237 protein-coding genes, 6 tRNA genes, 4 rRNA genes, 1 other RNA gene and 2 pseudogenes (2 of these 250 only partly in view) are annotated in these 227492 nt (G+C 53.2%); 102 read left to right on the top strand and 148 right to left on the bottom strand.

Annotated elements, in window-relative coordinates; translation table 11 throughout:
* The 3 genes from rpsU to rpoD all read left to right on the top strand — a co-directional run.
* Nucleotides 1-137: the 3' portion of a 30S ribosomal protein S21 gene (rpsU, locus tag C813_RS26045; RefSeq protein WP_001144069.1), read on the top strand. The gene continues 79 nt to the left of window position 1, outside the view; 137 of the gene's 216 nt are visible here — the last part of the coding sequence; its start codon lies off the left edge, out of view; its stop codon occupies nt 135-137.
* Nucleotides 138-305: 168 nt separating this feature from the next.
* Nucleotides 306-2051 (top strand): DNA primase, encoded by a 1746-nt coding sequence (dnaG, locus tag C813_RS26040; protein ID WP_017457432.1) that lies wholly within the window; start codon nt 306-308, stop codon nt 2049-2051.
* Between the two features lie 156 nt (nt 2052-2207).
* Nucleotides 2208-4049 carry an RNA polymerase sigma factor RpoD gene (gene rpoD, locus C813_RS26035; protein ID WP_017457431.1) on the top strand — a complete coding sequence of 614 codons (1842 nt, stop codon included), beginning with the start codon at nt 2208-2210 and terminating at the stop codon, nt 4047-4049.
* A 58-nt stretch (nt 4050-4107) separates the two neighbouring features.
* On the opposite strand, the gene mug is transcribed toward rpoD, so the two are convergent.
* Nucleotides 4108-4614, bottom strand: a complete 507-nt coding sequence (gene mug, locus C813_RS26030; protein ID WP_017457430.1) for a G/U mismatch-specific DNA glycosylase — start codon at nt 4612-4614, stop codon at nt 4108-4110.
* A gap of 126 nt (nt 4615-4740) precedes the next feature.
* Between mug and C813_RS26025 the strand changes: the two genes are divergently transcribed.
* From C813_RS26025 to C813_RS25995, 7 genes are all read left to right on the top strand, one after another.
* Nucleotides 4741-4816 (top strand) — tRNA-Ile (locus tag C813_RS26025).
* A 305-nt stretch (nt 4817-5121) separates the two neighbouring features.
* Complete coding sequence (locus C813_RS26020; protein ID WP_025263831.1) at nt 5122-5487, top strand: STY0301 family protein; 366 nt, start codon at nt 5122-5124, stop codon at nt 5485-5487.
* A gap of 587 nt (nt 5488-6074) precedes the next feature.
* The gene (locus C813_RS26015; RefSeq protein ID WP_017457428.1) at nt 6075-7187 is read left to right on the top strand and encodes an FIST N-terminal domain-containing protein; all 1113 of its coding nucleotides are present in this window, start codon (nt 6075-6077) and stop codon (nt 7185-7187) included.
* A gap of 5 nt (nt 7188-7192) precedes the next feature.
* Nucleotides 7193-8302 (top strand): sensor histidine kinase, encoded by a 1110-nt coding sequence (locus C813_RS26010; protein ID WP_017457427.1) that lies wholly within the window; start codon nt 7193-7195, stop codon nt 8300-8302.
* Entirely contained in the window at nt 8293-9387 is a 1095-nt protein-coding gene (locus C813_RS26005) for an HDOD domain-containing protein (protein WP_017457426.1), read from the top strand. The genes C813_RS26010 and C813_RS26005 overlap by 10 nt, the downstream gene beginning before the upstream one ends.
* Nucleotides 9380-10522: a response regulator gene (locus tag C813_RS26000; RefSeq protein WP_017457425.1), complete on the top strand. Its 1143-nt coding sequence runs from the start codon at nt 9380-9382 to the stop codon at nt 10520-10522. The genes C813_RS26005 and C813_RS26000 overlap by 8 nt, the downstream gene beginning before the upstream one ends.
* Before the next feature lie 266 nt (nt 10523-10788).
* Nucleotides 10789-11958, top strand: coding sequence for a coiled-coil domain-containing protein (locus tag C813_RS25995; RefSeq protein ID WP_017457424.1), 1170 nt, complete (start codon nt 10789-10791; stop codon nt 11956-11958).
* 36 nt (nt 11959-11994) lie between these two features.
* On the opposite strand, the gene C813_RS25990 is transcribed toward C813_RS25995, so the two are convergent.
* The gene (locus C813_RS25990; protein ID WP_017457423.1) at nt 11995-12765 is read right to left on the bottom strand and encodes a siderophore-interacting protein; all 771 of its coding nucleotides are present in this window, start codon (nt 12763-12765) and stop codon (nt 11995-11997) included.
* A gap of 238 nt (nt 12766-13003) precedes the next feature.
* On the opposite strand from C813_RS25990, the gene C813_RS25985 reads away from it, so the two are divergent.
* Entirely contained in the window at nt 13004-13531 is a 528-nt protein-coding gene (locus tag C813_RS25985) for a PadR family transcriptional regulator (RefSeq protein ID WP_017457422.1), read from the top strand.
* Here the strand turns inward: C813_RS25985 and C813_RS25980 are convergent.
* Nucleotides 13528-15090, bottom strand: a complete 1563-nt coding sequence (locus tag C813_RS25980) for a methyl-accepting chemotaxis protein (protein WP_017457421.1) — start codon at nt 15088-15090, stop codon at nt 13528-13530. The two genes, C813_RS25985 and C813_RS25980, sit on opposite strands and share 4 nt — an antisense overlap.
* Nucleotides 15091-15532: 442 nt before the next feature.
* Nucleotides 15533-17053 carry a methyl-accepting chemotaxis protein gene (locus C813_RS25975; RefSeq protein WP_017457420.1) on the bottom strand — a complete coding sequence of 507 codons (1521 nt, stop codon included), beginning with the start codon at nt 17051-17053 and terminating at the stop codon, nt 15533-15535.
* Nucleotides 17054-17484: 431 nt separating this feature from the next.
* On the opposite strand from C813_RS25975, the gene ygjG reads away from it, so the two are divergent.
* Nucleotides 17485-18864 (top strand): putrescine aminotransferase, encoded by a 1380-nt coding sequence (ygjG, locus tag C813_RS25970; RefSeq protein ID WP_020480186.1) that lies wholly within the window; start codon nt 17485-17487, stop codon nt 18862-18864.
* A gap of 193 nt (nt 18865-19057) precedes the next feature.
* Here the strand turns inward: ygjG and lsrG are convergent, their stop codons facing one another.
* Together lsrG and lsrF are read right to left on the bottom strand one after the other, a co-directional pair.
* Nucleotides 19058-19351 carry a (4S)-4-hydroxy-5-phosphonooxypentane-2,3-dione isomerase gene (lsrG, locus tag C813_RS25965; protein ID WP_017457418.1) on the bottom strand — a complete coding sequence of 98 codons (294 nt, stop codon included), beginning with the start codon at nt 19349-19351 and terminating at the stop codon, nt 19058-19060.
* Nucleotides 19348-20235 (bottom strand): 3-hydroxy-5-phosphonooxypentane-2,4-dione thiolase, encoded by an 888-nt coding sequence (gene lsrF / locus C813_RS25960; protein ID WP_017457417.1) that lies wholly within the window; start codon nt 20233-20235, stop codon nt 19348-19350. Before lsrF ends, lsrG begins: the two co-directional genes overlap by 4 nt.
* A gap of 138 nt (nt 20236-20373) precedes the next feature.
* Here lsrF and lsrK point away from each other — a divergent pair, with 138 nt between their 5' ends.
* The gene (lsrK, locus tag C813_RS25955) at nt 20374-21948 is read left to right on the top strand and encodes an autoinducer-2 kinase (RefSeq protein WP_017457416.1); all 1575 of its coding nucleotides are present in this window, start codon (nt 20374-20376) and stop codon (nt 21946-21948) included.
* A 141-nt stretch (nt 21949-22089) separates the two neighbouring features.
* Nucleotides 22090-24111, top strand: coding sequence for an oxidoreductase (locus tag C813_RS25950; protein ID WP_017457415.1), 2022 nt, complete (start codon nt 22090-22092; stop codon nt 24109-24111).
* A 98-nt stretch (nt 24112-24209) separates the two neighbouring features.
* Here the strand turns inward: C813_RS25950 and rlmG are convergent, their stop codons facing one another.
* Complete coding sequence (gene rlmG, locus C813_RS25945; protein WP_017457414.1) at nt 24210-25340, bottom strand: 23S rRNA (guanine(1835)-N(2))-methyltransferase RlmG; 1131 nt, start codon at nt 25338-25340, stop codon at nt 24210-24212.
* A 70-nt stretch (nt 25341-25410) separates the two neighbouring features.
* Here rlmG and C813_RS25940 point away from each other — a divergent pair, with 70 nt between their 5' ends.
* The 4 genes from C813_RS25940 (at nt 25411) to sstT (ending at nt 29716) form a co-directional block, all read left to right on the top strand.
* Nucleotides 25411-25911, top strand: coding sequence for a M48 metallopeptidase family protein (locus C813_RS25940; protein ID WP_017457413.1), 501 nt, complete (start codon nt 25411-25413; stop codon nt 25909-25911).
* Nucleotides 25912-26017: 106 nt separating this feature from the next.
* Nucleotides 26018-27016 carry a Gfo/Idh/MocA family protein gene (locus C813_RS25935; RefSeq protein ID WP_017457412.1) on the top strand — a complete coding sequence of 333 codons (999 nt, stop codon included), beginning with the start codon at nt 26018-26020 and terminating at the stop codon, nt 27014-27016.
* Nucleotides 27017-27263: 247 nt separating this feature from the next.
* A complete protein-coding gene (locus tag C813_RS25930; RefSeq protein WP_017457411.1) occupies nt 27264-28229 on the top strand; it encodes a TerC family protein in 966 nt (321 codons plus the stop codon).
* A 242-nt stretch (nt 28230-28471) separates the two neighbouring features.
* Nucleotides 28472-29716: a serine/threonine transporter SstT gene (gene sstT, locus C813_RS25925; protein ID WP_017457410.1), complete on the top strand. Its 1245-nt coding sequence runs from the start codon at nt 28472-28474 to the stop codon at nt 29714-29716.
* 15 nt (nt 29717-29731) lie between these two features.
* Here sstT and C813_RS25920 read toward each other — a convergent pair whose 3' ends face one another.
* The 3 genes from C813_RS25920 to uxaC all read right to left on the bottom strand — a co-directional run bounded on the left by C813_RS25920 (nt 29732) and on the right by uxaC (nt 33373).
* The gene (locus tag C813_RS25920; protein ID WP_017457409.1) at nt 29732-30283 is read right to left on the bottom strand and encodes a YgjV family protein; all 552 of its coding nucleotides are present in this window, start codon (nt 30281-30283) and stop codon (nt 29732-29734) included.
* A gap of 172 nt (nt 30284-30455) precedes the next feature.
* Nucleotides 30456-31943, bottom strand: a complete 1488-nt coding sequence (locus C813_RS25915) for a UxaA family hydrolase (protein WP_017457408.1) — start codon at nt 31941-31943, stop codon at nt 30456-30458.
* A 17-nt stretch (nt 31944-31960) separates the two neighbouring features.
* Nucleotides 31961-33373, bottom strand: a complete 1413-nt coding sequence (uxaC, locus tag C813_RS25910; protein WP_017457407.1) for a glucuronate isomerase — start codon at nt 33371-33373, stop codon at nt 31961-31963.
* Nucleotides 33374-33838: 465 nt separating this feature from the next.
* Between uxaC and C813_RS25905 the strand changes: the two genes are divergently transcribed.
* The 11 genes from C813_RS25905 (at nt 33839) to C813_RS25855 (ending at nt 41105) form a co-directional block, all read left to right on the top strand.
* On the top strand, nt 33839-35140 hold the full coding sequence (locus C813_RS25905) for an MFS transporter (protein WP_017457406.1): 1302 nt from the start codon (nt 33839-33841) through the stop codon (nt 35138-35140).
* A 122-nt stretch (nt 35141-35262) separates the two neighbouring features.
* The gene (gene exuR / locus C813_RS25900) at nt 35263-36039 is read left to right on the top strand and encodes a transcriptional regulator ExuR (RefSeq protein WP_017457405.1); all 777 of its coding nucleotides are present in this window, start codon (nt 35263-35265) and stop codon (nt 36037-36039) included.
* Between the two features lie 325 nt (nt 36040-36364).
* Nucleotides 36365-37027: a DedA family general envelope maintenance protein YqjA gene (yqjA, locus tag C813_RS25895; protein WP_017457404.1), complete on the top strand. Its 663-nt coding sequence runs from the start codon at nt 36365-36367 to the stop codon at nt 37025-37027.
* Between the two features lie 4 nt (nt 37028-37031).
* On the top strand, nt 37032-37418 hold the full coding sequence (gene mzrA, locus C813_RS25890; RefSeq protein ID WP_017457403.1) for an EnvZ/OmpR regulon moderator MzrA: 387 nt from the start codon (nt 37032-37034) through the stop codon (nt 37416-37418).
* Nucleotides 37419-37566: 148 nt separating this feature from the next.
* A complete protein-coding gene (locus C813_RS25885) occupies nt 37567-37935 on the top strand; it encodes a DUF1090 domain-containing protein (RefSeq protein ID WP_025263828.1) in 369 nt (122 codons plus the stop codon).
* 38 nt (nt 37936-37973) lie between these two features.
* Nucleotides 37974-38276, top strand: coding sequence for a DUF883 family protein (locus C813_RS25880; RefSeq protein WP_017457401.1), 303 nt, complete (start codon nt 37974-37976; stop codon nt 38274-38276).
* A 1-nt stretch (nt 38277) separates the two neighbouring features.
* Nucleotides 38278-38673 (top strand): phage holin family protein, encoded by a 396-nt coding sequence (locus C813_RS25875; protein ID WP_017457400.1) that lies wholly within the window; start codon nt 38278-38280, stop codon nt 38671-38673.
* Nucleotides 38670-38960: a YqjK-like family protein gene (locus C813_RS25870; protein WP_017457399.1), complete on the top strand. Its 291-nt coding sequence runs from the start codon at nt 38670-38672 to the stop codon at nt 38958-38960. Before C813_RS25875 ends, C813_RS25870 begins: the two co-directional genes overlap by 4 nt.
* Nucleotides 38961-39178: 218 nt before the next feature.
* Complete coding sequence (locus C813_RS25865; RefSeq protein WP_017457398.1) at nt 39179-39571, top strand: DoxX family protein; 393 nt, start codon at nt 39179-39181, stop codon at nt 39569-39571.
* A 75-nt stretch (nt 39572-39646) separates the two neighbouring features.
* On the top strand, nt 39647-40633 hold the full coding sequence (locus C813_RS25860) for a glutathione S-transferase family protein (protein WP_017457397.1): 987 nt from the start codon (nt 39647-39649) through the stop codon (nt 40631-40633).
* A 124-nt stretch (nt 40634-40757) separates the two neighbouring features.
* Entirely contained in the window at nt 40758-41105 is a 348-nt protein-coding gene (locus C813_RS25855; RefSeq protein ID WP_017457396.1) for a DUF805 domain-containing protein, read from the top strand.
* A gap of 32 nt (nt 41106-41137) precedes the next feature.
* Here the strand turns inward: C813_RS25855 and C813_RS25850 are convergent, their stop codons facing one another.
* Nucleotides 41138-42034, bottom strand: coding sequence for a LysR family transcriptional regulator (locus tag C813_RS25850; RefSeq protein WP_017457395.1), 897 nt, complete (start codon nt 42032-42034; stop codon nt 41138-41140).
* Between the two features lie 105 nt (nt 42035-42139).
* Here C813_RS25850 and C813_RS25845 point away from each other — a divergent pair, with 105 nt between their 5' ends.
* Together C813_RS25845 and yhaL are read left to right on the top strand one after the other, a co-directional pair.
* Entirely contained in the window at nt 42140-42841 is a 702-nt protein-coding gene (locus C813_RS25845; RefSeq protein WP_017457394.1) for a pirin family protein, read from the top strand.
* Between the two features lie 92 nt (nt 42842-42933).
* Nucleotides 42934-43023: pseudogene (yhaL, locus tag C813_RS47625) on the top strand (protein YhaL); the annotation flags it as partial.
* Between the two features lie 65 nt (nt 43024-43088).
* Here the strand turns inward: yhaL and C813_RS25840 are convergent.
* Nucleotides 43089-43808: a helix-turn-helix domain-containing protein gene (locus tag C813_RS25840; protein ID WP_017457392.1), complete on the bottom strand. Its 720-nt coding sequence runs from the start codon at nt 43806-43808 to the stop codon at nt 43089-43091.
* 93 nt (nt 43809-43901) lie between these two features.
* On the opposite strand from C813_RS25840, the gene C813_RS25835 reads away from it, so the two are divergent.
* Nucleotides 43902-44291: a nuclear transport factor 2 family protein gene (locus C813_RS25835; protein WP_017457391.1), complete on the top strand. Its 390-nt coding sequence runs from the start codon at nt 43902-43904 to the stop codon at nt 44289-44291.
* Here the strand turns inward: C813_RS25835 and C813_RS25830 are convergent.
* From C813_RS25830 to C813_RS25805, 6 genes are all read right to left on the bottom strand, one after another.
* Nucleotides 44271-45023, bottom strand: a complete 753-nt coding sequence (locus C813_RS25830) for a glutamine amidotransferase (RefSeq protein WP_040016591.1) — start codon at nt 45021-45023, stop codon at nt 44271-44273. The two genes, C813_RS25835 and C813_RS25830, sit on opposite strands and share 21 nt — an antisense overlap.
* 984 nt (nt 45024-46007) lie before the next feature.
* Nucleotides 46008-46386, bottom strand: an RNA gene (rnpB, locus tag C813_RS25825) — RNase P RNA component class A.
* A gap of 32 nt (nt 46387-46418) precedes the next feature.
* Nucleotides 46419-47564, bottom strand: coding sequence for a glycerate 2-kinase (garK, locus tag C813_RS25820; protein WP_017457389.1), 1146 nt, complete (start codon nt 47562-47564; stop codon nt 46419-46421).
* Between the two features lie 103 nt (nt 47565-47667).
* Nucleotides 47668-48558 carry a 2-hydroxy-3-oxopropionate reductase gene (garR, locus tag C813_RS25815; protein ID WP_017457388.1) on the bottom strand — a complete coding sequence of 297 codons (891 nt, stop codon included), beginning with the start codon at nt 48556-48558 and terminating at the stop codon, nt 47668-47670.
* A 31-nt stretch (nt 48559-48589) separates the two neighbouring features.
* The gene (gene garL, locus C813_RS25810) at nt 48590-49360 is read right to left on the bottom strand and encodes a 2-dehydro-3-deoxyglucarate aldolase (protein ID WP_017457387.1); all 771 of its coding nucleotides are present in this window, start codon (nt 49358-49360) and stop codon (nt 48590-48592) included.
* A 25-nt stretch (nt 49361-49385) separates the two neighbouring features.
* Nucleotides 49386-50720: an MFS transporter gene (locus C813_RS25805; protein ID WP_017457386.1), complete on the bottom strand. Its 1335-nt coding sequence runs from the start codon at nt 50718-50720 to the stop codon at nt 49386-49388.
* A gap of 422 nt (nt 50721-51142) precedes the next feature.
* On the opposite strand from C813_RS25805, the gene garD reads away from it, so the two are divergent.
* Complete coding sequence (garD, locus tag C813_RS25800; RefSeq protein WP_017457385.1) at nt 51143-52714, top strand: galactarate dehydratase; 1572 nt, start codon at nt 51143-51145, stop codon at nt 52712-52714.
* 57 nt (nt 52715-52771) lie between these two features.
* Here garD and C813_RS25795 read toward each other — a convergent pair whose 3' ends face one another.
* Nucleotides 52772-53581 (bottom strand): DeoR family transcriptional regulator, encoded by an 810-nt coding sequence (locus tag C813_RS25795; protein ID WP_017457384.1) that lies wholly within the window; start codon nt 53579-53581, stop codon nt 52772-52774.
* A gap of 247 nt (nt 53582-53828) precedes the next feature.
* Between C813_RS25795 and kbaZ the strand changes: the two genes are divergently transcribed.
* From kbaZ to agaD, 8 genes and pseudogenes are all read left to right on the top strand, one after another.
* The gene (kbaZ, locus tag C813_RS25790; RefSeq protein WP_017457383.1) at nt 53829-55124 is read left to right on the top strand and encodes a tagatose-bisphosphate aldolase subunit KbaZ; all 1296 of its coding nucleotides are present in this window, start codon (nt 53829-53831) and stop codon (nt 55122-55124) included.
* Between the two features lie 12 nt (nt 55125-55136).
* Nucleotides 55137-55425 (top strand): annotated as a pseudogene (locus C813_RS46200) (PTS sugar transporter subunit IIB).
* A gap of 89 nt (nt 55426-55514) precedes the next feature.
* Nucleotides 55515-55949: a PTS galactosamine/N-acetylgalactosamine transporter subunit IIA gene (gene agaF, locus C813_RS25785; RefSeq protein WP_017457382.1), complete on the top strand. Its 435-nt coding sequence runs from the start codon at nt 55515-55517 to the stop codon at nt 55947-55949.
* A gap of 314 nt (nt 55950-56263) precedes the next feature.
* Entirely contained in the window at nt 56264-57418 is a 1155-nt protein-coding gene (locus tag C813_RS25780) for an SIS domain-containing protein (protein ID WP_017457381.1), read from the top strand.
* Nucleotides 57418-58278 (top strand): tagatose-bisphosphate aldolase subunit KbaY, encoded by an 861-nt coding sequence (gene kbaY / locus C813_RS25775; protein WP_017457380.1) that lies wholly within the window; start codon nt 57418-57420, stop codon nt 58276-58278. The genes C813_RS25780 and kbaY overlap by 1 nt, the downstream gene beginning before the upstream one ends.
* Nucleotides 58279-58392: 114 nt before the next feature.
* Nucleotides 58393-58869: a PTS galactosamine transporter subunit IIB gene (gene agaB, locus C813_RS25770; RefSeq protein ID WP_017457379.1), complete on the top strand. Its 477-nt coding sequence runs from the start codon at nt 58393-58395 to the stop codon at nt 58867-58869.
* 51 nt (nt 58870-58920) lie between these two features.
* Nucleotides 58921-59724, top strand: coding sequence for a PTS galactosamine transporter subunit IIC (agaC, locus tag C813_RS25765; RefSeq protein ID WP_017457378.1), 804 nt, complete (start codon nt 58921-58923; stop codon nt 59722-59724).
* Nucleotides 59714-60505: a PTS galactosamine transporter subunit IID gene (agaD, locus tag C813_RS25760; RefSeq protein ID WP_017457377.1), complete on the top strand. Its 792-nt coding sequence runs from the start codon at nt 59714-59716 to the stop codon at nt 60503-60505. The genes agaC and agaD overlap by 11 nt, the downstream gene beginning before the upstream one ends.
* A 44-nt stretch (nt 60506-60549) precedes the next feature.
* Here the strand turns inward: agaD and rsmI are convergent, their stop codons facing one another.
* Entirely contained in the window at nt 60550-61410 is an 861-nt protein-coding gene (gene rsmI / locus C813_RS25755; RefSeq protein WP_017457376.1) for a 16S rRNA (cytidine(1402)-2'-O)-methyltransferase, read from the bottom strand.
* A 62-nt stretch (nt 61411-61472) separates the two neighbouring features.
* On the opposite strand from rsmI, the gene C813_RS25750 reads away from it, so the two are divergent.
* From C813_RS25750 to dolP, 4 genes are read left to right on the top strand one after another with little or no spacing between them, the layout of a single operon-like run.
* Entirely contained in the window at nt 61473-63611 is a 2139-nt protein-coding gene (locus C813_RS25750) for a penicillin-binding protein activator (protein WP_017457375.1), read from the top strand.
* Nucleotides 63569-63964 (top strand): YraN family protein, encoded by a 396-nt coding sequence (locus tag C813_RS25745; protein WP_017457374.1) that lies wholly within the window; start codon nt 63569-63571, stop codon nt 63962-63964. The genes C813_RS25750 and C813_RS25745 overlap by 43 nt, the downstream gene beginning before the upstream one ends.
* 22 nt (nt 63965-63986) lie before the next feature.
* Nucleotides 63987-64577 carry a DnaA initiator-associating protein DiaA gene (diaA, locus tag C813_RS25740; RefSeq protein ID WP_040016590.1) on the top strand — a complete coding sequence of 197 codons (591 nt, stop codon included), beginning with the start codon at nt 63987-63989 and terminating at the stop codon, nt 64575-64577.
* A 9-nt stretch (nt 64578-64586) separates the two neighbouring features.
* Entirely contained in the window at nt 64587-65162 is a 576-nt protein-coding gene (dolP, locus tag C813_RS25735; RefSeq protein ID WP_017457372.1) for a division/outer membrane stress-associated lipid-binding lipoprotein, read from the top strand.
* Nucleotides 65163-65220: 58 nt separating this feature from the next.
* Here the strand turns inward: dolP and C813_RS25730 are convergent, their stop codons facing one another.
* Both C813_RS25730 and C813_RS25725 read right to left on the bottom strand, forming a co-directional pair.
* Nucleotides 65221-66258 carry a permease gene (locus C813_RS25730; RefSeq protein WP_017457371.1) on the bottom strand — a complete coding sequence of 346 codons (1038 nt, stop codon included), beginning with the start codon at nt 66256-66258 and terminating at the stop codon, nt 65221-65223.
* Between the two features lie 51 nt (nt 66259-66309).
* Nucleotides 66310-66963, bottom strand: a complete 654-nt coding sequence (locus C813_RS25725; protein ID WP_017457370.1) for an NAD(P)H-binding protein — start codon at nt 66961-66963, stop codon at nt 66310-66312.
* Nucleotides 66964-67083: 120 nt separating this feature from the next.
* Between C813_RS25725 and C813_RS25720 the strand changes: the two genes are divergently transcribed.
* On the top strand, nt 67084-67602 hold the full coding sequence (locus C813_RS25720; RefSeq protein WP_017457369.1) for a type 1 glutamine amidotransferase domain-containing protein: 519 nt from the start codon (nt 67084-67086) through the stop codon (nt 67600-67602).
* On the opposite strand, the gene C813_RS25715 is transcribed toward C813_RS25720, so the two are convergent.
* Nucleotides 67588-68025 (bottom strand): YhbP family protein, encoded by a 438-nt coding sequence (locus C813_RS25715; protein ID WP_017457368.1) that lies wholly within the window; start codon nt 68023-68025, stop codon nt 67588-67590. The genes C813_RS25720 and C813_RS25715 overlap by 15 nt on opposite strands.
* Nucleotides 68026-68039: 14 nt before the next feature.
* Between C813_RS25715 and C813_RS25710 the strand changes: the two genes are divergently transcribed.
* On the top strand, nt 68040-68381 hold the full coding sequence (locus tag C813_RS25710) for a GIY-YIG nuclease family protein (RefSeq protein ID WP_017457367.1): 342 nt from the start codon (nt 68040-68042) through the stop codon (nt 68379-68381).
* Here the strand turns inward: C813_RS25710 and C813_RS25705 are convergent.
* Nucleotides 68368-68871, bottom strand: coding sequence for a GNAT family N-acetyltransferase (locus C813_RS25705; RefSeq protein ID WP_017457366.1), 504 nt, complete (start codon nt 68869-68871; stop codon nt 68368-68370). The genes C813_RS25710 and C813_RS25705 overlap by 14 nt on opposite strands.
* The gene (gene ubiT, locus C813_RS25700) at nt 68865-69389 is read right to left on the bottom strand and encodes a ubiquinone anaerobic biosynthesis accessory factor UbiT (protein WP_017457365.1); all 525 of its coding nucleotides are present in this window, start codon (nt 69387-69389) and stop codon (nt 68865-68867) included. The genes C813_RS25705 and ubiT overlap by 7 nt, the downstream gene beginning before the upstream one ends.
* Before the next feature lie 238 nt (nt 69390-69627).
* Here ubiT and ubiU point away from each other — a divergent pair, with 238 nt between their 5' ends.
* From ubiU to C813_RS25685, 3 genes are all read left to right on the top strand, one after another.
* A complete protein-coding gene (gene ubiU / locus C813_RS25695; protein ID WP_017457364.1) occupies nt 69628-70623 on the top strand; it encodes a ubiquinone anaerobic biosynthesis protein UbiU in 996 nt (331 codons plus the stop codon).
* A 7-nt stretch (nt 70624-70630) separates the two neighbouring features.
* Nucleotides 70631-71509 carry a U32 family peptidase gene (locus tag C813_RS25690; protein WP_017457363.1) on the top strand — a complete coding sequence of 293 codons (879 nt, stop codon included), beginning with the start codon at nt 70631-70633 and terminating at the stop codon, nt 71507-71509.
* 140 nt (nt 71510-71649) lie between these two features.
* Nucleotides 71650-72657, top strand: coding sequence for a luciferase-like monooxygenase (locus C813_RS25685; RefSeq protein ID WP_017457362.1), 1008 nt, complete (start codon nt 71650-71652; stop codon nt 72655-72657).
* Nucleotides 72658-72700: 43 nt separating this feature from the next.
* On the opposite strand, the gene mtr is transcribed toward C813_RS25685, so the two are convergent.
* From mtr to C813_RS25630, 12 genes are all read right to left on the bottom strand, one after another.
* Nucleotides 72701-73945 carry a tryptophan permease gene (gene mtr / locus C813_RS25680; protein ID WP_017457361.1) on the bottom strand — a complete coding sequence of 415 codons (1245 nt, stop codon included), beginning with the start codon at nt 73943-73945 and terminating at the stop codon, nt 72701-72703.
* A gap of 140 nt (nt 73946-74085) precedes the next feature.
* Nucleotides 74086-75990, bottom strand: a complete 1905-nt coding sequence (locus C813_RS25675; protein WP_017457360.1) for a DEAD/DEAH family ATP-dependent RNA helicase — start codon at nt 75988-75990, stop codon at nt 74086-74088.
* A complete protein-coding gene (yrbN, locus tag C813_RS47680; protein ID WP_097400725.1) occupies nt 75983-76063 on the bottom strand; it encodes a protein YrbN in 81 nt (26 codons plus the stop codon). Before yrbN ends, C813_RS25675 begins: the two co-directional genes overlap by 8 nt.
* Before the next feature lie 107 nt (nt 76064-76170).
* Nucleotides 76171-77055, bottom strand: a complete 885-nt coding sequence (gene nlpI / locus C813_RS25670) for a lipoprotein NlpI (protein ID WP_017457359.1) — start codon at nt 77053-77055, stop codon at nt 76171-76173.
* A 107-nt stretch (nt 77056-77162) separates the two neighbouring features.
* Complete coding sequence (gene pnp / locus C813_RS25665) at nt 77163-79298, bottom strand: polyribonucleotide nucleotidyltransferase (RefSeq protein WP_017457358.1); 2136 nt, start codon at nt 79296-79298, stop codon at nt 77163-77165.
* Between the two features lie 244 nt (nt 79299-79542).
* Nucleotides 79543-79812, bottom strand: a complete 270-nt coding sequence (gene rpsO / locus C813_RS25660) for a 30S ribosomal protein S15 (RefSeq protein ID WP_017457357.1) — start codon at nt 79810-79812, stop codon at nt 79543-79545.
* Between the two features lie 146 nt (nt 79813-79958).
* Entirely contained in the window at nt 79959-80906 is a 948-nt protein-coding gene (gene truB, locus C813_RS25655) for a tRNA pseudouridine(55) synthase TruB (protein ID WP_017457356.1), read from the bottom strand.
* On the bottom strand, nt 80906-81307 hold the full coding sequence (gene rbfA / locus C813_RS25650) for a 30S ribosome-binding factor RbfA (protein WP_017457355.1): 402 nt from the start codon (nt 81305-81307) through the stop codon (nt 80906-80908). The genes truB and rbfA overlap by 1 nt, the downstream gene beginning before the upstream one ends.
* 131 nt (nt 81308-81438) lie before the next feature.
* The gene (gene infB, locus C813_RS25645; RefSeq protein WP_017457354.1) at nt 81439-84153 is read right to left on the bottom strand and encodes a translation initiation factor IF-2; all 2715 of its coding nucleotides are present in this window, start codon (nt 84151-84153) and stop codon (nt 81439-81441) included.
* 24 nt (nt 84154-84177) lie between these two features.
* On the bottom strand, nt 84178-85665 hold the full coding sequence (gene nusA / locus C813_RS25640; protein ID WP_017457353.1) for a transcription termination factor NusA: 1488 nt from the start codon (nt 85663-85665) through the stop codon (nt 84178-84180).
* 29 nt (nt 85666-85694) lie between these two features.
* The gene (gene rimP / locus C813_RS25635) at nt 85695-86147 is read right to left on the bottom strand and encodes a ribosome maturation factor RimP (protein ID WP_017457352.1); all 453 of its coding nucleotides are present in this window, start codon (nt 86145-86147) and stop codon (nt 85695-85697) included.
* Nucleotides 86148-86354: 207 nt separating this feature from the next.
* A tRNA-Met gene (locus C813_RS25630) sits at nt 86355-86431 on the bottom strand.
* Between the two features lie 378 nt (nt 86432-86809).
* Between C813_RS25630 and argG the strand changes: the two genes are divergently transcribed.
* Nucleotides 86810-88156 carry an argininosuccinate synthase gene (gene argG / locus C813_RS25625; protein WP_017457351.1) on the top strand — a complete coding sequence of 449 codons (1347 nt, stop codon included), beginning with the start codon at nt 86810-86812 and terminating at the stop codon, nt 88154-88156.
* Nucleotides 88157-88279: 123 nt separating this feature from the next.
* Here argG and C813_RS25620 read toward each other — a convergent pair whose 3' ends face one another.
* The 9 genes from C813_RS25620 to rlmE form a co-directional block, all read right to left on the bottom strand.
* Nucleotides 88280-90619, bottom strand: coding sequence for a TcfC E-set like domain-containing protein (locus tag C813_RS25620; RefSeq protein WP_238593045.1), 2340 nt, complete (start codon nt 90617-90619; stop codon nt 88280-88282).
* Between the two features lie 116 nt (nt 90620-90735).
* Nucleotides 90736-91257 (bottom strand): CS1 type fimbrial major subunit, encoded by a 522-nt coding sequence (locus C813_RS25615; protein WP_017457349.1) that lies wholly within the window; start codon nt 91255-91257, stop codon nt 90736-90738.
* 62 nt (nt 91258-91319) lie between these two features.
* Complete coding sequence (locus tag C813_RS25610; protein WP_017457348.1) at nt 91320-92087, bottom strand: hypothetical protein; 768 nt, start codon at nt 92085-92087, stop codon at nt 91320-91322.
* A 504-nt stretch (nt 92088-92591) separates the two neighbouring features.
* Nucleotides 92592-92678 (bottom strand) — tRNA-Leu (locus tag C813_RS25605).
* Between the two features lie 12 nt (nt 92679-92690).
* Nucleotides 92691-93023, bottom strand: a complete 333-nt coding sequence (gene secG, locus C813_RS25600; RefSeq protein ID WP_017457347.1) for a preprotein translocase subunit SecG — start codon at nt 93021-93023, stop codon at nt 92691-92693.
* A gap of 224 nt (nt 93024-93247) precedes the next feature.
* A complete protein-coding gene (gene glmM, locus C813_RS25595) occupies nt 93248-94588 on the bottom strand; it encodes a phosphoglucosamine mutase (RefSeq protein ID WP_017457346.1) in 1341 nt (446 codons plus the stop codon).
* Nucleotides 94581-95429 carry a dihydropteroate synthase gene (folP, locus tag C813_RS25590; protein ID WP_017457345.1) on the bottom strand — a complete coding sequence of 283 codons (849 nt, stop codon included), beginning with the start codon at nt 95427-95429 and terminating at the stop codon, nt 94581-94583. The genes glmM and folP overlap by 8 nt, the downstream gene beginning before the upstream one ends.
* A 98-nt stretch (nt 95430-95527) precedes the next feature.
* A complete protein-coding gene (gene ftsH / locus C813_RS25585; protein ID WP_017457344.1) occupies nt 95528-97459 on the bottom strand; it encodes an ATP-dependent zinc metalloprotease FtsH in 1932 nt (643 codons plus the stop codon).
* A 102-nt stretch (nt 97460-97561) separates the two neighbouring features.
* Nucleotides 97562-98188: a 23S rRNA (uridine(2552)-2'-O)-methyltransferase RlmE gene (gene rlmE / locus C813_RS25580; protein ID WP_017457343.1), complete on the bottom strand. Its 627-nt coding sequence runs from the start codon at nt 98186-98188 to the stop codon at nt 97562-97564.
* Nucleotides 98189-98306: 118 nt separating this feature from the next.
* Between rlmE and yhbY the strand changes: the two genes are divergently transcribed.
* Nucleotides 98307-98600 carry a ribosome assembly RNA-binding protein YhbY gene (yhbY, locus tag C813_RS25575; RefSeq protein ID WP_007369919.1) on the top strand — a complete coding sequence of 98 codons (294 nt, stop codon included), beginning with the start codon at nt 98307-98309 and terminating at the stop codon, nt 98598-98600.
* A gap of 152 nt (nt 98601-98752) precedes the next feature.
* Here yhbY and greA read toward each other — a convergent pair whose 3' ends face one another.
* Nucleotides 98753-99229 (bottom strand): transcription elongation factor GreA, encoded by a 477-nt coding sequence (greA, locus tag C813_RS25570; protein ID WP_017457342.1) that lies wholly within the window; start codon nt 99227-99229, stop codon nt 98753-98755.
* Nucleotides 99230-99476: 247 nt separating this feature from the next.
* Here greA and dacB point away from each other — a divergent pair, with 247 nt between their 5' ends.
* Nucleotides 99477-100910, top strand: a complete 1434-nt coding sequence (gene dacB, locus C813_RS25560) for a serine-type D-Ala-D-Ala carboxypeptidase (protein ID WP_017457341.1) — start codon at nt 99477-99479, stop codon at nt 100908-100910.
* A gap of 77 nt (nt 100911-100987) precedes the next feature.
* On the opposite strand, the gene cgtA is transcribed toward dacB, so the two are convergent.
* The 4 genes from cgtA to rplU form a co-directional block, all read right to left on the bottom strand.
* The gene (gene cgtA / locus C813_RS25555) at nt 100988-102163 is read right to left on the bottom strand and encodes an Obg family GTPase CgtA (RefSeq protein WP_017457340.1); all 1176 of its coding nucleotides are present in this window, start codon (nt 102161-102163) and stop codon (nt 100988-100990) included.
* Nucleotides 102164-102178: 15 nt separating this feature from the next.
* Nucleotides 102179-103144 carry a DMT family transporter gene (locus C813_RS25550; RefSeq protein WP_017457339.1) on the bottom strand — a complete coding sequence of 322 codons (966 nt, stop codon included), beginning with the start codon at nt 103142-103144 and terminating at the stop codon, nt 102179-102181.
* Between the two features lie 94 nt (nt 103145-103238).
* The gene (gene rpmA / locus C813_RS25545; protein ID WP_017457338.1) at nt 103239-103496 is read right to left on the bottom strand and encodes a 50S ribosomal protein L27; all 258 of its coding nucleotides are present in this window, start codon (nt 103494-103496) and stop codon (nt 103239-103241) included.
* 20 nt (nt 103497-103516) lie between these two features.
* The gene (rplU, locus tag C813_RS25540) at nt 103517-103828 is read right to left on the bottom strand and encodes a 50S ribosomal protein L21 (RefSeq protein WP_003025032.1); all 312 of its coding nucleotides are present in this window, start codon (nt 103826-103828) and stop codon (nt 103517-103519) included.
* Nucleotides 103829-104087: 259 nt separating this feature from the next.
* Here rplU and ispB point away from each other — a divergent pair, with 259 nt between their 5' ends.
* Both ispB and sfsB read left to right on the top strand, forming a co-directional pair.
* Entirely contained in the window at nt 104088-105059 is a 972-nt protein-coding gene (gene ispB, locus C813_RS25535; protein WP_017457336.1) for an octaprenyl diphosphate synthase, read from the top strand.
* 214 nt (nt 105060-105273) lie between these two features.
* Nucleotides 105274-105564: a DNA-binding transcriptional regulator SfsB gene (gene sfsB / locus C813_RS25530; RefSeq protein WP_025263823.1), complete on the top strand. Its 291-nt coding sequence runs from the start codon at nt 105274-105276 to the stop codon at nt 105562-105564.
* 78 nt (nt 105565-105642) lie between these two features.
* On the opposite strand, the gene murA is transcribed toward sfsB, so the two are convergent.
* The 7 genes from murA to mlaF all read right to left on the bottom strand — a co-directional run bounded on the left by murA (nt 105643) and on the right by mlaF (nt 110439).
* On the bottom strand, nt 105643-106902 hold the full coding sequence (murA, locus tag C813_RS25525) for a UDP-N-acetylglucosamine 1-carboxyvinyltransferase (protein ID WP_017457334.1): 1260 nt from the start codon (nt 106900-106902) through the stop codon (nt 105643-105645).
* 52 nt (nt 106903-106954) lie between these two features.
* Nucleotides 106955-107209 (bottom strand): BolA family iron metabolism protein IbaG, encoded by a 255-nt coding sequence (gene ibaG, locus C813_RS25520; protein ID WP_017457333.1) that lies wholly within the window; start codon nt 107207-107209, stop codon nt 106955-106957.
* Between the two features lie 126 nt (nt 107210-107335).
* Nucleotides 107336-107629: a lipid asymmetry maintenance protein MlaB gene (gene mlaB, locus C813_RS25515; RefSeq protein ID WP_017457332.1), complete on the bottom strand. Its 294-nt coding sequence runs from the start codon at nt 107627-107629 to the stop codon at nt 107336-107338.
* Complete coding sequence (gene mlaC / locus C813_RS25510) at nt 107626-108264, bottom strand: phospholipid-binding protein MlaC (protein WP_017457331.1); 639 nt, start codon at nt 108262-108264, stop codon at nt 107626-107628. The genes mlaB and mlaC overlap by 4 nt, the downstream gene beginning before the upstream one ends.
* A 16-nt stretch (nt 108265-108280) precedes the next feature.
* The gene (gene mlaD, locus C813_RS25505; RefSeq protein ID WP_017457330.1) at nt 108281-108832 is read right to left on the bottom strand and encodes an outer membrane lipid asymmetry maintenance protein MlaD; all 552 of its coding nucleotides are present in this window, start codon (nt 108830-108832) and stop codon (nt 108281-108283) included.
* 4 nt (nt 108833-108836) lie between these two features.
* Nucleotides 108837-109619, bottom strand: coding sequence for a lipid asymmetry maintenance ABC transporter permease subunit MlaE (mlaE, locus tag C813_RS25500; protein ID WP_017457329.1), 783 nt, complete (start codon nt 109617-109619; stop codon nt 108837-108839).
* A gap of 7 nt (nt 109620-109626) precedes the next feature.
* Entirely contained in the window at nt 109627-110439 is an 813-nt protein-coding gene (mlaF, locus tag C813_RS25495; protein WP_017457328.1) for a phospholipid ABC transporter ATP-binding protein MlaF, read from the bottom strand.
* A 229-nt stretch (nt 110440-110668) separates the two neighbouring features.
* Between mlaF and C813_RS25490 the strand changes: the two genes are divergently transcribed.
* The 11 genes from C813_RS25490 to npr all read left to right on the top strand — a co-directional run bounded on the left by C813_RS25490 (nt 110669) and on the right by npr (nt 118591).
* Nucleotides 110669-111643, top strand: a complete 975-nt coding sequence (locus C813_RS25490; protein WP_017457327.1) for a calcium/sodium antiporter — start codon at nt 110669-110671, stop codon at nt 111641-111643.
* A 13-nt stretch (nt 111644-111656) separates the two neighbouring features.
* Nucleotides 111657-112643 (top strand): arabinose-5-phosphate isomerase KdsD, encoded by a 987-nt coding sequence (gene kdsD, locus C813_RS25485; RefSeq protein ID WP_017457326.1) that lies wholly within the window; start codon nt 111657-111659, stop codon nt 112641-112643.
* A 14-nt stretch (nt 112644-112657) separates the two neighbouring features.
* Nucleotides 112658-113224 (top strand): 3-deoxy-manno-octulosonate-8-phosphatase KdsC, encoded by a 567-nt coding sequence (kdsC, locus tag C813_RS25480; RefSeq protein WP_017457325.1) that lies wholly within the window; start codon nt 112658-112660, stop codon nt 113222-113224.
* Nucleotides 113221-113796 carry an LPS export ABC transporter periplasmic protein LptC gene (gene lptC / locus C813_RS25475; protein WP_017457324.1) on the top strand — a complete coding sequence of 192 codons (576 nt, stop codon included), beginning with the start codon at nt 113221-113223 and terminating at the stop codon, nt 113794-113796. The genes kdsC and lptC overlap by 4 nt, the downstream gene beginning before the upstream one ends.
* Nucleotides 113765-114325, top strand: coding sequence for a lipopolysaccharide ABC transporter substrate-binding protein LptA (gene lptA / locus C813_RS25470; protein ID WP_017457323.1), 561 nt, complete (start codon nt 113765-113767; stop codon nt 114323-114325). The genes lptC and lptA overlap by 32 nt, the downstream gene beginning before the upstream one ends.
* 6 nt (nt 114326-114331) lie before the next feature.
* Nucleotides 114332-115057 carry an LPS export ABC transporter ATP-binding protein gene (gene lptB / locus C813_RS25465; protein WP_017457322.1) on the top strand — a complete coding sequence of 242 codons (726 nt, stop codon included), beginning with the start codon at nt 114332-114334 and terminating at the stop codon, nt 115055-115057.
* 48 nt (nt 115058-115105) lie between these two features.
* Nucleotides 115106-116539, top strand: coding sequence for an RNA polymerase factor sigma-54 (rpoN, locus tag C813_RS25460; RefSeq protein ID WP_017457321.1), 1434 nt, complete (start codon nt 115106-115108; stop codon nt 116537-116539).
* Between the two features lie 22 nt (nt 116540-116561).
* A complete protein-coding gene (gene hpf, locus C813_RS25455; RefSeq protein ID WP_017457320.1) occupies nt 116562-116849 on the top strand; it encodes a ribosome hibernation promoting factor in 288 nt (95 codons plus the stop codon).
* 81 nt (nt 116850-116930) lie between these two features.
* Nucleotides 116931-117422: a PTS IIA-like nitrogen regulatory protein PtsN gene (gene ptsN / locus C813_RS25450; RefSeq protein WP_017457319.1), complete on the top strand. Its 492-nt coding sequence runs from the start codon at nt 116931-116933 to the stop codon at nt 117420-117422.
* Between the two features lie 45 nt (nt 117423-117467).
* Complete coding sequence (gene rapZ, locus C813_RS25445) at nt 117468-118322, top strand: RNase adapter RapZ (RefSeq protein WP_017457318.1); 855 nt, start codon at nt 117468-117470, stop codon at nt 118320-118322.
* Nucleotides 118319-118591 carry a PTS phosphocarrier protein NPr gene (npr, locus tag C813_RS25440; protein WP_007369893.1) on the top strand — a complete coding sequence of 91 codons (273 nt, stop codon included), beginning with the start codon at nt 118319-118321 and terminating at the stop codon, nt 118589-118591. Before rapZ ends, npr begins: the two co-directional genes overlap by 4 nt.
* Nucleotide 118592: 1 nt before the next feature.
* Here npr and mtgA read toward each other — a convergent pair whose 3' ends face one another.
* The 4 genes from mtgA to C813_RS25420 all read right to left on the bottom strand — a co-directional run bounded on the left by mtgA (nt 118593) and on the right by C813_RS25420 (nt 123569).
* A complete protein-coding gene (gene mtgA, locus C813_RS25435) occupies nt 118593-119324 on the bottom strand; it encodes a monofunctional biosynthetic peptidoglycan transglycosylase (protein WP_017457317.1) in 732 nt (243 codons plus the stop codon).
* Entirely contained in the window at nt 119321-119974 is a 654-nt protein-coding gene (gene elbB, locus C813_RS25430; protein ID WP_017457316.1) for an isoprenoid biosynthesis glyoxalase ElbB, read from the bottom strand. Before elbB ends, mtgA begins: the two co-directional genes overlap by 4 nt.
* 230 nt (nt 119975-120204) lie before the next feature.
* Complete coding sequence (gene arcB / locus C813_RS25425) at nt 120205-122541, bottom strand: aerobic respiration two-component sensor histidine kinase ArcB (protein ID WP_017457315.1); 2337 nt, start codon at nt 122539-122541, stop codon at nt 120205-120207.
* Between the two features lie 101 nt (nt 122542-122642).
* Complete coding sequence (locus tag C813_RS25420; RefSeq protein WP_017457314.1) at nt 122643-123569, bottom strand: TIGR01212 family radical SAM protein; 927 nt, start codon at nt 123567-123569, stop codon at nt 122643-122645.
* Nucleotides 123570-124239: 670 nt separating this feature from the next.
* On the opposite strand from C813_RS25420, the gene gltB reads away from it, so the two are divergent.
* Together gltB and C813_RS25410 are read left to right on the top strand one after the other, a co-directional pair.
* On the top strand, nt 124240-128700 hold the full coding sequence (gene gltB / locus C813_RS25415) for a glutamate synthase large subunit (RefSeq protein ID WP_017457313.1): 4461 nt from the start codon (nt 124240-124242) through the stop codon (nt 128698-128700).
* A 9-nt stretch (nt 128701-128709) separates the two neighbouring features.
* Nucleotides 128710-130128, top strand: a complete 1419-nt coding sequence (locus tag C813_RS25410; protein WP_017457312.1) for a glutamate synthase small subunit — start codon at nt 128710-128712, stop codon at nt 130126-130128.
* A gap of 96 nt (nt 130129-130224) precedes the next feature.
* Here the strand turns inward: C813_RS25410 and sspB are convergent, their stop codons facing one another.
* From sspB to zapE, 5 genes are all read right to left on the bottom strand, one after another.
* Complete coding sequence (gene sspB / locus C813_RS25405; RefSeq protein WP_017457311.1) at nt 130225-130728, bottom strand: ClpXP protease specificity-enhancing factor; 504 nt, start codon at nt 130726-130728, stop codon at nt 130225-130227.
* 4 nt (nt 130729-130732) lie between these two features.
* Nucleotides 130733-131371, bottom strand: coding sequence for a stringent starvation protein SspA (gene sspA / locus C813_RS25400; RefSeq protein WP_017457310.1), 639 nt, complete (start codon nt 131369-131371; stop codon nt 130733-130735).
* Between the two features lie 313 nt (nt 131372-131684).
* Nucleotides 131685-132077 (bottom strand): 30S ribosomal protein S9, encoded by a 393-nt coding sequence (gene rpsI / locus C813_RS25395; RefSeq protein ID WP_000829818.1) that lies wholly within the window; start codon nt 132075-132077, stop codon nt 131685-131687.
* A gap of 15 nt (nt 132078-132092) precedes the next feature.
* The gene (gene rplM, locus C813_RS25390) at nt 132093-132521 is read right to left on the bottom strand and encodes a 50S ribosomal protein L13 (protein ID WP_004868222.1); all 429 of its coding nucleotides are present in this window, start codon (nt 132519-132521) and stop codon (nt 132093-132095) included.
* Nucleotides 132522-132776: 255 nt separating this feature from the next.
* Nucleotides 132777-133904 (bottom strand): cell division protein ZapE, encoded by a 1128-nt coding sequence (zapE, locus tag C813_RS25385; RefSeq protein WP_017457308.1) that lies wholly within the window; start codon nt 133902-133904, stop codon nt 132777-132779.
* Nucleotides 133905-134093: 189 nt separating this feature from the next.
* Between zapE and zapG the strand changes: the two genes are divergently transcribed.
* The 3 genes from zapG to degS all read left to right on the top strand — a co-directional run bounded on the left by zapG (nt 134094) and on the right by degS (nt 137198).
* Entirely contained in the window at nt 134094-134492 is a 399-nt protein-coding gene (zapG, locus tag C813_RS25380) for a Z-ring associated protein ZapG (protein ID WP_017457307.1), read from the top strand.
* Nucleotides 134493-134661: 169 nt separating this feature from the next.
* Nucleotides 134662-136038 carry a serine endoprotease DegQ gene (degQ, locus tag C813_RS25375; protein ID WP_017457306.1) on the top strand — a complete coding sequence of 459 codons (1377 nt, stop codon included), beginning with the start codon at nt 134662-134664 and terminating at the stop codon, nt 136036-136038.
* Nucleotides 136039-136130: 92 nt separating this feature from the next.
* Nucleotides 136131-137198, top strand: a complete 1068-nt coding sequence (gene degS / locus C813_RS25370) for an outer membrane-stress sensor serine endopeptidase DegS (protein WP_017457305.1) — start codon at nt 136131-136133, stop codon at nt 137196-137198.
* 66 nt (nt 137199-137264) lie between these two features.
* Here degS and mdh read toward each other — a convergent pair whose 3' ends face one another.
* Nucleotides 137265-138203: a malate dehydrogenase gene (gene mdh, locus C813_RS25365; protein ID WP_017457304.1), complete on the bottom strand. Its 939-nt coding sequence runs from the start codon at nt 138201-138203 to the stop codon at nt 137265-137267.
* Between the two features lie 409 nt (nt 138204-138612).
* Between mdh and argR the strand changes: the two genes are divergently transcribed.
* From argR to yhcN (C813_RS25350), 3 genes are all read left to right on the top strand, one after another.
* A complete protein-coding gene (gene argR / locus C813_RS25360; RefSeq protein WP_017457303.1) occupies nt 138613-139083 on the top strand; it encodes a transcriptional regulator ArgR in 471 nt (156 codons plus the stop codon).
* 381 nt (nt 139084-139464) lie between these two features.
* Entirely contained in the window at nt 139465-139728 is a 264-nt protein-coding gene (yhcN, locus tag C813_RS25355; protein WP_017457302.1) for a peroxide/acid stress response protein YhcN, read from the top strand.
* A 102-nt stretch (nt 139729-139830) separates the two neighbouring features.
* A complete protein-coding gene (gene yhcN, locus C813_RS25350; protein ID WP_017457301.1) occupies nt 139831-140094 on the top strand; it encodes a peroxide/acid stress response protein YhcN in 264 nt (87 codons plus the stop codon).
* 61 nt (nt 140095-140155) lie between these two features.
* On the opposite strand, the gene C813_RS25345 is transcribed toward yhcN (C813_RS25350), so the two are convergent.
* The 5 genes from C813_RS25345 to aaeX form a co-directional block, all read right to left on the bottom strand.
* Nucleotides 140156-140425, bottom strand: a complete 270-nt coding sequence (locus C813_RS25345; protein ID WP_017457300.1) for a barstar family protein — start codon at nt 140423-140425, stop codon at nt 140156-140158.
* Nucleotides 140426-140469: 44 nt separating this feature from the next.
* Nucleotides 140470-141924, bottom strand: a complete 1455-nt coding sequence (locus C813_RS25340) for an NAD-dependent succinate-semialdehyde dehydrogenase (protein ID WP_017457299.1) — start codon at nt 141922-141924, stop codon at nt 140470-140472.
* Nucleotides 141925-142006: 82 nt separating this feature from the next.
* Nucleotides 142007-143974, bottom strand: a complete 1968-nt coding sequence (gene aaeB / locus C813_RS25335; RefSeq protein WP_017457298.1) for a p-hydroxybenzoic acid efflux pump subunit AaeB — start codon at nt 143972-143974, stop codon at nt 142007-142009.
* Nucleotides 143975-143979: 5 nt separating this feature from the next.
* Nucleotides 143980-144912, bottom strand: coding sequence for a p-hydroxybenzoic acid efflux pump subunit AaeA (aaeA, locus tag C813_RS25330; protein ID WP_017457297.1), 933 nt, complete (start codon nt 144910-144912; stop codon nt 143980-143982).
* Nucleotides 144913-144919: 7 nt separating this feature from the next.
* Nucleotides 144920-145123, bottom strand: a complete 204-nt coding sequence (gene aaeX / locus C813_RS25325; RefSeq protein WP_017457296.1) for a p-hydroxybenzoic acid efflux pump operon protein AaeX — start codon at nt 145121-145123, stop codon at nt 144920-144922.
* A gap of 178 nt (nt 145124-145301) precedes the next feature.
* Here aaeX and aaeR point away from each other — a divergent pair, with 178 nt between their 5' ends.
* Complete coding sequence (gene aaeR / locus C813_RS25320; protein WP_017457295.1) at nt 145302-146225, top strand: HTH-type transcriptional activator AaeR; 924 nt, start codon at nt 145302-145304, stop codon at nt 146223-146225.
* Between the two features lie 39 nt (nt 146226-146264).
* Here the strand turns inward: aaeR and tldD are convergent, their stop codons facing one another.
* The 8 genes from tldD to csrD form a co-directional block, all read right to left on the bottom strand.
* Nucleotides 146265-147710: a metalloprotease TldD gene (gene tldD / locus C813_RS25315; protein ID WP_017457294.1), complete on the bottom strand. Its 1446-nt coding sequence runs from the start codon at nt 147708-147710 to the stop codon at nt 146265-146267.
* A gap of 83 nt (nt 147711-147793) precedes the next feature.
* Nucleotides 147794-151603, bottom strand: coding sequence for an AsmA2 domain-containing protein YhdP (gene yhdP / locus C813_RS25310; RefSeq protein ID WP_017457293.1), 3810 nt, complete (start codon nt 151601-151603; stop codon nt 147794-147796).
* 55 nt (nt 151604-151658) lie between these two features.
* On the bottom strand, nt 151659-153128 hold the full coding sequence (rng, locus tag C813_RS25305; RefSeq protein ID WP_017457292.1) for a ribonuclease G: 1470 nt from the start codon (nt 153126-153128) through the stop codon (nt 151659-151661).
* On the bottom strand, nt 153118-153711 hold the full coding sequence (locus C813_RS25300) for a Maf family protein (RefSeq protein WP_017457291.1): 594 nt from the start codon (nt 153709-153711) through the stop codon (nt 153118-153120). Before C813_RS25300 ends, rng begins: the two co-directional genes overlap by 11 nt.
* A gap of 7 nt (nt 153712-153718) precedes the next feature.
* A complete protein-coding gene (gene mreD / locus C813_RS25295) occupies nt 153719-154207 on the bottom strand; it encodes a rod shape-determining protein MreD (RefSeq protein WP_017457290.1) in 489 nt (162 codons plus the stop codon).
* Nucleotides 154207-155205 (bottom strand): rod shape-determining protein MreC, encoded by a 999-nt coding sequence (gene mreC, locus C813_RS25290; RefSeq protein WP_017457289.1) that lies wholly within the window; start codon nt 155203-155205, stop codon nt 154207-154209. Before mreC ends, mreD begins: the two co-directional genes overlap by 1 nt.
* 64 nt (nt 155206-155269) lie before the next feature.
* A complete protein-coding gene (mreB, locus tag C813_RS25285; protein ID WP_006818047.1) occupies nt 155270-156313 on the bottom strand; it encodes a rod shape-determining protein MreB in 1044 nt (347 codons plus the stop codon).
* Nucleotides 156314-156618: 305 nt separating this feature from the next.
* Nucleotides 156619-158556 (bottom strand): RNase E specificity factor CsrD, encoded by a 1938-nt coding sequence (csrD, locus tag C813_RS25280; protein ID WP_017457288.1) that lies wholly within the window; start codon nt 158554-158556, stop codon nt 156619-156621.
* A 289-nt stretch (nt 158557-158845) separates the two neighbouring features.
* On the opposite strand from csrD, the gene msrP reads away from it, so the two are divergent.
* The 17 genes from msrP to C813_RS25195 all read left to right on the top strand — a co-directional run bounded on the left by msrP (nt 158846) and on the right by C813_RS25195 (nt 175108).
* The gene (msrP, locus tag C813_RS25275; protein WP_025263820.1) at nt 158846-159847 is read left to right on the top strand and encodes a protein-methionine-sulfoxide reductase catalytic subunit MsrP; all 1002 of its coding nucleotides are present in this window, start codon (nt 158846-158848) and stop codon (nt 159845-159847) included.
* Complete coding sequence (gene msrQ / locus C813_RS25270) at nt 159848-160447, top strand: protein-methionine-sulfoxide reductase heme-binding subunit MsrQ (protein ID WP_017457286.1); 600 nt, start codon at nt 159848-159850, stop codon at nt 160445-160447.
* 235 nt (nt 160448-160682) lie between these two features.
* Complete coding sequence (gene aroQ / locus C813_RS25265) at nt 160683-161135, top strand: type II 3-dehydroquinate dehydratase (protein WP_017457285.1); 453 nt, start codon at nt 160683-160685, stop codon at nt 161133-161135.
* A 21-nt stretch (nt 161136-161156) separates the two neighbouring features.
* Nucleotides 161157-161627 (top strand): acetyl-CoA carboxylase biotin carboxyl carrier protein, encoded by a 471-nt coding sequence (gene accB / locus C813_RS25260; protein ID WP_017457284.1) that lies wholly within the window; start codon nt 161157-161159, stop codon nt 161625-161627.
* An 11-nt stretch (nt 161628-161638) separates the two neighbouring features.
* Nucleotides 161639-162988: an acetyl-CoA carboxylase biotin carboxylase subunit gene (gene accC, locus C813_RS25255; RefSeq protein ID WP_017457283.1), complete on the top strand. Its 1350-nt coding sequence runs from the start codon at nt 161639-161641 to the stop codon at nt 162986-162988.
* Between the two features lie 108 nt (nt 162989-163096).
* The gene (locus C813_RS25250) at nt 163097-163339 is read left to right on the top strand and encodes a YhdT family protein (protein ID WP_017457282.1); all 243 of its coding nucleotides are present in this window, start codon (nt 163097-163099) and stop codon (nt 163337-163339) included.
* A complete protein-coding gene (gene panF, locus C813_RS25245; protein WP_017457281.1) occupies nt 163329-164780 on the top strand; it encodes a sodium/pantothenate symporter in 1452 nt (483 codons plus the stop codon). Before C813_RS25250 ends, panF begins: the two co-directional genes overlap by 11 nt.
* 11 nt (nt 164781-164791) lie before the next feature.
* On the top strand, nt 164792-165673 hold the full coding sequence (gene prmA / locus C813_RS25240; protein ID WP_017457280.1) for a 50S ribosomal protein L11 methyltransferase: 882 nt from the start codon (nt 164792-164794) through the stop codon (nt 165671-165673).
* A gap of 368 nt (nt 165674-166041) precedes the next feature.
* Nucleotides 166042-167007: a tRNA dihydrouridine synthase DusB gene (dusB, locus tag C813_RS25235; protein ID WP_017457279.1), complete on the top strand. Its 966-nt coding sequence runs from the start codon at nt 166042-166044 to the stop codon at nt 167005-167007.
* Between the two features lie 25 nt (nt 167008-167032).
* On the top strand, nt 167033-167329 hold the full coding sequence (gene fis, locus C813_RS25230; RefSeq protein ID WP_000462905.1) for a DNA-binding transcriptional regulator Fis: 297 nt from the start codon (nt 167033-167035) through the stop codon (nt 167327-167329).
* Nucleotides 167330-167491: 162 nt separating this feature from the next.
* Nucleotides 167492-167653 carry a DUF2556 family protein gene (locus C813_RS25225; protein WP_017457278.1) on the top strand — a complete coding sequence of 54 codons (162 nt, stop codon included), beginning with the start codon at nt 167492-167494 and terminating at the stop codon, nt 167651-167653.
* A gap of 165 nt (nt 167654-167818) precedes the next feature.
* Nucleotides 167819-169912, top strand: coding sequence for a putative bifunctional diguanylate cyclase/phosphodiesterase (locus tag C813_RS25220; protein WP_017457277.1), 2094 nt, complete (start codon nt 167819-167821; stop codon nt 169910-169912).
* 313 nt (nt 169913-170225) lie between these two features.
* On the top strand, nt 170226-170447 hold the full coding sequence (locus tag C813_RS25215; protein WP_017457276.1) for a lipoprotein: 222 nt from the start codon (nt 170226-170228) through the stop codon (nt 170445-170447).
* Between the two features lie 501 nt (nt 170448-170948).
* Complete coding sequence (locus C813_RS25210; protein ID WP_017457274.1) at nt 170949-171974, top strand: amino acid ABC transporter substrate-binding protein; 1026 nt, start codon at nt 170949-170951, stop codon at nt 171972-171974.
* Nucleotides 171975-172046: 72 nt separating this feature from the next.
* The gene (locus tag C813_RS25205; protein WP_017457273.1) at nt 172047-173228 is read left to right on the top strand and encodes an amino acid ABC transporter permease; all 1182 of its coding nucleotides are present in this window, start codon (nt 172047-172049) and stop codon (nt 173226-173228) included.
* A gap of 9 nt (nt 173229-173237) precedes the next feature.
* Nucleotides 173238-174341, top strand: a complete 1104-nt coding sequence (locus tag C813_RS25200; protein WP_017457272.1) for an amino acid ABC transporter permease — start codon at nt 173238-173240, stop codon at nt 174339-174341.
* An 8-nt stretch (nt 174342-174349) separates the two neighbouring features.
* Entirely contained in the window at nt 174350-175108 is a 759-nt protein-coding gene (locus C813_RS25195) for an amino acid ABC transporter ATP-binding protein (RefSeq protein ID WP_017457271.1), read from the top strand.
* A 485-nt stretch (nt 175109-175593) separates the two neighbouring features.
* On the opposite strand, the gene rrf (C813_RS25190) is transcribed toward C813_RS25195, so the two are convergent.
* The 7 genes from rrf (C813_RS25190) to C813_RS25160 all read right to left on the bottom strand — a co-directional run bounded on the left by rrf (C813_RS25190) (nt 175594) and on the right by C813_RS25160 (nt 181007).
* Nucleotides 175594-175709 (bottom strand): 5S ribosomal RNA (gene rrf / locus C813_RS25190).
* Between the two features lie 39 nt (nt 175710-175748).
* Nucleotides 175749-175824: transfer RNA gene (locus C813_RS25185), tRNA-Thr, on the bottom strand.
* A 14-nt stretch (nt 175825-175838) separates the two neighbouring features.
* A 5S ribosomal RNA gene (rrf, locus tag C813_RS25180) occupies nt 175839-175954 on the bottom strand.
* Between the two features lie 94 nt (nt 175955-176048).
* Nucleotides 176049-178954: ribosomal RNA gene (locus C813_RS25175) — 23S ribosomal RNA — on the bottom strand.
* Nucleotides 178955-179135: 181 nt separating this feature from the next.
* Nucleotides 179136-179211: transfer RNA gene (locus C813_RS25170), tRNA-Ala, on the bottom strand.
* A 107-nt stretch (nt 179212-179318) separates the two neighbouring features.
* Nucleotides 179319-179395 (bottom strand) — tRNA-Ile (locus tag C813_RS25165).
* 72 nt (nt 179396-179467) lie between these two features.
* Nucleotides 179468-181007: ribosomal RNA gene (locus tag C813_RS25160) — 16S ribosomal RNA — on the bottom strand.
* Together the 16S, 23S and 5S rRNA genes with 3 tRNA genes alongside form the textbook arrangement of a ribosomal RNA operon.
* Before the next feature lie 475 nt (nt 181008-181482).
* Here C813_RS25160 and C813_RS25155 point away from each other — a divergent pair.
* Nucleotides 181483-182037, top strand: a complete 555-nt coding sequence (locus tag C813_RS25155; protein WP_017460086.1) for a gamma carbonic anhydrase family protein — start codon at nt 181483-181485, stop codon at nt 182035-182037.
* Here C813_RS25155 and C813_RS25150 read toward each other — a convergent pair.
* From C813_RS25150 to dprA, 6 genes are read right to left on the bottom strand one after another with little or no spacing between them, the layout of a single operon-like run.
* Nucleotides 182013-182270: a DUF1488 family protein gene (locus C813_RS25150; RefSeq protein WP_017460085.1), complete on the bottom strand. Its 258-nt coding sequence runs from the start codon at nt 182268-182270 to the stop codon at nt 182013-182015. The genes C813_RS25155 and C813_RS25150 overlap by 25 nt on opposite strands.
* Nucleotides 182267-183085 (bottom strand): shikimate dehydrogenase, encoded by an 819-nt coding sequence (gene aroE / locus C813_RS25145; RefSeq protein ID WP_017460084.1) that lies wholly within the window; start codon nt 183083-183085, stop codon nt 182267-182269. Before aroE ends, C813_RS25150 begins: the two co-directional genes overlap by 4 nt.
* Before the next feature lie 4 nt (nt 183086-183089).
* Nucleotides 183090-183662 (bottom strand): L-threonylcarbamoyladenylate synthase type 1 TsaC, encoded by a 573-nt coding sequence (gene tsaC, locus C813_RS25140; protein WP_017460083.1) that lies wholly within the window; start codon nt 183660-183662, stop codon nt 183090-183092.
* On the bottom strand, nt 183652-184209 hold the full coding sequence (locus C813_RS25135; protein WP_017460082.1) for a DNA topoisomerase family protein: 558 nt from the start codon (nt 184207-184209) through the stop codon (nt 183652-183654). Before C813_RS25135 ends, tsaC begins: the two co-directional genes overlap by 11 nt.
* A 26-nt stretch (nt 184210-184235) precedes the next feature.
* The gene (gene smg / locus C813_RS25130) at nt 184236-184709 is read right to left on the bottom strand and encodes a DUF494 family protein Smg (RefSeq protein WP_017460081.1); all 474 of its coding nucleotides are present in this window, start codon (nt 184707-184709) and stop codon (nt 184236-184238) included.
* Nucleotides 184681-185805: a DNA-protecting protein DprA gene (dprA, locus tag C813_RS25125; RefSeq protein WP_017460080.1), complete on the bottom strand. Its 1125-nt coding sequence runs from the start codon at nt 185803-185805 to the stop codon at nt 184681-184683. Before dprA ends, smg begins: the two co-directional genes overlap by 29 nt.
* Before the next feature lie 129 nt (nt 185806-185934).
* Between dprA and def the strand changes: the two genes are divergently transcribed.
* The 5 genes from def to mscL all read left to right on the top strand — a co-directional run bounded on the left by def (nt 185935) and on the right by mscL (nt 190703).
* Nucleotides 185935-186444: a peptide deformylase gene (def, locus tag C813_RS25120; protein ID WP_007369833.1), complete on the top strand. Its 510-nt coding sequence runs from the start codon at nt 185935-185937 to the stop codon at nt 186442-186444.
* A gap of 21 nt (nt 186445-186465) precedes the next feature.
* Nucleotides 186466-187413, top strand: coding sequence for a methionyl-tRNA formyltransferase (fmt, locus tag C813_RS25115; protein ID WP_017460079.1), 948 nt, complete (start codon nt 186466-186468; stop codon nt 187411-187413).
* 45 nt (nt 187414-187458) lie between these two features.
* Nucleotides 187459-188748: a 16S rRNA (cytosine(967)-C(5))-methyltransferase RsmB gene (gene rsmB, locus C813_RS25110; protein WP_017460078.1), complete on the top strand. Its 1290-nt coding sequence runs from the start codon at nt 187459-187461 to the stop codon at nt 188746-188748.
* Between the two features lie 22 nt (nt 188749-188770).
* Nucleotides 188771-190147: a Trk system potassium transporter TrkA gene (trkA, locus tag C813_RS25105; RefSeq protein WP_007369830.1), complete on the top strand. Its 1377-nt coding sequence runs from the start codon at nt 188771-188773 to the stop codon at nt 190145-190147.
* A gap of 142 nt (nt 190148-190289) precedes the next feature.
* Nucleotides 190290-190703, top strand: a complete 414-nt coding sequence (gene mscL / locus C813_RS25100) for a large-conductance mechanosensitive channel protein MscL (protein WP_017460077.1) — start codon at nt 190290-190292, stop codon at nt 190701-190703.
* Here the strand turns inward: mscL and C813_RS25095 are convergent.
* From C813_RS25095 to rpsJ, 31 genes are all read right to left on the bottom strand, one after another.
* On the bottom strand, nt 190700-190912 hold the full coding sequence (locus tag C813_RS25095; RefSeq protein ID WP_017460076.1) for an alternative ribosome-rescue factor A: 213 nt from the start codon (nt 190910-190912) through the stop codon (nt 190700-190702). The two genes, mscL and C813_RS25095, sit on opposite strands and share 4 nt — an antisense overlap.
* Nucleotides 190913-190969: 57 nt before the next feature.
* Nucleotides 190970-191401, bottom strand: a complete 432-nt coding sequence (gene zntR, locus C813_RS25090; RefSeq protein ID WP_017460075.1) for a Zn(2+)-responsive transcriptional regulator — start codon at nt 191399-191401, stop codon at nt 190970-190972.
* A 2-nt stretch (nt 191402-191403) separates the two neighbouring features.
* Nucleotides 191404-191772, bottom strand: coding sequence for a DnaJ family domain-containing protein (locus C813_RS25085; RefSeq protein WP_017460074.1), 369 nt, complete (start codon nt 191770-191772; stop codon nt 191404-191406).
* Nucleotides 191773-191880: 108 nt separating this feature from the next.
* Nucleotides 191881-192267, bottom strand: a complete 387-nt coding sequence (rplQ, locus tag C813_RS25080; RefSeq protein ID WP_001216372.1) for a 50S ribosomal protein L17 — start codon at nt 192265-192267, stop codon at nt 191881-191883.
* Between the two features lie 40 nt (nt 192268-192307).
* Nucleotides 192308-193297, bottom strand: a complete 990-nt coding sequence (locus C813_RS25075) for a DNA-directed RNA polymerase subunit alpha (protein WP_007369825.1) — start codon at nt 193295-193297, stop codon at nt 192308-192310.
* 25 nt (nt 193298-193322) lie between these two features.
* Nucleotides 193323-193943 (bottom strand): 30S ribosomal protein S4, encoded by a 621-nt coding sequence (gene rpsD, locus C813_RS25070; protein WP_003031138.1) that lies wholly within the window; start codon nt 193941-193943, stop codon nt 193323-193325.
* A 34-nt stretch (nt 193944-193977) separates the two neighbouring features.
* Entirely contained in the window at nt 193978-194367 is a 390-nt protein-coding gene (rpsK, locus tag C813_RS25065) for a 30S ribosomal protein S11 (RefSeq protein WP_002919257.1), read from the bottom strand.
* 16 nt (nt 194368-194383) lie between these two features.
* A complete protein-coding gene (rpsM, locus tag C813_RS25060; protein WP_007369824.1) occupies nt 194384-194740 on the bottom strand; it encodes a 30S ribosomal protein S13 in 357 nt (118 codons plus the stop codon).
* A gap of 146 nt (nt 194741-194886) precedes the next feature.
* Complete coding sequence (rpmJ, locus tag C813_RS25055; RefSeq protein ID WP_000868187.1) at nt 194887-195003, bottom strand: 50S ribosomal protein L36; 117 nt, start codon at nt 195001-195003, stop codon at nt 194887-194889.
* A gap of 30 nt (nt 195004-195033) precedes the next feature.
* Nucleotides 195034-196365, bottom strand: a complete 1332-nt coding sequence (gene secY, locus C813_RS25050) for a preprotein translocase subunit SecY (protein WP_007369823.1) — start codon at nt 196363-196365, stop codon at nt 195034-195036.
* A 7-nt stretch (nt 196366-196372) separates the two neighbouring features.
* A complete protein-coding gene (rplO, locus tag C813_RS25045) occupies nt 196373-196807 on the bottom strand; it encodes a 50S ribosomal protein L15 (protein WP_007369822.1) in 435 nt (144 codons plus the stop codon).
* Nucleotides 196808-196810: 3 nt separating this feature from the next.
* Complete coding sequence (gene rpmD / locus C813_RS25040) at nt 196811-196990, bottom strand: 50S ribosomal protein L30 (RefSeq protein WP_001140434.1); 180 nt, start codon at nt 196988-196990, stop codon at nt 196811-196813.
* A gap of 6 nt (nt 196991-196996) precedes the next feature.
* Nucleotides 196997-197497 carry a 30S ribosomal protein S5 gene (rpsE, locus tag C813_RS25035; protein ID WP_007369821.1) on the bottom strand — a complete coding sequence of 167 codons (501 nt, stop codon included), beginning with the start codon at nt 197495-197497 and terminating at the stop codon, nt 196997-196999.
* Nucleotides 197498-197511: 14 nt separating this feature from the next.
* A complete protein-coding gene (rplR, locus tag C813_RS25030) occupies nt 197512-197865 on the bottom strand; it encodes a 50S ribosomal protein L18 (protein WP_017460073.1) in 354 nt (117 codons plus the stop codon).
* Between the two features lie 9 nt (nt 197866-197874).
* Nucleotides 197875-198408, bottom strand: a complete 534-nt coding sequence (gene rplF / locus C813_RS25025; protein ID WP_017460072.1) for a 50S ribosomal protein L6 — start codon at nt 198406-198408, stop codon at nt 197875-197877.
* Between the two features lie 12 nt (nt 198409-198420).
* Complete coding sequence (rpsH, locus tag C813_RS25020) at nt 198421-198813, bottom strand: 30S ribosomal protein S8 (RefSeq protein WP_017460071.1); 393 nt, start codon at nt 198811-198813, stop codon at nt 198421-198423.
* 33 nt (nt 198814-198846) lie between these two features.
* Nucleotides 198847-199152, bottom strand: a complete 306-nt coding sequence (gene rpsN, locus C813_RS25015) for a 30S ribosomal protein S14 (RefSeq protein WP_007369817.1) — start codon at nt 199150-199152, stop codon at nt 198847-198849.
* A 14-nt stretch (nt 199153-199166) separates the two neighbouring features.
* Nucleotides 199167-199706 carry a 50S ribosomal protein L5 gene (rplE, locus tag C813_RS25010; protein ID WP_001096200.1) on the bottom strand — a complete coding sequence of 180 codons (540 nt, stop codon included), beginning with the start codon at nt 199704-199706 and terminating at the stop codon, nt 199167-199169.
* A gap of 14 nt (nt 199707-199720) precedes the next feature.
* Nucleotides 199721-200035: a 50S ribosomal protein L24 gene (rplX, locus tag C813_RS25005; RefSeq protein WP_007369816.1), complete on the bottom strand. Its 315-nt coding sequence runs from the start codon at nt 200033-200035 to the stop codon at nt 199721-199723.
* A 10-nt stretch (nt 200036-200045) separates the two neighbouring features.
* Nucleotides 200046-200417 carry a 50S ribosomal protein L14 gene (rplN, locus tag C813_RS25000; RefSeq protein WP_004388611.1) on the bottom strand — a complete coding sequence of 124 codons (372 nt, stop codon included), beginning with the start codon at nt 200415-200417 and terminating at the stop codon, nt 200046-200048.
* Nucleotides 200418-200582: 165 nt separating this feature from the next.
* Nucleotides 200583-200837, bottom strand: coding sequence for a 30S ribosomal protein S17 (rpsQ, locus tag C813_RS24995; RefSeq protein ID WP_017460070.1), 255 nt, complete (start codon nt 200835-200837; stop codon nt 200583-200585).
* Nucleotides 200837-201028, bottom strand: coding sequence for a 50S ribosomal protein L29 (gene rpmC / locus C813_RS24990; RefSeq protein ID WP_004388609.1), 192 nt, complete (start codon nt 201026-201028; stop codon nt 200837-200839). Before rpmC ends, rpsQ begins: the two co-directional genes overlap by 1 nt.
* On the bottom strand, nt 201028-201438 hold the full coding sequence (gene rplP / locus C813_RS24985) for a 50S ribosomal protein L16 (RefSeq protein WP_007369814.1): 411 nt from the start codon (nt 201436-201438) through the stop codon (nt 201028-201030). The genes rpmC and rplP overlap by 1 nt, the downstream gene beginning before the upstream one ends.
* 12 nt (nt 201439-201450) lie before the next feature.
* Nucleotides 201451-202152, bottom strand: a complete 702-nt coding sequence (gene rpsC / locus C813_RS24980) for a 30S ribosomal protein S3 (protein WP_000529945.1) — start codon at nt 202150-202152, stop codon at nt 201451-201453.
* A gap of 17 nt (nt 202153-202169) precedes the next feature.
* Entirely contained in the window at nt 202170-202502 is a 333-nt protein-coding gene (rplV, locus tag C813_RS24975) for a 50S ribosomal protein L22 (protein ID WP_002919773.1), read from the bottom strand.
* 14 nt (nt 202503-202516) lie between these two features.
* Nucleotides 202517-202795 carry a 30S ribosomal protein S19 gene (gene rpsS, locus C813_RS24970; protein ID WP_001138115.1) on the bottom strand — a complete coding sequence of 93 codons (279 nt, stop codon included), beginning with the start codon at nt 202793-202795 and terminating at the stop codon, nt 202517-202519.
* A 16-nt stretch (nt 202796-202811) separates the two neighbouring features.
* Nucleotides 202812-203633, bottom strand: a complete 822-nt coding sequence (gene rplB / locus C813_RS24965; RefSeq protein ID WP_007369812.1) for a 50S ribosomal protein L2 — start codon at nt 203631-203633, stop codon at nt 202812-202814.
* A gap of 17 nt (nt 203634-203650) precedes the next feature.
* Nucleotides 203651-203953 (bottom strand): 50S ribosomal protein L23, encoded by a 303-nt coding sequence (rplW, locus tag C813_RS24960; protein WP_000617546.1) that lies wholly within the window; start codon nt 203951-203953, stop codon nt 203651-203653.
* Nucleotides 203950-204555: a 50S ribosomal protein L4 gene (rplD, locus tag C813_RS24955; protein ID WP_007369811.1), complete on the bottom strand. Its 606-nt coding sequence runs from the start codon at nt 204553-204555 to the stop codon at nt 203950-203952. The genes rplW and rplD overlap by 4 nt, the downstream gene beginning before the upstream one ends.
* A gap of 10 nt (nt 204556-204565) precedes the next feature.
* On the bottom strand, nt 204566-205195 hold the full coding sequence (gene rplC / locus C813_RS24950; protein WP_017460069.1) for a 50S ribosomal protein L3: 630 nt from the start codon (nt 205193-205195) through the stop codon (nt 204566-204568).
* Nucleotides 205196-205227: 32 nt separating this feature from the next.
* Nucleotides 205228-205539 (bottom strand): 30S ribosomal protein S10, encoded by a 312-nt coding sequence (gene rpsJ / locus C813_RS24945; RefSeq protein ID WP_001181005.1) that lies wholly within the window; start codon nt 205537-205539, stop codon nt 205228-205230.
* Nucleotides 205540-205878: 339 nt separating this feature from the next.
* On the opposite strand from rpsJ, the gene C813_RS24940 reads away from it, so the two are divergent.
* A complete protein-coding gene (locus tag C813_RS24940) occupies nt 205879-206385 on the top strand; it encodes a prepilin peptidase (protein WP_017460068.1) in 507 nt (168 codons plus the stop codon).
* Here C813_RS24940 and bfr read toward each other — a convergent pair.
* From bfr to fkpA, 11 genes are all read right to left on the bottom strand, one after another.
* A complete protein-coding gene (bfr, locus tag C813_RS24935) occupies nt 206369-206845 on the bottom strand; it encodes a bacterioferritin (RefSeq protein ID WP_017460067.1) in 477 nt (158 codons plus the stop codon). The two genes, C813_RS24940 and bfr, sit on opposite strands and share 17 nt — an antisense overlap.
* A gap of 72 nt (nt 206846-206917) precedes the next feature.
* Complete coding sequence (bfd, locus tag C813_RS24930) at nt 206918-207112, bottom strand: bacterioferritin-associated ferredoxin (protein ID WP_017460066.1); 195 nt, start codon at nt 207110-207112, stop codon at nt 206918-206920.
* Between the two features lie 177 nt (nt 207113-207289).
* Entirely contained in the window at nt 207290-208474 is a 1185-nt protein-coding gene (gene tuf / locus C813_RS24925; RefSeq protein ID WP_015742710.1) for an elongation factor Tu, read from the bottom strand.
* Between the two features lie 70 nt (nt 208475-208544).
* The gene (gene fusA / locus C813_RS24920) at nt 208545-210659 is read right to left on the bottom strand and encodes an elongation factor G (RefSeq protein ID WP_017459899.1); all 2115 of its coding nucleotides are present in this window, start codon (nt 210657-210659) and stop codon (nt 208545-208547) included.
* 99 nt (nt 210660-210758) lie between these two features.
* Nucleotides 210759-211229 carry a 30S ribosomal protein S7 gene (rpsG, locus tag C813_RS24915; RefSeq protein ID WP_007369802.1) on the bottom strand — a complete coding sequence of 157 codons (471 nt, stop codon included), beginning with the start codon at nt 211227-211229 and terminating at the stop codon, nt 210759-210761.
* A 97-nt stretch (nt 211230-211326) separates the two neighbouring features.
* Nucleotides 211327-211701 (bottom strand): 30S ribosomal protein S12, encoded by a 375-nt coding sequence (gene rpsL / locus C813_RS24910; protein WP_003023654.1) that lies wholly within the window; start codon nt 211699-211701, stop codon nt 211327-211329.
* A gap of 124 nt (nt 211702-211825) precedes the next feature.
* A complete protein-coding gene (tusB, locus tag C813_RS24905; protein ID WP_017459898.1) occupies nt 211826-212113 on the bottom strand; it encodes a sulfurtransferase complex subunit TusB in 288 nt (95 codons plus the stop codon).
* A 7-nt stretch (nt 212114-212120) separates the two neighbouring features.
* Nucleotides 212121-212480: a sulfurtransferase complex subunit TusC gene (gene tusC / locus C813_RS24900; RefSeq protein WP_017459897.1), complete on the bottom strand. Its 360-nt coding sequence runs from the start codon at nt 212478-212480 to the stop codon at nt 212121-212123.
* Complete coding sequence (gene tusD / locus C813_RS24895; protein ID WP_017459896.1) at nt 212480-212866, bottom strand: sulfurtransferase complex subunit TusD; 387 nt, start codon at nt 212864-212866, stop codon at nt 212480-212482. Before tusD ends, tusC begins: the two co-directional genes overlap by 1 nt.
* Nucleotides 212866-213588, bottom strand: a complete 723-nt coding sequence (locus tag C813_RS24890) for a helix-turn-helix transcriptional regulator (protein WP_017459895.1) — start codon at nt 213586-213588, stop codon at nt 212866-212868. The genes tusD and C813_RS24890 overlap by 1 nt, the downstream gene beginning before the upstream one ends.
* Before the next feature lie 159 nt (nt 213589-213747).
* Nucleotides 213748-214599 (bottom strand): FKBP-type peptidyl-prolyl cis-trans isomerase, encoded by an 852-nt coding sequence (gene fkpA / locus C813_RS24885; protein WP_017459894.1) that lies wholly within the window; start codon nt 214597-214599, stop codon nt 213748-213750.
* A gap of 238 nt (nt 214600-214837) precedes the next feature.
* Here fkpA and C813_RS24880 point away from each other — a divergent pair, with 238 nt between their 5' ends.
* Nucleotides 214838-215056 carry a protein SlyX gene (locus tag C813_RS24880; protein ID WP_017459893.1) on the top strand — a complete coding sequence of 73 codons (219 nt, stop codon included), beginning with the start codon at nt 214838-214840 and terminating at the stop codon, nt 215054-215056.
* 157 nt (nt 215057-215213) lie between these two features.
* On the opposite strand, the gene slyD is transcribed toward C813_RS24880, so the two are convergent.
* The 4 genes from slyD to kefG all read right to left on the bottom strand — a co-directional run bounded on the left by slyD (nt 215214) and on the right by kefG (nt 218466).
* Nucleotides 215214-215801, bottom strand: coding sequence for a peptidylprolyl isomerase (gene slyD / locus C813_RS24875; protein WP_017459892.1), 588 nt, complete (start codon nt 215799-215801; stop codon nt 215214-215216).
* Between the two features lie 94 nt (nt 215802-215895).
* Nucleotides 215896-216096 (bottom strand): YheV family putative zinc ribbon protein, encoded by a 201-nt coding sequence (locus C813_RS24870; protein ID WP_017459891.1) that lies wholly within the window; start codon nt 216094-216096, stop codon nt 215896-215898.
* A gap of 10 nt (nt 216097-216106) precedes the next feature.
* Nucleotides 216107-217912 carry a glutathione-regulated potassium-efflux system protein KefB gene (gene kefB / locus C813_RS24865; RefSeq protein WP_017459890.1) on the bottom strand — a complete coding sequence of 602 codons (1806 nt, stop codon included), beginning with the start codon at nt 217910-217912 and terminating at the stop codon, nt 216107-216109.
* Entirely contained in the window at nt 217912-218466 is a 555-nt protein-coding gene (gene kefG / locus C813_RS24860; RefSeq protein ID WP_071925236.1) for a glutathione-regulated potassium-efflux system ancillary protein KefG, read from the bottom strand. Before kefG ends, kefB begins: the two co-directional genes overlap by 1 nt.
* Before the next feature lie 166 nt (nt 218467-218632).
* Here kefG and C813_RS24855 point away from each other — a divergent pair, with 166 nt between their 5' ends.
* Nucleotides 218633-220537, top strand: a complete 1905-nt coding sequence (locus C813_RS24855; RefSeq protein WP_017459888.1) for an ABC transporter ATP-binding protein — start codon at nt 218633-218635, stop codon at nt 220535-220537.
* Between the two features lie 27 nt (nt 220538-220564).
* Entirely contained in the window at nt 220565-221509 is a 945-nt protein-coding gene (locus tag C813_RS24850; RefSeq protein WP_017459887.1) for a LysR family transcriptional regulator, read from the top strand.
* Here C813_RS24850 and mdcH read toward each other — a convergent pair.
* The 8 genes from mdcH to mdcA all read right to left on the bottom strand — a co-directional run.
* A complete protein-coding gene (mdcH, locus tag C813_RS24845; protein WP_017459886.1) occupies nt 221493-222395 on the bottom strand; it encodes a malonate decarboxylase subunit epsilon in 903 nt (300 codons plus the stop codon). The two genes, C813_RS24850 and mdcH, sit on opposite strands and share 17 nt — an antisense overlap.
* The gene (locus C813_RS24840) at nt 222392-223012 is read right to left on the bottom strand and encodes a malonate decarboxylase holo-ACP synthase (protein WP_017459885.1); all 621 of its coding nucleotides are present in this window, start codon (nt 223010-223012) and stop codon (nt 222392-222394) included. The genes mdcH and C813_RS24840 overlap by 4 nt, the downstream gene beginning before the upstream one ends.
* A 2-nt stretch (nt 223013-223014) precedes the next feature.
* Complete coding sequence (locus C813_RS24835) at nt 223015-223974, bottom strand: AEC family transporter (RefSeq protein ID WP_017459884.1); 960 nt, start codon at nt 223972-223974, stop codon at nt 223015-223017.
* Nucleotides 223975-224095: 121 nt separating this feature from the next.
* Complete coding sequence (gene mdcE, locus C813_RS24830; protein WP_017459883.1) at nt 224096-224896, bottom strand: biotin-independent malonate decarboxylase subunit gamma; 801 nt, start codon at nt 224894-224896, stop codon at nt 224096-224098.
* The gene (locus tag C813_RS24825; RefSeq protein ID WP_017459882.1) at nt 224893-225729 is read right to left on the bottom strand and encodes a biotin-independent malonate decarboxylase subunit beta; all 837 of its coding nucleotides are present in this window, start codon (nt 225727-225729) and stop codon (nt 224893-224895) included. Before C813_RS24825 ends, mdcE begins: the two co-directional genes overlap by 4 nt.
* Nucleotides 225722-226021: a malonate decarboxylase acyl carrier protein gene (gene mdcC / locus C813_RS24820; protein ID WP_017459881.1), complete on the bottom strand. Its 300-nt coding sequence runs from the start codon at nt 226019-226021 to the stop codon at nt 225722-225724. The genes C813_RS24825 and mdcC overlap by 8 nt, the downstream gene beginning before the upstream one ends.
* Nucleotides 226022-226030: 9 nt before the next feature.
* Nucleotides 226031-226888: a triphosphoribosyl-dephospho-CoA synthase gene (locus tag C813_RS24815; protein ID WP_017459880.1), complete on the bottom strand. Its 858-nt coding sequence runs from the start codon at nt 226886-226888 to the stop codon at nt 226031-226033.
* On the bottom strand, nt 226888-227492 hold the 3' portion of the coding sequence (gene mdcA / locus C813_RS24810) for a malonate decarboxylase subunit alpha (protein WP_017459879.1). 1051 nt of this gene lie beyond the right edge of the window; the window shows 605 of its 1656 coding nt (coding positions 1052-1656); its start codon lies off the right edge, out of view; it ends in the stop codon at nt 226888-226890. The genes C813_RS24815 and mdcA overlap by 1 nt, the downstream gene beginning before the upstream one ends.

Here is a 227492-nt window from a genome sequence, read left to right as displayed (position 1 = left end):
GTGTTCTGGCGGAAGTTCGTCGTCGTGAGTTCTATGAAAAACCGACTACCGAACGTAAACGCGCTAAAGCATCCGCAGTGAAACGTCACGCGAAGAAACTGGCTCGCGAAAACGCACGCCGTACTCGTCTGTACTAATCTGTCAGGGCTAGCGCCCTTTCGTTTAGACCGAGTTGTAGTTGTAAGGCCGTGCTTCCGAAAGGAATGCGCGGCTTATTTTCGTTTATAACCTGATATAACCTGCGGATTTCGGTCGCATTATGTTGGCCCGGAAAACAACGGCTATAAAAGATCAAAACGGGGCTTATGGCTGGACGAATCCCACGTGTCTTCATTAATGACCTGCTGGCGCGCACCGACATCGTCGATCTCATCGACGCACGTGTAAAGCTGAAAAAGCAGGGTAAGAATTATCACGCGTGTTGTCCTTTCCATAACGAAAAAACGCCCTCTTTCACCGTGAACGGTGAAAAACAGTTTTACCACTGCTTTGGCTGTGGCGCGCATGGCAACGCCCTCGACTTCCTGATGAACTACGACAAGCTTGAGTTTGTCGAAAGCGTCGAAGAACTGGCGGCAATGCACAACCTTGAAGTGCCGTTTGAAGCAGGCAGTGGACCCAGCCTGATAGAGCGCCATCAACGGCAAACGCTCTATCAATTAATGGATGGGCTAAACGCATTTTATCAGCAATCGTTGACACAACCTGCCGCAGAGCCTGCACGCCAGTATCTGTCCAGACGCGGCCTGAGCAGCGAAATCATTGAGCGGTTCGCCATTGGTTACGCGCCTCCCGGCTGGGACAACGTATTAAAGCGTTTTGGCGGCAACAGCGAAAACCGTAAATCACTGATTGATGCGGGTATGCTGGTCACAAACGATCAGGGACGCAGTTACGATCGTTTCCGCGAACGGGTCATGTTTCCCATTCGTGACAAACGTGGACGGGTGATTGGTTTTGGTGGGCGCGTTCTGGGTAACGATACGCCTAAATACCTGAACTCCCCGGAAACGGATATTTTCCATAAGGGCCGCCAGCTATATGGCCTTTATGAAGCGCAGCAGGACAATGACGAGCCCCAGCGACTGTTGGTCGTTGAAGGTTATATGGACGTGGTGGCGCTGGCGCAATACGGCATCAACTACGCGGTGGCTTCGCTCGGAACGTCAACAACGGCGGATCATATTCAGTTACTTTTTCGCGTAACTAAAAATGTTATCTGTTGTTACGACGGCGACCGTGCTGGCCGTGATGCCGCATGGCGGGCGCTGGAAACCGCGCTGCCTTATATGAGCGATGGCCGTCAGCTGCGTTTTATGTTTTTACCGGATGGTGAAGATCCGGACACGCTGGTGCGTAAAGAGGGCAAAGAGGCATTCGAAGCGCGGATGGAGCAGGCACTACCGCTCTCCACGTTTCTGTTTAACAGCCTGTTGCCGCAAGCGGATTTAACCACGCCGGACGGTACAACGCAGCTTGCCGCATTAGCGCTGCCGTTAATCAACCAGGTGCCGGGTGAAACGCTACGCATCCAGTTGCGCCAGCTGTTGGGGAATAAAATTGGCATTTTCGACGATGCGCAACTTGATCGATTAATGCCAAAACAAGTGGAAAGCGCAACGACACGCCCCGCTCCTCAGCTAAAACGCACAACCATGCGTATACTGATAGGGTTATTGATCCAGAACCCGGAATTGGCTCCAAAGGTTCCGCCGTTAGAGGGTTTGGATCAATCAAGGCTTGCGGGGCTTGGCTTATTTACAGAACTGGTCAACACTTGTTTGTCACAGCCAGGCCTGACTACAGGTCAATTGCTTGAGCACTATCGCGGCACAAAAGAGGCCGCAACCCTTGAAAAACTGTCGATGTGGGACGATATAGCAGATAAAGACATCGCTGAAAAAACGTTCACCGACGCGCTCAATCATATGTTTGATTCGATGCTTGAACGGCGGCAAGAAGAGTTAATAGCTCGTGACCGCACACATGGTTTAAGCAGCGAAGAACGCCGGGAACTCTGGCAATTGAACCAGGAACTGGCAAAAAAGTGAATTCAACGGCTTAAGTGCCGATAACCGATCGGGAAGATCCCGACAGCCGCGACGAGGGCCAGCGGCAAAAATATAAATACACCCTCGCGTTAAATGTTGGCGGTTTATTTCGCCGACCGACACCAACCCTCATGAATTAAGTGTGGATACCGTCTTATGGAGCAAAACCCGCAGTCACAGCTGAAGCTTCTTGTCACCCGTGGTAAGGAGCAAGGCTATCTGACCTATGCCGAGGTCAATGACCATCTGCCGGAAGATATCGTCGACTCCGATCAGATCGAAGACATCATCCAAATGATCAACGACATGGGCATCCAGGTGATGGAAGAAGCACCGGACGCCGATGATCTGTTGCTGGCCGAAAACTCCAACAACACTGACGAAGATGCGGAAGAAGCCGCCGCACAAGTGCTTTCCAGCGTTGAATCTGAAATCGGGCGAACCACTGACCCGGTGCGCATGTACATGCGCGAAATGGGCACCGTTGAGCTGCTGACCCGCGAAGGCGAAATCGACATCGCTAAACGCATCGAAGACGGCATCAACCAGGTTCAGTGCTCCGTTGCCGAATACCCGGAAGCGATCACCTATCTGCTGGAGCAGTACGATCGCGTTGAAGCTGAGCAGGCTCGCCTCTCTGATCTGATCACCGGCTTTGTCGATCCAAACGCTGAAGAAGACATGGCGCCAACCGCGACCCACGTCGGTTCTGAACTCTCCAGCGAAGAGATGGATGATGATGAAGACGAAGAAGATGAAGAAGACGACGACAGCGATGATGACAACAGCATCGATCCTGAACTGGCGCGTGAAAAATTCGCTGAGCTACGTACCCAGTACGAACTGACTCGCGACACCATCAAAGCCAAAGGACGCAGTCACGTTGCCGCGCAGGAAGAGATCCTGAAGCTGTCTGAAGTGTTCAAACAGTTCCGTCTGGTACCAAAACAGTTCGATTACCTGGTTAACAGCATGCGAGTCATGATGGATCGCGTACGTACCCAGGAACGCATCATCATGAAACTGTGCGTTGAACAGTGCAAAATGCCGAAGAAAAACTTCATTACGCTGTTCACCGGCAACGAAACCAACGAAACCTGGTTCAACGCTGCGCTGGCCATGAATAAACCGTGGTCGGAAAAACTGCATGAAGTGGCAGAAGAAGTTCAACGCGGCCTGATGAAGCTGCAACAGATTGAAGAAGAAACCGGCCTGACCATTGAGCAGGTAAAAGACATCAACCGTCGTATGTCTATCGGCGAAGCGAAAGCGCGTCGTGCGAAGAAAGAGATGGTGGAAGCGAACCTGCGTCTGGTTATTTCTATCGCCAAGAAATACACCAACCGCGGTCTGCAGTTCCTCGATCTGATTCAGGAAGGCAACATCGGTTTGATGAAAGCGGTTGATAAGTTCGAATACCGCCGTGGTTACAAATTCTCCACCTATGCAACCTGGTGGATCCGTCAGGCGATCACCCGTTCCATCGCGGATCAGGCGCGCACCATCCGTATTCCGGTGCATATGATTGAGACGATCAACAAGCTCAACCGTATCTCCCGCCAGATGCTGCAGGAAATGGGCCGTGAACCTACGCCGGAAGAGCTGGCTGAGCGTATGCTGATGCCGGAAGATAAGATCCGTAAAGTGCTGAAAATCGCCAAAGAGCCGATCTCCATGGAAACACCAATCGGTGATGATGAAGATTCGCATCTGGGTGATTTTATCGAGGATACCACCCTCGAATTGCCGCTGGACTCTGCAACCACTGAAAGTCTGCGCGCCGCAACGCACGACGTTCTGGCTGGCCTGACCGCCCGTGAAGCGAAAGTTCTGCGTATGCGTTTCGGTATCGATATGAACACCGATCACACGCTGGAAGAAGTGGGTAAACAGTTTGACGTAACCCGCGAACGTATCCGTCAGATCGAAGCCAAGGCGCTGCGTAAACTGCGCCATCCGAGCCGTTCTGAAGTACTGCGTAGCTTCCTCGACGATTAATTCGTTTATGCGTTAAAAAGCTCCCACTCGGGAGCTTTTTTTTGCCCGCTATTTGTCGTTACAGGCCGCGCGTCACCAGTGCCTTGTCCAGTTCACGATACGCTTCCACCAGCTTATCCAGCGTTGCGCGGTTAAGCCCGCTGGGGTTTGGCAGCACCCAAACCTGCGTCACGCCAATCGTCATATTTTGCTTGCCCCAGCTCGCCCCGCGTACGCTAAACGCCTGCTCAAAGGCTTGCTTTCCTAAAACTGCCAGCGCAGCTGGCTGATAATCCTCGATTTTTTTGACCAGTTCCCTGCCCCCGCTACGCAGCTCATGCAACCCGACTTCCGTAGCCTGCACCGTTGGACGCTCAACCAGCATAGTGATGCCACAGCGGGTATCCAGTAGATGCCGCTCATCTTCCGGGCGCAGTTGCTGGTCGGTAAAACCAGCCTGATGGATAACTTTCCAGAAACGATTCCCCGGATGGGCAAAATGGAAACCGGTATGGGCAGAAGATTTACCCGGATTGATGCCGCAAAACACCACCCGCAGCCCCGGCGCCAGAATATCGTGGATCATGCTTAACTCCCGAACAAAAGCGATAAACTCCAGTATAAGAGATTGAAAATGCGTTGTTTATAAAAACATCAGCCAGGTGATTCATGCTGGATTGCAGGGGTAAGTTACTTTATAATTCCCCGCCACGGCCCCTTAGCTCAGTGGTTAGAGCAGGCGACTCATAATCGCTTGGTCGTTGGTTCAAACCCAACAGGGGCCACCAAATTTTAGCTTTAAAATCATATGATTAAGCCACTTCCTTGAAGTGGCTTTTTTGTTTCTGCCTACTTGTGAGTCGCAAAAATGGCGGCTGATTTTAAATAGATGCCTAAAACTTCTGTCAAAAAAGTATAGGGTAATCATACCGATGGGTCCTCTGATGCGTCTGTTTATTCAGCGGAGGGGGTTACAGGGTTTTCTCGCCGAATTTTATCCTTTGGTAAAAAAGTGACTGCACCTCATCTTGTTAGCAAACGCATGATTCGTTTTCATCAGCGCCACAGGCGGAAAATAACGGGGATAATCATTATGTTGTGGAGTAAACACACTCTTTTGACGTTCGCTATGTTGTCGTTCGCCACAATTGCGCAGGCAGACAATATACAGTGTCCGCAACTGCCGTCCCCGACGATGAAGCAGCATGCTCTTACGGATGCCAGCCTGTTTGTCGGTCCGCCAAAAGAGCGGGTTGAACTGATGCCAGATACGGATAAAGACACTGTCTGGACACTGGCAGATTATCTGGACGAAGCCAGGGAGCATAAAACATCGCCCTACCTTGTATGCCGGTATAAAAATACGCTGCAAACTGTCGAATTGATGGTTCCAGCAACGGCGCAGAAATGCTCAGTTTCGTATAACCAGCACAATAATCTGATCGCCCGTTGCCAGTAATCCCGCCACAGTAACGGGGGAGTGAAATAGTGACGATCAGAATGAGCTAATGGACTATTGGCGTATTAAGGATTGGTTAACGTTGCTGGCAACCCCGGACGATGAAAATGGTGCTGAGTTATATCGCAATCAATGTCAGCATCGCCAATGCACAGGCTGAGAGAACGTTTACTATTGGCAGAGCCAATGACCGATACTTACCCTGCGCATCCGGGAGATGACGGAAACCGTCACGAGACTCTCCAGCGTGATTATTTCTTTAAAGATTCCCCCGCACGCCACAGCATATCGGCATGACTCATTGCCCCGAATAACCTCATCAACAAGTGCCTAATCTCTTCGCCGAGCAACTTCTGCGCTTAAAAAAATGTTAATCCTTCAGCCGCGTCTGTACCGGCGGAAATGCGCCGAATTTACCGTGCCGATGCAAAAAGAAAAAAGAAGTAAAAAGCCTGTCAAATTATCAACCTGCCGATTTGATATTTATACACCCAACTCCTAATCTTCCTTCATCAGACCAATGCGCAACGCATCGGGCCATGTTACCGCAGAGGCGAAAACCGCTGCACAGAGTGGGAGAAGTTGCCGTGAGTTTCCAGCCCAGATATGCCAGCAGTGAATCTCCTGATCCGGTCGAAGCTGTTGCCCAGTTTGCCGCCCAAATCGGTCATGACGATGTTGAAACCATCCTTTTCTTTTGCTCTCCGGATTACGATCTGCAGGTGTTAGGCCGCGAATTAAAAAACACCTTCTCCTGCACCTGCATTGGCTGCACCTCTTCCGGTCATATCGGGACGGAAGGTTTTCAGCATTCGGGGCTGCTGGGTCTTGGGCTGAGCCGTGGTTTTCACGCTCGCGCATTTATCATTCACCCCTTACTTGAATACACCTCGATCATTACCGATATCGCGGAAACCATTCGCCGCGATAGCGAAGAGAGACCAAACCTGCATCGTTTTGGTCTGCTGCTGGTGGATGGTCTGTCGATGGCCGAAGAGAGACTGGTGGCCAATCTTTATCAACAGATTGGTAATGTGCCTCTCATTGGCGGCTCTGCCGGTGACGATCTGCGTTTCGAAAAAAGCTTTATTTATGATGGCGATGGCCATTTTATCTCTGACGCTGCCGTTTTCGCGGTGATCGAAACCAGTTCACCGGTCGCCACGTTTAAGATCCAGCATTTCGTCCCCAGTGATGTTGAACTGGTTATTACCGAGGCGGACGCGGAAAAACGGCTCATTATGGAGATCAACGGTGAGCCTGCCGCGCAGATGTATGCTGAATCCCTTGGTCTTACCGTCGACGAATTGACGCCAACGGTCTTTTCCCGCAACCCGCTGGTGCTCTCTTTCGGAGATGAGCCCTACGTCCGTTCCATCCAGAAAATGAACGACGATCTCTCTCTTACCTGCTATTGCGCTATCGAAGAGGGGCTGATCGTTTCAATCGGTAAAGCGGAAGATCCGATCCAGACGTTTAGCCAGGCGTTTGAAAAAGTGCACGAGACGATCCCAAACCCTGCCGTCATCATCGGCTGCGATTGTATCCTGCGCCGTCTCCAGTTCGAAAAAGAGGGGCTGGAACAGCAGATCGGCGAAATCATGGTGCAGAACCGGGTAGTCGGTTTTTCAACCTACGGTGAGCAGTACAACGGGCTGCATGTCAACCAGACATTTACCGGTGTCGCCATTGGAGGGTAAATATCATGTCGCTCTATTCCGAAGCCTCTACCCCGCCCCTTTCCCCTGCTGACTACGAACGCAAACTCGCTGCCAGGGATAAAACCATTGATGTGCTGAAACGCCGCATCGCCCAGGAAGCCCGGCATAGTCACGCCACACCGTTTGCCATTCTCGAACAAAATGTCGGGCTGGAGAAAGTGGTCGCGCGTAAAACAAGGGAATTAGAAAACGAACGGCATGAGCTGGAAAAAGCGCTGGCCGAGCTGCGCCTGGCGCAGACTCAGCTACTTCAGGCGCAAAAAATGGAGTCTATTGGTCAGCTTGCCGCCGGTATTGCCCACGAAATCAACACCCCGACACAATATGTTGCCGATAATGTCGGCTTTATAAAAGGTGCCACGGACTCGCTGCTAAAATTGCTGAATGCCGCCCTCGCGCTCGCTGACGTTGCGCGAGAAAAAATGGCTGATGAGCCAGTAATAGCGGAGTTTGATACCACGCTGAAGCGCACAAAAATTGATTTTCTGCGTCGGCAAATTCCAGGCGCACTGGACGAGTCTCTGGAAGGGCTTGAGCATATTGCGCGGATTGTCGCTGCCATGAAGGAGTTTTCTCACCCTTCGAAGAATGTGAAGGAACGAATAGATGTGCGCGATGTAATTAATACCACCGTCACGGTGGCCCGCAACGAATGGAAATATGTGGCAGAGCTCGAAACTAACATCGCCGACAACTTACCGCAGCTTCCTTGCCTGCGAGATATGGTCGGCCAGGCCATTCTCAACCTGGTGGTCAATGCCGCCCACGCCATTGCGGATACCCTGCAGGAAGGAGTGAAAGAGAAAGGCCGCATCGTTATCTCAGCATTACAGAACGGCGACTATTTAGAAATCCGCGTCGAGGATGATGGCAGTGGCATACCTGCCGCCATTCGCGAGCGCATTTTCGATCCTTTCTTCACCACCAAAGCGGTGGGTAAAGGGACAGGACAAGGCTTAGCGATCGTCTATTCCACCGTGGTGGACAAACATAATGGAAAGATTCGCTGCGAGTCAGCAGAAGGCGTGGGCTCCACGTTTATCCTGCAATTCCCGCTCAACTGCCGCAACGAGGATGAGCCTGCATGCAAGTGATGTTCGTTGATGATGAAAGCCGGGTGCTTTCAGGCATTGAGCGCGCCATCATGTTGCAAGATACCGAATGGGAGTGCCGCTTTGCCACCAGCGGCCCTGAAGCGCTGACCATGCTGAAAGAGACGCCGGCGGATGTCGTGGTCTCCGATATGCGCATGCCCTTTATGGATGGCGCAGAGTTACTGGCGCAAGTACGCAACCGCTGGCCAGGTACGATACGTATCATTTTATCCGGCTACTCAGAGCCAGGCGCCACCCAGCGTATGCTGGAAGTCGCGCATCGATTTGTCTCTAAACCCTGCGACAGCGCGACGTTAATAGCGATAATTGAAAGCGCGCTTTCTCTGCGCACGCTGTTCAACGATCCGGCGGTGCTCGACGTGGTCGGTCGGATCAACCAATTACCCGCCGCACCGAAGGTGTTCACTGCAGTTCAGCATCTTCTCAATAACCCCGATAGCGATACCCGGCAGATTGCCGAATTGCTGGGCAGCGACCCGGCGCTGAGCGCCAAAATCATGCAGCTTGCGAATTCCGCCTGGTTCAACAGAGGTTCGTCGATCCACAATATCGGTAGCGCTATTACGCTTCTCGGCATGGATCAGGTGAAATTGCTGGTGCTGGCGTCACACTGTTTTACCGATGCGAAAAGGGATCTCTTTGTCAGCGAGTTACGTCGGGTTTCTCTTCTTGCCTCCTCACTCGCCGCCCGGATTACAGGCCATCAGGGACTGGAGCCCACCGCCGCACTGCTCGCGAATATTGCGAAGCTGATCCCCGAAATGAGCGAGATCGGTAGCGAAATAACCACATGTAATGCTATTCCCATGCATTCAGCGGTGGGCGCTTACCTGCTGGCGGTATGGGGATTACCGCTGGATATCGTCGAAATAGTGGCAGGGCAGGCTCAGCCCTCACGTTTCGCACATGATGCATTCGGTGCGCTTGGTGTGGTGCATGTCGCTGTGGCGCTGGCCAACAACAGCACCCCCGATCGCGATTACCTTGAAAAAGCAGGCGTGCTTGACCAGCTCCCCTTATGGCAACAAATGCTCGCTAACCTACAGGACACTCTTCATGACTGATACCGCCTTACCCAGGGTGCTGTGCGTAGATGATGAACCTAACGTGCTCGCCGCGATGGAACGAAACCTGTTTGGTGAATTTGATGTGGTGGTAGCTCCGGGTGGAGAAGCCGCTCTGGACGCGGTTCGTTGGGGAGAACGCTTTGCGGTGATCATGTCCGATATGCGCATGCCCGGCATGGATGGCGCCACTTTTCTGGCGAAAGCGCGGGAACTCTCGCCCGACAGTGTGCGGATCCTGCTTACCGGCCAGGCTGATGTGGAGTCCTCAATTGCCGCCATTAATAAAGGCGCCATTTTCCGCTATCTCTGCAAACCGTGTCCGAAAGAAGAACTGGTCGCGGCGCTTAACGACGCCGTGCGCCAGTATCGTCTCGTCTGCGCAGAAAAAGAGCTGCTGGCAACAACCCTTACCGCCTCGGTAAAAACGCTGACGGAAGTGCTTGCCATGGTCGCACCGTGGGCCTTTCAGCGGGCAGCGTTCGCCCAATCTTGTGTTCGCCACGCACTGCCGAAACTGGAGTGGCCAGATGAATGGATCTACACCATTGCTGCGTCATTAAGCCAAATTGGGTGTGTTGGTATCCCCGCCGATATCGTTCAGGCCGATGCCGCTCAGCGCAAACTCTCCGAGGAAGAGAAAAAGCTGCTGCTGGGGCATCCCGACGTCGCGGGAAAGCTGGTGGAAAATATTCCCCGTCTTGAACTGGTCGCCGGGATCATTCGCCACCAGGCAAAAGAGCCGGCGCCGAACGTGCCGCTTGAGGTTTTACGCGGTGCCCATTTACTGCGCGCAGCCCTTGAACTGGAACGGCATGCAGCGCGGGGATGGAGCCTGGAGCGGCCATGGGAAATTCTGCGGGCGGCTCACCCACCGTTACCCGAATACATCATTAAATCCCTGTCGGATTTCCGCTCTAATGTCACCGGCGTACGCTCTGCGCGTATTCGCGAACTGATGCCGGGTTGGGTAGTAGACGAAGATATTCGCACCACCAATGGCTTGATGGTGCTGACCAAAGGACACGAGTTGACCGATACGGCGATCTCGGCGTTACAACGCTTGCTCGCTGCCAACGCCATTGAGGAGCCCATCCGGGTTCGCGGGCTGCCAGACAGCACCGCATCAGCATAATCGTTAAGTGATCGGGTGGGTAATCGCGTCGCTATGCTGCAAATAGGTAAACCGTTGCAAGGGGGCAAACACCCCGCCATAAAGCAACTTTTCGCTCGTTTCGCGGCAAAAAGACGCCATAAACGCAATTTTCACAGAAAGACTAACGCATTGAAATATGTCCCATGTAATATGGCTCCGGGCTATTGCGAGATTTGCATCCATGGTCCAGATTTGATGAATTAACAACTCCCTTTAACACACTCAACGCGCTTTGACGAAACGCCATGAACAAACCTATAAAACGGCTTGAAATCATCAAATACGCCATTGAACTGGAGGATGACGGTATCATCCTCAGCCAGCTTCCTTTACTTAAAAATGAAGTTACGGACCCGGAGTTAGCGTTTATCGTTCACGCGCTTGAAGAGAAAAATTACAGCGAAGCGATGCGCGCCATCACCGTCTGGCTGCAAAACCAGCGCTCAGTGGTCAACTGGCAGGATCCGCAAGTGGCCGCCAGCAAACTGGAGCTGAAAGCGCTGGAAGAGCAGATGCGCGAACTCATTGATAAACGCAATGCGCGTATCCAGTTGCTGGATGAATTCAACGATCTCTACTTAACCCGCCTTGGGCCGCTGATGTCACAGATCCTGCGACTGCGTAAAACGCTGGCTGAAGCCGCGGTACGTCGCCAGGAAGCGGAAGCGCGCCGTCGCGAGGCGGATTATCTGCGCTGTCAGAAATATCTGTCGCAAGCGGTGGAAGTCTTAGTGACCTTGACGCAACGCTGGCAGAGCATGCCACCGCACTCATTACAGGCGGCGGAAGCACGCAAGCATTTGCAACAACAAAGCGAGCTTATTGCCTCGCTGCTCGCCGAAGCGCAGGAGCTGGAGCGCGGCCTTACGCGGGAAGAAGAGCCCACACGCCAGGCGCGTGACGAAGCGCGTCAGGAGTATGAAAGCTACCAAGAGCAACAGCACGACGCGGAAAAACGCTTTAGCTTCGAGCAGCAGATGAGCGAAGACGAGCGTCATGAGCTGAAACGCCTGTGGCGCCAGGCCAGTAAGCTCTGTCATCCGGACCTGGTGGATAACGAACTGAAAAACGACGCTCACAGCATGATGGTGCAGCTTAACCAGGCGCGCCAGCGCGGTGATCTTAGCGCCATTCGCTCGATTTTGACCCGCCTGCAAAAAGGGCTGGAGCCATTAATGGCAAGCGATCGCCTCAACGATCTGCAGCGCCTGCGCCAGCGTATTCTTGAGGTCAAACAGCATATTGCGAGCCTGATTGAAGAGCTGGCGACGCTGGAAAAAGAGGAGTCCTGGCAGTTGGTCTCCACGCTTGGCGACAGGGAAACCTACTTCCGCCAGCAGGAGAAAGCGCTGGCGGAGATCCGCCAGACGCTGGAACAGCAGGTCAGCGAAGCCGAGTACGACGAAGTGGCCTGAACGCAACGAGCCCGGTAATCGCACCGGGCTTTGCGTTTATTTCTTGTGCCAGTAGGCTTGCGCGCGCACCAGTTGTTGATCGATGTCGGCAGATTCAAAGCGATTCATCAGCGATTTCACTATCTCCCCTTCCCCGGTCAGCCAGATAAAATAGTCGTTTTCCGGCACACTTATCGCCGCCAGTTTGTCGGCAACGGCCTGCGGGTTATGCTCCTGCACCCACTGAATATCAAAGCCGTTTATATCCGCGAAATAATCTTGATAAGCAGCATCTGCAATGCTTACCACCGCTGTGACTTGCGGGCGTACAGCCAGCAGACTGAGTGCCTCCAGGCGGCGGCGCAGCGCGGGCATGCCGGACTCGTCACAAACGTACAACTGCCAGGCGTAATCTTCCGGCACCACCAGCGAACCGCGCGGCCCGCCGATAGTCAATTTATCGCCCACCTGCGCCTGCATCGCCCAACTGCTCGCCACGCCGCCGTCGTGAATGTAGAAATCCAGCGCCAGCTCGTGGCGGCTGGCATCGTACAGCGGCGTATAGTCGCGGGAAGCCGGGCGCGGGCCATCGCCCCAGACGATACCTTCATCAGTTACCACTGGCAGTACAAAGTGCGTACCCGGCTGCGGGAAGAAGACTTTGCAATGATCGTCAAAGCCACGGGAGGTGAAGCCATCCAGTTGCTCGCCGCCGAGCACAATGCGCTGAAAGCCCGAACCCGCACGTTCGACGCGCAAAACAGTTAACTCGCGAAAGCGCAGCTCATTGCGCACTCGCCGGGGATAGCGTTGAGGATTGGTAGTCATAATCGGCCTTCGTGAACGTGAATACGATATATCTAAATATTGTGTAAATGATAATGATTGTTGATTAGACAGAAGGCAAGATCTTTTATGATATAGCAACGCGAAAGCGCACTGGTTGCTAACCGTAAGATTAAGGCAATGATAAATAAGATTATTAATATAAATATGTTGTCAACATTGTTTAAGCAGGAGATTTTAGATATAAGTTAGATATATCAAATTATATGAGAAGGCAGATATGCGGCATCATCATCACGGCAATGCCGATAGCGAGCACCACCACGGACACGGCAGCGGCCGCCGCCAGCGCTTTTTTGGTCACGGTGAATTACGCCTGGTGATCCTGCATCTGCTCAGCCAGAACGCCAGCCACGGCTATGAGCTGATCAAAGCCATTGAAGCACTGACGCAGGGCAATTACACACCCAGCCCTGGCGTGATTTACCCGACGCTGGATTTCCTGCAAGCGCAGCAGTTAATTACGGTTGGCGATGAAGAAAACGGGCGCAGAATGATCGCCATCACGCAGCAGGGCACGCAGTGGCTGGCGGAAAATGAGCCGTTGCTGGCGCAGATTGAGGAGCGCATTAAAGCACGTAACGTTGGTTATCAACTGCGCAAAAACCCGCAGATGAAGCGGGCGCTGGAGAACTTTAAAGCGGTGCTGGATTTACGGGTGAATCAGGGGGAAGTCAGCGCCACGCAGCTTAAACAGATAATTGGCATTATCGACCGCGCAGCGCTGGAGATTTCACAACTCGATTAAACTGCCTGTGGCACGTCGCGCAGGCGGAACACCTGTACCAGCTCGCGCAGATGCAACGCCTGATCGTTCAGAGCTGCTGCTGCTGCCACAGACTCTTCCACCAGGCTGGAGTTCTGCTGGGTGGTGGAATCAATCAGGCCAATCGCGCTGTTAATCTGCGAAATACCATCAGTCTGCTCGCGGCTTGCCTGGCCAATTTCACGCAGGATAACATCCATCTCTTCAACGTTAGTGACCATGCCGTTAATCAGCGCGCTGGCTTCTTCGACCAGCGCCATGCCTTCACGGGTCTGGCTGGTAGAGCTTTCAATCAGATGGCGAATGTCGTTGGCAGAGGACGCACTCTTTTGCGCTAACTGGCGAACTTCACCGGCCACCACGGCAAAGCCACGGCCGTGCTCACCGGCGCGCGCCGCTTCGACCGCCGCGTTCAGCGCCAGAATGTTAGTCTGGAAGGCGATCGCGTCAATCAGGTTGATGATGTCCGACATCCGGTTCGAGGTGTCGTTAATCGCACGCATCTTCTCGGTAACCTGCTTCATCATCTCGCCGTTGTTCTTCACGACTGTCGCCGCATCGGCGGAGAGGTGTGTGGCTTCGGAGGTGTGATCGGCGGTGTTTTTCACTGTTGCGGTGATCTGCTCCATAGACGCCGCCGTCTGCTCGACGGAACTGGCCTGTTCTTCGGTGCGGGCCGCCAGATCCTGGTTACCAGCCACAATCTGCGCCGCCGCGCTGGAGATACTCTCAGAGCCGTTTTGCACCTGGTGAACAATCTCGACAAGGCGGTTTTTCATCTCCATCAGCGCACGCAGCAACACGCCGGTTTCATCACGATGGCGGGAATCAATCGTGCGGGTTAAATCGCCATCGGCAATCGCTTCAGCAAAGGTCACCGCTTCTCTCAACGGGCGAGTGATCATGCGTACGATATACCAGCCAATCAGGCTGCCCATACCGATGCTAACAACCGCCAGCAGGATCAGCATCAAACGGTTAGAAACGAAGTCGTTCTGCACCTGCGTGCCCGCCGCGCGCATCTGTCCATCCTGAATCGTTATCAGCGCCAGTACACGCTCTTTATACGCATTCTGGATTTTAACGGTGTTGGTCATCATCTCCTCAATCGCCCCCGCGCGATCGCCCTTTTTCACCAGATCGAGGATACGGAAGCGGGAATCAAGATACTGCTGACGAACAGTGCGGATATCCGCGAGGATTTGCTGTGATTTGCTATCGCGCAGGTTTTTGGATAAGTCTTCCAGCAGAGCCGTAATATGGGCGCTAATCTCGGTAAGTTGCTTTTGCGACTCCCCGCTCCATTTGCCCTCGCTATCCAGCAACATCAACTGTTGTGTGCTGACAAAGGTCTGGAAATTATCAATAAGCTGATTGGCTTTTACCGTGGTTGGATAATCTTCGTATACGATCTCTTGCATTCCGTTATTCGCGCGGTTCAGGCTGAAGAGTGACAGGCAGGAACTCACTACCATTAACGCAATAAAAAAGCCGAACGCCAGAAATAATTTCGTGCTGATTTTTACATCGTGTAAAAACATATATTCTCCATGGGTTTGATTATTTTATTGACGAAAGTTCCGCGCCTTCACCCAAATGGCACGCTTAAGTCCCTGGCGCAAATTAAAAGAATGCAGCCACTAGCCGTTATCGGTAACGTTAGCGCTAACTTTATGACTTTGATCGTTTTTTTAGTTACTTAATGAATCTTCTGATAGCCAGCAACGATTAATTGTTATTTATCGATCGTTATATGTGTTCAGCTATATATATTCACAACAGATATTAATGTCACTACATTAAAGTTAATTAAAATTTAAATAAACAAACGTGGAATATAATTATACTTCGCAATATGAATTTAATTTAATAATAAATTAACAAATAACACACATCAGCATTACACAAAGCGGAGCGGCAGAAAAAAATAATAAAAAAACCGCCAGTACGGTTACGGGCGGTTTTTTGTTCTTTAAAACGCGATCAGTGCAAGACGGATACAGCATCCTGCAGGCGGTCTGCGCGGTGTTTAACCATTGCCGACACCGCCGCGCTCTCCTCAACCAGTCCCGCGTTTTTCTGCGTGATGGCATCCAGCTCCGCCACCGCACGCGTCAGTTCGGAAAGCCCCGTCGCCTGCTCAGATGTCGACTGGCTAATCTGGCCAATCAGCGCAGTGACGTTTTGCACCTGATTAACAATATCTTCCATCGTCCGGCCTGCGGCATGCACCTGGTCGTAACCAGACTGTACTTTACTGGCGCTGGCGTCGATCAGCTTACGAATATCATTCGCCGCGCTGGCGCTGCGGCTCGCCAGGTGACGCACTTCCCCCGCCACCACCGCAAATCCTTTGCCCTGCTCGCCTGCTCTGGCGGCTTCTACTGCGGCATTCAGCGCCAGAATATTGGTCTGGAAAGCGATGTCATTAATCAGCTTGGTAATAGATCCAATACGCCCGGTGCTGTCAGCAATCTCGTCCATGGTTTTCACCACCGTCTCCATCGCTTTGCCGCCGTGCGTCGCGGCGCTACTGGCGGAGCTGGAGAGCTCATCTGCCGCCGATGCCGTTTGCGAGTTGTTTTGTACCGATGCCGCCATCTGGCTCATGGTGGCAACCGTCTGCTGCACATTTACCACCGTCTGGCGCGTGCGTTCATTAAGATCTTCATTACCTTTTGCCAGCGTTTCACTGCCGCTACGCACACTGTGAACCTGGGTTGAAACGTCATTGATCAACCAACGGCACATCAGCCCCAGTTGCCCGATCGCCCGCAATGTCAGCCCCAGCTCATCGCTGCGGTTCAACGGTTGCACACTATTGCGCTCTCCGGTGGCGACACTCAGCGCCTGACGCGCCACATTTTCCGCCGGGCGAACAATTTGCCACTCAAATGCCAGGCAGCCCAGCAGCATCGCCAGCGTACTCACCGCCAGCGCCAGGCCGCCTGCGCCGGTAAACCACAACCCGAGAAATTGCATAGCCCACAACAATGTCATGACGCTACGCGCCCGCCAGCGGAGCGGCATGCCTGCCAGTTTTCCCCACCAGTGCTTGCTAATGACCAGGCCTTTATAGACGCGTTTGTTGCAGCGCCCTTCGTTTAACGCTTGGTACAGCGGTTCAACGGCGGCGATCTCTTCATCTTTCGCCTCGGTACGAATCGACATGTAGCCGGTAACTTTGCCATTGCGCACCATGGGAACAGCATTGGCTCGCACCCAGTAATGGTCGCCATTTTTACGTCGGTTTTTGACGATGCCGCTCCACGGCTCGCCCTGTTTCAGGGTGTACCACATATCGGCAAATGCCGCTTTAGGCATATCCGGGTGGCGAACAAGGCTATGGGGCTGACCAAGCAGCTCGCTGTGGGTGTAGCCACTGGCATGGATAAACGCGTCGTTGGCGTGGGTGATGTAACTTTGCTGGTCCGTTGTCGACATCAGCGTGGCGTCATCCTCCAGCATAAAGCGCTGTTGGCTGACATAAGGAGGAGAAGACATGGTTGCGTCCTATGCAGGTTATATTGCTGTTAAAAATTACTGCGAATGTTATTTCGGCGATAATGGGTTTATCTTTAGTTGTTAAATTTGATTTAGATCGCAATTTGCAATAAAACCCTGTTTTTCGTGGGTTCGTTAACTCTATGATTTTAATAATTTCGCTATGTTATCACTGAGTTTTCCTAACACAAACGCCCTATAATCGCGCATTTATTGCACCATATGGGCGCAATGCGCGCATTCCCTCTCTGCAAGCGAACAATTTTTAATCACAAAAGATACAAAATATTAACGTAACGGCATGATTAAATTTTGCGCACCTTCATTTTCCCCTGGCATTTATCCCGATTTATGCTTCCCGCACCGAAGTGGCGTAATCCCTGCAATACTTAAATCGGTATCATGTGATACGCGAGCCCCTGGAGCCCATTTTGAACAGGTTACCTTCCAGCGCATCGGCATTAGCGTGCAGCGCTCACGCACTGAATCTCATTGAAAAGCGAACGCTCGACCATGAGGAGATGAAAGCATTAAACCGAGAGGTGGTGGATTACTTTAAAGAGCATGTCAATCCGGGGTTTTTAGAGTATCGAAAATCTGTTACCGCCGGCGGGGATTACGGAGCCGTAGAGTGGCAAGCTGGCAGTTTGAACACGCTTGTCGACACCCAGGGGCAGGAGTTTTTAGATTGCCTGGGTGGATTTGGAATTTTCAATGTGGGGCACCGTAATCCAGTTGTGGTTTCCGCCGTACAGAATCAACTCGCGAAACAACCTCTGCATAGCCAGGAATTGCTCGATCCATTACGCGCGATGCTGGCCAAAACACTGGCGGCACTGACGCCCGGCAAACTGAAATACAGCTTCTTTAGCAATAGCGGAACAGAATCCGTCGAAGCGGCGCTAAAACTGGCGAAAGCCTACCAGTCACCACGCGGCAAATTCACCTTTGTCGCCACCAGCGGCGCGTTCCACGGTAAATCGCTGGGCGCATTGTCGGCAACGGCGAAATCGACCTTCCGTAAACCCTTTATGCCGCTGCTGCCGGGCTTCCGCCATGTGCCATTTGGTGACATAGACGCGATGCGTACGCTGCTTAGCGAATGCCGGAAAACCGGTGATGATGTCGCCGCCGTGATCCTGGAGCCGATCCAGGGGGAAGGTGGCGTGATCTTACCGCCAGCCGGTTATCTGCCAGCGGTACGCAAGCTGTGCGATGAGTTTGGCGCGCTGCTGATTTTTGACGAAGTGCAAACGGGCATGGGTCGTACGGGCAAAATGTTCGCCTGCGAACATGAAAACGTGCAGCCAGACATCTTATGCCTGGCGAAAGCGCTGGGCGGCGGCGTGATGCCGATTGGCGCGACTGTCGCCACCGAAGAGGTGTTCTCGGTGTTATTTGACAACCCATTCCTGCACACCACCACCTTTGGCGGTAACCCGCTGGCCTGTGCGGCAGCGCTGGCGACCATCAATGTGCTGCTGGAAGAGAACCTGCCTGCTCAGGCGGAGCAGAAAGGCGACATGTTGCTGGACGGTTTCCGTGCGCTGGTGCGTCAATATCCGGATCTGGTGCAGGATGCGCGCGGTCGCGGGATGCTGATGGCGATTGAGTTTGTCGATAACGAAACGGGCTACAACTTTGCCAGTGAGATGTTCCGCCAGCGTGTGCTGGTCGCCGGAACATTGAATAACGCGAAAACCATTCGTATCGAACCGCCGCTGACGCTGACCATTGAGCAGTGTGAGGAAGTGCTGAAAGCGGCAGCCAATGCGCTGGCAGCACTGCGGGTTACCGAAGAGCTGGCGTAAACAGACGCATAAAACCCTCTCCCGGCGGGAGAGGGTTTTTTTATTGCTTATGGAAAATGAGTGGTCATCAGCCGTTCAGGTTTTCTGCACTATTACCCTGAGCAGAAACGGCTTTTACAGGTGCGGTACGCGCTTTCAGGTGCAATCAATGCACCATGAAAGCGGACAATCGATGCATCATGAAAGCGGATGGTTACTGAGGCAGTAAACCAATAAAGCTGCGTTTTTTGCGCGGTTCCGACATCAGTTCTTCCAGCTTCTCCACACAGGCCAGGTAGTGCGGTGTCTCCTTATGCGCCTGTACGGCAGCCTCATCCCGATACGCTTCATAAATAAAAAAGCGGGTTTTCACTTTCGGATCCTGCAACACATCAAAACGCAGATTCCCCGGCTCGCGGATCGCGCCTTCATGATTGGCGCGAAAGACCTCTAAAAATTCATCTACTCTGTCCGGTTTAATATTGATTTCCACCAGCGTCACATTCATGGTTGCTCTCCTTGTTTTTCTTCCAGCCAGAACTGGTACGCCTCACGGGCGTGCATATGCTCGTGTACCACTTTTTTCACCGCCTTGAGCATGGCGAGCGGCGCGCTGGACTGGAAAATATTACGCCCCATATCCACGCCCGACGCGCCCTGATCAATCGCGCGGAAACACATCTCCAGCGCCTCCTGCTCGGGTAACTTTTTCCCGCCAGCAATCACGATAGGCACCGGGCAACTGGCGGTGACCTTTTCGAACCCCTCTTCCACAAAGTAGGTTTTCACAAACTGCGCGCCCATTTCGGCGGCGATACGGCTGGCCAGCGAAAAGTAACGCGCGTCGCGCGTCATTTCTTTCCCCACGCCGGTCACCGCCATCGTTGGCACACCGTAGCGGTTGCCCGCATCCACCAGCTTGATGATGTTGTTGATCGACTGGTGTTCGTACTCGCTGCCAATATAAATTTGCGCCGCCACCGCACAGACGTTAAGCCGCAGCGCATCTTCCATCGCCACCGCCACGCATTCGTTAGAGAGTTCAGCGAGGATTGAATTGCCGCCAGAAGCGCGCAGCACCACCGGTTTATTGGTGGCGGGCGGCACCACACTGCGCAAAATGCCGCGCGTACACATCAGCACATCGGTTTGCGCGAACAGCGGCGCAATGGATAAATCAATACGCTCAAGCCCGGTCGTCGGGCCCTGGAAATAGCCGTGATCGAAGGCCAGCATCACCGTGCGGTTACTCTGGGGGTTAAAGATCCTTGCCAGCCGCGATTGCATGCCCCAGTCCAGCGCACCGCAGCCCTTCAGGGTGAAAGGCACATTTTGCTGCGCGGTGCCCAGTCCAAAGTCTTTGCCATCTTTGATGTCATCTACATCCGCCATCCTGCCTCCCGCAAAAAGCTGTGATAGAACAAGTGATTTTGTGACTGATGAATGTTCAAAAGCGTAGGCGCTGAACTATATTTACGACCGTACGAGGATCACAGTTTTATCTATGATGCTTGCGAGGGGGCAAAACCCATGAGTTACCTTTTAGCGTTAGATGCAGGGACTGGCAGCATTCGGGCAGTGATCTTCGACTTAAGCGGGCGGCAAATTGCCGTCGGCCAGGCCGAGTGGAAACACCTCAGCGTGGAAAACGTCCCCGGCTCAATGGAGTTCGACCTCACCACCAACTGGCAACTTGCCTGCCAGTGTATCCGCCAGGCCTTGAAAAGCGCTGGTCTTAGCGGCGCGGATATCCAGTCAGTCGCCTGTTGCTCCATGCGCGAAGGCATCGTGCTGTATAACGCCAATGGCGACGCCATCTGGGCATGCGCCAACGTGGATTCCCGCGCCAGCCATGAAGTTGCCGAATTAAAAGAGATCCATGACTGGCAGTTTGAAGCCGAAGTCTACAGCGTTTCCGGGCAGACGCTGGCGCTCAGCGCCATGCCGCGTCTGTTGTGGCTGGCGCACCACCGCCCTGATATTTACCGCGATACCGCCACTATCACCATGATCAGCGACTGGCTGGCCTCGCGCCTCTCCGGCTGGTTAGCGGTGGATCCTTCCAATGCCGGCACCACCGGTATGCTCGATCTCTTTACCCGCGACTGGCGCCCCGACTTGCTGGATATGGCCGGGTTACGCCCGGATCTGTTATCACCGGTGAAAGAGACCGGCAGCCTGTTGGGCGAAGTGACTCACCAGGCAGCACAAGAGTGCGGACTGCGGGAAGGCACGCCGGTGGTGATGGGCGGCGGTGATGTGCAGCTCGGCAGCCTTGGGCTTGGCGTGGTTCGCGCCGGGCAAACCGCCGTGCTCGGCGGCACGTTCTGGCAGCAAGTGGTGAACTTGCCGCAAGTGCGCACCGACCCGGAAATGAATATCCGCGTCAATCCGCATGTCATTCCAGGCATGGTACAAGCGGAGTCGATTAGCTTTTTCACCGGCCTGACCATGCGCTGGTTCCGCGACGCGTTTTGCGCCGAAGAAAAATTGATTGCCGAGCGGATGGGCATTGACGCCTACACCTTACTGGAAGAGATGGCGGGTCGGGTTCCAGCCGGTTCATGGGGCGTGATGCCCATTTTCTCCGATGCCATGCACTTCAAGCAGTGGTATCACGCCGCACCGTCGTTTATTAACCTCTCCATCGACCCGGAAAAATGCAACAAAGCCACGCTGTTCCGCGCGCTGGAAGAGAATGCGGCCATCGTTTCCGCCTGCAATCTGGCGCAGATTTCACGCTTTTCCGGTGTACAATTCGACAGCCTGGTCTTCGCCGGTGGCGGTGCGAAAGGCGCTCTGTGGAGCCAGATTTTAAGCGATGTGACGGGCCTGCCGGTACGCGTGCCGGAAGTGAAAGAGGCCACCGCGCTGGGCTGCGCTATCGCCGCAGGTGTGGGTGCCGGGTTGTATGACGATATGGCAACCACCGGCGAACGGCTGGTGCGCTGGAGCCGGGAATTTACGCCAAACCCGGAACATCGCGAGCTGTACGACACCATGATGCTGAAGTGGCAGAAAATCTACGCCGAGCAGCTCGGCCTCGTCGACAGCGGTTTAACCACATCCCTGTGGCAGGCCCCCGGCCTGACAACCGGAGCCTGAAGCACTTTTCCCTCTCCTGTGCGGGAGAGGGATATTTGAATCCCATCACAATCATTCGCTCCGCCTTTTCCCTTTTCTGCCGCGACGGCTAAAGTAGAACTCATCCGACCACATAACAATAATTTTACACTGGAAGAGAGCATGAGCCACTACCCGTCGCTGTTCGCCCCGCTCGATCTGGGCTTTACCACGCTAAAAAACCGTGTGTTGATGGGTTCAATGCACACCGGGCTGGAGGAGCGCCCGGACGGCGCAGAGCGGCTGGCGGCATTTTATGCCGAACGCGCCCGTCACGGTGTCGGGCTGATTGTCACTGGCGGCGTTGCGCCTGCGCTTTCCGGCGTCACCATGGAAGGCGGCGCGGTGCTGCACGATGCCAGCCAGCTTCCCCATCACCAGCAAATCACCGAAGCGGTGCATCAGGAAGGCGGCAAGATCGCCCTGCAAATTCTGCACACCGGACGCTACAGCTACCAGCCGCAGCTGGTCGCGCCATCGGCGTTACAGGCGCCGATCAACCGCTTTACGCCGCATGCATTGAGCCATGATGAAATTCTCACGCTGATTGATGATTTCGCCCGTTGCGCCGCGCTGGCGCAGCAGGCCGGTTACGACGGCGTTGAGGTGATGGGTTCTGAGGGCTACCTGATTAACGAATTTCTCGCCGCGCGCACCAATCATCGTGAAGATGAATGGGGCGGTGATTATGCCCGACGTATGCGCTTTGCCCTGGCAGTGGTGCGTGCCGTGCGTGAGCGCGTCGGCAGCGACTTTATCATTATCTATCGCCTGTCGATGCTGGATCTGGTCGAAGGCGGCGGCACGCTGGAGGAAACCATCGCGCTGGCGCAGGCGGTGGAAGCCGCAGGCGCGACGCTGATTAATACGGGTATTGGCTGGCACGAAGCGCGCATCCCAACTATTGCCACACCAGTGCCGCGCGGCGCATTCAGTTGGGTGACGCGCAAGCTGAAAGGCAAAGTGAAGGTGCCGCTTATCACCACCAACCGTATTAACGACCCGCAAGTCGCCGACGAGATCCTCGAGCGCGGAGATGCCGATATGGTGTCGATGGCGCGCCCGTTTCTGGCCGATGCCGAGTTTGTATCGAAAGCACAAAGTGGCCGCGCGGATGAGATCAACACCTGCATCGGTTGTAACCAGGCCTGCCTGGATCAGATCTTCGCCGGCAAAGTCACCTCCTGCCTTGTTAACCCCCGCGCCTGCCATGAAACGCTGATGCCGGTGCTTCCGGCTGTGCAAAAGAAAAACCTGGCGGTGGTCGGCGCAGGCCCTGCAGGCCTTGCGTTCGCCATTAATGCCGCCGCGCGCGGGCACAGCGTGACGCTGTTTGACGCCCAAGCGGAGATTGGCGGGCAGTTTAATGTCGCCAAACAGATCCCCGGTAAAGAGGAGTTCTACGAAACGCTGCGTTATTACCGACGGATGGTCGATCTGACCGGTGTTACGCTGTGTCTGAATCAACGCGTCGATCCGACCCGACTGCTGGAGTTTGACGAGGTAATCCTTGCCAGCGGCATTGAACCGCGAATGCCGCCGATCGACGGGATCGACCATCCAAAAGTGCTGAACTATCTCGATGTACTGCGCGATAAAGCGCCGGTGGGCGAAAGTGTGGCCATTATTGGCTGCGGCGGGATCGGCTTTGATGCCGCGATGTATTTAAGCCAGCCGGGCGAGCCAACCAGCCAGAATATCGCCGAGTTTTGTGTGGAATGGGGAATTGATACCAGCCTGAATGAAGTGGGCGGTCTGCGCCCGGAAGGACCACAGTTGCCGAAAAGCCCGCGCCGCATTGTGATGTTGCAGCGTAAAGCCAGCAAACCTGGTGAAGGTCTGGGGAAAACCACCGGCTGGATCCACCGCGCCACGTTATTGTCGCGCGGGGTAAAAATGATCCCGTCGGTAAGTTATCAAAAGATCGACGATGCCGGTTTGCACCTGTTGATCGACGGCGAACCTCAACTCTTAGCTGTTGATCATGTGGTGATCTGCGCAGGCCAGGAGCCGAAACGCGAGCTGGCGGAACCGCTGCGCGAAGCGGGTAAAACAGTGCATTTAATCGGTGGCTGCGATGTGGCGCTGGAGCTGGATGCCCGCCGGGCAATTGCGCAAGGGACAAAACTGGCGCTGGCAATTTAAAATAACTGGTTTAAAGCTGAAAGCTTTCCGGAACCCCCAGCCTGGCTGGGGGGCTTTATATGGATAACAAAGTGGCCCGCAGAGCGTGCCACTTTCCATTAACGCTTTTTACGCACTTTCACCGCTTTAAGCACCACGAACTTGTTGTTAGTGGCAAGGGTTTCGCAGTTGCCAAACACGCGTTTTAGCTTGCGGAAATAGTCGAGATGGCGGTTGCCGACAATGCGCAGCTCGCCGCCATATTTCAGGCAGTAACGCGCATCGTTAAACATCTGCCAGGCAATATGATCGGTAATCGCGCTCTGCTGGTGGAACGGCGGGTTACACATTATCGCGTCAAACCTGTCCGGCTCCACACCGGACAGCGAGTTATTAATCATATACTCGCTGCGTTCCACTGCTTGTGGCAGGTTCGCTTCCACATTCAGCCGCGCGGAAGCCACCGCCATCGCCGACTCGTCGGCGAACAGCACACGGCTGTTCGGGTTTTGCGCCAGCAGTTTTAAACCAATTACGCCATTGCCACAGCCCAGATCAACCATCTCACCTTCGACGTTTTCCGGCAGATGTTGCAGGAAAAACCGCGCGCCAATATCCAGCCCGCTGCGGGAAAAGACGTTGGCATGGTTATGGATAGTCCAGTTCGTGCCGTCCAGCTTCCAGCTGGCGAGAACAGAACTCTCCTCAAGCGCAGGCGCGCTAAACGTGCAGTTGATGAGCCGCGCTTTTTTCCATGCCAGCGTGGTGGTAGTCGGCCCAAGAATTTTTTCAAACAGCGCTAACGTCGAGTTGTGGACATCACGCGCTTTCGCCCCAGCGATAATCCGCGTTTGCGGCGTCACCACGTTGCGCAGCGCGCGCAGTTGCTGCTCCAGCAGCGCCAGCTGTTTTGGCACTTTGATAAGCACTAACGCCGGGTTTGCAGGCAGTGGGCTCAGGCTGTCTTGCAGCGTGACGACGGTTTCGTCCAGATCGTTAATGCGCAAGTTATGCTGTGTCGCCAGCTCTGCTATATAAGAGTCGTTGACGGAAACCGGACGATGCGACGCCAGCGCACAAGCCAGCGCACCAAAGCTGTCGTTAAAAATCAGAACCGGGCCATCGACCTCATTCACCTGTTGCAGCAGATACTCGTCCGCCGCGTCCCACGCCTGTAACGACGCCTCTTCCACGCCGACAGGGAATCTGTCTAAAGTGAATGATTGTCCGTTTAACTCAACCTGGCTCATCGCCCCTCCGCAATGCTAAAATTCGCGCGTTTTATCGCTTAATTATCCGGAGATGTAAACACATTTCGCCATGAACAAGCTGACCTATCTTCAGGGCTACCCTGAATCCCTGCTGACGCAGGTTACTGCCCTGATTGAACAGAACCGGCTGGGCGAGGTGCTGAAAAAGCGCTACCCGGAAAGCCACGACATCACCACCGATAAAGCGCTTTATCACTATACGCAGGAGATGAAAAACCAGTATCTGCGTAACGCCGCGCCGGTGAATAAGGTGATGTATGACAGCAAAATCCATGTGTTAAACAACGCACTCGGTTTGCATACGGCGGTCTCGCGTGTGCAGGGTGGCAAGTTAAAAGCTAAAGCGGAAATCCGCGTCGCCACGGTGTTTCGCGATGCGCCAGAAGCCTTCTTGCGGATGATCGTGGTTCACGAACTTGCACATCTGAAAGAGAAAGATCACAACAAAGCGTTCTATCAGCTGTGCTGCTATATGGAGCCGCAGTACCACCAGCTCGAGTTTGATACACGGTTGTGGCTGACGCATCTGACGCTGGATCGTAACGGGTGAGGTTTTCGCCATCACCTTTTGTGCTTGTGCGGGGCAGTGCACTGGTTTTGTCATCTCGTCATGCTAGAGTGATCAAAGACCCCCCTTACGGAGAATTAGCGCCTGTATGATACGTTTCGCTGTCATAGGTACGAACTGGATCACCCGCCAGTTTGTCGATGCCGCCCATGAAACGGGCAAATATAAACTCACCGCCGTTTTTTCCCGCAGCCTGGAACAGGCGCAAACGTTCGCCAATGACTACCCGGTCGAGCATCTGTTTACCTCGCTTGAAGATATGGCGCAAAGCGATGCGATAGACGCGGTTTATATTGCCAGCCCGAACTCCCTGCACTTCCCGCAGACGCAGCTTTTCCTGCGTCACAAAAAGCATGTGATCTGCGAAAAACCGCTGGCCTCCAACCTGCGTGAAGTGGAAGCGGCCATCGCCTGCGCCCGGGAAAATCAGGTGGTGTTGTTTGAAGCGTTCAAAACCGCCAGCCTGCCGAATTTTATCTTGCTGAAACAAACACTTGCCAAAGCAGGTAAGCTTCGTAAAGCCTTTATCAACTACTGCCAGTACTCGTCGCGCTACGAGCGCTACCTGGACGGAGAAAACCCGAATACCTTTAATCCGGCGTTTTCTAACGGTTCAATTATGGATATCGGCTTCTACTGTCTGGCTTCAGCCGTGGCGCTGTGGGGCGAGCCGCATAGCGTTCAGGCCACCGCCAGCCTGCTGGAAAGCGGCGTGGATGCGCACGGCGTGGTGGTGATGGATTACGGTGATTTCAGCGTCACACTGCAACACTCGAAGGTGAGCGATTCCGTGCTGCCGAGCGAAATTCAGGGCGAGGCCGGATCGCTGGTGATCGAGAAAATCTCCGAATGCCAGAAAATCTCGTTCGTGCCGCGCGGCGGCAAAGCGCAGGAATTAACGCAGCCGCAGCACATCAATACCATGCTGTATGAAGCGGAAACTTTTGCCCGCCTGGTGGAAGAGAACGAAGTCAACCATCCGGGGCTGGATGTCAGCCGGGTTACGGCCAAACTGCAAACGGAAATTCGCCGCCAGATTGGCGTCGTTTTCCCGGCGGATGACATCGGCGAACAGCTTCCGGCGTAAAGGTTCGTAAAGCACACCAGGCTTTACATTGACGGAATCAATGTGCTGACATATTTTGTTACCTGCAAAGGGGAGTAACTTCATTGCCGGTGGATCGTCATTACGATGCGTATATGCATCCGGTCGCCGGGCGTCTTCACAGACGTAAGTGAGACCTTGCCGGAAGGCGAGGATCCATTGCACCTAAAGCAAACGGCTAACCTCTTCCGACGTTAGCCGTTTTTGTTTTTAGGTAAGGATTCACGCAATGAATACTGTCGGCACACCGATGTTATGGGGCGGCTTCGCGATTGTAGTCGTGATTATGCTGGCCATCGACCTTCTGCTTCAGGGGCGTCGCGGCGTCCATACGATGACCATGAAGCAGGCGGCCGCCTGGTCTGTGGTTTGGGTCAGCCTCTCTCTGCTGTTCAACGCCGCCTTCTGGTGGTATCTCACGCAAACCGAAGGACGCGCCGTTGCCGACACGCAGGCGCTGGCGTTTCTCACCGGTTATCTGATTGAAAAAGCGCTGGCGGTCGATAACGTCTTCGTCTGGCTGATGCTGTTTAGCTACTTCGCTGTACCGGCCGCGTTGCAGCGCCGGGTGCTGGTTTACGGCGTGCTCGGCGCGATTGTGCTGCGCACGATTATGATTTTCGCCGGTAGCTGGCTTATCACCCAGTTCTCATGGCTGCTGTATGTTTTTGGTGCCTTCCTGCTGTTTACCGGTGTGAAAATGGCGCTGGCAAAAGAAGACGAAACGGGGATTGGTGATAAACCGCTGGTGCGCTGGCTGCGCAGCCATTTACGCATGACCGACACCATCGAAAATGAGCACTTTTTCGTGCGAAAAAATGGCCTGCTGTTCGCCACACCGTTGTTGCTGGTGCTGATTCTGGTTGAACTGAGTGATGTGATTTTCGCGGTCGACAGCATCCCGGCGATTTTTGCCGTGACCACCGATCCGTTTATCGTGCTGACCTCAAACCTGTTTGCGATTCTGGGTCTGCGTGCGATGTATTTCCTGCTGGCGGGCGTGGCGGAGCGTTTCTCGATGCTCAAATATGGTTTGTCGGTCATTCTGGTGTTTATCGGCGTTAAAATGCTGATTGTCGACTTCTTCCATATTCCGATCGCCATCTCGCTTGGCGTAGTGGGCGGGATCCTTGTGCTAACCATGCTGCTCAACGCATGGGTTAACTACCAGAATGACAAGAAAAATAGGGCGTAAGCCGTAAATGGCCGCTCTGCCAGTGTGCGGAGCGGCCATTTCATCCGCCTTGTTGTCTTTATCACAAAACGTTAACACAAAAAAATCAAAAAGCCGCGCCAGGCCGGAAAAGTGCGCGGTTACCCCTTCCGTGTTGCCGTAAAGTCCATATACTCCTTTCTGCAATCAAATGTTACATCCTGACAAATGTCACCCAAAAAAGGCATGCGGGATGCAACTCCACAACACGAAAGGAACATGGCATGACAACGCACCGCTCCACCGGGTTACTGCAACGCTTGATTGATGGCAGCCTGGTGAAACAAATTCTTATTGGCTTAATTCTGGGTATCTTACTGGCGTGGATCTCTACTCCCGCCGCTATTGCTACCGGTATTCTGGGCACGCTTTTCGTCAGCGCGTTAAAAGCAGTGGCTCCGGTTCTGGTGTTGATGCTGGTGATGGCCTCCATCGCCGGTCATCAACAGGGACAAAAAACACATCTGCGCCCGGTGCTGGTGCTTTATCTGTTAGGTACGTTCACTGCCGCGCTGACCGCCGTGCTGGTCAGTTTCCTCTTCCCTTCCACGCTTCAGCTTGTGCCAGGCGCCAATGATGTCGCGCCGCCATCCGGCATCGTGGAGGTGCTGCGCGGTTTACTGACCAGCATGATCGCCAACCCGGTGACCGCGATCATGAACGCTAACTATATCGGCATTCTGGTGTGGGCCGTGGGGCTGGGATTTGCGCTGCGCCACAGTAATGAGAGTACTAAAAATCTGGTGCAGGATTTTGCAAGCGCGGTGACCTTTATGGTACGGCTTGTGATCCGCTTTGCACCGATCGGTATTTTCGGCCTTGTCTCCTCTACCCTTGCGACATCCGGTTTTGGCGCACTGTTAGGCTACGCGCAACTGCTGGTGGTGCTGGTAGGCTGTATGGCGTTTGTCGCGCTGGTGGTTAACCCGCTGCTGGTGTACTGGAAGATCCGCCGCAATCCTTTCCCGCTGGTCTTTACCTGCCTGCGTGAAAGCGGCGTCACCGCCTTTTTCACCCGCAGTTCAGCGGCGAATATTCCCGTAAACATGGCGCTGTGCGAGAAACTGAATCTCGATCGCGATACCTATTCGGTCTCTATCCCGCTGGGTGCCACCATTAATATGGCAGGCGCGGCAATCACCATTACCGTGCTGGCGCTGGCGGCAGTGCATACGCTGGGCATTACGGTTGATGTGCCAACGGCGCTGCTGCTGAGCGTCGTGGCGTCGCTTTGTGCCTGTGGTGCGTCCGGCGTGGCGGGTGGTTCTCTGCTGCTGATCCCGCTGGCCTGCAACATGTTTGGTATTTCCAACGATGTGGCGATGCAAGTGGTAGCGGTCGGCTTTATTATCGGCGTATTGCAGGACTCCTGCGAAACCGCGCTCAACTCCTCCACCGATGTGCTGTTTACCGCGGCGGTGTGCCAGGCAGAAGATGAGCGTCTGGTGAATAACCCCCTGCGTAACTGATCTTTTTGGCTGCCTTCACCGGGCAGCCGGTTTCTCTTGCTGCGCGGTTTCGACTTTAAACGGGTCGATGCCGCGTTTTTGCATGCGCCAGAAGCGGATAATGTTCAGGCCATTCATCACTAAAAAACTGCCCTCGATCAGCGAACCGCCAATCGATCCGAGCCAGATATTGTGGATCACCCAGCAGCAGGTCGAGCACCAAATCACACAGCGCATCGGCAAGCCTTTAAAGCGAAACAGCGCCCAGGTGCTGACGATCGTCCCGGCAACCGGCAACAACTCCATCGGATGGTGAAATTTCGCCAGCCCCAACCCGCCGGTAAGCACAATAAACAGCGCCATGACCCACAGGCTACGGGTACGCAGAGTAATCAGGGTGCGAATGGCGTTAAGCATGGCGCTGGAACCCGCAGGAAATGCGCCCATCAGAAAGAAATGCACGCCAATGATGGCGCTGTAGACCGAGAGTTGTTTTTTGAAGCGCCGTTCATCACGGTTGATAAAGGTTGTAATACCAATCAGAAAAGCAATCACACCAACGCCCTGGGCAAGCCAATACGTGGTCATGGAAATTCCTTGTAGGATTTGGGATAAAGCGATACATCACGTAATGCCTGCCAGGAGGCATTTACCAAAAGATTTCGCGCCAGGGCTCACGAATCCCCGGTCACTTACATAAGCAAGTAACCGGGGGAATAAACGCAGCCAACTCAGGCGTGGCGCGAAAGATAATAATCAATCAGAGCGTGACGCCGCTTTTGAAAATAGCCAGTTCACGGAAATCGTTTTTCTCGTTGCAGGTCTTTTTGCCGTTGGCGATATCGACGATCACATCCACGAACTCGCTCAGCAGTTGCGGCATCGCTTTGCCGTGAATCAACTGACCGGCATCATAGTCGATCCAGTGTTTCTTCTTCGCCGCCAGTTCGCTGTTGGTGGCGATTTTCACCGTCGGCACAAAACCACCGTAAGGCGTACCGCGACCGGTACTGAATAGCACCATATGGCAGCCCGCCCCGGCCAGCGCGCTGGTAGCAACCGCATCGTTACCCGGTGCGCTCAACAGGTTCAGACCGTGAGTTTTCAGGCGCTCACCGTAACGCAGCACGTCCACTACCTGGCTGGCACCCGCTTTTTGCGTGCAGCCCAGTGATTTCTCTTCCAGCGTCGTAATACCGCCCGCTTTGTTACCCGGTGATGGGTTTTCGTAAATTGGCTGATTATGCGCGATAAAGTACTGTTTGAAGTCATTGACCATGGTAACGGTCTTTTCAAAGGTACTTTCGTCGCGGCAGTGGCTCATCAGGATACGTTCCGCGCCGAACATCTCCGGTACTTCGGTAAGCACGGTGGTGCCACCGTTGCCGATTACGTAGTCCGAGAAACGGCCCAGCATCGGGTTGGCGGTGATGCCGGAAAGGCCATCAGAGCCGCCGCATTCGAGGCCGAATTTCAGCTCGCTCAGTTTGCCCGGTTCACGCTTGTCGTTGCGCATCGCCTGATACAGTTCATGCAAATGCTCAAGACCGGCTTCCACTTCGTCATCCTGGTGTTGGCAGACCATAAAGTGGACGCGTTCCGGATCGAATTCACCGAGCGTCTGACGGAAGGCGTCGACCTGGTTGTTTTCACAGCCCAGACCAATCACCAGCACCGCGCCTGCGTTCGGGTGACGCACCATGTTTTGCAGCATGGTGCGGGTATTAATGTGGTCATCACCCAGTTGGGAACAACCGTAGGTGTGGCTGAACAGGTAAACGCCATCGATATCTACGGCGTCCTGCGTCTCTTTCAGGAAACGGCTCTGGATCTGACGGGCAATACCGTTCACACAGCCGACCGTCGGCAGGATCCACAACTCGTTGCGGATCCCGACTTCGCCGTTAGCGCGGCGGTAGATCTGAATGTCACGATCCGCCGCCTGTGCGCCTTCCTCCTGAAAATCAGGTTGATAGCTATACTCGTCCACATCGCTCAGATTGGTACGGGCATTATGGGAATGGATGTACTCGCCCGACGCGATATCTGCTGTCGCATGACCAATTGGCAGACCATACTTGACAACATTTTCACCTTTGGCGATAGGTTGCAGGGCAAACTTGTGCCCGCGCCCCACCGCCTGGCGCAGCCGAACGGTCTGGTTGTCGATAACGACTTCCGCGCCTTCAGCGAGATCCGCCAGTGCTACCGCAACGTTATCCAGCGAATGGATCTTGATGTATTGCATATCAACCTCAAACGGCCTTAGTTCAGTTCAATCGCGAAGTAATCACGCGCATTGTTAAAGCAGATGTTTTTCACCATTTCACCCAGCAGCTGAATATCCGCCGGGGCTTCGCCCGCTTCGACCCAACGGCCAATCATCTGGCACAGGATGCGACGGAAATATTCGTGGCGGGTGTAGGACAGGAAGCTGCGGCTGTCGGTCAGCATGCCGACAAAGCGGCTCAGCAGACCCAGTTGCGCAAGCTGCGTCATCTGACGTTCCATGCCATCTTTCTGGTCGTTAAACCACCAGCCGGAACCGAACTGCATTTTGCCTGGCATACCTTCACCCTGGAAGTTGCCAACCATGGTGCCCAGCACTTCGTTATCACGCGGGTTCAGGCAGTACAGAATGGTTTTCGGCAGCAGATTCTCTTCGTTCTGCTTGCTCAGCAGTTTGGAGAGCTCTTCCGCCAGCGGACGGTCGTTGATGGAGTCGAAACCAACATCTGGCCCCAGCAGTTTGAACTGACGCAGGTTGTTATTGCGCAGCGCACCGATGTGGTACTGCTGCACCCAACCACGACGGGCGTATTCCGCACCCAGCCACACCAGTACCGCTGTTTTAAACTGCGCCACGTCTTTCTCGCCGAGCGTTTCACCAGACAGGCGACGCGCCAGGATGCTATCCAGTTCGGCTTCGCTGGCTTCAGCGAACAGCACCACGTCCAGCGCGTGGTCAGAAACTTTACAACCGTGCGCGGCGAAGTGATCCAGGCGTTTGCTCAGCGCCGTTTGCAGATCGGCAAAACGACGGATGTCGGTATCAGACACTTCGCCCAGCTTCGCCATGTAATCGTTGAAGGTGGCTTGTTCAATGTTGAACGCTTTATCCGGGCGCCAGCTAGGCAGCACTTTGATACGGAAGGTGCCATCTTTGGCGATCGAAGCGTGGTATTCCAGCGAGTCAACCGGATCGTCGGTGGTGCCGACCATTTTAACGTTCATCTGTTGCATGATGCCGCGCGCGGAGAATTTATCCTGCGCTAGCAATTCATTGCCCCGATTCCAGATTTCGTCGGCGGTAGACGGCGACAGCACCTTACCTGTAATACCAAATGGACGACGCAGTTCCAGATGCGTCCAGTGGTATAACGGGTTACCAATGGTGTGCGGCACGGTCGCGGCCCAGGCGTCAAACTTCTCACGATCGGAAGCGTCACCGGTACACAGGCGCTCAGGTACGCCGTTGGTACGCATGGCACGCCATTTGTAGTGATCGCCTTTCAACCAGATGTCATACAAGTTTTTAAAGCGGTAGTTGTCTGCGATCTGTTGCGGCGGCAAGTGGCAATGGTAGTCAAAAATCGGCTGGTCTTTTGCGTAGTCGTGGTACAGACGGCGAGCAAATTCGGTATCTAACAGAAAATCTTCGGTCATAAACGGGGTCATTATCGTCTTCCTCTAAACGAGTTCGTCTGATGCTTACCTTTAATGCTGACAAAGTTATCACACCAATTTCCATAGACCGAAGATATTTTCGTGAGTTGGATCAATAAAAGCAGACAAAAACTGACAATCCAGGCGCCCAAATATCCCGCCAACCCGCGCCGTTTCTGGCTTATTCCGGCAAAGTTAAAGACCACACAAAGAAAAACACTTTTGTGATGTCACTCACCTTTTCAAGTTGTATGACAAGTTATCTTTCCTGCCGTCGAACACATAAGCCGACGGAATGCATTCCCGATAAAAAGTTAATCGGATTTTTTGGGTACGGATACCGACTTAAACACGCTTACTTATGGCAAGGTTTGGGCCGTACCGGGAGTTCTCCCGGGTACGTCCTCCCCGTTTCATCCTCCGAACGCGATCGAAGGATGGCCGCGCAGGCGGTAATAACATAACGATGAGGTTTACATGCGTAAAATCAAAGGATTACGTTGGTACATGATAGCACTGGTGACGGTCGGCACCGTGCTGGGCTACCTGACACGTAACACCGTAGCGGCTGCCGCTCCAACCTTGATGGAAGAGCTGCACATTACCACTCAGCAATACTCTTACATCATTGCGGCTTATTCCGCGGCTTATACTGTTATGCAGCCTGTTGCAGGCTATGTACTGGATGTTCTGGGCACCAAAATTGGTTATGCCTTCTTTGCGATTACCTGGGCGGTGTTCTGCGGCGCAACTGCGCTGGCGGGCAGCTGGGGTGGTCTGGCACTGGCGCGTGGCGCGGTGGGTGCTGCTGAAGCAGCGATGATCCCGGCGGGTCTGAAAGCGGCGTCCGAATGGTTCCCGGCGAAAGAACGTTCTATCGCGGTGGGCTACTTCAACGTCGGTTCTTCTATTGGTGCGATGATTGCGCCGCCGCTGGTGGTGTGGGCAATTGTTATGCACAGCTGGGAAATGGCGTTCATTATCTCTGGTGTGCTGAGCTTTGCATGGGCGATGGCCTGGCTGATTTTCTACAAACACCCGCGCGACCAGAAAAAACTGAGCGAAGAAGAACGCGAGTACATCATTGGCGGTCAGGAAGCACAGCACCAGACCAACAACGGCAAGAAAATGTCCGTCTGGCAGATTCTGGGCACCCGTCAGTTCTGGGGCATCGCGCTGCCGCGTTTCCTGGCAGAACCAGCCTGGGGTACGTTTAACGCCTGGATCCCACTGTTCATGTTCAAGGTTTACGGTTTTAACCTGAAAGAAATCGCCATGTTCGCCTGGATGCCGATGCTGTTCGCCGACCTGGGTTGCATCGTGGGTGGTTACCTGCCGCCGCTGTTCCAGCGTGTCTTCGGTGTAAACCTGATTGTTTCCCGCAAAATGGTTGTGACCATGGGCGCGGTACTGATGATTGGCCCTGGCATGATTGGCCTGTTCACCAGCCCGTATGTGGCAATCGGCCTGCTGTGTATCGGTGGTTTTGCTCACCAGTCTCTGTCCGGTGCGCTGATTACGCTCTCTTCTGACGTATTTGGTCGTAACGAGGTGGCAACGGCGAACGGTCTGACCGGTATGGCGGCGTGGACAGCAAGTACCCTGTTTGCGCTGGTGGTGGGTGCGCTGGCAGATACCATCGGCTTTAGCCCGCTGTTTGCTGTGCTGGCGCTGTTTGACCTGCTGGGTGCCGTGGTTATCTGGACCGTGCTGAAAAACAAATCAGCCGAAGAGGTCGTGAAGGAGCATTCGCTTGGTGGCCCCGCCGCACAAAGTTAAGTCTCGATTTTGATAGTTAAAAAAGCCGCCTGGTGCGGCTTTTTTACTATCTGCGATGGTGAGAAAGCCGTAAAAGTGGTATAACAAATCTATTATTGCCCTTCTTTCCCTGGAGCTCACATATGGAAATCTCCGAGTCACGACGTTTGTACCAGCAGCTTGCCGCGGAGCTTAAAGGCCGTATTGAGCAAGGCGTCTATCTGGTGGGAGACAAACTGCCCGCCGAGCGCTTCATCGCCGATGAAAAAAGCGTCAGCCGGACCGTGGTTCGTGAAGCCATTATTATGCTCGAAGTGGAAGGGTATGTTGAAGTTCGCAAAGGCTCCGGTATCCATGTTATTTCCAACGTGGCGCGCCACACCCAGGCGCCGGATGAAAACCTTGAGTTCGCCAATTACGGCCCGTTTGAATTGCTGCAGGCACGTCAGCTTATCGAAAGTAATATTGCTGAATTCGCCGCCACCCAGGTGACGAAACAGGACATCATGAAGCTGATGGAAATTCAGGATAATGCGCGAAAAGAGAAGTGCTTCCGCGATTCTGAGTGGGATTTGCAGTTCCACGTGCAGGTCGCGCTGGCGACACAAAACACAGCGCTTGCGGCCATCGTCGAGAAAATGTGGACACAGCGTGTTCACAACCCGTACTGGAAAAAACTGCACGATCACATCGATTTACGCACCGTGGATAACTGGTGTGATGATCATGACCAGATCCTGCGTGCGCTGATTCGCAAAGACCCGCACGCGGCGAAACTGGCGATGTGGCAACATCTGGAAAACACTAAACAGATGCTGTTTAACGAAACCAGCGATGATTTTGAGTTCAACGCCGATCGCTATTTGTTTGCGGAAAACCCGGTGGTGCATCTCGATACCGCCGCAACCGGCAGCAAATAAAAAATCTCTACAAGGCGCACACTTACGCTGCGCCTGCCCTGGTTTAAGGTAAGTAAACCGTCTAGAGTGTCAGCCTTTGTAAATAGCCTCGCCTCCCCCTGCCGCGACAAGCAAAATCATCACCGAAACTCATTTTTCTGACTGACTCATAACGTCGGCATTTGTTACAATTGGATGCATTTGTCATCATCTAAGTTAGTGCTTGCTCACAACGTCCGTTATCAGAATATGCCGTATCGAGTGTGCCACGAGCGACCATAATGTATTAAAGATAATCGCCGTGCTGTGCTGGGCGTGACGTAAACCGATGTACCAGGAACACTGAATGGAACTTTTAAGCCAATTACTCCATGCCCTCTGGAGCCAGGATTTCGCGACACTCTCGCAGCCCGGTATGATCGGCATGCTTTATTTTGTTTTATTTGTCATTTTATTTCTTGAAAACGGCCTGCTTCCGGCGGCGTTTCTTCCGGGTGATAGCCTGCTGGTACTGATTGGCGTGCTGATTGCAAAAGGTGCGCTGGGATATCCGCAAACCATTTTATTGCTGACAGTGGCGGCAAGCCTGGGGTGCTGGCTCAGTTACATTCAGGGACGATGGCTGGGTAATACCCGCATCGTGCAAAACTGGTTATCACATCTGCCTGCGCATTATCACCAGCGCGCGCACCATCTTTTCCACAAACATGGCCTTTCCGCCCTGTTGATTGGTCGTTTTATTGCATTTGTTCGCACCTTGTTACCAACTATTGCCGGACTTTCTGGTCTGAGTAATGCCCGCTTCCAGTTTTTCAACTGGATGAGCGGCCTGCTGTGGGTGCTGATACTGACCACACTAGGTTATCTGCTGGGCAAGACGCCGGTGTTTCGTAAATACGAAGATGCCCTGATGTCCTGCCTGATGTTGCTTCCGGTGGTATTACTGGTGATTGGCCTTGCTGGCTCACTAGTGGTGCTGTGGAAGAAAAAATATCGCAACCGGGGTTAAGGCCATGGAATTGCAACGTCCCTTTTTACGCTGGTTACTGATGGGTGTCGCGGCGATGACCGTTTTCAGCGTGATGTTTTTCGCCTGGACGACGCTGCAAAACCGTGAATCAACGCTGGCGATTCGCCCGATCGCGCAAAATGTCAGCGTGCCGGATGGTTTCTCTGTCTGGCACCATCTTGATGCCAATGGCATTCACTTTAAAAGTATTACGCCGCAGGACGACACGCTGTTAATCAAGTTTGAATCCAGTGAACAGAGCGCGGCGGCGAAAATCGTGCTCGATCGCACCTTACCTCATGGTTACATCATTGCCGCCCAGGACGATGATAACAACCAAACTTCCGCGTGGCTGACCCGCCTGCGCAACAGCACACATCGATTCGGTTAACCTTTCCAGGATTCTGAATCTTTTCACTCACTTTGGTGTTTGTCCGTTTACTTACTATGCTTGAGTACACGGAACCAGAGTTCGCTTTATGTCACTGGACGCTGGCGTAACCATCGTTTCGCTGGCCAACAATGGAAGGTTCTCGATTATGAAAAACCGCATTGCACTGGCGCTGGCCCTTTTTTCGCTGAGCGCATTTTCCCAGGCGGCTTCGCCCTGCCAGGAAAAGGAGCATGAGATCCAACGCGAAATCAGCTATGCCGAAAAGCATAACAATCAGAGCCGAATTGACGGTCTGAACAAGGCGCTGCGAGAAGTGCGCGCCAATTGCTCTGACAGCAAGCTGCGCGCCGCCCATCAGAAAAAAATCGCTGAGATGAAAGAAGAGGTTGCCGAGCGTCGCCACGATCTGAATGAGGCAAAGCAAAAAGGCAATGCGGAGAAAATAAGCAAACGCGAGCACAAGCTGAAAGAGGCACAGGCGGAACTGAAAGCCCTGGAAGCGCGTGACTACTGATTTAATGGAAATAACCACTCACTCACCTGGAGAGAATTATGTCGAAAGATAATGCTGACCATTTGCGCGCTGAGTTGAAATCCCTGGCGGATACACTGGAAGAAGTGCTGAGCAATTCCAGCGATAAGTCGAAAGAAGAGCTGAGTAAATTACGCACCAAAGCGGAACAGGCGCTGCGCGACAGCCGTCACCGTTTGGGCGAAACCGGCGATGCACTCGCCCGCCAAACCCGCGAAGCGGCTGCGCGTACCGACGAGTATGTGCGTGACAACCCGTGGGCCAGCGTAGGTATCGGCGCCGCCGTCGGTGTGGTGCTGGGCGTACTGCTGTCGCGTCGCTAAGATGACGGATTTGCGAAACGCGCAAGGGCCGGGCAAAAGCGTACTGGGGATTGGTCAACGCATTGTGACCATTCTTGTTGAAATGGTTGAGACCCGCCTGCGGCTGGCGGTTGTCGAGCTGGAAGAAGAGAAAGCGAACTTATTCCAGTTGCTGCTTATGGTAGGGCTTACCATGCTTTTCGCCGCATTTGGCCTGATGAGCCTGATGGTGCTGATTATCTGGGCCATCGATCCGCAATATCGCCTGAATGCGATGATTGCAACCACCGTCGTGTTGCTGGTGCTGGCGTTGATAGGCGGCATCTGGACATTGCGTAAAGCGCGGGCCTCGACGCTGTTGCGTCATACTCGCCAGGAGCTGGCAAACGATCGTGCCTTGCTGGAGGAGGATAAGTGAGCGGCAAAGCGGAACGTCTGAAGCGCAAAGCTCGTTTGCTCAGTGAAATCCAACAACAACGCCTAGATCTCACCGCCAGTCGCCGTGAGTGGCTGGAAGCAACCGGAGCCTACGATCGCGGCTGGAATACGCTGCTCAGCTTGCGCTCATGGGCGCTGGTGGGCAGCAGCGCGATGGCGATATGGTCCGTTCGCCACCCCAATATGCTTGTGCGCTGGGCCAAACGCGGTTTAGGCGCATGGAGCTTATGGCGGCTGGTCAAATCGACGCTCAACGCAACGCACTGAAACACAATCACAGCACGGCTTACGCGGGCGATGATTATTCATCGCCCGTTTGCTTTTCTGTTTGCTCAGTTTTTTTGAAAAATTTCGACAGTTTTCCTTGCTAACAATCTTTTCCCGTCACGATTACTATCCTCTCCATCGACAGCAAGCACGCGGCATTCGCCCGTAATTGCAGACATTTTACTGAAAGCCGCTATTGTGGTTCCCTGGAGAGAAAGATGAAAAAATTAGAAGATGCTGGTTTCCTGGTTGCTCGTATCCTGATGCCGATTCTGTTTATTACCGCAGGCTGGGGCAAAATCACCGGTTATGCAGGTACTCAGCAATATATGGAAGCGATGGGCGTGCCGGGGTTCTTCCTGCCACTGACCATTCTTCTTGAGTTCGGCGGCGGTCTGGCGATTCTGTTCGGTTTCCTGACCCGTACTACAGCACTGTTCACCGCGGGCTTCACGCTGCTGACCGCATTCATCTTCCACAGCAACTTTGCAGAAGGCGTGAACTCGCTGATGTTCATGAAAAACCTGACCATCGCTGGCGGTTATCTGCTGCTGGGCATTACTGGTCCGGGTGCCATCAGTATCGACCGCGTCCTGAATAAAAAATGGTAAGCGCTCTATACTGAGAGAAGAGATCAAAGCGAGGAGACCACTCCTCGCTTTTGCTATTCAGAAGGAGGAGACAAAATGGGACAACTGATTGACGGCGTCTGGCACGACAACTGGTATGACACCAAATCCACCGGCGGACGTTTCCAGCGCTCGGTATCCGCATTTCGCAACTGGCTTACCGCAGATGGCACACCAGGTCCTTCTGGCGAAGGTGGCTTTGCCGCCGAGAAAGACCGCTACCACTTATATGTTTCACTCGCATGCCCGTGGGCGCACCGCACGCTTATTCTGCGTACGTTAAAAGGCCTTGAACCGTTTATCTCTGTTTCCGTGGTCAACCCATTGATGCTGGAGAACGGCTGGACATTTGACGATGACTTTCCGGCGGCAACTGGCGATACGCTGTACCAACACGAATTCCTGTATCAGCTCTACCTGCACGCCGATCCGCAATACACCGGGCGCGTCACGGTGCCTGTGCTGTGGGATAAAAAGAATCACACCATTGTCAGCAATGAATCGGCGGAAATCATCCGCATGTTCAATACCGCTTTTGACGGCCTGGGCGCGAAAGCCGGCGATTACTATCCGCCAGAATTACGCAGCCAGATAGATGAATTGAATGGCTGGATCTACGACAACGTGAATAACGGTGTCTATAAAGCCGGTTTCGCCACCAGCCAGCAGGCGTATGACGAAGCGGTGGTCAATGTTTTCAATGCGCTGGAACGCCTTGAGCAGATCCTGGGGCAGCATCGTTATCTGACCGGCGACCGGCTAACGGAAGCGGATATCCGCCTGTGGACAACGCTGGTGCGTTTCGATCCGGTCTATGTCACTCACTTCAAGTGCGATAAGCACCGCATCAGCGACTATCTGAATCTGCACGGCTTTCTGCGCGACATTTATCAGATGCCGGGCATTGCGGAAACGGTCGATTTCGCCCATATCCGCAACCACTATTACCGCAGCCACAAAACCATTAACCCGACCGGAATTATCTCTATCGGGCCGTGGCAGGATCTGGATGAGCCACACGGACGCGACCTGCGTTTCTCCTGATCTTCCGGGCGCGTTTCACCGCGCCCAAATTATTTCTCGCCGGGTTTTCGCTTTATATTTTTGCCGTCTATTCTTACAGGGATCGTTGAGAAAACAACGGATTGACCGTTGATTGAGGTGGGAAATGGACTGGTATTTTAGGGTACTGAGCAACTACGCGACATTTCACGGACGCGCGCATCGCCGCGAATTCTGGATGTTCACACTGGTCAACCTTATCCTCTTTGGCGTGCTGTATGTGGTCGACAGGATCATCGGCTGGCACCTGTTAAGCCAGATTTACGCCCTGCTGGTGCTGGTGCCAAACCTGGCGGTTCAGGTACGCCGCCTGCATGATACCAACCGGAGCTGGCGCTGGCTGTTACTGCTGCTGTTTCCGGTGATTGGCTGGTTGATGCTGCTGGCGTTTTACAGCCAGCGCGGTACGCCGGTAGAAAACCCCTTTGGCCCCGAACCGAAAGCGTTCCCCTAAATGGCATTGCTCCACCAACGTGGAGCAATGGCTTATTTACCGGCAAACAGCTTGGGAATTTCCCGCAGACACCAGGCTTTCGCTTCGCCCATACTGTCGCGACGCCAGGCCATAATAATATCCACCTGGCTGGTGTATTCCGGGCTTACCACACGTAACCGGCCTTCAGCGATATCCTGCTCCACCAGCGGATAAGGCATCGTCGCCACGCCCAGCCCGGACAGCAGCGCCTGGCGCTTATCTTCGATAGTACTGACCGTCAGCCTTGGCTGCTTATCCAAAAGCTGTACAGTCAGCACCGGCCGCTCGCGGGCGGTATCGGCAACGGCCACGCCGCGGTATTTCACGCGCGTCACTTCCGAGAGCGGTTCCGCTTCCTGATGGATCGGGTGATCCGGCGCAGCAACATAGACGTTCATTACCGAGTAGAGCTTGCGTGAGTTGATTTCCGACGAAGAGCGAAAATGCATATCCGGCGCGACAACAATATCGGCGCGCCCCTGTTCCAGCCGCTCCCACGCCCCGGCCAGCACTTCAGTAATGAGCGATAACTGCGTATTGGCTTTTGCGGCCAGCCGGTCGACCAGCGGAAACAGCTCGACCGTCGGCACCAGCGCTTCAGTGACCAGTGTGAGATGCGTCTCCCAACCTCGCGCCAGCGCTTCTGCATCGGTCGTCAGTTTATCGGCGGCCTCCAGCAGTACGCGACCGCGCTCCAGCAGCATACGCCCGACGTTGGTGAATTTCGTCCGGTGCCCGGAGCGGTCAAACAACACGACATCCAGCTCTTCTTCAAGTTTTTGCATGGTATAGCTGAGCGCAGAAGGCACGCGTCCCAACTCATCCGCCGCCGCGGCAAAGCTTCCACGCCGGTCAATCGCATCCATCACACGTAACGCTTCCAGCGTCAGCGCCCTTTCTTTAGCCATGAGTGTTCTCATTCAGGAAATTTGAACATACCGGGCAGAATATCTGGCTAACAATGCAGCGTCCATACCTTTAACATTGTTTTAAGTAAAGAGAGGTCAACAATTATGATTACTACGCGTACTGCGAAACAATGCGGACAAGCTGACTTCGGCTGGCTTCAGGCCCGCTACACTTTTTCTTTTGGACATTACTTCGACCCGAAATTGCTGGGCTATGCCTCCCTGCGCGTGTTGAACCAGGAAGTGCTTGCCCCAGGCGCATCGTTCCAGCCACGCACCTACCCGAAAGTGGATATTTTAAATCTGATTCTGGAAGGCGAAGCGGAATATCGCGATAGCGAGGGCAACCATGTTCAGGCGAAAGCCGGTGAAGCGTTGTTAATTGCCACCCAGCCCGGTATCAGCTACAGCGAGCATAACCTGAGCAAAGACAAATCATTAACGCGCATGCAGTTATGGCTGGATGCCTGCCCCGAGCGTGAAAACCCGCCGGTGCAAAAAATGACCATTGCCGATGTGGCGCAGCAACTGCTGGCGTCCCCTGATGGCAGCCAGGGAAGTTTGCAACTCCGCCAGCAAGTGTGGCTGCACCATATTGAGCTTGCCAAAGGCGAAGAGTTGCAGATTCAACTGCATGGCCCGCGCGCCTATTTGCAATCTATTCACGGTACGGTGCACGCCGTGACACATTGCGAAGCAAAAGAAGCCCTGACCTGCGGTGATGGTGCGTTTATTCGTGACGAGGCTAACATAACACTCGTTGTCGATACGCCGCTTCGCGCTTTGCTGATAGATTTACCCGTGTGATAGTTGCGTTAAGTAAGTGAGTAAATGAAATGAGCAGCACAATGAATTTTATGACAGACCCTACACAGCAAACCCCACTCCCCGCCCTGGCTGGATTCGGTTATGAAGAGATGCTGACAGAGCTGGAAGCTATTGTCGCAGAAGCCGAAATCCGCCTTGCGGAAGAAGAAGCCACCGCCTGACCCATAAGCCCCGGCGCATAAGACCGGGCAAATCTCTCCGGAACATACTGTGGTTTTACGCGCACTTAGCGCACGCGGTTTCGCGCCTGAAACTGCCCCGGCGTGCTGCCAAAGCGCAGCTTAAATGCGGCGATAAAAGCACTGACGTTATCGTACCCGCAGCGTTCTGCCGTCTCACTCACCGACTCCCCGCGCAGCAGATGCGCCATGGATGCAAGGACCTTTGCCTGCTGTCGCCACTGACTAAAACTCAGCCCGGTTTGTTCACTGAACAAGCGGCTTAATGTTCTGACGCTCAAACCACAGCAACACGCCAGTTGCGCCTGATTTGCCGCATTGTGTGGCTCCGACAGCAGCAGTTCAGCCACCCGCTTCGCCCGGCGATCCTGCGGCAGGGTTAACTGCAACGGCGCGCCTGGCGCCACGCGAATCTCCTCCATCATCACCGCCAGAAGCGATGCCTGGCGAGCCGGGTCGCACTGCGTTATGCGTTCCATCAACAGCATCATAAACGGATCGGCAGGCCACACGCCCGCGAAAGCGGGGGCATCATCATGGTTGAATTGCAGGCTATGCCCTTCCACGTCGCCCACGCTCCAGGCGCAGTGGCGCATATGCGCAGGAAACCAGCCGACTGTCGCGGGCGTTAGTGCCCATTGCGCCTGCTCCGTTTTCACAATCATCATCCCCCGTTGGATGCAAAACAGCTGGCCGGTGACGTGCTGGTGCCATTCGGTGGTGTGCTTGTTGTGATGCGTGAGCCGCTGGTTTTGTACGATCAACATGGCTGATAAACCGTATTCAATGTCCTGATACGGTTAATATACCAACGCGGTGTGGCGATATCCTCTTTATAAGCACAAATGAGGAGAACAAAGATGGATATCACCCAACGTATCGCCCTGGCATTGCGCAGTGTCGTTTGCCACCCTGACCATAACGAAGCGAAAATCCGCGAATTCTTCTCGCCGGATTATCAGCAAATTGTCGACGGACAGACGCTTGACTTCACTGGCTTTGTTGAACATATGGCCAGGCTCAAACACCTGACGCACGCCATTGATGTGACTGTGGTCGCTATTGCCGGGCAAAACAATAATGTATTGACCCACCATTGTGTGGCGGTAAGTAAGAAAGATGGCACTCAGGCACACATTGACGTGTTTGCGCATTTCACGCTGGAAAACGGGTTAATCACCCGCTGCGAGGAGTTAACCCGGCTGGTGCAGGGCACGGCGCAAGACCGTTCACTGGGCAGCGTCAGATAACAGCGTTTTGTTACGCTCGGTCACTTCCTGCACGAAACGGCGGAGGATCTCCGCCGCGCCTGGCGCGGGCAGCACGCTGGCCACTAAGCTGTCGGCATCGGTGCCCTCTTTTTCGATGTGCGCGCGGTTCAAACGCAGCAGATCGGTCGCGATTTCCGGCGTCATTTCCGGGTGGAACTGCACCGAAATGGCCCGAGGCCCGTAGCGAACAATCTGATGATTGTCATGCGCGGAAGAGGCCAGTACCGATGCGCCTTCAGGCAATCGCGTCACGGTTTGTCGGTGCGTCAGGTGCGCAGGGAAACTTTCAGAAAGGTGGCTGAGTAGCGGATCGTTGAGCGCCGAGGCGTTCAAATAGACGGTTTTCGTCCCCGCTTCACGCCCCTGCGGATGGTATTCAACATTCCCGCCCAAAGCCCAGGACATCAGTTGATGACCGTAGCAAACACCAAACAGCGACATCTCAACCGCCATGGCTTCGCGGATCCACTCTGCGGTTTTCTCGCTCCACGGCAACCTGTCGGAAACCATCGCCCATGAACCGGTAATGATCGCCGCCCGGCGCGCATCCGGGGCTGGCAGCGTTTCGCCTTCAAAGACGCGAACCACGTCCACCTCTTCAGGAGCACAACCAAGAGCCCGGCAAAACCAATGCGGAACATCCCCGTGGGCGTCACGTAAAGGCTTCGGGGCATCCCCCATCTGAATAATGATCAATGATTTTTGGTCCATGACGGCAGCGACTCCCGCGATGCTAGTTTCAAAACCGTTTAAGAACATGTTAGCGCTTTTCGCCAGGCTTCCGACGGGATATTTATTTCTAAGGTTAGAAGAACCGGTGCTTAGCGATACGGCACGCGCGCAAAAAAACACCTGTAAGTTGCCAGCTTCAGAACGCAAAACCCCGCAAGATTACTCCTTCGGAAGACTTTAAGAATCGAAACGGACCGCTAAGCCGCGTTCTTTCATCGAAAGTGGAGTGGACAGTCATTCATCTTGCCTGCACCAGAAAGCAAAAATCCCGCCGAAGCGGGTTTTACCTGAATAGTCGAAACTGGCCGGTAAGCCGCGTTCTTTCATCGAAAGCGGAGTGGACAGTCATTCATCTTGCCTGCACCAGAAAGCAAAAACCCCGCCGAAGCGGGGTTTCACCTGAATAGTCGAAACTGGCCGGTAAGCCGCGTTCTTTCATCGAAAGCGGAGTGGACAGTCATTCATCTTGCCTGCACCAGAAAGCAAAAACCCCGCCGAAGCGGGATTTTACCTGAATAGTCGAAACTGGCCGGTAAGCCCCGTTCTTTCATAGAAAGCGGAGTGGACAGTCATTCATCCTGCCTGCACCAGAAAGCAAAAACCCCGCCGAAGCGGGGTTTCACCTGAATAGTCGAAACTGGCCGGTAAGCCGCGTTCTTTCATCGAAAGCGGAGTGGACAGTCATTCATCTTGCCTGCACCAGAAAGCAAAAACCCCGCCGAAGCGGGGTTTCACCTGAATAGTCGAAACTGGCCGGTAAGCCGTGTTCTTTCATCGAAAGCGGAGTGGACAGTCATTCATCTTGCCTGCACCAGAAAGCAAAAACCCCGCCGAAGCGGGATTTTACCTGAATAGTCGAAACTGGCCGGTAAGCCCCGTTCTTTCATAGAAAGCGGAGTGGACAGTCATTCATCTTGCCTGCACCAGAAAGCAAAAACCCCGCCGAAGCGGGGTTTTATTAAGAGTCGAAACTGACCGATAAGCCGGGTTCTGTCGTGGACAGTCATTCATCTAGGCCAGCAATCGCTCACTGGCTCAAGCAGCCTACCCGGGTTCAGTACGGGCCGTACCTTGTGAACCCCTATTTGGCCTTGCTCCGGGTGGAGTTTACCGTGCCGCGAACTGTTGCCAGACGCGCGGTGCGCTCTTACCGCACCCTTTCACCCTTACCTGATCCCACTTGCGTGGGCCATCGGCGGTTTGCTCTCTGTTGCACTGGTCGTAGGCTTGCGCCTCCCAGGCGTTACCTGGCACCCTGCCCTATGGAGCCCGGACTTTCCTCCCCTCCGCCCGTCTCCCCCGAAGAGGACGACGACGAAGCGGCGACTGTCTGGTCAGCTTCGGCGCGCAGTATAGAGGGTTTGCTTGCGCCTGTCACCCTTCCGTCAACATTCCCACTTGCAAGGTGGCGGCGATATTGCGCGACGCGCGATAAATATTGTCAAATGCGCCGCGAAACGCCTCTTCCAGCGTACCGATGCTGCTCAGCACGCTAAATACCGCGTCAATGCCGTACTGGTGAACCACGCCCACATCGCTGGTCAAACTCCCGGCGATACCGATCACCGGCTTGTGATATTTTTTGGCGACATGCGCCACGCCCACTGGCACTTTGCCGTGGATACTCTGGCTGTCGATGCGCCCTTCGCCGGTCACTACCAGTGTGCAATCGTGAATATGCTCTTCAAGATTGAGCGCCTGCGTCACAATCTCAATGCCGCTGCGCAATTCCGCGCCGAGAAAAGCCATCAATGCCGCGCCCATCCCGCCCGCTGCGCCGGAGCCAGGCACGTTTTTCACATCAACGCGCAATGATTTTTTAATGACATCGGCGAAATGGCTCAGGTTGCGATCCAGTTCGACAATCATTGCTTCCGTCGCCCCTTTTTGCGGGCCAAAAATGCGTGATGCGCCCTGCTCGCCGATCAGCGGATTAGTGACATCGCAGGCAACACGCAGCGTGCAATGCTGCAAACGCGGATCGAGCCCGGAAATATCAATGCCGTTCAGGCTTATCAGGCTACCGCCGCCGTAGCCGATTTCCGTCCCGTTCGCATCGGTCAGTTTCGCACCCAGCGCCTGCACCATACCCGCGCCGCCGTCGTTAGTCGCGCTACCGCCAATGCCAATAATAATCGTGGTCGCCCCCTGCTCCAGCGCGTGCAAAATAAGTTCCCCGGTGCCGCGCGAAGTGGTAATCAAAGGGTTACGTAATTCAGGTGGAACCAGCGCCAGCCCGCTCGCCGCCGCCATTTCAATAAACGCGGTTTTTCCGTCGCCAGACATCCCCCAGCAGGCTTCAACATGTTTACCCAGCGGGTCGGTGACGCGTGCGGTGTGCACCGTGCCATTTGTGGCGGCAATCATGGCTTCAACCGTACCTTCGCCACCATCCGCAACCGGAACGGAAACGTATTGAGCATCCGGGAAAATTTCCCGAAATCCTTTTTCTATCGCCTGCGCTACTTCAGTAGCTGAAAGGCTTTCTTTGTAAGAGTCTGGGGCGATTACGATTTTCATAGTTGTGAGCCTGATAGTGCCGCGCACTTCACCCTTCAGGCCAACAGCGGCCTGAAGAGGTGGATAAATAAGGAGTCAAGGGCGCAGTGCCGCGCCCTTCTTATTAACGAGTAACTTCGATCTTCGCCAGTTTCTCGTAGTAGCATGCCAGCGCGCTATGGTCGGCATTGCCCAGACCGTCGGCACGCAGCGCCTGCATCATCTCCATCACCGCAGCAGTCAGCGGCAGCTGCGCGCCCACGCCGTGCGAGGTATCCAGCGCGTTGGAGAGATCTTTGATGTGCAGATCAATACGGAAACCCGGTTTGAAATTGCGATCCATCACCATCGGCGCTTTCGCGTCCAGCACGGTGCTGCCCGCCAGACCACCGCGAATTGCCTGGTAGACCAGATCCGGGTTAACGCCCGCTTTGGTCGCCAGCGTCAGCGCTTCGGACATGGCGGCAATGTTCAGCGCCACGATCACCTGGTTTGCCAGTTTGGTCACGTTGCCCGCGCCGATATCACCGGTATGCACCACAGAACCCGCCATCGCTTTCAGCAGATCGTAATATTTGTCGAAAATCGCTTTGTCGCCGCCCACCATCACGGACAGTGTGCCGTCGATGGCTTTCGGTTCGCCGCCGCTCACCGGCGCGTCCAGCATGTCGATACCTTTCGCTTTCAGCGCGTCGCTGATTTCACGGCTCGCCAGCGGTGCGATAGAGCTCATGTCGATAAGCACAGTACCCGGTTTAGCGCCTTCGATGATGCCACCTTCGCCCAATGCCACCTCTTTTACGTGCGGGGAGTTCGGCAGCATGGTGATGATCACATCGCACTGCTCAGCAACAGCTTTCGCGCTGGTTACGGCTTCGGCGCCTGCGGCAATCACTTCAGCCACGGCGTCCTGGTTACGGTCCACGACCACCAGTGAGTAACCGGCTTTAATGAGGTTTTTACTCATTGGTTTACCCATGATCCCCAGGCCAATGAAACCAACTTTCATCGTCATAATTGCGTCTCTCTCTTTAATGGTGGTTTGATTATTTCTTAAAGGTGTCGGCCAGCTTCTGCGTGGCTGAGCGGAACACGCCAAGGTCGCTACCAACGGCCACCACGGTCGCGCCCCATTCAAGGTAGCGGCGTGCGTCGGCTTCAACCGGCGCCAGAATGCCGCTCGGTTTGTTGTGCGCTTTGGCGCGCGCAAAAATGTGTTGAATGGTGCGTTGTACTTCCGGGTGCGCTGCATTGCCGATGTAACCCAGCGTGGCCGCCAGATCACTCGGGCCAACAAACACGCCGTCTACACCGTCGGTCGCAAGGATTGCGTCGAGGTTATCCACGCCCGACTGGCTTTCGATCTGCACCAGAATCGAGATGTTGGCGTTGGACTGGCGGAAATAATCCGGCACGGTGCCGAACATATTGGCGCGGTGCGAAACAGAGACACCGCGAATGCCTTCCGGCGGATAACGGGTTGCCGCCACAGCGTTCACCGCTTCTTCTTCGGTTTCGACGAATGGGATCAGGAAGTTATAGAAACCGATGTCCAGCAGGCGCTTGATCACAACCGGATCGTTGGTCGGAACCCGCACCACCGGCGCGCTAACGCTGCCCTTTAATGCCATTAATTGCGGTACAAAAGTGAGCACGTCGTTTGGGGCGTGTTCGCCGTCCAGCAGCAGCCAGTCAAAGCCCGCCAGACCCAGAACTTCAGTGCTGATATGACTACCCAGCGCAGACCAACAACCGATTTGAATCTGTTGGGCCGCCAGAGCGGCCTTGAATTTGTTTGGGAAGATATCGTTATTCATCTTTTGTACCTTAATGAGTTGTTGCTTATTTCTTCAGTTCCATACGTTTGATGTCGCCAACCACGAACAGATAGCAGACCATCATCATCAGCGCTGAACAGCCTACGAACACCAACGCACCGTTGAAAGAATGCAACTCTTTAACCATGTATCCGATCACCAGCGGCGTCACGATAGAAGCCACGTTACCGAATACGTTGAATACGCCACCGCACAGACCCACGATCTCTTTCGGCGCGACATCGGAAATCACCGGCCAGCCCAGCGCGCCAAAACCTTTCCCGAAGAACGCCAGCGCCATCAGTGCAACAACCAGTGCAGTGTTATCGGTGTAGTTACACAGAATGATGCTTGAAGCCAGTAACATGCCGACCACAATAGGGAATTTACGCGCTACGGTCAGCGAAGAACCGCGCTTAATCAGGTAATCAGAGAAAAATCCGCCCAGCACGCCACCGGCAAAACCGCAAAGCGCCGGAATGGAGGCAACAAACCCGACCTTGAGGATCGACATGCCTTTTTCCTGTACCAGATAAATCGGGAACCAGGTCAGGAAGAACCAGGTAATCGTGTTCAGGAAGTACTGACCAAAAAACACGCCAAGCATCATGCGGTTGCACAGCAGTTGCTTGATGTAATCCATTTTAGGACCGGCATTTTTACTGTCGTCCGTTTTTTTGTGGTCCATATCCACGACCGCGCCATTTTGCTCGATGTACTCCAGCTCTTCGCGGGACATACGCGGATGGTCAGTTGGGTTGTGGACAAATTTCACCCAGGCGAAGGTCAACACAAAACCGATCACGCCCATTACGGTAAACACATGTTCCCAGCCCCAGGCGAAAGTCAGCCAGCCCAGCAGCGGAGAGAACAGCGCCAGAGAAAAATACTGCGCGGAGTTAAAAATCGCAGAGGCCGTACCGCGTTCTTTCGCCGGGAACCAGGCCGCAACAATGCGGGCGTTCGCAGGGAACGAAGGCGCTTCTGAGAAACCGAGCATAAAACGCATGAAAAACATCGAAATCCCGGCCCAGGCGATCGGGAAAACATCAACAAAGCCTTGCAGGAAGGTGAAGAGCGACCAGAAAAAGAGGCTGTATGTGTAGACTTTTTTAGAGCCGAAGCGGTCAAGCAGCCAGCCGCCAGGGATTTGCATCAGCAGGTACGCCCAACCGAATGCCGAAAAAATGTAGCCCATCGAGACAGAATCAAGTTGCAGCTCTTTCGCCACCTCTGTCCCGGCAATGGACAACGTAGCGCGGTCGGCATAATTCACAGCAGTAACAATAAATATAATCAGCAAAATTAAATAACGGGTGGGTAAGCCCCGTTTTGTTTCAACGGCATGTTCAACAGTCATTTTAATTTCCTCTGGTACCGCTAACTTTAAAATATAATTATTGTGATGTTTCTTATCTGATTTTATTTAAGCACCCGAAACTAATATCAGATAATTGGCACTTCGATTTTATTAGCACTCAGTATAATCAGCGCCATGATGTCATACACTGGAGGGTTGCTCAATTTTAACCTTTTACAAAAAGAATATTTTGAGCATATGCACATACGCCTGGGCGCTAATGCACAGATCTTGCATTAGACAGCCCCGCCAGGCGGGAGATCACAATAATAAGTGATGCAGATCACATTTTATTATTTAAACTCCTGACATTCTTATTTCAGCAAATGAGATTTTTATTTCTGATATTAATTACAGAATAAAGAATGGTTCCTCTTTTTATTGAGTAATGCATCGTACAGTTAGCTGGAGATTACTTAACAATGTCCGACATTGAAATTAGACAGCAACCGCCAGGGGCGTTTTATATTAAGGTACACGACACGGATAATGTCGCGATCATCGTTAATGACAATGGCTTAAAAGCGGGAACCCGTTTTCCGGATGGACTTGAGCTTATTGAACATATTCCGCAAGGCCATAAAGTGGCGCTGGTCGATATTCCCCAGCACGGTGAAATCGTACGTTACGGCGAAGTCATTGGTTACGCTGTACGCGACATTGCACGCGGTAGCTGGATTGATGAATCCATGGTCGAGCTGCCGAAAGCACCGCCGCTGAATACGCTGCCGCTGGCGACCAAAGTCCCTGAACCGCTGCCGCCGCTGGAAGGTTACACCTTTGAAGGTTACCGCAATGCGGACGGCAGCGTCGGTACCAAAAACCTGCTGGGCATCACCACCAGCGTGCATTGCGTGGCGGGCGTTGTCGATTATGTCGTGAAGATTATCGAACGCGATCTACTGCCGAAATACCCGAATGTGGATGGTGTGGTTGGTCTGAACCACCTGTATGGCTGCGGCGTGGCGATTAACGCGCCGGCTGCAGTGATCCCCATTCGTACTATTCACAACCTCGCGCTGAACCCAAATTTCGGTGGTGAAGTGATGGTAATTGGCCTTGGTTGTGAAAAATTACAGCCGGAACGTCTGCTGCAAGGCACCGAAGATGTGCAGGCCATTCCGGTCGACAGCGCCAGCATCGTGCGTTTGCAGGATGAGCACCATGTCGGTTTCCGCTCGATGGTGGACGACATTCTGCAAGTAGCTGAACGCCACCTGGTGAAGCTCAATCAGCGCAAACGTGAAACCTGCCCGGCCTCCGAACTGGTTGTCGGCATGCAGTGCGGCGGCAGCGATGCATTCTCCGGCGTTACTGCTAACCCAGCGGTTGGCTTTGCATCTGACCTGATTATTCGCTGCGGCGGCACGGTGATGTTCTCTGAAGTGACCGAAGTACGCGATGCGATCCACTTACTGACGCCGCGCGCCATTAACGAAGAAGTGGGCAAACGTCTGCTAGAAGAGATGGCCTGGTACGATAACTATCTCGATATGGGCAAAACCGACCGCAGCGCCAACCCCTCCCCGGGGAACAAAAAAGGCGGTCTGGCGAATGTGGTCGAGAAAGCGCTGGGTTCAATTGCGAAATCCGGTAAGAGCGCCATTTCTGAAGTGCTCTCTCCCGGTCAGCGCCCAACCAAACGCGGCCTGATTTACGCGGCAACACCGGCGAGTGACTTCGTGTGTGGTACTCAACAGGTCTCTTCCGGGATTACATTGCAGGTCTTCACCACTGGTCGCGGTACGCCTTACGGCCTGGTTGCGGTACCGGTGATTAAGATGGCAACGCGTACCGAACTGGCGAACCGCTGGTATGACTTAATGGATATTAACGCCGGGACGATCGCCACGGGCGAAGAGACGATTGAGGATGTGGGCTGGAAGCTGTTCCATTTCATCCTGGATGTCGCCAGCGGACGTAAGAAAACCTTCTCGGATCAGTGGGGCCTGCACAACCAACTGGCAGTGTTTAACCCGGCTCCGGTGACCTGATTTTTATAAGAAAGCAGTAAACCTCAACCTTTAAGCATGGCTTCGGCCATGCTTTTTTTATTGTTTCACCAGCAGCACGTCGATACCGCTTTTCTGCAACCCATGCAGGCTTTCCACCGGAATACCTTCATCCGTAATGATCATATCAATGCGTTGCGTGTCGATAATTTTGTGCAAACTCAAACGGTTAAACTTGCTGGAATCGGTTACGACAATAATGCGCTCTGCGACTTCGCACATCCGTCGGTTCAGCCGCGCCTCATCTTCGTTATGCGTACTGACGCCGCGTTCGAGATCGATGGCATCGACACCGAGAAAAAGGATGTCGAAATGGTAATTCTGTAGTGATTGCTCCGCCTGATCGCCATAGAAAGACTGCGACTGACGGCGCAAGTGCCCTCCAGTCATCAGCAACTCGACCCCTTCAGCATCGAGCAATGCATTCGCGACGTTCATTCCATTCGTCATCACAATGACATCCTGGTGTTGCTTCATCATGCGCGCAATTTCATACGTCGTGGTTCCCGAGTCGAGAATAACCCGATGCCCTGGCTTGATCATGTCCGCGGCCGCCAGCGCGATCCCCCGTTTCAGCCCGGTATTTAAGGCGCTTTTATCTTCAACAGAAGGCTCGGTTGCCGGTGCGTTGCCGTCACAGATCAGCGCCCCGCCATACGCGCGCACGGCAATTCCCTGTTTTTCCAGGAAAGCGAGATCGTTGCGGATTGTGACAGTGGATACGCCAAAAAGAGTAGATAAATCATTAACCTGTACGCTTCCCTGCTGCCGTAGCCGCTGGATGATCTGCTCACGCCTTTCGCTCGTACCAATGGTGCGCTTTTCGGGTGAGGAACTGATGCTGGCCATAAGAAATCCTTTATCTGAACTTTCGTTTCATTTCGATTTACTTATTAAACCTGACTTCATAAGGAATGCAAGCGTGAAATGGAAAGCTGCTCCCGGAAAGCGCCGGCAAGAACCTTTCATTATGTTTGTTTTGTGAAACAGATCGGAAAAGCATTATCTTTCATTTTATTTTTAAGAGAACATCCATCAGGATAAAAGGAAATAAAACGAAAGAATAAAACCTGAAGACGCTAAAAAGGAGAGGAAAGTGAAACATCTTACCGCGCTGATAAAGCACCACAAAGAGGGCGACAAGAAAGGGATCTACGCCGTTTGTTCTGCCCATCCGCTGGTGCTTGAAGCCGCCATCCGATTTACCGCCGCTCATCACCACCCCTTACTCATTGAGGCGACATCCAATCAGGTCGATCAATTTGGCGGCTACACCGGCATGACACCGGCGCAGTTTCACGCTTTCGTTTGCCAGCTTGCCGATAAGCTGAACTTCCCACGCGCGCAGTTGATTTTGGGGGGCGATCATCTTGGCCCTAATCGCTGGCAAACGTTACCCGCATCCGACGCCATGTCGCATGCTGAAGAGCTGATTAAACATTACGTCACGGCGGGTTTCAAAAAAATCCATCTCGACTGCAGCATGTCGTGCGCCGACGACCCCACGCCGCTTACCGATGAGATTGTCGCGGCACGCGCCGCAAGGCTGGCGCAGGTGGCCGAAGCGGCCTGTATCGAACAATCGGGCAAAAGTGATTTGGTTTACGTCATCGGTACTGAAGTTCCCGTCCCTGGTGGTGCCCATGAAACGCTGACCGAGCTTGCCGTGACCTCACCCGATGCTGCACGCGCCACGTTACAGGCGCATCGCATCGCGTTTGAACACCTGGGGCTAAGCAACATCTGGCCACGCATCATCGCGCTGGTGGTCCAGCCTGGCGTTGAATTTGATAACAGCCATGTCGTGGATTACCAGCCACAAAAAGCCAGCGCCCTGAGCAAAATGGTTGAAGATCAGCCGACACTGGTATTTGAAGCCCACTCCACGGATTACCAGACGCCGCAGGCATTGCGTCAGTTGGTTCACGATCACTTTGCTATTTTGAAAGTCGGCCCGGCGCTCACTTTCGCCCTGCGCGAAGCGCTGTTCGCCCTGGCGGCTATTGAAGAGGAGCTGCTTCCCGCGCGCGCCTGTTCCGATCTTCGCCACGTGCTGGAAAATGTCATGCTCGACCGTCCTGAGTACTGGCAAAGCCATTATCACGGTGACAACCACGCCCGCCGCCTGGCGCGAGATTATAGCTATTCAGACCGCGTGCGTTACTACTGGCCGGATAGCCAGGTTGATGAATCTTACGCACGACTGGTGCGCAACCTGGCCGACCAGGCCATTCCACTTCCGCTCATCAGCCAGTACCTGCCGCTCCAGTACGCCAGAGTGCGTGAGCACAGGCTGAGCGCAACGCCCAACGCGCTGATTATTGATCACATCCAGGACGTGCTGCGTCAGTACCACGCCGCCTGTCAGGGCGTTTCTTCAGATAACCATTAACAGGAAAACGCTATGTCAAACATCGTGTTAAGCCGTATTGATGAACGCTTAATCCACCGCCAGGTTGGGGGTGCAGTGGGTTGGGTTTGCCGGGGCGAACCTGGTACGGGTGGCTAACGATCCAGTACAGCAAAATTTGATGGAAATGGTGCGCTTCTGGTCGCTGTAAAAGCAGATCGTCAAAACAGTCTGTCGACGCCTGCGACATTACGGCGTTCAATGTATTGCAAGCCAACGGCGTTGAGTGCAGCTACAAAGTGTACCGACAGAACTCGCACTGGATATCTTCACACTACATTGAGGCATTTTTATGGAAATCAGCTTGTTACAGTCTGTCTCGCTGGCTATTGTCGGTAAATTTGCACACTTTCTCTGAAGTAAGGAGTCACGATGCTGGGAATTATTCTTTGTGGACACGGTGGTTTCGCCAGTGGAATGGCAAGGGCAATGACGCAAATTCTGGGTGAGCAGTCGCAATTTATTGCTATCGATTTTCCGGAAACATCAACAACCGCCTTGCTGACAGAACAACTCGAAGAGGCGGTTAACACGCTAAGTGGCAACGAGGGAGTGGTGTTTCTCACCGATCTACTGGGCGGTACGCCATTTCGTGTCGCGTCCACTTTAGCCATGCAGCAACCGAACCGTGAAGTCATTACCGGCACCAACCTGCAACTGCTGCTGGAAATGGCACTTGAACGGGATGAACTAAGCTGTGAAGCGTTTCGCGCACAAGCGCTTGAGTGCGGCCATCGTGGCCTGACAAGCCTCGCCGATGAGCTGGGGCGTTGCCGCGACGAACAACAGATTGAAGAAGGGATCTGACAGATGAGATCACGATCAATGCACTAGCCCGACTCCCCTTTTGTAATCCTTTTCCCGGTCTGTTATTTGGGCATGGCGCTTATCACGCCATGCCTTTTCTTTCGCTTTCACTTTTCAGCACCCTTTCTTTTGTTTATTTAAATTTCACTTCCTTTGCTTTAATGATCACAATTTTCGATTTATTGCCATTTTTGCATTGATCTTTGACTTAACTTTCGTTACGTTTCATTTAACGAAAAATATATTCAATGAAACGAAATGAAAGGTTTCTTTCCTGCTCACTTTCGTGACCGTGCATGACTAAGGAATACGCTATGAGTGAAATGCTTTCCGGGCGAACAACTACGTCAACCTGGACCGAACAAGAGATTCGTCAGCAACCGGCGTGCTGGATTGCCTCGCTTGAGAATATCGATCGCCAGCACGATGAGATTGATGCATTTTTGCAGCCCGTTTTATCCATACCAAATCTTAAAATTATTCTTACAGGCGCAGGGACTTCCGCCTTTATTGGCGACATTATTGGCCCCTGGCTTGCACGCCACACCGGGAAAAATATTACCGCAGTACCGACCACCGACCTGGTCACCAACCCTGTGGACTACCTGCAGGAAACGCAACCGACTCTGCTGGTCTCCTTCGGGCGCTCTGGTAACAGCCCGGAAAGTGTCGCGGCCGTTAACCTGGCAGACCAGCTCGTCAGGCAGTGTTATCACCTTGCGATCACCTGCAACGAAGCCGGTGCGCTGTACCAGAATGCTGAGGCCAGCCGCCATGCCAAGGCGCTGTTGATGCCTGCCGAAACGCACGATCGCGGCTTTGCCATGACCAGCAGCATCACCACCATGATGGCAAGCTGCCTTGCCCTCTTCGCACCCGATGTCATTAGCACAGCGCGTTTTCGTGATGTTGCCGCACGCTGCCAGCAAATCATTCACTCGCTCGGGGATTTCTCCGCTGGTGTATTTGGGGATTTACCCTTCAAACGCATTGTCTATCTCGGTAGCGGTGGGTTGCAGGGCGTAGCGAGAGAATCGGCGCTCAAAGTGCTGGAATTAACCGCCGGCAAACTGGTTGCCTTCTACGATTCCCCTACTGGCTTTCGCCACGGCCCCAAATCGCTGATTGATAACGAAACGCTGGTTGTTGTGTTTATGTCTAGCCACCCTTACACACGCCTCTACGATCGCGATCTGCTGGCAGAGCTTCACCGAGAAAACCAGGCACTGCGCATTGTCTCTATCAGTGCATCACCAGAGCACGCGCTCCCAGCAGACGCACAGATTACGCTGCCCCCTGCCCGCGAATTTCTGGATGTCGAGCAGGTATTTTGTTTCCTGATGTACGCGCAGGTATTTGCCCTCACTCAGTCGATAAAAGCCGGGATCACGCCGGATACCCCGTCCCAGAGCGGAACGGTTAACCGGGTGGTGCAAGGCGTCATCATTCATCCGTGGCAGGAGGCATAATGAGCATTATCTCGACCAAATATCTTTTGCAGGACGCGCAGGCGAAAGGCTACGCCATCCCGGCGTTCAATATCCATAATGCAGAGACCATTCAGGCCATCCTTGAAGTTTGCCAGGAGATGCGTTCACCGGTGATCCTTGCCGGTACCCCTGGCACTTATAAACACATCGCCATCGAAGAGATCTATGCGCTGTGTGACGCTTACTCTGCCAGTTATCACATGCCTGTGGCACTCCATTTGGACCATCACGAATCGCTGGATGATATCCGCCGCAAGGTCAATATCGGCGTACGCAGCGCCATGATCGACGGCAGCCATCTCCCTTTTGACGACAATGTCCGGCTGGTTAAATCCGTGGTCGATTTTTGTCATAGCCAGGATTGCAGCGTCGAAGCGGAACTAGGGCGCCTTGGTGGCATGGAAGACGACATGAGTGTGGACGAGGAAAGCGCTTTTCTGACGTCACCACAGGATGCAAGACGCTTCGTCGAATTAACCGGCGTTGACAGCCTCGCCGTCGCGATTGGTACGGCGCACGGCCTGTATACGAAACCGCCGAAGCTCGACTTTCAGCGACTTGCCGCTATTCGTAACGTGGTGGATGTTCCTCTGGTGCTGCACGGTGCCAGTGATGTTCCCGACGAATTTGTCCGCCGGGCGATTGAATTAGGTATTTGCAAGGTCAATGTCGCGACGGAGCTGAAAATCGCTTTCGCCGCGGCGGTGAGAAAATGGTTTGACGAGAACCCTGACGGTAACGATCCGCGTTACTACATGCGGGTCGGTATGGATGCGATGAAAGACGTTGTGAGAAGTAAGGTCACGGTCTGCGGTTCTGCCGACAAGCTGGAGAAGTAAGGAACTATTTTGGGCGCACTGACGCAGCCTTTACGTCATTACCATGTTGAAAGCATTACTGGAATAAATATTACAAAGGAACATATCCGTATTAATTAATGACAGGACAATAAGATGAGCTCACCGAATATTTTACTAACACGTATCGATAACCGTCTCGTCCATGGACAGGTGGGCGTTACCTGGACGTCGGCTATCGGTGCCAATTTGCTTGTCGTCGTAGACGATGACGTCGCAAAAGATACCTTGCAGCAAAAACTGATGGGCATAACAGCAGAAACCTATGGCTTTGGTATCCGCTTCTTTTCGCTCGAAAAGACAATAAATATTCTCGATAAGGCTGCGCCTCATCAAAAAATTTTCCTCATCTGCCGCACGCCAGAAACGGTACGAAAACTGATTGAAGGTGGCGTGAAACTTCACGACGTCAACGTCGGCAATATGCATTTTTCTGCGGGGAAAAAACAGATAAGCAGCAAAGTCTATGTCAATGAACAGGACCTGGACGATCTGCGTTTTATCAAACATCACGGGGCCCATATTTTCATTCAGGATGTTCCCGGCGATACAAAAACCGATATTCCCGACTGAGCTTTTTGTCGGCCAACGATGGTAAGCAACGCTCTCTGATGAGGCTGAAAAATGCATGAAATAACGCTAATACAGGGATTATCCCTGGCAGCTCTGGTTTTTATTCTCGGTATTGATTTCTGGCTGGAAGCATTATTCCTGTTCAGACCAATCATTGTTTGTACCCTGACAGGCGCGATCCTCGGGGACATTCATATCGGGTTAATCACCGGCGGCTTAACCGAACTCGCCTTTGCAGGCTTAACCCCGGCGGGCGGTGTACAACCGCCAAACCCGATTATGGCGGGCGTAATGACGACGGTCATCGCGTGGTCCACGGGTGTCGACGCCAAAACGGCAATCGGTCTTGGGCTGCCGTTTAGCCTGTTAATGCAGTACATCATTCTGTTCTTCTACTCCGCTTTTTCGTTATTTATGTCGAAAGCGGATAACTACGCCAGCACGGGTGATACCCGGGCCTTTGCGCGCCTTAACTGGCTCACCACGCTGATTGTCGCCTGTTCATACGCCATTATCGCGTTTCTGTGTACCTACATGGCACAGGGCGCAATGCAGGCGCTGGTGAAGGCAATGCCTGGCTGGCTGACACACGGCTTTGAAGTGGCGGGCGGCATTTTGCCAGCGGTCGGTTTCGGCTTGCTCTTACGCGTCATGTTTAAAGCGCAATACATTCCCTACCTGATCGCCGGGTTTCTGTTCGTCTGTTATATCCAGGTCAGCAACCTGCTGCCGGTTGCCGTTTTAGGTGCCGGTTTCGCAGTCTATGAATTCTTCAATGCGCGGGCGAAAAACCAGTCTCAACCGCAGGCAGAAAGCAACCCCAGCGATAAAGAGGATTACAGCAATGGCATCTGAAATCAGTAAGAAAGATATTACCCGGTTAGGTTTCCGTTCGTCCGTGCTGCAAGCCAGTTTTAACTATGAAAGGATGCAGGCTGGCGGTTTTACCTGGGCGATGCTGCCGCTTTTGAAAAAGATTTATAAGGATGATAAAGACGGCTTAAGCGCGGCAATGAAAGACCATCTGGAATTTATTAATACCCACCCCAACCTGGTTGGTTTTTTGATGGGGCTGCTTATCTCAATGGAAGAGAAAGGAGAAAACCGCAGCACCATTAAGGGGCTAAAAGTGGCGCTGTTTGGCCCCATTGCAGGGATTGGTGATGCCATCTTCTGGTTTACGCTGTTACCGATTATGGCGGGTATCTGTTCCTCTTTTGCCAGCCAGGGCAACCTGCTTGGCCCGATACTTTTCTTCGCAGTCTACCTGGCGATTTTCTTTTTGCGCGTCGGCTGGACACACGTCGGTTACTCAGTGGGCGTTAAAGCGATTGATAAAGTGCGGGAAAACTCACAAATGATCGCAAGGTCGGCGACAATTCTGGGGATTACCGTTATCGGTGGCCTGATTGCCTCGTATGTGCATATCAATGTGATCACCACCTTCCCCATTGATGAAACACACAGCGTCGCGCTACAAAAAGACTTTTTTGACAAAGTGTTCCCAAACATTTTGCCAATGGGGTATACGCTGTTGATGTATTACCTGCTGCGTGCGAAAAAGACTCACCCGGTAGTGCTGATTGCGGTGACATTTGTGCTGTCCATTATTGCCTCAGCGTTGGGTATTCTCTGACAGAGCCGGGGCGCAAAGCGACTGCGCCCCGCTCATAATGCGGCTTACTCTTGCTGTTCCAGCGCGTACTTATACAGGGCGTTTTTCTTCACGCCGTGGATTTCTGCCGCCAGCGCGGCCGCTTTTTTCAGCGGCAGCTCGGTTTGCAGTAACGCCAGCGTGCGCAACGCATCGGCGGGCAACTCATCTTCCTGCGCCTTGTGCCCTTCGACAATCAGCACCATCTCGCCTTTACGGCGGTTCTCATCCTCTTTTACCCATGCCAGCAACTCGCCCACCGGCGCACCCTGAATGGTTTCCCAGGTTTTGGTCAGCTCGCGCGCCAGTACCACGTAACGGGATCCACCCCACACGGCGACCATATCTTCCAGGCTTTCCAGCAGGCGGTGCGTGGATTCATAAAAAATCAGCGTACGGCTTTCGGTTTCCAGCGCTTTGAGCGTATCGCGACGCCCTTTCGATTTGGCTGGCAGAAAACCTTCGTAACAGAAACGATCCGATGGCAGCCCGGCGGCGCTTAACGCAGCAATGGCCGCGCACGGCCCCGGTAGCGGCACCACACGGATACCAGCCTCGCGACAGGTGCGCACCAGGTGGTAGCCCGGATCATTAATCAGCGGCGTTCCGGCGTCGGAGACCAGCGCAATGTTCTGCCCCTCTTTTAATTTCGCCACCAGCGTTTCGGCTTTTTGCTGTTCATTATGGTCATGCAGCGCAAACAAACGGGCATTAATGGCGAAGTGCTGGAGCAATAAACCGGTGTGGCGGGTGTCTTCAGCGGCAATTAAATCAACGCTTTGTAACACGTTAAGCGCGCGCTGCGTAATATCAGCCAAATTCCCGATAGGAGTAGGTACAATAAAGAGCTGACCTTGAGAATTCTCCGCCGATTCGTGTTGTTTCATTGTTTCATCCGTATTGCCGATTTAATATTGAGCATTGCGTAAAAATTATCACTGGATACAGTATGCTACCGTCAAGATTTCTACGTTCGAAAGCCACGCGCTGCCTGCCTGTGGTGCTCGCTGCCCTGCTGTTTGCAGGCTGCGGCACGCAATCGACAGACCAGAGCGCCTCGCATATGCAGGGCGAAGCCCAGGCCGATTCTGGCTATTACCTGCAGCAGATGCAGCAAAGCACAGATGATAGCAAGACCAACTGGCAATTACTCGCCATTCGTGCACTGCTGAAAGAGGGAAAAACCCAGCAGGCCAGCGAACTGTTTGCCCAGTTGCCGCAGGATCTGAGCGATAACCAGCGCAAAGAACGCACGTTGCTCGCTGCCGAAATGAAACTGGCGCAGAAGGATTTTGCCGGTGCGAAAGCGCAACTCAACGAGCTCGATCCCGCCGATCTTGAGCAAAACCAGCAAGCGCGTTACTGGCAAATTGGCATTTCCGCCTCGCAAGGCAAGCCTTCTCTGACGCTGCTGCGCGCGCTCATTGCCCAGCAACCGCTGTTGAGTAAACCAGAAGAGAAGCAGAAAAACATCGACGCCACCTGGCAAGCGCTGGCCTCCATGACGCAAGATCAAGCCAGAGCGCTGGTGATCAACGCCGATGAAGTGACGCTGCAAGGCTGGCTCGACCTGCAACGCATGTGGTTCGACAACCGCAACGATCCCAATATGCTGAAAGCGGGCATTACCGACTGGCAAACGCGCTACCCGCAAAACCCGGCGGCGAAAATGCTGCCAACCCAGCTTTCGAACCTGCAAAACTTTAAACCGGCATCGACTAACAAGATTGCCCTGCTGTTGCCGTTAAACGGCCAGGCATCGGTATTTAGCCGCGCTATCCAGCAAGGTTTTGAAGCGGCGAAAAACGGCATTGCTCCGGTTTCCGGCCCGGCGGTTCCGCAGCAAGTTGCGCAGGCCGCCACCGCAGCCGTTGTCAGCCCAGCAGACGCCAACGTGAATGATCTGACTAACGCCCCGGCGCAGCAAAATGCGGCTGCACCGGATGCACAACAAGCGCAAGCGCCGGATAGTGCAGCGCAAAGTGACGCAGCAACAACGAATTCCGCCGCCACTGCTCAGCAGGATCCGGCAGCCACAACGCCCGCTCAGCCGACCGACGCCAATGCGACGCAACCGGTCGCCGCACCTGCGGTTGCAGGCACGCCAGCGAACCCCGGTGCTGAGCTGAAAGTATACGATACCAGCGCGCAGCCGATGGATCAGATCCTCAACCAGGTTCAGCAGGACGGCGCCAGCATCGTGGTTGGCCCGCTGCTAAAAAACAACGTTGAAGAGCTGATGCGCAGCAACACGTCACTGAACGTGCTGGCGCTCAACCAGCCGGAACATGTCGAAAACCGTGCCAACATTTGCTACTTCGCCCTCTCGCCAGAGGATGAAGCTCACGATGCTGCGCGCCATATTTTTGAGCAGGGCCGTCATGCGCCGCTGCTGTTGGTGCCACGTAGCGCGTTGGGTGAACGCGTTAGTACCGCGTTTGCCGATGAGTGGAAAAAACTGGGCGGCGGCGTTGTGCTGGCGCAGAAATTTGGCTCCACCGCTGAACTGCGTATGGGGCTGAACGGTCGCTCTGGCATCGCCCTGACCGGTAGCCCGGTTGCCTCCAGCCTGCCACAGCAGCCAGGCGTGACGGTTGGCGGTCTGAATATTCCGGCTCCGCCGACGGATGCGCAAATTAGCGGTAGCGGCAGCGTTGACGCGGTGTATATCGTTGCCACACAGGATGAAATCGCGCTGATTAAACCGATGATCACCCTGCGGACCGGCAGCCAGAGCGGCGTGATGCTGTACGCCAGCTCACGCAGTGCGCAGGGCGGCGCCGGTCCGGATTTCCGCCTTGAAATGGAAGGCTTGCAATTCAACGAAATTCCGATGCTTGCCGGGGCAAACCCGTCGCTGATGCAGCAAGCGCTGAAAAGCGTGAATAACGACTACTCGCTGGCGCGTCTGTACGCGATGGGCGCGGATGCCTGGTCGCTGGCGAATAACTTCTCGCAAATGCGTCAGGTGCCGGGTTTCGAGCTGAACGGCAATACTGGCGATTTAACGGCTACACAGGATTGCGTGATCAACAGGAAGTTGTCATGGCTCAAATACCAACAGGGGCAAATCGTCCCGGCGAATTAAGCCGTAAGCAGACTGGCGACGTATGGGAAGCGAAAGCGCGTCGCCTGCTGGAAAGCAAAGGACTGCACTTTATCGCCGCCAATGTGCGCGAGCGCGGCGGCGAAATCGATCTGATAATGCGACACGGCAAGACGACCGTGTTTATTGAAGTGCGCTATCGAAAGTCGGCGCGTTTTGGCGGTGCAGCAAGCAGCGTCACCCGCGCCAAGCAAGCCAAACTGCTGCATACCGCGCGTTTATGGCTGGCCCGGCACAATGGGAGTTTTGACACTGTGGATTGCCGGTTTGATGTGGTAGCCTTCACCGAAAATGATGTTGAGTGGATACCCAACGCCTTTAACGACCACTCATGATTGCTCAATGATAGGGATTACCGTGCTCGAACGAATTAAAGTCTGCTTTACGGAAAGCATTCAAACCCAAATTGCGGCGGCGGAAGCGCTACCTGATGCCATTTCCCGAGCAGCCATGACGATGGTTCACTCCCTGCTGAATGGTAACAAAATCCTCTGTTGTGGCAACGGGACATCTGCCGCCAACGCACAGCATTTTGCTGCCAGTATGATCAACCGTTTTGAAACAGAACGTCCTAGTTTACCTGCCATTGCACTTAATACCGATAATGTGGTCTTAACCGCGATAGCAAATGACCGTCTGCATGATGAAATTTATGCCAAGCAGGTTCGGGCGCTCGGCCATACCGGCGATATTTTGTTGGCCATCTCAACGCGGGGTAACAGTCGCGATATCGTTAAAGCCGTCGAAGCGGCGGTAACGCGCGATATGTCGATCATTGCGTTGACGGGCTACGACGGTGGCGAGCTGGCGGGTCTGCTGGGGCCGCAGGATGTCGAAATTCGTATTCCTTCCCACCGCAGCGCGCGCATCCAGGAAATGCATATGCTGACGGTAAATTGCTTATGCGATCTGATTGATAACACGCTTTTTCCTCACCAGGATGATTAAGGAGTACACATGAAGGCATTTACGCCCCTCGCAGTCCTTATTTCCGCGCTGCTGTTACAGGGTTGTGTTGGCGCAGTGGTGGTAGGTTCCGCAGCCGTGGGCACAAAAGCCGCGACGGATCCGCGGACCGTTGGCACCCAGGTGGATGACAGCACGCTGGAACTACGCGTGAATAGCGCGCTGTCGAAAGACGAACAAATTAAGAAAGAAGCGCGTGTTAACGTCACCGCCTACCAGGGGAAAGTGCTGCTGACAGGCCAGGCGCCGAATACCGATCTCTCTTCGCGGGCAAAACAGATTGCCGTTGGTGTGGAAGGGACAACCGAAGTCTTTAACGAGATCCGTCAGGGTCAGCCGATTGGTCTGGGTACGGCCTCTTCCGATACCTGGATCACCACCAAAGTGCGCTCGCAGTTGCTGAGCAGCGACCAGGTGAAATCGTCCAACGTGAAAGTGACGACTGAAAATGGTGAAGTGTTCCTGATGGGGCTGGTCACCGAGCGTGAAGGCCGGGCCGCCGCAGATATCGCCAGCCGCGTAAGCGGGGTGAAACACGTGACAACCGCCTTTACCCTGCTTAAATAAACCCGCAGTCATGAAAAAGCCCGGTCAAAACCGGGCTTTTTTTCGCGTATTAGTTGGCTTACAGCAGCGCAATAATACCCGTAATCACCCCGCACAACGCCACGAGGCCGCCGGTCAGCCACAGGGCTTTCGCCGGGAAAGATTTACGCAGCATAACGAGCGATGGCAGGCTAACCGCCGGTAGCGTAATCAGCAGCGCCAGTGCAGGCGCCATGCCCATCCCCGCCAGCATCATGGTTTGCACAATGGGAATTTCTGCCGCCGTTGGGATAACAAACAGGCAACCGACAATCGCCATCGCAATCACCCACAGCAATGTGTTATCCACCGCGCCATCCGCATGCGGGAACAGCCAGACGCGCGCCGCGCCGAGAACCAGCACCGCGAGGATATAGACCGGGATGGTGCTCCAGAACAGTTGCCATAACGCCTTGCCCCAGCGCGCCATAAAGCTGCCCTGTGGCTCGGGTAAGGTGATTTCCACCGGCTCTGACTGTTGCGGGCTATCCTTCACCAGCATCTGTACCAGCGTTGCCACGCCGAGCACGGTGACCAGACCGGCAACCAGGCGGATTGCCGCAAAATGCCAGCCAAGCACAAACCCCATAAACACCAGCGTCGCCGGATTCAGCAGCGGGTTGCCCATCCAGAACGCCAGCGCACCGCCCATAGAAACGCGCTGACGCCGCATGCCTGCCGCCACCGGGGCCGCACAGCAAGAACACATCATGCCAGGCAGAGAAAATAACGTACCAAATAAGGTGCCGCTAAAACGCTTTTGCCCCAGCGTGCGCAGCAACCAGTCGCGCGGGATAAGCACCTGAATCAGCGAGCCGAGCAGCACGCCGAGTACGGCTGCTTTCCAGACTGCGAGAAAATAGACCATGGCATAATCAAGCGCCGCCTGAAACGGGCTGGAGTCGGCCTGGGAAAGAATGGATTTACCGATGCTGTGCGTCTCGGCAGCGGTGAATGCTTTGCCATAATAAGGCTGCCATTTCACGTACCAAAGACCAACGATAACAACAAGAAAGAACAGAGCGGGTTTCCACCATTGAACAGGTGTTGCCGCTTGAGGTGAAGACTGACCAGTCATAACATTCCCCGGGGATATATTTATAAGCCCGAGAATAGTACGCCGTGATAACTATTTTGCCAATGAGCTATCCGCTGCGATCGCCCGTAGCTGCGCGGATTTCACCACACGCGTGGGCTGGTTTGAAGGCAAAAATGCCAGCGCCAGCATTGCGCGGGCGACATCGTGGGCGGAAATCGACTTCCAGTTGCCCGGCAACAGACGAAAAAGCGGTGCCAGCAACGATTCATTGACCCGTTTTTTCTCCCGATCCCCCAGCAGCATTGACGGGCGGACGATGGTCAGCGACGGCCACTGTTGTGCCATCAACGCGTTTTCCATCTCACCTTTCACGTGATTGTAGAAAAACGGTGAGCGCGCGTTTGCCCCCATTGAACTGACCACCAGCATTTGCGTGGCACCAAGGCGCAAACCGGTAAGCGCCGTGTCCACCACCAGCGTGTAATCGGCGAGCACAAACGCCTCTTTGCTCCCCGCCTCACGCCGGGTGGTGCCGAGGCAACAAAAAACCGTATCGACAGGTTCCGTCACCAGTGCCAGCGCGTCACTCAGTTGCGGATCGTGTGGGTTTTCGACGCCTGAGACACCGGACAATGGGCGACGCGTGGGGGCAATAATGGAATCAATGCGCGGATCGCTGTTCAGCAACCGCAACAGATGCCCGCCAACCAGACCAGTGGCACCGGTGATTAACACACGTTGCATCGTTTCCCCCTTTGCAGATGAATCTGTGTTGCAATGTCAGCCTGCTGAACCAGGCTTAATGTTCTGGTGAGTTATCAGTATGCATAACTCCCTTTCTGAAGCCAAAACAACGGAGGAAGTATGAGCAAGAAAATCGCTGTCTTGATCACCGACGAGTTTGAAGATTCAGAATTCACCTCTCCGGCGCATGAATTTCGCAAGGCCGGTCATGAGGTTATCACCATTGAGAAACAGGCCGGTAAAACCATTCATGGCAAAAAGGGCGAAGCGGAAGTGGTGATTGATAAAGCCATTGATGAAGTGCGCCCGGCAGACTTTGACGCGCTGCTGCTGCCGGGGGGACATTCGCCTGACTCTCTGCGCGGCGACGATCGTTTTGTCACCTTCACGCGCGATTTCATCAGCGCCGGGAAACCGGTCTTCGCCATTTGCCACGGTCCACAATTGCTGATCAGCGCCGATGCGATACGCGGTCGTAAGCTCACGGCGGTGAAACCGATTGTGGTGGATGTGAAAAACGCCGGGGGTGAGTTCTACGACCAGGAAGTGGTGGTCGATAAAGATCAGCTGGTTACCAGCCGTACTCCCGATGATTTGCCCGCGTTTAACCGCGAAGCGCTGCGTTTACTGGGTGCCTGAGTCGCGGATCCAGTGCAGTTTTTTACCAAAGCCCAGCGTGTTATCGGTGAACTTAAGTTCATGAAGGCGAATCTCCCACATCGGGGCAGATAACATGCGGGCGACCGGAAAGCGACGATTGTACTTCGCACGCAACGTCGCACTCTCCTCGCCGTCGAGGCGGCGGATCTCGCCGGTGAACTGCACGCCGCGAATCAGCGCCACGGTTTTTGGCTGGCCGTTTACCGTGCCCGCCACCTGCGCTTTCAGACCCGTCATCTGTGCATGGCGGGTTTGATCTTCACTCAGAATATAAAACGCGACCGCTTGCGGATCATAAAAATAGAACGCGTTCGCGCACCATAACTCTCCCCGATTCGCCACGCACCAGGTGACAACATGCTGTTTCGCCAGCCAGCGATTAATGGCTGCAAGCGTCTCCATTTTTTCCCTTCCCCATGTTATTTTTCTTTCACATTAACATACTGAACATCGTCATGACGCCCTGGTTTCTTTATCTTATTCGCACCGCTGACAACATGCTATACACCGGCATTACCACCGATGTCGCACGGCGTTTTACCCAGCATCAATCCGGCAAAGGCGCAAAAGCGTTGCGGGGAAAAGGCGCGCTGGCGTTGGCTTTTTCGGCCGAGGTGGGGGAAAGATCTCTGGCGCTACGGCTGGAGTACCGCATTAAGCAGTTAACCAAACGCCAGAAAGAGCGCCTCGTCGCCGGGGATGGCTCATTCGAGGCGCTGCGGGAAAGCTTGTTATCTGTGACCGTTAAAAACGATTGAAATGATCGCTGTATTCAACCCGGCCACTGACGCCATTGAACGCGTCATCCGCCAGGCGATGGACTAAAAACGCCTCGTGGCTTTCTGGCCAACGGCAGTGCAAATCATACTGCGCCGCCTTCTCAAACCCGAGACGACTATAAAACGCAGGATCACCTAAAGTGACCACCGCCGCATAGCCAAACTCGTTGAGTGAATCCAGCCCTTCATATACTAACTGACGCGCAATACCCTGCCCGCGATACTGCTCATCAACGGCCAGCGGCGCAAGCCCGACCCATTGCAGCTCTTCACCGGCGACCGAAACCGGGCTAAACGCCACGTAGCCAATGACCTGGCCTTCGTCATCGGTCGCAACAAATCCCAGCGTGATCAGCCCGTCTTCGCGCAGATCGTGCACCAGCGTCGCTTCCGCTTCGCCGTCAAAACTACGGCGCAGCAGCGCGTCGATACCAGGAGCATCAATGGGAATTTCAACTCTAATCAGCATGGCTCACCTACAGAGGGTTGTGTCGTTGCAGGTGGCGCTTGCAGGCCAGCCTCAACAAATTCCGCCAGCTGCAGCAGCATCACCCGCAGGGGTTTTGGCATCTGCTCCAGCTCAATGGCGTCCATCAGGTTTTTCACGTACAGCCCAAGTTCCGTATCGCCTTCAATCACCAGACGGCGCTGGAAAAACAACGTATCGGGATCCTGCTTACGCGCAGCAATCATCAGCAAATCGCTGGCGTCCGCGCTGAAGCTGACATCCGCATCGGCAGATTCACGCACAATCATCTGCCCATCTGCAACAGAGGTATACCACGTCAGGCCAATATCCCGAACCTGGATACTTAACCAGCGGCCTTCAAGAAACTCAAGTTCTCCGTCCACCAGCGCCTGTTGGAATTGCCAACGCAGCACCTGCTCCAGCACCTGACGCTTGATGGCGAAAGGCGTCAGCTTAACCGGCACGCTCAATAACGACGGGCCAACCTGAACAAGACGTGAGCGCAATTTATCCAACACGAGCTTTACTCCCTGAAATGATAATGACTGTTATTTTGCCACAATCGCCAAATGGCATAGCGGCACAAATCAACAATTACGAATAAACAGCCGGGGATTATTGGCGCCATCAATACGCATTTAACTGCCTCAAATCAAAAATTGTCGCTGACAGGTTAACTAAAATCCCAGTTCATTAACAACTTAGCGACCCCACGGGGTACATCCGGGCCATAGCGCCCTGAATGCAGGATACACTATGGAGTTGCTCTGCCCTGCCGGAAACCTTCCGGCGCTGAAGGCGGCCATCGAAAACGGTGCCGACGCTGTGTATATCGGCCTGAAAGATGATACCAACGCCCGCCATTTCGCCGGTCTTAATTTTACCGAGAAGAAGCTGCAGGAAGCGGTCAGCTTTGTTCATCAACATCGCCGCAAGCTGCATATCGCCATTAATACGTTTGCGCATCCTGATGGGTATCAGCGCTGGGAGCGTGCCGTTGATATGGCGGCGCAGATTGGCGCTGATGCGCTGATCCTGGCGGATTTAGCGATGCTGGAATATGCAGCGGAGCGCTATCCGCATATTGAGCGCCACGTCTCCGTTCAGGCTTCTGCGACCAACGAAGAGGCGATTCGTTTTTACCATCGCCACTTTGACGTGGCGCGTGTAGTGCTGCCGCGCGTGTTATCAATTCACCAGGTCAAACAGCTGGCGCGCGTCACGCCGGTGCCGCTGGAAGTGTTCGCTTTCGGCAGCCTGTGCATTATGGCGGAAGGCCGCTGCTACCTCTCCTCTTACCTGACTGGCGAATCGCCCAATACCGTAGGTGCCTGTTCTCCAGCGCGTTTTGTGCGCTGGCAGCAAACGCCGCAGGGGCTGGAATCCCGCCTCAACGAAGTGCTGATTGACCGTTATCAGGATGGCGAAAACGCCGGATATCCGACCTTATGCAAAGGTCGCTATCTGGTGGATGGCGAGCGCTATCACGCACTGGAAGAACCCACCAGCCTTAACACGCTGGAGCTGCTGCCAGAGCTGCTGGCCGCCAATATTGCCTCGGTAAAAATCGAGGGGCGCCAGCGCAGCCCGGCCTATGTCAGCCAAGTGGCAAAAGTATGGCGTCAGGCAATCGACCGTTGTATAGCCTCGCCGCAAGATTTTGTGCCGCAATCGGCCTGGATGGAAACGCTGGGTTCGATGTCGGAAGGCACCCAAACCACCCTCGGCGCGTATCACCGCAAATGGCAGTAGGAAAACCATGAAATATTCATTAGGGCCGGTGCTTTATTACTGGCCAAAAGAGACGCTGGAAGATTTTTACCGCCAGGCAGCCACCAGCCGCGCCGATGTGATTTACCTTGGCGAAGCCGTCTGCAGCAAGCGCCGCGCGACCAAAGTGGGCGACTGGCTGGATATGGCAAAAGCGTTGGCGGACAGCGGCAAACAAGTTGTACTTTCCACGCTGGCGCTGGTGCAGGCCTCTTCCGAATTAAATGAACTAAAACGTTACGTTGATAATGGCGAGTTTCTCCTGGAAGCCAGCGATCTGGGCGTGGTGAATATGTGCGCCGAGCGCAAGCTGCCGTTTGTCGCCGGACATGCGCTCAACTGCTACAACGCGGTGACGCTGCGAATACTGCTCAAGCAAGGAATGGTGCGCTGGTGCATGCCGGTTGAGCTTTCGCGCGACTGGCTGAAAAACTTACTCGATCAATGTGATTCCCTGGGTATCCGCCAGCAGTTTGAAGTGGAAGTGCTGAGCTACGGTCATCTGCCGCTGGCTTACTCCGCGCGCTGCTTTACTGCCCGCTCCGAAGACAGGCCCAAAGATGAGTGCGAAACCTGCTGCATTAAATACCCGAACGGGCGCAGCATTCTTTCGCAAGAGAACCAGCAAGTCTTTGTGCTGAACGGCATCCAGACGATGAGCGGCTATGTTTACAACCTGGGTAATGAGCTGACGTCTATGAAGGGACTTGTGGATATGGTGCGCCTGTCGCCGATGGGTAACGAGACGTTTGCCATGCTCGACGCGTTTCAGGCGAATGAAACGGGTAATGCGCCGCTGCCGCTGGCGTCTAATAGCGATTGCAACGGTTACTGGCGCAAGCTGCCGGGGCTGGTTCTTCAACAGTAAAAAGCTCACTTTGTTAACAAGAATTGTCACAAGTTAATGCAGTATGAAAGTTGCAGCTTTTCTGGCCGGGCGCGGCACATTGCGCCAGGCTGGAAGAAGACCTTCAATCTGATGACAATGCTGTAGCAAAGTGAGTGTGTATGTCTGATAAAACGATCCCTTTTTCGGTGCTCGATCTCGCGCCGATCCCGCAAAATTCCACCGCCCGCGAGGCGTTCACCCATTCGTTGGATCTGGCGAAACTGGCCGAACAGCGCGGTTATCATCGCTACTGGCTGGCAGAACACCACAACATGACCGGTATCGCCAGCGCGGCGACTTCCGTATTGATTGGCTATCTGGCGGCGAATACGCAAACCCTGCATTTGGGTTCCGGCGGAGTGATGCTGCCAAACCACTCGCCGCTGGTGATTGCCGAGCAGTTCGGCACATTGAATACGCTCTATCCCGGACGCATCGATCTTGGGCTTGGCCGCGCGCCAGGTAGCGATCAGCGCACCATGATGGCGCTGCGCCGCCATATGAGCGGTGATATCGATAATTTCCCGCGTGATGTCGCCGAACTGGTGGACTGGTTTGATGCCCGCGATCCAAATCCGCATGTGCGACCGGTGCCAGGCTACGGTGAAAAAATCCCCGTCTGGCTGCTGGGCTCAAGCCTGTATAGCGCGCAACTGGCCGCACAACTGGGTTTGCCGTTTGCCTTTGCTTCGCACTTCGCGCCGGATATGTTGTTTCAGGCGTTGCATCTTTATCGCGCCAACTTTAAGCCTTCAGCGCGGCTGGAAAAACCGTACGCCATGGTGTGCATCAACATTGTCGCTGCCGACAGCAACCGCGATGCGGAATTCCTGTTTACGTCGATGCAGCAGGCGTTTGTAAAATTGCGCCGTGGCGAAAGTGCGCAGTTACCACCGCCGATCCCAAATATGGATCAGTTCTGGTCTCCGTCTGAACAATACGGCGTGCAGCAGGCGCTGAGTATGTCGCTGGTGGGTGATAAAGCGAAAGTGCGCCACGGGCTGGAGTCAATTCTGCGGGAAACGAATGCCGACGAAATTATGGTCAACGGACAGATTTTTGATCACCAGGCACGGCTTTACTCGTTTGAGCTGGCGATGCAGGTAAAAGAAGAACTGCTCGGTTAACGCGGAGATCCTCCTCTCCCAGAAGGGAGAGGAGAGAAAATGGTTACTGATAGACAGGTAGCAGATTAAAGCTGGAAAGCAGATGCACGACGGCGTTTCCTATGCCAAACAGCAGGATCAACGCGATCATTGGCTTGCCACCCCACACGCGAAATGCCGGGCTGCCAAAGCGCTTACGCGACGCATTCGCCAGCAGCGCGGGAACAATCGCCGCCCATACCGTTGCCGCTAAACCCGCATAACCAATCGCATACAAAAAGCCGTTCGGCCACAGTAAGCCACCAACAATCGGCGGCAAAAAGGTCAGCAGTGCGGTTTTAAAACGCCCCAGCGGGGAATCATCAAACTTGAATAAGTCTGCCAGGTAGTCAAACAGCCCCAGCGTCACGCCGAGGAAGGAACTGGCGACGGCAAAGTTTGAGAAGACAACCAGCAACAGATCCAGGCTGCGGCTATTCAGCACGCCGCTCAGCGCCTGCACCAGCACATCGATATTCCCGCCTTTTGCTGCGATCTCAATGAATGCAGGGCGTGCGATGTTGCCCATCGTGACCAGTAACCAAATAACATACAGCCCCAGCGCCAACAGCGTGCCGTAGACCAGGCAACGAATGATGGTGCGTGGATCTTTGCCGTAGTATTTCATCAGGCTCGGTACATTGCCGTGGTAGCCAAACGAGGCCAGGCAGAATGGCAGCGTCATCAACAGATAAGGCGTATACGAAGCATCGCTCTGAGCGACGTTAAATAAGGTCGCTGGCTCAACATGCCCCAACAGGCTGCCAAATGTAAGAAAGAAGGTGATAACCTTTGCACCCAGCACAATTGCCGTCATTCGGCTGACAGCATGCGTCGAGAGCCAGACGATAAACGCCACCAGCAGCGCAAAAGCAAGCCCGGCCAGACGCGGTGGGACATTCAGCGACATTTCAGCAAAAGTGTGGTGCAAAACAGAGCCGCTCGCCGAAATGTAGGCGTAGGTCAGGATATAGAGCACGAAAGCAATCGAAATACCGTTAACCAGATTCCAGCCTTTCCCCAGCAGATCTTTGGTGATGGTATCGAAGCTCGCGCCGCTACGGTAATTCAGGTTGGCTTCAAGGATCATCAGCCCGGAGTGCAGCATGCAAAACCAGGTAAAAACGAGCGCCAGCAATGACCAGAAAAACCACGCGCCAGACATCACCACCGGCAATGAAAACATGCCTGCTCCAATGATCGTGCCGCCAATAATCACCACCCCGCCGAACAGCGAAGGGGAAGCTTGTGTGGTTGTCAGTGTCGACATCTAAATGATTCTCCTGTGATAAGCAATGCCAGTAGTTCAGGCTGCTGCATTGTACCAGTACAGGAGTACATTGCGGATAAAAAAAGCCCCAATCTTTTCGATCGGGGCTGTATCTATTTCTTTACAGACTGTAACGCTGTTTATGCGTCGTTACGGCGACGCGGAGCGCTGTCGTCACGATCGCGGCGCGGTGCGCGGCGTTCGCCACCGAAACTACGACCTTCCTGACGCTCGCCGCTGAAACGACGACCTTCACCACGACCACCTTCACGGCGTTCACCACCGAAACCGCCACGACGCTCACCGCCACCGCGACGTTCGCTACGCTCACGCGGCTGTGCATCGCCCAGCAGTTGCATATTCATCGGCTTGTTCAGAATACGCGTGCGAGTGAAGTGCTGCAGAACTTCGCCCGGCATGCCTTTCGGCAGCTCAATGGTAGAGTGAGTACCGAACAGCTTGATGTTACCAATGTAACGGCTGCTGATATCACCTTCATTGGCGATAGCACCAACGATATGGCGTACTTCAACACCATCATCGCGGCCCACTTCAATACGATACAGTTCCATTTCGCCAACATCACGACGTTCACGACGCGGACGATCTTCACCACCACGTTCAGAACGTTCGCCACGCGGGCCACGATCGTTACGATCGCCACGGCGTTCGAAGCGATCATCACGTTCACGGAATTCGCGACGCGGGCGCATCGGTGCATCCGGCGGCAGGATCAGCGGACGTTCGCCTTGTGCCATTTTCAGCAGTGCAGCGGCCAGCGTTTCAATATCCATCTCTTCTTCAGCAGAAGGCTGGATTTTTGCCAGCAGCGCACGGTACTGATCCAGATCGCTGCTTTCCAGCTGCTGCTGAACTTTCGCGGCGAATTTTTCCAGACGGCGTTTACCCAGCAGCTCTGCGTTCGGCAGTTCCACTTCCGGAATGGTCAGTTTCATCGTACGTTCGATGTTGCGCAGCAGACGACGCTCGCGGTTCTCAACGAACAGCAGCGCACGACCCGCACGACCCGCACGACCGGTACGACCGATACGGTGAACGTAGGATTCGGAATCCATCGGGATGTCGTAGTTAACAACCAGGCTGATACGCTCAACGTCCAGACCACGTGCCGCAACATCAGTTGCGATCAGGATATCCAGACGACCGTCTTTCAGACGCTCCAGTGTCTGCTCACGTAGTGCCTGGTTCATATCACCGTTCAGCGCGGCGCTGTTATAGCCACTGCGCTCCAGCGCTTCAGCCACTTCCAGCGTTGCGTTTTTGGTACGAACGAAGATGATCGCCGCATCAAAATCTTCTGCTTCCAGGAAGCGAACCAGTGCTTCGTTTTTACGCATGCCGTATGCAGTCCAGTAGCTCTGGCTGATATCCGGACGAGTCGTCACGCTGGATTGAATGCGCACTTCCTGCGGCTCTTTCATAAAGCGGCGAGTAATGCGACGGATTGCTTCCGGCATGGTTGCAGAGAACAGCGCGGTCTGATGACCTTCCGGGATCTGCGCCATGATGGTTTCTACGTCTTCGATAAAGCCCATGCGCAGCATTTCGTCGGCTTCATCCAGCACCAGACCGCTCAGTTTAGAGAGATCCAGCGTGCCGCGTTTCAGGTGATCCAGCAGACGGCCCGGTGTACCGACGACAATCTGTGGCCCCTGGCGCAGAGCGCGTAATTGCACGTCATAACGCTGGCCACCGTACAGGGCTACCACGCTTACGCCGCGCATATGTTTAGAGAAATCGGTCATTGCTTCAGCAACCTGAACCGCCAGTTCGCGGGTCGGAGCGAGCACAAGGATCTGCGGCGCACGCAGGTCCGGATCGATGTTGTTCAGCAGCGGCAGAGAAAACGCTGCGGTTTTACCGCTACCAGTCTGGGCCATGCCCAGCACGTCACGACCGTTAAGCAGGTGCGGAATGCACTCAGCCTGGATCGGAGATGGTTTTTCGTAACCGAGATCGTTAAGAGCTTCAAGGATGGGAGCCTTCAGGCCCAGATCTGCAAAAGTGGTTTCGAATTCAGCCATGTAGTACAAGTGCCTCTATGTCATTGGCGGCCAGTCTACATAACTCATCGTGAAAAAAATTAGCAATTTTCATTGAAAAGTGTGAACCGGCTCAAAGTAGGTTAATTAACGAACAATGAAGCCCTCACCCGCGAAGGTGATGGCAATCAAAAAAAGATTATGGGCTGATATGTTCGTCAGCTATTGCTGGTCCGATTCTGCCAGGTCGTCATGCTCCTGGCCCAAGAGCGCTAATTCCAACAATGCGTAACGGTGCTCAACAAAATTATGGACGTTGTTAGCAACCGCTAGTTTGAACAGTGCCGAAGCGCTGTCCTTATCCCCCAGACTTAGGTAGTACTTACCTAAATAGAAGTTGGTTTCACTGAGATGCTCAGCGAGCGAGGTGTTATCCGTTGCGTCTGCCTTCAGGCGATCCATTAGCGTTGCTTCGCTAATGTCGCCGAGGTAGAACTCGACAATGTTCCATCCCCACTGTTCCTTATCCGATTTTTCGAAGCGCTGTTTAAGTGCTTCTTTAGCCTGCTTCTCATCAAGCTTCCGCTCAACGATGTAAAGCCACAGACTCCGGAAAGGATCATTAGGATCGTCTTGATAAAACGCCAGCAGATCATCTTGCGCTAACTTGTCGCGACCACCGTAATGCAGTGCGATCCCGCGATTCAAGTGCGCGTAGTTGTAAGTTGGATCAAGCTCAAGTACAGAATCAAACGCTTCATAGGCAGCATCAAAATTGCCTGCCTGCGTTAAATAAATGCCTAAGTAATTGAATACTTCAGGCATATCGGGTCGTATTGCCAGCGCTTGCGAGAAATCATTTCGCGCTAAGGCTCTCAAACCGAGGCTATCATACAACACTCCGCGCTCATATAAAAGCTGTGCGCGTTCGTCATCGGTTAAAGCCCGACTGGCAAGAATTTGTTCCATGCGTGCCAGAATCACTTCTTGCTGCAAAGTCGGTTGCAATGGCACCGCGAGGACTTCGCTCTTACGCCAGGCAGAGTTGCTGCATCCTGCCAGCGTTAAAGCTGTCGCAACGAAACACCAGCGCAAAAAAGGCTTCATTTCCCACTCCCGAAGACAACAATTGGATGAACGTCCTGTCCCCGGCTGCAAACATGGCGTCCTGCCTGCTAATAAGCCCTCCGCTTTCGCGGAGGGCAAAGGCAACCTTACTCGCCCTGCTCTGCTTGCGGCGCTTCCGACGCTTCAGCAGGCTGAGTCTGCTCAGTCGCTTCTTTAATGCTCAGACGAATACGGCCCTGACGGTCAACTTCCAGAACTTTAACCGGCACTTCCTGGCCCATCTGCAGATAATCGGTCACTTTCTCAACGCGTTTGTCAGCGATCTGAGAAATATGTACCAGACCTTCTTTACCGCCGCCGATGGCAACAAACGCGCCAAAGTCAACGATGCGGGTCACTTTACCGCTATAAACACGGCCCACTTCGATCTCAGCCGTGATCTCTTCAATGCGGCGAATAGCATGTTTCGCTTTGTCGCCGTCAGTTGCTGCGATTTTCACGGTGCCATCATCTTCGATTTCGATGGTGGTGCCGGTTTCTTCGGTCAGCGCACGAATGACGGAGCCGCCTTTACCGATCACGTCTTTGATCTTATCTGGATTAATTTTGATGGTATGGATACGCGGTGCAAATTCAGAGATATCACCACGCGGCGCGTTAATCGCCTGCTCCATTACACCCAGAATATGTAGACGAGCACCTTTTGCCTGGTTCAGCGCAACCTGCATGATCTCTTTGGTGATACCTTCAATTTTGATATCCATCTGCAGCGCAGAGATACCGTCGCGGGAGCCCGCAACTTTGAAGTCCATATCGCCCAGGTGGTCTTCGTCGCCCAGGATGTCAGACAGAACAACAAAGTTGTCGCCTTCTTTCACCAGACCCATTGCGATACCCGCAACAGCGGCTTTCACCGGTACGCCTGCGTCCATCAGCGCCAGAGATGCACCGCAAACGGAAGCCATAGAAGAAGAACCGTTAGATTCGGTGATTTCAGAAACCACACGTACGGTGTACGGGAATTTATCAGCATCCGGCATTACTGCCAGCACGCCGCGTTTAGCCAGACGGCCGTGACCAATTTCACGACGTTTCGGCGAACCAACCATCCCGGTTTCCCCTACGGAGTACGGAGGGAAGTTGTAATGGAACAGGAAAGAGTCAGTACGCTCGCCCATCAGCTCGTCGATGATCTGCGCGTCACGTGCGGTACCCAGCGTGGCGGTAACCAGCGCCTGAGTTTCGCCACGAGTAAACAGTGCGGAACCGTGGGTACGCGGCAGCACACCGGTACGAACGTCCAGACCACGGATCATATCTTTTTCGCGGCCATCGATACGAGGTTCGCCCGCCAGTACGCGACTACGAACAACGTTTTTCTCGATAGCGTGCAGGATTTCGCCCAGCTCATTGGCATCCAGGGTTTCATCTTCTGCCACCAGCGTTGCGATGGTTTCGGATTTGATCACGTCAACCTGAGCATAACGCTCTTGTTTGTCAGTGATGCGGTACGCATCGCTCAAACGTGATTCTGCCAGCGCAGCAACGCGCGCGTTCAGCGCTTCGTTCACCGCTTCCGGCTGCCAGTCCCAACGCGGTTTGCCTGCTTCTTTTACCAGATCGTTGATGTTCTGGATAACAATCTGCTGCTGGTCGTGGCCAAATACCACAGCGCCCAGCATTTGATCTTCGCTCAGCAGTTCCGCTTCGGATTCCACCATCAGAACGGCGGCTTCAGTACCGGCAACGACCAGGTCCAGCTTACTTGCTTTCAGCTCTTCCTGAGTCGGGTTCAGAACGTACTGGTCATTGATATAACCAACACGCGCGGCGCCAATCGGGCCATTGAACGGAATACCAGACAGTGAAAGCGCAGCGGAAGCACCGATCATGGCCACGATGTCCGGGTTAACCTGCGGGTTAACGGAAACCACGGTCGCGATAACCTGCACTTCGTTCACGAAACCTTCAGGGAACAGCGGGCGAACCGGGCGATCAATCAGACGCGCGATCAACGTTTCGCCTTCGCTCGGACGGCCTTCACGACGGAAGAAACCGCCAGGGATTTTACCTGCAGCGTAAGTACGTTCTTGATAGTTTACGGTCAGCGGGAAGAAATCCTGACCTGGTTTTGCTTTTTTCTGGCCAACTACAGTCACGAATACTGCGGTGTCATCCATGCTTACCATAACGGCAGCAGTCGCCTGACGCGCCATCATGCCGGTTTCCAGCGTGACGGTATGTTGACCATACTGGAATTTACGAACGATCGGATTCAGCAAAGTTCTGTCCTTTCTTAATGAAAGTCAGCACACCTTTGGCGTGCCGACAATTTAACCGAATCTTCATGCATCCTCGCGACTAATGACAACCCTAACCCGCCCATTGCGGATAAAGCCTCTCATTAGCCGCGCGAACCTCTGCAGTGAAGATCATACCTGGCAACAATACATTAGTTTACTGCCAATTGCTGCCGCCTGGTTGAAAAAAGGGGCCTTGTAGGCCCCTTCTTGAAACTCGCCAGACTTAGCGACGCAGACCCAGACGCTCGATCAGCGCGGTGTAGCGTGCAACGTCTTTACGTTTCAGATAGTCGAGCAGTTTACGACGCTGAGAAACCATACGCAGCAGACCACGACGGCTGTGGTGATCTTTTTTGTGCTCTGCAAAGTGACCCTGCAGGTGGTTGATCTGAGCAGTCAGCAGTGCGACCTGAACTTCGGTAGAACCGCTGTCGTTAGAACCACGACCAAACTCGGAAACGATTTTTGCTTTAGCTTCAACGCTTAGAGACATTTTAAACTCCAGTGTAAAAAAAATGAAAAGGCGCCGATCTCTAATTCAGCGGCCTCAGGATTAACGCCGGGTGATGTTAAATACATAGCCCGGCGTTAAGCGGCAATATTCTACTCGTAGTCACGGTTTCCCGCAAGGTAAGCCCGTCATTGTGCAGGATACTCGACCACCAGACGACGCGGCGCAACACGGCCTTCGTCGTCCATTTCGCCCATACCAATGAACTTCGCATCATCACCTTCTGTGACACGCACCAGCCCCGCTTTTGGCGCATCGGATGCCCGGACCGGCTGACCATTTTTGAAATATGCCGCGACGACTGACGGAATGTTAACCGCCGGGAAATCTGACGCCGGGCTGTCCATTGGCATCAGTAACGGATCCAGCAGTTGTGCTGCCGGGATACCCTGCTGTTCGGCCTGCTCAACACGTTCACGCAACTGGTCGAGCGTCACCATACGTTCTACCGGGTACTTACTCACCGCCAGGCGACGCAGATAGATAACATGTGCGCCACAGTCCAGTTTCTCACCCAAATCATCAATAATGGTGCGGATGTAAGTCCCCTTCGAGCAGTGAATTTCCAGCTCAAGTTCATCGCCTTCATGGCGGATAAATAACAGCTCGTAAACCGTAATTGGGCGCGCTTCACGCGGAACCTCAATGCCCTGGCGTGCATACTCGTAGAGCTTCTTTCCCTGGTATTTCAGGGCAGAATACATCGACGGGACTTGCTGCGTATCGCCGCGAAAACTGTCCAGCGCAGCGGCCAGTTGTTCGGCACTGAAAGTCAACGGACGCTCTTCAACGATTTGCCCATCAGCATCGGACGTATCGGTACGCTGTCCAAGGCGGGCAATCACCCGATAACGTTTGTCTGAATCCAGCAGATATTGGGAAAACTTTGTCGCTTCTCCCAGGCAAATCGGCAGCATGCCGGTGGCCAGCGGATCAAGCGCTCCGGTGTGCCCGGCGCGATTGGCGTTATAAAGACGCTTTACTTTTTGCAGCACATCATTGCTGGAAGCGCCCTGCTGTTTATCGAGCAGCAGAACGCCATGCACGTCGCGACCGCGACGACGAGGACGACTCATCAGTCCTCCTTGCTGTCGTCCGGGTTCACACGACGTTCGTCATCGTGTTTCACCACACTGGTCACCAGATTGGACATGCGCATCCCTTCCACCAACGAGTTGTCGTAGAAGAACGTCAGTTCCGGCACGATACGCAAACGCATCGCTTTACCCAACAGGGAACGAATAAAGCCAGAGGCATCCTGCAACGCTTTGATACCCGCTTTCACGGATGCTTCGTCTTTATCGTTAAGGAAGGTAACAAACACTTTGGCATAAGCCAGATCGCGGGACACTTCGACACCAGAAACAGTGGTCATCATACCCAAACGCGGATCTTTAATTTCGCGCTGCAGGATAATCGCAATCTCTTTTTGCAGTTCCTGAGCCACGCGCTGCGGGCGACCAAATTCTTTCGCCATAATAATTCTCCAGACTAAAAAGGGGCCGTAGCCCCTTTTAATATTTCTTGCCGGGAGGCGCTTCGCTTACCCGGCCAGCAATGTTCATCCACTGTCGATTCGGCTGACTAGCAGCCGAAAAGCGAAGCGAATTACTCAATAGTACGTTGGATCTCAATGATCTCGAACACTTCGATCATATCGCCGGTACGTACATCATTGTAGTTCTTAACGCCGATACCACATTCCATGCCGTTACGAACTTCGTTGACATCATCTTTGAAGCGACGCAGGGATTCCAGCTCGCCTTCATAGATAACCACGTTGTCGCGCAGAACGCGGATCGGGTTGTGACGTTTAACCACACCTTCGGTAACCATACAGCCGGCGATCGCACCGAATTTCGGCGATTTGAACACATCGCGAACTTCCGCCAGACCGATGATCTGCTGTTTCAGTTCCGGAGAGAGCATACCGCTCATCGCCGCTTTCACTTCGTCGATCAGGTTATAGATCACGGAGTAGTAACGCAGATCCAGACCTTCCGCTTCGATCACGCGACGCGCAGATGCGTCAGCACGAACGTTGAAGCCAACCAGAATCGCGTTGGATGCAGCAGCCAGCGTCGCGTCGGTTTCGGTGATACCACCTACGCCGGAACCCACGATTTTCACTTTCACTTCGTCGGTAGACAGTTTCAGCAGAGAATCGGAGATAGCTTCGACAGAGCCCTGAACGTCGGCCTTCAGAACGATATTCACTTCGTGAACTTCGCCTTCGGTCATGTTGGCAAACATGTTTTCCAGTTTGGATTTCTGCTGACGCGCCAGTTTAACTTCGCGGAATTTGCCCTGACGGTACAGTGCCACTTCACGCGCTTTCTTCTCATCACGCACAACCGTCGCTTCATCACCCGCAGCCGGAACACCGGACAGACCGAGGATTTCCACCGGAATGGACGGACCGGCTTCTGTTACTTCGCGACCCAGTTCGTCACGCATCGCACGCACGCGGCCATATTCGAAGCCACACAGAACGATATCGCCTTTATGCAGCGTACCTTCACGCACCAGCACGGATGCCACCGGACCACGACCTTTATCCAGGAAGGATTCGATAACCACGCCGCTCGCCATACCTTTACGTACGGCTTTCAGTTCCAGAACTTCGGCTTGTAGCAGGATCGCATCCAGCAGTTCGTCGATACCGGTACCGGCTTTCGCGGAAACGTGAACGAACTGGCTTTCGCCGCCCCACTCTTCCGGAATGATGCCGTACTGAGAGAGTTCGTTTTTAACGCGATCCGGATCGGCTTCTGGCTTATCGATTTTGTTCACGGCAACAACTACCGGCACCTGCGCCGCTTTCGCATGCTGGATAGCTTCGATAGTTTGCGGCATCACGCCGTCATCGGCAGCAACAACCAGAACCACGATATCCGTTGCCTGAGCACCACGGGCACGCATTGCGGTAAACGCGGCGTGGCCTGGGGTATCCAGGAAGGTGATCATGCCGTTGTCAGTTTCAACGTGATAAGCACCAATGTGCTGAGTAATGCCGCCCGCTTCGCCAGAGGCCACTTTCGTTGAACGAATGTAGTCCAGCAGAGAGGTTTTACCGTGGTCAACGTGACCCATAATGGTCACAACCGGTGCGCGCGGTTCTGCCGCAGCACCTGTGTCACGGTCGCTCATTACCGCTTCTTCCAGCTCGTTTTCACGACGCAGGATAACTTTATGGCCCATCTCTTCAGCAACCAGTTGCGCAGTTTCCTGGTCAATAACCTGGTTGATGGTTGCCATCGCGCCCAGCTTCATCATCGCTTTGATGACCTGAGAGCCTTTAACCGCCATCTTGTTAGCCAGTTCGCCAACGGTCAGCGTTTCGCCAATCACGACGTCACGGTTAACCGCTTGCGCTGGCTTCTGGAAGCCCTGCTGCAGAGCAGAACCTTTACGCTGACGGCCGCCTTTACCACCACGAACCGCAGCACGCGCTTCTTCGCGGTCAGCTTTGCTTTCAGCGTGTTTGTTGCCTTTCTTCGGACGAGCAGCTTTCGCTGTACGGCTGCGACCACGACCACCTTCCACTTCACGGTCGTTATCATCTTCCGCCTGGCGGGCATGCTGGGAAGTGGTTACATGGTAATCACCAGTAGTCTCTTCTTCTTCGCTTGCCGGAGCCGTCCAGTTCGCTTCATTTTGTTCAGCCATACGACGAGCTTCTTCCGCTACGCGACGCGCATTTTCTTCCAGTTTACGACGAGCCTCTTCTTCCGCTTTTCGCTTGAGTTCTTGCGCTTCGGATTCACGGCGGGCTTTTTCCGCCTGAGCTGTCCTGGTCATTTCGTCAGATTGTTGGTTGCTCACTTTGCTATTTTCCGCAGCTTCGCGTTTTGCATTTTCAGCATTTTCGCGTTTAGCCTTTTCATCAGCTTCACGTTTCGCACGAGCTTCGGCATCACGTTTGGCTTTGTCCTCGGCTTCGCGCTCAGCGGCTTCCTCTGCTTCACGACGGGCCTTCTCTTCCGCTTCACGCATCGCCTCTTCTTCCGCAGCGAGACGTTCAGCCTCTTGTGGATCGCGTTTTACAAAGGTGCGTTTTTTACGGACTTCGATCTGCACCGATTTACTTTTCCCACCGGTGCCCTGAATACTTAATGTACTGCGCGTCTTGCGCTGCAGAGTCAGCTTGTCAGGCGTAGAACCATGTTCACGGTTCAAATGCGCTAACAGCGTCTGCTTTTCTTGTGCCGTCACTGAGTCTTCAGCGGACTTGCGGATCCCTGCATCAGCAAATTGCTGTACCAGGCGGTCCACAGAGGTTTGAATCTCAGCGGCCAGCGTTTTTACGGTTACATCTGTCATGCTGTTCCTTCCTGCTACAGTTTATTACGCTTCGTCGCCAAACCAGCAAATATTACGTGCGGCCATGATGAGCTCACCTGCTTTCTCATCGGTTAACCCTTCGATATCGCTCAGGTCATCCACACCTTGTTCAGCGAGGTCTTCCAGCGTACAAACACCACGAGCAGCCAGTTTGAAAGCCAGTGCGCGATCCAGACCTTCCAGGTTAAGCAGGTCTTCAGCCGGTTCTTTATTACCGAGGCTTTCTTCCTGCGCCAGTGCCAGAGTGGTCAGCGCGTTTTTCGCACGATCACGCAGGGCTTCGACGGTATCTTCATCCAGACCATCGATTTCCAGCAGCTCTTTGATTGGCACATAGGCCAGTTCTTCCAGCGTAGAGAAACCTTCTTCGACCAGAACGGTGGCGAAATCTTCGTCAATGTCCAGGTAACGGGTGAAGGTATCAATCGCTGCATGAGCCTCAGCCTGATGCTTGGACTGCAGATCCTCAACGGTCATAACGTTGAGTTCCCAGCCGCTCAGCTGAGACGCGAGGCGCACGTTCTGACCATTACGGCCGATAGCCTGCGCCAGGTTACCCGCCTCAACGGCGATATCCATGGTGTGTTTATCTTCATCCACCACGATAGAAGCAACGTCAGCCGGTGCCATTGCGTTGATAACGAACTGCGCCGGGTTATCGTCCCACAGCACGATATCAATACGCTCACCGCCAAGTTCCGTCGAAACAGCTTGCACACGCGCACCGCGCATACCCACGCAAGCGCCGACCGGATCGATACGCTTGTCGTTCGTCTTCACGGCGATTTTGGCGCGAGAACCCGGATCGCGGGCTGCGGCTTTAATCTCGATAACTTCTTCACCGATTTCCGGCACTTCAATGCGGAACAGTTCAACCAGCATTTCCGGTTTGGAACGAGTCACGAACAGCTGCGCACCGCGCGCTTCAGGGCGCACAGCGTACAGCACACCGCGGATGCGGTCGCCCGGACGGAAGTTTTCACGCGGCAGCATATCTTCGCGCAGGATAACGGCTTCAGCGTTGTTGCCGAGATCCAGCGTGATGTTGTCGCGGTTCACTTTCTTCACCACGCCGGTAATGATTTCGCCTTCGTGCTCGCGGAACTGATCGACCACCATTGCGCGCTCAGCTTCACGTACTTTCTGTACAATGACCTGTTTTGCGGTCTGGGTGGTGATGCGGTCAAACGTGACGGATTCAATCTGATCTTCAACATAGTCGTCGAGGTTCAGGCTCTCATCTTCGTAACGCGCTGCTTCAAGGGTGATTTCACGTGTCGGCTGCGTCACTTCTTCCACAATCAGCCAGCGACGGAACGTATCGAAATCACCGCTTTTACGATCAATGCTTACGCGAACATCGATCTCTTGTTCATATTTTTTCTTGGTTGCTGTAGCCAGAGCACTTTCCAGCGCTTCAAAGATTTTTTCACGCGGAAGCGACTTTTCGTTAGAAACAGCTTCAACAACAGCCAAAATTTCTTTGTTCATCGGGGGCCTTTCACCTCAAATCCAGACTGTTAAAAGTGGGGGACCAGGTTCGCTTTTTGAATATTGCTCAATGCGAACACTTCATCTTTACCTTCGACCGTAACGGTGATCATCTCGCCATCGACATCTTTAATGATGCCCTGCCATTTACGACGGTTTTGAACCGCCATACGCAGAACCAGCGAGACTTCGTCGCCCTTAAAGCGCGCATAGTGCTCAGCCGTAAACAAAGGACGCTCAAGACCTGGTGAGGAAACCTCCAGGTTGTAAGCAACGGTAATCGGATCTTCAACATCCAGTACCGCACTGACCTGGTGGCTGACATCAGCGCAATCATCAACATTGATGCCATCTTCACTATCAATATAGATGCGCAGTGTAGATGTGCGCCCGCGCACAAACTCGATGCCGACCAGTTCATAGCCCAGTGCTTCAACCGGCGCCGTAATCATCTCTGTTAATTTTTGCTCTAATGTGGACAAGTCCACCCCAAGACATAAAAAAAGGGCGTATAGCCCAGTTATTTCGTACTCAGATAACAAAAAACCCCGATAAATCGGGGCTTTAAATAACTGAACCCTATAGCCGCAACTGCGGCCTGGAGAACCTTCCATGAGTATTTTTTTCAAATCCAGCTGCGAAGGCGTTAAGTCTTCATAGTATATTTGAAAAAGAACACTTAGGGAAAGTGGTTGCGGGGGCCGGATTTGAACCGACGACCTTCGGGTTATGAGCCCGACGAGCTACCAGGCTGCTCCACCCCGCGCCTGAAACGTGGCAAATTCTACTCGCTTGAGTGCAAATTTGCAAATAATGCTGGGATTTGGTACCGAAGACGGGACGTAAAACCGGCCTGCAGTATATTGATAAACAAACCGTTCTGTCAACCGCAGTAGGTTAGCATCCTGTGCGCCCTGGCGTATGCAATTTTGTTGCGTATTATCTTTAAGCATGTAAACAGCACAGTTCACCACTCTCGCAATGAAAATTGCACTCTTCTCTTTCGGTTATCGTCAAAAGATGATTAAATGAAAACTCATTTATTTTGCATAACCATTCACTAATTGTTCTGGTCGGATGGCACAAAGAGTATGGCGTGGCTGTTAAGTCTCTCACCATCGGTCTATCAAGCAGGGATTTTTTTATGACGACGATTCTCAAGCATCTTCCCGCAGGTCAACGTATCGGCATCGCTTTCTCCGGCGGACTGGATACCAGTGCAGCGCTGCTGTGGATGCGCCAAAAAGGCGCGGTTCCTTATGCATACACAGCGAACCTGGGACAACCGGATGAGGATGACTATGACGCGATTCCCCGTCGTGCAAAAGAGTACGGTGCGGAAAATGCTCGCCTAATCGACTGCCGTAAACAGCTGGTCGCCGAAGGCATTGCCGCCATCCAGTGCGGCGCTTTTCATAATACGACGGGCGGTCTGACTTATTTTAATACCACGCCGCTGGGTCGCGCGGTGACCGGCACGATGCTGGTTGCGGCAATGAAAGAAGACGGTGTGAATATCTGGGGCGACGGCAGCACCTATAAAGGCAACGATATTGAGCGCTTCTATCGCTATGGCCTGCTGACTAACGCTGAGTTGCAAATCTATAAGCCGTGGCTGGATACAGACTTTATTGATGAGTTGGGCGGCCGTCAGGAAATGTCCGAATTCATGGTTGCCTCGGGTTTCGACTACAAAATGTCGGCAGAAAAAGCCTACTCGACTGACTCCAACATGCTGGGCGCAACGCACGAAGCAAAAGATTTAGAGTTCCTCAATTCCAGCGTGAAGATTGTTAACCCAATCATGGGGGTTAAATTCTGGGACGAGAATGTAAAAATCCAGGCCGAGGAAGTTACTGTACGTTTTGAGCGCGGTCATCCGGTCGCGCTGAACGGCAAAACCTTCACTGATGATGTTGAACTGATGCTGGAGGCCAATCGCATCGGGGGACGTCATGGTCTGGGAATGAGCGATCAGATTGAGAACCGTATTATCGAAGCGAAAAGCCGTGGCATTTACGAAGCCCCGGGGATGGCACTGCTGCATATTGCTTACGAACGACTGCTGACCGGTATCCACAACGAAGATACTATTGAGCAATATCACGCGCATGGTCGCCAACTTGGTCGCCTGCTGTACCAGGGTCGCTGGTTCGATCCGCAAGCACTGATGCTACGTGATTCACTGCAACGCTGGGTAGCGAGCGCTATCACCGGTGAAGTGACGCTGGAACTGCGTCGCGGCAATGATTACTCGATTCTGAACACCGTTTCCGACAATCTGACCTACAAAGCAGAGCGTCTGACGATGGAAAAAGGCGAGTCGGTGTTCTCACCGGACGACCGTATCGGACAGCTGACAATGCGTAATCTGGATATCACTGATACCCGTGAGAAGCTGTTCAACTACGTGCAGACCGGCCTGCTTTCCACCTCTGCCGGCAATGGCCTGCCGCAGGTCGAGAACCTGGAAAACGGCGAGAAAAAATAGTCGTTTTTCGCATTCGTGCCTGCAATGCAGGCACGATTTCCTCCACCACCGTCGTACACACGCTATATTTCTCATGACCGGAAAGTGACTTACGCCCCAGAGCTCAACCGGCACTAAGGCAGATTACTTCTCTACTGTGCTCGCAATCTGGCAGCGGACGGCACTGATAAACTGCACCTTTTTATTCTTGTCCAACCCGGAAGGGAGCACGCACTGTAGTGTGGGTAAACCGTTTTCTGCCTGTACAGTCAGCAAGCGATTAGCCACGCCAGTGTCCAGCGTCAGTACACCTTCCGCATTTACGATACTTCCGCCAACATCACTTCTGACGTAACGGTTTTTAACCGCCTTACCCTGCTCATCTTGCAACATGCCAACAAGCGTAAACGTCTTCACCGTTTTGACATTAACGTACTGCACGCTACCACGGCTCATCTGGACACTTTGGCGTTCCGGGAATACCTGCACACTGTCACTGCCACGCGCGCTAAACTGGATGTCGCTTTTTTTCCATAGTTCAGCGGGCAAAATATTCCTGCCAGGTTTAAGGCTGGTCTCGCTCATGCTGCCGGATGCCAGAATGCGGGTCTCGTGATCCTCTGCATCCACATCAACAATCACAGCAGACTCCATACCACTGTTGTTACCGTTGACGGAAGCGACCTTACCGCCGCCGATAACCAGCGCCTGGCTCAGGTTAGCACCGGCCGTATTGATTTTGCTCTGCAGCCCACGTTGCGCATAGAAATTACCACTTATCCATGGCGTATCTATCGCCCCGTTACCGTTAAGCATGGTTTCAGCCGCATTCCAGGAAACCCCGCCACCTAAACTACGGATGGTCTCTTTCTCCGCTGGCTCCCACTGATACTGCAAGCTTGAATAGCTCTTCGCTTGTTCCATACCAGTGCTCAAGGAAACAGAGTGATCACTGGAAGGAGATAACGCAATCGACACGCTGAATGACACGCCGCGATCGCGGCGTTTGTCGTTGAATCCCGGCCTGTCATAGACACCCAACCGAAAACTCGTACTGCGGTCATAAAAGCGAGTCTGCGTTGATAACGCGGCATCTGCGGCTACGCCTTTACGCCATACCGTATCCATATATTGCGTATTCAGGATCAACGATGAGGACCACGGTAATCTTGATGATAAAGACGCTCCCCATGTATCTCCCTTCTGACGCGAACGAACCCGATGGCCATAAATATCGGTGAGGGTTGAGCGCCAGAAAAAGCTGGCTGTTCCGCCAGCATACAAATTACGGTAATAACGAATGTCTGTCTCCTGGTTAGCCTGGTACTCCGAGTTACCGACAGTATATTGCGCAAGCAATCGGTCATTTTGCGAAAGCGTAATATTAGCTCGCGTTCGCACGTGGCGATCCTTTGCTGTGGCTGCGCCAGTAAATGCTACAGTTGCCTGGGGGTGAAGCAATAACTCCAGACCACCACCCGCCGCGAAAGGGTTACCGTCCAGTGTATTCATATCACCCGTCGCCAGGGTACGGCGCTGCCCGCTCCACAGATTCATGCGCCAGCGCTGGTTTGGATTGCTCCACCCCTGCAACTTAAAGATTTGCGCTTCCTGTGTGTCGACAACCTGGCCGTTCTCAATGATTTTGATAGTGATATCGTAGATACCAATAGGCAGCGGACGCGTATCCAGCGCCTGCACTCCCGGCTGAAGTTGCTGGGTACGGATCATTTGCCCATTTCGCCAGACTTCCGCAATTGACTGGTTGCGCCCTGTTACATAAACAGGCCAGGCGCTAACGCTATCGGAAGCCACAAGCAACGCATCAGAAGTTCCCCACATACCGCCGACAACCGTGTCGTAGCCAAATCCGGAAGCCTGAACGTTCCCGGTATCGCTGTCCGGCGTAAATAGCCCCAAGCGGATAAAACTGCCCTGCAGCTCTTTCTGCGTAAAGAGTTGATAAAGACTGGAGCTGTTGTATTGGTAGCGACCACTGGTACCCGATGACTGAAATGCTGCCAGTTGGCTCCATCCACCAAGTGATGCGGTGAGTGAGGAGTTGATACCCCAACTACGCATTGCTGCCGCCTCAGAAAACGAGACATCGTTATTCATGATTAGCCCAGCAGGCGTATCTTCGGGCACGGCAAGATAATTACCCGCAACCTGGCTGGTTTCGTAGTTGTTGGTATAAAGTTTTAGCGCCGAGTTCTCCAGCGAATATTCTACCTGCATCAGCCCTGATGGGCAGGATACGGTACATTTCCCCACCGAAACGCCTTTACTGAGCAAATCCGACCAAAGAGTATTGGTTTCGGGATCGCTGTTCTGTTGTTCATCAATGATGCGGAGAAGCTTGATGTCACCATTCTCTTTAAGAGACACGCTGGCATCGAAAATGTAGTTGTCGTTCAGATATACCTGAACGACAACTTCAGAATTATAAAAATACCGCTTAAAATCTTCTGGCAATCCTTTCATGTTCGCAGCCAGTTGCATATCATTTGCCGAAACAATGAATGGAACAGCAGCAAGAAAGATTAATGATATTTTCATAATATTTAGTGACAGACTTTTAAATGATTTAGCGAAAAGAATTAAGGAGTAACAATCTCTTCTTCGAAAATCATGGCAACCTGTCCGGTAAAATCACCCTGCACAGCAAGAGGCTGAGTATCTTTCTGGCTAATACGCAGCATGGTACGTCCACCCGCTTTTGCCGCAGTCGCATCGACTACAGTCTGCGCGGTATCACTTAATTCAACACCGTTGAATTCCACTTTAAGCGGAATAGTGTCTGAGCCGTTCGACAAAATGGTCTCGCCGCTGGAATCCGTATTTGTCAAAGTCGCACGAATACCACCTGAAATGTTTTTATACTGAAATTGCTTCTCAAAATTTTTCAATTTAGAGGTAGTAAGATCATATTCAATTTCCTGAGCTTGATGAATCCATCCACTTTCTACAGGTTCAATTTGAAAGTCATCACTTGGAATATGAGCATAGACATCAATAGTATAGCTTTGCTGATTTACAGCCATTGCCGCTGTGCTACCGAATACGGATAAAGACAGAGCACCAGTGATTAAACAAACTTTCGCGATTTTATGAGATAACATGGCAAGTCCCTTAATTTGATATATAAAAAGCATGCTGCTTATTTACAACTTACTGCGTAATACTAGAAACGTAGTTTCTTTTGGTTTTCCCCTTCGATAAGGGTGAAATAGGTAGTACGCCCTTTACTTTTTTCTACCGCTTTACTTTTACCCGGTAATAGAAAAAGACGCGTAACGCTGCTGCACTCTGTACCAACTGAAGTGCAACTACGGATATCTTCGATAACAATCGTGGCGTTGCCTTTGTTTGTTACCCGAATAACTTCAGGAAGTGACGATTCAACCTGAGTATTAAAAATAGGTTTCGATGGCTGCACAATAACTAGCGTGCCGTAGCCCGCCATTACATTCAGCCCGGCCGTTAATGCCTTCTTACGGTAATCGTCAGCTTCTTTACCGCTTAACCCGAAACCATCATCCTTTTGTGGGAGAACAGGGATAAATCGTACACGGTAATACTTTTCGACATTTCGGTCACCCGGCCACATAAATCTAGCCGACTGAAAACCAGATGGCGGAATAATCATTCGCAGTGGTGTGACAATGAGTCTTTCTTTTTGCAAAGAATTACCAGAAACTTCTTTAACTGGCGACTCAACAACTTTCCCACCTTTATGAATATTAACTTCCAACATATCTACCCGGATAAATGCCGTTGATGTCCCGGTATTATAAATACGTTTATTAATAGACTGAGATTCAGGTGACATAATGTCATACATGCTTCCTATTCCAATTTCAGGAAGCGCAAAAGCTGCTGGCATTTTCAACCCTAAAATAAGAGCCAGAGAAAATGGAGCGATCTTTTTTAGTAAAGTGGCGCAATACATATTCGGTATCCAGACAACGCTAAAAACGAGGCAAAGATAATCACGCCTCGAAATTAAAGCAACCGAAGAGATACGGATTAATAAATAATTAAAAACCGAATCTTGATCAATTTTACTCCTCAGACCAGTAAATAATTTTTTGATAATGACATATGTCAATGATTTTAAAGATTAATATGAAATTAATGCGCTTTTATCTTGCCTTTGAAATATGGACAGGTTAACTCAAGCAAGTTAGCACCTGGCGCAGGACGATTTTCTTGTATTAATCGTAGAATTAATAAACTTTAAAGCAATTACCTGTTGAATACATAGAAGGGGTTTGGGGTTGAAGGTTGAAGGTTGAAGGTTGAAGGTTGAAGGTTGAAGGTTGAAGGTTGAAGGTTGAAGGTTGAAGGTTGAAGGTTGAAGGTTGAAGGTTGAAGGTTGAAGGTTGAAGGTTTGGCAATGTCATAAATGACAGGCAAAAAAAAGACATCTTGCGATGTCTTTTTTCCGGAATATTGGTACCGAGGACGGGACTTGAACCCGTAAGCCCAATCGGGCACTACCACCTCAAGGTAGCGTGTCTACCAATTCCACCACCTCGGCACGACTTACTTCTTAGTGCGGGATATCGCTGGTCGGCTGCGCCGGAGCTGCAGGCTGAGTTTGTTCACTCTTCGCCGGTGCGCTCAGATTATCCCACTCGCTTCCTTTATTGGTTTTATTGCTGTTAATGTTGCCCAGCACGAGGCTAATAATAAAGAACAGTGTTGCCAGCACAGCTGTCGTACGGGTCATGAAGTTACCAGAACCACTTGAACCGAACAGCGTACCGGACGCGCCAGCGCCAAAGGAGGCTCCCATGTCAGCGCCTTTACCTTGCTGCAGCATAATCAGGCCAACAAGAGCCAGCGCTACAATAAGGAAAATAACTAAAAGAGCTTCGTACATAATCAACCTGTTCCTTGCGGGGTTGCCGCAGCCAATGCTTCAAACCAATAAAAGTGGGATGTTTATTGCTTTCCCACTGAAGCGGGTGTGAATACTAACCAAAGCGAATGACCTTCGCAAGGGCAATTTAAGTGCATTTTATCAAGTGCGGAAAAAAACAGCAAAATTGCGATCTCAGGCTATTAAAAAGGCGGCAACAGCCGCCTTTTTAAGCACTTATCGCGCTATTTTACAGCCTTAACTGCGTCAGCGATGCGATTCGCCAGCGATGTCACTTGCGCCTCGTCTTCACCTTCTACCATGACGCGAATTAACGGCTCAGTACCGGATTTACGCAATAGCACACGACCGCGGCCAGCCAGCGTCGCTTCCACTTCTGCCGTCACCGTCTTGACCGTCTCGTCTTCCAGCGGATCGCCAATGCCTGCGGTAAAGCGCACATTCACAAGCACTTGCGGGAACATCTTCATACCGCTGCACAAATCATGCAGGGACATGTGGTTACGCACCATTGCGGCAACCACCTGCAAACCGGCCACGATACCGTCTCCGGTCGTCGTTTTATCCAGCAAAATCACATGACCGGAGTTTTCAGCGCCGATGCGCCAGCCCTTCTCCTGCATTTTTTCCAGCACATAACGGTCGCCCACTTTCGCACGCGCAAAGGGAATGCCCAGTTGCTTAAGCGCCAGTTCAAGCCCCATATTGCTCATCAGTGTGCCTACAGCCCCACCGCGCAACTGCCCCTGGCGCAACCCCTCGCGGGCAATGATGTACATGATTTGATCGCCATCGACCTTGTTACCTTCATGATCGACCATAATGACGCGATCACCATCACCATCAAAGGCAATGCCCAAATCGGCTTTCTCAACCAGAACGCGCTGCTGCAGTGCAGCCACGTCCGTCGCACCACATTTTTCGTTGATGTTCACACCATCTGGTTCACACCCAATGGCAATAACTTTCGCACCCAGTTCGCGAAAAACACTTGGTGCAATGTGGTAAGTCGCACCATTAGCGCAATCAACCACGATTTTTAACCCGTTAAGGCTCAGTTCATTCGGAAACGTCGCTTTGCAAAACTCAATGTAACGCCCGGCGGCATCAACAATACGGCTGGCCTTACCCAGTTCGGCGGAGTCAACGCAAGTCAGTTCCTTTTCCATCTCGGCTTCAATCGCCTCTTCTACTGCGTCCGGCAGTTTTGTGCCGTCAATAGAGAAAAATTTGATGCCATTGTCATAGAAAGGGTTATGCGAAGCCGAAATCACAATTCCTGCTTCTGCGCGAAATGTTCGCGTGAGATAGGCTACCGCCGGCGTGGGCATTGGTCCGGTAAAGGACGCGGAAAGACCAGCCGCAGCAAGACCGGCCTCCAGCGCGGATTCCAGCATATAACCCGAAATACGGGTGTCTTTACCGATGATAATTTTACGCGATCCATGGCGCGCCAGTACTTTCCCGGCGGCCCAACCCAGCTTAAGCACAAAATCAGGGGTGATCGGCGCATCACCAACACGGCCGCGAATACCATCGGTGCCAAAATATTTACGATTACTCATAGCGTTTGTTTTCCTTCGCTGCCAGCGTGGCTTCTACCACCCGCATAGCTTCTACTGTTTCTTTTACATCGTGAACACGAATAATGTGCGCGCCCTGCATTGCCGCGATCACTGCGCAAGCCAGACTACCGCTTAACCGCTCGGAGGGACCAACATTGAGTAGCTGGCCTACCATCGACTTACGCGACATTCCGACCAGCAGAGGTAAGCCAAAATGATGAAATTCAGCCAGGCGGGCAAGCAATGCATAATTGTGGGAGAGATTTTTACCGAAACCGAATCCCGGGTCGAGCAACAATTTCTCTTTTGCGATCCCAGCCTGTTCGCATCGTGCTATATGTTCGCTAAAAAAGCGATTCACGTCAGCAAACACATCATCATATTTCGGCGCTTCCTGCATGGTTTTTGGCTGGCCTTGCATATGCATCAGGCACACCGGCAGCCCGGTTTGCGCGGCTGCTTCCAGCGCGCCGGGTTCTGTTAATGAGCGGATATCGTTAATGATATGTGCGCCTACTCGCGCCGATTCGCGAATGACTTCAGGTTTAGACGTGTCGACGGAAATCCATACCTCAAAACGCTGTGCGATGGCTTCAACAACCGGGATTACGCGTTCAAGCTCCTCTTCTACACTCACATCGGCCGCACCAGGACGCGTCGATTCCCCGCCGATATCCACAATTGTCGCCCCCGCATTGATCATCAGGTTCGCGTGCTTTACCGCCTCGATCAATGTGTTATGTGCACCACCATCCGAAAAAGAATCCGGCGTTACATTGAGGATGCCCATTACATGGGGGTGAGACAAATCCAGTGTTGAGCCCTGAGCATGGAGTTTCATGACTAAAATCCCTGAGGTTGTGGCATTTAGAAATTAAAAGAAAAACCCCGGAGCAAGCCCCGGGGTTTTCATTAAAAGCAGATCATCGGCGTAAATACTTATTTGTCGCCCAGCTGTTCTGACATGGTATTGCCCGGGTTTGGCGTACGCGGCTCATCGACCGGACGCGGCGCTCGCGGCGTACCATTATTGTCAGAGTTGTTCGTACCAGGTTCTTCCCAACCTGCTGGCGGACGAACATCGCGACGTGACATCAGGTCATCAATCTGCGGCGCATCGATGGTCTCATATTTCATCAGAGCATCTTTCATCGCATGCAGAATATCCATATTCTCATTGAGCAACTGACGTGCGCGATTGTAGTTGCGTTCAATAAGCGATTTCACTTCCTGGTCGATGATTCGTGCGGTTTCATCGGACATATGTTTCGCTTTTGCAACGCTACGGCCCAGGAATACTTCGCCTTCCTCTTCCGCGTAAAGCAACGGACCGAGTTTGTCGGAGAAGCCCCACTGGGTGACCATGTTACGGGCCAGGTTGGTCGCGACTTTAATATCGTTCGACGCACCGGTAGAAACATGTTCAACACCGTAGATGATCTCTTCTGCCAGGCGACCGCCGTACAGCGTTGAAATCTGGCTTTCCAGTTTCTGACGGCTGGCGCTAATGGCATCACCTTCCGGCAGGAAGAACGTCACACCCAGCGCACGGCCGCGTGGAATAATCGTCACTTTATGCACCGGATCGTGTTCCGGCACCAGACGACCAATAATCGCATGACCTGCCTCGTGGTATGCCGTGGACTCTTTCTGCGCTTCGGTCATCACCATGGAGCGGCGTTCCGCACCCATCATGATTTTGTCTTTCGCTTTTTCAAACTCGACCATTGACACGACGCGTTTGTTACCACGAGCGGCAAACAGCGCAGCTTCGTTGACCAGGTTCGCCAGATCGGCGCCGGAGAAGCCTGGCGTCCCGCGTGCGATGATTGCAGCATCGATATCCGGCGACAGCGGCACACGGCGCATATGAACTTTAAGTATCTGTTCACGACCACGGACATCCGGCAGACCGACAACAACCTGGCGGTCAAAACGACCCGGGCGCAACAAAGCAGGGTCGAGTACGTCCGGACGGTTAGTCGCGGCAATAACGATAATACCTTCATTGCCTTCGAAACCATCCATCTCAACCAGCATCTGGTTCAGCGTCTGTTCACGCTCATCGTGACCACCGCCAAGACCCGCACCACGCTGGCGGCCTACGGCGTCGATTTCATCGATGAAGATAATGCACGGCGCGGCTTTCTTAGCTTGCTCGAACATGTCGCGCACACGAGATGCACCGACACCAACGAACATTTCTACAAAGTCAGAACCGGAAATGGTGAAGAACGGCACCTTCGCTTCACCGGCGATCGCTTTCGCCAGTAGCGTTTTACCCGTACCCGGAGGACCGACCATCAGGACGCCTTTCGGGATTTTACCGCCCAGTTTCTGGAAACGGCTCGGCTCACGCAGATATTCAACCAGCTCGCCAACTTCTTCTTTTGCCTCGTCGCAACCGGCAACGTCAGCGAAAGTCGTTTTGATCTGATCTTCCGTAAGCATACGCGCCTTGCTCTTGCCGAACGACATGGCACCTTTGCCACCGCCGCCCTGCATCTGACGCATAAAGAAAATCCAGACTCCAATCAGCAGCAGCATCGGGAACCAAGAGATGAAGATAGTCGTCAGAACGCTCTGCTCTTCCGGCGGTTCACCTACAACCTTGACGTTTTTCGTCACCAGGTTGTCGAGCAGTTTCGGATCCTGGACCGGGATGTAAGTCGTGTAACGGTTACTATCTTTCTTGGTAACGTTGATCTCACGTCCGTTGATACGCGCTTCGCGAACCTGGTCCTGGTTGACCTCTTGCAGGAAGGTAGAATAGTCCACCTTACGGCTATTCGACTCGCTGGGCCCAAAGCTCTGGAATACTGACATCAGCACGACTGCAATGACCAGCCAGAGTATTAGGTTTTTCGCCATGTCACTCAAGGGATTAACCTCATATTACAACTGTGTTAAAAACAGCGTCAGGATACAACATAACCCATCTCTTTCAAACCAAAGGCCGAAATCAACGGGTTATCATTTTCGCCCGGTCGCTACAATATACACTTCACGTGAACGCGCACGTGAAGAGTCCGGTTTACGCACTTTAACCTTCGTAAACAGGGAGCGAATTTCGGTGAGATACTCATCGAAACCTTCGCCCTGGAACACCTTCACTAAAAAACTTCCGCCTGGCGCCAACACATCACGGCACATCTCCAGCGCCAGTTCCACCAGATACATGGAACGGGGGATATCAACAGCAGGTGTACCGCTCATATTCGGCGCCATATCTGACATGACAACCTGAACTTTACTGTCACCAACGCGATCCAGTAACGCTTTCAGAACTAATTCATCACGAAAATCGCCCTGAAGGAAGTCCACACCAACGATTGGATCCATCGGTAAAAGATCGCAAGCGATGATACGACCATTACCACCAATCTGCGTGACCGCATATTGCGACCACCCACCAGGGGCAGCGCCCAAGTCGACAACCGTCATACCCGGCTTAAAAAGTTTGTCACTTTGCTGTATTTCATCAAGTTTAAACCAGGCACGGGAACGCAACCCTTTTTTCTGCGCCTGTTGAACATATTTATCGCTAAAGTGTTCATGAAGCCAGCGGCTCGAACTGGCAGAACGCTTTTTACCTGTCATTTAACTTTCCATCTGGGTTCATCGTCGACATCGAGAAATTTCGACGCGCAATTTGGCGATACAGTGGAGATGGCGGTAGAATGACCCGTTTTCAATCCCAACGTAAGCAAAATATACGATGAATCTGAGTACTAAACAAAAACAGCACCTGAAAGGTCTGGCACATCCGCTCAAGCCGGTAGTTATGCTTGGCAATAATGGTTTGACCGAAGGGGTACTGGCCGAGATTGAACAAGCGCTAGAGCACCATGAGCTCATCAAGGTGAAGATCGCCTCTGAAGACAGAGAAACTAAGACCTTGATCGTGGAAGCTATCGTTCGCGAAACCGGCGCCTGCAACGTACAGGTCATCGGTAAAACGCTGGTGCTTTATCGCCCAACCGCGGAGCGTAAAATTTCGCTGCCACGCTAAGGATATCCTGAATTGAACACAAAATCTGTGTAAAACGAGGGGTTTCCGCCAGCAGAGGTGCAAAATGCCACGCTCCCGGAATTCATAAAAGGCCGCAGTGCGGCCTTTTTCTTTTCTTTACAATTCGTCAACAATCGACGCGAATACAATGATCAAAGATATTCCACTTTGATAATTTCGTATTCCACTTCGCCGCCCGGCGTACGAATCACCACCACATCATCCTGCTCTTTACCTACCAGGCCACGGGCAATGGGAGAATTGACTGAAATCAGGTTCTGTTTAAAGTCGGCTTCATCATCGCCAACAATGCGATAAGTCTGCTCTTCGTCATTATCGAGGTTCAATACCGTAACGGTGGAACCAAAAATAACACGGCCGCTTTTCGGCATTTTAGAAATGTCGATCACCTGCGCATTGGACAATTTTGCTTCGATATCTTTAATTCGCCCTTCGCAGAAGCCTTGCTGCTCGCGCGCTGCGTGATATTCCGCATTCTCTTTCAGATCGCCATGTTCGCGGGCTTCCGCGATGGCGGCAATGATTTCAGGGCGACGAACGGATTTCAGAAACTCCAGTTCTTCGCGCAATTTTTCGGCACCACGTAAGGTCATCGGAATAGCTTGCATTGTTATACCTCTTGAACATTCCTGTAGGGAGCGGTAACCCACCCCATCTGATCTACCTCCCCCGTACACCGGCATATACCGTCGGGCAGGAGCAAAAGAAAACTGACCCGGGGACAAAGCCCCAGGTCAGCGCAATTTTTCAATTTGATACGTATTTTACCCGGAAGTTCACTATGGGTCATCGTTTACTTTCCGGGTCGTTGCGCCGTAGTATGACGGCTTGTTTACTGCTTCCTAGCGCGAGATTATGCGATTTTCCAGCTTTATCATCGGATTGACCACAAGTATAGCCCTGAACGTTCAGGCCGCGAATGTAGACGAATACATAAACCAACTGCCGGATGGCGCAAACCTGGCGCTGATGGTGCAAAAAGTCGGAGCTCAGGCGCCAGAAATTGATTACCACGGTAAACAAATGGCGCTGCCAGCCAGTACTCAGAAGGTCATCACCGCGCTGGCGGCACTGTTGCAGCTTGGGCCGGACTTTCGCTTTACAACCACGCTGGAAAGCAAAGGTTCTGTCGAGAACGGTACACTAAAAGGTGACTTAATTGCACGATTTGGCGGCGATCCGACACTAAAGCGTCAGGATATTCGCAATATGGTCGCGGCGCTGAAAAAATCAGGCGTGCAGAAAATCGAAGGTAATGTACTAGTCGATACCTCTATTTTTGCCAGCCATGATAAAGCGCCAGGCTGGCCGTGGAACGACATGACGCAATGCTTTAGCGCGCCACCTGCTGCGGCGATTGTCGATCGCAACTGCTTCTCGATTTCGCTCTATAGTGCGCAAAAGCCGGGCGATTTGGCCTATATCCGGATCGCTAATTATTATCCGGTGAATATGTTCAGCCAGGTGCGCACGCTCGCACGCGGCTCCGCTGAGGCGCAGTATTGCGAACTGGATGTTGTCCCTGGTGATTTAAATCGATTTACATTGACGGGATGCCTGCCGCAGCGTGCCGATCCGCTCCCGCTGGCTTTCGCCATTCAGGACGGAGCAAGCTACGCCGGTGCAATTTTGAAAGCAGAATTGAACGACGCAGGCATCACCTATAGCGGCACCTTGCTGCGCCAGACGCAAGAGAACCAGGCCGGTACTGTCATTGCCAGCAAGCAGTCGGTACCGCTTCACGATCTGCTAAAGCAGATGCTGAAAAAATCAGACAATATGATCGCTGATACGGTGTTTCGTATGATTGGTCACGCGCGCTTTGGCGTACCGGGTACCTGGCGAGCAGGATCGGATGCAGTGCGACAGATCCTGCGCCAGCAGGCTGGCGTCGATCTCGGAAATACAATCATCGCCGATGGCTCCGGTCTGTCACGACATAACCTGCTGGCACCCGCCACGATGATGCAAGTTCTGCAATATATTGCACAGCATGACACAGAGCTCAATTTCATCTCAATGCTGCCGCTGGCAGGCTATGATGGCTCTCTGCAGTATCGCGCAGGCCTGCATGAAGCAGGTGTAGACGGCAAAGTTTCGGCCAAAACAGGCTCCTTGCAAGGCGTGTATAACCTGGCCGGCTTTATTACTACCGCGAGCGGTCAGCGGATGGCTTTCGTGCAGTATCTTTCCGGTTATGCTGTCGAACCGGCGGATCAGCGTAATCGCCGCATTCCACTGGTGCGTTTTGAAAGCCGGCTGTACAAAGATATCTACCAGAACAACTAACAAAAATGCCGGGTAGCGAGTGCTAACCCGGCATTTTGTTGGCAATATTCCCCGTGCAGCCGGGGAAATCGCAGCGATTAACGCTTGTAGATGAACTCGACGCCTTCTTCGTCGTCTTCGTCCCAGTCGTCATCCCACTCTTCGTCATCTTCTACCACTTCAGCTTCTTCAAGCTGCTGGCGATGATAATCGTCCCACATAAACTCGACTTTCTCAGGCTGCTGCTCTTCCTGCGCCTGGGTGATCGGGTTTTCGATGATAAAGGTCATCACGTCCCAGCACAGGTCTTTCACGCCCTGCTGGCTAGCCGCTGAGATAAGGTAGAATTTATCTTCCCAACCCAGCGCCTCAGCGATAGCTTTTGCTTTAGCTTCTGCTTCCGCTTTATCCATCAGATCGATTTTGTTGAATACCAACCAACGCGGTTTGGCCGCCAACTTCTCGCTGTATTTTTCCAGTTCACCGATGATGACACGGGCATTTTCCGCCGGATCGGAACCATCGATCGGATCGATATCGATCAGATGCAGCAGGACGCGGCAACGCTCCAGATGCTTCAGGAAACGGATCCCGAGGCCTGCGCCATCAGCAGCCCCTTCGATCAACCCCGGAATATCGGCGACCACAAAGCTCTTTTCGTTATCCATACGGACAACGCCAAGGCTCGGCACCAGCGTGGTAAACGGATAATCCGCCACTTTTGGTTTTGCAGCCGATACCGCGCGAATAAAGGTTGATTTGCCTGCGTTTGGCATACCAAGCATACCCACATCGGCCAGCAACATCAGTTCCAGCTGCAGGTCGCGCTTATCGCCCGGCGTACCCATGGTTTTCTGACGAGGCGTACGGTTAACCGAGGATTTAAACCGCGTGTTGCCCAGACCATGCCAGCCACCTTTGGCAACCATCAGGCGCTGACCATGTTTAGTCATATCGCCCATCGTTTCGCCGGTACCCTGATCGATAACACGCGTACCGACCGGTACTTTCACCGTAATATCTTTTCCGCGTTTCCCTGTACAGTCACGGCTCTGGCCATTCTGCCCGCGTTCAGCGCGGAAAGATTTTTCAAAACGGTAGTCAATCAGGGTATTAAGGTTTTCGTCCGCTTCCAGCCAGACATCACCGCCGTCACCACCGTCGCCGCCATCAGGGCCGCCTTTCGGGATATATTTTTCGCGGCGGAAGCTCACACAACCGTTACCGCCATCACCTGCCACGACAAGGATCGTAGCTTCATCAACAAACTTCATTTTACTCTCCGTAACTCATTCGCCTGAGCGGGGCACAGTGGCGACCACTTCGCGATTACGCCAGCGTCCCAAAAGACGATGACCAATAGCGGAAAACATCGCGCCCGCAACCACGACAAACGCACCGAGATAACCGATAAGGTTTAACATCGGTCTGGCGAAAACATCGGGCCAGGCCATTGATAATAAATCTGAAAAAAACAGCGTAAAGAGCGGTGTCAGCGTGATTAATGCGCTCACCTGCGCCGCCTGCCAGCGAGCCATCGCTTCCGCCAGCGCGCCATAACCCACCAGCGTATTCAGGCCACAAAACACCAGACAAGCCAGTTGCCACTCATTCAACTGAAGCAGCACGGCGGGTTTTGCCAGCGGCAATAACGCAACTGTACACAAAGTGTACAGCAAAAAGAGGATCTGCTGAGAGGCCAGGCGCCGCAATAACACTTTTTGTGCGACGCCGTAACTCACCCACACCGTGGCTGCTCCGACGCCAAAAATCACGCCCCTGGTGTAATCTGTCAGGCGGGTAAAAATCTCCACCAGGCTGGTGTTAAAAAACATCACCAGACCACAGATAAGCATCAGCGCGCCGATAACCTGGGTGCCGCGCATTCTCTCTTTGAGGATAACAACGCTGGCGACCATCATGCCTACAGGCGAAAGCTGACCGATCACCTGAGAAGCCGTCGGGCTAACGTATTGCAGGGAAGAGCTGAAGAGGATGAAATTCCCGAACAGCCCACCAGTGGCAATTGCCAACAAAACTAACCAGCGCGGCTTGCGAAAAAGATGCAGCGGGGGCAGTTTTTTTTTCCAGCCGAGAATCAAACCAAGGCCGATTCCTGCCATCAAGAAGCGATAAAAAACCACCGTTGGCGGTTCCATCACTTCCAGCACCTGCTTCATGGCGATGGGTAATGCGCCCCAGCACATCGCAGTGGTGAGAGCCAGCGCAATACCAATGCCTGCCTGCTGTTTCATGCCCGTATTCCCTGCCAGAATTTACCGGACTTCTAATGTAAAAAGCCCCGCAACGTGTTGCGGGGCTTTCTTCCGTTACCGGGACGCGAAAAACTTATTCAGCAACGATGCTGATGAATTTACGGTTTTTCGGGCCTTTAACTTCGAACTTAACTTTACCGTCAGTCAAAGCGAACAGAGTGTGGTCACGGCCGCAACCTACGTTAGAACCAGCGTGGAATTTGGTGCCACGTTGACGAACGATGATGCTACCTGCCAGAACTGCTTCACCGCCGAAGCGTTTTACGCCCAGACGTTTAGCTTCTGAATCGCGACCGTTACGAGTTGAGCCGCCAGCCTTTTTATGTGCCATTTAAATCTACTCCTCAGGTCTTAGGCGCTGATGCCAGTAATTTTCACATCAGTAAACCACTGACGGTGGCCCTGCTGCTTACGGTAGTGTTTACGACGACGAAACTTAACGATTTTAACTTTCTCGCCACGACCGTGAGCAACAACTTCAGCTTTGATTACGCCGCCATCAACGAAAGGAACGCCGATTTTGACTTCTTCACCGTTTGCGATCATCAGAACTTCAGCGAATTCAACAGATTCGCCAGTTGCGATGTCCAGCTTTTCCAGGCGAACGGTCTGACCTTCGCTTACTCGGTGTTGTTTACCACCACTTTGGAAAACTGCGTACATATAAAACTCCGCTTCCGCGCACATATTCTGATCAATTCAGAGTGCGCTATAAATATTCACAATAGGGCGCGAATATTACGCAAATTGCTAGCCTTTGACAAGAGTGATCGTCACTCCATGCAGAAAAAAAACACAACACGTAAGGTAACGTTTATCTGGCGCATTTTTTCAGTACAATCAACAATACTATTCTAACCCGTAACCCTTTGTTATCCCATTTTGCTATGTGGTAAACAGGACTGAAAGCCCGGCTTTTGCGATGAATTTAGAAAAAATCAATGAGTTAACCGCGCACGATATGGCGGGTGTAAACGCGACGATTCTGCAACAACTCAACTCGGATGTTCAGTTAATCAACCAGTTGGGCTATTACATCGTAAGCGGCGGCGGCAAACGCATCCGTCCGATGATTGCCGTGTTGGCGGCGCGAGCCGTTGGCTACGAGGGCAATTTGCACGTCACTATTGCCGCATTAATCGAATTTATCCACACCGCGACCCTCCTCCATGACGATGTTGTGGATGAGTCCGACATGCGTCGCGGCAAAGCCACCGCTAACGCGGCCTTTGGCAACGCAGCGAGCGTGTTGGTCGGTGATTTTATCTACACCCGCGCTTTCCAGATGATGACCAGCCTCGGCTCGCTGAAAGTGCTGGAAGTAATGTCAGAAGCCGTAAACGTGATTGCTGAAGGCGAAGTCCTGCAGTTGATGAACGTCAACGACCCGAATATCACTGAAGAAAATTATATGCGCGTCATTTACAGCAAAACCGCCCGTCTGTTTGAAGCGGCGGCTCAGTGCTCCGGCTTGCTGGCTGGTTGTACGGAAGCGCAGGAAAAAGGGCTGCAGGATTATGGCCGCTACTTGGGTACGGCTTTTCAGCTCATCGACGATTTGCTTGATTACAGCGCAGACGGTGAAACACTCGGCAAAAACACTGGCGATGACCTGAATGAAGGCAAACCGACGTTACCGTTGTTACATGCCATGCATAACGGCACACCAGAACAAGCACTGATGATCCGCGAAGCTATAGAGCAAGGAAACGGCCGACACCTTCTGGAACCTGTTCTGGAAGCAATGGCGGCCTGCGGTTCACTGGAATGGACGCGTCGTCGTGCAGAAGAAGAAGCGGATAAAGCAATTGCTGCTCTACAGGTTCTGCCGGATTCACCGTGGCGCGACGCGCTGGTCGGCCTTGCCCACATCGCCGTTCAGCGCGATCGTTAATCTTTCCAGATTCCCGCGCATTGTCGCGGGAAAGTTCCAGTAAGTTTTCTTAAACCACATAAAAACCAAAAATAACCAGTAATATCAAGCCTTGTCATAATCCTAAAACGCAAAATATTACATGAGCTTTTCAGAACAAATGCTCCCATATGCGTATAGTAAATAGCGTTGTTGGCGTAAATAATTGACACCTATTTTCTATCAGGGAGATGTTATGGAAACAAAATTAATGGACTGGCATCAGGCTGATATCATTGCCGGATTGCGTAAAAAAGGAACATCGCTGGCTGCGGAATCCCGTAAAAACGGGTTAAGCTCTTCAACCCTCGCTAACGCTCTGACCCGCTCCTGGCCAAAAGGGGAATTGATTATTGCTCGTGCACTGGATACCGATCCCTGGGTTATCTGGCCATCACGTTATCATGATCCTGTCACCCATGAATTTATCGATAAGACGAAGCTGATCAGGAAAAAAGGGAGGAAAAATAAGCGGTCATGCAAGTAGCACCTCCCCTTGCTTGCCAGAACAAGCGATAGAAAAAAAGGGAGCCGAGGCTCCCTTCTTACTGTTCCGCAGACAGGCTTATTCGCCTTTGACGCGCTCAATGTTCGCGCCAAGCGCACTGAGTTTATCTTCAATACGCTCGTAGCCACGATCGATATGATAGATACGATCAACGATGGTGGTTCCTTCCGCAATACACCCCGCCAGCACAAGACTTGCAGAAGCGCGTAAATCGGTTGCCATAACTTGCGCACCGGAGAGCTTTTCTACACCGTGACAAATCGCTGTATTACTTTCGATTTCTGCGTGAGCACCCATACGGATCAGCTCAGGGATATGCATGAAACGGTTTTCGAAGATAGTCTCGGTGATAACGCCCGTACCTTCAGCCACCAGGTTCAGCAGCGTAAATTGCGCCTGCATATCGGTCGGGAATCCCGGATGCGGAGCTGTGCGCACATTAACCGCTTTCGGACGCTTACCATGCATATCAAGGCTAATCCAGTCTTCGCCAACCTCAATATCCGCACCCGCATCGCGCAACTTAGCCAGCACCGCGTCCAGCGTATCCGGCTGAGCGTTACGACAGACAATTTTACCGCCAGAGATCGCCGCCGCGACCAGGAAAGTCCCGGTTTCGATACGGTCAGGCAGGACACGATAAACACCACCGCCCAGGCGTTTCACCCCTTCGATGGTAATGCGATCGGTTCCCATACCGGTGATTTTTGCACCGAGGGTATTGAGGAAGTTTGCCGTATCAACAATTTCCGGCTCACGGGCGGCATTTTCGATAATGGTCGTGCCTTCCGCCAGCGTCGCAGCAGACATAATGGTTACTGTCGCGCCGACGCTTACTTTATCCATCACGATATGCGCGCCTTTCAGACGCCCGTTAACGGAAGCTTTGACATAGCCCTCTTCCAGCTTGATCTCCGCGCCCAGTTGTTCCAGACCGGTAATATGCAAATCCACTGGACGCGCGCCAATGGCACAACCGCCAGGCAGGGAGACCTGCCCCTGACCGAAACGCGCCACCAACGGCCCCAGCGCCCAAATAGATGCGCGCATGGTCTTCACCAACTCGTAAGGTGCGCAGAAAACATTGACGTCGCCCGCATCGATCCACACGGATCCATTGCGTTCCACCTTGGTGCCCAACTGGCTAAGCAGTTTCATGGTGGTATCGATATCTTTCAGTTTCGGAACGTTACGGATTTCAACCGGCTCTTCCGCCAGCAACGCGGCAAAAAGAATCGGCAGCGCGGCGTTTTTCGCGCCTGAAATTGTCACTTCGCCCTGGAGACGCGTCGGCCCCTGTACACGAAACTTATCCATTCATCTGATCTCTGTTAAGAATTCACACGCGCAGTGGGTTTATCCCCTGCGCTCAAAAGCCGTTAAGTTTGCGATCCCGCGCCCACTCCGCCGGAGTGTAGGCTTTGATCGACAGGGCATGGATACGGTTGTCTGCAATGTATTCCATCAGCGGGCCATAAATGGTCTGTTGTTTCTTGACCCGGCTCATGCCGTCAAAAATCTCACCCACAGCGACAACCTGAAAGTGACTGCCATCGCCAGTGACGTGGGCTTCCTGGAGAGAGAGTGCGTTCATCAGCACCGTCTGAATTTCATGATTTTCCATGGGTGTAAATATCATCTAATAGTGAAAACAGTCACACATCTTAGAGGAAAGTGGCGTCGGCTTAAACAAGCAAAAAGCCCCATCAATATAAAGGATGGGGCTTTAAGTAGTAACGCATTGAAAAAATTAGTGAGGCAATACATCCTGCGGCAAATTATAGAGCGCGGCGAGGGTGGAGACATTCTCACTCACCCCAGCAAGCACAACATTATTTCCCTGCTTTTTGCCCTGTGCCACCAGATGTACCAGCAGCGCGACGCCTGCGGTATCCACGCGTGACACGCCATGTAAATCGATGCAGGTCACCCCGTTCATCGCCTCCACGCGCGCATCCCACAGCGGGTTTAAGAGATCCTGATCCAGTTCACCCAACAGTTTCAGGCAGTCTCCATCGCGCGACCAGCGTAGACTGGCTGTCATTGCTTTTTCTCGTCCAGGGTAATTTTCTGGCGGGAAATAGATTGCAGCTCGGCGGTTAAACCGTCGATACCTTTGGTACGCAGCAGATCACTCCATTCGTTCTGTTTGGTGGTGATCATGCTCACCCCTTCGGCAATCATGTCGTAAGCCTGCCAGTTGCCCGTTTGCGTGTTTTTACGCCACTGGAAATCCAGGCGCACCGGCGGACGGCCATTTGGATCGATGATAGTTACGCGGATCGGCACAATTGTCGCATCGCCCAGCGGCTGCTCCGGCGCAATCTGATAGGTCTGCCCGTGATACATTGCCAGCGCCTGGCCGTAAGCCTGTTTCAGGTATTCGCGAAATGCAGCGAAATAGGCTTCACGCTGTGCGGGGGTCGCTTCTTTGTAATAACGGCCCAGCACCAACGCACCGGCGTATTTCACCTGCACATAAGGCAGCAGTTCCTGATCAACAACATCGCGCAGGTAGTCTGGGTTCGCACGGATTTTCGGCTGCTCATTTTTGAGGCGATCAAAGGTTTTCTGTGCCGCGTCTTTCATTGCGGCGTAAGGGTTAGCTTGATCGGCCGCCATCGCGGTACCCAGCGGCGCAACCACCAGCAGGGCAACCATTAATAGACGTTTAAACATGCGTCAATTCTCCTCGTTAATTCGTCTGACCAGCAGACGGTGCGGCTTGAGTATTCCCTGCATCGTGGGCTGCCGCATCGCCTGAATTCTTATTGTCACCGCCTTTACTGTTGTAAAGGAATTGTCCGATAAGATCCTCAAGCACTATGGCGGACTTGGTATCCTGAATGGTGCTTCCTTCTTTAAGCATAGAAGTTCCCATCTCAGGATCGTCAAAACCAACGTTCAACGCCAGATACTGCTCACCTAACAACCCGGAAGTGCGGATCGCCAGCGAGCTGGTATCCGGGATCTGGTTGTAACGTTCTTCAATATCCAGCGCGACACGTGGCAGATAGGTTTTGGGATCGAGAGAGATATCCGCAACGCGCCCGATCACCACACCGCCAATTCTTACCGGCGAATGGGCTTTCAGACCGCCAATATTGTCAAAGGTGGCATAGACACGGTAAGTCGGCTCGGTGCGCATAGAGGCGACATCCGCCGCTTTTAAGCAGATGAAGAGTCCAGCCAGCAGCGCCAGCACAAGGAAAACACCGACCCAAATTTCACTTTTTTTCGTTTGCATGAACTCAATTCCCAAACATCAGTGCGGTGAGCACAAAATCAAGGCCAAGCACGGCCAACGAGGAGTGCACAACGGTGCGTGTTGTCGCCCGGCTAATGCCAGCAGAAGTCGGGATCGCATCATAACCATTAAATAACGCAATCCAGGTCACGGTGATGGCAAACACCACGCTTTTAATCAGGCAGTTAACCAGATCCATTCGCCACTCGACGGCGTTTTGCATCGCGGTCCAGAAAAAGCCCGTATCAATACCCTTCCAGTTAACGCCAACCAGCGAACCGCCCCAAATACCGACAGCGACAAAGATAATGGTTAACAGCGGTAGCGAGATGACTCCCGCCCAAAATCGTGGCGAAATCACGCGCCGCAGCGGATCAACCGCCATCATTTCAAGGCTGGAAAGCTGTTCGGTCGCGCGCATCAAACCAATCTCAGCAGTCAATGCAGAACCGGCTCGACCGGCGAACAGCAACGCAGCGACAACCGGCCCCAACTCGCGCAGCAACGACAGCGCCACCAGCATGCCAAGACTGGTTTCGGCGCTGTAGGTGGTCAACACCAGGTAACCCTGCAGACCGAGCACCATACCGATAAACACGCCGGAAACAATAATAATGAGCATCGACAGTACGCCGACATTGTAAAGCTGGCGAACCAGCAGCGGTGCGTGTTTGCGGAATTCGGGTTTACCCACCACCGCATTAAAGAGCATCAAACCGGCGCGCCCAAACGTCGCGATCGTTTTGATCCCGCGGTGCCCAAGCGATGCCAGTGCATTTAGCAGCATGAGCGTCTTAACTCCCTGTTTCTAATAAATCGGTCTGATAATCACCCGCCGGGTAGCGGAACGGAACCGGGCCATCGGCAATGCCATCCAGGAATTGACGCACGCGCGGATCGCTGTTCTCTTGCAGCCCTTGCGCACTACCGTGGGCGACAATTTTCCTGTCAGCCACAATATAGGCGTAATCAGCAATACTCAGCACTTCAGGAACATCGTGGGAAACAACGATACAGGTGACGCCCAGCGCGCTATTCAGCTCAGAGATCAACTTCACCAGCACGCCCATTGTGATGGGATCCTGACCAACAAAGGGTTCATCAAACATGATCAGATCCGGCTCCAGTGCAATGGCTCTTGCCAGCGCGGCGCGTCGCGCCATACCGCCTGAGAGTTCAGATGGCATTAAGTCCGCCGCACCGCGCAGCCCTACTGCTTCCAGCTTCATCATCACCGTGCTTCGCAGTAACGGCTCGGGCAGCAAAGTGTGCTCACGCAAAGGATAGGCAACATTGTCAAAAACGTTCATATCGGTAAACAACGCGCCAGACTGAAACAGCATGCTCATTCTTTTGCGCACGGTGAACAGACGCGAACGGGTCATCTCTGGCACGTTTTCGCCATCGAATAAAATCTCACCGCTATCAGGCGGGATTTGTCCACCGATCAGACGCAGGAGCGTCGTTTTGCCGATCCCTGAAGGTCCCATAATGGCGGTGATCTTACCGCGAGGTACCGTCAGTGAAATATTGTCAAAGATTGGGCGGCTGCCGCGGGAGAAGCTGACGCCACGAACATCGACCAAATTCGCCACAGTCTGGCTCATTTCCTCTTCCTTATAAGCCTCGTCGGCCACAAGCATGACGCTTGATAACATCACGAACCCAACATTTTTACAGAATATTACCTGCTGGGGTTAGCGAAAGCTGGCATTTGTTTTACTTTTGAGCCGCATAAAGTCAAAATTAGGAATCATTACGCTACGCGGAACTCCCGGTTTTACCCGGCATGGCAGCCTGCGAGCCGGCGGATTATACCTGAAGAAAGGACGTTAGATGCTTTTAGCGACGGCGCTATTGATAATTGGTTTACTCTTAGTGGTCTACAGTGCCGATCGTCTGGTGTTCGCTGCTTCGATCCTTTGCCGCACATTCGGTGTACCGCCTTTAATCATCGGCATGACCGTTGTAAGCATCGGTACCTCACTACCGGAGATAATCACTTCCGTCGCCGCATCGCTGCATGGACAGTTGGATCTGGCTATCGGCACGGCGATCGGCTCTAACATTACCAATATCTTGTTGATCCTCGGCGTCGCCGCGCTTTTACACCCTTTTACCGTACATTCCGATATTCTGCGCCGCGAATTACCGTTAACCTTGGTAGCCAGTCTGCTGGCAGGCGTGGTGTTGTACAATGGGCACCTCAGCCGCTTTGACGGCATTATTTTACTGTTATTAGCCGTGCTATGGCTGGTGTTCATTGTTAAAATTGCCCGCCTGGCCGAGCGCCAGGGCAACGACAGTCTCACCCGAGAGCAGGTGGCGGAGTTACCGCGAGACGGCAGCCTCTCAGTCGCGTTCCTCTGGCTGGGCGTAGCGTTAATCATTATGCCAATGGCAACACGTATGGTGGTGGATAACGCGACAGTGGTAGCGAACTACTTTGCTATCAGCGAGCTGACCATTGGCCTGACGGTTATTGCTATCGGTACTGGCCTGCCTGAACTGGCGACAGCGATTGCCGGTGCGCGCAAAGGTGAAGATGATATTGCCATTGGCAATATTATTGGTTCAAACATCTTTAACATTGCTCTCGTGCTGGGTTTGCCCGCGATGATTGCGCCGGGCGACTTTAACCCGATAGCCTTTACGCGTGATTATGGCGTGATGTTGCTGGTCAGTGCCCTTTTTGCCCTGATTTGCTGGCGACGTAAGCAAATCAGCAGAAGCGTCGGCGCACTGTTATTGGGCGGGTTTATCGTGTGGCTGGCGCTGCTCTACTGGCTGTCGCCGCTTTTGACTGGATAATCGGATACGCATTATGTCGCAAATAGATTTGCAGCCGGGTTTTGACTTTCAACAAGCAGGTAAAGACGTCCTGGAAATTGAACGTGAAGGCCTCGCAGAGCTGGATCAATACATCAACGCCGACTTCACGCAGGCGTGCGAAAAAATGTTCTATTGCGCCGGGAAAGTGGTGGTGATGGGAATGGGCAAGTCCGGCCATATCGGTAGAAAAATGGCGGCCACATTTGCCAGCACCGGAACCCCCTCTTTCTTTGTGCATCCGGGTGAAGCGGCCCATGGTGATCTGGGAATGGTCAGCCCGCAAGATGTGGTCATTGCGCTGTCAAATTCAGGGGAGTCGAACGAGATCCTCGCGCTGATCCCGGTGCTGAAGCGATTAAAAGTTTCGTTGATTTGCATGACCAGCCGACCAGAAAGCAGCATGGCGCGCGCCGCCGATATTCATTTATGCGTTAAGGTGCCGAAAGAAGCCTGTCCGCTGGGTCTGGCGCCAACGTCCAGCACTACGGCGGCGCTGGTAATGGGCGATGCGCTGGCTGTCGCGTTGCTGAAAGCGCGCGGTTTTACGGCGGAAGATTTCGCCTTATCGCATCCCGGCGGCGCACTGGGCCGCAAACTGTTGCTGCGCGTCAATGACATCATGCATACCGGTGACGAAATCCCCCATGTCAGCAAAAACGCCAGCCTGCGTGATGCACTGCTTGAAATCACGCGCAAAAACCTGGGCATGACGGTTATCTGCGATGATTTGATGAAAATTGAAGGAATCTTTACCGACGGCGACTTACGCCGCGTGTTCGATATGGGCGGTGATGTCCGCAGCATGGGCATTGCCGACGTCATGACGCCCGGCGGTGTTCGGGTACGTCCCAACACACTGGCAGTGGATGCGCTGAATCTGATGCAATCCCGGCACATTACCTCCGTGTTGGTGGCCGATGGCGACCAGTTGCTGGGTGTGTTACATATGCACGATTTACTGCGCGCAGGCGTAGTGTAAAGAAGGACATAAGAATGAGTAATGCTGGCGCGTCGCTTGCGACCTGTTATGGGCCGGTAAGTACGCAAGTTATGGCGAAAGCGGAAAAAATACGCCTGTTGATTCTGGATGTGGACGGCGTGTTATCCGATGGGCTCATCTATATGGGCAATAACGGAGAAGAGCTGAAAGCATTTAATGTGCGCGATGGTTACGGGATCCGCTGTGCGCTCACTTCCGACATTGAGGTTGCCATAATTACCGGGCGAAAAGCTAAACTAGTGGAAGATCGCTGCGAAACGCTAAAGATTAAGCACTTGTATCAAGGTCAGTCGGATAAACTGCTCGCTTACCGCGAGCTGCTGGCAAAACTGGCGCTCACCCCCGAGCAGGTTGCTTATGTGGGTGATGATCTGATCGACTGGCCAGTGATGGCGGAAATTGGCTTGAGCGTTGCCGTTGCCGATGCGCATCCGCTGCTGCTTTCACGCGTGGATTACGTTACGCGCATTAATGGCGGCCGAGGCGCAGTTCGTGAAGTCTGTGATTTGTTGTTGCTGGCGCAAGGCAAGCTGGATGAGGCCAAAGGGCAATCGATATGAGTAAAACCAGACGTTGGGTCATCATTCTGCTGGCGCTGGCCGCACTGATCCTGATAGGGATCAACCTGACGGCTCAGGATGAGCCGGATCCGGTCGCCACCAATACTGCCGACCCGACTTACAAAAGCCAACATACGGATACGGTGGTTTATAGCCCGGAAGGGGCGCTTAACTACCGGCTTATCGCGCAGAACGTGGAATACTTTTCTGCTGAAGGTGTGAGTTGGTTCGCGCAGCCCGTTCTGACAACATTCGACGAGAATAAGGTTCCAACCTGGTCGATAAAGTCAGACAAAGCAAAGCTGACCGATGACAAAATGCTTTATCTTTATGGACATGTTGAAGTCAATGCGCTGACGGCGGACGCCCAGCTGCGAAAAATCACTACGGATAACGCCCAGATTAACCTGGTAACGCAGGATGTTACCTCGAATGATCAGGTCACGTTGTACGGTACAACATTTAATTCCACCGGCCTGAAAATGCGCGGCAACTTACGCAGCAAAAACGCCGAGCTGATTGAAAAGGTTAGAAGCTCCTATGAAATTCAAAACAAACAAACGCAGCCTTAATCTTGTATTGGCCACCACGCTTTTGGCCGCCGCGCTTCCGGCGCTCGCCGTGACCGGGGATACCGATCAGCCTATCCATATCGACTCCGATCAGCAGTCGCTGGATATGCAGGGTAATGTCGTGACCTTCACCGGCAACGTCGTGGTAACCCAGGGAACAATTAAAATTAATGCCGACAAAGTCGTCGTTACCCGTCCGGGTGGTCAGCAAGGTAAAGAGATCATTGACGGTTACGGCAACCCGGCGACGTTTTACCAAATGCAGGACAATGGCAAACCCGTTAAGGGCCACTCCTCGCAGATGCATTACGAACTGGAAAAAGATTTCGTTGTGCTGACTGGTAACGCCTATCTGGAACAGCTGGATAGTAATATCACCGGTGACAAAATCACTTATCTGGTGAAAGAGCAGAAAATGCAGGCGTTCAGCGACAAAGGCAAACGCGTGACCACCGTTCTGGTTCCGTCGCAGTTGCAGGATAAGAGCAATAAACAAACCCCGGCCCCGGCGCAAAAAAAGAGTAATTAATTCGTTATGGCAACATTAACTGCAAAGAATCTCGCCAAGGCTTATAAAGGCCGCCGCGTAGTTGAGGATGTCAGTCTGACCGTCAACTCTGGCGAAATCGTCGGGCTGCTCGGCCCTAACGGCGCAGGGAAAACCACCACTTTTTATATGGTGGTAGGTATTGTGTCGCGTGACGCGGGTAACATCATTATTGATGATGAAGACATCAGCTTGCTGCCGCTGCATGCACGTGCGCGCCGCGGTATTGGTTATCTTCCGCAGGAAGCCTCGATTTTTCGCCGCCTGAGCGTCTACGATAACCTGATGGCCGTTCTGCAAATCCGCGATGACCTGACCTCAGAGCAACGCGAAGATCGCGCCAATGAGCTGATGGAAGAGTTCCACATTGAACATCTGCGCGACAATATGGGCCAATCGCTCTCCGGTGGCGAACGTCGCCGTGTGGAAATTGCCCGCGCGCTGGCGGCGAATCCGAAATTTATCCTGCTGGATGAACCCTTTGCCGGCGTTGATCCGATTTCCGTTATCGATATCAAACGTATCATTGAGCACCTGCGTGACAGCGGTCTGGGCGTGCTGATTACTGACCATAACGTTCGTGAAACGCTGGCAGTGTGTGAGCGTGCTTATATCGTCAGCCAGGGGCATCTCATTGCGCATGGAACACCGCAGCAAATCCTTGAAGACGAACACGTTAAGCGCGTGTATCTTGGGGAAGACTTCAGACTCTGATAGGGTAGGGTTTATTGACGTTTTTTGTCGGAGAGTGCTGCTCTGAATATGAAGCAAGGTTTGCAACTAAGGCTCAGCCAACAGCTAGCCATGACGCCACAACTGCAACAGGCTATCCGTCTGCTGCAGTTGTCCACGTTGGAACTTCAGCAGGAACTTCAGCAAGCGCTGGAGAGTAATCCATTGCTGGAACAAACTGATCTTCATGAGGAAGTCGATAGCCAGCAGGTTCAGGAAAATGACGGCCTGGATACCGTCGACGCTCTCGAACAAAAAGAGATGCCGGATGAGTTGCCGTTGGATGCCAGCTGGGATGAAATTTACACCGCAGGTACTCCTTCCGGTAGCAGCCACGATTACATCGATGACGAATTGCCTATCTATCAGGGCGAAACCACGCAGTCATTGCAAGATTATCTAATGTGGCAGGTAGGGCTGACGCCCTTCTCTGACACCGATCGTGCTATCGCAACGTCTATTGTCGATGCCGTTGACGAAACAGGCTATCTCACCGTTTCGCTGGAAGAAGTGCTGGAGAGCATGGGCAATGATGACGTGGGGCTTGATGAGGTTGAGGCGGTACTTAAACGTATTCAGCGCTTCGATCCCGTTGGCGTTGCCGCGCGGGATCTGCGTGACTGCCTGCTGATCCAGCTCTCGCAGTTCGCCAAAGAGACACCGTGGTGTGAAGAGGCCCGGCTTATCATTAGCGATCACTTGGATCTGCTCGCCAATCACGATTTCCGCACCCTGATGCGCGTGACGCGCCTGAAAGAAGAGGTGCTGAAAGAGGCGGTGAATCTGATCCAGTCTCTGGATCCGCGCCCGGGCCAGTCGATCCAGACCAGCGAACCGGAATATGTGATTCCGGATGTTCTGGTACGCAAACATAATGGTCGCTGGACGGTGGAACTGAACTCCGACAGCATTCCACGTCTGCAAATCAACCAGCATTATGCCTCGATGGGCGGCGGCGCACGTAACGATGCCGACAACCAGTTCATCCGCAGTAACTTGCAGGAAGCGAAGTGGTTGATCAAAAGCCTGGAGAGCCGCAACGACACGCTGTTGCGCGTTAGTCGCTGCATTGTTGAGCAGCAGCAAGCCTTCTTTGAACAAGGCGAAGAATTTATGAAACCGATGGTGCTGGCCGATATAGCCCAGGCCGTCGAGATGCACGAGTCGACGATTTCTCGTGTAACGACCCAGAAGTACCTGCACAGTCCTCGCGGCATTTTCGAGCTGAAGTATTTCTTCTCCAGCCATGTCAATACCGAAGGTGGTGGCGAAGCCTCCTCTACCGCTATTCGCGCGCTGGTGAAGAAATTGATCGCCGCAGAAAACCCTGCAAAACCGCTGAGCGACAGTAAGCTGACGACCCTGCTTTCCGATCAAGGAATTATGGTGGCGCGGCGTACCGTTGCGAAGTATCGAGAATCTTTATCCATTCCGCCGTCGAATCAGCGTAAACAGCTGGTTTGACCCAACCGATAAGGAAGACACTATGCAGCTTAACATCACAGGACAAAACGTCGAGATCACTGATGCTCTGCGTGAATTTGTGACCACGAAATTCGCCAAGCTCGAACAGTATTTCGAAAGGATTAATCAGGTCTATATTGTGTTGAAAGTGGAGAAAGTGACTCACACCTCGGATGCGACGCTCCATGTCAATGGCGGCGAGTTGCATGCCAGTGCGGAAGGGCAGGATATGTATGCTGCTATCGACGGTTTGATCGATAAACTGGCGCGGCAGCTCACGAAGCATAAAGATAAACTGAAACAACACTAATTGTCCGAGCGTCCGTCTGGCGCGTTGCACCCTACCGTAACCCGGTAGGGTGACTGGCTCTGGCGTCGCTCAGGTGAAATTATGATGAATAACGATTCCGCTCTTCAATTGAGCAATGTCCTTAACCAGGAATGTACCCGTAGCGGCGTTCACTGCCAGAGTAAAAAACGTGCTCTGGAAATCATCAGTGAACTGGCGGCAAAACAGTTAGGCTTACCGCCACAAGTCGTCTTTGAAGCGATTCTTACGCGCGAGAAAATGGGCAGCACCGGCATTGGAAACGGTATCGCCATTCCTCACGGTAAGCTTGAAGAAGACACGCTTCGCGCCGTTGGCGTTTTTGTGCAACTCGAAACGCCCATTGCCTTCGACGCTATCGATAATCAGCCTGTCGATCTGCTGTTTGCCCTATTGGTGCCAGCGGATCAAACCAAAACGCATCTGCATACGCTCTCGCTGGTCGCAAAAAGGCTGGCGGACAAAACCATCTGCCGGCGCCTGCGCAGCGCGCAAAGTGATGAAGAGCTATATCAAATCATCACGCAGACGGAAGGTGAAAGCGACGATGCGTAACGGGAAGGAAACCTTTTTATCAGTCGTACTGAGGAGAAATGGTTCATGGTCCTGATGATCGTCAGTGGTCGTTCGGGTTCAGGGAAATCCGTCGCTCTGCGCGCCCTTGAAGATATGGGTTTTTATTGCGTCGACAACCTGCCTGTTGTGCTGCTGCCGGAGCTGGCGCAGACGCTTGCCGAGCGTCAGACTTCCGCAGCCGTCAGTATCGATGTGCGAAATATGCCGGAGTCGCCGGAAATTTTTGAACAGGCGATGAGCAATCTGCCGGACGCCTTTTCACCGCAGTTATTGTTTCTCGATGCCGATCGCAACACGCTGATCCGTCGTTACAGCGATACACGCCGCCTGCATCCGCTTTCCAGCAAAAATCTGTCGCTTGAAAGCGCGATTGACGAAGAGAGCAACTTGCTGGAACCGCTGCGTTCACGCGCAGATCTGATTGTCGATACCTCGGAAATGTCGGTGCATGAGCTGGCAGAAATGCTGCGTACGCGCCTGTTAGGTAAGCGCGAACGCGAACTGACCATGGTTTTCGAATCCTTCGGTTTCAAGCACGGCATTCCTATCGATGCGGATTACGTCTTTGACGTTCGTTTCCTGCCGAACCCGCACTGGGATCCTAAATTGCGCCCGATGACCGGCCTCGATAAACCCGTCGCGGCATTCCTCGACAGACATACGGAAGTGCACAATTTTATCTATCAGACGCGTAGTTATCTTGAGTTGTGGCTACCGATGCTGGAGACCAACAACCGTAGTTATCTGACCGTGGCCATCGGTTGTACCGGTGGTAAACATCGCTCCGTCTATGTCGCTGAACAACTGGCGGATTATTTCCGCTCGCGCGGTAAGAACGTTCAATCCCGTCACCGTACGCTGGAAAAACGCAAAACATGACCGTAAAACAAACCGTTGAGATCACCAATAAGCTGGGAATGCATGCGCGCCCGGCCATGAAACTGTTTGAACTGGTTCAGGGCTTCGATGCGGAAGTGCTGCTGCGCAATGATGAAGGCACCGAAGCCGAAGCCAGCAGCGTGATTGCGCTGCTGATGCTCGATTCTGCAAAAGGTCGACAAATTGAAGTGGAGGCCAGCGGCCCGCAGGAAGAAGAAGCGCTGGCGGCTGTGATTGCGCTGTTTAACGCCGGGTTTGATGAAGATTAATTCAGTACAGCTTGTTGCGCTCCAGGAACGCTTCCCCGCCTAGCTGCCGCATCTGGCGCAGGATCCATGCCTGACGGCTACGGACATAGCCAGATGGCGCGGCGGCCTGAAAACGGATCGGGTTTGGCAATACGGCGGCCAGTAGCGCCGCTTCCGACATGGTTAAGCGGCTCGCCGGTTTATGGAAATAGCGCTGCGATGCTTCCTCGACGCCGAACACTCCATCGCCAAATTCCGCAATATTAAGATAAACCGTCAGGATCCGCCGCTTGGTCCACACCGCTTCCATCCCAAGCGTCAGCCCGGCTTCCAGCCCTTTACGCACCCAGCTTTTTCCATCCCATAGCAGCAGGTTTTTCACCGTCTGCTGTGAAATCGTCGACGCACCGCGAATACGATTCTCATGGCGCTCGTTATGCGAGAGCGCTTTCTCAATGGCGCTAAAATCCAGCCCCCAGTGATCGGGAAAACGCTGATCTTCAGCGGCCACCACCGCCAGCGCCATCCACGGAGAAATATCATCCATACCGACCCAGTCGGAATGCGCGACATAGCCAAAGTCACCACTAAACCACGCGCCCAGTTGGCGTTCCACCATCACGGCGGAAAAAGGCACCGGCAGGAAACTGAACAGCACAATGCCGCCACCCCAGAAGAGCGCCAGTACGCACAACACCCGCAGAGCAATGCGCTTTAAGGTGGCTTTCAGCGGGCCGCGAAACCACTTCCTCATTCGGCCAGCACCAGCACGCGCGCTACCAGCTTTTCAATACCGGAGGCGGCCTGCGCGATGTCCTCCGCCAGCATATAAGCCGGCGTCGTCACCACTTTGTGCTCTTCGTCGACAACAATATCGTTGACCGGGCACGGCACATGCTCGGCACCCATCTCTTCCAGCACTTCGGCGGTATCAATATCCGTGCCGATTGTCAGGCGTAGGGGAAAATCGAAAATTTTCGGCAACATCGCTGGTGCGATGCACATAAAACCGAGCGGTTTACCTGCTTCGTGCATCTCCAGTGCCAGCATTTTCAGGCTGCTGTCAACGTTGCATTCACTGCCGAGGCTGGCAAAATCACTGAGGTTTTTTGCCGCGCCAAAACCACCGGGAACAATCAGCGCATCCAGATCGTTTGCAGATGCCTGCGATAACGGCTGGACATTGCCACGGGCAATACGGGCGGATTCAATCAGTACATTACGTCGCTCAGCCAGCGTTTCGCCCGTCAAATGGTTTACCACATCGCTTTGCCATTTATCGGGAGCGAAACAGACCGCCTGCGCACCATGACGGGCAATTGCTAGCAGCGTAATCACCGCTTCATGAATCTCCGAACCGTCATATACCCCTGCGCCGCTGAGAATCACGCCGACTTTTTTCATTTTGCTCATCCTTTATGCAACGTACTGACGATAATTAAAAATTTTGATAAGGGAGCCTTGCTTCACACATTTCACTGATTGATGTAACAAATCATTTAAGATTTGCTATCTTATGTGCGTGTGGTCGAATTTTTTCAGGCTACGCCCTTGCAAAAAAACAACTCAATTACGGCGCAGCCACGATTTCCCTGGTGTTGGCGCAGTATTCGCGCACCCCGGTTAATCCGGGGTCATTTTTTTCCAGCGTCCGCCACCCAGACTTTTAATACCGCCACATCGTTGCGCCACTCCTGCTTCATCTCTTCCACCCAGTCGCCGACGTTATCCCACCACGCAGGAAGATCGGGAGACTGAATCTGTTGACCAAGCTGTTGCAAATGACGCAGCCCGACAGAACCCGCAGCGCCTTTAATTTTATGGCCCTCTTCCACAATCCCTTTTTGGTCGCGCGCGGTCAGGTTTGATTCAAGCACGCTCAAATAGCCCGGCATCATTTTTTCAAACACATCCAGCCCGTCGGTAATTAATTTCGGCCCGACCAGCTCGATATATTGCTCAAGCATGGCGGTATCAAGCAGCGTTTGTACTTTACTGTTGTCCATAGTTGTCACGGGTTCCTCCTCACTTTCACTCGCATCCCAGAACTTTTTAATCATGGCAGTTAATGCCGGGACTGCCAGCGGTTTGCTTAATACATCATCCATGCCCGCATCGAGGTATTCCTGTTTGTCTTTCAGCACGTTGGCGGTAAGCGCCACCAGCGGCGGTAAATCCTCACGCGCGTAACGGCGGGTCAACTCTCGCGAAATATCCAGCCCGGTCATATCCGGCAACTGAATATCCAGCAACACCAAATCGTATTCACCCGGCGTGAACATCTCCAGCGCGGCAGTGCCGGTCATGGCGACATCCACGCTGCTGCCCAGTTTTTCCAGCACCGAGCGCGCGACAATCACGTTCAGCTCGATATCTTCCACCAGCAGCACATGTAACGCCGGAAGCGGCATATCATCATCTTCAAACGCGTCTTCAACTTCTTCCGCCACCGCCGGAGCGTGAATGGTCAAGGTAAATATCGAACCCGCCCCTGGCTCACTGCTGACGGTAATGTCGCCGCCCATGTTCTTCGCCAGACGGCGCGAAACGGCCAGGCCAATGCCAGTTCCTGTCGCCGGTTTACCGCCGTGGCTATCTTTCACCTGGTAATACATGGCGAAAATTTTATCCTGCTCATCGCGGGGAATACCGATCCCGGAATCCTGCACTTCAAAGTGCAGCATATCGCCTTCGTCATAACGCACGCGCACCACGACCTGCCCTTCACGGGTAAATTTGACGGCGTTGCTGATAAGGTTCCACAGGATCTGGCGCAAACGCGTACCGTCCGTAACCACCTGATGCGGCAGCGGCAATGTTGGATCAAGAACAAAGCGCAACCCTTTCTGGTGCGCCTGCAGGGCGGAGAGGTTTTCCAGATCGGCCAGGAAACTGGTGAAATCAAGCGGTTGATTATCCAGTTGGACTTTGCGCCGCTCCATCTTATCCATGTCGATAATATCGTTGAAAATATTGCCGAGCGTTACGGCGGAGACATGGATCGTCTTCAGGTATTTTTCCTGCTCTTGCGTTAAATCGGTATCCAGCAGAATACGGCTTAATCCAACAATACCATTCAGCGGCGTACGCAGCTCATGGCTGATGGTGGAAATAAAGGTGGTCTTATCCCGGCTGGCGCGCTCCAGCGCGTCCTGGTAGCGTTTACGCTCGGTGATATCGCGACCAAAGCCCATCAACCCGTGGCGTTTACCGACGCGATCGTAATACGGGACTTTGCGGATCTCGAAACAGGCTTTGCGACCGTCCGGGTAATCCAGCCACTGTTCGTAGGTTAAAGAGACGTTATGACGGAAAACTTTTTCGTCGGTCTCGATCACTTTTTCTGCCGCTTCCGGCGAGTAGACGTCCTGCGGTTTGAGGTGAATAAGCTGTTTCTCGCTCTTACCGGTCAACAGTTCCATCGCCCGGTTACAACCAGAGAACTCTTTGTCTTCATTGCGATAGAACACCAGATCCGGCGAAGCGTCGAGGAAGGAACGCAGAAAAGAGGATTGCTGTTCGAGCTGGATTTGCGTCTGCTCACGCTCCTGCATCTCTATTTTGAGTTTTTCAAAGGTTTCCTGGCGCTCGGCTTCCGCTTTCTCGCGGTCGCTGATCTCCTGGTTAAGCTTGGCAATATTGTCTTTCAACTGCACATTGAGCTTCAGGTCGCGCTCGCGCATCTCTTCCAGTTTCTCGACCAGCCGCGACAAACGCTGGCGCGACTCTTCGAGTTGCTCAACCACCACCGATAAGAAATAGACCGCCCATGGCGTGATCAGCAAGCCAAAAAAGATGGAGCGGATAACATCTATGCTCTCCACTTGGCCCTGCAACACCATGGTAACGGCCATCTGCACCACGATTGCCAGCACCACTAGCGCCAAAGCAAGCAGCATGGAAAAACGCACCAGACCCAGCTTCATCATCAGGTCGACGTAATATTGCGCCAGTAAACGGATTTGCTTCATAGAGATTTCCTCAAACAATTCCGCTCAATAATACTCAATTCTGAGCAAGGCGTTGAAGCTTGTGCGAAAAATGCAGAGGTGATTAGTGTTTCGCGATGAGATTAGGCAGGTAATTGCCAGCAACGCCCCAGCGCAGAACCTTGCCCGCCCTGTTCTTTCAGGTAGCGATCCAGCTCGACCATTCCCGTCCAGCGGTTTTCACACCACAGCGGGGCAAGCAATGTTGGTCGGCGTGCGCTGGCGGAAACTCGGTGGAAAATAACCTCCGGCGGCGTATGGCGAATCATTTCGCCGGCAATCACGGTGTACTCTTCTAGTGCTATTCCATTCAGGCGCCCCGCTTCCCACGCCTTCGCCATAATGCTGCCTTTCACGATATGTAAAGGATGTAACTTGATGCCGTCGACGCCGGTCTCTACAACGCGCTGTATCGTCTCCAGGCACTCCACGTGGCGCTCGCCGGGTAATCCGACGATAAGATGAGCGCAGACTTTCAGGCCGCGTTTGCGGGCTTGCCGCGTCGTGTGTTGATAACAGACGAAGTCGTGCCCACGATTGATACGATGCAGCGTTTTATCATGTGCAGTCTGCAAACCCAGCTCCAGCCACACTTCATAACCTTGCTCGCGGTATTCGCACAACAAATCCAGCACGGCTTCCGGTACGCAGTCCGGGCGTGTTCCCACACACAAGCCGACAATATTCGCCTGGCTGACCGCCTGCTGGTACATCGCGCGCAGCACCTGCACTTCAGCCCAGGTGCTGGTGTACGCCTGGAAATAGGCGAGATAACGCCGGGCGCGGTTCACCAACTGTGCCTGGTGAGCAAGTTGTGCGGCAATGGATTGATGCTGCTGCGCTTCGTCAGCAAAAGAGGCGACATTACAGAAAGTGCAACCACCGCGACCAATAGTGCCATCGCGATTAGGGCAGCTAAAACCGCCATGTAAGGTCAGTTTATGGACTTTTTCGCCATAGCGGCGGGCAAGATCCCCACCAAACATATTGACTAATTTCTGTAACTGCATAATCTGAGAGGCCGCCCAAATAAAAGGGCGTAGCCTGCCACTTTTAGCTTTCGTCGGCGATGACCTGGATCAATCGCCCGGGAAGGCTTTTATTCATTGCATAATCAGTCAATATAATCGCAATTTCATTCACCCTAAAGACGATTACTTTTCCTTATGTCGCTGCGTTATTTTGCAGAAATACTATCACGCGTGAAAAACAGTGCGTTCATGCAACTCTGACGCGCATGGCAGAATAAAAATCTGCCATTAAAACCCCACTCAGAATAGAACATCAGAAACAGCGCTTTTACATAGTGAGTCAGATCACACTCTGCTGCCGCTTAGTAACGCGTTCATTGAATGTAAAAATCCTTAAATAACCTTACTTATCAATAAAATAAACATTGTTTAGCACATTTTTGTATAAATAAGCTCGGCATTTGACCTGTGTACGGATTCCCGATAACTTGGGAATCCGCTGGAAGCTTTCTGGATGAGCAGTCTGCTCATCATATTTATGCAGTAATTGAGATTCCCTCTTAAGCAAGTCCTCAACACTTGTGTATCGATGCGAAAAGGAAATTAAAGAGGGCGACATGCGAGGCAATTGCCCCGTCGCCATGCTCTTTTTGTGCCTGTGCGTAACGTTCTGGAGGGGCTCTCGTAGAGCCTGGGGAGGTTCACTGATATGTTGTACGATAAATCTCTTGAGAGAGATAACTGTGGTTTCGGCCTGATCGCCCACATAGAAGGCGAACCTAGCCACAAGGTAGTGCGTACCGCTATTCACGCACTGGCCCGAATGCAGCACCGCGGCGCGATTCTCGCTGACGGCAAAACCGGCGACGGTTGCGGCCTGCTGCTGCAAAAACCCGATCGTTTTTTCCGTATCGTTGCGGAAGAACGCGGCTGGCGCTTAGCCAAAAACTACGCCGTTGGTATGTTGTTCCTGAACCAGGATCCCGAAAAAGCCAGCGCGTCGCGCCGTATTGTAGAAGAAGAACTTCAACGTGAGACCCTGTCGATTGTCGGCTGGCGCGATGTGCCAACCAACGAAGGGGTACTCGGTGAAATCGCCCTCTCCTCGCTGCCTCGTATTGAGCAAATTTTTGTTAACGCCCCTGCGGGCTGGCGTCCGCGCGATATGGAGCGCCGCCTGTTTATCGCCCGTCGCCGCATCGAAAAGCGCCTGCAGGAAGATAAAGAGTTCTACGTATGTAGCCTCTCGAATCTGGTGAACATCTATAAAGGTCTGTGTATGCCGGCGGATCTGCCGCGCTTCTACCTGGACCTGGCGGATCTGCGTCTGGAATCAGCCATTTGCCTGTTCCACCAACGCTTCTCCACCAACACCGTACCGCGCTGGCCGCTGGCGCAGCCGTTCCGCTACCTGGCGCACAACGGTGAAATCAACACCATTACCGGTAACCGCCAGTGGGCGCGTGCGCGTACTTACAAATTCCAGACGCCGCTGATCCCGGATTTGCATGACGCCGCGCCATTCGTCAACGAAACCGGCTCCGACTCCAGTTCAATGGATAACATGCTCGAGCTGCTGCTGGCAGGCGGCATGGATATTGTGCGCGCCATGCGTTTGCTGGTGCCGCCAGCATGGCAGAACAACCCGGAGATGGATCCGGATCTGCGCAGCTTCTTTGACTTTAACTCCATGCATATGGAGCCGTGGGACGGCCCGGCGGGCATCGTGATGTCCGATGGGCGTTTCGCCGCGTGTAACCTCGACCGCAACGGCCTGCGCCCGGCGCGCTATGTCATCACCAAAGACAAGCTGATCACCTGCGCCTCTGAAGTGGGGATTTGGGATTACCAGCCGGATGAAGTGGTCGAAAAAGGCCGCGTTGGCCCTGGCGAACTGATGGTTATCGATACTCGCGGCGGGCGCATTCTGCACTCCGCCGAAACCGATGACGATCTGAAAAGCCGCCACCCTTACAAAGAGTGGATGGAGAAAAACGTCCGCCGCCTGGTGCCATTCGAAGATCTGCCGGATGAAGAAGTCGGCACGCGCGAAATGGACGATGACCTGCTGACAAGCTACCAGAAACAGTTTAATTACAGCTTCGAAGAGCTCGATTCAGTGATTCGTGTGCTGGGCGAAAACGGCCAGGAAGCGGTCGGCTCAATGGGCGATGACACGCCGTTTGCCGTGCTCTCCAGCCAGCCGCGCATCATTTATGACTACTTCCGCCAGCAGTTCGCGCAGGTCACCAACCCGCCTATCGACCCACTGCGTGAAGCGCACGTGATGTCGCTGGCGACCAGCATTGGCCGCGAGATGAACGTCTTCTGCGAAGCGGAAGGTCAGGCGCACCGTTTGAGCTTTAAATCGCCGATCCTGCTGTTCTCTGATTTCAAACAGCTGACGACGATGAAAGAGGAACACTACCGCGCCGATACGCTCGATATCACTTTCGATGCCACCGAAACCACGCTGGAAGAAACCATCAAAGCGCTGTGCGACAAAGCCGAGCAGATGGTGCGTAACGGCACGGTTCTGCTGGTGCTCTCTGACCGTAATATCGCCAAAAACCGTCTGCCAGTTCCGGCACCGATGGCCGTTGGCGCGATTCAGACCCGCCTGGTGGATAAGAGCCTGCGCTGCGACGCCAACATTATTGTCGAAACCGCAAGCGCCCGTGATCCGCACCACTTCGCGGTGCTGTTGGGCTTCGGCGCGACGGCAATCTACCCGTACCTGGCATATGAAACGCTGGCGAAACTGGTGGACAGTAAAGCCATCGAGAAAAATTACCGCACGGTGATGCTGAACTACCGTAACGGCATCAACAAAGGGCTGTACAAGATCATGTCCAAAATGGGCATTTCGACTATCGCCTCTTACCGCTGTTCGAAACTGTTTGAAGCCGTCGGCCTGCACGATGACGTTTCCGGTCTGTGCTTCCAGGGCGTGGTCAGCCGTATCGGCGGAGCCGGATTTGCTGACTTCCAGCAGGATCTGCTGAACCTTTCCAAACGCGCATGGCTGGCACGTAAGCCGCTGGAGCAAGGTGGTTTGCTGAAGTATGTCCACGGCGGTGAGTACCACGCGTACAACCCGGATGTGGTGCGCACGCTGCAACAAGCGGTACAAAGCGGCGAATACAGCGATTATCAGCAATACGCGAAGCTGGTGAACGAGCGCCCGGCGGCAACGCTGCGCGATTTGCTGGCGATTACGCCAAACGGCGACGCGGTGAGCCTGAAAGATGTTGAACCAGCGACGGAGCTGTTTAAACGCTTCGATACCGCGGCAATGTCCATCGGCGCACTGAGCCCGGAAGCGCACGAAGCGCTGGCGGAAGCGATGAACAGCCTCGGCGGATTCTCCAACTCCGGCGAAGGCGGCGAAGATCCGGCGCGCTACGGCACCAATAAAGTGTCGCGCATCAAACAGGTAGCCTCTGGTCGTTTCGGCGTTACGCCTGCGTACCTGGTCAACGCGGATGTTATTCAGATCAAAGTGGCTCAGGGGGCAAAACCGGGCGAAGGCGGTCAGTTACCGGGTGATAAAGTCACGCCGTACATCGCCAAACTGCGTTACTCGGTTCCTGGCGTTACACTTATTTCCCCGCCGCCGCACCACGATATTTACTCTATCGAAGATCTGGCGCAGCTGATTTTCGACCTGAAACAGGTCAACCCGAAAGCGATGATCTCCGTCAAACTGGTTTCCGAACCGGGCGTTGGCACCATCGCAACCGGCGTGGCGAAAGCCTACGCTGACCTTATCACTATCGCCGGTTATGACGGTGGTACCGGCGCAAGCCCGCTCTCTTCGGTGAAATATGCCGGCTGTCCGTGGGAGCTTGGCCTGGTTGAAACCCAACAGGCACTGGTGGCTAACGGCCTGCGTCATAAAATCCGTTTGCAGGTGGATGGCGGTCTGAAAACCGGCCAGGACATCATCAAAGCGGCGATTCTGGGTGCGGAAAGCTTTGGTTTCGGTACCGGCCCGATGGTGGCGCTGGGCTGTAAATATCTGCGAATTTGTCACCTGAACAACTGCGCGACGGGTGTTGCAACCCAGGATGAGAAGCTGCGTAAAAACCATTATCACGGTCTGCCGTTCAAAGTGACCAACTACTTTGAATTTATCGCCCGTGAAACCCGCGAGCTGATGGCGCAACTGGGCGTGAAACGTCTGGTGGATTTGATTGGCCGCACCGATCTGCTCAAAGAGCTGGATGGCTTTACCGCCAAGCAGCAAAAACTGGATCTGTCGAAACTGCTGGAGACGGCAGAACCGCATCCGGGCAAAGCGCTGTACTGCACCGAGCACAACCCGCCGTTTGATAATGGCGTGCTGAATGCCCAGTTGCTGCAACAGGCGAAACCGTTTGTCGATGAGAAGCAGAGCAAAACCTTCTGGTTCGATATTCGCAATACTGACCGTTCCGTTGGCGCGTTGTTGTCGGGTTATATCGCGCAATCACATGGCGACCAGGGGCTGGCGGCAGATCCGATCAAAGCGCACTTTAGCGGCACCGCAGGCCAGAGCTTCGGCGTCTGGAACGCTGGCGGCGTGGAGCTGTATCTGACGGGTGACGCTAACGACTACGTGGGTAAAGGTATGGCTGGCGGCTTGCTGGCGGTACGTCCACCGGTTGGTTCTGCTTTCCGCAGCCACGAAGCGAGCATTATTGGTAACACCTGCCTGTATGGCGCAACCGGCGGTCGTCTGTACGCTGCAGGCCGTGCGGGCGAGCGTTTCGCGGTCCGTAACTCTGGCGCTATCACCGTGGTGGAAGGTATCGGCGATAACGGCTGTGAATATATGACCGGCGGCATCGTCTGCGTGTTAGGTAGAACCGGCGTTAACTTTGGTGCGGGGATGACAGGCGGCTTCGCCTATGTGCTGGATGAAGATGGTGAATTCCGTAAACGCGTGAACCCGGAACTGGTGGAAGTGCTGAGCGTCGATGACCTCGCCATCCATGAAGAGCACCTGCGTGGCCTTATCACCGAGCATGTGCAGCATACCGGTTCGCAGCGCGGCGAAGAGATCCTGGCGAACTGGCCAGCTTTCTCCAGCAAATTCGCGCTGGTTAAGCCGAAGTCCAGCGATGTGAAAGCACTGTTGGGTCACCGTAGTCGTAGCGCAGCAGAGCTGCGTGTGCAGGCGCAGTAAGGGGTAGCAATGAGTCAGAACGTATACCAGTTTATCGACTTGCAGCGCGTTGATCCGCCGAAGAAAGCGCTGAAGATCCGTAAAATTGAATTTGTTGAAATCTATGAGCCGTTTTCAGAAGGCCAGGCCAAAGCACAGGCAGATCGCTGCCTCTCCTGCGGCAACCCTTACTGTGAGTGGAAATGCCCGGTGCATAACTACATCCCGAACTGGCTGAAACTGGCAAATGAGGGGCGTATTTTTGAAGCGGCTGAGCTGTCGCATCAGACCAACACCCTGCCGGAAGTGTGCGGCCGCGTTTGCCCGCAAGACCGGCTGTGTGAAGGTTCCTGTACGTTGAACGACGAGTTTGGCGCGGTAACCATCGGCAACATTGAGCGCTATATCAATGATAAAGCGTTCGAAATGGGCTGGCGCCCGGATTTGACCGGCGTGAAACAAACCGATAAACGCGTTGCGATTATCGGTGCAGGCCCGGCAGGCCTGGCCTGTGCCGATGTACTGACCCGTAACGGCGTGAAAGCGGTGGTGTTCGATCGCCACCCGGAGATCGGCGGCCTGCTGACCTTCGGTATTCCGGCCTTTAAGCTGGAAAAAGAGGTGATGATCCGCCGTCGTGAAATTTTCACCGGCATGGGTATTGAGTTCAAACTCAACACCGAAGTAGGTCGCGACGTGCAGATTGACGAGCTGCTGAAAGAGTACGATGCGGTGTTTCTGGGCGTCGGGACTTATCAGTCGATGCGCGGCGGGCTGGAAAATGAAGACGCGAACGGCGTGTTTGATGCGCTGCCGTTCCTTATCGCTAACACCAAGCAGATTATGGGGTTTGGCGAAACGCCGGAAGAACCGTATGTCAGCATGGAAGGCAAACGTGTTGTGGTGCTTGGCGGTGGCGATACCGCGATGGACTGTGTGCGTACGTCAGTGCGCCAGGGCGCGACGCACGTTATCTGTGCCTATCGCCGTGACGAAGAGAACATGCCAGGCTCGAAACGCGAAGTGAAAAACGCGCGTGAAGAAGGCGTCGAATTCCAGTTTAACGTGCAGCCGCTGGGCATTGAAATCAATGCTAACGGCAAAGTATGCGGCGTGAAGATGGCACGCACCGAAATGGGCGCGCCGGATGCGAAAGGCCGTCGCCGTGCGGAAATTGTTGCCGGTTCCGAACATGTGGTTCCGGCTGACGCTGTTGTCATGGCGTTTGGTTTCCGCCCACACAGCATGGAGTGGCTGGCAAAACACAGCGTTGAGCTGGACTCGCAGGGCCGTGTGATTGCGCCAGAAGGCAGCGAAAATGCGTTCCAGACCAGCAATCCAAAAATCTTTGCCGGCGGCGATATCGTGCGTGGCTCCGATTTGGTGGTAACGGCGATTGCCGAAGGCCGTAAGGCGGCAGACGGCATCCTGAACTACCTCGAAGTGTAATATCCATGTAGCGACCAAAAAGGAGGCTTCGGCCTCCTTTTTTATACGCATTTTAAAGGTAAAAAAAAGCAGAACCGTCAGGTTCTGCTTTCCAGGTTACTTAACCACACGCAGCGATGGACGCCCACCGCGCGGCGGCGGATCGTCATCAGGGCTGTTATCGTGATCGTCTTCGTGATCGGGTTTATCACCGTCGATAACCGACATCACCGTCTCGTTTTCCTGCGCTGAAGTATTGTCGTCATCATTCAGGCTGACGGCCTCTTCATCGTACGCGGCTTCCGGTTCAAACATCGTACCGGCGCCGTTTTCACGGGCATAAACCGCCAGCACGGCAGCCATTGGCACTTCAACCTGACGCGGAACGCCGCCGAAGCGCGCGTTGAAACGCACTTCGTCATTCGCCAGTTCCAGATTGCCAACCGCACGCGGCGCAATGTTCAACACGATCTGCCCGTCACGCGCATACTCCATCGGCACGCGTACGCCCGGCAACGTCACATCAACAACCAGATGCGGCGTAAGCTGGTTATCCAGCAGCCATTCGTAGAAGGCCCGCAGTAAATACGGACGGCGTGGAGACAGTTGTGACAAATCCATGCAATTAACCCCGGCCCAGGCGCATTTCGCGCTCGGCTTCTGTCAGAGAGGCAAGGAAGGAATCACGTTCGAAAACGCGCGTCATATACCCTTTCAGCTCTTTCGCACCGGCACCGCTCAGTTCGATACCCAGTACCGGCAGACGCCACAGCAGCGGTGCGAGGTAGCAGTCAACCAGGCTGAACTCGTCGTTCAGGAAGTAAGGTTTCTGGGTGAACAGCGGGCCAATCGCCAGAAGCTCTTCACGCAGCTGTTTACGCGCCGCGTCCGCCTGTGCGCCACTGCTGTTCTGGATGGTATTCATCAGCGAATACCAGTCCTTTTCAATACGATGCATGTACAGACGGCTCTCGCCACGTGCCACCGGGTAAACCGGCATTAACGGCGGGTGCGGGAAACGCTCGTCCAGATATTCCATAATGATGCGTGATTCCCACAGGGTGAGTTCACGATCTACAAGTGTCGGTACGCTTTGATTCGGGTTGAGGTCAATCAGATCCTGAGGAGGATTATCCTTTTCCACGTGCTCAATTTCGAAGCTGACACCTTTTTCGGCCAGCACGATACGGACCTGATGGCTATAGATGTCCACAGGACCAGAAAACAGCGTCATTACCGAACGTTTGTTGGCAGCGACAGCCATGAAAACCTCCAGGTATATATTCAGAATTTACTGCTACCGGACTTAATCGACCGGTCAGATGTTGAGTTAACTACCCGCGCGTACTGTCACTCTCGTTGTAAGGCAAACAAAAAATGAACAATCCCAGCCATTTGGGCAGAAAATTGGATGATAGTTTACCAGATTTTGCGGGCTTTGTGGTGAGGGGATTCTGGAAATGCTGAAAAAGAAGAGATAATCAATGGATTGCTGTGGATAACACGATCTTTATCCATAAAAAAACCCGGTTCGCACCGGGTTTTTTCGCCAATCGTTCTGCCGAAGCAGAAACCAATTAACGTTTGGAGAACTGCGGACGACGACGTGCTTTGCGCAGACCGACTTTTTTACGTTCAACCTGACGCGCGTCACGAGTGACAAAGCCAGCTTTACGCAGTTCGGAACGCAGGGACTCGTCGTACTCCATCAGAGCGCGGGTGATACCGTGACGGATCGCACCAGCCTGACCGGAGATACCACCACCTTTAACGGTGATGTACAGGTCCAATTTTTCAACCATGTCGACCAGTTCCAGCGGCTGACGAACTACCATGCGGGCAGTTTCACGACCGAAGTACTGTTCCAGCGAACGCTGGTTGATTACGATTTTACCGTTGCCCGGTTTGATAAACACGCGAGCGGCGGAGCTTTTGCGGCGACCAGTGCCGTAGTATTGATTTTCAGCCATTGCCTATAATCCCGATTAGATGTCAAGAACTTGCGGTTGCTGTGCCGCGTGGTTGTGCTCGTTGCCAGCGTAAACTTTCAGTTTACGGTACATAGCACGACCCAGCGGGCCTTTTGGCAGCATGCCTTTAACCGCGATTTCAATCACACGCTCAGGACGGCGAGCAATCATCTCTTCAAAGGTCGCTTCTTTGATACCACCGATGTGGCCGGTGTGGTGGTAGTACATTTTGTCTTCGCGCTTGTTGCCAGTTACAGCAACTTTTTCTGCGTTCAGAACGATGATGTAATCACCCGTATCAACGTGCGGAGTGTATTCCGCTTTATGCTTACCGCGCAGGCGACGAGCCAGTTCGGAAGCCAGACGGCCCAGAGTTTTACCGGTCGCGTCAACAACATACCAGTCGCGTTTTACGGTTTCTGGTTTAGCTGTAAAAGTTTTCATTAAAAGCTTACCCAAATAATTAGTTACACGTTGGTGAACACCCAAACGTTTAGTCAGTTGAGGTTCACACGACATTGTCCAGCAAACCTACCCCTTCGAATAGCCTATGCCGGCGCAGAGAAAGTTTCGGGAAAAAAACCTTCTTGTAACGTGGGGTCGCAGGATTATAGAGAAGTCGGGGTCAAAGATCGACCCCTTTTCGTGATTTGACGCAGGTTTTGTCGCCCTCTGGCAATAAAAGAAGGCAAGGCCGCATCAGGGCATATGCGCGCGTTTCAGATATTCTTCGCTCTGCATCTCTTGCAAACGAGATAAACAGCGCTGGAACTCAAACTTCAGCCGTTCACCCTGGTAAATGTCATGCAACGCTGCCGCAGCGCTAACCACCAGTTTCACGTGACGCTCGTAGAACTCATCCACCAGCGCGATAAACCGGCGCGCTTCGTTCTCCATCAGCGGCGTCATCACCGGCACATCAAATAACATCACCGTATGAAAGAGCCGTGAAAGCGCAATGTAGTCATGCTGACTGCGGGCATCCACGCAGAGGGTATAAAACGACACCGCCAGCGTCTGGTTTTCCACACCCAGCGTAGGCAATGGTCGATGATTAATCTCTAGTTCCGGCGCGTTTTGTCGTGCCGCACCCGCCAACGCCAGCCACAATTTGTCCATCTGCTGAGTGGTACTGGCATCTAACGGTGTTAACCACAGGTGCGCCTGCGTCAGGGTACGCAGCCGGTAATCCACACCCGCGTCAACATTCATGACGTCGCAAAACTGCTTAATAGCGTCGATAGCGGGTAAAAACCGCGCCCGCTGCAAACCGTTACGGTACAGCTCATCCGGCGGAATGTTCGATGTCGCCACCAGCGTAATACCACGTGCGAACAGCGCTTTCATCAGCCCACCAAGCAGCATGGCATCGGTGATATCCGACACAAAAAATTCGTCAAAGCACAACACATCGGTTTCGGCTTTAAAGCGGTCAGCCACGATTTCCAGCGGATCACTTTGCCCCTGTAGAGAAGTCAACTCTTCATGGACGCGCAGCATAAAGCGGTGAAAATGCAGACGCTGTTTACGCTCGCCGGGCAAGCTTTGATAGAACAAGTCCATCAGCCAGGTTTTTCCACGCCCTACGCCGCCCCACATATAGAGGCCGCGCACGGGTGCGGCTTCTTTAAGCTCACGTTTGCCGAGCAGCTTGCCAAACTTCGCCATCAAACCGCCACTTTGCGACGCGGCGGGTGCGCTGCGGTTAATCAATGCCTGGTAAATGACATCCAGCCGCGAGACGGCTTCTTTTTGCACATCATCCGGTTGATGGCTACCCTCGTTCAGGGCATTTAAATATCGCGATGTTGGGGAAAGGCTCTGCATGGTGTTGTTGTTATTCCTTGAAAATCGATCCGCCCCCACAGGGTTGACGAAAAAAAGGCCGTTCTACACTACGCGATGCTGCGTCAGGATTCCACTTCTGCACAATTAGCGGTTATAGTGGCACAATCAGGCGCAGGCAGGAGCTTGCAGCCCACACCCTACGGAATCAAAAAACAACGGGAGAAGTTCATGACCTGGGAATATGCGCTAATTGGGTTGGTTGTCGGCATTATTATTGGTGCCGTGGGTATGCGTTTCGGAAACCGCAAATTGCGCCAACAGCAGGCCTTGCAGTACGAGCTGGAAAAGAACAAAGCGGAACTTGAAGAGTATCGCGAAGAGCTGGTAAGCCACTTTGCCCGCAGCGCTGAGTTGCTGGATAACATGGCGCACGATTACCGCCAGCTTTATCAGCATATGGCGAAAAGTTCGTCCAGCCTGCTGCCGGAAATGTCTGCGGAAGAGAACCCGTTCCGCAACCGTCTGGCCGAGTCCGAAGCCAGCAACGATCAGGCGCCGGTGCAGATCCCGCGCGACTATTCTGAAGGTGCATCCGGCCTGCTGCGCGGCGGTGCCAGCCGTAAGTAATCGAACACTTCTGAAATATTTACGGGCGCGCTCCTTGCGCCCGTCCCTTCTTGCGCATCGCAGCTATTATTTAGTCATTCACCTCATTGTTACGCGGTTGAAATTTCAATAACATCAAACTGTTTTGGGGCGTCATTCCTTCCACTTCAGGTTACGAGAGCCAGCATCAATGAAGAAACAAACCCAGCTGTTGAGTGCATTTGCGTTAAGTGTCGGGTTAATTCTCTCGGCACCCTTTCAGACCTTTGCGGCCATGCCGTCACAAGTCCCTGGTCAGGGAGCATTACCCAGCCTCGCACCCGTGCTGGAAAAGGTTCTGCCGGCGGTTGTCAGCGTGCAGGTAGAAGGCACAGCGGTACAAGGCCAGAAAGTCCCTGAAGAGCTGAAAAAATATTTCGGCGAAGAGATGCCGGATCAACCCCAGCAGCAGCCTCAGCCGTTCGAAGGCCTTGGTTCCGGGGTGATTATCGACGCCGCTAAAGGTTACGTGCTGACCAATAACCACGTGATTAACCAGGCACAAAAAATCAACGTACAGTTGAATGATGGACGTGAATTCGAAGCCAAATTGATTGGCGGGGACGATCAGAGCGACATCGCGCTGCTGCAACTACAAAATGCGAGCAATCTGACACAAATTGCCATCGCCGATTCCGATCAGCTGCGCGTCGGCGATTTCGTTATTGCCGTCGGCAACCCCTTCGGCCTGGGACAAACCGCCACATCCGGGATTGTTTCTGCCCTGGGTCGCAGCGGCCTGAACCTTGAAGGGCTGGAAAACTTTATCCAGACCGATGCTTCCATTAACCGTGGCAACTCCGGCGGCGCGCTGCTCAACCTGAACGGCGAACTTATCGGCATTAACACGGCGATACTCGCACCGGGCGGCGGCAGCGTCGGCATCGGTTTTGCGATTCCAAGCAATATGGCGCAAACCCTCTCTCGCCAGTTGATTCAGTTTGGTGAAATCAAACGCGGTCTACTGGGCATTAAAGGCACCGAAATGAGCGCGGATATCGCCAAAGCCTTTAACCTGAACGTGCAGCGCGGCGCATTTGTCAGTGAAGTGTTGCCAAATTCGGGTTCGGCGAAAGCGGGGATCAAATCGGGTGATGTGATTGTTAGCCTGAACGGTAAGCCGTTGAGCAGCTTCGCTGAACTGCGTTCACGTATTGCGACCACAGAACCGGGAGCGAAGGTGAAGTTGGGGATATTGCGCGACGGCAAACCACTGGATGTTGAAGTGACGCTCGATAAAAGCACCTCATCCTCTGCCAGTGCCGAGTTGATCTCCCCGTCGCTGCAAGGCGCGGAGCTGAGTGATGGTCAGTTGAAAGATGGCACCAAAGGCATCACCGTCGGTAATGTGGAAAAAGGCAGCGCCGCTGCGCAGGCTGGCCTGCACAAAGATGATGTGATCATTGGCGTTAACCGGGATCGCGTACAGTCGATTGCGGAAATGCGCAAAGTGCTGGAAGCGAAACCTTCCGTGATGGCGCTGCATATCGTGCGAGGCAACGACAGTATCTATCTGCTGCTGCGCTAAGTAATTCTATCGCCGGACATCACCGCCCGCGTGTGATGTCCGGATAACTCATGTTATGCTGCTGCCGTTCTCCTTTTAATGACTATCCCATCATGTATGTGAAGCTTTTACGTTCCGTGGCAATCGGTTTGGTCGTCGGTGGTCTGATCATCGTCGCCATGCCTTCGCTGCGTAAAAACATTCCGCTCGCGACGCCGCAAATCGACAGCGCCGATGAAACGCCTGCCAGCTATAACCCGGCGGTTCGTCGCGCAGCGCCTGCGGTAGTGAACGTCTATAACCGTAGCCTGAATAGCTCCACCCATGACCGTCTCGAAATTCGTACGCTCGGTTCCGGCGTCATCATGGATCAACGCGGCTATATCATCACTAACAAACACGTGATCAACGATGCGGATCAAATCATTGTCGCGCTGCAGGATGGCCGGGTGTTTGAAGCGTTGCTGGTAGGGTCGGATACGTTGACCGATCTGGCGGTATTAAAGATCAACGCTAACGGCGGTTTGCCGGTGATCCCCATCAATACAAAGCGCACGCCGCATATCGGCGATGTGGTACTGGCGATCGGTAACCCGTATAACCTTGGTCAAACAACGACTCAGGGGATTATTAGCGCCACGGGTCGTATTGGTTTGAATCCCAGCGGGCGGCAAAACTTTCTGCAGACCGACGCGTCCATTAACCACGGTAACTCCGGCGGCGCGCTGGTGAATTCGCTGGGTGAATTGATGGGAATCAACACTCTGTCGTTTGATAAAAGTAATGACGGTGAAACGCCGGAAGGCATCGGGTTCGCCATTCCCTTCCAACTGGCGACCAAAATCATGGATAAATTGATCCGCGATGGCCGCGTGATCCGTGGCTATATCGGCATTGGCGGCCGTGAGATCGCGCCGTTGCATACTCAGGGCGGCGGTATCGATCCGATCCAGGGGATTGTCGTCAACGAAGTTTCGCCGGATGGTCCGGCGGCGCGCGCGGGGATTCAGGTCAATGATGTGATCACCTCGGTGAATGGAAAACCGGCGGTTTCCGCCCTCGAAACCATGGATCAAGTGGCGGAAATCCGTCCTGGCTCGGAAATTCCAGTCGAGGTCATGCGCGATGACAAGAAACTCACCTTCAAGGTCACGATTCAGGAATACCCGGCAACCAATTGAGTTCCATAAAAAAACCGGAGCAACAGGCTCCGGTTTTTTCTTCCCGCACGTGCAGGACAACAAGGCTTAACGATTAACGAAATCGACGCCAAGCTGAATATCTTTTTTCAGCGTATCCAGCATGCCTTCCAGCGACTGCTGTTCAAACGCGCTGAGCTTACCGATAGCATGGCGCTCTTCAATACCGTTTTTACCCAGCAGCAGCGGCTGCGAGAAGAAACGCGCATACTCACCGTCACCTTCCACATAAGCGCACTCAACAACGCCTTGCTCGCCCTGCAGCGCGCGCACCAGCGACAAACCAAAACGTGCGGCGGCCTGGCCCATGGAAAGCGTTGCTGAACCGCCACCCGCTTTCGCCTCCACCACTTCGGTACCGGCGTTTTGAATGCGTTTTGTCAAATCGGCAACTTCTTGCTCGCTGAAACTTACGCCCGGGATCTGCGACAGCAGCGGAAGGATTGTCACACCAGAGTGACCACCGATAACCGGAACTTCGATATCTGTCGGCTGTTTGCCTTTCAACTCTGCCACGAAGGTGTTGGAACGGATGATGTCCAGCGTCGTCACGCCAAACAGCTTGTTCTTATCGTATACACCGGCTTTTTTCAGCACTTCAGCGGCAATCGCGACTGTCGTGTTTACCGGGTTAGTGATGATGCCAATACAGGCTTTTGGCGCGGTTTTCGCCACCTGAGCGACCAGGTTTTTCACGATACCAGCGTTGACATTAAACAGGTCGGAGCGATCCATACCCGGTTTACGCGCCACACCTGCGGAAATCAGCACCACATCGGCGCCTTCCAGCGCGGGCGTCGCATCATCGCCGGAGAAACCTTTAATGTTTACAGCGGTAGGAATATGGCTGAGGTCAACGGCAACCCCAGGGGTTACAGGTGCAATATCATACAGAGAGAGTTCTGAACCTGAAGGCAGTTGTGTTTTCAGTAGTAGGGCGAGCGCTTGACCGATACCGCCGGCCGCGCCGAGGACTGCGACTTTCATCCTAAACTCCTTATTATGGTTAGCTAAATATTTTGTTACTCCGTTGCGGCGACCTTAATCCACCCTGGTAATTATGACAATAAACGCGCCAAAATAGTGCGGCGCAGCCCACTGTTAAGATCTTATATAAGGATGGATATGACCGTCAGATCGGCAATCTAAGCAACTAACACTCAGAGTTTATAATATAGCTGCGATATTCACCAAAATAACATCAACTTTATAACATTTAATTTACTTTTTAATCTTATTTGCGACGTAAGACACATGTGGCTGTGCTTCATCACAGGATTTGATAAACTTCGCGCCTTCTCAGCAGTTTTCAGAAATTCCCTCGCGAGAATATTTGCATAAAAATTCATCAATATGCATAATAATGTTGTTTTCACGGCCATATTACGGGTGACTTATGCGAAGCTCGGCAAAACAAGAAGAATTAGTTAAAGCGTTTAAGGCGCTTCTTAAAGAAGAGAAATTCAGTTCTCAGGGAGAAATTGTTCAGGCTCTGCAGGAAGAGGGCTTCGACAATATCAATCAGTCTAAAGTCTCTCGCATGCTGACCAAATTCGGCGCGGTGCGCACGCGCAACGCGAAGATGGAAATGGTCTACTGCCTGCCAATCGAACTGGGTGTGCCCACGACCTCCAGCCCGCTGAAAAACCTGGTGCTGGATATCGATTACAACGATGCCGTCGTGGTGATCCACACCAGCCCCGGCGCTGCGCAGCTGATTGCGCGTCTGCTGGACTCTCTGGGCAAAGCGGAAGGCATTCTTGGCACCATCGCCGGGGATGACACGATTTTCACCACGCCAGCCAAAGGCTTCACGGTTAAAGATCTCTACGAAGCCATACTGGTCCTGTTCGAACAAGAACTGTAATTAGCGCCTCTCCCCCGGCTTCGTTCGCGGGGGAATGTTTGGCTTTTTGCCCCATAACTCGACTTTTCCCCTACCGCTAACTTAGCAGTTAGTGCGATTTATGGTTTCACTTCACTTTCCCAGCGTATACCACCGCACAAAAAATCAAATTCATCTATCCATATGATTTTCTTAACTATCGCTAACTAAATTTTTACCTGAGCGCTTTTTTTTATGCTTTTCTGCAATATAAAACTGCAAATCCTATTCCCATTCATCATAGTTATAATTAGCTTGGTATTAATTATTTGCGTGACTAGTGTATACTTGATTTTGTGATGAGGGTCACGAAACAAGACCCTGCGAAAAATTTAAAGAAAAGAATACGACGAGGTAAGAGACATGAATATCAAATCAACCGTTGCAACACTGAGTATCCTTTCAGCCCTGTCATTTGGCGCTTTCGCGGCGGACTCCATCAACGCGGAACAGGCGCAATCTCGCCAGTCACTGGGTACTGTTTCTATCGGTTCTGTCACCGCATCACCGATGGACATGAACGCGCAACTGAGCAAAAAAGCGGAAGAACAAGGTGCGTCAGCTTACCGCATCATTGAAGCACGTAGCGGCGACCAGTGGCACGCCACCGCAGAGCTGTATAAATAAGTTTTACCGATAACCCTATCTAACCGTCACTCAACGGCACCAGGCACAAAAAAAAGCAGTTTAATCCTTCTCGCCGTTGAGTCTCTTTTAAGGAGACAGACAATGAAACGTAATCTCATCATCGCATCCCTTGGCCTTGCATCACTGATCTCTTTCGGCGCAAGCGCCGCAACGCTTGTTAACAGTGATCAAGCCAGCAACCTGCAATCCATCGGCAGTGTTTCTATTTCCCAAAGAGCGGGCGTCCCGATGGACATTCGCCAGGAGCTCTCTGCTAAAGCCGATCAGGCTGGCGCGAGCAGCTACCGTATTATTGAAGCGCGTACGGGTGATAGCACCCACGTTACGGCTGAACTGTATAAATAAACCCTCGTCGTCTTGTCCGACGACTTGCCCCTGCCTGTCAGGGGCTTTTTTTTGCCTTCGCTCACCGCACATTAAACCGCAGCTCGCCTTCCAGCTCCTCTTCCGCTTCATCAAATAGCAGGATCAACGCGCCAAAACGGCGGCGCTGTTTTTCCGGCAGATGAATAAATTCAATTTCCAGCGGCAAAGGCAGCGCACCATCCATCACCGTGTCCCACAGGGAATCCAGATCGTGAACTTTCTCGCGCTCAATAGCGAACTGGCGGCTAAACTCGCGGTAGAAAGCACTTTGATCGTCAATATGTTTAAAATCGAAAGTGTAGATATTCATTTTCCGCCATCAGCCCAACAGGGCGGCAAACGCCGCCCACATGATTACAATCCCCCAAGGTGCAGAGTTTTCACTTCCAGAAACTCTTCCAACCCCAGCACCGAACCTTCCCGACCGAGACCAGACTCTTTCACCCCGCCAAACGGCCCCAGCTCCGTTGATACCGCGCACTCGTTAATGCCAATCATGCCGCTTTCGATCGCCTGCGAAACGCGGAATACCCGCTGCAGGTTCTGCGTATAGAAATAGGCGGCCAGACCAAACGGTGTTGCATTGGCACGCTGCACCACCTCCTCTTCGCTGGTGAAACGGAAACAGGCAGCTACCGGACCAAACGTCTCTTCCTGCGCCAGTTTCATGCCATCGCTGCAATCACCCAGCACCGTTGGCTGCCAGAAGTTTCCGCCGAGGCTGTGCGGTTTACCGCCGGCCAATACTTTCGCCCCTTTGGCGACGGCATCGTCGACGTGCTCGCGCACTTTGTCCACCGCAGCGCGTTCAATCAGCGGTCCGACAACCACCCCTTCATCCAGACCATTCCCCACTTTTAATGCATTAACTGCCTCTGTCAGTTTTTGCGTAAAGGTATCGTAGACAGATTCATGGATGTAGAAGCGGTTGACGCTGACGCACACCTGCCCCGCATTACGGAATTTATTGGCGATAGCACCCTGCACCGCCGCGTCAATGTCAGCATCCTCAAACACGATATAAGGCGCATTCCCTCCCAGCTCCATCGACACTTTTTTCATGGTTTCAGCCGCGTTGCGCACCAACGTTTTTCCCACCGCCGTCGAGCCGGTGAACGAGATTTTGCGCACGTCATGGCTGGCCATAATCGCATCGCTGATTTCAGACGTGTTCCCGGCAACGGCGTTCAGCACGCCGTCCGGCACACCGGCTTTTTTCGCCAGCGCCAGCAACGCAAAAGCGCTAAGCGGCGTGTTATTTGCCGGTTTGATAACGCCGGTACAGCCTGCAGCCAGGGCGGGCCCAAGCTTGCGGGTCAACATCGCCATTGGGAAATTCCACGGCGTAATCGCGGCTACCACGCCAATGGGTTCTCGCGTCGCCAGAATGCGTGAGCCGGGTTTGATGGGCGGGATAATTTCACCGTTGGCGCGTTTCGCCTGCTCAGCAAACCACTGAATAAAGCTGGCGGCATAGTCGACTTCACCTTCAGCTTCTTTCAATGGTTTGCCCTGCTCAGTGGTCATCAATCTGCCAAGCCAGCTTTTGTTTTCAATGATCAATTCATACCAGCGGTACAAAATGGTCGAGCGCTCTTTCGCGGTTTTCGCCCGCCATGCGGGAAAAGCGCGCGTTGCGGCGGCAATGGCTTCTTCTGTCTCTTTCTTGCCTGCTTTGGCGACTTTCGCGATAGTTTCGCCCGTAGCCGGATTCAGAACGTCAAATGTGGTATCCAGCGTTTTCCAGACCCCATCCACCAGATAGCCGGTCTGAAAAAGCGCATTGTCCTGCAGTGACTGCGTTGTCATTTGTCCTCCTGATCTGCAGTTTATAAAAACTCTTAGAAAGTATAGCCATAAAAAAACCGACGCTTTTGGCGTCGGTTTGGCATTAACTGCTGGTCAGCGCATGTTGGTATTTGTGCAACATACCTGTTAGCCGGTTTACCGGCTCGGTAACCTGCGGCGGCGCGTTCCAGTGATGTAGCTTGTGCTGGTAAATATCCAGTTCTTCCAGTAACTGGGTGAAGTAACGACGACGTTTCGTGTCGCTGCCCGCCGATATCACTTGTGACGCCGTACGCCGTAACTGGCGATGAAACGCCGAAAGATCATCATTGATCGGCACAGGCGCATCCCGCAGGCGCTGGTGCGCAATAATCAACGTCAGCGCGAGACGGAACTTCGCGATATCACCTGGAAATTTATTCAGCAGCAAGAAAAGCTGTTGATACAGCGCGGGCAAGTGGTTCTCTTTGCGGCGCGCGGTATTCGTGGTCATCGCCGAAACGGCAGCGGAAACAAACTGGTTCAACAACATGCGCCCGGTGCGCGCTTGCGAGTTATCACGCACCAGCAAAAGCACAACCATCGCCAGAACCACGCCAACCAGCTGCCCCAGCGCGTTATCAAGAAACTGGCTGAATTTAAAGGTCATCGGATTATCAAGCACCAGAATATTAATGGTCCCCGCCAGCGTCGCCATTGAACCCAACCGCCGTTTTTGCACTTCAATACCGATAAAGAACGCCAGTACCGCCAGGCTAATACACAGCAGCAGCATGCTTTGTTGCGTCGATGGCAGAATAACCAGGTAATAGAACGAACCAATCGGCAGCGCCCATAACATGCCGTAGATAAAGTCTTTCGCCACCATTTTTGGGTTCGGCAGACGCATCGCCAGCGACGTGACTACCGCGATCATCACCATCGAACCGCTGCCGGAAGTCCAGCCAGTCCACAGCCAGAACAACGTGCCCAGCATGCAAGAAAGCGTGGTGCGCCAGAAGTTAACCATCGCATGATGACGTTCAGCTGATTCGGCTTTCACCACTACTTCGCCCTGCAATACCTCTTCTTCAACGGCGCTGATTTTCGCGTTGCCAATAACACCGCGTTTCAGCAGCAGATAGCGGGTCGCCGCACCCACCCAGCTATAAATCGTGACCGGCGTTTCCCGCTCACCGGTCCAGGCGATGACCCGACGCATTCTTTTTAACTGCTTGTGCATCTCCTGCACGTTCTCGACCGGCTCGGCAAACAGCTCGCGAAACGTATCAGTGATAAGCTCCGGGCGAGTGTTCTGAATCAGATACGTTTCACACGCCTGGGTGATCAGCGTCAGCGACAGGGTATTGATCGCTTTCAGACGGCGGTTAGCGCGTCCCCAACGGGAAGACTCAATATTCAGATTGCTGCGCATCCCTTCAAGTGCAGTGGTACGGCGCACCAACGCAGCCCAGGCGTTGTCCACCTCTTCGCTATCGCCATGCTTAATACACAACTGCATCAGTTGATAGTGGGCCAGCAGCAGGCTATCCAGCTCGCGGTCAATTTCCTGTTTGACGGAGCGCGGAGAAAAGAGCAGATCGGCGACAATGGCGCAGAGAATGCCCACCACGATTTCACTGCACCGCTCAACGGCATATTGCGGTGCCAACAGGGGTTCCGTCTGGATAGTGACAACAATAATCAACGCGGTGTAACCCGCCAGCCCCCAGGCGTAAGAGTTTTCAACACGCACCAGCGACGAGAGCCAGGTACAAAACCCGGCCCAGACACAGCACACCATTAACATCAGAAGCGGGGTGCGGATCAGCATAATAATGATGGCCAGCCCGGCAATACAGCCGATAAAGGTGCCGACAATACGCAACATCCCCCGGTAGCGAATCGCCCCGGAATAGGGCTCGCCACCGGCGGCAAAAGCGGGGCCCGCCGCGACAATCGCCGCGGTTAATACCGCCCAACGCGGGGTTTCAAGCTGAAAGTGAAAGCCAACAAACAGTGCCAGCACCACGGCAAAGGCCAGCTTGAAAGCAAAACGCAAATGCTGGCTGGCAATGGATAACAGCCCCATAGCGATTACCCCAGCTCACGCAGGCGATGCGCCATTTTGCGAAAGAACGAATCCTGGCTTTCATCACGATCGGATTTTCCCGTCACCACCACCGTCGCGGTGGTGCCCGCCGGCCACAGATTGCCTGGTTGTTTGTCGAGACGAATACGTACCGGCACACGCTGCGCCAGCCGCACCCATTCAAGGTTGGAATCGATGGTCGCCATACCTTTGCTGTCATTACTGCTGCTGGCGTTCGTGACGCCTGCGGCGATGCTGTCCACCGTGCCTTTTAATACCAGATTGCTGCCAAGCGGGGTGATCTCCGCGCGATAACCGGGGCGCACGCCTTCCAGCTTGGTCTCTTCCATATACGCCAGCACGTAGAACGTGTGTTGTTTCACCAGCGCCACCGCGGTGGAACCCCGGGTAATAAATTCACCGGCGTACACATTTAGGTTGGTGATCCAACCATCGGCTGGTGCACGAATGATAGTGCGCTCCAGATCCAGCTTCGCCAGATCGCGGGCTGCTTGTGCTTTGGCTAATTGATGCAGCTCGGTTTGCAGGGTGTTGTTGGCCTGGTCGATCTCTTCACGTGACATGGCCTGAACACCCAGTTGGTTACGACGCCCGGCTTCACGGCGTTTCTCCGCCACCAGCGCTTCGTAATAGGCAACGTCTGCTTCATCTTCCGCCAGCGCTTTTTGGTAACGCGGTTGATCGATGGTGAACAGCACCTGGCCCTCTTTCACCAGTTGGTTGTCATGCACATTGACGGCGGTGACAAGCCCGGTGACATCTGGCGCGATAGCCACGACATCGGCACTAAAGCGCGCGTCGCGCGTCCAGGGCGATTCGGTGTAATAAACCCAGGCGCGGAAAATCGCGATGAACGCCAGGATTACCAGCACCATAGTGATAGCGGTGCGAGAGATATTTCTTGTTAGTGTTTTCACTTCTACCTCAAACAAACAGGCGCGACAGCAGGTAAAAAAGGCAGCAATACAGCGCAGTGTTAAACAGCGCCGGGTGCCAGACAAAGTCATAGATCCCGGTAGGGACCAGCACCCGGCGCACCAGCCAGAAGATCGCCAATGACAAAATTAATTCGACAAAAATCGGTGGGAACGACAAACCGAACACCACGATGACGGGAAACAGACTCATGTTGACCTTGATTAGACAGCGTGCAGGTGACAATTCGTTCTAACGTCACCGCAGGAGTAAGGGCAAGGAGAGCCAGGCGAGAGTGACGTGAATATTCTTAATAGATAGTATATTAACGTAACTGTTATGCTGTTATCTATATTATGTGATCTAAATCACTTTTAACTCAGAGTGAATAATGGAACGACTAAAACGCATGTCGGTGTTTGCCAAAGTGGTGGAATTAGGTTCGTTTACCGCCGCCGCCCGACAGCTACAAATGAGTGTTTCCTCCATCAGCCAGACCGTCGCCAAACTGGAAGATGAGTTGCAGGTAAAGCTGCTGAACCGCAGCACGCGCAGCCTGGGCCTCACCGAAGCGGGGAAGATTTACTACCAGGGTTGCCGCCGGATGCTGCATGAAGTGCAGGACGTTCACGAACAGCTTTACGCCTTTAACAACACCCCAATCGGTACGCTGCGCATTGGCAGTTCTTCAACCATGGCGCAAAATGTGCTGGCAAAAATGACCGCCGATATGCTCAAAGAGCATCCAGGTCTGTCGGTAAACCTCGTCACAGGGATCCCGGCGCCGGATCTGATTGCTGACGGTCTGGATCTGGTGATCCGCGTCGGCGCACTGCAGGATTCCAGCCTCTTTTCCCGCCGTCTTGGCGCGATGCCAATGGTAGTTTGCGCGGCAAAAAGCTACCTCGCCCAGTATGGCATTCCTGAAAAGCCTGCGGATATGGTTAACCACTCATGGCTGGAATACAGCGTGCGTCCGGATAATGAATTTGAGCTGGTGGCGCCAGAAGGGATCGCCACGCGGCTTATCCCGCAAGGACGTTTTGTCACTAACGATCCGATGACGCTCACGCGATGGCTGACCGCCGGTGCCGGGATCGCCTTCGTGCCATTAATGTGGGTGATCGACGAGATCAACAGCGGTCAACTTGAGATCCTGCTGCCGCGCTACCAGTCGGATCCGCGCCCGGTTTATGCGCTCTATACCGAAAAAGATAAGCTGCCGCTGAAAGTGCAGGTGTGTATTAACTATCTGACGGAGTACTTTATTGAAGTGGCAAAGGTGTATCAGGGCATGCAGGGACGCAGCGTGTGAAGGAGTCACCCCCTTCTTGCGAAGAGGGTGAGAAAAGCGTTAAGCCGTACCACCGACGGTCAGGTTATCGACTTTCAGCGTCGGTTGGCCCACACCCACCGGCAGGCTCTGCCCCTCTTTGCCGCAGACCCCAACGCCGTTATCCAGTTTCAGATCGTTACCCACCATGGAGATCTGCTGCATCGCTTCAATACCGGAACCAATCAGCGTTGCGCCTTTCACCGCTTTGGTAACCTTACCTTTTTCAATCAGGTACGCTTCAGAAGTGGAGAAGACGAATTTACCGGAAGTGATATCGACCTGGCCGCCGCCAAAATTCGGGGCATAGATGCCGTAGTCGACAGATTCGATAATCTCCTGCGGTGTTGATTTGCCCGCCAGCATATAGGTGTTGGTCATACGCGGCATCGGCAGATGCGCGTAAGATTCACGACGCCCGTTGCCAGTCGGCTTGACGCCCATCAGACGCGCGTTCAGTTTGTCCTGCATATAGCCTTTCAACACGCCGTTTTCGATAAGCACGTTGTACTGGCCCGGCGTTCCTTCATCATCAATCGCCACAGAACCGCGACGATCGGCGATGGTGCCGTCGTCCACAACGGTACACAGTTCTGAGGCCACCAGTTGCCCCATCTGGCCACTAAATACCGATGTTCCACGGCGGTTGAAGTCGCCTTCCAACCCGTGTCCAACTGCTTCGTGCAACAGCACACCAGGCCAGCCCGCGCCCAGTACCACCGGCAGCGTGCCCGCAGGTGCGGCAACAGCAGAAAGGTTGACCAGCGCCATGCGCACGGCTTCTTTCGCCCACGCATCCGCACGAACGTCGCCATCCACATCCTGCAAGAACCAGTCATAACCAAAACGACCGCCGCCGCCGCTGGAACCGCGCTCGCGTTTGCCGTCGTCTTCAACCTGTACACTCACGGAAAGCCGCACCAGCGGGCGAACATCCGCCGCCAGCGTGCCATCGGTCGCCGCCACCAGAATGAGTTCGTAAACGCCAGTCAGACTGGCAGTGACTTCCTGCACGCGTTTATCCGCTGCACGCGCGGTTTTATCCACGCGGCGCAGAATATCGAGCTTCTCTTCACGGCTCATGCTTTGCAGCGGATCGATACTGGTATAGAGGCTTGGATGTTCGAGCGCACCCAGCGTTTTCACTTTGCCATCGCCCTCTTCCCGCACGATGGTACGCGCGGCTTGCGCGCTCTGTTCCAGCGCCAGCAGGTTGATTTGGTCCGCATACGCAAAACCGGTTTTCTCACCACTGACGGCGCGCACGCCCACGCCCTGGTCGATATTGTAAGAACCATCTTTAATGATGCTGTCTTCTAAAACCCAGGATTCGTGATAGCTCGACTGGAAATAGAGATCGCCGTAATCAAGACGACGCGCGGTCAGTTGACCGAGAATAGCAAACAGATCCTGATGACTCAGGCCGTTCGCAGCCAGAAGTTGTTCACTTACCAGATTAAGACTCATCATTTTTTCTCGTCGTTGCCGCCACAGCGGGCAATAAAAAGTGCGATACAAGGAGCTTGAGGCAATTCGCCGATGCCGTCAAATCATTGCTTTTTGTCCGTACGCGGCTGGCGCAGGACTTCGTTGATTTGCGGCTGATCAACCGGGCCGGTAATGCGGTAGCGCAGAATCGAGACTTTGTTCCACAGTGGTCCCAGCACTTTGCTGGCGGCAAACACCGCCGCACCGACAATCGGGTTAACGGCAAAGGCCGCCGCCACACCGACAGTCGCGGATATTTCTGGCGCAACCACCGCTTCCATATCCAGCTCGCGGCGCACTAAATTCACCGAGCCTTTCATGGCGATATCCGCCTCCAGGCCGTCCACCAGCGTATCGTCGGTATGCAGCACACCGTCTTTGATCCACGCCGTGCTGCGAATGGAATCAAACCAGAACCCCTCACTACTGAAGGTATCGCTGAAGTCAAAACGCAATTTACGCCACAGCGAGTCGACGCTGAACAAGCGTAGCAACTGCCCGGCATGGCCGGTGCTGATATCGGTAATTTTGCCTTTGCCAAGACGCGTACGCAGGATGCCATTAAGTGACTCTTCCTGCGGTTGCCACGGAGTGCTGCGCCAGTGCAGGTCATAATTAATATCAAACGACGAATCACGCACCGGCGTCGGTACGCCAAAGAAGCCCATTGCGGAATCAATTTTCTCGCCGCGCAGCACACCTTTCAGTGAAGTACGCTCCGCGCCTTCACGATTGACCCATTCACCATCGGCGGTAAGCCGCGCAGTGCCGCTGTCCACCAGGCCGTTTGCCAGCGTCAGCGTATCGCCCTGAATGGCGAAATCACCATCGATGCGGCCATATTTTTGCCCCCACAGCCAGCACTCCGCACAGCGCAGTTGCAAATCCGGCCAGCCGGTAAAGTCCACCCGCGTCTGGCCGCGCAACAGCGTTGAAGGGGAAGAGATATCGTTATCGTCCGGTGGCGCGTTCGACGGGTTGTAGTAGAGGTAGCGGATCGCGGCCTGCCACGGCGCATTATCATGGATCGTCAACGTACCGCTGATTTCACGCCCCTGCGCTTCAATGGTCGAACCTGAATCTTGCGGCTGCGAAACAATGCTGAGGTTATTCCACTGCTGTCCGCCCAGCGTCAGAGCTGGCGTACGCAGCGTAATGCTCTGTGGGAAGGTGGTGGCACTACTGACATTATTTGCCACGCCCTGTCTGAACAGGCCCAGCCACTGCGCACCGTTCATTGGCGGCAAGTTGAGTTCAAGCCCGGCCTGCTCCGGCAGCGGCGGCAGTGTACGGCTGTCTGAGGTCCAGATCCCGCGATCGAGCGTCAGCTTATTATTCAGCAACCAGCGGCTGTTAAAATGGTTGTTACCACCGGCATTACCGGTTAAATCGAAACTGTGCAGGTTCCCTTCTACCTTCACCTTCAACGGCAATGCCTTGCCTGCGGGTTTATCCAGCGGCGGCGGTAACGTGCTGGCAAGGCTGCCCAAATCGCCGTCAATATTGACCTTATAAGTGGTACCGCCACGGTGCGGCAACTCAACGCCAACATCGCCTTTCCATGCGATGCTGCCGCGCAACGCATCATTAAGTTGTGGAGGTAAAACACCGGTTTTTGCCGGTTGCCAGTTCCCGTTGAGATTCACCGCCACCTGATAGGCTTTATCTCCCTCGGTGGTGGAGAAATCAAGGTTCACTGGTTGGTTAAACCAGGTTGCCTGTAGCGGTTCACTTTTCAGCGTACCGTTCTCGAAGCTGAATTTGCCGCTGAGGTTCTTCAGTGTGCTGTTAAGCGGCCTGATAAACAGGCTGTTGTTGTTCAACGCCACGTCACCTTTGGCGACGGTCTGCTCCCCGTCCAGCGGGATATCAAGATGTAAGCGAGCGCTTACATCGCCATCAATTTGCAGTTCATCCAGCGCGCTGCCCAGCGTATCGTGCAGCGGCGTCTCTTTGAAATAGGGCCCAACGGCTTTGCCCGGCCCGTTAATGTCCGCGTCAATCAGCAGCTTCTCTTTGACGTAATCCGGGATGTTGGCGGTCAGATTGCTGGCCGTTACACCGCCCAACGCCACTTTACTGCTTTTCATCCACAAGCCATCGTTGAGGAAGTCGAGATCGATATCGAGGTTTTGCAGCGCCGGCCAGTCCGGCTGGAAAGCAAAAGTCGCGTTGCGCAGCGGCACAGAGACTTCAAACTGGCCTTCGTTGTGCTTAAACGGGAAGAGCTTCGGATTACCGCCAAACAGCAGCGTGGCATCTTGCGTCTGCCCGCCTTTGATCGACGAGCTCAGATACGCTACCAGCGCTTTGCCCATCAAATTTTCCGGGAAGTAACGCCAGGCTTGCCCGGCATCCGTCACATTGATACCAGCCAGGATACCCAACCAGGGCTCATCACCTTGCGGCTGCAGATAGCGGAAATCACCGCGCGCGCGCAGGGCATTGGCCTGAACGTCGATATTGCGCCCGTCCAACTGGAAGCCGTGTTCGTTATTCTGCCAGTTCAGCGTGGCAACGCCTTTTTCAATCTCCAGCGGCGCGGGAAACACCGTCTTATAGGGCATCTTCGCCTGTGCGATATCGGCGGTTAAGCGTCCATTCTCCACACTGCCGGCAAGCGTTCCACTGAGGTGTTCAACACCGGGCAGCAATTCCCACTGTTGCCAGGCAATATCCTGCCACTGGGCGTGGAAGCGCGTTTTTTCAGTCGCCTGCAAAGGGATATCCAGCGCCAGCTGCTCCAGCTTGCCGCGAGGCTGCATGGTATGCCAGATGTCATACAGTTCCGGGGAGATTTTCTGCGCAATCGGCAGCAGCCCCTCTAAACCACTGAGCTCAAGGTTACTGGCACGAACGCGCAGTTCATCGCTGCGCACGCTGCTGGCACCGCCCACTTCCTGCGCCGGAACCCAGGCAAAACTCAGCGCGCCCTGCGGCCAGGGATGGTCATCAATCGCGATGCGCGTTACCGGTACATCAAACTGCCAGCCTTGCTGCTGACGCGAAACATGGGCGGTAAGGTTATCCACCGTCATGCGGTGCTGCGTATTATTGCCCTGCCAGCTGGCACCGCCTTTTTTCAGCCATACATCACCGCTTTCCACCACGCCTTTGCTTAATGTCATCCAGCCTTCAAGGCTGAAGCGCGCGGAATCCAGCGCGACCTTATCCTGCATCCATTTGGCGAGCCAGGGTTTGACATCAATGTCGTCCGCCTGCAACCACACCCGCCCATTGTTCAGCAGACCATTGTCGTCACGCAGATCCATACGCACCTGCATAATGCCGTGCTGACCGGTGAGGCTCGACAGGCTGACTTGCCCTTCCGCACGGTGACGATCGTTGCCGTTAAGCCAGGTAAGTTGCGGGATCGCCAGCTCAGCGCGCTGTCCGGAGAGCGTTAAGAAACTGATGCGGCTGTCGCGCAGATCAAAGTGATCGAACTGGCGCAAAAACAGATCGCTGATGCGATCCGTGGTGATAGGTTCGCCGGTGTCATTGCGTTGTAGCGGGGTATTACTGTGCGCAACCAGCTGGTAAAAGGTGAGATTGCGGAACTGCCAGCGCATGTGCAGCAGGCTTTGCCAGACATCCAGCGCCAGCGTCACGCGTTTGACCGACAGCTCGCCACCATCGGGCAGCATCGCGTTAATGTCGCGCACGTCCAGTTCAGGACCGAAATTTTCCCAGCGCGCCTGTATCTGGCTGGCCGAGACAGGAACGCCGGTTTGTGCGGTGATCCGCGCCAGAATGGGCTCACGCCAGCTATCCAGATGGGGCAGAACAAGGCGCAGCCCACTTACCAACAGCGCCGCGATAACAATCAGCGTCGCGCCTGTAAGCAGCAATATCCCCGGCAGTCGCCTCACGCCTCTCTCCTTGTCAACCAAACCCAGACTCGCTCATGTCGCAGCACGCTGCGAATTACATCATTACGACGTCAAACTGCTCCTGATTATAGAGCGGCTCGATTTGCACTTTTACCTGCTTGCCAACGAAGATTTCCACCTCCGCCAGCGCGTGCGACTCTTCACCTTTCAGGGCTTCCGCCACCGCCGGGGAAGCGTAAACCAGGAAGCGATCGGAATCATAAGCATGATGCACGCGAACAATCTCGCGCATGATTTCATAGCACACGGTTTCCACCGTTTTAACGGTGCCACGGCCATGACAGGTGGGGCATTCATTGCAGAGAACATGTTCCACGCTTTCGCGTGTGCGTTTGCGCGTCATCTCGACCAAACCAAGCTGGGAGAAACCGTTAATGCTGGTCTTGACCCGATCTTTGCTCAGCGCTTGCTCCAGCGAGTGCAGCACGCGACGGCGGTGATCGTCATTATTCATATCGATAAAATCGATGATGATAATGCCGCCCAGATTGCGTAAGCGCAGCTGGCGGGCAATGGCCTGCGTGGCTTCAATGTTGGTGTTGAAGATGGTGTCATCAAGATTGCGATGACCGACAAACGCACCGGTGTTGATATCAACGGTGGTCATCGCTTCGGTTTGATCGATGATCAGATAGCCGCCGGACTTCAGCTCCACTTTGCGCTCCAGCGCACGCTGAATTTCGTTCTCTACATCGTAAAGATCGAAAATCGGCTGGCGGCCGCTGTAGTGTTCGAGCTTGCTGGTCATCTCAGGAATGTATTCCGCCGTGAACTCCAGTAGCGCTTCAAACGTCAGACGCGAATCCACACGGATACGATCCAGGTGAGCATCGGCGAAATCGCGCAGCACACGCTGCGCCAGCGCCAGTTCGCCGTACAGTTTGCAGCGGCTTTGTTGGCGCTTTTTGCGCTCCATCACCTTCGTCCAGACGCGCTTGAGGTACGCCGCATCGGAGGCAAGATCCTCTTCGCATACGCCTTCAGCCGCAGTGCGAATGATAAACCCGCCCTGCTCGTCGCAATACGCCGCAACAACCTGTTTCAGGCGCTCGCGCTCGGCTTCACTCTCAATACGCTGGGAAACACCGACATGCGAAGCACCCGGCATAAAGACCAGATAACGGGATGGCAGTGTGATATCCGTGGTCAGGCGCGCACCTTTAGTACCCAGCGGATCTTTCACCACCTGCACCATTAAATCCTGCCCCTGACGGACAAGCTCGGAGATGTCGCGCACGGTGAAGTTTTTTTGCTCTTCCCCGGCAACGCATTCGGTATGCGGCATAATGTCGGAGGCGTGAAGAAACGCCGCCTTTTCCAGACCAATATCTACAAAAGCCGCCTGCATGCCCGGTAGAACCCGGCTAACCCGACCTTTGTAGATATTGCCTACTATCCCGCGCCGTGCTTCGCGCTCGATGTGAATTTCCTGCAGAATGCCGCCGTCAATATAAGCGACGCGTGTTTCCGATGGAGTAACGTTGACCAACAATTCAGCCGTCATGATTATCTTTTCCCTCGCGCAGTGCGTTAAAATTGCTCAGCAATTCCCAGGTTTCCACCAGCGGTAAACCCACAACGGCATGATAACTACCGTTTATTTTTCTCACGAAACAGCCACCCAGCCCCTGAATGCCATAAGCACCGGCTTTATCCAGCGGTTCCCCGCTGGCGACGTAATCGGCAATATCCTTTTCCGATAACACTCTGAAAGTCACTTCAGTTTCCACCAGACAATCGAGCACATGCTGGCTATCTGCCAACGCCACTGCCGTCATCACCTGATGCGTTTGCCCGGAAAGCAGGCGCAGCATACTGGCAGCATGCGAGGAGTCTTTTGGTTTTTCAAGCACTTCACCATTAAATATAACGATCGTGTCCGCGCCCAGCACAGGCCGATCGCTTGTGGCCATCGCCACACCGGCCTGCGCTTTTTCGCGCGCGAGGCGCAACACGTACTGGCGGGCGCTCTCCTGCGCCTGACGCTGTTCCTCAATACCCGGAACAATACGCGTGAAAGTGACGCCCAGTTGTGTGAGCAACTCCTGGCGACGAGGAGAACCGGAAGCAAGCCAGATATCTGTCATAAAAGCCTTATTGCACCGCAAACTGCTGGCGGATCTTACGCATTAACAGGAAAAGCCACGGCCAGAGCACGCCATTGACCAGGCTGCTCCAGAAAATTTCTGGTTTAAACGAAACGTTAATCACCAGAAACTCCGCCCAGAAGACAATCACTTCTGTCGCCAGCGACAACAGCATCACCACCAGCGCCTGTTGCCAGAGCGCCAGATTACGGAACAACTGAAATTTCAGTGCGACCAGATAGGCGACGATACTTAACGACAGCGCGCGTACACCGAGGGTGGATCCGCTAATCAGATCCAGTATGGCACCCATCGCGAAACCCGTGCCAACATTTACGCGGTGCGGCAGCGCGAGGATCCAGTAAAGCAAAATGAGCAACACCCAGTTTGGCCGGTAGACGATGATCTCATCCGGCCAGGGCATGATTTGAAGCAACAGTGCAATTAAAAACGAGAGCCAGATAACCCAGCGCCCCTGGCTACGATAACTTGCCACTATTGCCCTCCCGGAGAGACTTGCGGCGGCGGCTGCGTAATGCCAGTCGCCGGAGCGGGCATTGGCGCAGGCGGCCCCATCGCATCAGGAGAAGGAAGTACCTGCGGCATCATCTGCAGCAGACGTTCGTTCGCCACACGATGCACATCTTCCGGTGTTCTTGGGTTAGTCCCGTTACGATCCGCGCCCCACAGCAACAACAGGTAACGCAAACGTTGCAGGCCTGCGGTTGGACGCGCCTGAATCACGGTGTAGGCACGCTGCGTATCCAGCTTAACCGACGAAACCACCGCAACCGGGTACCCTTCCGGAAAACGCCCGCCCAGACCTGACGTCACCAGCACATCGCCAACGCGAATATCCGTATTCGCCGGTAAATGTTCGAGTTGCAGATCGTCTGTGCAGCCGTTACCGGCAGCAATCACGCGGATATCGTTACGCAGCACCTGAATCGGCAGCGCATGAGTGGCATCGCAAATCAACAGGACGCGGCTGGTGAGCTTCGCTACCGCGACAACCTGGCCGACAACGCCTTTATCGCTGATCACCGGCTGGCCTTCATAGACGCCGTTCGCGCTGCCTTTGTCGATAACCACCTGATCGCTGTAAGGATCGTTAACCGTCGAGATAACCTGGGTAACCATTTTCTGCTCATCCTGACGCAGCGGTGAACCCAGCAGTTCACGCAGGCGCGCGTTCTCCTGCTTGTACTGCCCTAACATCAGCAGTTCACTGTTTTTTAGCAGCAGTTCCTGACGCAATGCCCGGTTTTCAAGCTCAAGCTGGTCGCGCGACGCCAACGTCTGGGAAACGTTATCTAATAATTCGCGGGGACCATTGGAAATAAAATAGAAAGGACTGACGGCAGTATCCATGTACGTTCTGATTTGACTGAACGTACCGAGGCGGCTGTCGGCAATAATGACTCCGAGCGCCACCACAACCGCCAGAAAAAGGCGAATCTGCAGTGACGGGCCACGGCTAAAAATTGGCTTCATAGGCTTTGCGTATTCTCAGGCCAGACAGATGCGAAGCGACAATACGCTTCGCATCTGACGCGGACTATTCTTCGCTGAACAAGTCGCCGCCGTGCATGTCGATCATTTCCAGCGCCTTGCCGCCGCCGCGCGCTACGCAAGTCAGTGGATCTTCTGCAACTACAACTGGAATACCCGTTTCTTCCATCAACAGGCGGTCAAGGTTACGCAGCAACGCGCCACCACCGGTCAATACCATACCGCGCTCGGAGATATCAGAAGCCAGTTCCGGCGGGCACTGTTCCAGCGCAACCATAACTGCGCTCACGATACCTGTCAGTGGTTCCTGCAGCGCTTCCAGAATTTCGTTGGAATTCAGCGTGAAACCACGCGGAACACCTTCAGCCAGGTTACGGCCACGCACTTCGATTTCACGCACTTCATCGCCCGGGTACGCAGAGCCAATTTCGTGCTTGATACGTTCTGCAGTCGCTTCACCAATCAGGGAGCCGTAGTTACGGCGCACGTAATTAATGATAGCTTCATCGAAGCGGTCACCGCCGATACGAACAGAAGAGGAGTAAACCACGCCATTCAGGGAGATAACGGCAACTTCAGTGGTACCGCCACCGATATCCACCACCATTGAACCAGTCGCTTCAGAAACCGGTAAGCCAGCGCCGATTGCGGCCGCCATCGGTTCTTCAATCAGGAATACTTCACGAGCACCAGCGCCCTGCGCGGATTCACGAATAGCGCGGCGTTCAACCTGGGTGGCGCCAACCGGCACACAAACCAGAACACGCGGACTCGGACGCATAAAGCTGTTGCTGTGCACTTGTTTGATAAAGTGCTGAAGCATTTTTTCGGTCACGAAGAAGTCGGCGATGACGCCGTCTTTCATCGGGCGGATGGCAGCGATATTGCCCGGCGTACGACCAAGCATCTGTTTCGCTTCATGACCGACGGCGGCCACACTTTTCGGTGAACCGGCACGATCCTGGCGAATGGCCACCACGGAAGGCTCATTCAGTACGATGCCTTGTCCTTTTACATAAATCAGGGTATTCGCGGTACCCAGGTCAATGGACAGGTCATTGGAAAACATGCCACGAAATTTTTTCAACATACTAAGGGATAATCCTGAAAGCTGGGGCGGAAACAAAATCCGCTTACTTTACCAACCACACGTAGCAGCGACAAGGCATAAGAATCATCTGCTACGGTGAAAATTAGTGCAGTTTGTTTCCTTTGTTGCAAAACGACATGAATCTGCCTGGAAGTAAAAAAAGCCCATCTTCCAGCCTGTTGCGTTTGCAGTTTTTCATAAGGACAAACCGGCTTTGTTCACTGCGATAATCCGGCGGGCAGGCACGCACACCCCCAAACATGGCAGCGCGCGTTATTCTACGTGAAAACGACTTAAACAGCAGTTCAAACCGAGTATCTTTGCGAATATTTTTTCACATTGGTATCGAGCGGTTGGGAAGCCGCGATGAAATCGCCCTGCCCACCCGCAACACCCCGTTCCACCAGCGTCTGCCATTCGCCACGAGAGCGAACGCCAGTCGCGAAAACTCGCGTTCGCGTGCCTTTGCACGCTTCCACGAGGCTCTGCACCAGAAGCTGGTTTTCGGTGCGCTTTTCAATGTTCCTGACCAGCCCCGGATGCAGCTTTAATAACTCAACATCCAACGCTTTAATCCAACTGGTGCTCACCAACGTCAGACCCGCCTGATTGACCACTACGCGGGCACCTAATGCATTGATTAAACGCACCACCGACTGTAACCGGCTGATATGTTGACAAACATCCGCCTCAGCAAGTTCAAAAATAATCCGTTTACGTTGAGATTTTTCGCACTGCATTAATATATCGCGTAGCCAGCGCTGAAAACGGGGGCGGATCAATGATTCCACTGTTATTTGCATGGCGAGGTTTTCTTCCGGCCAAAAACCCATAAACGGAATCAGACGCGTCACCTGCAGGCGGTCATACTCTTCAGCCAGGCCAAACTGCTGCACCATGGGCATATATTCTTCGGCAATCACTTCTTGTTCACCGTCGAATATGCGGCACATCAGTTCGCGGTGGTGAACCTGGCCGTCACGGTTAATCGCTGGTTTCTGATAAACGCGCGGCCCGCCGCGGCTCAGCATCTGCTCAATCAGCGTTCGCCAGCGCACATTTCCGCGCCCTTGCTCCGGCAATGTGTCGTCGTAGACTGACCAACTGTTTCCGCCCTGCAACACCGCGTTGCGCGCTGCGGCTTCGGCATGCTCCATGACTTGCACACCGGCTTGCCCGCTACGCCAGGCACAAATACCAATGTGCATAATGTCTTCGCGGGTCAGCGTTTTATTCGGGGGTAACCCGTCCACCGCTTTCAGGATCTGCCCGGCGATGCTCTCCGCTTCCTTTAATGTGCGATGCGGCAGCAGCACGGCGAAGTCGCTGCGATGGTAGCGAGCCAGTAACGCGCCGGGATAACGCATAATAAAGGTAGAAAGCAGGTTAATGAGCGTAAAGAGATACTCTTCGGTGGTGGTTCCGCCGCTATCCCGCAGCAGATCAAAGTCCGGCAAACGGATCATCATCACTACGCCGTGCGAGCCCACTTTTTCCTGATCTTCCAGCAGCGTGGCGAGCTGATTATCAAAAAACAGGCGGTTATTCAGGCCCGTTCGCTTGTCCTGCGCGGCGTAGGAGCGAATAAGCGTATCCATGCGGCTACGTTGATCGCTGGCAAACTGAATATCGGTCAGCAACACATCCAGCGCACTACTGGTGCGGGATGGCCACTCATAGATGCTGCCGCGAACCTGTGGCCCACGCTCGCCGTTGAGGATCCGCGTCGCGCGTGTCTCCAGCAATTCCTGCCCGGAAAGCTGGCGTCGTAACCAGCGAACGGAAAGAAAGAGGATCACTATCATAAAACCGATCGCCACCGTCAGCGGCGCGGTAGTTAACAGCGAACGAAAGTAATTCGCCATGGGATCCTGGTAAACCAGCGTGAAGGTGAAACCGGGATTTTTCAGGGAGGGAATATGCAGTTCCCGATATTGATAGTTGCTGCCCGCCGGGCGATAACTTCCGTTATGCGCATAACTGAGCACTGTGCGCCGGCCTTGCTTAATCTGAATCTCGATAATGTCTACCGGCACCATCAATTCATTGAGCTGCGGCAACAGCCGGGAAACCGGCGTTGAGACCAGGCGCGTATCAATAATTGCCGCCACCGCTTCCACACGATTGGCAACCTTGTTTTGAATAGCGTTATAGAAGCTCAGTGAACACCCAATCAGGGTGACAAAAAACGCCAACCCTGTCAGTAGCGTCACAAAAGCTGAAAATTTCGTCGTTAATCGCATCCTTGTGTTAACTCCGCTTGTATAAAGAACGAAACGATACCGCTCAGGGTTACGTCATTGAAGTAAGTACTAACTTTGATGTCTACCCGCGTCCCGGGATAGCGTGCAGGCGGCGGGGAAAACTGGCACTGCGTTTCATCCCTGCGAGTATAGCCCTCAGAAATTTTTTGCCAACAATCAATAAGCCTGAAAAATGTCTTAACCTGACTATTTACAATGTTTGGTAACACACTCGTGCTCGCGCTCACGCTGCGCTTACACCATGCTTGACGAGAGACTAACGGAGGATGTGATGAAGAAAAAACTAACCGAAGCCGATGTCACTGCGGAATCCGTTTTTATGTTACAGCGCCGCCAGGTGCTGAAAATGCTGGGAATTAGCGCCTCGGCACTGACCCTGGCACCCGGCGCGCGGGCCGATCTGTTGGACTGGTTTAAAGGCCATGACCGGCCAAAAGCGCCGTCAGGAAAACCGCTCGATTTTACGCAACCTGCGCAGTGGAAAGCCTCTCTCCCGCTGACGCCGGAAGAGAAAGTCACCGGCTATAACAATTTCTATGAATTTGGCCTCGATAAAGCCGATCCTGCCGCCAACGCCGGGGGAATGAAAACCGATCCCTGGACATTAACGATTGATGGTGAAGTGGCGAAACCGTTGACGCTCGATCACGCAGCGCTGACCTCGCGTTTCCCGCTGGAAGAGCGAATCTACCGGATGCGCTGCGTTGAGGCCTGGTCGATGGTGGTGCCGTGGATCGGCTTCCCGCTGCATAAACTGCTGGCGTTAGTTGAACCCACCAGCAACGCCAAATATGTCGCGTTCCAGACTCTGTACGCACCGGATCAGATGCCTGGGCAAAAAGACCGATTTATCGGCGGCGGCCTCAAATACCCGTATGTTGAAGCGCTACGTATAGATGAAGCGATGCATCCACTTACGCTGCTTACTGTCGGTGTATATGGCAAAGCGCTGCCGCCGCAAAACGGCGCGCCAATCCGCCTGACTGTACCGTGGAAATATGGCTTTAAAGGCATCAAATCGATAGTCAGTATCAAGCTCACCAGTAAACGACCACCGACGACCTGGAACCTTGCCGCACCCGATGAATATGGTTTCTATGCCAATGTGAACCCGCATGTTGATCACCCACGCTGGTCACAAGCGACGGAACGTTTTATTGGATCCGGTGGCGCGCTGGATGTAAAACGTCAGCCAACGCTGCTATTTAATGGCTACGCTGAAGAAGTGGCTTCGCTTTATCACGGGTTAGATCTGCGGGAGAATTTCTGAGTGCGTTTAACGGCAAAACAGGTGACGTGGTTAAAAGTCGCATTGCATCTGGCGGGTCTGCTGCCTTTACTTTGGCTTTTCTGGGCGGCGAACCAGGGCTATTTCAGCGCCGATCCGGCAAAAGACATCCAGCATTTTACGGGCAGAATGGCGCTAAAATTCCTGCTCGCCAGTTTGCTGATCGCACCACTCGCACGCTACGCGAAACAACCGCTATTGATCAGAACCCGGCGTTTGCTGGGGCTGTGGTGCTTTGCCTGGGCGACGCTGCATCTGACCAGCTATACCTTGCTGGAATTGGGTATCAATAATCTTTCATTATTAGGGCAAGAGCTGGTAACGCGCCCTTACTTAACGCTGGGCGCCGTAAGTTGGCTGATTTTGCTGGCATTAGCGTTGACCTCAACGCAATGGGCGCAGCGTAAGCTGGGCAAACGCTGGCAACAATTACACAATTTCGTCTATCTGGTAGCGATCCTCGCGCCGATTCACTACCTTTGGTCAGTGAAAATCTTGTCACCGCAGCCGATCCTGTACGCTGCTGCCGCGATTGGGCTGTTAGCGTGGCGTTATAAAAAGTTTCGCCAATGGTGGCGTTAATACGCTCATTGTGTGCAGTTCTCCGCAGATCTACTATCATTCACCGCCAGATTCCGGGCGGTGGTTGATAATCTTCCCTGATAAGACCAGTATTTTGCTGCCAAATGCTACGAAATCGTTATAATGTGCGACTTTGGTTTTCCTGACAGGGGTTTTTAGCCTCTGAAAAGGTGACAATCGCGAATCGAAGGTATATTTTGTTTTTTACCCGAGAATCGCAGGAGATAGCGGCACAATGGCTGGCAAGTTCCACATATTAGTTTTGAACGGACCGAACCTGAACATGCTTGGCACCCGTGAGCCGGATAAGTACGGCACGCTTACGCTTAGCGAGATTGTTAACGGTTTGAACACCGAAGCGGCAGCGCTTGATGTGGAACTGGCGCATTTTCAGTCAAACGCGGAGTACGCAATCATCGACCGTATTCATCAGGCAAAAGACATTATGGACTTTATCCTGATCAATCCGGCCGCGTTTACGCACACCAGTGTTGCTATCCGCGACGCACTGCTGGCGGTCGGCATCCCGTTTATCGAGATCCACCTGACCAACGTGCATGCGCGGGAGCCATTCCGCCACCACTCGTATCTGTCAGATATCGCCGAGGGCGTTATTTGCGGGCTGGGCGCGGAAGGTTATTCATACGCTTTACAGACGGCGGTAAAACGCCTGTCACAATCACACTAAACAAGAGTACGGAACCCACTCATGGATATTCGTAAGATTAAGAAACTGATCGAGCTGGTTGAAGAATCAGGCATCTCCGAACTGGAAATTTCTGAAGGCGAAGAGTCTGTGCGCATCAGCCGCAGCGCGCCGAATGCTGGCTTCCCGGTTATGCAGCAGGCTTATGCTGCGCCGATGATGCAACAGCAGCCAGCCCTGTCTAACGCTGTCGCACCTACCGCAGCGCCGGAAGCCCCTGCAGCCGCAGCGGAAATCAGTGGTCACATCGTACGTTCCCCGATGGTCGGAACCTTCTATCGCACCCCGAGCCCGGACGCGAAAGCGTTTATCGAAATCGGCCAGAAAGTCAACGTGGGCGATACCCTGTGCATCGTTGAAGCCATGAAAATGATGAACCAGATCGAAGCCGATAAATCAGGCGTGGTGAAAGCCATTCTGGTGGAAAGTGGCCAACCGGTTGAATTTGACGAGCCGCTGGTCGTCATCGAGTAAACGAGGCGCACATGCTGGATAAAATTGTTATCGCTAACCGCGGCGAGATTGCACTGCGTATTCTTCGTGCCTGTAAAGAACTGGGCATCAAGACTGTCGCCGTGCACTCGACTGCGGATCGCGATTTAAAACACGTACTGCTGGCTGACGAGACCGTATGTATCGGTCCTGCACCATCAGTAAAAAGCTATCTGAATATCCCGGCAATTATCTCCGCCGCCGAAATCACCGGCGCTGTGGCGATTCACCCGGGTTATGGCTTCCTCTCTGAGAATGCCAACTTTGCTGAGCAGGTTGAGCGTTCTGGCTTTATCTTCATCGGCCCGAAAGCTGACACCATCCGCCTGATGGGCGACAAAGTGTCGGCAATCACCGCCATGAAGAAAGCTGGCGTTCCGACCGTGCCGGGTTCAGACGGCCCGCTGGGCGACGATATGGATGCAAACCGCGCCCATGCTAAGCGCATCGGTTACCCGGTTATCATCAAAGCCTCCGGCGGCGGCGGCGGTCGCGGTATGCGCGTGGTGCGCAAAGACGCCGACCTGGCGCAGTCCATCAGCATGACGCGTGCGGAAGCGAAAGCCGCTTTCAACAACGACATGGTGTACATGGAAAAATACCTGGAAAACCCTCGCCACGTCGAGATCCAGGTGCTGGCCGATGGTCAGGGCAACGCTATCTATCTGGCAGAGCGCGACTGCTCCATGCAGCGCCGCCACCAGAAAGTGGTCGAAGAAGCACCGGCACCGGGCATCACGCCGGAACTGCGTCGCTATATCGGTGAGCGTTGTGCGAAAGCTTGTGTCGATATCGGCTATCGCGGAGCGGGTACGTTTGAGTTCCTGTTCGAAAACGGCGAGTTCTACTTCATCGAGATGAACACCCGTATTCAGGTTGAACATCCGGTTACCGAAATGATTACCGGCGTAGACCTGATCAAAGAACAGCTGCGTATCGCAGCCGGCCAGCCGCTGTCCATTAAGCAAGAAGAAGTTGTGGTGAAAGGCCATGCGGTGGAATGCCGTATTAACGCCGAAGATCCAAACACCTTCCTGCCTAGCCCGGGCAAAATCACCCGCTTCCATGCCCCTGGTGGGTTTGGTGTGCGCTGGGAATCGCATATTTACGCCGGTTACACTGTACCGCCGTATTACGATTCAATGATTGGCAAGCTTATCTGCTACGGCGAGAGCCGCGATGTGGCGATTGCGCGCATGAAGAATGCGTTGCAGGAGCTGATTATCGACGGGATCAAAACCAACGTTGATTTGCAGATGCGTATTATGAGCGACGAGAACTTCCAGCATGGTGGCACCAACATCCACTATCTGGAGAAAAAACTCGGTTTGCAGGAAAAATAATCTGCAATCAGCGCAAAAGGCCGGATCTTCCGGCCTTTTTTGTTTTTCTCTCCCCTCAACTTGCCCATAGGGTACAATCCCCGCTTTCTTCATTTACAAGGGACAAAAATGGACAACCGTTTTGTTCAGGCTCACAAAGAAGCCCGCTGGGCGCTGTGGCTGACCCTTCTTTATCTTGCCGCCTGGTTAGTGTGCGCTTACCTACCGGGTACAGAGCAGGGCTTCACCGGGCTGCCGCGTTGGTTTGAACTGGCCTGCCTGCTTACGCCGCTGGTATTTGTTTTACTTTGCTGGGCGATGGTGCGCTTTATCTTCCGCGATATCTCTCTGGAGGATAACGATGCAAACTGAAATTATCGCCGTGCTGATAATCTACCTGATTGTTGTCTTCGGCCTCTCTTTCTATGCGATGCGCCAGCGTAGCAGCGGTACTTTCCTGAGCGAATACTTCCTCGGTAACCGTTCCATGGGCGGATTTGTGCTGGCGATGACGCTGACCGCAACCTATGTCAGCGCCAGTTCGTTTATTGGCGGGCCGGGCGCCGCATACAAATTTGGCCTTGGCTGGGTGCTGCTGGCGATGATCCAGGTTCCCACCATTTGGCTGTCGCTGGGCATTCTCGGCAAGAAATTCGCAATTCTGGCGCGTCGCTACAATGCAATTACGCTCAACGACATGCTGATGGCGCGCTACCAGAGCCGCGCAGTCGTGTGGATTGCCAGCGTCAGCCTGCTGGTGGCCTTTGTCGGTGCGATTGCCGTGCAGTTTATCGGCGGCGCGCGTCTGCTGGAAACGGCGGCTGGCATCAAATACGAATCGGGCCTGCTTATCTTCGGCATTACCATTGCGTTGTATACGGCGTTTGGCGGTTTTCGCGCCAGCGTCCTGAACGACACCATGCAAGGCATGGTGATGCTGATCGGTACGCTGGTGTTGCTGGTCGGCGTGATCCATGCAGCGGGTGGTTTATCTAACGCCGTTGATACCTTGCAGCATATCGATCCGAAACTGGTGAGCCCGCAGGGCGCACACGACATCCTTTCCCCGGCGTTTATGACCTCCTTTTGGGTACTGGTCTGTTTTGGCGTTATCGGTCTGCCGCATACTGCTGTGCGCTGTATTTCGTATAAAGACAGCAAGTCGGTGCACCGTGGGATCATTATCGGCACCATCGTCATCGCGTTGTTGATGCTGGGAATGCACCTGGCAGGTGCGCTGGGCCGCGCTGTGCTACCGAATCTGTCGGTGCCGGATCAGGTCATTCCCACGCTAATGGTCGAAGTGTTACCACCGTGGGCCGCAGGGTTGTTCCTTGCCGCACCGATGGCCGCGATCATGTCCAACGTCAACGCGCATCTGTTGCAGGCTTCCGCGACAATCATCAAAGATCTGTGGTTAAGCGCGCAGCCGACTAAAATTCGTCATGAGCCACGCTTAAAACGCATTTCCACCATTACAACGCTGGTGCTCGGCATTTTGATGATGCTGGCCGCATGGCGTCCGCCAGAGATGATCATCTGGCTGAACCTGTTAGCGTTTGGTGGACTTGAAGCGGTATTCCTGTGGCCGCTGGTGCTGGGTCTTTACTGGGATCGCGCTAATTCCACCGGCGCGCTCAGCGCCATGATTGTTGGCGGTGCGCTGTATGCCGTGCTCGCCACCTTTAATATTCAGTACCTGGGCTTCCATCCGATTGTGCCCTCGCTGCTGTTAAGTTTGCTGGCCTTCATTGTCGGGAACCGTTTCGGTCAACCCGCGCCGCAGGCCCCGACTATTTCTGTTAATGAATAAAGAGTTATGCCATGCCTTGGATCCAACTGAAACTAAACACCACCGGCGCGAATGCAGAAGATTTGAGCGATGCTCTGATGGAAGCGGGCGCGGTGTCCATTACCTTCCAGGACACGCACGACACGCCCGTATTTGAACCGCTGCCGGGTGAAACCCGTCTGTGGGGCGATACTGACGTTATCGGCCTGTTTGACGCGGAAACCGAGATGGCGGACGTTGTCGCCCAACTCGCTTTTCACCCGCTGCTCGGCGAAGGTTTCGCCCACAAAATTGAGCAACTGGAAGATAAGGACTGGGAGCGCGAATGGATGGATAACTTCCACCCGATGCGCTTTGGCGAACGCCTGTGGATCTGCCCGAGCTGGCGCGACGTGCCGGATGCGAATGCGGTGAATGTGATGCTCGATCCGGGTCTGGCATTCGGCACCGGCACACACCCAACCACCTCTTTGTGTCTGCAATGGCTCGATGGACTGGATCTTGTCGGCAAAACGGTGATCGATTTTGGCTGCGGCTCCGGGATCCTTGCGATCGCCGCCCTGAAACTGGGTGCGGCGAAAGCAATCGGTATTGATATTGATCCGCAAGCTATTCAGGCCAGCCGCGACAACGCCGAGCGCAACGGTGTTTCTGAGCGTCTCGAATTGTACTTGCCGAAAGACCAGCCAGACGCGATGAAAGCCGATGTGGTGGTCGCCAATATCCTGGCTGGCCCTCTGCGTGAACTGGCACCGTTAATCAGCGTATTGCCCGTTGAGGGCGGTTTGCTGGGGCTCTCTGGTATCCTTGCCAGCCAGGCTGACAGCGTATGCGAAGCCTATACAGAACTCTTTACTCTTGACCCGGTGGTCGAGAAAGATGAGTGGTGCCGTATTACGGGACAGAAAAGGTAAAACTGGACGCGGTCTGTGAGCCACGTTTCGCGGAGCCAGCACGCTGAACTGTCGAAAAAGCAGCCAAAATGCCGATGAGAAAATTGCGAGCAGCTTCGCAAAAATCGTCATTTTTGTCTGAAAAAACAGCAGTTCAGCCGCTTATCACCCGTGAAAAAACGATAACTTGTGCGAATTTATGCGTTATGTGAAATTTTTATCTTTTGCATAACCATATGAAAAACATGATTTAATACGTTTATTGCTCCGGTGGACTGGCTATTCCTTGATCTACAACAGAGGATTGCTCAAAGTTTGGCCTTTCATCTCGTGCAAAAAATGCGTAATATACGCCGCCTTGCAGTCACAGTATGGTCATTTCTTAACTCATGCGCATCGGACACCACCAGCTCAGAAATCGCCTGATCGCAGCGCCAATGGCTGGCATTACTGACAGACCATTTAGGACGTTGTGCTACGAGATGGGAGCCGGTTTAACCGTATCCGAGATGATGTCTTCTAACCCACAAGTGTGGGAAAGCGACAAGTCCCGACTGCGGATGGTGCACATTGATGAACCCGGTATTCGCACCGTGCAAATTGCCGGCAGCGACCCGGATGAAATGGCGGAAGCCGCACGTATTAACGTGGAAAGCGGCGCCCAGATTATTGATATCAATATGGGTTGCCCGGCTAAAAAAGTGAATCGCAAGCTTGCAGGTTCCGCCCTGCTGCAATACCCGGATCTGGTGCAGTCGATCCTGACCTCGGTAGTTAATGCAGTGGATGTTCCTGTCACTCTGAAGATTCGCACGGGTTGGGCTCCAGAACACCGTAACTGCGTAGAAATTGCCCAACTGGCTGAAGAGTGTGGTATTCAGGCTCTGACCATTCATGGACGCACCCGCGCCTGTTTGTTCAATGGAGACGCTGAGTACGACAGTATTCGGGCAGTTAAGCAGAAAGTTTCCATTCCGGTTATCGCGAATGGCGACATTACTGACCCGCTTAAAGCCAGAGCTGTGCTCGACTATACAGGGGCGGATGCCCTGATGATAGGCCGCGCAGCTCAGGGAAGACCCTGGATCTTCCGGGAAATCCAGCATTATCTGGACACTGGGGAGCTGCTGGCCCCGCTGCCTTTGGCAGAGGTTAAGCGCTTGCTTTGCGCGCATGTTCGGGAACTGCATGACTTTTACGGTCAGGCAAAAGGTTACCGAATCGCACGCAAACACGTCTCCTGGTATCTCCAGGAGCACGCTCCGAATGACCAGTTTCGGCGCACATTCAACGCCATTGAGAATGCCAGCGAACAGCTGGAGGCGTTGGAGGCATACTTCGAAAATTTTGCGTAAACAGAAATAAAGAGCTGACAGAACTATGTTCGAACAACGCGTAAATTCTGACGTACTGACCGTTTCTACCGTTAACTCTCAGGATCAGGTAACCCAAAAACCGCTCCGTGACTCGGTAAAACAGGCACTGAAGAACTATTTTGCTCAACTGAATGGTCAGGATGTTAATGACCTGTATGAGCTGGTACTGGCTGAAGTAGAACAGCCACTGTTGGACATGGTGATGCAATACACCCGTGGTAATCAGACCCGCGCGGCGCTGATGATGGGCATCAACCGCGGTACGCTGCGTAAAAAACTGAAAAAATACGGCATGAACTGATTTTTAATCAGTGGGTTGTATTGATAAAAAGGCGCTAACCGGCATGGGAAAGCGCCTTTTTTATTGTCTGAAATAGCGCTAAAAACCTCGCTTTCCCTGTCATTCCGGGGTTGCGGATTCGTGTATATTTCAACAAATGGTTGCAAGAAAGGGAGATACGGAATGTTTCGCAAGTATTGGTGGCTGGTGGCTTTCGCCCTGTCGATCCTCATGCTGGATAGCTTAATCATGTACTGGATTGAGTATATGACCACCGAGATCGATAAGTGCCGCAATATGAACTCCGTAAATCCGCTCAAACTGGTTAACTGCAATAATCTGTAAGTGATTGCTTGTAGCGAAAATTCGCGAAAATGCAGCCATCACCCTGATTAATGCAGGGATTTAAATCATTTTGAGCCATCCCCATACGATGCTAATGTCTCAGCCCTTTTCGCCAGTCCGATCGTAGTAATGCGTAACGCCCTTAGTGAATGAGTTGATGACACCATGCTGGATAGCCAATACGACTATATCCTTGTTGTTGTTTCTTTTATCGTAGCCATTTTAGTCTCTTATACCGCCCTGAATATGGCCGGCCGAGTTTCCACCAGCAGCAAGGGATCGTCATGGGTCTGGCTCAGCGGCGGCGGCGTAGCGATGGGGATAGGCATCTGGGCAATGCACTTTATCGGTATGCTGGCGATGAACATGTCTATGAACATGCGCTACGAACCGTTTCTCACTGCCCTCTCAATGGTTATCGCGATTGGATCTTCGTTATTTGCGCTGTGGCTGGTGAGCGCCCCGCATCTGCATCTGCGTCGCCTGATCCCGGGTGCAATTGTCATGGGCCTGGGTATCGCAGCGATGCACTATACCGGCATGGCCGCACTTCAGGTCTCCCCGGCTATCATCTGGAATCTGAATTGGGTCGCCTTATCGTTAGCGATCGCGCTGGTCGCCTCTTTCGCCGCGCTGTGGCTCACCTTCCATTTACGTCATGAAGCGGCCCAGGTTGCACTGATGCGTTTTGGCGCGGCAATTTTAATGGGTATCGCCATTGCTGGTATGCATTACACCGGCATGATGGCGGCTCAAATTCCTCATCAGCACGTTATGGGCCATAACGGTTTTAACAATAACTGGTTAGCCGTATTGGTCGGCATGATGGCCTTCTCGGTGTTGGGTATTACGCTACTGGTGTCGATGTTCGATGCGCGTTTGCAAGCACGAACTTCGTTGTTAGCGACCTCACTGGCGGCCGCGAACCGCGAACTGGCGCGGCTGGCGTTGCACGATACCTTAACGCGTCTGCCTAACCGTGTGTTGCTGGAAGACCGCCTTGAGCAGGCTATCAATAAAGCCAAACGCGAAGGCTCTTTCTTCGCACTAATGTTTATGGATCTCGACGGTTTCAAAACCGTCAACGACGCCTGGGGCCACGATGTCGGCGATAAATTGCTGGTCGCGGTGACCGATCGCCTGACGCAAAAATTAAAAGGGCAATACACGCTGGCACGCATTGGTGGTGACGAATTTGTTCTGCTGGCTGAAGTCAGCGCGCCAGATGAAGCAGCAACGCTTGCCAGTTCGTTGGTACGCGTGATTGATAAACCTTTCACTATCGATCCCTATGATGTGATGGTGACGTTGAGCGTCGGTATCGCGCTTTATCCACACGATGGCAAAAACGAGCGGGAACTGATGTTCAACGCCGATGCGGCGATGTATCACACCAAACATATGGGCCGTAACGGTTACCACTTCTTTCAGCCGTCGATGAACACGCTGGCACAAACACAGTTGCAGTTACTCAATGATCTGTGGATGGCACTGGAGCGGCAGGAGTTCCGGCTGGTTTACCAGCCCAAATTTAAAGCCCCTGCAGGGCCGGTGATCGGCTTTGAGGCGCTGTTGCGCTGGCATCACCCTTACCAGGGCGTACTCACTCCGGATGTTTTTTTGCCGCTGGCGGAGAAAACCGGTCTGATTGTGCCGCTCGGTAACTGGGTAGTGGATGAAGCCTGCCGTCAGCTTGGTGAATGGCGCAAAATGGGGCACCTGGACTGGTCAGTGGCGGTGAACCTTTCCACCCTGCAGTTTGAGCAGAGCACTCTGGTGGAAACGATTATGGCGGCGCTAAAAAAGCATGGTGTGCCGCCGCAAAAGTTAATCCTGGAAGTGACCGAAACCACGGCAATGAGCAATCCGGATGAGAGCGTGCGCGTGTTGACGGAACTGACAGATGCGGGCGTTCAAGCCTCAATCGATGATTTTGGTACAGGCTACTCCAGCTTGCTGTATCTGAAACGTCTTCCGGCCTGCGAATTAAAAATCGACCGCGCATTTGTTCGCGAGTTAAGCCGGGAAGGTGAAGATGCCACCATCGTCTCCGCCATCGTAGCGTTAGCCAGGACGCTGAATTTAAAAGTTGTAGCGGAAGGTGTGGAAACAGAAGAACAACAAAAATTTCTTACCGAGCTGGGCTGTAATACGCTGCAAGGGTATTTATTAGGTAAACCGGTGAGCGCGGAATCTATTACTTCTTACGGAAATAAACTTCTCCCGCCCGGACCCTCTCCTGAAGATGGATTGAGTTAAATAAAGCGCCAGCAGGCGCTTTTGTTTTACCAAAGCCGCAAACTAGATTATTCTTATAAAAATAATGTTATGCACCATCTCTATTTAATCAAGTGCTTACGCATTGCAACAGAATTTTTTATTTCACCCTTCATCTTTTCTGCACTATTTAACCCGCAACGCGGTTTTCTCTTCATGATTTTTACAAAGAACATAATTTGAGATTATTGCACCGGATAATTCGCGCAGGCGAATGGTAAAATAATCCTTATCGATTCTGGACAGATATCGTAATTATTGATATCGGGGATCGTGATTATTTCGAGGTAATATTATGAAAAAATTCATTTCCGTGGCATTACTGGCGACATTCCTGGCAGGCTGTGCCCACGATTCTCCTTGTGTACCGGTGTATGATGATCAAGGTCGTCTGGTACATACCAATACCTGTATGAAAGGCACAACTCAGGATAACTGGGAAACAGCCGGCGCCATTGCTGGCGGCGCAGCGGCGATTGCCGGTCTGACGCTCGGTATCGTAGCGCTGACGAAATAGTGCTAAAAAGCCAAATAGTTATAAAAAGCGCGGTTCGCCGCGCTTTTGCTTTATTAAGGTGCAGTTAATTTTGCATAAGTAAATTTCCAGCCCCATAAGCAGGCAGAAATAAAAAAACAAACTCAAACTAACTTTCATCTCAGCCAATTGATTTTCACACTTTCCTCTTTTTCTCTATTTTTGCGTGACCCATTTCACAAAGCGATGCCAATCAAGACATTGCTTATATTCACGCAGGAAACTTATCTGTTATTCACCTCTAAACGGCACTGCCTTTTTGCTCTGTTTTGTGGCGCAGGTTGTATTTTTGCACCACAACGGGGCAATGATTTTATTTTTTCCTGTCTACACTCTCAATATTGCGCCTGCGCTAGCCAAATAACGCCACGCGCAAAACTGGCACTACCTTTGCTTTAAAGAGTATGGCCATCGCCACAGACAGGTTCAGGCGTTTCCCGAACGCCTTATATAACGATAAATTTTCGCCACACAGGATGCATTATGAAAAAGATGATGATCGCCAGCCTGGCCGCTGCCGGTGTACTGTTTGCTATCGCAAATCAGGCACATGCGGGCGCAACGCTGGATGCCGTTAAAAAGAAAGGTTTCGTACAATGCGGTATCAGCGACGGTCTGCCTGGCTTTTCCTACGCGGATGCGAGCGGTAAATTCACCGGTATCGACGTGGACGTTTGCCGCGGCGTTGCCGCCGCCGTATTCGGTGACGACACGAAAGTAAAATATACCCCGCTGACGGCCAAAGAGCGTTTTACCGCTCTGCAATCTGGCGAAGTGGATATGCTCTCCCGTAATACCACCTGGACCTCTTCCCGCGATGGCGGCATGGGCCTGTCATTCACTGGCGTAACCTATTACGACGGTATCGGCTTCCTGACCCATAACAAAGCGGGCCTGAAAAGCGCTAAAGAGCTGGACGGCGCAACCGTTTGTATTCAGGCGGGTACCGATACTGAACTGAACGTGGCGGATTACTTTAAATCCAACAAAATGAAATATACGCCGGTGACATTCGACCGTTCCGATGAATCCGCGAAAGCGCTGGAATCAGGCCGTTGCGACACACTCGCTTCCGACCAGTCGCAGCTGTATGCATTGCGTATCAAACTGAGCAACCCGGCAGAGTGGATCGTATTGCCGGAAGTGATCTCGAAAGAGCCGCTGGGGCCAGTGGTTCGCCGTGGTGATGATGACTGGTTCTCGATTGTTCGCTGGACGCTGTTCGCCATGCTGAACGCGGAAGAGATGGGTGTTAACTCGAAAAACGTTGATGAGAAAGCCGCTAACCCAGCAACGCCGGATATGGCGCACCTGTTAGGTAAAGAAGGTGACTTCGGTAAAGACCTGAAGCTGGATAACAAGTGGGCTTACAACATCATTAAGAAAGTCGGTAACTATTCAGAAATCTTTGAACGTAACGTCGGTTCTGAAAGCCCGCTGAAAATCAAACGCGGCCAGAACAACCTCTGGAACAATGGCGGTATTCAGTACGCTCCGCCAGTGCGCTAATACGTAAGTGCTGTAACGGGCGCTACGCTTGCGTGGCGCCCAGCCCAGAGTCATGGTTACTGAGGTTTTCCTATGTCCCATCGCCGCCCAACCGTGAAAGGCGCTATCTCCCTTTCTAACCCTGCGGTTCGCGCCTGGCTGTTTCAAATCCTTGCGATTATCGCCGTGGTCGTTGTCGCCATTTATTTGATACACAACACCGTTACTAACCTGAATAACCGCGGCATTACTTCCGGTTTTGCCTTTCTGGATCGCGCAGCCGGTTTTGGTATTGTTCAGCATCTTATTGATTATGAACAAGGTGACACCTACGGCCGCGTATTTCTTGTGGGTTTACTCAATACGTTGCTGGTTTCAGCGCTGTGTATTGTGTTCGCCTCGTTCCTTGGTTTTTTTCTTGGCCTCGCTCGCCTGTCGGAAAACTGGCTACTGCGGAAGCTATCGACCATTTATATCGAAACGTTCCGTAATATCCCGCCGCTGTTGCAGATCTTTTTCTGGTATTTCGCGGTGCTGCGTAACCTACCCGGCCCGCGCCAGGCGGTCAACGCAATGGAGCTGGTGTTTCTAAGCAACCGGGGCTTGTATATTCCCTCCCCGCAAATGGGCGAGGGCATGCTGGCGTTCGTGGGGGCGATAATCCTGGCGGTGGCTATCTCCGTCGGTCTGTTTCGCTTTAATAAAATGCATCAAATCAAAACCGGTCAGCTGCGCCGCACATGGCCTGCCGCGCTGGGATTGATTATTTTGCTGCCACTGGTCGCGCACTGGGTGTTTGGCGCAGCGCTGCACTGGGACGTTCCACAACTGCGCGGCTTCAACTTCCAGGGCGGTATGGTGCTGATCCCGGAACTCGCCGCACTTACCATTGCACTGTCGGTCTACACTTCCGCGTTTATCGCTGAGATTATCCGTTCAGGTATTCAGTCAGTGCCCTATGGGCAGCACGAAGCGGCACGTTCGCTCGGCTTGCCTAATCCAGTGACATTACGTCAGGTGATTATTCCGCAGGCGCTGCGCGTGATTATCCCTCCGCTGACCAGCCAGTATCTGAATATTGCCAAAAACTCCTCGCTTGCAGCGGCAATTGGTTATCCGGATATGGTGTCGCTGTTTGCCGGTACGGTGCTGAATCAGACCGGCCAGGCGATTGAAACTATCGCTATTACCATGTCGGTTTACTTGCTCATCAGCCTGTCGATTTCGTTGCTGATGAACATCTATAACCGCCGCATTGCCCTGATTGAGCGCTAAGGAACCTTGATGACAAAAGCCATTCTGTCTCCCTCCACGCGCCAGACACCTGCAGGAAGTAATGGCGCGATAGTGTGGGTACGAAAAAATCTGTTCTCCAGTTGGTCAAACTCGCTGCTGACGCTGCTGTGTCTGTGGTTAATGTGGGAGTTGATTCCCCCTTTGCTGGACTGGGCGCTGTTTCAGGCGAACTGGTTTGGTTCGACACGTGCCGATTGTACGAAAGCAGGCGCGTGCTGGGTGTTTATCCACGAGCGTTTTGGCCAGTTTATGTATGGCCTCTACCCGCATGATCAACGCTGGCGTATTAATGTGGCGCTGCTCGTTGGCCTGCTCTCTATCGCACCAATGTTCTGGAAGGCGCTGCCGCGTCGCGGGCGTTATATCGCTTGCTGGGCGGTAATTTATCCGCTTGTCGTGTGGTGGTTGTTGTTTGGTGGATTTCTCGGGCTGGAACGGGTTGAAACCCGCCAGTGGGGCGGTCTGACTCTGACATTGATCATCGCCTCTGTTGGTATTGCTGGCGCACTGCCACTGGGGATTTTGCTGGCGTTGGGTCGCCGTTCGAAAATGCCGGTAGTTCGCGTGTTATCGGTCATTTTCATTGAGTTCTGGCGCGGCGTTCCCTTAATTACCGTACTGTTTATGTCCTCGGTGATGCTGCCGCTGTTTATGTCGGAAGGTACCAGTATCGATAAACTGATCCGTGCGCTGGTCGGTGTGATCCTGTTTCAGTCCGCTTATGTGGCGGAGGTGGTGCGTGGCGGCTTGCAGGCGCTGCCGAAGGGGCAATATGAAGCGGCGGAATCTCTGGCACTGGGGTACTGGAAAACGCAAGGGCTGGTGATCTTACCGCAGGCGCTGAAGCTGGTGATCCCGGGGCTTGTGAACACCATCATTGCTCTGTTCAAAGATACGAGTCTGGTGATCATCATCGGCTTGTTTGATCTGTTCAGCAGCGTACAGCAAGCCACGGTCGATCCTGCATGGCTTGGGATGTCCACCGAAGGCTATGTTTTTGCTGCCTTAGTTTACTGGGTTTTCTGTTTTAGCATGTCGCGCTACAGCCAGCATCTGGAAAAGCGCTTTAACACCGGGCGTACACCGCACTGAGGATCCCCATGAGTAATACAACTATGCAATCTGCCGACGCGATGATTACGCTCGAAAATGTGAATAAGTGGTACGGGCAGTTCCATGTACTGAAAGATATTAATCTCAATGTGAAACAGGGCGAGCGCATTGTGCTTTGTGGCCCGTCCGGTTCTGGAAAATCGACAACAATCCGCTGCATTAACCATCTGGAAGAGCATCAACAAGGGCGCATTGTCGTTGATGGTATAGAGTTAAACGAAGATATCCGCAATATCGAAAAGATCCGCCAGGAAGTGGGGATGGTATTCCAGCACTTCAACTTGTTCCCGCATCTGACCGTGCTGCAAAACTGCACGTTGGCGCCGATTTGGGTACGTAAAATGCCTAAGAAGGAGGCTGAAGCGCTGGCAATGCATTATCTTGAACGTGTGCGCATTGCCGAGCATGCGCATAAGTTTCCGGGGCAGATTTCCGGTGGTCAGCAGCAACGTGTGGCGATCGCGCGTTCATTATGTATGAAGCCTAAAATCATGCTGTTCGATGAACCAACTTCAGCGCTGGATCCGGAGATGGTGAAAGAGGTGCTAGACACCATGATTGGGCTAGCGCAGTCCGGCATGACAATGTTGTGCGTCACCCATGAAATGGGTTTTGCGCGCACCGTGGCCGATCGCGTGATCTTTATGGATCGGGGTGAAATCGTTGAACAGGCACCACCGGAAGAGTTCTTCGCGAATCCGAAATCAGAACGTACTCGCGCGTTTTTGTCGCAGGTTATTCATTGATTTCTATGCAATTGTTACAGGCCACTTCATACAGGTGGCCTTTTTTATTGCAGAAGCACGTCCTGAAGTATGCTTATCAAAAGGTTTATTTCCGACTTTATTTCTTTGGCTACGATATCACTGAACTGGCTGAGCGCGCTTCTTAAAAATTCCGGGACACGCCAGCTAGTACGGGCTTACATGCAAGCGGTTCTTTGCTTCTTATGTACTTGCTTGCTTTCCTGAAGTTACCGACCCTCGCAGGTGGAGGCCCCACGCTACCATTGGCGCTACGCATTTCACTTCTAAGTTAGTGAGCTTGATGTCTGGCTGTTGATGAGGAACGGCTTGATCGCTACCTTTCACGTTCTGTGGTACTTAAGCTTATTGATGCTCAAGGGGCTACGCATCAGGGGAAAATGACTTGGGTGCGACCGCCATGCCTGGTGCCGCAGTAGAATAGCAAAAGGCCCAGTCTTTCGACTGGGCCTTTTGCTTTATTTGATGCCTGGCAGTTCCCTACTCTCGCATGGGGAGACCCCACACTACCATCGGCGCTACGGCGTTTCACTTCTGAGTTCGGCATGGGGTCAGGTGGGACCACCGCGCTAGTGCCGCCAGGCAAATTCTTTTCTAAGTGCCGAACTTTAACCGTTATAACTGGTGCTGATACCCAGAGTCGAACTGGGGACCTCACCCTTACCAAGGGTGCGCTCTACCAACTGAGCCATATCAGCACACTAAATTTGATGCCTGGCAGTTCCCTACTCTCGCATGGGGAGACCCCACACTACCATCGGCGCTACGGCGTTTCACTTCTGAGTTCGGCATGGGGTCAGGTGGGACCACCGCGCTAGTGCCGCCAGGCAAATTCTGTTTATCAGACCGCTTTTACGTTCTGATGTAATCTGTCATCAAGCTGATTTCATGTCTCTCACCGCCAAAACATCTTCGGCGTTGTAAGGTTAAGCCTCACGGTTCATTAGTACCGGTTAGCTCAACGCATCGCTGCGCTTACACACCCGGCCTATCAACGTCGTCGTCTTCAACGTTCCTTCAGGAGACTTAAAGTCTCAGGGAGAACTCATCTCGGGGCAAGTTTCGTGCTTAGATGCTTTCAGCACTTATCTCTTCCGCATTTAGCTACCGGGCAGTGCCATTGGCATGACAACCCGAACACCAGTGATGCGTCCACTCCGGTCCTCTCGTACTAGGAGCAGCCCCCCTCAATTCTCCAGCGCCCACGGCAGATAGGGACCGAACTGTCTCACGACGTTCTAAACCCAGCTCGCGTACCACTTTAAATGGCGAACAGCCATACCCTTGGGACCTACTTCAGCCCCAGGATGTGATGAGCCGACATCGAGGTGCCAAACACCGCCGTCGATATGAACTCTTGGGCGGTATCAGCCTGTTATCCCCGGAGTACCTTTTATCCGTTGAGCGATGGCCCTTCCATTCAGAACCACCGGATCACTATGACCTGCTTTCGCACCTGCTCGCGCCGTCACGCTCGCAGTCAAGCCAGCTTATGCCATTGCACTAACCTCCTGATGTCCGACCAGGATTAGCTGACCTTCGTGCTCCTCCGTTACGCTTTAGGAGGAGACCGCCCCAGTCAAACTACCCACCAGACACTGTCCGCAACCCGGATTACGGGTCCACGTTAGAACACCAGCCATTAAAGGGTGGTATTTCAAGGATGGCTCCACGCAGACTGGCGTCCACGCTTCAAAGCCTCCCACCTATCCTACACATCAAGGACCAGTGTTCAGTGTCAAGCTATAGTAAAGGTTCACGGGGTCTTTCCGTCTTGCCGCGGGTACACTGCATCTTCACAGCGAGTTCAATTTCACTGAGTCTCGGGTGGAGACAGCCTGGCCATCATTACGCCATTCGTGCAGGTCGGAACTTACCCGACAAGGAATTTCGCTACCTTAGGACCGTTATAGTTACGGCCGCCGTTTACCGGGGCTTCGATCAAGAGCTTCTCCTTACGGATGACCCCATCAATTAACCTTCCGGCACCGGGCAGGCGTCACACCGTATACGTCCACTTTCGTGTTTGCACAGTGCTGTGTTTTTAATAAACAGTTGCAGCCAGCTGGTATCTTCGACTGATTTCAGCTCCACGAGCAAGTCGCTTCACCTACATATCAGCGTGCCTTCTCCCGAAGTTACGGCACCATTTTGCCTAGTTCCTTCACCCGAGTTCTCTCAAGCGCCTTGGTATTCTCTACCTGACCACCTGTGTCGGTTTGGGTACGATTTCGTGTTACCTGGAGCTTAGAGGCTTTTCCTGGAAGCAGGGCATTTGTTACTTCAGCACCGTGGTGCCTCGTCATCACGCCTCAGTGTTAAAGCACTCCGGATTTGCCTGGAGCACACACCTTCACGCTTAAACCGGGACAACCGTCGCCCGGCTAACATAGCCTTCTCCGTCCCCCCTTCGCAGTAACACCAAGTACAGGAATATTAACCTGTTTCCCATCGACTACGCCTTTCGGCCTCGCCTTAGGGGTCGACTCACCCTGCCCCGATTAACGTTGGACAGGAACCCTTGGTCTTCCGGCGAGCGGGCTTTTCACCCGCTTTATCGTTACTTATGTCAGCATTCGCACTTCTGATACCTCCAGCAACCCTCACAGGCCACCTTCGCAGGCTTACAGAACGCTCCCCTACCCAACAACACAATAGTGTCGCTGCCGCAGCTTCGGTGCATGGTTTAGCCCCGTTACATCTTCCGCGCAGGCCGACTCGACCAGTGAGCTATTACGCTTTCTTTAAATGATGGCTGCTTCTAAGCCAACATCCTGGCTGTCTGGGCCTTCCCACATCGTTTCCCACTTAACCATGACTTTGGGACCTTAGCTGGCGGTCTGGGTTGTTTCCCTCTTCACGACGGACGTTAGCACCCGCCGTGTGTCTCCCGTGATAACATTCTCCGGTATTCGTAGTTTGCATCGGGTTGGTAAGCCGGGATGGCCCCCTAGCCGAAACAGTGCTCTACCCCCGGAGATGAATTCACGAGGCGCTACCTAAATAGCTTTCGGGGAGAACCAGCTATCTCCCGGTTTGATTGGCCTTTCACCCCCAGCCACAGGTCATCCGCTAATTTTTCAACATTAGTCGGTTCGGTCCTCCAGTTAGTGTTACCCAACCTTCAACCTGCCCATGGCTAGATCACCGGGTTTCGGGTCTATACCCTGCAACTTAACGCCCAGTTAAGACTCGGTTTCCCTTCGGCTCCCCTATTCGGTTAACCTTGCTACAGAATATAAGTCGCTGACCCATTATACAAAAGGTACGCAGTCACCCCATCAAGAGGCTCCCACTGCTTGTACGTACACGGTTTCAGGTTCTTTTTCACTCCCCTCGCCGGGGTTCTTTTCGCCTTTCCCTCACGGTACTGGTTCACTATCGGTCAGTCAGGAGTATTTAGCCTTGGAGGATGGTCCCCCCATATTCAGACAGGATACCACGTGTCCCGCCCTACTCATCGAGCTCACAGCCTGTGTGCTTTTGTGTACGGGGCTGTCACCCTGTATCGCGCGACTTTCCAGACGCTTCCACTAACACACAAGCTGATTCAGACTCTGGGCTCCTCCCCGTTCGCTCGCCGCTACTGGGGGAATCTCGGTTGATTTCTTTTCCTCGGGGTACTTAGATGTTTCAGTTCCCCCGGTTCGCCTCATTAACCTATGGATTCAGTTAATGATAGTGTGACGAGTCACACTGGGTTTCCCCATTCGGACATCGCCGGCTATAACGGTTCATATCACCTTACCGGCGCTTTTCGCAGATTAGCACGTCCTTCATCGCCTCTGACTGCCAGGGCATCCACCGTGTACGCTTAGTCGCTTAACCTCACAACCCGAAGATGTTTCTTTCGATTCATCATCGCGCTGCAAAAATTTGAGAGACTCACAGAACAGTTCGCACTGTTCAGTGTTTCAATTTTCAGCTTGATCCAGATTTTTAAAGAGCAAAACTTCGCAGCACACACAGAATGTGTACTCTGAAGTTTTCTTGTGCCGAACAGTAAAGATGGTGGAGCTATGCGGGATCGAACCGCAGACCTCCTGCGTGCAAAGCAGGCGCTCTCCCAGCTGAGCTATAGCCCCATCGTAGTTAAATCCCGTTACCTTGAATTCGTTACCGGGCGAGGCGTGTTGAAGCGAAGCATACTGAAGTATGTGAGCGTCAACACAACAAAGCACGGGAGCGAATTTGGTAGGCCTGAGTGGACTTGAACCACCGACCTCACCCTTATCAGGGGTGCGCTCTAACCACCTGAGCTACAAGCCTGCAGAGATTTTTTACTGCTCGTTATTTCATCAGACAATCTGTGTGGACACTGCAGAGGCAGGTTCTTTAAGGTAAGGAGGTGATCCAACCGCAGGTTCCCCTACGGTTACCTTGTTACGACTTCACCCCAGTCATGAATCACAAAGTGGTAAGCGCCCTCCCGAAGGTTAAGCTACCTACTTCTTTTGCAACCCACTCCCATGGTGTGACGGGCGGTGTGTACAAGGCCCGGGAACGTATTCACCGTGGCATTCTGATCCACGATTACTAGCGATTCCGACTTCATGGAGTCGAGTTGCAGACTCCAATCCGGACTACGACGCACTTTATGAGGTCCGCTTGCTCTCGCGAGGTCGCTTCTCTTTGTATGCGCCATTGTAGCACGTGTGTAGCCCTGGTCGTAAGGGCCATGATGACTTGACGTCATCCCCACCTTCCTCCAGTTTATCACTGGCAGTCTCCTTTGAGTTCCCGGCCGGACCGCTGGCAACAAAGGATAAGGGTTGCGCTCGTTGCGGGACTTAACCCAACATTTCACAACACGAGCTGACGACAGCCATGCAGCACCTGTCTCACAGTTCCCGAAGGCACCAAAGCATCTCTGCTAAGTTCTGTGGATGTCAAGACCAGGTAAGGTTCTTCGCGTTGCATCGAATTAAACCACATGCTCCACCGCTTGTGCGGGCCCCCGTCAATTCATTTGAGTTTTAACCTTGCGGCCGTACTCCCCAGGCGGTCTATTTAACGCGTTAGCTCCGGAAGCCACGCCTCAAGGGCACAACCTCCAAATAGACATCGTTTACGGCGTGGACTACCAGGGTATCTAATCCTGTTTGCTCCCCACGCTTTCGCACCTGAGCGTCAGTCTTCGTCCAGGAGGCCGCCTTCGCCACCGGTATTCCTCCAGATCTCTACGCATTTCACCGCTACACCTGGAATTCTACCTCCCTCTACGAGACTCAAGCCTGCCAGTTTCGGATGCAGTTCCCAGGTTGAGCCCGGGGATTTCACATCCGACTTGACAGACCGCCTGCGTGCGCTTTACGCCCAGTAATTCCGATTAACGCTTGCACCCTCCGTATTACCGCGGCTGCTGGCACGGAGTTAGCCGGTGCTTCTTCTGCGGGTAACGTCAATGAATAAGGTTATTAACCTTACTCCCTTCCTCCCCGCTGAAAGTACTTTACAACCCGAAGGCCTTCTTCATACACGCGGCATGGCTGCATCAGGCTTGCGCCCATTGTGCAATATTCCCCACTGCTGCCTCCCGTAGGAGTCTGGACCGTGTCTCAGTTCCAGTGTGGCTGGTCATCCTCTCAGACCAGCTAGGGATCGTCGCCTAGGTGAGCCGTTACCCCACCTACTAGCTAATCCCATCTGGGCACATCTGATGGCAAGAGGCCCGAAGGTCCCCCTCTTTGGTCTTGCGACGTTATGCGGTATTAGCTACCGTTTCCAGTAGTTATCCCCCTCCATCAGGCAGTTTCCCAGACATTACTCACCCGTCCGCCACTCGTCACCCGAGAGCAAGCTCTCTGTGCTACCGTTCGACTTGCATGTGTTAGGCCTGCCGCCAGCGTTCAATCTGAGCCATGATCAAACTCTTCAATTTAAAAGTTTGATGCTCAATGAATTAAACTTTGTAATGAATTACGTGTTCACTCACTGAGACTTGGTATTCATTTTTCGTCCGAGGACGTTTAAGAATCCAGTCACCCTGAGTGCCCACACAGATTGTCTGATAAATTGTTAAAGAGCAGGTGCGACGCGCTTTAGCGCTCTGTCGCGAGGTGGCGTATATTACGCTTTCCTCTTTCAGAGTCAACCCTGATTTTCAGGATTTTTTCTCTTCCGTTTTCTCGACTATCTCGTGAAGTGATTCACGTTGTCGGGTCAACGGAGGCGCATTATAGGGATCCCAATTTTTTGCACAAGTCTTTTTGCGATCTTTTTTTCTGACTGCTGTTTTTTCATTCTTTTCGCTGCGATCCCGTACGATCTGCTCAAATAATGGTGCGTAAAAGGGTTGCAGAAGGCCTTCCTTGCGATCAAAGTCATTATCTCGGCCTGTTTTTGATGAGGTAATTATGTCTACCGTTTTACGTCCTTATAAGGATCTGCGACCCCAAATAGGTCAGCGGGTAATGATCGACGCCACCAGCGTGGTGATTGGTGATGTCAGAATTGCTGACGATGTAGGTATTTGGCCATTAGTCGTGATTCGCGGTGATGTGAATTATGTTGAGATCGGCGCACGCAGCAACATTCAAGACGGTAGCGTTCTCCACGTCACGCACAAATCTTCTTATAACCCAGAAGGCGATCCGCTGCTCATCGGCGAAGATGTTACTGTTGGGCATAAAGTGATGTTGCATGGCTGCGTTATCGGCAAGCGTGTCCTTGTCGGCATGGGCTCGATCTTACTCGATGGGGCTATTATTGAAGATGATGTAATGATCGGCGCAGGTAGCCTGGTCCCCCAAAATAAACGTCTGGAAAGTGGTTACCTTTATTTGGGCAGTCCGGTAAAACAGATCCGCCCCCTGACGCAAGCGGAGCTTGAAGGGTTGAAATACTCAGCCCAAAATTACGTGAAATGGAAAGATGAATATCTGAATCAGGATAACCAGACAATCCCCTGATCATCCTCTTCTTGCTGGCGGATCAACTGTTCCGCCTCCTCTTCCAGATCCCAACGATGTTCACGAAATACCGCCAGGTAGTTTTCCGGTGTTTCACCACCAAAGCGCTTTGCCAGTGTCTCGCCTTTAATGGCACAAGTAAGTTGCATACCATTAACCAACGCGGGAAAACAGACAGCACCAGTTGCGCCATCCCACCCTTCGCGATCCGGAAACTGAATGGCCTGGTTCATTTTGCCAGTTCCTGTTTCAGCAGATTGATTACCGGTTCAACATCGGGCAATACGCCATGCCATAGCAACACCGCATGCGCAGCCTGCCCGACCAACATGCCTAAACCATCCGCACATTTTTTCGCACCTGAATTTTCACACCAACTCAGAAATGGCGTCGATCCTTTCTGATAGAACATGTCATAGCAATAAAGCTCGGGATGGATAAGCGCATTCGGTAACGCGGGGATCTCCCCGCCAATACCACTGGAAGTCGCGTTAATGATCAAATCGAATTCATGGCTCGCTAAATTATCCATAGCGACAGCATCAATGCTACCGGTGTGAGCAAAAAGCTTAGCCAGCGTTTGCGCCTTAGAAAAAGTGCGGTTGGTAACAGTCACGGCGCAATCCAGCGACAGTAAAGGAAGAATAACGCCGCGCGCCGCCCCACCCGCCCCGATAAGCAGAATGCGAAACCCCGGGCGAATAAAAGAGAGGCGTTCGAGATCGCTCAACAAGCCAATCCCATCCGTGTTATCGCCCAGCAGACGGCCATCTTCAAGGCGTTTAAGCGTGTTTACCGCCCCAGCCATCGCGGCACGTTCTGTGAGTTCGTTCGCGCGAGCAAATGCTTCCTCTTTAAAAGGCACGGTAACATTCGCGCCTTTTCCACCATCGGTAAAAAAAGCATCCAGCGTCTGCACAAAACCATCTACCGGAGCCAGAACTCGGCCATAAGAATGTTCAATACCCAGTTGCTGAGCAAATTGCTGATGAATAAACGGAGACTTGCTGTGAGCAATAGGGTTGCCAAAGACAGCGTAGGATTCCATACAGTTACCCCTGACGGAAAAGTTCGCCGGTAAGGGCGTCACGAATTTCAGAGGGATTTTGCCGGCCTCCGGTCGGTGCATCAACAACCGGGAAGTCTGGACCAAATTGGTCAATAACTTCCTGCGCTGTTCGACAAGGCGGCAAACCCGATAAATTAGCGCTCGTTGATACCAGCGGTTTTCCGTAAGCCTCACACAGCGCGATCACCGTTTGATGGTCGGTCACGCGCACGGCCAGCGAGTCAAATTGCCCGGTTAGCCAGCGCGGCGTGTTCGGTTTCGCCGGGAAAACAAACGTTACCGGTCCGGGCCAGCAGGCAAAAATCGTCTGACGCTGCTCGTCGGTCAGCATGCTGTCATCAATATAGGGTTTGAGTTGATCAAAACTGGCAGCAATAAGGATGAGACCTTTATCAACCGGGCGTTGTTTTAGTTCAAGCAAGCGATGAACAGCAATCTCACTGTCCGGGTCGCAGCCGACACCGAAAACAGCTTCTGTTGGATAAGCGATGACGTGTTCTTTGTTCAGGATCTCTACCGCCGCCGCGATAGGATCTGTTGGCAGGTTATTCTTCACGAGTTTGTTCCGCCGTTACCGGCTGTCCACATTGTTTACTGGCGCAGAAGCGTTTCACGCATTGCGCGGTTTTCTTCTCGATAAGTAGCGGGTAGTGGCATACAAGACATTCGCCCGCCACCGGTTTGAAATTAATAACGAACTGGCAATCAGGGTAACGATCGCAGGAATAAAACGTCTTACCATATCGGGAGCGGCGTTGGACAAGGCTCCCGCTTCGGCACTGTGGGCAAGTGATTGCGGTATCGTCGGGCTTATCAATCATTTCGGTATGTTCACACTCAGGATACTGGCTGCACCCAATGAACATCCCGAAACGTCCCTGGCGCAAGACTAGCGCGGCTCCGCACACAGGACAGTGCTGCCCGTCCAGAACTTTAACAATATGTCCATCCGCCTGACTTTTCAGCGGGCGAACATAATCGCATTCCGGATAATGAGAACATCCGAGAAACGGACCGTGTTTCCCGGAGCGGATAACAAGTTCAGCCCCGCACTGTGGGCAGGGCTCGTTATTACGCACCGAAAAGAGTGCTGATTTGGCCATAACGACTCTTGAAGCTGCAAAAATGATTAGTGCAGCATACCTTCATTCGCTTCAAAGAGTAATTCTTCCATTTGCTGGTAGGCGTTTTCACACCCAGGGATATTGAAGAGAACCATCAGAATGACCCATTTCAGATCTTCTAACTCGAACTCTGCCGTATCCAGCGCCAGCACCCGTTCAATCACCATTTCTCGCGTTTCGAGGTTTAGCACCTGAATCTGCTCCAGGAATAACAAGAATCCCCGGCAACTGGCATCCAGCCTTTCACACTCTTCTGCTGTATAAATACGGACAGAAAGCGGATCAGAAGCAAGCTGCATCGGTTCGGCGAGGCCTTCCTGATAATCAGCCAGCTTTTCCAGCCACAAAAGTGCATTGTAGATGTCTTCACGATCAAATCCGGCGTCGGTAAGATCCCGTTCCAGTTTGTCCTGATCCACACGCAATTCCGCTTCGTTATGGATGTAAGTCTCAAACAAGTACATTAGTACGTCGAACATGGCTTGCCCTCCTCAATCGGACATAGCCGCCGGGTACAGCTGCGATCCATCCTGCTAACTCCAGTTCAAGCAACTGAGCTGCGATGACTGGCACAGGTTGGCCGGCACGTTCAGCGACGACGTCAACAGGTGTTACCTCATCTCCTACGTTAGCCAGGAGCTCAGGAAATGGCAATGCCACCTCTTCTTGATCTGGAGAATAAATTGCATTTTCGCGTACGTCAGACAACCAATTCAGCCCATATTGCAAATTTTCGAGGATCTCATCAGCCGATGTTACCGGTATTGCTCCTTGTTTGATTAACCAGTGCGGCCCTTCGCTGCCAGGGCTACCAATAGGACCGGGTAATGCAAAAACATCACGGCCTTGTTCAAGCGCAATCCGCGCGGTTACCAGTGAACCACTACGCAAAGCGGCTTCTACAACCAGTACTCCACGGCTGAGACCACTGATGATACGGTTGCGGCGCGGAAAATTACCCGGCTTCGGCGTAACCGCGAGGGGAAATTCGGATACCAATGCACCACCGCTTTCAATTAATTCTGCTGCAAGCGAAGCATGCTTGCGCGGATAGAGGCTGTATAAACCGTTCCCCAGTACGCCAATGCTTTTTCCATTAACCTGTAAAGCCGCCCGGTGGGCCACGCTATCGATCCCCAACGCCATGCCACTGGTAATCGTTAACCCCGCATGAGCAAGCACTTCACAAAAAATCCGCCCCCACCGCTCGCCATACCATGAATGTGCGCGGCTCCCAACAACAGCCAGTTGTTGTGTTGCCAGTACCGCTGGATTGCCTTTAACAAAAATAGCACCGGGAAAATCAGGAATAGCGCGCAAAGGTGCAGGATAAGCCGGATCGCTGGCAATAATTAAATGATTACCAGGTTGTGCAAGCCAGTTAAGGCTCTTTTCAAGCTCACATGCAGAAAGAGAGAAAAAGCGCTGCGTCTGCGCTTCTGTAAACCCAATGAGCCGAAGTTCAGCGAAGGATGCGCTCTGGTTTTGTTCCAGCCACTGTGCTGCATTCAGCCATTGATCGCCACACAGTGTGGTCACCTGTAACAACCGCAGCCAAATCTCCGTGCTTGTCATCCTTTATCCCCTGCCATAAGCCGCTGTAGCAATCCTTGCGATTGGTCACTGATGCTGTCAATCACGGGGGGATTTGTCTAGAATAGAGGTAATATTCTCATCAACTCCTGAACACGACTCTGGATATTTATGGCAGTTTTGCATGTGTTACATATTCCGGACGAGCGCCTTCGCAAAGTCGCCGAGCCGGTAAAAGAAGTGAATGCGGACATTCAACGTATCGTCGATGATATGTTTGAAACGATGTACGCAGAAGAAGGTATTGGCCTGGCAGCAACGCAGGTTGATATTCACCAGCGCATCATCGTGATCGACGTTTCCGAAAATCGCGATGAGCAATTAGTGTTGATTAACCCCGAGCTGCTGGAAAAAAGCGGGGAAACCGGTATTGAAGAAGGTTGCCTGTCTATTCCGGAACAACGTGCGCTGGTACCTCGTGCAGAGAAAGTAAAAATCCGCGCACTGGATCGTGACGGAAAAACATTCGAACTGGAAGCCGACGGTCTTCTGGCAATCTGCATTCAGCATGAGATGGATCATCTGGTCGGTAAGCTGTTTATTGATTACCTGTCGCCGATGAAACGTCAGCGCATTCGCCAGAAAGTTGAAAAACTGGATCGCATGAACGCCCGCGCATAAAACGGGCTGAAAAGGATAAACGTGTCAGATTCTCTACGTATTATTTTCGCCGGCACTCCGGATTTTGCAGCGCGTCATCTTGACGCGCTGTTGTCTTCTGAGCATCAGGTGGTGGGAGTTTTTACTCAGCCAGACCGACCTGCAGGTCGCGGTAAAAAGCTGATGCCAAGCCCAGTAAAAGTGCTGGCGGAAGAAAAAGGCCTGCCAGTGTTTCAACCCGCATCGTTACGTGCAGAGGAAAACCAGCAGTTGGTTGCCAATCTTCACGCCGATGTGATGGTGGTGGTGGCATACGGTCTGATCCTGCCAAAAGCAGTGCTGGCCATGCCGCGCCTGGGTTGCATTAATGTTCACGGTTCACTGCTACCACGCTGGCGCGGCGCGGCACCTATTCAGCGCTCGCTATGGGCAGGTGATGCGGAAACGGGCGTCACTATCATGCAAATGGATGTGGGTCTGGATACTGGCGACATGCTGTTTAAACTCGCATGTCCGATTACCGATGAAGACACCAGTGCCACGCTGTATGACAAACTGGCAGAGCTCGGTCCGCAGGGGTTAATTGCCACGTTGCAACAGCTTGTTCAGGGCACAGCACAACCGCAGGTGCAAGACGAAGCGCAGGTCACTTACGCAGAGAAGCTCAGTAAAGAAGAAGCACGCCTGGACTGGTCGCTCAGCGCCACCCAGCTTGAACGATGCATTCGTGCCTTCAACCCCTGGCCAATGAGCTGGTTTGTGGTTGATGAGCAACCAGTGAAAGTCTGGAAAGCGTCGGTTATTCCGTCTAAATCAACAGAGAAACCCGGCACAATCGTCGATGTGTCGAAAGCGGGTATTCAGGTTGCAACTGCTGACGGAATACTGAATCTTGAATCGCTGCAGCCTGCCGGTAAAAAAGCAATGAGCGCGCAGGATCTGCTGAATTCGCGGCGGGAATGGTTTGCCCCTGGCAACCACCTGGCCTGAGAGTATTTTAGCCCGGCTTGCCGGGCATTTTTTATTTTTATCGCCATGAAAAAACAAATAAATTTACGCAGCATGGCTGCGCAGGCAGTTGAGCAGGTCATAGAACAAGGGCAATCGCTCAGCAATATCCTGCCGCCGTTGCAACAAAAAGTTTCCGACAAAGATAAAGCGCTGCTGCAAGAGCTGTGCTTTGGTGTTTTGCGCGTTTTGCCACAGCTCGACTGGCTCATCAATAAATTGATGTCACGTCCAATGACGGGCAAGCAGCGCACAGTGCACTATCTGATCATGGTTGGGTTTTATCAGCTTTTGCATACGCGCATCCCTGCGCATGCTGCGCTGGCAGAAACCGTGGAAGGCGCGGTGGTCATTAAGCGCCCGCAGCTTAAAGGCTTGATTAATGGCGTATTACGTCAATTCCAGCGTCAACAGGAAGAGTTGCTGGCAGAGTTCGCCCAAAGCGAAAATCATTTTCTGTTCCCGAAGTGGCTGTTAAACCGTGTGCAAAAGGCCTATCCACACCACTGGCAACACATTGTCGAAGCCAGTAATCAGCGCCCGCCGATGTGGCTGCGTGTCAATCGTCAGCACAACACACGCGATAGCTGGTTAGCATTGCTAGAAGAAGCCGGTTTGCAAGGATCTCCGCATCCGGATTATCCCGATGCAGTTCGTCTGGCGAGCCCTGCACCAGTCACTGCTCTGCCGGGGTTTGCCGAGGGTTGGGTTACCGTACAGGATGCTTCTGCTCAGGGTTGCATTGCTTTTCTTACGCCCAAAAACGGTGAACGCATTCTCGATCTGTGTGCTGCGCCCGGAGGCAAAACCACTCATATTCTCGAGGCCGCTCCAGAGGCCAGCGTGTTGGCGGTAGATATCGACGACCAGCGCTTGTCGCGTGTTTACGACAACCTAAAACGGCTGGGCATGAAAGCGCAGGTAAAACAGGGGGATGGGCGTTTCCCGGAGCAATGGTGTGGTGATGAACAATTCGATCGTATCCTGCTGGATGCGCCTTGCTCAGCGACGGGGGTTATTCGACGCCATCCCGATATCAAATGGCTGCGTCGCGATCGCGATATTTCAGAACTAGCGCAGCTGCAATCGCAAATTCTGGATGCTATCTGGCCGCATTTGAAACCAGGCGGTACCCTGGTGTATGCAACATGTTCCATCTTGCCGGAAGAGAACAGTCAGCAGGTCGCAGCCTTCCTCAAGCGTACATCTGATGCGCAGCTGAACGAAACAGGTACACCGGAAAACCCTGGCTTGCAGAAACTGCCAGGTGCGGAAGAAGGCGATGGTTTCTTTTACGCTAAGATAATCAAACAGTGATGGGAACAACGGGTCACAACAGATGAAAATAATTATTCTGGGTGCAGGACAGGTTGGTGGAACGCTGGCAGAAAACCTGGTCGGAGAGAATAACGATATTACCGTTGTTGATACTAATGGCGACCGTCTGCGTAGTTTGCAGGACAAATTCGATCTCCGCGTCGTACAAGGCCACGGTTCTCACCCCCGCGTGCTACGCGAAGCTGGCGCTGACGATGCCGATATGCTGGTTGCGGTGACCAGCTCGGATGAAACCAATATGGTTGCCTGCCAGGTCGCTTACTCACTGTTTAACACGCCGAACCGTATTGCCCGCATCCGCTCACCAGACTATGTTCGCGACGCAGATAAGCTTTTTCACTCAGAAGCCGTTCCCATCGATCATCTGATCGCGCCGGAGCAACTGGTTATCGACAGTATTTACCGCCTCATCGAATATCCTGGCGCATTACAGGTTGTGAATTTTGCCGAAGGCAAAGTCAGTCTGGCTGTGGTGAAAGCGTATTATGGTGGCCCGTTGGTTGGAAATGCGTTGTCAACCATGCGTGAGCATATGCCGCATATTGATACTCGCGTTGCTGCTATTTTTCGCCATGACAGGCCTATTCGCCCGCAAGGCTCAACCATTGTTGAAGCAGGCGATGAGGTATTTTTTATTGCCGCATCGCAGCATATCCGTGCCGTTATGAGTGAACTTCAGCGGCTGGAAAAACCGTATAAACGCATTATGCTAGTTGGCGGGGGTAATATCGGCGCCGGTCTGGCTCGTCAGTTGGAAAAAGACTACAGCGTGAAGCTGATCGAGCGCGATCAACAACGTGCTGCGGAGCTGGCCGAGAAGCTGCAAAACACGATCGTTTTTTATGGTGACGCCTCAGATCAAGAATTACTGGCCGAAGAGCATATCGATCAGGTGGATCTTTTTATTGCTGTTACCAATGACGACGAAGCTAACATTATGTCTGCAATGCTGGCCAAACGGATGGGAGCCAAGAAAGTGATGGTGCTCATTCAGCGCCGCGCTTATGTTGATTTGGTTCAGGGAAGTGTGATTGATATTGCCATATCGCCGCAACAGGCGACTATTTCCGCTCTGCTTAGCCATGTGCGTAAAGCGGATATCGTTGGCGTTTCATCCTTACGTCGCGGTGTCGCAGAAGCAATTGAAGCGGTTGCACACGGAGACGAAACGACATCCCGTGTTGTCGGCCGCGTTATTGATGAAATTAAATTGCCGCCAGGCACAATCATCGGTGCTGTCGTACGAGGAAATGATGTCATGATTGCCAATGATAATTTGCGGATTGAGCAAGGCGACCATGTGATTATGTTTTTAACGGACAAAAAATATATCACGGACGTCGAGCGTTTATTTCAGCCGAGCCCATTCTTCCTGTAATACTCCGGGCGCAATTATGCGCCCGCACATTATTCCCCGCTTTCATCAGGGTTTAAGAAATCATTACAATTACCCTGCCCAAATGGAAATTGATCGGTAATTTGTTAGACTTGATCCGACAGTCTGCACATGGAGAAGGGATATGAGCATTTTGAAAGAGTTCCGTGAATTTGCAATGCGCGGAAATGTGGTGGATTTGGCAGTTGGTGTCATCATCGGTGCAGCTTTCGGCAAAATTGTGTCGTCATTGGTTGCCGATATCATTATGCCGCCGCTGGGGCTATTAATTGGCGGGATAGATTTTAAATCGTTTGCGTGGACGCTACGCGGCGCGCAGGGCGACGTTCCCGCTGTCGTTATGCACTACGGCGTGTTTATTCAGAACATCTTTGATTTCATCATCGTCGCTTTTGCAATTTTCATCGCGATTAAGCTGATCAATAAGCTGAAACGTAAGCAAGAAGAAGAACCGAAAGCACCACCGGCACCGAGTAAAGAAGAAGTGTTGCTGAGTGAAATTCGCGATTTGCTGAAAGAGCAAAATAATCGCAATTAAGTAAATGCAAGAAGGCCAGTGGTAAATAAGCGATTCGCTTGCTTGCCACTGGCCTCCTGAAAGCCTTTTTTTGCGTGCTTGCCTTTCCGTAAATAACTTCCTTTCCCTTTCTTGTTTTTCTCAATACGTTGGCGAAATAACGGATCATGTAACAAAGCTTCAATCGCGTTATCGTTGATCTGCCCTTTCGTATGCTGATAGCGGCTCATAACGTCTCCAGATTGTGTATTAAAACGGCCGGAGTGTAGATCTCTCTGCGCAGAAGATCAACAGGCCGTTGTGGTCGGGTTACCACTCGCCCCCTGTTCAAGGGCTTCGAGAATAGAACAATAAACGCTGCTGTGCGCTGTACCACAACATGCATCGTTCAGTTTTTGCAATGAACGACGCATGGACTGCAACTCTTCAATGCGCGCTTCAACCTCACTCAATCGAGCCTGCACAATACTTTTCGACTCCTGGCAAGTGTGATGTTCAGGATCAATACGGATCGACAACAGTTCACGGATGGATTCGAGGGTAAACCCTAATTGCCGGGCATGGCGAATAAATTTGAGCCGTTGCAGATCCTTATCCGTATAAAGACGAAATCCGCCTTCCGTTCTGACTTCATGATCCATCATTTGCTGTTTTTCGTAGTAACGGATCGTATCTGGCGTGACTTCTGCAAGTTTCGCTATTTCACCAATGCGGTACATGATTACTCCTCATTAATTTTTTGCTGCAGTTTGTCGGCGTAATCGCCTCGCAGGAAATCGGTGCTTAAGCCAGCCTGGCGCAGCTTCATTTCCAGTAACGACAAACGGCGATGCAATAGCTGGAAATCCGGGTGATCGTGCTGCACGCTATTGAGCAGATCGATAAGCATCACGGCTTCTTTACGGTATTCCAGTTCTGGTGGCAGGCAGCCAGCATTTTTCAGCAAGCGATACCCAGCGCGCAGCTCCGCAGGGATATGAGAATCATCATCCAGCAACAACGGCTCACCGCTGCCGGGTAGATTGTCAAATTCGCCTTTTTGCTGAGCATCGAGAATATGGCGTTCTGCCCACTGATCAAGTAACCACATAACGGCTCACGAGGGAATGAACAAAAAAGATACATACATTGTAGGGAAGAGGTAGCACGACCGATATAAAAAAACCCGCCGAAGCGGGTTTCTTTACGTTACTACAGATTACTCTGCAGCAGCTTCTGCTTTCGATTCAGAGCGATCAACCAGCTCGATGTAAGCCATCGGCGCGTTGTCACCAGCACGGAAGCCACACTTCAGAATACGAGTGTAACCACCGGCACGGCTCGCGAAACGCGGGCCCAGCTCGTTAAACAGTTTTGCCACGATCTCGTTATCACGAGTGCGGGCGAATGCCAGACGACGATTAGCAACGCTATCCGTCTTGGCAAGAGTAATCAGCGGCTCAACTACGCGACGCAGCTCTTTCGCTTTCGGCAGGGTCGTCTTGATGATCTCATGACGAACCAGAGAGCCTGCCATGTTACGGAACATGGCCTGGCGATGGCTGCTGTTGCGGTTCAGTTGACGACCACTCTTACGATGGCGCATGACCTTATCCTTCTCAGTAAAACCTTAACCTGTGATCCGGTTACTCGTCAGCAATGCTTGCCGGCGGCCAATTTTCCAGGCGCATGCCCAGAGACAGACCGCGGGAGGCCAGCACGTCTTTAATCTCGGTAAGAGATTTTTTACCCAGGTTCGGCGTTTTCAGCAACTCAACCTCGGTACGCTGTACCAGATCACCGATATAGTGGATAGCTTCTGCCTTGAGGCAGTTAGCAGAGCGGACAGTCAATTCCAGATCGTCAACAGGGCGCAGCAGAATCGGATCGAATTCTGGTTTCTCTTCTTTAACTTCCGGCTGACGTACATCACGTAAATCAACGAAAGCTTCAAGTTGTTCAGCCAGAATGGTTGCCGCACGACGAATCGCCTCTTCAGGATCGATTGTGCCGTTGGTTTCCATTTCGATGACCAGCTTGTCCAGGTCGGTACGCTGTTCAACACGTGCTGCTTCAACATTGTAGGCAATACGCTCTACAGGGCTGTAGCAGGCGTCAACGAGCAGACGGCCGATTGGGCGCTCATCTTCTTCCGAATGAATTCGGGCAGACGCCGGAACATAACCACGACCGCGCTGAACTTTGATACGCATATTGATAGATGCGTTCTCATCGGTCAGGTGGCAGATCACATGCTGCGGCTTGACGATTTCGACATCACCGTCGTGGGTAATGTCGGCTGCGGTCACAGGGCCAATGCCAGATTTATTCAGAGTAAGAATAACATCATCTTTACCCTGAACTCTCACCGCCAGCCCTTTCAGGTTGAGCAGGATTTCAAGGATATCTTCCTGAACGCCTTCTTTGGTGCTGTACTCATGAAGTACACCATCAATCTCAACCTCAGTCACCGCGCAACCCGGCATCGATGAGAGCAGAATACGGCGCAGTGCGTTACCCAGAGTATGGCCAAAGCCACGCTCTAAAGGCTCAAGGGTCACCTTGGCGTGCGTCGAACTCACTTGCTCGATATCTACCAGGCGCGGTTTTAGAAACTCTGTCACAGAACCCTGCATTGTGTCCTCTCTTTGGTACTAAGCTTTACTTGGAGTAAAGCTCGACGATCAGGTGTTCGTTAATGTCCGCAGACAGATCAGAACGCTCCGGCTTACGCTTGAACGTGCCTTCCATCTTGCCAGCATCAACTTCCAGCCAGGTTGGCTTTTCACGCTGCTCAGCCAGCTCCAGAGCGGCTTTCACGCGAGACTGCTTTTTCGCTTTCTCACGAATGCTAACAACGTCATTCGGACTAACCTGATAAGAAGCGATGTTAACAACACGACCGTTTACCATGATTGCTTTGTGGCTAACCAGCTGGCGTGCTTCAGCACGAGTGGCGCCAAAGCCCATACGGTATACAACGTTGTCCAGACGACCTTCCAGCAGACCCAACAGGTTTTCACCGGTGTTGCCTTTCAGACGTGCTGCTTCTTTGTAGTAGTTACGGAACTGACGCTCCAGCACACCGTAAATACGGCGAACTTTTTGCTTTTCACGCAACTGCACACCATAGTCAGACAGACGCGGTTTACGCGCACCGTGCTGGCCAGGAGCTTGTTCAATTTTACACTTGGTATCGATCGCGCGAACGCCAGACTTAAGGAACAGGTCTGTGCCCTCACGACGGCTCAGCTTGAGCTTAGGACCCAAATATCTTGCCATTTTCTTTCTCCAACAATCCTAGAAAACGACCGCGTTATACGCGACGTTTTTTCGGCGGACGACAACCGTTGTGAGGGATCGGAGTCACATCAGTAATATTAGTGATGCGGAAACCAGCGGCGTTCAGAGCACGAATAGTAGATTCGCGGCCCGGACCCGGTCCCTTAACCATAACTTCCAGATTCTTGATACCGTATTCTTTTACGGCTTCAGCGCAACGCTCTGCTGCAACCTGAGCTGCAAACGGAGTGGATTTGCGAGAACCACGGAAACCGGAACCACCGGCTGTTGCCCAACCCAGCGCGTTACCCTGACGATCAGTAATAGTAACGATGGTGTTGTTGAAAGAAGCATGGATATGAGCCACGCCGTCAGAGACTTGTTTTCTTACACGTTTACGTGCACGAATTGGTGCCTTTGCCATTATTCAATCACCCCGATTATTTCTTGATCGGTTTGCGCGGACCCTTACGGGTACGTGCGTTGGTCTTGGTACGCTGACCGCGAACCGGGAGACCACGACGATGACGCAAACCGCGATAGCAACCAAGATCCATCAGGCGCTTGATGCTCATGCTAATTTCACGGCGCAGATCACCTTCAACGACAAATTTGGCAACTTCGTCACGCAGCGTGTCGATTTGTTCTTCAGACAGCTCACTGATCTTAACATTTTCAGCGATGCCCGCAGCAGCCAGAATGGCTTGAGAGCGGGTTTTACCGACGCCATAGATCGAAGTTAATGCGATCACAGCATGTTTCTGATCAGGAATGTTAATGCCTGCTATACGGGCCACTATGCACTCCTATAATTTTACTTGCACGCACCATGCTGAAAAGCCCGTTTTCAGGATACTCAAATGGAAACGTACAGACATACAAAAGATTGGCTGGCTAATCTAGCCAGCTCAACCCAACTTTGCAAGAAAAATATGCGAAATAATCAGCCTTGGCGCTGTTTATGCTTCGGCTCGGCACTGCAAATCACGCGGATGACGCCATCACGCTTAACGATTTTGCAGTTACGGCATAATTTCTTGACGGAAGCACGAACTTTCATTTTTACTCTCCGTAACTTCTCGGGCGACCATTAACGGCCATAGCCTTTCAGGTTCGCCTTCTTCAATGCAGACTCATACTGACTGGACATCATCAGAGTTTGCACTTGAGCCATAAAGTCCATAATCACGACAACAACGATAAGCAGTGACGTCCCACCAAAATAGAACGGTACCTTCATCGCATCACGCATGAACTCCGGGATCAGGCAGATAAAAGTAATATAAAGCGCACCGACCAAAGTCAGGCGGGTCATTACTTTATCGATATACTTCGCCGTTTGCTCTCCCGGACGAATTCCTGGTACAAATGCACCGGACTTCTTCAGGTTATCTGCTGTTTCTCGCGGGTTGAAAACCAACGCCGTATAAAAGAAACAGAAGAAGATGATTGCAGACGCATAGAGTAACACATAAAGCGGTTGCCCAGGCTGCAAATACAGCGAAATTGTTGTCAGCCAGTTCCAACCAGTACCGCCCCCGAACCATGACGCGATGGTTGCAGGGAACAGAATAATACTGGAAGCGAAGATTGCAGGGATTACCCCCGCCATATTCACTTTCAGCGGTAAATGTGTGCTCTGAGCAGCATAGACACGACGACCTTGCTGACGTTTTGCGTAGTTCACCACGATGCGGCGTTGACCACGTTCAACGAAAACAACAAAGAACGTCACTGCGAATACTAATACTGCAACCAACAGCAACAGGAGGAAGTGCAGGTCGCCTTGACGCGCTTGCTCGATAGTATGGGCAATGGCTGGCGGAAGACCCGCCACGATGCCGGCAAAGATAATGATCGAGATACCGTTGCCGATACCGCGTTCAGTAATCTGTTCACCGAGCCACATCAGGAACATAGTTCCTGTAACCAGACTCACAACAGCAGTGAAGTAGAATGCAAAGCCTGGGTTCATAACCAGACCTTGCATACCAGGCATATTCGGTAAACCGGTAGCAATACCGATCGACTGAAATATCGCCAACACCAGAGTGCCGTAACGGGTGTACTGACTGATCTTACGACGGCCAGACTCCCCTTCTTTCTTCAACTCTGCCAGGGCCGGATGAACGACCGTTAACAGCTGGATGATAATTGATGCCGAAATATACGGCATGATACCCAATGCAAAGATAGAAGCACGACTAAGAGCACCACCAGAGAACATGTTAAACATCTCAATGATGGTGCCACGCTGTTGCTCAAGCAGTTTGGCAAGTACAGCGGCATCAATACCAGGGATCGGAATAAAAGAGCCAATACGGAAAACAATCAACGCACCGATAACAAACAGCAGTCTGCGTTTCAGTTCGCCAATTCCACCCTTGGCACTTTGAAAATCTAATCCCGGTTGTTTAGCCATCTGCTACTTATTCCTCAATTTTACCGCCAGCAGCTTCGATAGCAGCACGAGCGCCTTTCGTCACACGCAGGCCACGAACAGTTACCGGACGAGCTACTTCACCAGCCAGGATCACTTTCGCGAACTCGATCTGGATGCCGATAATGTTAGCCGCTTTCAGCGTGTTCAGGTCAACTACGTCGCCTTCTACTTTAGCCAGATCGGACAGACGAATCTCTGCCGTGATCATTGCTTTGCGAGAAGTAAAACCGAATTTCGGCAGACGACGATACAGTGGCATCTGACCACCCTCGAAACCGCGACGTACGCCACCGCCAGAACGAGATTTCTGACCTTTGTGACCACGACCACCGGTTTTACCGAGGCCAGAACCGATACCACGACCCAGGCGTTTACCCGCCTTTTTGGAGCCTTCGGCCGGAGACAGAGTATTTAAACGCATCTCTTACTCCTCAACTTTAACCATGAAGGAAACCGCGTTGACCATACCGCGAACCGCAGGAGTATCCTCACGTTCAACAGTATGACCAATACGACGCAGACCCAGGCCAAGCAGCGTTGCCTTGTGTTTCGGCAGACGACCGATTGCACTGCGGGTTTGAGTGATTTTAATAGTCTTTGCCATGGTCAATTACCCCAGAATTTCTTCAACGGATTTACCACGCTTGGCAGCGACCATTTCCGGGGATTTCATATTTTCCAGACCATCAATAGTTGCACGAACCACGTTAATCGGGTTGGTGGAACCATATGCTTTAGCCAGAACGTTATGAACCCCAGCGACTTCCAGAACGGCGCGCATTGCACCACCGGCAATAATACCGGTACCTTCGGAAGCCGGCTGCATGAATACACGAGAACCCGTGTGAGTACCCTTAACCGGGTGCTGCAGGGTGCCGTGGTTCAGCGCGACGTTAATCATATTGCGACGGGCTTTTTCCATCGCTTTCTGGATCGCTGCCGGAACTTCGCGGGCTTTACCGTAACCAAAACCAACGCGACCGTTACCATCGCCAACAACAGTCAGAGCTGTGAAGGAGAAAATACGACCACCTTTAACGGTTTTAGATACGCGGTTTACCGCGATCAGCTTTTCCTGCAGTTCGCCAGCTTGTTTTTCGATGTGAGCCATCTTACACCTCTACCTTAGAACTGAAGGCCAGCTTCACGGGCAGCATCTGCCAGTGCCTGGACGCGACCATGATATTGGAACCCGGAACGGTCAAAGGAAACATCTTTGATGCCTTTTTCCAGAGCGCGTTCAGCTACAGCTTTACCCACAGCTGCGGCCGCGTCTTTGTTACCGGTGTACTTCAGTTGTTCAGAGATAGCTTTTTCTACAGTAGAAGCAGCTACCAGAACTTCAGAACCATTCGATGCGATTACCTGGGCGTAGATATGACGCGGGGTACGATGTACCACCAGGCGAGTCGCACCAAGCTCTTTGAGCTTGCGGCGTGCGCGGGTCGCACGACGGATACGAGCAGATTTCTTATCCATAGTGTTACCTTACTTCTTCTTAGCCTCTTTGGTACGCACGACTTCGTCGGCGTAACGAACACCCTTGCCTTTATAAGGCTCAGGACGACGGTAGGCGCGCAGATCTGCTGCAACCTGGCCAATCACCTGCTTATCCGCGCCTTTCAGCACGATTTCAGTCTGTGACGGACATTCTGCAGTGATACCGGCCGGCAACTGATGATCAACAGGATGAGAGAAACCCAGAGCCAGGTTTACTACATTCCCTTTGACCGCTGCGCGGTAACCTACACCAACCAGCTGCAGCTTCTTAGTGAAGCCTTCGGTAACACCGATAACCATTGAGTTCAGCAGGGCACGCGCGGTACCAGCCTGAGCCCAACCGTCTGCGTAACCATCACGCGGACCGAAAGTCAGAGCATTGTCTGCTTGGTTAACTACAACAGCATCGTTGAGAGTACGAGTCAGCTCGCCGTTTTTACCTTTGATCGTGATAACCTGACCGTTGATTTTTACGTCAACGCCGGCAGGAATAACGACCGGTGCTTTAGCAACACGAGACATTTTTTCCTCCGATTAGGCTACGTAGCAGATAATTTCGCCACCAAGACCAGCCTGGCGCGCTGCACGATCAGTCATAACACCTTTAGAGGTAGAAACAACCGCGATACCCATACCACCCATAACTTTCGGCAGCTCATCTTTTTTCTTATAGATGCGCAGACCTGGGCGGCTGATACGCTGAATGCTTTCTACCACAGCTTTACCCTGGAAGTATTTAAGAGTCACTTCCAGTTCCGGCTTGGTGTCGCCTTCAATTTTGAAATCTTCAATAAAACCTTCTTCCTTCAGCACGTTGGCAATTGCCACTTTCAGCCTGGAGGAAGGCATGGTGACCGCAGCTTTGTTCGCGGCCTGACCGTTACGGATACGGGTCAGCATATCCGCGATCGGATCTTGCATGCTCATCTGTCTTTACTCCCGTGATTCAATTGGTGACAATTACCAGCTAGCCTTTTTCAGACCCGGGATTTCACCGCGCATAGCGGATTCACGGACCTTAATACGGCTCAACCCGAACTTCCGCAGGAAACCGTGCGGACGACCAGTTTGGCGGCAGCGGTTACGCTGACGAGACGGGCTGGAATCACGCGGCAGACTCTGCAGCTTGAGAACAGCGTTCCAACGATCTTCGTCGGAAGCGTTCACATCAGAAATGATCGCTTTCAGTTCAGCGCGTTTCGCGAAGTATTTTTCAGCTAAAGCTACGCGTTTAACTTCGCGTGCTTTCATAGATTGCTTAGCCATGAAGTAACCCTACCTTACTTGCGGAACGGGAAGTCAAAGGCAGCCAGCAGAGCACGGCCTTCTTCGTCAGATTTCGCAGTAGTGGTAATGGTAATATCCAAACCACGCACGCGGTCGACTTTATCGTAGTCGATTTCTGGGAAGATGATCTGCTCACGGACACCCATGCTGTAGTTACCACGACCGTCGAAAGACTTAGCGGACAAGCCACGGAAGTCACGGATACGCGGTACAGCAATAGTGATCAGGCGCTCAAAGAACTCCCACATGCGTTCGCCACGCAGAGTCACTTTACAGCCGATCGGATAGCCCTGACGGATTTTGAAGCCCGCAACAGATTTGCGCGCTTTGGTGATCAACGGTTTTTGACCGGAGATTGCTGCCAGGTCAGCTGCTGCGTTATCCAGCAGTTTCTTGTCAGCGATCGCTTCACCAACACCCATATTCAGGGTGATCTTCTCGACCCGAGGGACTTGCATGACAGAATTGTAGTTAAACTCAGTCATGAGTTTCTTAACTACTTCGTCTTTGTAGTAATCATGCAGTTTCGCCATCGTACTACTCCAAATTACTTGATAGTTTCGCTGTTAGATTTAAAGAAACGGACTTTTTTGCCGTCTTCGAATCTAAAGCCTACACGGTCGGCCTTGCCGGTTGCCGCATTGAAGATTGCAACGTTAGAAACCTGAATAGCGGCTTCTTTTTCAACGATGCCACCCGGTTGGTTCAGGGCCGGAACCGGCTTCTGATGTTTCTTAACCAGGTTGATACCTTCAACAATGATCTTGCCGGAAGACAGAACATTTTTTACTTTACCGCGCTTACCTTTATCTTTACCGGTTAACACGATAACTTCGTCATCACGACGGATTTTAGCTGCCATGATTCGCTCCTTAGAGTACTTCTGGTGCCAGAGAGATGATTTTCATAAACTTCTCAGAACGAAGTTCACGAGTAACCGGCCCAAAAATACGCGTACCGATAGGCTGCTCGCTGTTGTTGTTCAGAAGAACACAAGCATTGCCATCGAAGCGAACGACAGAACCGTCAGGGCGACGAACACCCTTCTTGGTGCGCACCACTACCGCCTTCAGCACATCACCTTTTTTGACCTTACCACGCGGAATTGCTTCTTTGATGGTGATCTTGATGATGTCGCCTACGCCTGCGTAGCGACGGTGCGAGCCACCCAGAACCTTGATACACATTACGCGACGTGCACCGGAGTTGTCGGCGACGTTCAGCATAGTCTGTTCTTGGATCATTTCAGTGCTCCGCTAATGTCAACTACTACTGAAGACCCTAAAATCAGGGTCGATAAAAAGCCCCATATCGAGGGCGCAGCATTATAACACCGCTTCCTTGATATGGGTAGAAAAAATAAACGGCCCATCGCTGAGCCGTTTATTCGTTTGAGAACGCGTACTCTATTACAGAATCGCTTTCTCTACAACGCGAACCAGCGTCCAGGACTTAGTCTTGGACAGCGGACGGCATTCGCGGATTTCAACCACGTCGCCAGTACCGCATTCGTTGTTCTCGTCATGTACGTGCAGTTTAGTCGTACGTTTGATGAATTTACCGTAGATCGGGTGTTTCACGAAACGTTCGATAGCTACAACAATGGATTTCTCCATTTTGTCGCTAACAACACGACCTTGCAGAGTACGGATTTTATCGGTCATTACGCACCCGCCTTCTCAGTCAGTAAAGTCTTAACGCGTGCGACATCACGACGCACTTGCTTCAACAGGTGAGTCTGTTGCAGCTGGCCACTTGCAGCCTGCATACGCAGGTTGAACTGCTCGCGCAGCAGGTTAAGCAGCTCGGTGTTCAGCTCTTCAACGCTCTTTTCACGCAGCTCTTTTGCTTTCATTACATCACCGTCTTAGTTACAAAGGTGGTTTTAATCGGCAGTTTTGCTGCTGCCAGCTCGAAGGCTTCACGGGCCAGCTCTTCCGGAACACCGTCCATTTCGTACAGGACTTTACCCGGCTGAATCAAGGCAACCCAATACTCTACGTTACCTTTACCTTTACCCATACGAACTTCCAGCGGCTTCTCGGTGATCGGTTTGTCCGGGAATACACGGATCCAGATCTTACCCTGACGCTTAACAGCACGAGTCATAGCACGACGTGCTGCTTCGATCTGACGAGCGGTCAGACGACCACGGCCAACAGCTTTCAGACCGTAAGTGCCGAAGCTCACATCCGTGCCCTGCGCGAGACCACGGTTGCGGCCTTTGTGCACTTTACGGAATTTTGTACGCTTTGGTTGTAACATCAGCGACGCTCCTTATTTACGGCCTTTACGCTGCTGCTTTTTAGGTTGAGCAGCCGGTTTTTCCGGTTGTTCAACTGCAGCCATACCACCAAGGATCTCGCCTTTGAAGATCCACACTTTTACGCCGATTACACCGTAAGTGGTGTGCGCTTCGGAGGTGTTGTAGTCGATGTCAGCACGCAGAGTGTGCAGCGGAACGCGACCTTCACGGTACCATTCGGTACGTGCGATTTCCGCGCCGCCCAGACGGCCGCTAACTTCAACTTTGATACCTTTAGCGCCCAGACGCATTGCGTTCTGTACAGCACGCTTCATAGCACGACGGAACATTACACGACGTTCCAGCTGAGAAGTGATGCTGTCAGCAACCAGTTTTGCGTCCAGTTCAGGTTTACGAACTTCGGCGATATTGATCTGAGCAGGAACGCCAGCGATATCCGCTACGACCTTGCGCAGTTTTTCAACGTCTTCACCTTTTTTACCGATAACGATACCCGGGCGAGCAGTGTGAATGGTCACACGGATGCTCTTAGCCGGACGCTCGATAACGATACGAGATACAGACGCTTTAGCCAGTTCCTTAGTCAGGTACTGACGTACTTTAAAATCGCTGTCCAGGTTGTCAGCGAATTCTTTGGTGTTCGCAAACCAGGTTGAGTTCCATGGTTTTACAATACCCAGGCGAATACCATTAGGATGTACTTTCTGACCCATTGCTAGTCTCCAGAGTCTCAGCGATCGGACACAACCACAGTGATGTGGCTGGTGCGCTTCAGGATGCGATCTGCACGACCTTTTGCACGCGGCATAATGCGCTTCATGCTCGGGCCTTCGTCTACGAAAATTTTCGCAACTTTCAGATCGTCAATGTCAGCGCCATCGTTGTGTTCAGCGTTAGCAATGGCAGATTCCAGAACTTTCTTGACCAGTACAGCCGCTTTCTTATTGGTGTAGGTCAGAATATCCAGGGCCTGCGACACTTTCTTACCGCGAATCAGGTCAGCAACAAGGCGAACCTTCTGAGCAGAAGAACGAGCATGGCGATGTTGAGCTAAAGTTTCCATCTCTTCCTCCTACCTTATTTCTTCTTCGCTTTTTTATCAGCAGCGTGGCCGCGATAAGTACGAGTCGGTGCGAATTCACCCAGTTTGTGACCGACCATTTCGTCGGAAACAAATACCGGAACGTGCTGACGACCATTATGGACAGCGATGGTCAAACCGATCATGTTAGGAAAGATCGTTGAACGACGGGACCAAGTGCGCAGGGGCTTCTTGTCTCCGCTTTCCACCGCTTTCTCTACCTTCTTCAGCAAGTGCAGGTCAATAAAAGGACCTTTCTTGAGAGAACGTGGCATGGCTTATCCTCTAAAATTATTTGCTACGGCGACGTACGATGAATTTATCAGTACGCTTGTTGCTGCGGGTCTTCTTACCTTTGGTCTGAACGCCCCACGGAGTTACCGGGTGCTTACCAAAGTTACGACCTTCACCACCACCATGTGGGTGGTCGACTGGGTTCATCGCAGTACCGCGAACGGTAGGACGAACACCACGCCAGCGTGCAGCACCTGCTTTACCCAGAACGCGCAGCATATGCTCAGCATTGCCAACTTCGCCCAGAGTCGCGCGGCATTCTGCTTCGACTTTACGCATTTCACCAGAACGCAGACGCAGGGTGACGTAAGCACCATCGCGAGCAACGATCTGAACGTAAGTACCAGCGGAACGAGCCAGCTGACCGCCTTTACCTGGTTTCATTTCTACGTTATGAACGGTAGAACCAACCGGGATATTGCGCATCGGCAGGGTGTTACCTGCTTTGATTGCAGCATCAACGCCAGACTGAATCTGGTCGCCAGCTTTCAGGCCTTTAGGGGCCAGGATGTAACGGCGTTCGCCATCTTTATACAGAACCAGCGCGATGTTCGCGGAACGGTTCGGATCGTACTCAAGACGCTCAACAACTGCCGGGATACCATCTTTGTTGCGTTTGAAGTCAACAATACGGTAAGCCTGCTTGTGGCCACCACCGATATGACGAGTGGTGATACGGCCATTGTTGTTACGACCACCGGATTTGCTGTTTTTTTCCAGCAACGGAGCAAAAGGTTTGCCCTTGTGCAGCTCAGGGTTAACCACTTTAACAACGTGGCGACGACCCGGAGATGTCGGTTTACATTTAACAACTGCCATTGTATTACTCCTCCGACTTACTCAGCGCCGCCAACGAAGTCCAGATTCTGGCCTTCTTTCAGGGTGACGTAAGCTTTTTTCCAGTCGCTACGACGACCGATACGCTGTCCGTGACGTTTAACTTTCCCTTTAACTACCAGGGTGTTAACGACTTCGACTTCGACTTCAAACAGTTTCTGCACAGCAGCTTTGATTTCTGCTTTGGTCGCGTCTTTAGCAACTTTGAGAACGATGGTGTTTGTTTTTTCCATCGCAGTAGACGCTTTTTCAGAAACGTGCGGTGCGCGCAGCACCTTCAGCAGACGTTCTTCACGAATCATGCCAGCATCTCCTCAACTTGCTTAACAGCATCAGCAGTCATTACGACTTTGTCGAAGGCGATCAGGCTAACCGGGTCGATACCAGTCGCGTCGCGAACATCAACCTTGTGCAGGTTGCGCGCGGCCAGGAACAGGTTCTCGTCCAGCTCACCGGTGATGATCAGCACATCTTCCAGAGCCATGTCTTTCAGTTTCTGAGCCAGCAGCTTGGTCTTCGGTGCTTCAACAGAGAACTGCTCGACAACGATCAGACGATCCTGACGTACCAGTTCGGACAGGATGCTTTTCAGCGCGCCGCGGTACATCTTTTTGTTAACTTTTTGACTGTGGTCCTGCGGACGCGCAGCGAAGGTCACGCCACCAGAACGCCAGATCGGGCTCTTGATAGAACCAGAACGAGCACGGCCGGTGCCTTTCTGGCGCCACGGTTTTTTACCGGAACCAGTTACTTCAGCACGGGTCTTCTGAGCACGAGTACCCTGACGAGCACCAGCTGCGTAAGCAACGACAACCTGGTGTACCAGCGCTTCGTTGAAGTCACGACCGAAGGTAGTTTCGGAAACAGTCAGCGCGCTCTGCGCGTCTTTCAATACTAATTCCATTGCTATCTCCTCACGCCTTCACAGCTGGTTTAACGATCAGGTCGCTACCGGTTGCACCCGGGACAGCACCTTTAACCAGCAGCAGGTTGCGCTCAGCGTCAACACGTACTACGTCCAGGCTCTGAACGGTTACGCGCTCATTACCCAGCTGACCTGCCATTTTCTTGCCCTTGAACACTTTGCCCGGAGTCTGGTTCTGACCGATAGAACCCGGAACGCGGTGAGACAGGGAGTTACCGTGGGTAGCGTCCTGGGTACGGAAGTTCCAGCGCTTAACGGTACCTGCGAAACCTTTACCTTTAGAGGTGCCAGTTACGTCAACTTTTTTAACTTCAGCAAACAGCTCAACGCTAATGTCCTGACCTACGGTGAATTCTTCGCCGTCAGCAAGACGGAATTCCCACAGACCACGGCCAGCTTCAACGCCAGCTTTAGCGAAGTGACCCGCTTCCGGTTTGGTTACACGGTTAGCTTTTTTAGCACCGGTGGTAACCTGGATTGCGCGGTAGCCATCGTTAGCCAGGTCTTTAACCTGAGTAACGCGGTTTGCTTCAACTTCGATTACGGTTACTGGGATAGATACGCCATCTTCAGTGAAGATGCGGGTCATGCCCACTTTTTTACCGACTAAACCAATCATTGTTTCAACCTCTCAATCGCTCGATGACCTGATTAACCCAGGCTGATCTGCACGTCTACACCGGCAGCCAGGTCCAGACGCATCAGAGCATCAACGGTTTTCTCGGTTGGCTCAACGATGTCAACCAGACGCTTGTGAGTGCGGATTTCGTACTGATCACGCGCGTCTTTGTTAACGTGCGGGGAGATCAGAACGGTGAAGCGCTCTTTGCGGGTCGGCAGCGGGATCGGACCACGGACTTGCGCACCAGTGCGCTTAGCAGTCTCGACGATTTCCGCGGTTGATTGATCGATCAGACGATGATCAAACGCTTTAAGACGGATACGGATTCTTTGGTTCTGCATGAGACCAGAGCTCCAATTATTTATAGACGAAAATAATTACTCCTCACACCCATTACGATTGATGGGGGAGTGTAATCGTTCTTACGTAGCCCCCCGATTGGGAGCATTGTAACGGCCAAACAGCACCGTTGTGGTTCAGATTGAACCCGCCGTCATTTACGACAAGCCCGCGCATTATACGTAAATCTGAGCCAGACGCAAGTACAGTTTAGAAATTAAGCAGTGCTGCGCGCATGCTCGCAGGGTGAACGTAACAGTAACAATGCCGGTATCATTTCTCACGAGCAGCTACGCAACATTAGAAGGAGTTAATTGGCTTTCACACAGCGATTTCGCATTATGCATGCCACCCGTTACCGGCTTATCTGGCAGGACGCCATGTTTTTTCTCGCGGTTTATCTGTTACTCAATCTAATGCTTGCATGGCACGACATCCATACCGGGTTGCTGCCAGACCGTTTAACCTGCCCTCTTCTCTGGGTGGGGTTAATTTGGCACTGCTTCGCAAATGCTGAATTATTGAAACAAGCAGTTATCGGCGCGACGGCAGGTTATATAGGGTTTGCTGTTATTTATTGGGGCTACAAAATGTTGCGCGGTAAGGAAGGGCTTGGCTACGGCGATGTAAAATATCTTTCGGCTCTCGGGGCCTGGCATGGCTGGCAGAATTTACCCGGTCTGGTTTTTATAGCCGCCTTTTTGGCCTGTAGTGTGGCGAGTATCAATGCACTCAGATCGCGAAGTTTACAGGCATTAAAAAACCCACTGCCTTTCGGGCCATTTCTGGCAGCAGCGGGTTTACTGACGGGATACCATTCTGTGATACCAACTACTCTTCCACTTTGATTTGCGACTGGAGATAGTTCTGAATACCAATTTTGCTTATCAGATCCAGCTCTGTTTCAAGCCAATCAATATGATGCTCTTCTTCGGCAAGTATCTTGATCATCATGTCGCGGCTAACATAGTCATGAACACTATCCGCATAAGCGATGGCTTCGCGCAAATCCTTCGCGCCTTCCAGTTCCAGTCGGAGATCCGATTGCAGCATCTCTTCAACGTCTTCACCAATCCCCAGCTTGCCCAAATCCTGCAAATTTGGGATACCTTCAAGAAATAAAATACGCTCAATGTAGAGATCGGCGTGTTTCATTTCATCAATAGATTCATGGTATTCGACATCATTGAGGCGCGTCAGCCCCCAGTTTTTGAACATTCTCGCATGGAGAAAGTATTGGTTTATTGCGACAAGCTCATTTCCCAATAATTTATTGAGATAATTTATGATTTTAACATCACCTTTCATTATGTAGTCCCTCCGCTTCCACTCATTGAAGCGTAGATGGGGCTACAAGGATGTCAAAAAAAAGATAAAAACTCAGGCAATCTCTTTGTATTCCGGCATCTGGGTAAGTTCGTCTTGCATGATCTCTCTTGCTGCGCGAACACATTTACCACACTGATTTCCAACCGGAACAAACTTGCGGAGCTGCTGAAATGATTGAGGATGAAACTGGCGCACTGCCTGTCGAATTTTTTTATCACTCACACCATTACACAAACAAACGTACATGATCACTCCCGTTCAATTTCTGCGCAAAGTGTAAATGAGAATGGTTGCGATTACAATAGCACAACTGTAAAGCTCCTGACCCGGCCCGGCGCTTAATTTTGCATAAATATTTCGACCATAAATAGCGAGCAGCAAAAAGGGCGCCGAAGCGCCCTTTTTCAATTCAAAGCTAATTAATTAGCCCAGAACTTTTGCTACAACGCCCGCGCCAACGGTACGGCCGCCTTCACGGATCGCGAAACGCAGACCATCGTCCATTGCAATCGGGTGAATCAGGGTAACAACCATTTTGATGTTGTCGCCCGGCATTACCATTTCAACGCCTTCCGGCAGTTCGATGGTGCCAGTCACGTCAGTTGTACGGAAGTAGAACTGCGGACGGTAGCCTTTGAAGAACGGAGTGTGACGGCCGCCTTCATCTTTGGACAGAATGTACACTTCAGATTCGAATTTGGTGTGCGGCTTGATGGAACCCGGCTTAGCCAGTACCTGACCACGTTCGATTTCTTCACGTTTGATACCACGCAGCAGAACACCTACGTTCTCACCAGCACGGCCTTCATCCAGCAATTTGCGGAACATTTCAACGCCGGTACAGGTGGATTTCGCGGTGTCTTTGATACCAACGATTTCAACTTCTTCACCCACTTTGATGATACCGCGCTCTACACGACCGGTAACAACGGTACCACGACCGGAGATGGAGAATACGTCTTCAATCGGCAGCAGGAACGGCTTGTCAATCGCACGCTCTGGTTCCGGAATATAAGAATCCAGGAAGCCAGCCAGTTCGATGATTTTCGCTTCCCACTCTGCTTCGCCTTCCAGCGCTTTCAGAGCAGAACCACGAACGATCGGGGTGTCGTCGCCCGGGAAATCGTACTGAGACAGCAGTTCACGAACTTCCATCTCTACCAGTTCCAGCAGCTCTTCGTCATCAACCATGTCACATTTGTTCAGGAACACGATGATGTACGGAACGCCTACCTGACGACCCAGCAGGATGTGCTCACGGGTCTGCGGCATCGGGCCGTCAGTCGCAGCAACAACCAGGATCGCGCCGTCCATCTGCGCAGCACCGGTGATCATGTTTTTAACATAGTCGGCGTGGCCCGGGCAGTCTACGTGTGCGTAGTGGCGAGTCGGGGTGTCATATTCAACGTGAGACGTGTTGATGGTGATACCACGAGCTTTTTCTTCCGGCGCGTTATCGATCTGGTCGAATGCGCGAGCAGAACCACCGTAGGTTTTAGCCAGAACGGTAGTGATTGCAGCGGTCAGAGTAGTTTTACCATGGTCAACGTGGCCGATAGTACCGACGTTGACGTGCGGTTTTGTACGTTCAAATTTTTCTTTAGACACGGCTTTATTCCTTACTATAGTGCTCTCCCTCTTTGGAGAGAGCACGGGACTTTGGTTTTAACCCTGCGGCTTATTTACCACGGGCTTCAATTACGGCCTGAGCAACGTTGTTCGGCGCATCATCATACTTCAGGAATTCCATAGTATAAGACGCACGACCTTTGGTCAGAGAACGCAGCTGAGTTGCATATCCGAACATTTCAGACAGCGGAACTTCAGCGTGGATCTTAACGCCAGTAACTTCAGATTCCTGACCGCGCAGCATACCGCGACGACGGCTAAGGTCACCGATTACGTCACCGGTGTTCTCTTCCGGAGTCTCTACTTCAACCTTCATGATCGGCTCAAGCAGAACTGGTTTCGCTTTCTTAAAGCCATCTTTAAAGGCAATAGACGCAGCCAGTTTAAACGCCAGTTCAGAGGAGTCAACGTCGTGGTAAGAACCGAAGTGCAGACGCACACCGAGATCAACTACCGGGTAACCCGCCAGCGGGCCAGATTTCAGCTGTTCCTGGATACCTTTATCAACGGCCGGGATGTATTCGCCAGGGATTACACCACCTTTGATGTCGTTGATGAACTCGTAACCTTTCGGGTTAGAGCCCGGCTCCAGCGGGTACATGTCGATAACAACATGACCGTACTGACCGCGACCACCAGACTGCTTAGCGTGTTTACCTTCGATATCGGTAACTTTCGCACGAATCGCTTCGCGGTAAGCAACCTGAGGTTTACCGACGTTCGCTTCAACGTTGAATTCACGTTTCATACGGTCAACGATGATGTCGAGGTGCAGCTCACCCATACCGGCGATAATGGTCTGGTTAGATTCTTCATCAGTCCATACGCGGAATGACGGGTCTTCTTTCGCCAGACGGCCCAGAGCCAGACCCATTTTTTCCTGGTCAGCTTTGGTTTTCGGTTCTACCGCGATGGAGATTACCGGTTCCGGGAATTCCATACGTTCCAGAATGATCGGATGATCCGGGTCACACAGGGTGTCACCAGTAGTCACGTCTTTCAGACCGATAGCAGCAGCGATGTCGCCAGCGCGAACTTCTTTGATCTCTTCACGTTTGTTAGCGTGCATCTGAACGATACGACCGAAACGCTCACGTGCAGATTTCACGGAGTTCAGGATGGTATCACCAGAGTTAACCACACCGGAGTACACACGGAAGAAGGTCAGGTTACCAACAAACGGGTCGGTAGCGATTTTGAACGCCAGCGCAGAGAACGGCTCTTCATCACTTGCGTGACGCTCAGCCGGAGTATCTTTACCATCGTCCAGGATACCGTTGATCGCAGGTACATCAGTCGGGGACGGCAGGTAGTCAACTACCGCATCCAGCATCGCCTGAACACCTTTGTTCTTAAACGCAGAACCACAAGTTACCAGGATGATTTCGTTGTTCAGAACACGCTGACGCAGAGCTTTTTTGATCTCTTCTTCAGTCAGTTCTTCACCACCCAGGTATTTCTCCATCAGCTCTTCAGAAGCTTCAGCAGCGGATTCGATCAGATTCTGGTGCCATTCGTCAGCCAGATCCTGCATCTCAGCCGGGATATCTTCGTATTCGAAGGTTACGCCCTGGTCTGCATCGTTCCAGTTGATGGCTTTCATTTTCACCAGGTCAACAACACCGGTGAAACCTTCTTCAGCACCAATTGCCAGCTGCAGCGGAACCGGGTTCGCGCCCAGACGGGTTTTGATCTGACCAACAACTTTCAGGAAGTTAGCGCCCATGCGGTCCATTTTGTTAACGAACGCGATGCGCGGAACTTTATATTTGTTTGCCTGACGCCATACGGTTTCAGACTGCGGCTGAACACCACCAACGGCGCAGTAAACCATTACCGCACCGTCAAGAACACGCATGGAACGTTCTACTTCGATGGTGAAGTCAACGTGCCCCGGGGTGTCGATGATGTTTACGCGATGCGGTTCATACTGCTTCGCCATACCAGACCAGAATGCGGTAGTCGCTGCGGAGGTAATGGTAATACCACGCTCCTGCTCCTGCTCCATCCAGTCCATGGTTGCGGCGCCGTCATGAACTTCACCGATTTTGTGGTTTACACCGGTGTAGAACAGAATACGTTCGGTAGTCGTGGTTTTACCGGCGTCGATGTGCGCACTGATACCAATGTTACGGTAGCGTGCGATGGGTGTTGTACGAGCCATTTGATTCCTCGTTTGTCTCTTTAGGCGTTCAGATTTAAGTTGCCAAACGGCGGGCCACTTGCTTGAAGCGCCCGCCATATGACTAAAACTCCGAAGGGATTACCAACGGTAGTGTGCGAACGCCTTGTTGGCTTCGGCCATACGGTGAACGTCTTCACGTTTCTTAACTGCGGTACCTTTGTTGTCCGCAGCATCGGAAAGTTCGTTCGCCAGGCGCAGAGCCATGGATTTATCACCGCGTTTACGAGCAGCTTCAACGATCCAACGCATTGCCAGAGCATTGCGACGAACCGGACGAACTTCAACCGGAACCTGATAAGTAGAACCACCAACGCGGCGAGACTTAACTTCTACAGTCGGGCGCACGTTTTCGAGAGCTACTTCGAAAGCTTCCAGTTCATTTTTACCAGAACGCTGAGCCAGGGTCTCAAGCGCGCTGTATACGATTGCTTCTGCAGTAGATTTTTTACCATCTACCATCAGGATATTGACAAATTTAGCCAGCAGTTCTGATCCGAACTTCGGATCCGGCAGAATTTTACGCTGACCAATAACACGACGACGTGGCATGGAAATACTCCGTTGTTAATTCAGGATTGTCCAAAACTCTAAGAGTTTAGTTTGACATTAAAGTTAAAACAGTTTGGCCTTACTTAACGGAGAACCATTAAGCCTTAGGACGTTTCACGCCGTATTTGGAGCGAGATTGCTTACGGTCTTTAACACCGGAGCAGTCGAGCGCGCCACGTACAGTGTGGTAACGAACACCCGGGAGGTCTTTTACACGACCGCCACGGATCAGGATCACGGAGTGCTCCTGCAGGTTGTGACCTTCACCACCGATGTAGGAAGTCACTTCAAAACCGTTGGTCAAACGAACACGACATACTTTACGCAGTGCGGAGTTCGGTTTTTTCGGGGTGGTAGTATATACGCGAGTACATACGCCACGTTTTTGCGGGCATGCTTCCAGCGCAGGCACGTTGCTTTTTGCAACTTTGCGAGCGCGTGGTTTGCGTACCAGCTGGTTAACTGTTGCCATTAAATAGCTCCTGGTTTTAGCTTTTGCTTCGTAAACACGTAATAAAACGGCCTCATATAATATGAGGACGCAGAATTTTATGGCTGTGCTTAAAAGGTGTCAAGAAATATACAGCGATCACACATTACCAATGCATCTGAACAGCGTTTTTCACCGTCAGACTAACGAAATCAGTATAGCCAACCCTGACGACACTGCTTGAAATTTGACCACCCAGACCACGGGCATCGATATCTTCTTTAAGCGCGTGCACAGTTATGAGGGCGTTTAGCAATAACTCAACATAGCGCCCGTTTTGCAAGGCTGCCGTTACGCCATCTGAAAGCAGCAGCAGATCGTCGCCGGGGCGCAGCAAACGGAGCATCGACGCCATATCACACTGCCAGGGAGAGCGGGACAAGGTATGCAGCATAAATGCCTCAAAAGGTCAGAACGACGGTGTAATTATCAAGTTTTTCGCGCAGCGCATCCGGTTCCAGGCGCTGAGCTGGCAACACGAATGTTGTCTCCTCATCTAATCCACGCTCACGCAGGGAAGCCGCACACAGCCAACACTGTTCGATGTCATAAAGCGGCAGGACTTTAAACGTCGCGATGTAATCGCGCGCTAATACTGCATCCGGCTGCTGATTGGCCAGTAACTGGAATACACCATCACCAATAAAAAACACGCCGATATCATCGGTAAACGCTGAAGTTGCCAGCAACGCATCCAGCCCTTCGCGACCCGAAGAAGAGCCATGCGGCGCAGAAGTAAATACAAAGGCGATACGTTGCATCAGAATTGCACCACCCGATCGCAAGAAAGTGCGGCTTCCGCCAGCGCGCCAAGACCGGTCAGTGAAAATCCGGCTTGCAGATTTGCACCAGGCAGCGCCAGCCGTTGTGCTTCGACATCATCAACAACACCGCGGCGCAGCGCGGCGGCAACGCAGATATGCAGCTCGACCTGGTGTTCCTCATGCAGCAGTTGCCAGGCGCGAACCAGGTCAAATTCATCACTGGCGGGCGCAGTGAGCGCATTCGCATTGCTCACCCCTTCGCGATAAAAAAAGACGCTGGCTAACGTATGCCCGGCCTCGAGTAGTGCCTGCGCAAACTGGTACGCGCTGCTGGCCTGTTGGGTTCCATACGCCGGGCCGGTGACCATCAGGGCAAAACGCATTAACGATCCTGTACGGAAAAATCACCGCTTTTGAACTGGCGGATATAGAGATAAACGGTGTGTTTTGAAATATTGAGGCGATCGGCGACCTGGTTGATAGCGTCTTTGATATCAAAGATACCTTTCTCATAGAGGTTCAGTACGATCTGGCGATTCTTGGCGTTGTTAGAAACGTTACGATCGGCGTTGACCTCTTCAATGGTGAACTCCAGCGTTTGCATGACCAGATCTTCCACTGAGGAAGCAAAGTTCACCGAAGAGCCAACATCAGGCGTTTCCGGTGGCACAAAGGTGCTCATAATCTGTGAGAACGGCACATCAAGGTTCATGTTGATGCACAGCAGACCAATCACGCGGTGATCGCGGTTACGAATAGCGATAGTGACGGACTTCATCAGCACACCGCTTTTCGCGCGCGTGAAGTAGCACTTCGATACGCTGCTGTCGGCGCCGGTCATATCATGCAGCATGCGCAGAGCGAGATCGGTGATGGGCGAGCCAATTTTACGCCCTGTGTGTTCGCCATTGGCAATACGGATTGCGGAACATTTCAAATCTTGCAGGGAGTGCAAAACGATTTCACAGTGGCTGCCAATGAGCATCGCTAACCCGTCCACCACCGCTTCATAGGATTTGAGGATATCGAAGTCGGTCTGATCGAAAGGACGTTGATCCAGCAAATCAAGTTCACTGGTTTCGTTGGTTAATAGCGACCTGGACATGAAAAAAAACACTCCTTTTCAGGAGCCTGTCGTTATGTTTTCAGGGCAGGCTCAGTATTTATATGGGGATATAAATTAATACATCGTAGGTTAAGCTTTCCAGAATTATATCCCTGCTGCAAAAAAAAACGCCGCCCGAAGGCGGCGCTATTGCAAATTTTATTTCTTACTGGTGTCTGCGGCTTTCGCGTCAGCAGCTTTATCGCCCGCTGCCGGTGCAGCTTCAGGCGCTGCGGCATCTGCTTTAGGTGCGGCTTTGATATCCAACAACTCTACATCGAATACCAGCGTGGAGTTAGCCGGAATGCCCGGAACGCCCGTTTTCCCGTAAGCCAGCGCCGGTGGGATAACCAGTTTGATCTTGCCGCCTTTCTTGATGTTTTTCAGGCCTTCGGTCCAGCCAGGGATCACACCGTCAAGACGGAAAGAGAGCGGCTCACCACGGGTGTAAGAGTTATCGAACTCTTTACCGTCGATCAGCGTACCTTTGTAGTTAACAACAACCGTGTCGCTGTCTTTCGGTGCATCGCCAGTACCTTCTTTCTCTACTTTGTACAGCAGACCGGTATCGGAGGTTTTCACACCTTTCTCTTTAGCGAAGGTGTCACGGAAGGCTTTGCCTTTCGCTTCGTTATCAGCAGCGTCTTTTTCCATGCGATCCTGCGCGGCAGTTTTCACACGCGTTTCAAACGCTTGCAGAGTTTGTTCAATCTCCTGGTCGCTCAGTTTGCTCTTATCGGCAAACGCGTCCTGAACACCGGCGATCAGCTGAGCTTTATCCAGTTTGATACCGAGTTTTTCCTGCTCTTTCAGCGAGTTTTCCATGTAGCGGCCCAACGAAGCGCCCAGCGCATAGGCGGATTTCTGGTCGTCATTTTTAAATGCCGCTTTGCTGTCAGCTGCTGCAGCCGGTTCTTTCTTTGCAGCAGCATCGGCAGCGAAAGAGATCGGTGCGTGAAGGGCGACGGCCATCGTGGTCGCCAGCAGCGTGACTTTAAACAGTGATTTCATCCATTTCTCCAGGGGCCGGGGCATCTCGCCCCAGGGTTAAACAAAAATGTAAGAGACGTACTATAAAGCGTTGCGGTGGAAATCAACATAAGGACACCACCTGAATTCACCTGTTTTCTGACTATTTTTGTTTAAATAAGTTTCTGCTTTTCTTTGTCAAAGCTGTACCCGGCGGCAAAGTTCAGTAAAATTCGCCCGTTTAACGAAAATCGGGCCGGACGCAATCCAGAGGTGATGTATGCAAGAGTTAACAATAGAAGCGCGACTGGCAGAACTGGAGAGCCGGTTGGCTTTTCAGGAGATGACCATCGAGGAATTAAACCAGACGGTTGTCGCCCATGAGCTGGAAATGGCGAAGCTGCGCGAACATCTGCGGTTAATGGCGGAAAAGCTCAAAGCCAGCCAGCCATCGCACATGGCCTCCCCTTCAGAAGAGACGCCGCCGCCCCATTATTAAGGCGTAAAAAAAGCGGGTTTCCCCGCTCATCAATGACGTTATGGATTTCGTGTTGCAGGCAGGCGGCAAACTTGAAAATCCCCGGGAGCATAGAAAACGATGCGACCGGGGTTTGAAAGCAAAGCCAACAGCCCTGCGGCGCGAAAAACAACGCGTATTAGTGACAGCCGCAACCGCCATTACCGCCGCAACCACCTTTACCGTGGTCATGACCGTGATCGTGGCCGTGGCCACCGCAGCAACCGTCGTGATCGTGGTCGTGGTCATGATCGTGACCATGCGGACCGTGAACGTGGCCGTGAGCCAGCTCTTCTTCGGTTGCTTCGCGGATAGCGACAACTTCAACGTTGAACTTCAGGTTCTGACCAGCCAGCATGTGGTTGCCGTCAACAACAACGTGGTCGTCTTCCACTTCGGTGATTTCTACCGGTACCGGGCCCTGGTCAGTTTCTGCCAGGAAGCGCATGCCAACCTGCAGCTCGTCAACGCCCATAAAGACATCTTTCGGTACGCGCTGCACCAGGTTTTCGTCATACTGACCGTAAGCGTCGTTCGCGCCAACAGCCACATCGAATTTGTCGCCGACTTCGTGACCGTCCAGCGCGTTTTCCAGACCAGAGATCAGGGAACCGTGACCGTGCAGATAGTCCAGCGGCGCACTCACCGGAGACTCATCAACCAATACACCGTCTTCTGTACGTACCTGATAGGCCAGGCTGACCACCAGGTCTTTTGCTACTTTCATGATATCTCCTGAGCGTGGGAAAATTACTGGCGCAGATTGTAGCGGAATTCTGCACCCGTGTACCCTTTAGCTTAAAAAAAGCTGCCCGATCTCGCTAGTCTGGATGAAAAATGCCAATCACTTGCTCATCTTTGCGAACATGCTCGCGGGCTTCTTTATCCGCTTCACGCATCTGGTGCCCACACTTAACGCACTCAACAATATCGACATTATTCTCACGCCACATTGCCATTGAGTCCTTCGCCTGGCATGCCGGGCAAACCGCCCCGGCGATAAAACGTTTTCGTACAGCCATTCGATTCCCCTTATTCAAACTCGTCCCAACCATCCAGCTGGCGACGCTCTTGCTGCATTTCACGCTGGAAAATCTCCTCCAGCTCGCGCCGCGCTTCACGGACACGGGAAATTTGCATCGTATCGGTATGCACTGGCATCAACTCGCGCAGCATACGCATATCTAAACGCTTAAAGTGCAGTTGCGCGCGCTGAGCCTGATGAGGATGCATCCCCAGCGAAATAAGCGTCTTGCGCCCTAACTCCAGCGCACTGGAGAACGTCTCGCGGGAAAATTGCGTCACACCGGCCTGCAGCAGTTCATGCGCTTCCACACGCCCGCGAGCACGCGCCAGGATTGCCAGGTTCGGAAAATGCTGCTGGCAAATCTCCACCAGCTTCATCGTATCCAGCGGGTCATTACAGGTGATAACGATCGATTGCGCCGCTTCCGCGCCCGCCGAACGTAGCAACTCCACCTGGGTTGCATCCCCGTAATAGACCTTATAACCATATTTCCGCATCAGATTGACGGCGCTGATATCGCGCTCCAGCACGGTAATGCGCATCTTATTCGCCATTAACAGGCGGCCAATCACCTGACCAAAACGCCCAAATCCCACCACAATCACCTGGGGTTTGTCGTCTTCGACCCATGGGGTTTCATCTTCATCTTCCGGGGTGTTAAAGCGCCGCGAGAGCAGTTTATCCACGCCGCGCATCAGCAGCGGCGTGGTCATCATCGACAACGTGACCGTCACCAGCAGTAGCGCCATTTGATCGTTCTGGAACAAGCGCTGAGAAGACGCCGAGGAGAACAAGACAAACGCGAATTCACCGCCCTGGCTTAACACACCGGCGAACTGCATCCGCTCCGAACTGCGCAAACCGTATATTCGCGCCAGCACATACAGCACCAGTGATTTCACCGCCACCAGCACCGCAACGCTCAGCACCACCCATAACAGATGGGTATAGAGCACCCCGAGGTTCAGCGCCATGCCAACGGAAATAAAAAACAGCCCCAGCAGCAGCCCTTTAAAAGGCTCGATAGCGATTTCCAGTTCGTGGCGATATTCGCTCTCCGCTAACAGCACGCCGGCGATAAACGTCCCTAACGCCATCGATAACCCCAGCGCATCCATAAACAGCGCCGAACCAAGCACCAACAGTAACGTCGCGGCGGTAAACACTTCACGCACGCCGGAACCGGCAATAAAGCGAAACACAGGCCGTAGCAAGTAGCGCCCGCCAATCAACATGCCCGCGAACGCCAGCACTTTCATGCCAACCTTCATCCAGTCGAGATGCTCGTCGCCATTGCCTGCCAGCAGCGGCACCAGCGCCAGCGCCGGGATCACCGCTAAATCCTGAAACAACAGCACCGAAAATCCCAGTTGGCCGGACTCGCTGCGGTTCATGCCTTTATCGCGCATCAGTTGCAGCGCCATCGCGGTGGAGGACATCGCCAGGCCGATACCGCCAATCACCGCCGCCTGCCAGGAGAACTGCGTCAGCATCAGCAGCCCGGCGAGGATCGCCGCACTGAGCAGCACCTGTGCCGCACCGACACCAAAGATGGAGCGCCGAAGCTCCCAAAGTTTTCGCGGGTTCAGCTCCAGTCCGATGATAAACATCAGGAACACCACGCCCAGCTCGGAGAAATGGAGGATTTCATCAACATCGCTGATAAACCCCAGCCCCCACGGGCCAATCGCGATACCCGCAAGCAAATAGCCGAGCACCGCGCCAATCCCTAAACGCGCGGCAAGCGGAACGGCAACAACCGCCGCAAAAAGAAACAACACACCAGCCAGTAAGAGCGCGGAACCTTCCATTAACGGCCTCCCACAGGCAACGGCGACGCCAGCCAGTCACCATACGCTTTGGCGTGACTCGCCAACTCCTGCGGCTGTTGCCGGCGCGCCCAGTAGACAATAATCGGGCTTAACCAGTGCATACGGCACATGGCGGCAGTCAGCTCAAAGGGGCGCAAAATATCATTCATAGAGTAGCGATTAAGCCCATCGTGGCGATACGCGGCCTCCGGTTCCCCGGTAGTGACCACGCTACGCCAATACTTTCCCGCGAGTTGGTTCCCGCCAATGCCGCTGGCAAAGCCACGGCTTAACACTCGGTCAAGCCACTCTTTGAGCAGCGCCGGGCAACTGTAGGTATATAGCGGATGTTGAAACACAATGACGTCATGCTCACGCAGCAACGCCTGTTCATAAGGAATATCAATAAAAAAGTCAGGGTAACGGGCATAAAGATCGTGCACCGTGACATTTTGCAGCTGCGTTGCCGGCTTAAGCAAAACCCGGTTAGCCACCGAGTCCTGTGATTCCGGATGGGCATACAGCAGCAACACTTTCGCTGTCTGCGACATCATTTCCCTCCCGGGCGTCAAACTCTGGCGAACGGCCTGTGGGCGCTGCCAGAATGATTTTGTCTATCATCTTCATTTTGGGCTACCATTGCGGCCCTGGTGCGTCTTTTGGCCGCACGCTTACATTATCATAATGACAAATTAACATAGTCTGAACATACGGCGCCTTATGATTGTTTTCTCCTCGTTACAAATTCGTCGCGGCGTGCGTGTCCTGCTGGATAACGCCACAGCCACCATTAACCCGGGCCAGAAAGTAGGCCTGGTAGGTAAAAACGGCTGCGGCAAATCCACGCTGCTGTCGCTGTTGAAAAACGAGATCGGTGCCGACGGCGGCAGCTTCACGTTTCCCGGCACCTGGCAACTGGCATGGGTGAACCAGGAAACGCCGGCGTTGAATGAAGCGGCCATAGACTATGTAATTGATGGCGATCGCGAATACCGCAATCTTGAAGCCGAGCTGAACGCCGCTAACGAACGTAACGATGGGCACGCGATTGCCACCGTGCACGGAAAGCTCGACGCAATTGACGCGTGGACCATTCGCTCGCGCGCCTCCAGCCTGCTGCACGGTCTGGGTTTTAGCAACGAACAGCTAGAGCGCCCGGTAAGCGACTTCTCCGGTGGCTGGCGTATGCGTTTAAACCTCGCGCAGGCGCTGATTTGCCGCTCGGACTTACTGCTGCTTGATGAACCGACCAACCACCTCGATCTCGACGCGGTGATCTGGCTGGAGAAGTGGCTGAAAAGTTATCAGGGAACGCTGATCCTGATTTCTCACGACCGCGATTTCCTCGATCCGGTGGTGGACAAAATTCTACATATTGAGCAGCAAAGCCTGTTCGAATACACCGGCAACTACAGCTCGTTTGAGCGCCAGCGCGCCACGCGCCTTGCCCAGCAGCAGGCCACTTATGAAAGCCAGCAGCAGCGCGTTGCCCATCTGCAAAGCTTTATCGATCGTTTTAAAGCAAAAGCCAGCAAAGCGAAACAGGCACAAAGCCGCATCAAAATGCTTGAGCGCATGGAGTTGATTGCACCAGCACACGTCGATAACCCGTTCCACTTCAGCTTCCGCCCACCGGAGAGCCTGCCCAACCCGCTATTAAAGATGGAAAAAGTGAGCGCCGGTTACGGCGATCGCACCATTTTGAACGCCATCAAGCTGAATCTGGTGCCGGGTTCGCGCATCGGCCTGCTGGGTCGTAACGGCGCGGGGAAATCCACGCTGATTAAATTGCTGGCGGGTGAACTGGCGGCGCAGAGCGGGGAAATCGGGCTGGCGAAAGGTATCAAGCTCGGTTACTTCGCCCAGCATCAACTGGAGTTTTTACGCGCCGACGAATCGCCGTTGCAGCACCTGGCGCGCCTGGCGCCGCAGGAGCTGGAGCAGAAACTGCGCGATTATCTCGGCGGCTTTGGTTTCCAGGGCGATAAAGTCACAGAAATAACTGAACGCTTCTCCGGCGGCGAAAAAGCGCGTCTGGTGCTGGCATTGATCGTCTGGCAGCGACCGAACCTGCTGCTGCTCGATGAACCAACCAACCACCTTGATCTTGATATGCGCCAGGCGCTGACCGAAGCGCTGATTGAGTTTGAAGGCGCATTAGTGGTCGTCTCGCACGATCGCCACCTGATTCGCTCCACCACCGACGATCTCTATCTCGTTCACGACGGCAAAGTTGAGCCGTTCGAAGGCGATTTGGAAGATTACCAGCAGTGGCTGAGCGACGTGCAAAAACAGGAAAGCCAGCCTGCGGAGTCGGTAAAAGAGAGCGCCAACAGCGCGCAGGCGCGCAAAGATCAGAAGCGCCGGGAAGCCGAGCTACGCACGCAAACTCAGCCGCTGCGCAAAGAGATTACCCGGCTGGAAAAAGAGATGGAAAAACTCAACGCCCAGCTTGCGCAGGCCGAAGAAAAACTCGGTGACAGCGGGCTTTATGATCAGAGCCGCAAAGCAGAGTTAACCACCTGTTTGCAACAGCAGGCGGCGGCAAAATCGGGCCTTGAAGCGTGCGAAATGGCCTGGCTGGACGCGCACGAGCAACTGGAAGCCATGTTGCAGGGGGAGTAACCGGCAACAACGGCGGCGAGAGAGCTTATGAATCTGGATATCACCAACGACATTACGTTTCGCAAGCTGGCTATCTTTATGGCCTTTATGGAAAAGGGCAATATTGCGCGCGCCGCCGAAGCGCTCAATCTCAGCGGTGTCAGCGTACACCGTGCGCTGCATACGCTGGAAGAGAATGTCCGTTGCCCGCTGTTTGCCCATAAAGGTCGTAATCTCATCCCGCTGCCTGCCGCGTGGACATTGCTGGAGTATTGCCAGGAAGTGACGCAGTTAATGGAGCGCGGGCTGGATGAAGCGCGTAAAACCGCCGGGGTTGGCCAGGGGCGGTTGCGCGTTGGCACGCTCTACTCCCTGACGCTGGAAACCGTACCACGCCTGATAATGGGAATGAAATTACGGCGTCCGGATCTGGAGATGGATCTGACGATGGGCTCAAATGAAACTTTGTTGCAGATGCTTGAGGAAAGCAGGCTCGACGCGATTTTGATCTCTATTTCAGAAAGCGAAATCGACCGCAACAATCTCGAAGTGCTGCCGCTGTTTCATGACGACATCTTCCTTGCCGCACCGGCGAGCGCCACGCTTGAAACCGATACGCTGGCCGATCTGCGCGACTACCGCACGCAAAAATTTGTCTCGCTGGCTGAAGGCTTTGCCACCTATGCCGGTTTTCAGGAAGCATTTCATATCGCCGGTTTTGAGCCGGAAATTGTCACACGCGTCAATGACATCTTCTCCATGCTGAGCCTGGTGCAGGCGGGCGTCGGGTTTACGCTGATGCCGGGAAGGATGAAGAAAGTCTACGAAGGATCTGTGCAGATGTTGCGCCTCGCCGAGCCGTATCAAATGCAGCAGTTGATCGCCATTGTCTTTTCCCGCAACCGCGAGCGCGATCCCAACTTGCTGGCGCTGGCGGCGGAAGGCCGCATGTACGCCCGCAGCCTGCAAGACAACATTACGACTGCATCCTGAGGCGATTCGCCAGATGCACCGCCACATCCACACCGCTGCGCTCCAGCGAAATGCTTTCGCCGTTCCACGCGGCTTGCCGGGTCAGGCAGGTCAGAACACCGCCCGGCGGCATTTCAATTGCCAGCCGCGCGTCACGTTCATTAGCGGCAACGACCGCCTCCTGCCAGCGCACGGTGCGCGCCATATTCCAGGCCAGATCGTCAGCGATTTTCTCCGGCTGCCATAACACGCGCCCGGTACTACCGCTTAAATAAGCGCACTGCGGGCGGCGGAGCGTCACATCTGCAAACGCCTGCGCCAGTTTTTCGGCGGGTTTTTCCAGCAATGCACAGTGGGAAGGTACGCTGACCGCGAGGCGCTGCGCCTTGCTGGCCCCTTTTGCTAATGCCCGTTGCGCCACCTGCGCCATCGCCTCATCGCTGCCGGCAATAACAATCTGCGTTTCGGCATTGAGATTAGCGATATAGGCTCCGCTGCCTTCGATCAGCGTTTCCACCGTGGGCAACGTCAGCCCCATGATCGCCGTCAGCCCGTAACCGTACGGATACGCCTGTTCCATCAAATCGCCGCGCAAGGCTACCAGGCGCAGCGCATCCTGAAAATCGAGCGCGCCCGCGATCACCGCCGCCGGATATGCGCCAATCGACAGGCCGCTGGTGATATCAACACGCACGCCGCGTCGCTGTAATTCACGCGCCCAGGCGACACCGGCAATCAGCAGCGCCAGTTGTACCGCACGGGTATGCTTTAGCGATTCGGCGGTATCAAGGGTGTCGATTTCCGCGCCCAACATGTCGCGGGCTTCATCCATTTCACTGCCGGGAAGCGCGTGTAACATTCCCGGGCGTTGTATCCCCTGCCCCGGAAAAGTAAAGATGATCTTCATGAATCCTCCCTTTGCCAGGGGTCGCTCACCAGACGCGGCCCGTGGTTGGTTTTCAGCATCACTCGCCCGTCGCGTAGCCATTCGGCTAAGGCAAAGCCGCCGTTTGGGGTTTCTACCTGGGTATCCGCCCGGCAAAGTCCGCCGCTAAGTTGCTGTTGCCAGCGGGCCAGATCGCGGGTAGAGAGCGGTTCCGGTGCGCGGATCAGCACGTCGAGATCGCTGGTCGCATGGATAACCGGAATGCCGGTCGCCAGCGCATAACCGGTGCTACCGGTTATTCCCCATATCCACGGCCAGGCAAACTGCGCCAGTTGCAGCGCCAGTTGTACCGGCGGTTGGGAGATAAACGGCGAACGCGGCAGTTCTTGCGGTGCGACCAGTTGTTCGGGTGAGACCACACGGATTACCTGTTCAGGCTTTACCCACCCCGCCGCGCGTTGGTCGCGGCGCAGGCCGCGCACGCCAACGGGGATGCGACCGTCTTGTGCAACATCACGCCGCACCACCACCGGTAAACCAGCGTGCCAGATCTCTGCAACCCAGGGTTCGGTTACCCCTTCCAGCGCATCCTGTGCGCGAAGCCAGAGCAGATCGTGCGGGCGTAATGTTGTGGTCATAATTACATTCCTGAAGTCAGCGAGATAAACAGCGGCAGCGACAGGATACAGAGCACAGAGCTCAACAGCAGTACAGCTTCTGCATCCGGCGATTGCACGCCAAAGCGGTTACCAAATACCACCCCGAAGAAACCGGCAGCCAGCGCAATCATCAGAATCGCGGTGATCGCCACCGAGCCGTGCAGACCCAGCACCAGCACAATCCCCCATGCGATCGCCGGTTGGATCAACAGCTTGGTGATGGTGGCAGAAATAACCATGGTGTTAATCGCCAGTTTTCGCGCCGAGAGGATCACACCGGTAAGGAACAGCGCCGCAGCCGTAGCGGAAAGGCCCAGCGGTTTAATCGAAGCCAGCACCAGTTCCGGCATTTTAATGCCAATAGCGGAGAGCACCACACCCAGCAGCGGCCCCCAGACAATCGGTTTTTTCACCGAACGCCACATCAGCACCGGCAGCATCGCCAGCGTAGAACCGGTATTACCGCCCGCAGCGCGTGCTTTTTCACGCTCAAGGATCAGTAAGCAGAACGGGGTCATCAGCACTGAACCACAGGCGATGGAAACGGCAACAGAAAGCGAGGTCGACGGGCCTTCCCCCAACACACTGCCCAGAATCGGCAGGCCAAGAGCCGCGTAGTTCGGCAGGGCGACGGTCAGCGTCAGCACGGCGGCATCCTGCGGCGATTTTTTGAATACGGACGTCGCCAGAAAATAGATGGCGGCGTAGGTAATCCACATGGAGAGCACCAGCACCACAATCAGCGGCGACTGGGCGATGATCCCGCTCCACGGCGTCTGAACTGTGGCGCTAAACAGCGCGGCGGGCAGGGCAAAATCCATTACAAAGATATTCAGCAGGGAGACGTTTTTGTTGTCGACCATTTTGGCCTTTCCCGCCCAGAAACCCAGCAACATGATGACGAATATCGGTGCGAGGGCATGAACAATTACGTAAGTCATAAATCACCTGTAAGCCTTTAAAAGGAAAAGAAATAGCACTAGCGCGATGGTTATTATTTTCAGTAGCGCATGAGCGCGACGTGCGCGCCCATACGTTGCTATCTGGCAGGTTTCTTTTTACTTACCAGCTCGCTTTCATGCGTTCACGCACGAGAGCGGAGCTGCGGCGGTTGTCAGCACCGAGACGGTTTTTCAACGTGGTGTCCTGACGAGCGTCATTGATGGCCTGGTGCAATGTGCTCTGCACCTGCGCCAGATCAGCGTCTGAGGGCGCGTCCGGGTTGCTGATATTCAGCAGTTCAGAAAGCAGCCCCAGCGTCGCGTAGTTACTGATGTCATAAGCCATTGGCGGAATGGTGGCCGCCAGTTTTTCCAGCGCCTCCACGGTACGCAGCGTAATGCGCGCCGCTGACTCTTTGCCCATCGCGTGGATCAGCACACCGGAGTCGTTAAAGGCAATCAGGCGGTTTGCCTGGTAGCCGTGGGCCAGAAACGCCCCGGACATCGCTTTGCCGACGATCAAACCAATCACCGGATGTCCCGCCAGCCGCGCATTGGCGTAAGCTGCAGCCGCACCGGCTAGCGCCTGGTGAATACCAAAGGCTTCTTCGCGGCGACCATAGGCCTGGCTTGGCACATCAATCACCGCAATGATGGGGCGCTTCACGCTGTTGTTGGCATCGGCGGCAACGGTTTCACTCACCACTTTCGCCAGCGTCCAGCCCTCCAGCAGACCGACCTCACCTTTTGCCGCACGCGGATAATGGTTGTTGGCATCCGGCACCACGGCGATAAAACGCACGGCTTCGCCGTTAACCTTGCCATCGGCTGCCTGCACGGACGGGCACAGCCCGCTCAGACGTGTTGCATTCGGCGCCAGTTTTTCCAGCCATAACGCGCCGCGGCTTACTGTCGTACTCATGCTTTACCCTCCCCGGCAAACAACGCGCTGATCTGTTCGGCATCCGCTTGTTTGCGGGTGTCGAAGTGGGTCAGACGTTGCAGATAATCGTCGTAGTTATCGGTGCGATGTTTAGCAGGGACGCCTTTGGCAATCGCCTCATTCATCGCCTGTTTCACCGCATGGATGCCGTCGCCCACCAGCGCATCCACCAGCCCGCTGCGATACCGCACTTCGCCGCCGGTCATGCTCCAGATAAACGGACGGTCGCGGGAGTCGTACTCTTCAATCCCGGCTTCCTGTTCAATAACCTGCGGGCCGTTCAGACCAAGACGCGCTTCGCGCGTCACAATCAGGTAACTACAGAGCGCAGCGGCGATAGACATCCCGCCAAAGCAGCCAACCGTACCGGCAACGATGCCGATAACCGGCGTGTAGCGGCGCAGGTCAACAATTGCCGCGTGAATATCAGCAATCGCCGCCAGCCCAAGGTTCGCTTCCTGCAAACGCACGCCGCCGGTTTCAAGGCACAGCACCGCCTGAGTCGGAATGCCGTTACGGTTATCTTCCGCCGCCAGCTCAAGTGCCGCCGCCATTTTCGCGCCGGAGACTTCGCCCATGCTGCCGCCCTGGAACGCACCTTCAATCGCGACAACCACAGCAGGTTGGCCGTTGATGGTGCCTTTGGCGACCACCATGCCGTCATCGGCCTGCGGCACAATGCCCTGCGGGCCTAACCACGGCGAAATGATGCCTTCAAACGGGTCGAGTAATTCGCGATAGCTGCCGTCATCGAGCAGCGCCTGTGCGCGTTGGCGCGCTTTGAGTTCGATAAAACTGTGATCGTCACGCATAGCTCACCTCTTCGAATACCTGTTCGATACGGATGCGCGCCACACCGGGCGTCGCGCCGAAATCGTGGATCACAAGCTGGCCCGCAGGCAGCGTGCTTACCAGACCGAGACGGTTGAACAGCGCTTCCCAGCGTCCACGGCTGTTATCCACGGAGGTGGTGATCTCAATTGTCAGTGTTTGCCCCTGGTCGGCGGTGAATAACACCTCCATATCCCCGGAGCCCACAACGCCCGCCAGCGCTTTACCGCGTAAAACGCGGCCAGCAGGCACGGTTATCGTAATGTGTTCCATAACTTCCTCTTAATTCGCTAAATAAGGCGTGGTCATGCGATCGAGAAACAGTGTCGCCGCGAGTAAATCTGCCGCGCCGCCCGGCGACGCGTTCAGCGCCAGCATCCGCGCATCCAGTTCGGCTAACGCTTGCTGACCGGCCTTTGACGCAACGCCACCGGCTTGCAGCACCGCGCTCGCCCCCAGGCGCATCGCCTCCAGACCTTCGAGCCCCGCGCGGGAAAGCACGCAGGTATCGCTGAGCGAGGTCATGATGGCCATCAACGCATCAAGCCTGGCCTGCGCTTCGCTGCTACCGTGCAGGCGGCTGTGCTGCAACTGCGGCAACGCCAGCTTGATAATGTGCGGAAAGCCTTGCTGCGCCTCTTCACGCGCGCCCGGTACCCGGTAACGGTGCGTGGCGCGCAGCCCTTTACTGAACAGCTTCGGTGCAGCGTCATCCGGCAGTTGCGCCAGCTTTGCGGCCGTGGCGGCAATATCCTGTGCCGGTGCGCTACCGCCGGACATGGCGACTGCGCTCACCAGCAACCCTAATGCCCAGATCGCACCGCGATGGGTATTCACGCCACCGGTGGCGGCCATCATCTGCTGCTCACCTTCCCGACCTAATCGCCCGATGGTTTGTCTGAGCGCCACATCCGCTGGCCGCCGCCAGCTTTGTTGCGCCAGCGCCTGAAACGTGGGGGTAAGGCTGTGCGCGGAACGCTCCATCAGTTCGAGCGTTAAATCGTGATGCGCGCCGCTCCCCCGGCTGTCCACCAGACCGGGCTTCGGGCTTAATCGTGCTTCGTCAATCAGACACAGTGTGGCGGTTCGCGCCAACCATTCGGCACCGCCTTCAGCGTCAATCCGTGGCAGAAGTTTCATTACCAGCTCCGGAATTTCGCAGGTGGGTTGTAAAGACCGCCCGACCACTCAACCAGATCCGCGACGCTGCTGGCCGCCAGCAACGACCGGGTGGCGTCAGTGCGGCGAATGCCCATATCTTCCGGATAGACCACTTTGCCGCTCTGGCGAAGCTGGGCGACACGTTTGGCGTCAACACCCAGACCGATATCGGTGATCCCCGCCACCGCCGCGACCATCGCCCGGCGCTCTTCAAGACTTTCAGCGCGATAGAGGTAAGCAATCCCCTCTTCGGTCAGCACGTGCGTCACGTCATCGCCATAAATCATCACCGGCGCCAGCGGCATGCCGGAGGTTTTCGCCACGTCCACGGCATCGAGTTTTTCCACGAATGTCGGTTTCGCACCGGCCTGGAAGGTTTCCACCATCTGCACCACCAGTTTTTTACCGCGCTGCATCGGATCAGGTTCGGTGATCATGTTCAGCCAGGCCAGTGTTGCGTGGCGGCGACCGTGCGGGTCGTGCCCCATGTTTGGCGCGCCACCAAAGCCCGAAAGACGACCGCGTGTCACCGTGGAAGAGTTCGCCAGGCCATCGACTTGTAACGTCGAGCCGATAAACATAT

The organism is Kosakonia sacchari SP1, from assembly GCF_000300455.3.
Classification (GTDB): Bacteria; Pseudomonadota; Gammaproteobacteria; order Enterobacterales; family Enterobacteriaceae; genus Kosakonia; species Kosakonia sacchari.
The sequence above is the reverse complement of the archived record's forward strand: the minus strand, read 5'-3'. Positions and strand labels throughout refer to the sequence as shown.

Bases quoted from the DNA above. Each gene is read 5' to 3' on its own strand.
- dnaG (WP_017457432.1), top strand. From the start codon at position 306: ATGGCTGGACGAATCCCACGTGTCTTCATTAATGACCTGCTGGCGCGC.
- rpoD (WP_017457431.1), top strand. From the start codon at position 2,208: ATGGAGCAAAACCCGCAGTCACAGCTGAAGCTTCTTGTCACCCGTGGT.
- mug (WP_017457430.1), bottom strand. From the start codon at position 4,614: ATGATCCACGATATTCTGGCGCCGGGGCTGCGGGTGGTGTTTTGCGGC.
- C813_RS26020 (WP_025263831.1), top strand. From the start codon at position 5,122: ATGTTGTGGAGTAAACACACTCTTTTGACGTTCGCTATGTTGTCGTTC.
- C813_RS26010 (WP_017457427.1), top strand. From the start codon at position 7,193: ATGTCGCTCTATTCCGAAGCCTCTACCCCGCCCCTTTCCCCTGCTGAC.
- C813_RS26005 (WP_017457426.1), top strand. From the start codon at position 8,293: ATGCAAGTGATGTTCGTTGATGATGAAAGCCGGGTGCTTTCAGGCATT.
- C813_RS26000 (WP_017457425.1), top strand. From the start codon at position 9,380: ATGACTGATACCGCCTTACCCAGGGTGCTGTGCGTAGATGATGAACCT.
- C813_RS25995 (WP_017457424.1), top strand. From the start codon at position 10,789: ATGAACAAACCTATAAAACGGCTTGAAATCATCAAATACGCCATTGAA.
- C813_RS25990 (WP_017457423.1), bottom strand. From the start codon at position 12,765: ATGACTACCAATCCTCAACGCTATCCCCGGCGAGTGCGCAATGAGCTG.
- C813_RS25985 (WP_017457422.1), top strand. From the start codon at position 13,004: ATGCGGCATCATCATCACGGCAATGCCGATAGCGAGCACCACCACGGA.
- C813_RS25980 (WP_017457421.1), bottom strand. From the start codon at position 15,090: ATGTTTTTACACGATGTAAAAATCAGCACGAAATTATTTCTGGCGTTC.
- C813_RS25975 (WP_017457420.1), bottom strand. From the start codon at position 17,053: ATGTCTTCTCCTCCTTATGTCAGCCAACAGCGCTTTATGCTGGAGGAT.
- lsrG (WP_017457418.1), bottom strand. From the start codon at position 19,351: ATGAATGTGACGCTGGTGGAAATCAATATTAAACCGGACAGAGTAGAT.
- lsrF (WP_017457417.1), bottom strand. From the start codon at position 20,235: ATGGCGGATGTAGATGACATCAAAGATGGCAAAGACTTTGGACTGGGC.
- lsrK (WP_017457416.1), top strand. From the start codon at position 20,374: ATGAGTTACCTTTTAGCGTTAGATGCAGGGACTGGCAGCATTCGGGCA.
- C813_RS25950 (WP_017457415.1), top strand. From the start codon at position 22,090: ATGAGCCACTACCCGTCGCTGTTCGCCCCGCTCGATCTGGGCTTTACC.
- rlmG (WP_017457414.1), bottom strand. From the start codon at position 25,340: ATGAGCCAGGTTGAGTTAAACGGACAATCATTCACTTTAGACAGATTC.
- C813_RS25940 (WP_017457413.1), top strand. From the start codon at position 25,411: ATGAACAAGCTGACCTATCTTCAGGGCTACCCTGAATCCCTGCTGACG.
- C813_RS25935 (WP_017457412.1), top strand. From the start codon at position 26,018: ATGATACGTTTCGCTGTCATAGGTACGAACTGGATCACCCGCCAGTTT.
- C813_RS25930 (WP_017457411.1), top strand. From the start codon at position 27,264: ATGAATACTGTCGGCACACCGATGTTATGGGGCGGCTTCGCGATTGTA.
- sstT (WP_017457410.1), top strand. From the start codon at position 28,472: ATGACAACGCACCGCTCCACCGGGTTACTGCAACGCTTGATTGATGGC.
- C813_RS25920 (WP_017457409.1), bottom strand. From the start codon at position 30,283: ATGACCACGTATTGGCTTGCCCAGGGCGTTGGTGTGATTGCTTTTCTG.
- C813_RS25915 (WP_017457408.1), bottom strand. From the start codon at position 31,943: ATGCAATACATCAAGATCCATTCGCTGGATAACGTTGCGGTAGCACTG.
- uxaC (WP_017457407.1), bottom strand. From the start codon at position 33,373: ATGACCCCGTTTATGACCGAAGATTTTCTGTTAGATACCGAATTTGCT.
- C813_RS25905 (WP_017457406.1), top strand. From the start codon at position 33,839: ATGCGTAAAATCAAAGGATTACGTTGGTACATGATAGCACTGGTGACG.
- exuR (WP_017457405.1), top strand. From the start codon at position 35,263: ATGGAAATCTCCGAGTCACGACGTTTGTACCAGCAGCTTGCCGCGGAG.
- yqjA (WP_017457404.1), top strand. From the start codon at position 36,365: ATGGAACTTTTAAGCCAATTACTCCATGCCCTCTGGAGCCAGGATTTC.
- mzrA (WP_017457403.1), top strand. From the start codon at position 37,032: ATGGAATTGCAACGTCCCTTTTTACGCTGGTTACTGATGGGTGTCGCG.
- C813_RS25885 (WP_025263828.1), top strand. From the start codon at position 37,567: ATGAAAAACCGCATTGCACTGGCGCTGGCCCTTTTTTCGCTGAGCGCA.
- C813_RS25880 (WP_017457401.1), top strand. From the start codon at position 37,974: ATGTCGAAAGATAATGCTGACCATTTGCGCGCTGAGTTGAAATCCCTG.
- C813_RS25875 (WP_017457400.1), top strand. From the start codon at position 38,278: ATGACGGATTTGCGAAACGCGCAAGGGCCGGGCAAAAGCGTACTGGGG.
- C813_RS25865 (WP_017457398.1), top strand. From the start codon at position 39,179: ATGAAAAAATTAGAAGATGCTGGTTTCCTGGTTGCTCGTATCCTGATG.
- C813_RS25860 (WP_017457397.1), top strand. From the start codon at position 39,647: ATGGGACAACTGATTGACGGCGTCTGGCACGACAACTGGTATGACACC.
- C813_RS25855 (WP_017457396.1), top strand. From the start codon at position 40,758: ATGGACTGGTATTTTAGGGTACTGAGCAACTACGCGACATTTCACGGA.
- C813_RS25850 (WP_017457395.1), bottom strand. From the start codon at position 42,034: ATGGCTAAAGAAAGGGCGCTGACGCTGGAAGCGTTACGTGTGATGGAT.
- C813_RS25845 (WP_017457394.1), top strand. From the start codon at position 42,140: ATGATTACTACGCGTACTGCGAAACAATGCGGACAAGCTGACTTCGGC.
- C813_RS25840 (WP_017457392.1), bottom strand. From the start codon at position 43,808: ATGTTGATCGTACAAAACCAGCGGCTCACGCATCACAACAAGCACACC.
- C813_RS25835 (WP_017457391.1), top strand. From the start codon at position 43,902: ATGGATATCACCCAACGTATCGCCCTGGCATTGCGCAGTGTCGTTTGC.
- C813_RS25830 (WP_040016591.1), bottom strand. From the start codon at position 45,023: ATGGACCAAAAATCATTGATCATTATTCAGATGGGGGATGCCCCGAAG.
- garK (WP_017457389.1), bottom strand. From the start codon at position 47,564: ATGAAAATCGTAATCGCCCCAGACTCTTACAAAGAAAGCCTTTCAGCT.
- garR (WP_017457388.1), bottom strand. From the start codon at position 48,558: ATGACGATGAAAGTTGGTTTCATTGGCCTGGGGATCATGGGTAAACCA.
- garL (WP_017457387.1), bottom strand. From the start codon at position 49,360: ATGAATAACGATATCTTCCCAAACAAATTCAAGGCCGCTCTGGCGGCC.
- C813_RS25805 (WP_017457386.1), bottom strand. From the start codon at position 50,720: ATGACTGTTGAACATGCCGTTGAAACAAAACGGGGCTTACCCACCCGT.
- garD (WP_017457385.1), top strand. From the start codon at position 51,143: ATGTCCGACATTGAAATTAGACAGCAACCGCCAGGGGCGTTTTATATT.
- C813_RS25795 (WP_017457384.1), bottom strand. From the start codon at position 53,581: ATGGCCAGCATCAGTTCCTCACCCGAAAAGCGCACCATTGGTACGAGC.
- agaF (WP_017457382.1), top strand. From the start codon at position 55,515: ATGCTGGGAATTATTCTTTGTGGACACGGTGGTTTCGCCAGTGGAATG.
- C813_RS25780 (WP_017457381.1), top strand. From the start codon at position 56,264: ATGAGTGAAATGCTTTCCGGGCGAACAACTACGTCAACCTGGACCGAA.
- kbaY (WP_017457380.1), top strand. From the start codon at position 57,418: ATGAGCATTATCTCGACCAAATATCTTTTGCAGGACGCGCAGGCGAAA.
- agaB (WP_017457379.1), top strand. From the start codon at position 58,393: ATGAGCTCACCGAATATTTTACTAACACGTATCGATAACCGTCTCGTC.
- agaC (WP_017457378.1), top strand. From the start codon at position 58,921: ATGCATGAAATAACGCTAATACAGGGATTATCCCTGGCAGCTCTGGTT.
- agaD (WP_017457377.1), top strand. From the start codon at position 59,714: ATGGCATCTGAAATCAGTAAGAAAGATATTACCCGGTTAGGTTTCCGT.
- rsmI (WP_017457376.1), bottom strand. From the start codon at position 61,410: ATGAAACAACACGAATCGGCGGAGAATTCTCAAGGTCAGCTCTTTATT.
- C813_RS25750 (WP_017457375.1), top strand. From the start codon at position 61,473: ATGCTACCGTCAAGATTTCTACGTTCGAAAGCCACGCGCTGCCTGCCT.
- C813_RS25745 (WP_017457374.1), top strand. From the start codon at position 63,569: ATGGCTCAAATACCAACAGGGGCAAATCGTCCCGGCGAATTAAGCCGT.
- dolP (WP_017457372.1), top strand. From the start codon at position 64,587: ATGAAGGCATTTACGCCCCTCGCAGTCCTTATTTCCGCGCTGCTGTTA.
- C813_RS25730 (WP_017457371.1), bottom strand. From the start codon at position 66,258: ATGACTGGTCAGTCTTCACCTCAAGCGGCAACACCTGTTCAATGGTGG.
- C813_RS25725 (WP_017457370.1), bottom strand. From the start codon at position 66,963: ATGCAACGTGTGTTAATCACCGGTGCCACTGGTCTGGTTGGCGGGCAT.
- C813_RS25720 (WP_017457369.1), top strand. From the start codon at position 67,084: ATGAGCAAGAAAATCGCTGTCTTGATCACCGACGAGTTTGAAGATTCA.
- C813_RS25715 (WP_017457368.1), bottom strand. From the start codon at position 68,025: ATGGAGACGCTTGCAGCCATTAATCGCTGGCTGGCGAAACAGCATGTT.
- C813_RS25710 (WP_017457367.1), top strand. From the start codon at position 68,040: ATGTTATTTTTCTTTCACATTAACATACTGAACATCGTCATGACGCCC.
- C813_RS25705 (WP_017457366.1), bottom strand. From the start codon at position 68,871: ATGCTGATTAGAGTTGAAATTCCCATTGATGCTCCTGGTATCGACGCG.
- ubiU (WP_017457364.1), top strand. From the start codon at position 69,628: ATGGAGTTGCTCTGCCCTGCCGGAAACCTTCCGGCGCTGAAGGCGGCC.
- C813_RS25690 (WP_017457363.1), top strand. From the start codon at position 70,631: ATGAAATATTCATTAGGGCCGGTGCTTTATTACTGGCCAAAAGAGACG.
- C813_RS25685 (WP_017457362.1), top strand. From the start codon at position 71,650: ATGTCTGATAAAACGATCCCTTTTTCGGTGCTCGATCTCGCGCCGATC.
- mtr (WP_017457361.1), bottom strand. From the start codon at position 73,945: ATGTCGACACTGACAACCACACAAGCTTCCCCTTCGCTGTTCGGCGGG.
- C813_RS25675 (WP_017457360.1), bottom strand. From the start codon at position 75,990: ATGGCTGAATTCGAAACCACTTTTGCAGATCTGGGCCTGAAGGCTCCC.
- yrbN (WP_097400725.1), bottom strand. From the start codon at position 76,063: ATGAAAATTGCTAATTTTTTTCACGATGAGTTATGTAGACTGGCCGCC.
- nlpI (WP_017457359.1), bottom strand. From the start codon at position 77,055: ATGAAGCCTTTTTTGCGCTGGTGTTTCGTTGCGACAGCTTTAACGCTG.
- rpsO (WP_017457357.1), bottom strand. From the start codon at position 79,812: ATGTCTCTAAGCGTTGAAGCTAAAGCAAAAATCGTTTCCGAGTTTGGT.
- truB (WP_017457356.1), bottom strand. From the start codon at position 80,906: ATGAGTCGTCCTCGTCGTCGCGGTCGCGACGTGCATGGCGTTCTGCTG.
- rbfA (WP_017457355.1), bottom strand. From the start codon at position 81,307: ATGGCGAAAGAATTTGGTCGCCCGCAGCGCGTGGCTCAGGAACTGCAA.
- infB (WP_017457354.1), bottom strand. From the start codon at position 84,153: ATGACAGATGTAACCGTAAAAACGCTGGCCGCTGAGATTCAAACCTCT.
- nusA (WP_017457353.1), bottom strand. From the start codon at position 85,665: ATGAACAAAGAAATTTTGGCTGTTGTTGAAGCTGTTTCTAACGAAAAG.
- argG (WP_017457351.1), top strand. From the start codon at position 86,810: ATGACGACGATTCTCAAGCATCTTCCCGCAGGTCAACGTATCGGCATC.
- C813_RS25620 (WP_238593045.1), bottom strand. From the start codon at position 90,619: ATGAAAGGATTGCCAGAAGATTTTAAGCGGTATTTTTATAATTCTGAA.
- C813_RS25615 (WP_017457349.1), bottom strand. From the start codon at position 91,257: ATGTTATCTCATAAAATCGCGAAAGTTTGTTTAATCACTGGTGCTCTG.
- C813_RS25610 (WP_017457348.1), bottom strand. From the start codon at position 92,087: ATGTATTGCGCCACTTTACTAAAAAAGATCGCTCCATTTTCTCTGGCT.
- secG (WP_017457347.1), bottom strand. From the start codon at position 93,023: ATGTACGAAGCTCTTTTAGTTATTTTCCTTATTGTAGCGCTGGCTCTT.
- glmM (WP_017457346.1), bottom strand. From the start codon at position 94,588: ATGAGTAATCGTAAATATTTTGGCACCGATGGTATTCGCGGCCGTGTT.
- folP (WP_017457345.1), bottom strand. From the start codon at position 95,429: ATGAAACTCCATGCTCAGGGCTCAACACTGGATTTGTCTCACCCCCAT.
- ftsH (WP_017457344.1), bottom strand. From the start codon at position 97,459: ATGGCGAAAAACCTAATACTCTGGCTGGTCATTGCAGTCGTGCTGATG.
- rlmE (WP_017457343.1), bottom strand. From the start codon at position 98,188: ATGACAGGTAAAAAGCGTTCTGCCAGTTCGAGCCGCTGGCTTCATGAA.
- yhbY (WP_007369919.1), top strand. From the start codon at position 98,307: ATGAATCTGAGTACTAAACAAAAACAGCACCTGAAAGGTCTGGCACAT.
- greA (WP_017457342.1), bottom strand. From the start codon at position 99,229: ATGCAAGCTATTCCGATGACCTTACGTGGTGCCGAAAAATTGCGCGAA.
- dacB (WP_017457341.1), top strand. From the start codon at position 99,477: ATGCGATTTTCCAGCTTTATCATCGGATTGACCACAAGTATAGCCCTG.
- cgtA (WP_017457340.1), bottom strand. From the start codon at position 102,163: ATGAAGTTTGTTGATGAAGCTACGATCCTTGTCGTGGCAGGTGATGGC.
- C813_RS25550 (WP_017457339.1), bottom strand. From the start codon at position 103,144: ATGAAACAGCAGGCAGGCATTGGTATTGCGCTGGCTCTCACCACTGCG.
- rpmA (WP_017457338.1), bottom strand. From the start codon at position 103,496: ATGGCACATAAAAAGGCTGGCGGCTCAACTCGTAACGGTCGCGATTCA.
- rplU (WP_003025032.1), bottom strand. From the start codon at position 103,828: ATGTACGCAGTTTTCCAAAGTGGTGGTAAACAACACCGAGTAAGCGAA.
- ispB (WP_017457336.1), top strand. From the start codon at position 104,088: ATGAATTTAGAAAAAATCAATGAGTTAACCGCGCACGATATGGCGGGT.
- sfsB (WP_025263823.1), top strand. From the start codon at position 105,274: ATGGAAACAAAATTAATGGACTGGCATCAGGCTGATATCATTGCCGGA.
- murA (WP_017457334.1), bottom strand. From the start codon at position 106,902: ATGGATAAGTTTCGTGTACAGGGGCCGACGCGTCTCCAGGGCGAAGTG.
- ibaG (WP_017457333.1), bottom strand. From the start codon at position 107,209: ATGGAAAATCATGAAATTCAGACGGTGCTGATGAACGCACTCTCTCTC.
- mlaB (WP_017457332.1), bottom strand. From the start codon at position 107,629: ATGACAGCCAGTCTACGCTGGTCGCGCGATGGAGACTGCCTGAAACTG.
- mlaC (WP_017457331.1), bottom strand. From the start codon at position 108,264: ATGTTTAAACGTCTATTAATGGTTGCCCTGCTGGTGGTTGCGCCGCTG.
- mlaD (WP_017457330.1), bottom strand. From the start codon at position 108,832: ATGCAAACGAAAAAAAGTGAAATTTGGGTCGGTGTTTTCCTTGTGCTG.
- mlaE (WP_017457329.1), bottom strand. From the start codon at position 109,619: ATGCTGCTAAATGCACTGGCATCGCTTGGGCACCGCGGGATCAAAACG.
- mlaF (WP_017457328.1), bottom strand. From the start codon at position 110,439: ATGAGCCAGACTGTGGCGAATTTGGTCGATGTTCGTGGCGTCAGCTTC.
- C813_RS25490 (WP_017457327.1), top strand. From the start codon at position 110,669: ATGCTTTTAGCGACGGCGCTATTGATAATTGGTTTACTCTTAGTGGTC.
- kdsD (WP_017457326.1), top strand. From the start codon at position 111,657: ATGTCGCAAATAGATTTGCAGCCGGGTTTTGACTTTCAACAAGCAGGT.
- kdsC (WP_017457325.1), top strand. From the start codon at position 112,658: ATGAGTAATGCTGGCGCGTCGCTTGCGACCTGTTATGGGCCGGTAAGT.
- lptC (WP_017457324.1), top strand. From the start codon at position 113,221: ATGAGTAAAACCAGACGTTGGGTCATCATTCTGCTGGCGCTGGCCGCA.
- lptA (WP_017457323.1), top strand. From the start codon at position 113,765: ATGAAATTCAAAACAAACAAACGCAGCCTTAATCTTGTATTGGCCACC.
- lptB (WP_017457322.1), top strand. From the start codon at position 114,332: ATGGCAACATTAACTGCAAAGAATCTCGCCAAGGCTTATAAAGGCCGC.
- rpoN (WP_017457321.1), top strand. From the start codon at position 115,106: ATGAAGCAAGGTTTGCAACTAAGGCTCAGCCAACAGCTAGCCATGACG.
- hpf (WP_017457320.1), top strand. From the start codon at position 116,562: ATGCAGCTTAACATCACAGGACAAAACGTCGAGATCACTGATGCTCTG.
- ptsN (WP_017457319.1), top strand. From the start codon at position 116,931: ATGATGAATAACGATTCCGCTCTTCAATTGAGCAATGTCCTTAACCAG.
- rapZ (WP_017457318.1), top strand. From the start codon at position 117,468: ATGGTCCTGATGATCGTCAGTGGTCGTTCGGGTTCAGGGAAATCCGTC.
- npr (WP_007369893.1), top strand. From the start codon at position 118,319: ATGACCGTAAAACAAACCGTTGAGATCACCAATAAGCTGGGAATGCAT.
- mtgA (WP_017457317.1), bottom strand. From the start codon at position 119,324: ATGAGGAAGTGGTTTCGCGGCCCGCTGAAAGCCACCTTAAAGCGCATT.
- elbB (WP_017457316.1), bottom strand. From the start codon at position 119,974: ATGAAAAAAGTCGGCGTGATTCTCAGCGGCGCAGGGGTATATGACGGT.
- arcB (WP_017457315.1), bottom strand. From the start codon at position 122,541: ATGAAGCAAATCCGTTTACTGGCGCAATATTACGTCGACCTGATGATG.
- C813_RS25420 (WP_017457314.1), bottom strand. From the start codon at position 123,569: ATGCAGTTACAGAAATTAGTCAATATGTTTGGTGGGGATCTTGCCCGC.
- gltB (WP_017457313.1), top strand. From the start codon at position 124,240: ATGTTGTACGATAAATCTCTTGAGAGAGATAACTGTGGTTTCGGCCTG.
- C813_RS25410 (WP_017457312.1), top strand. From the start codon at position 128,710: ATGAGTCAGAACGTATACCAGTTTATCGACTTGCAGCGCGTTGATCCG.
- sspB (WP_017457311.1), bottom strand. From the start codon at position 130,728: ATGGATTTGTCACAACTGTCTCCACGCCGTCCGTATTTACTGCGGGCC.
- sspA (WP_017457310.1), bottom strand. From the start codon at position 131,371: ATGGCTGTCGCTGCCAACAAACGTTCGGTAATGACGCTGTTTTCTGGT.
- rpsI (WP_000829818.1), bottom strand. From the start codon at position 132,077: ATGGCTGAAAATCAATACTACGGCACTGGTCGCCGCAAAAGCTCCGCC.
- rplM (WP_004868222.1), bottom strand. From the start codon at position 132,521: ATGAAAACTTTTACAGCTAAACCAGAAACCGTAAAACGCGACTGGTAT.
- zapE (WP_017457308.1), bottom strand. From the start codon at position 133,904: ATGCAGAGCCTTTCCCCAACATCGCGATATTTAAATGCCCTGAACGAG.
- zapG (WP_017457307.1), top strand. From the start codon at position 134,094: ATGACCTGGGAATATGCGCTAATTGGGTTGGTTGTCGGCATTATTATT.
- degQ (WP_017457306.1), top strand. From the start codon at position 134,662: ATGAAGAAACAAACCCAGCTGTTGAGTGCATTTGCGTTAAGTGTCGGG.
- degS (WP_017457305.1), top strand. From the start codon at position 136,131: ATGTATGTGAAGCTTTTACGTTCCGTGGCAATCGGTTTGGTCGTCGGT.
- mdh (WP_017457304.1), bottom strand. From the start codon at position 138,203: ATGAAAGTCGCAGTCCTCGGCGCGGCCGGCGGTATCGGTCAAGCGCTC.
- argR (WP_017457303.1), top strand. From the start codon at position 138,613: ATGCGAAGCTCGGCAAAACAAGAAGAATTAGTTAAAGCGTTTAAGGCG.
- yhcN (WP_017457302.1), top strand. From the start codon at position 139,465: ATGAATATCAAATCAACCGTTGCAACACTGAGTATCCTTTCAGCCCTG.
- yhcN (WP_017457301.1), top strand. From the start codon at position 139,831: ATGAAACGTAATCTCATCATCGCATCCCTTGGCCTTGCATCACTGATC.
- C813_RS25345 (WP_017457300.1), bottom strand. From the start codon at position 140,425: ATGAATATCTACACTTTCGATTTTAAACATATTGACGATCAAAGTGCT.
- C813_RS25340 (WP_017457299.1), bottom strand. From the start codon at position 141,924: ATGACAACGCAGTCACTGCAGGACAATGCGCTTTTTCAGACCGGCTAT.
- aaeB (WP_017457298.1), bottom strand. From the start codon at position 143,974: ATGGGGCTGTTATCCATTGCCAGCCAGCATTTGCGTTTTGCTTTCAAG.
- aaeX (WP_017457296.1), bottom strand. From the start codon at position 145,123: ATGAGTCTGTTTCCCGTCATCGTGGTGTTCGGTTTGTCGTTCCCACCG.
- aaeR (WP_017457295.1), top strand. From the start codon at position 145,302: ATGGAACGACTAAAACGCATGTCGGTGTTTGCCAAAGTGGTGGAATTA.
- tldD (WP_017457294.1), bottom strand. From the start codon at position 147,710: ATGAGTCTTAATCTGGTAAGTGAACAACTTCTGGCTGCGAACGGCCTG.
- rng (WP_017457292.1), bottom strand. From the start codon at position 153,128: ATGACGGCTGAATTGTTGGTCAACGTTACTCCATCGGAAACACGCGTC.
- C813_RS25300 (WP_017457291.1), bottom strand. From the start codon at position 153,711: ATGACAGATATCTGGCTTGCTTCCGGTTCTCCTCGTCGCCAGGAGTTG.
- mreC (WP_017457289.1), bottom strand. From the start codon at position 155,205: ATGAAGCCAATTTTTAGCCGTGGCCCGTCACTGCAGATTCGCCTTTTT.
- mreB (WP_006818047.1), bottom strand. From the start codon at position 156,313: ATGTTGAAAAAATTTCGTGGCATGTTTTCCAATGACCTGTCCATTGAC.
- csrD (WP_017457288.1), bottom strand. From the start codon at position 158,556: ATGCGATTAACGACGAAATTTTCAGCTTTTGTGACGCTACTGACAGGG.
- aroQ (WP_017457285.1), top strand. From the start codon at position 160,683: ATGGCTGGCAAGTTCCACATATTAGTTTTGAACGGACCGAACCTGAAC.
- accB (WP_017457284.1), top strand. From the start codon at position 161,157: ATGGATATTCGTAAGATTAAGAAACTGATCGAGCTGGTTGAAGAATCA.
- accC (WP_017457283.1), top strand. From the start codon at position 161,639: ATGCTGGATAAAATTGTTATCGCTAACCGCGGCGAGATTGCACTGCGT.
- C813_RS25250 (WP_017457282.1), top strand. From the start codon at position 163,097: ATGGACAACCGTTTTGTTCAGGCTCACAAAGAAGCCCGCTGGGCGCTG.
- panF (WP_017457281.1), top strand. From the start codon at position 163,329: ATGCAAACTGAAATTATCGCCGTGCTGATAATCTACCTGATTGTTGTC.
- prmA (WP_017457280.1), top strand. From the start codon at position 164,792: ATGCCTTGGATCCAACTGAAACTAAACACCACCGGCGCGAATGCAGAA.
- dusB (WP_017457279.1), top strand. From the start codon at position 166,042: ATGCGCATCGGACACCACCAGCTCAGAAATCGCCTGATCGCAGCGCCA.
- fis (WP_000462905.1), top strand. From the start codon at position 167,033: ATGTTCGAACAACGCGTAAATTCTGACGTACTGACCGTTTCTACCGTT.
- C813_RS25225 (WP_017457278.1), top strand. From the start codon at position 167,492: ATGTTTCGCAAGTATTGGTGGCTGGTGGCTTTCGCCCTGTCGATCCTC.
- C813_RS25220 (WP_017457277.1), top strand. From the start codon at position 167,819: ATGCTGGATAGCCAATACGACTATATCCTTGTTGTTGTTTCTTTTATC.
- C813_RS25215 (WP_017457276.1), top strand. From the start codon at position 170,226: ATGAAAAAATTCATTTCCGTGGCATTACTGGCGACATTCCTGGCAGGC.
- C813_RS25210 (WP_017457274.1), top strand. From the start codon at position 170,949: ATGAAAAAGATGATGATCGCCAGCCTGGCCGCTGCCGGTGTACTGTTT.
- C813_RS25205 (WP_017457273.1), top strand. From the start codon at position 172,047: ATGTCCCATCGCCGCCCAACCGTGAAAGGCGCTATCTCCCTTTCTAAC.
- C813_RS25200 (WP_017457272.1), top strand. From the start codon at position 173,238: ATGACAAAAGCCATTCTGTCTCCCTCCACGCGCCAGACACCTGCAGGA.
- C813_RS25195 (WP_017457271.1), top strand. From the start codon at position 174,350: ATGAGTAATACAACTATGCAATCTGCCGACGCGATGATTACGCTCGAA.
- C813_RS25155 (WP_017460086.1), top strand. From the start codon at position 181,483: ATGTCTACCGTTTTACGTCCTTATAAGGATCTGCGACCCCAAATAGGT.
- C813_RS25150 (WP_017460085.1), bottom strand. From the start codon at position 182,270: ATGAACCAGGCCATTCAGTTTCCGGATCGCGAAGGGTGGGATGGCGCA.
- aroE (WP_017460084.1), bottom strand. From the start codon at position 183,085: ATGGAATCCTACGCTGTCTTTGGCAACCCTATTGCTCACAGCAAGTCT.
- C813_RS25135 (WP_017460082.1), bottom strand. From the start codon at position 184,209: ATGGCCAAATCAGCACTCTTTTCGGTGCGTAATAACGAGCCCTGCCCA.
- smg (WP_017460081.1), bottom strand. From the start codon at position 184,709: ATGTTCGACGTACTAATGTACTTGTTTGAGACTTACATCCATAACGAA.
- dprA (WP_017460080.1), bottom strand. From the start codon at position 185,805: ATGACAAGCACGGAGATTTGGCTGCGGTTGTTACAGGTGACCACACTG.
- def (WP_007369833.1), top strand. From the start codon at position 185,935: ATGGCAGTTTTGCATGTGTTACATATTCCGGACGAGCGCCTTCGCAAA.
- rsmB (WP_017460078.1), top strand. From the start codon at position 187,459: ATGAAAAAACAAATAAATTTACGCAGCATGGCTGCGCAGGCAGTTGAG.
- trkA (WP_007369830.1), top strand. From the start codon at position 188,771: ATGAAAATAATTATTCTGGGTGCAGGACAGGTTGGTGGAACGCTGGCA.
- mscL (WP_017460077.1), top strand. From the start codon at position 190,290: ATGAGCATTTTGAAAGAGTTCCGTGAATTTGCAATGCGCGGAAATGTG.
- C813_RS25095 (WP_017460076.1), bottom strand. From the start codon at position 190,912: ATGAGCCGCTATCAGCATACGAAAGGGCAGATCAACGATAACGCGATT.
- zntR (WP_017460075.1), bottom strand. From the start codon at position 191,401: ATGTACCGCATTGGTGAAATAGCGAAACTTGCAGAAGTCACGCCAGAT.
- C813_RS25085 (WP_017460074.1), bottom strand. From the start codon at position 191,772: ATGTGGTTACTTGATCAGTGGGCAGAACGCCATATTCTCGATGCTCAG.
- rplQ (WP_001216372.1), bottom strand. From the start codon at position 192,267: ATGCGCCATCGTAAGAGTGGTCGTCAACTGAACCGCAACAGCAGCCAT.
- C813_RS25075 (WP_007369825.1), bottom strand. From the start codon at position 193,297: ATGCAGGGTTCTGTGACAGAGTTTCTAAAACCGCGCCTGGTAGATATC.
- rpsD (WP_003031138.1), bottom strand. From the start codon at position 193,943: ATGGCAAGATATTTGGGTCCTAAGCTCAAGCTGAGCCGTCGTGAGGGC.
- rpsK (WP_002919257.1), bottom strand. From the start codon at position 194,367: ATGGCAAAGGCACCAATTCGTGCACGTAAACGTGTAAGAAAACAAGTC.
- rpmJ (WP_000868187.1), bottom strand. From the start codon at position 195,003: ATGAAAGTTCGTGCTTCCGTCAAGAAATTATGCCGTAACTGCAAAATC.
- secY (WP_007369823.1), bottom strand. From the start codon at position 196,365: ATGGCTAAACAACCGGGATTAGATTTTCAAAGTGCCAAGGGTGGAATT.
- rplO (WP_007369822.1), bottom strand. From the start codon at position 196,807: ATGCGTTTAAATACTCTGTCTCCGGCCGAAGGCTCCAAAAAGGCGGGT.
- rpmD (WP_001140434.1), bottom strand. From the start codon at position 196,990: ATGGCAAAGACTATTAAAATCACTCAAACCCGCAGTGCAATCGGTCGT.
- rpsE (WP_007369821.1), bottom strand. From the start codon at position 197,497: ATGGCTCACATCGAAAAACAAGCTGGCGAACTGCAGGAAAAGCTGATC.
- rplR (WP_017460073.1), bottom strand. From the start codon at position 197,865: ATGGATAAGAAATCTGCTCGTATCCGTCGTGCGACCCGCGCACGCCGC.
- rplF (WP_017460072.1), bottom strand. From the start codon at position 198,408: ATGTCTCGTGTTGCTAAAGCACCGGTCGTTATTCCTGCCGGCGTTGAC.
- rpsH (WP_017460071.1), bottom strand. From the start codon at position 198,813: ATGAGCATGCAAGATCCGATCGCGGATATGCTGACCCGTATCCGTAAC.
- rpsN (WP_007369817.1), bottom strand. From the start codon at position 199,152: ATGGCTAAGCAATCTATGAAAGCACGCGAAGTTAAACGCGTAGCTTTA.
- rplE (WP_001096200.1), bottom strand. From the start codon at position 199,706: ATGGCGAAACTGCATGATTACTACAAAGACGAAGTAGTTAAGAAACTC.
- rplX (WP_007369816.1), bottom strand. From the start codon at position 200,035: ATGGCAGCTAAAATCCGTCGTGATGACGAAGTTATCGTGTTAACCGGT.
- rplN (WP_004388611.1), bottom strand. From the start codon at position 200,417: ATGATCCAAGAACAGACTATGCTGAACGTCGCCGACAACTCCGGTGCA.
- rpsQ (WP_017460070.1), bottom strand. From the start codon at position 200,837: ATGACCGATAAAATCCGTACTCTGCAAGGTCGTGTTGTTAGCGACAAA.
- rpmC (WP_004388609.1), bottom strand. From the start codon at position 201,028: ATGAAAGCAAAAGAGCTGCGTGAAAAGAGCGTTGAAGAGCTGAACACC.
- rplP (WP_007369814.1), bottom strand. From the start codon at position 201,438: ATGTTACAACCAAAGCGTACAAAATTCCGTAAAGTGCACAAAGGCCGC.
- rpsC (WP_000529945.1), bottom strand. From the start codon at position 202,152: ATGGGTCAGAAAGTACATCCTAATGGTATTCGCCTGGGTATTGTAAAA.
- rplV (WP_002919773.1), bottom strand. From the start codon at position 202,502: ATGGAAACTTTAGCTCAACATCGCCATGCTCGTTCTTCTGCTCAGAAG.
- rpsS (WP_001138115.1), bottom strand. From the start codon at position 202,795: ATGCCACGTTCTCTCAAGAAAGGTCCTTTTATTGACCTGCACTTGCTG.
- rplB (WP_007369812.1), bottom strand. From the start codon at position 203,633: ATGGCAGTTGTTAAATGTAAACCGACATCTCCGGGTCGTCGCCACGTT.
- rplW (WP_000617546.1), bottom strand. From the start codon at position 203,953: ATGATTCGTGAAGAACGTCTGCTGAAGGTGCTGCGCGCACCGCACGTT.
- rplD (WP_007369811.1), bottom strand. From the start codon at position 204,555: ATGGAATTAGTATTGAAAGACGCGCAGAGCGCGCTGACTGTTTCCGAA.
- rplC (WP_017460069.1), bottom strand. From the start codon at position 205,195: ATGATTGGTTTAGTCGGTAAAAAAGTGGGCATGACCCGCATCTTCACT.
- rpsJ (WP_001181005.1), bottom strand. From the start codon at position 205,539: ATGCAGAACCAAAGAATCCGTATCCGTCTTAAAGCGTTTGATCATCGT.
- C813_RS24940 (WP_017460068.1), top strand. From the start codon at position 205,879: ATGCATGCCACCCGTTACCGGCTTATCTGGCAGGACGCCATGTTTTTT.
- bfr (WP_017460067.1), bottom strand. From the start codon at position 206,845: ATGAAAGGTGATGTTAAAATCATAAATTATCTCAATAAATTATTGGGA.
- bfd (WP_017460066.1), bottom strand. From the start codon at position 207,112: ATGTACGTTTGTTTGTGTAATGGTGTGAGTGATAAAAAAATTCGACAG.
- fusA (WP_017459899.1), bottom strand. From the start codon at position 210,659: ATGGCTCGTACAACACCCATCGCACGCTACCGTAACATTGGTATCAGT.
- rpsG (WP_007369802.1), bottom strand. From the start codon at position 211,229: ATGCCACGTCGTCGTGTTATTGGTCAGCGTAAAATTCTGCCGGATCCG.
- rpsL (WP_003023654.1), bottom strand. From the start codon at position 211,701: ATGGCAACAGTTAACCAGCTGGTACGCAAACCACGCGCTCGCAAAGTT.
- tusB (WP_017459898.1), bottom strand. From the start codon at position 212,113: ATGCTGCATACCTTGTCCCGCTCTCCCTGGCAGTGTGATATGGCGTCG.
- tusC (WP_017459897.1), bottom strand. From the start codon at position 212,480: ATGCAACGTATCGCCTTTGTATTTACTTCTGCGCCGCATGGCTCTTCT.
- tusD (WP_017459896.1), bottom strand. From the start codon at position 212,866: ATGCGTTTTGCCCTGATGGTCACCGGCCCGGCGTATGGAACCCAACAG.
- C813_RS24890 (WP_017459895.1), bottom strand. From the start codon at position 213,588: ATGTCCAGGTCGCTATTAACCAACGAAACCAGTGAACTTGATTTGCTG.
- fkpA (WP_017459894.1), bottom strand. From the start codon at position 214,599: ATGAAATCACTGTTTAAAGTCACGCTGCTGGCGACCACGATGGCCGTC.
- C813_RS24880 (WP_017459893.1), top strand. From the start codon at position 214,838: ATGCAAGAGTTAACAATAGAAGCGCGACTGGCAGAACTGGAGAGCCGG.
- slyD (WP_017459892.1), bottom strand. From the start codon at position 215,801: ATGAAAGTAGCAAAAGACCTGGTGGTCAGCCTGGCCTATCAGGTACGT.
- C813_RS24870 (WP_017459891.1), bottom strand. From the start codon at position 216,096: ATGGCTGTACGAAAACGTTTTATCGCCGGGGCGGTTTGCCCGGCATGC.
- kefB (WP_017459890.1), bottom strand. From the start codon at position 217,912: ATGGAAGGTTCCGCGCTCTTACTGGCTGGTGTGTTGTTTCTTTTTGCG.
- kefG (WP_071925236.1), bottom strand. From the start codon at position 218,466: ATGATGTCGCAGACAGCGAAAGTGTTGCTGCTGTATGCCCATCCGGAA.
- C813_RS24855 (WP_017459888.1), top strand. From the start codon at position 218,633: ATGATTGTTTTCTCCTCGTTACAAATTCGTCGCGGCGTGCGTGTCCTG.
- C813_RS24850 (WP_017459887.1), top strand. From the start codon at position 220,565: ATGAATCTGGATATCACCAACGACATTACGTTTCGCAAGCTGGCTATC.
- mdcH (WP_017459886.1), bottom strand. From the start codon at position 222,395: ATGAAGATCATCTTTACTTTTCCGGGGCAGGGGATACAACGCCCGGGA.
- C813_RS24840 (WP_017459885.1), bottom strand. From the start codon at position 223,012: ATGACCACAACATTACGCCCGCACGATCTGCTCTGGCTTCGCGCACAG.
- C813_RS24835 (WP_017459884.1), bottom strand. From the start codon at position 223,974: ATGACTTACGTAATTGTTCATGCCCTCGCACCGATATTCGTCATCATG.
- mdcE (WP_017459883.1), bottom strand. From the start codon at position 224,896: ATGAGTACGACAGTAAGCCGCGGCGCGTTATGGCTGGAAAAACTGGCG.
- C813_RS24825 (WP_017459882.1), bottom strand. From the start codon at position 225,729: ATGCGTGACGATCACAGTTTTATCGAACTCAAAGCGCGCCAACGCGCA.
- mdcC (WP_017459881.1), bottom strand. From the start codon at position 226,021: ATGGAACACATTACGATAACCGTGCCTGCTGGCCGCGTTTTACGCGGT.
- C813_RS24815 (WP_017459880.1), bottom strand. From the start codon at position 226,888: ATGAAACTTCTGCCACGGATTGACGCTGAAGGCGGTGCCGAATGGTTG.